Source organism: Kribbella sp. NPDC058245 (assembly GCF_042882005.1).
Lineage (GTDB): Bacteria > Actinomycetota > Actinomycetes > Propionibacteriales > Kribbellaceae > Kribbella.
On record NZ_JBHVWY010000021.1, the window covers coordinates 1 to 172,765 of the forward strand.

Sequence of the window (172,765 nt, forward strand, 5' to 3'; positions counted from 1 at the left end):
GGCGCCGGTCGGAGTGGTTGGGGCGTGCTCAAGGTCGGGTGGCGGGGTCACTTTGTGCACCCCTCGACCACGCGGCGCCGGTCGGAGTGGTTGGGGCGTGCTCAAGGTCGGGTGGCGGGGTCACTTTGTGCACCCCTCGACCACGCGGCGCCGGTCGGAGTGGTTGGGGCGTGCTCAAGGTCGGGTGGCGGGGTCACGTTGTGCACCCCTCGACCACGCGGCGCCGGTCGGAGTGGTTGGGGCGTGCTCAAGGTCGGGTGGCGGGGTCACTTTGTGCACCCCTCGACCACGCGGCGCCGGTCGGAGTGGTTGGGGCGTGCTCAAGGTCGGGTGGCGGGGTCACTTTGTGCACCCCTCGACCACGCGGCGCCGGTCGGAGTGGTTGGGCCGTGCTCAAGGTCCGAGGGGCGGGGTCACTTTGTGCACCCCTCAACCGCTTGAGGCCGGTCGGAGTGGTTGAGGCGTGCTCAAGGTCGGGGGGCGGGGTCACTCAGTTTTTCGTGCAGTGACCACGGCCTGTCTGCTCGGCGGCGGGAACCGTGCCGACGACCTCGCCGACAATCCCACGCCACCGCGGGTGACGGGATTGTTTGTGGATATCGTGGTGCAAAGTGTCGGCTAGGCCAGTTACGGTCTGTCGGGTGCTGACTCTACTGAGGTACGGGCTGCGGATCGCGCCGGGAAGCACGGGGCTGACCATCGGGCTGGCCGTGCTCGGTTCGGTGCTGGGGATGGCGGTCACGCTGCTGACCGGGCAGGTCGTCGGGGCCGTGCCGAAGGTGGTTGAGGGGTCGGCCGGGGCGATGTCGCTGTGGGCGTTCGGCTGGCTGCTCGCGGCGCTGCTGGTTGTGTTCGTGCTGGAGAGTCTGGCGCCGGCGTTGCATCGGGTCACGGCGATGGTGCTCGAGGCCGCGGTCGTGCGCGAGATCGGGGTCGGGATCACCGAGCCGCTGCTGAAGCCGCAGCGGATCGAACACCTCGAGGACAGCGAGGTCCTCGACGTCCAGGAACGGGCGAAGGGTAAAGGCGGCTTCCATCTGTCCCAGGGCATGTCGCAGCTGCCGTGGGTGCTCGCCGCGCGCATCACGATGATCGGGTCGGCGGTGATCGTCGGGCTGATGTTCTCCTGGCTGGTCGCCGCGCTTCTGGTCGGAGTGACGTTGCTGCTGGAGTGGCACCAAGGCCGGATGATCGAGGGCGAGATCGACATGTGGTGGGGCAACACCGAGGAGCAGCGGCGTGCCAGCTACTTGTTCGATCTCGGGATGCGGGATGCCCCGAAGGAGCTGCGCGTCTTCGGACTGCACCAGTGGGTGGTGCAGCGCTACATCCAGGAGTGGACGGCCGGTTTCCGCGCGGTCTGGGCCAAGCGCGGCAAGAACGTCGCGTGGTCGATCGCGATGGGCCTGGTGCGGCTGGCCGCGGACGGGTTCGCGATCCTGCTCGTCGGCAGGGCCGCGCTGGCCGGTGATCTGCCGCTGACGCAGGTCGCGACCGCCGTACCGGCGATCTTGGCGATCGGCGTCTCCGGGAACGGGTACGGCGTCGTCCAGTTGCGGCGCGGGTTGTCGGCGTACCGGGCGATGGTCGCGCTGCCGGACACGATCGCGTCGCGTCATCCGGAGCCCGCGGTCACCGGGAAGCACCGGATCGAGACGATGCCGGCGCGCGAGGTCCGGTTCGAGAAGGTGAGCTTTCACTATCCGGGGTCGGAGAACTTCGTCCTGCGCGATCTCGATCTGACGATTCACGCGCGGGAGGCGTTGGCGCTGGTCGGGATCAACGGCGCGGGCAAGTCGACGCTGGTGAAGCTGCTCTGCGGTGCGTACCGGCCGACGAGTGGGCGGATTCTCGTGGACGGCGTCGATCTCGCGGAGCTGGATCTGGCGGTGTGGCAGCGGCGGGTCGCGGCGATCGTGCAGGACTTCCTGCGCTTCCCGCTGTCGGTGACGGACAACGTGGAGTTCGGCGCGATCGAGCGGGTCGGCGACCAGGCCGCACTGGCCCAGGCGGCGCGGGAGTCAGGGATCGTGGAGGTGGTGCGCGGGCTGCCGAAGGGCTGGGAAACCGTTCTGGACAAGGCATTCGACGGTGGCGTGGATCTGTCCGGCGGTGAGTGGCAGCGGGTTGCGCTCGCGCGGGCACTGTTCGCCGTCCATGCGGGCGCGGGGGTGCTTGTGCTGGACGAACCGGCCGCGGCACTGGATGTCCGCGCGGAGATCGAGCTGGTCGAGCGGTATCTCGAGCTGACGTCCGGAGTGGCGTCGCTGATCATCTCGCACCGCTTCTCGGTGGTGCGGAACGCCGACCGGATCTGTGTGCTGGCGGACGGACACATCATCGAGGACGGGACACACGAGCAACTGCTCGCGGCGGATGGGACCTACGCGAAGATGTTCCGGTTGCAGGCCGAGAGGTACGTGACCGATGCGTAGTCTGCGGATCGGCCGGCTGTGGCTGGTCACGTCGTTCCGGGCGGCGCCGGTGCTGATGGCGATCTCGACGGTGCTGGTCGCGGCGCGGGCGGTGACGGCGCCGACGCAGACGTACGGCATCAGTCTGCTCGTGCAGGGACTGAGCCTGGACCAGTCGGACACGATCGCGCTCGGCGTGGCGATCATCATCGGCGGCCTCGCGGTCTCGTTCCTCGCGGATGTCGTGGGCTGGCCGCTGCAGGCGACGGCACAGGAGCGGATGGCCGGTCGGGTCCATGCCGACCTGCTGGATGTGACGACGAGAATCCCGGGGCTGACCCACCACGAGCGGCCCGATGTGGCTGATCGGTTGGAGCTGGTCCGGGAGCGGGCCTGGCGGATGGGCGTCGGTGCCGAGGTGCTGTTGTGGGTGTTCGGCACCGTGACCAACACCATCACGGTGCTCACGTTGCTGGGGTCGGTGCATCCACTGCTCTTGCTGCTGCCGCTCCTGGGGACGGCGCGGATCTGGTCGGCGTACAAGGGGAGCATGCGGGAAGAGAAGGCTTACGAGGATTCGCTGCCGCAAGAGCGGCTGGCCGATCGGCTGATCGAGGTCGCGAAGGATCCGCGGACGGCGCTCGAGTTGCGGGTGTTCGGGCTGGGCCGGGTCCTGATCGAGCGGATCTCGGCGTTGCAGGCCGAGCGGTTCAAGCTGCGGGTCGCCGCGGCGCGGTGGAGCGGGAAGATCGATGGCTCGGTGCGGCTGGCGTTCGCACTGGCCTACGCCGCGGCGATCGTCTGGGTGATCGTGCGAGCGCGGCACGGCCAGGCATCGGCTGGTGATGTGGTGCTCGTGCTCCTGCTGGCCCCGCAGGTCGATCAGATGACCGGCGGTATCGCGCAGAACATCTACTGGGTCGGCGAGGTGGCCCGCAGCTTCGTCCGGTACGACTGGCTGCGCGAGTACGCGAAGGCCAACTCGTGGCAAGGGAGTACGACGCCGGCTCCGGCCAAGCTCACCTCGGGGATCGAGCTGGAGAATGTCGGATTCGAGTATCCCGGTAGCGAGGCGCCGGTGCTGAGTGGGGTGACGCTGAAGATTCCGGCGGGGTCGGCGGTGGCGCTGGTGGGGGAGAACGGGGCCGGCAAGACCACGCTGGTGAAGTTGCTGGCGCGGATGTACGACCCGACGACCGGGCAGATCCTGGTCGACGGTTCGGAGCTGTCCGCGATCGATCCGGAGATGTGGCGGTCGCGGATGTCGGCCGGCTTCCAGGACTTCGTGAAGTTCGAGTTCCTGGCCCGCGAGGTGGTCGGGATCGGCGATCTCGACCGGTTGGACGACGAGGACGCGATCCGGGCGGCCGTCGTACGGGGTGATGCGGAGTCGGTGATCGCCGGACTGCCGAAGGGGCTGGACAACCAGCTGGGGAAGAAGTTTGAGGGCGGTGCCGAGCTGTCTGGTGGCCAATGGCAACGACTTGCGCTCGCGCGGGCATTCATGCGCGAGCGGCCGTTGTTGCTGTTGCTCGACGAGCCGACGGCGGCGCTCGACCCGGAGGCCGAGCATCGGTTGTTCGAGCAGTACGCCGAAGCCGCGCGGATCGCGGGGACCGAGACCGGCGGGATCACCGTGCTGGTGTCGCACCGGTTCTCGACGGTGCGGATGGCCGATCTGATCGTGGTCCTGCACGAGGGCCGGATCGAGGAGGTCGGCACCCACGAGGAGCTGCTCGCGGCCGGCCGGCGCTATGCGGAGTTGTTCGAGCTGCAGGCCCGCGCCTACCGGTAGCCGTCCCAGCTGGTGGGACGGCGGCCCGGTACGACGCGGAAAAGCTACTGTTTGAGTCAACTTACTCTAGTTACCTTGGAGGGTACCGATGAGTGTGACCGACGAGCTGCTGGCCAATGCCGAGCGCTACGCCGAGAGCTTCGACAAGGGCGATCTGCCGCTGCCGCCGGCCAAGCGGGTGGCCGTCGTCGCCTGCATGGACGCCCGGCTGAACCCGTACGGCGTGCTCGGTCTGTCCGAGGGCGACGCCCACGTGATCCGCAACGCCGGCGGCGTGATCACCGCCGACGAACGCCGCAGCCTGGCGATCAGCCAGCGGCTGCTCGGCACCCAGGAGATCATCCTGATCCACCACACCGACTGCGGCATGCTGACCTTCACCGACGACGAGTTCAAGGCCGGCATCCAGGCCGAGACCGGCCAGAAGCCGGACTGGTCCGCCGAGGCCTTCTCCGACCTGGACGCCGATGTCCGCCAGTCGATCGCCCGGATCAACGCCGACCCGTTCATCCCGAACAAGACTTCGGTCCGCGGCTTCGTCTACGACGTCACCAAGGGCTCCCTGCGAGAGATCACCGACTGAGGAACTTCCGGATGAGCGGGGCTACCTCGTCGAGGTGTGACTCGAGCAAGAAGTGTCCGCCGTCGAGCAGGTGGATCTCGGCATCCGGCCGGTCCGTGGCGAAGGCCTCGGCGCCGGCCGGCCCGAAGATCTCGTCGTTGCGCCCCCACACGGCCAGCACCGGTACCGCCGTACGGCGTAGGTAGTCGTGTAGCTGGGGGTAGAGCGGCGGGTTGGTGGCGTAGTCGAGGAACAGCTTGAGCTGAACCGCGTCGTTGCCCGGCCTCGCGATGAGGGCGGCGTCGTGTAGCCAGGTGTCCGGGCTGACGAGGGATTCGTCCGGGACACCGTGCAGGTATTGCCACCGGATAGCGTCCACGGTGAGCGCCTGCCGGAGTGCATTCTCGGTCGCCGGCGTTTGCTCGCGGTGGTATTCCCAGACGCCACGCCAGAATTCCTCGACGAAGCCGGCGTCGTACCCATTGCCGTTCTGGGTGATGATGCCGGTGATCGATTCCGGACTGCGCAACGCGAGTCGCCAGCCGATCGGTGCGCCGTAGTCCTGCACGTAGATCGTGTACCGGTCGACGCCGAGCTGGTCGAGCAACTGTGCGGTGAGATCGGTCAGTGCGTCGAAGGTGTAGTCGAACTCGTCAACGCCCGGCGCGTCCGAGAGTCCGAACCCGAGGTGGTCCGGCGCGATCACGCGGTGGTCCTCGGCGAGCAACGGGATCAGGTGCCGGAACATGAACGAGCTCGTCGGATACCCGTGCAGCAGCACGACGACCGGCGCGTCCTTCGGACCCGCCCCGCGATAGAACAACCGGTGCCCGTCCACTTGGGCGTACTGATGCCGTACCGCGACCATTTCGTCCTGCTTTCTGCGAGCCGATTAACCTTTCATCGAAAGCCTAGGCAGCGTCCGGCGGTAATTCTCATGGCGATTTCCGATGCCTGCGTTCGCGGATTCGGATGGGTCGGCGGCTGGGGATTCGCCTACGCTGAAGCAATGATCGAACTCGTGGACTACCGGTTCGGGCCGGCGGCGCGCAACCGGCTGGACGAGAGCGGCAAGCCCGGGCGCGAGGGTGCGGTGGCCGCGCTGGAGAGCTTCTACCACGCGCTCAACCACCGGGACCTGGAGCTGCTGGCGGCGGTCTGGTCGCAGGACGAGCTGGCGCAGCTGAACAACCCGGTCGGCGGGATCCTGCGCTCCGGGACCGCGGTGACCGACCTGTACCGGCGGATCTTCGGCGGCGAGCTCGGACTGACCGTCACCTTTGGCGATGCGGCGACGTACTGGTGGCAGGACTCGGTCGTTTTCGCCGGGCGAGAGCTCGGCCAGTACGTCGACCGCAGCGGCGCGGTGGTTCCGCTGGCCATCCGGACGACGCGCGTCTTCGGGTACGACGGTCGCTGGCTGCAGGTGCATCACCACGGGAGCATCGACGACGCCGACGAGCTTGCCGCCTACCAGCGCGCGGTGCGTGGGTAGATGGAGATCGCCGATCTGCGCGTGTTTCTGGCGGTGGCCCGAGCCGGTGGGATCACCAAGGCTGCGCAGGAGTTGTACACGGTGCAGTCGAACGTGAGTGTGCGGGTCAACAGCCTGGAGCGAGAGCTCGGAGTAGCGCTGTTTCGGCGGCATGCGCGTGGGGTGACGCTGACTGCGGCCGGTGAGCAGTTGATGCCTTATGCCGAGCGAATTGTCGGGCTGGCGGCGGAGGCCGCCCAGGTGCTGGGGGATGAGAGCGATCCGGCCGGGCGACTGAGCCTCGGGGCGATGGAGACCACGGCGGGACTGCAACTACCGCCGCTGCTGGCCGACTTCGCCGGCCGGTATCCGCGGGTCGACCTGTCATTGGTGACGGGGTCGACGGATGATCTCGCGCGGGCAGTGCTCGACGGGAAGCTCGATGGTGCGTTCGTCGGCGACACCGTGGATCCGGTGGGCCTGTCCACCGTGCCCGTCTTCACCGAGGAGCTTGCTTTGGTGACCGCGGCGCGGGTGGAGGACCTGAAGGCCGAGCTGATCGAGCATCCGGTCCAGCGGGCGCTGGTGTTCCGGATGGGGTGTTCCTATCGCCGCCCGGTCGAGCAACTGTTGCTCGACCGGGGAGCCGAGGCCGTGAAGCTGATGGAGTTCGGCACGCTGGAGGGCATCCTTTCCAGCGTCGTCAGCGGGCTGGGGATCACCTTGCTCCCGACCGCCGTCGTACGGGCTCATGCTGCGGCACCGCACCTGCGCATCCATCAGCTTCCGGACCACGAGTCTCACTCGGAGACGTGGTTCGTCCATCGGGACGACGCGTTCACATCGCTGCCGCTGCGAACCTTCATCGAACGGCTCAGCATCGATCAGGCGCGCTTGCGGTCGTAGAGCAGGCAGAGGGTGCCGCGCTCCCTGGTGATGGCAAGCTGGCCCCATGCCGTCGCCAGTCATCAGTCCTGTTCTCGTCGGCCGGGCCACCGAGCTCGCTGCGTTCGAGGCGGCGTACGACCAGGTGCGGGCCGGTGAGTCGACCACGGTGCTCGTCACCGGTGAGGCCGGGATCGGCAAGTCCCGGCTGGTGAAGACCGCGATCGGGAAGCTGGCCGGAGATCCGCTGGTACTGACCGGTGGATGCCTCGAGCACGGATCGGGCGGCACGCCCTGGTTGCCGTTCGTCGCGGTCATGCGCGACCTGCTGCGCGCCTGGGGAGCCGACCGGCTGCGAGCCGAACTGCCTTCGGACGGTACGGCGCTCGCCGACTGGTGGCCCGAGCTCGGACTGGCCCGGGCCGATGGTGGTCAGGTGCGGCTGTTCGAAGAGGTGCTCAGTCTGCTGGGCCGGGCCGCTCGCGAGCGGCCGGTGGTGTTGCTGGTCGAGGATCTGCAGTGGTCCGACGTGTCCAGCCGGGAGCTTTTCGCTTACCTGGCCCGGAATCTGGTCGATCGCCCAGTGCTGCTGGTCGGCACGATCCGCTCCGGTGAGCTCACCCCCGGTCACCCGACGCGACAGCTGCTGGGCGAGCTGGGGCGCCGCGCGGACGTCGTACGGGTGGAGCTCTCGTTGCTTGGTCGTCGGGAGGTGGCGGCGCTCCTGGCAGCGATCGATGGGCGACCGGCTGACCCTGTTGTGGTGAGTGAGATCCATCGGCGCAGTGATGGGAACCCGCTGTTCGTCGAGGCGCTGCGGTCGAGTGGCTCCGGGGCGGATGGTGGGCTGAACGATCTGCTGCTTGATCGTGTCGCGGACCTGTCGCCGGATGCGCGGCATCTGCTGGCGGCGATTTCGGTGGCCGGTGCTGAGGTACCGGACGTGATCCTGGCCGACGTGCTGGAGCGGCCGAATGACGAGGCGTTGCACGAGCTGGTCGAGCGGCACCAGGTCGTCGTACGGGACACCGTGTACGCCGTACGGCATGACCTGATCCGCGAGGCCGTGTACGGCGCGCTGCTGCCGGGGGAGCGGCGGCGGTTGCACCTCCGGTACGCGACCGCGATCGACACGCGGAACACCGACGGCGACTACCAGGCGGCCGCACTGGCCGAGCACTGGGAGGCCGCGGGCGAGCAGGGGCGGGCGTTGACCGCGGCGTGGCGTGCGGCCGCGGTGGCCGGCCGGCAGTTCGCGTACGACGATCAGCTGAACCTGCTCGACAAGGTATTGACGCTCTGGCCCAAGGTGGAGAGCCCGGAGACGTTGACCGGCGTGAGCCACGTGGACGTGCTGGCGGCCGGAGTCGATGCCGCTTATGTGGCCGGGCGCGCCGATTGGGGCGTACAGCGTGCCGCGGAGGCGCTGGCCGAGATGAGCATCGAGACTGAGCCATGCCGGGCGGCCAGGCTCCTCGGTCTGCAGGGGTTGCTGCAGAACCGCGTCGGCGAATCCGGGGCCGCCAATCTGGAACGAGCGGTCGCGCTGGTGCCTGCCGGGGTCGACGATCCGTTGCGAAGCCGGCTGCTGGCGTGGCACGCGTTCGTGCTCTGCGTCGACGACATTCCCCGGACCGCCGAGGTGTTTGCTCACGAGGCCTACGAGCTGGCCCAACGTCTCGACGACGACGGACTCCGGGCCGCTGCGTTGCTCCCGATCGCGTACGCGCACGACGTCGCGGGTGAGACCGAGGCGGCGCTCGCCACCTATGCCCGGTGCGAGGAACTGGCGATGCGCGTCGGCGATCATTCTCTGTGCCTGACCGCTATCCAGTGGAGCACCATCTCGCTCGTGCTGGACGCACGGAACGAGGAGTCGGTGCAGTGGAACGCGCGTGGTCAGCAGTTGGCCGAGCGCTGGGGCCTCGCGCGGTCGCGCGGCAGCATGCTGGCGCAGAATCGGGCGTACGGCCTGTTCCGCCTCGGTCGCTGGGACGAAGCGCTCGATGTCCTCGACGATGCGCTGGCCGATGGGCCGCCGCCGCGCTACGTGGCGGCGCTGCACTACGTGGCTGCACAGATCGCCGTACGGCGGGGTGCTTTCGACCACGCCCGGCGATTGCTGGACGAGGCCGACGAGCTGTGTGGTTATGCCCGGCCGTTCGAGACAATGATGATGACCGTGCGGCTCACGATGGCCACGCTGCAAGGCGATGACGCGGCCGGGCGCCGGCAACTCGAAGAGGCATTGCCGTATCCGACCTGGAACAGCTACGACGCTGCTTGGTTCCTGCTCGCGGTCGCGCAGTCCGAGCACCGATGGGCGCTGCCGGCGATACGGAAGGTGGTGGCCGCGGACATGTCGAAGCGCGTCACCATGGCTGCGGTGCTGTGCTCGGCGGATGCCGCCGAGCAGGAGTCCGTGGTCGCGTGGCAGCGTGCGGTGAATGGCTGGCGTGAGATCGGCCTGATGTACGAGCTGGCCGACACACTGACCAGATTGGCGGCCGCGCACCTTGCCGGACGCAACGAACGGGATGCCCACGCGGCGCTCGTGGAGGCTCGTGCGATCGCTGACGAGCTGCGGGCCGAGCCCCTGCTGTCGCGGATCGCCGTCCTGGCGAAACGGATCGGGCTCGGTGCGGAGGCGCAGCCGGCGCGCGCGTTCGGGCTGACGGCTCGGGAGCTCGAGGTACTGCAGGTGATGGCGCAGGGTCATTCCAACGCGGAGATCGCGCGGAAGCTCTTCGTCTCCGGCAACACCGTCGCTACCCATGTGGCCCGCGTACTGCGGAAGCTGGGCGCTGCGTCCCGGACCGAAGCGTCGGCGATCGCGCACCAAGAGGGCCTGCTCGTTTAATTGAGTGGTGGGCCGTGAGGTTGGCTGGTAACGTCGCGCGTCTGTTTTGGGTGACTTTGCAAAAGCCTGTGTGAAGGATCGAATCGAACCGGACCAGCATCCGGGGCGGGACCCTTGGTGGTCGCCCCGCCCTGTCCGTTCTCCTTCACGAAACGAGGCAATTCAGGCATGGCCGCTAGCAACATTCACTCCGGTCCCGTCGAACTCGACTCCGAGCGCGCCTTTCTGACCGAGGCCCAGGCCGCACTGGCCCGGATGTACGCCGACGTCCTGGTCCGCGACATCCCCGTGATCGGGGGTGAGGACAACGACGAGCGGTTCACCAACGAAGCCAACCAGCGGGCCCACGAGCAGCGGACGCTGGCGCTGGTCGACCTGCCCGACGTGCCGCTCTTCTTCGGCCGGCTCGACTACGAGCACGGGACGATCGACGGGATCGACCGGATCTACATCGGCCGCCGGCACGTGCACGACGGCAGCGGCGAGCCGATCGTCATCGACTGGCGGGCGCCGGTCTCCGTCCCCTTCTACCGGGCGACGCACTCCGACCGGCAGCGGGTGCTGCTGCGCCGGCGGTACGGGTTCTCCGACAGCGCCGAGCTGACCGGTTTCGAGGACGAGCCGATGACCGGGCCGGAGGTGCACGACCAGGGCGACGCGTTCCTGCGAGCCGAGATCGAGCGGCCGCGTACCGGCCCGATGCGCGACATCGTGGCCACCATCCAGCCGGAGCAGGACGACCTGGTCCGGGCGCCGCTGCACCCGTCGGTTTGCGTCCAGGGCGCGCCCGGCACCGGGAAGACTGCGGTCGGGCTGCACCGCGTCGCCTACCTGCTCTATACCGAGCGCGAGCGGCTCCGGCGGGGCGGTGTCGTGATCGTCGGGCCGAACCGCTCGTTCCTGTCCTACATCCGCAAGGTCCTCCCCGCGCTGGGTGAGGTCGACGTCCGGCAGATCACCATCGAGGAGCTGATCACGCACCCGACCGAGGCGACCGACAGCCCCGAGACTGCGCGGGTGAAGGGCGATGCGCGGATGTCCGCCGTACTGGTGCGGGCTTTGTGGTCGTTCATCGGTACGCCGACCGAGGGCGTGCTGTACAGCAAGGGGGCACAGCGGTTCCGGATCCACGACTACGAGGCGCAGGAGATCGTCGCCGCGCTGCGCGGATCAACCGGGTACGCCGCTGGCCGTAATGCGCTCGCGCAGCGGCTCGCCCACGCCGTACTGGTGTTGATGGAACGGCGCGGGGACTCGCCGGACGACCGGGTACAGAACGCGGTGGCGCGGTCGAAGCCGGTGAAGGCGCTGGTGGACTCGGTGTGGCCGAAGCTGGTGCCTGAGCAGGTGCTGCACCGCCTCCTGTCCGACGCGGCGTTCTTGGCCGAGGCCGCTGGAGACGATCTGACGGCGGACGAGCAGGCGGCATTGCTGTGGGCGAAGCCGGCCCGCGGGTGGAAGTCCGCGAAGTGGTCGCCGGCCGATGCGGTGTTGCTGGATGAGCTTGATGACCTGATCGAACGGAAGGCCGGTTCGCTCGGGCACCTGGTGCTGGACGAGGCGCAGGACCTGTCGGCGATGCAACTGCGGGCGCTGGGCCGGCGTTGCCGGATCGGGTCGGCGACGGTGCTTGGTGACGTCGCACAGGCGACCACCCCGTGGGCCGCGGGGTCGTGGGACAAGGTGCTCGGTCACCTCGACAAGGCGGACGGTCTGGTGGTTGAGCTGGACCGAGGCTTCCGGGTGCCGGAGCAGATCATCAAGTTCGCGGCTCGGCTGCTGCCGGAGATCGCTCCGACACTCGGTGTGCCGACCGGCGTGCGAACGGTGGCCGACGCGCTGGCCGTCGTACGGACTGCTGAGGACGAGCTGGCGGCTGCGGTGGTCGAGTCGTGCCGGATCGCGCTGACTGGTGAGGGATCGGTGGCGTTGATTGCCGCTGACGACCAGATCGGTGAGCTGCAGGCTGAGCTGGTCGGGGCGGGGCTGGAGGCCGGGTTGCTCGGTGACTCGGAGGACTCGATGGAGGCGACGCGGCTGGTCTGCGTACCGGCCACGCTGGCGAAGGGGCTGGAGTTCGACACGGTCGTGGTGGCCGAGCCGGCGCGGATCGTGGCTGCGGAAGCCCGTGGGCTGCAGCGGCTGTACGTCGTACTGACGCGGGCGGTGAGCCGCCTGCACCTCGTCCACTCGGCGCCGCTGCCGGACGCGCTAGAACAAGGCGTCCTGCGGTAGCACCGGCGCGGCGATCGGCTCGGTGGTGGCCGTGAATGGTGCGCCGGGCACGAGCAGGTTGAGCGGCCAGCCGGACAGGAGTTGCGTGTCGGCCAGGACGAGACCATGCGGGGTGTCGAGGTAAAGGTCGCGGGCGATCTGACAGGTGATGCGGCCGGAGATCACGCCGTACGGCGTCAGCGGGGCGAGCGCGTGAGCGGGACGGATGCCGTCGGCGGGAAGCCCGTACGTCGGGGTGTGGTCGACGACCTCGAGTTCGCGGAGGGTCTGGCCGTCGGGCCAGTCGAGCGTGCTGACGTTCTTGGCGAGGTCGCGGAGTTCGGTGGCTCGCTCGGCGGCGGTCGGCGGGCTCAGCCGGGCGGTGCGCTTGGTGGGTGAGGTGACGCGGTCGGTCACGCCGAAGGCGGAGGTGAAGAGCCGCTCCACGCGGCGGGCCGCGGCCAGGGTGCCGCCGGACAGGAAGGCGGAGCTGAGCGCGCCCTGCTCGAGGAGGCGGGCCGAGCCGCGGTCAGCGGCGGTGATGCCGATCTTGACGCGGCTGCCGTGGTGCGCGAGGTAGACGGCGAACTCGCGGGGATCGTCGAGGCGGGTGTCGGCGGCGATCGAGTTTGAACGATCCATCGTCTGGCATTCGGGGCAGAGCGGACCGTGCGCGGCGGCGGCGAGCGGTGTCCTGGTCGGGCAGCCGAGGCGCTTGCCGTTGCGCCAGATGCCGAGGCACTGGCGGTCCTGACCGGCGCCGAAGGCGATCTCGTCACCCAGGCGAAGCGGAGTACGTGGTGTGGTGGCGGACCACTCCAGCTGGGGCAGGCCGTCGTTCCAGACCAGTCCGGCAACGCGGGGAGGTTCGCTCATGGGCGCTGACTCTAGACGGCGCCCCGGACAGTCTCTGGCGGTTAGTGCGGCTTGTCGTGCTCCTCGACGCCGCAGTACCCGCATTTGTGCGGTAACGCGTGACCGTCTCCCTGCCGGCAGACATGTGACTGCCCGCCGACAGCCCACGCGAACCGGCAGATATCACCCACCTGCTCCACCGATCCACCACCGTCATGGCTCATCTGTAACACCCCATCCGCTCGCTCGACCGCCTTCCGTGCTGGTGAGACGTACCCCGCGCGACTTCATGACGCGATGGCGAGCAACGAAGTTGTCCGGCCCCCTGGTGTCTTTACACACCATTTGGGTACCGGGCGGACGCCGAAAGGAGTTTGGACGATGCCTGCTGGGTCGAGCAAGAAGCGGGAACGGCAGTACGAACACATCAAGGCCGGCCTCAAGAAGAGCGGCCGCAGCGAGGACGTGGCGGAGGAGATCGCGGCGCGGACGGTGAACAAGGAGCGCGCCCGGTCCGGCGAGGCGAAGGAGTCGAGCCGCAGCTCCACCCATGACATCTCGTCGAGTCGCCGCGGCGGCCTCCGGTCGCACAAGGGCTCGGGCGGCCGCACCAAGGCGCAGCTCTACAACGAGGCCAAGGACAAGGGCGTCAAGGGCCGCTCCAAGATGAACAAGGCGGAGCTGGAACGCGCAGTCGGCCGCTGACAGCGGCCGACCGCGCTCGCGAACTACTGGTCCTTGACGGCCATGTCGCCTCCCTCAGGTCTGGTGCGGGCGTGGGTGTAGTCGACCTCGGGGCGGGTGGGCGCTCAAAGGATTCGATGCTGGGTGAAAGCGGACTTCGGCGTCGGCCAAAGAGGTCAGTTCATTCGGGTGAGGCGGCCGTCGGGGGTGACCTTGATGGTGACCTTGGTGGCGCCGACCGTGAGGTCGACGAAGAAGTTCGGGCCGGCGGAACGGGTGGTGTAGGAGACCTGTTCGCCGGTGGCCGCGGGGGCGATGACGGACAGGATGCGGGCGTTCTGACCGGTCTGGGTGAACTTGACGACCGGAGCCGGCTTGGTGTGGAAGATGTCCGGGAGGTACCAGCCCTGGGCCGGGTTCGACTTGCCCTGCTCGACCGTGGTGGTCCCGTTCACGTCACTGAACGGGATCTGGAACAGGTGGGTCTGCACTTTCCCGCCGGTTGCCACCGCTGTGGTGGGCGACTGCACGGTGACGTTCTGACCGGGCGGCAGGTGCCACAAGGTCTCGTAGCGCTGCTCGCTCGACGACACCCCGCGGTCCAGCGCGATGACGACGTCCGGGTCCTTCAGGACGAGTAGGTCGCGAGCCCGGTTGACCCCTTCGGCGGGTTGGTCGGCGAGCTCGTAGTAGTCCGAGTTCGACGTACTGGCCGAGCCCACCAGCCGCGTCGGCACCTTCTTGCTCTGGGCGGTCGGGATGGTCATCACGTTGTGAGCCGCCTGGCTCGGGGCCCAGTCCTGGACGTCGCCCTTCTTGTAGCCGTAGTACCCAGGGTCGATCAGGATGTCCTGGCCGTGCCAGTTGTAGTTGATCGACGTGTGGTCGTCGTGGCCGTGGTACAGCGCCGCCGGCCCGAACCGGATGCTGTACGCCGATTCCGCGCCGAACGCCCGCTGCTCACCCCAGCCGGTCCGGCCGAAGATGAAGCCGCCCTTGAAGATCCCGGTACGACGGACCGGGTGCGGGCCCGACTTTCCCTGCGTCGCGACGAACTCCCACGGCGTACCGGGCTCGCTGTGGACCTTCTCCTGCGTGGTGTTGCCGATCTGGAACAGCTCGCCGTTCGGCTTCGTGGCGAGTGCCATCCAGTCGGCCAGGAGCTTCCGCCGGGCCTCGATCGCCGGGCCGGGATCGACCCCGCAGCGCCGGACGACTTCGGCCGCGCGGCCCCAGAGCCGGTAGTTGAAGCCGGCGTACCCGACGGACTGCTCGTTGGTCGTTCCCTCGGCGTCGATGGACTGGACGACGGCCGAGTTGAGCCGGTCGCGGGCCTTCGTCATCAGGTCCTGGCGGCCGAAGGTACAGCCGACGCCGAACAGCGCGATGCTCTCGTCGGTGCCGTGGTTCCGGATCCCGCTCCAGTGGTCGATCATGTACTGCGCGTGCGTGAGCAGCGCGTCGTCGAGCCATTTGTACTGCGCCGGCAGTGTGCGCGTATGAAGACCGGTGAGGAGTGCCTGCCGGGTACAGATCAGCACGTTGGTCCGGTGCATCGTCGACTCGGACGCACTCGCGTCATTCTTCCAGGGGAATGGGTTGTCCTTCACCCAGTCCTGGATGATCCCGAGCGTGTGGTTCCTGGCCTTGGCCTTGGCGTTGCCGGCCCGGGTCGAGTCGATTCCATTGCCCAGCCAGCGCAGCGAGTGCAGCCACAGATGCCAGCTCGGGTCGGTGTAAGGGTCCGATTCCCACTTGATGTCGCCGGAACCGTTACCCACCTTGTACGCCGCGTTGTTGCCCCAGGCAAAGGTGTCGTTGAGCATCATCGGGAGCAGGACGGATTTCTGCAGACCGCTGTAGCCCGGGCACGCGTAGCCGCTGGCGACCGGCTTCGCAGGCTTCTTCGCCCCTGGCGACGGCACGGCCGTCGGCGCCTGCCGCAGGGGAGAGGAGGATGGTGCTCCGCTCGCGGTCAGCCGCCGGTTCTCGCCCAGCAGGATGACCGCTCCGGCGAACGCGATCCCGCAGACCAGGACACACGCCGTGATCAAAGCGACCGTGTTCCCGACCTTGCGGCGCAGTTGCTTGTGTTGAGCCACCCCAGCCTCCTCCGAACCCGCCCATGGCAAATACAGGTCTAGACCGGAATAGGCACAGACTGGTCCGGGGGAGGTCGGTGAAGAGAGGTGTCGATGCCCCCGGCCCCGGCCTCGGAACTTCCGGTCAGGACCCTTATGTAGGCAAGAACGCTTGGCTCGGGCCGAACCGTTGCATGAAGCCCCGAAGCGGAGCCGGAATTGCCACTAGTGGCAATTCCGTTGCTGGTAAGGGAGTCAGAGCTCCGGGTACAGCGGGAACTTCTGGGTGAGCAGGCCGACCCGCTCGCGGAGCGCGTCGAGATCGGCCGGGTCGACGAGCGCGGTGGCGATGATGTCCGCGACCTCCGCGAACTCGGCCGGCCCGAAACCACGAGCCGCCAGGGCCGGCGTACCGATCCGGAGTCCGGAGGAGACCACCGGCGGCCGCGGGTCGAACGGCACCGCGTTCCGGTTCACCGTCAGGCCGACCGAGTGCAGCCGGTCCTCGGCCTGCTGCCCGTCCAGCTCGGAGTTCCGCAGGTCGACCAGGACGAGGTGTACCTGCGTCCCGCCGGTGAGCACCGAGATCCCAGCGGCCCGGACGTCGTCGGCCAGCAACCGGGTCGCGATCGCCTGGGCGCCCTCGAGCGTACGGCGCTGCCGGTCGCGGAACTCCTCCGTTGCGGCGAGCTTGAATGCGACCGCCTTGCCGGCGATCACGTGCTCCAGCGGACCACCCTGCTGGCCCGGGAAGACGGCGGAATTGAACTTCTTCGCCAGGTCCGCCCGGTTGGTGAGGATGACGCCACCGCGCGGACCGCCGAGGGTCTTGTGGGTCGTGGTGGTGACCACATCGGCGTGCGCGACCGGGTTCGGGTGCAGTCCGGCCGCGACCAGGCCGGCGAAGTGCGCCATGTCGACCATCAGGTAGGCGCCGACCAGATCGGCGATCCGCCGGAACTCGGCGAAGTCGAGCTGCAGCGGGTACGCCGACCAACCCGCGACGATCAGCTTCGGCCGGTGCTCCAGCGCGAGCCGCTCGACCTCGGCCATGTCGACCACGAAGTCGGTGTCGCGGACGTGATACGCGACCACGTCGTACAGCTTGCCGCTGTAGTTGAGCCGCATCCCGTGGGTGAGGTGACCGCCGTGCGCGAGATCGAGGCCGAGGATTGTGTCACCCGGGTTGAGCAGCGCGAACATCGTGGCGGCGTTCGCCTGTGCACCGGAATGCGGCTGGACATTGGCGAAGTCGGCACCGAACAGTGCCTTGACCCGGTCGATCGCCAGCTGCTCGACGACATCGACGTGCTCGCAGCCGCCGTAGTACCGGCGGCCGGGGTAGCCCTCGGCGTACTTGTTGGTGAGGACGGAACCCTGCGCTTCCATCACCGCGATCGGGGCGAAGTTCTCGCTGGCGATGAGCTCCAGGGTGTCGCGCTGACGGCCGAGCTCGGCCGTCACCGCCGCGTGGATCTCCGGGTCGAACTCGGCCAGGGACTGGTTGAGGGTGCTCATCTCATTCGCCTCCGATCAGTGCCTCGTAGGCACCGGCATCCAGCAGATTGGTGGGTCCGGTGACCTTGATCCGAACCAGCCAGCCGGCCTGGTACGGGTCGGTGTTCAGCAGGCCGGGATCGGCCACGACGGCTTCGTTGAGCTCGACGACCTCGCCGTCGACCGGCGCGAACAGGTCGCTGACCGACTTGGTCGACTCGATCTCACCGCACGCGTCGCCGGTGGCGATCGCGGTGCCGACAGCCGGCAGGTCGACGTACACGACATCTCCCAGGGCCTCGCCCGCGAAGGCGGTGATGCCGACCGTAGCGACGTCGCCATCGACCGCGACCCACTCGTGGTCCGCGGTGTAGTGAAGTTCAGTGGGGACAGACATCAGGACTCCTGGCGGCGGTAGAAGGGGAGGGGGACGACAGTCACGTCGTCGTGCGTGCCACGGATGTCGACCTGCAGCCGGGTTCCCGCTTCCTCGTAGCTCGCGTCGACGTACGCCATCGCGATCGGATGCCCGAGCGTCGGCGACGGCGCGCCACTCGTGACCGTGCCGATATCCCGGCCGGTCGCCGGATCCAGTACGGCGTACCCGCTGCGCGGCGACCGCCGCCCGGCTGAGGTGAGGCCGACGAGCACCCGCTGGGCGCCCTCGTCGCGGCGACGGGCGAGTGCCTCGCGGCCGACGAAGTCAGCTTCCTTGCTGAAGGCGACGACCCGGCCGAGCCCGGCTTCGAACGGTGTCAGCTCGCGGCTGAGTTCGTTGCCGTAGAGCGGCATCCCGGCCTCGAGACGCAGCGTGTCCCGGCAGGCCAGCCCAGCCGGCTTGAGCCCGTACGGCGTTCCGGTCCGGAGCAGGTCGGCCCAGATCCGCGCGGCCTCGTCCGGGCGGCAGTAGATCTCGAAACCGTCTTCACCGGTGTACCCGGTGCGGGCGAGCAGGATGTTGCTCCCGGCAAGCTTCGCTTCGGTGATCGCGTAGTACTTGAGGGCGGGCAGATCGGCCTCGGTCAGCTCGGTCAGGATCTCCGCGGAGACCGGCCCCTGGACCGCGATCAGCGCCCAGCAGTCCGTGGCGTCGCGAACCTCGATCGCGAAGTCGGCCACCCGCGCGGCCAGCTCAGCATGGACAACTGCTGTATTGCTGGCGTTCGCGACGATCAGGAAGTGGTCGTCGGCGAGCCGGTAGACGACCAGGTCGTCGATGATGCCGCCGTCCTCGGCGCACAGCATCGAGTACCGCGCGCGGCCGGGCGCGATCTTCGACGGCTGCCCGACCAGGCTGCGGTCGAGCGCCTGCGCGGCGGTGGCGCCGATCACCTCGAGCTCGCCCATGTGGGACAGGTCGAACAGGCCCGCCGTGGTCCGGACAGCGGAGTGCTCGGCGATGTCGGAGGTGTAGCGCACCGGCATCGTCCAGCCGGCGCTCTGTTCATTTTGAGCGAAGGCAATGAACGAAGCACCGAGCTGTTGATGTTCTGCGTGCAAAGCAGTCGCGCGCGACTCTGCCATAGGTTGGGAGGCTCCCTCGGTCAGGCACCATGCGGTGCCACTGCTGGGTGACCTCCCCGCTCTGTCATCGGTACCTGAGAGCTTCGCCGCCGGATCGGGCGGTTTGCACCGTGGGTGCAGGTCCGAGCGGACCTGTCTTTCCAGAGTTCGCCTCATCGGAACGGTCAGTGGGCCTGAGAGATTCTGGGGAGATTTGCTCCTTCGGCGCCGGGCTGTGCTGCACCCGGACTCTCCCGCCCCGATTCGAACGGCGCGATATGCAGTTAGGCCGCCGACTCTAGCAGCCGACCTGCCGCCGAGGGACCGGCAAATGTGGTTGGATCCAACCGCCCGTCCACGCCGTCGTACTGGGGCAGATCCTGGACCGGCGGATCGGACAACTGAGAGGGACACGATGAGCGGACTGTCGACCTTGCCCCTGGTAGTGAGCGGGCTGTCGCTGATCGGCGTGCTGGCGGTCGTTGTGTGGTTCGTCCGGCGCCAGCGGTATCTCAAGTCACTGCGGGACCGCGGCTGGACCTTCGTCGGCAGCCCGTCGTTCGCCACGGTCGCGCGGCTGAACAACCCGCCGTTCGGGCTGGGCTTCAAGCGCTCGCCGGACGATCAGATCACCGGCCTGACCGGCAGCGGACGGGCATTTCAGGTGATCGAGTACGACAGCGAGTACTGGAAGGGTTGGGTCGGCATGGTGACGTTGTCGCGCCGCCTGCCCGAGCTGTGGATCACCGGCGGGCAGACGCAGCCCCGGGCCGGTGTCTCCGCGACCATGGTGCCCGTTCCGCCGCAACTCGGCACCGGCTGGACGGTCGGCGTACAGGACCCGGCGTTCGCCAACGAGGTGCTGAGCGGCCAGCTCTGCACTGCCTTGCTCACGCTGGCCGGGAGTCAGCCGGGCGTGAATCTCAGCATCGACGGCGACCAGCTGGTCATCCAGGATCCGCCGCGTAAGGACCCCGAGCTGCTCGCGCCGTGGCTGGAGCAGTTGGCCGCCATCGCCACCGCGATCGATGCCACACCGCTCGACCACTGGATGCAGCCCGAGCACGAGGCCCGCCTGGGCTTCTACCAGCACCCGGACTGGTACTGGATCGGCCAGGACGACAGCCTGCTGCAGAGCACACCGACCACGCGCAGCGGCCACGACCACAGCACCAGCGACGTGATCCGCGGTCGCGACGGCGACGGCCCGCCGTTCGTCGCCTTCACCCACCACTGGAAGACCACCCGCACCGAAACCTCCACCGACTCCGAGGGCCGCACCACCACCCGCACCGTCACCGAGAACCACAGCGAGCCGATCCTCGGCTTCGAGCTGCCGGTGCACATGCCCTGGATCCAGGTCAGCAGGCGTGGCCTCGGCGCCGGCATCAGTTTCGAGAGCGAAGCCTTCAACAAGAGGTTCGCGATCCACGCCCGCGACCAGAAGTTCGCGTACGACGTCATCCACCCGCGCCAGATGGAGTTCCTGATGGCCACCGAGCCGGCCTCGTTCCAGGTCGTCGGCAACTGGGTCTGGTTCGACGCCGGCCGCCACGACCACCAGACGATCGCCCGCAACTCCCTGATCCTCCGCGACTTCCTCGCCTGGATCCCGCGCTTCGTCTGGAAGAACCTAGGCCTCCAGGACTCCCCGTACCCGCCGCGTTAGTGACCCGAGTTGAGGGGATTAGCCGACGGTTTCGAAGATCCGGTGCGTGCCGTTGGGGTCGACGTGGAAGACGAATCCATGGGGTGTTCTCCATTCGAGGGTGGTGGGGCTGATTCGGCGGAACGTCCATCCGGACGCGTGGGTTTTCACCCGGTGGCCGTAGCGGCTGAGGGGTGCGAGGTTGGTGGTGCTGGTTTGGCCTGGTGGGCCGAGTGGGTTGTAGGGCGTGATGTGGTCGAGGTCGATGCTCCGGCTGGTTTCGCGGGTGCCGTAAGGGAACAGTTCGACCGGGTGAGTGAGTTTGACGCGTTCCCGGATCCGGTCGGTTGCTTCGTAGCAGTTGACCGAGACCGCTTGGTTGAGGTCGATGACCGGCTTGACGATGTAGGGCCCGTACCCGATCAGCTCACCCAGTTGCGAGGCCAGTGAGGGCCCGTGCCCTTCGACCCGGATCACGCCGTCGCCGGCTGCGAGGGTCTGGTCGGTGAGGTGGACATAGATCTCGGTCTTACCTGGGCGCGCGGCGGTACTTGGGCGTGAGTGAGCGCTTGGCGTTGTCGCGGATGCGAGCCGGGCATAGGCGTCGCGTTTGATCTGCGCGAGCCGACTGGCAAGTGCGCGTTGTGCTGCGGCGTCCATGGGCTCGCCGGTGTCGCTGTCGGTTTCACGCGCCGAGGCGGGGTCGAATGGTTCCACTGGCCAGCGGTTCGGGTGATCGGGGCGGTCCAAGGGGTCCGGCAGTTTGCTGATGCTCGGGTGCGGAGCGTCCCGGTCGGCCTCATCATCCAGCCCTGGCTCGACCATGCTCGTCGAGCACTCGTCCCAGTCGTCCTCGCCACCGGCGTCGCGCTGCCGCAGCTCCGGGCTGACATCCTTCAGTGCCGTTGCACTGTCCGAGGTGGGCGTGGGGCAGGGAGCACCCGACGCGGTGGAGCTTGGGGCCGCGGAGCCCGGGGTGGGAGTCTGCGGGGTGGCGGGGCTCGGGGCCAGGGCATTGAGAGCGGGAAGGCCTGAGGCGGTGGAGCTCGAAGCCGCGGGAGTCGAGGTGGGAGTCTGTGGGGTTGCGAGGCTCGGGGCTGTGGCGCTTTGGGTAGGAGTGTGCGGGGCCGGGGCGGTGCCAGTGCTGGAACCTGGGGTGGTGGAGCTCGAAGGTTCGGGGTCCGTGGTGGGAGTCTGCGGGGCTGCCGGGTTTGGGGCCGGCGTAGTTGAACCTGTGGTGTCCGGAGTGGCGGTCGCGGCGTGGTGGGTTTGATCCAGGAGCTCTTGGGCGAAGACGGGGTCAGCGAGGATGCCTACCGCCTCGGCTCGGCGGAACTGTAGTGAGCGGGTATCACCCAGGGACTGCTGTGCATCGCCGAGCGCTTCGATGATGGCATCGAACCGGGTGGCCGCACCAACCGACGTACGGATTTAGATGGTCTTGGTTCCGTGCTCATCAGAACGCCCCACGAACACGCCACGTTCACGAACCTTCGCGGCCGCCTCGGCACGAGCGCCGTCGGGGTCGGCGTGCATCTTCGCCGCCTTGACGATCTTGTCCAGCCGGTACGGGGTGATGGTGTCGATCAGATCGGCGACCCGGCCATCGACGTACTGGGCGGCCTCCTCGGACAGACCGGCGCAGTCACGCACGATCTGGCACGCCTTCCACGGCGTCGCCTCACCCGACAACACCTTCACCCACGTCAACGGGAACCGGTGACGCAACGCCAAGGCGTCACCGATGATCCCGCGCCCGACCCCGGGTGAGACACCCATGACGACCGCGAACTCACCGATCGCGAACTCCAGAATCTCCGGGCAGCCCTCACCGCCCAGCACCACGCCACGCTCACGCCCCTCGAACGAACGGCGACCAGCCCGCGCCGCACACGCATCAGGGTGGAAACGGTCGGCGTAAACCAGGGCATGTTCGAGCACCCGGGCATCGGCCCGGTTCGACAACGCACGCTGCTCGGCGGCCGACTCCAGCAGGTCGGGCGTCGTGAGCAGCGTCAGGTCATCGTCGAACATGCGTTCTAGTTTACGCACGCCGAGCGAGGCTGCGCAAATCGCCGACCGTCCCGGATCCCTTATCCACAAGGGGAAACATCACACCGCAACCGACCACGGAACCGTGTAAGGCCGATCAATGCCCGGCCGGTGTGGGGACGTCGATCAGCCGGAGCGAGGCCGACTCGGCTAGTGACTGAACTCTTCAGGACATCGGTTGACGCTGTAGATGTGTGGCTGGAGAGGGTGTGCCGGTGGAGGGTGTTGCGCTGGGTCGGGTGGCGGAGTTCGAACTGGGGCTGCGTTGGCGGGTGATCTTTCCCGATAACGAGCATCTGGCGGCGTCGAGCTTCTTGCGTGACCTAGCAGCTTCGGATCGTCGAGTGGTTGCGCGAGGCACCGGTCCCGCAGCGCCTCAACCGGCGACCGGGTGCACCGCAGCTGGGTTCGGTGAACTCGGTCACGGGCAAAGCGGTGCTGGGCACGAAGTACGCCCCCCGGACGATCAACGGCCAGCTGAGCGTGCTGTTCGGCTTCTACGAGTGCCACCTTCGCGACGACGAGGGCCCGCGTCGGTGAGGGCTACAGGATCCGCCTGCGAACTGGCGCGTGGGGGAGCGCTGCCCTTCTCGGCCGGTCCTGGTGGGTCGCCTCAGACGGTGGCGACGGCGCGTACTCGGTCTGCCATGGCTCGTCGAGCCACGCCGGCGTCGGGGACGAAGCGTTCGAATCCGTGCGGAGCACCCGGATGCACGTGCAGTTCGGTGGGCACGCCGGCCGTGGCCAGCCCAAGGGCGTAGGCAATGCTCTCGTTACGGAAGATATCGAGGTCGCCGACCTCGATGTACGCGGGCGCGAGTCTGGCGAAGTCGGTCAGCCGGGCTGGCGATGCGACGGGCGATACGTCGTCTGTGCCTAGGGCATCGCCAAGCAGGGTCACCCAGCCGGTGTAGTTGTTGTCGTGGTTCCAGGTGAGCAGCTCTGCCGGCAGGGAGTCTGGCGTGGTGTTGCGGTCGTCGAGCATGGGGTAGATGAGGATTTGCTTGGCCACCGGCACACCGCGGTCACGGGCCAGGATCGCGGCACCGGCGGTCGGAGCGCCGCCGCCGCTGTCGCCCATGACGGCGATGCGGGACGGGTCGACTCCCAGGTCCGTGGCGTGGTCTGCGAGCCAGGTGAGCCCGCTGAACACGTCTTCGGCCAGGCTGGTCGGGCTCGTCGCTTCGGGGGCGAGCCGGAGCTCGACGGACAGGAACGGCACGCCGCTTTCGGCGACGTACCAGGAGACGACTTCGTGGTAGAGGTCGATGCTGCCGCCGAGCATGCCGCCGCCGTGGGTGTAGACCACCGCGGGTCGTCCCGGAGCCGTCATGGCGGTGGTGTACCAGCGCAGTTCGATCTCTCCTCGGCCATCGCTGGTCGGAGTGCTGAAGGAGGTTGCGCTCACCCCGGACGAGGGTGGTGTGATGCTCGCCAGGTAGGCCAGACCAGCCGACGCGGCTGCCCGTACCGCGCGCCAGTCGCCGCGTGCAGGGGGCGTGGTCTGGGCTGCCTGCACGGCAAGGGCGGCCATGGCCGGTACAAGCTCCGGGTCGAGTGTGTAGCTCATGCATGTCTCCGATGATGAGTTGAGCTGCCGGTTGACAGCACAGTGTCGGGTCGATCGGGTGAGGCGGCTGCCGCCCGCGACGAGGCCGGGGAGACGTCGCCATCGCGGGCGCTGCCGTCTTCGAGGAGATCCGCTCGGCCGGGAGGCTGGTCGCGGCGCAGGCCAGGCCCTACGCCGTCGTGATCTTGCCGTCCCACTCGCCGCCCGCCGGGAGGGAGGCGTGCTGGTGGATTAGTTCCCAGCCGTGCTCCCGCCGCTGGAAGCAATCGGTCTGCCGCACCATGACATGCTTCTTGGCGCCGGTCTTCAGCACGATGTTCGTGCTCTGCACCGTGCAGACGATGCCCATGTCCCCTGTGATCGTTACGTCCATTTCGAGGACGTCAACCATGCAGGACTCGAAGTTGGCGAAGGTGTCGTCGAACAGCTTCCGTGCCGGCGCGACGCCCCGCGACGCGAACGGGGGAATGTCGAACCACAGCACGTCCGACGCCCAGTGGCGGGTGCTCTGCGCACCGGTCATCGACTCGGCCATCTCGCGAACGATGGAAATGATGGCTTCCTTGTCCTGCTCTGTCGTCGTCATGACATTGCTCCCCTTGGTCTAGCGGTTGTGACTGGCCGCTACGAGAGAGCCTGGAGCGTGCGGTCAGGGGAGGTGCAAGACCTGGCGCGGCGCTGGTATCTCCCCTAAGGGGAGATCTCATACTGAGGTCATGCCCTCAGCACTGGCCATCGGGGACTTCTCTCGGGCGACGCACCTGAACATCAAGGCGCTGCGCCACTACCACCGCATCGGCCTGCTCGAACCGGCTGAGGTTGACCACTTCACGGGGCACCGCCGCTACACCACCGATCAGATCCCGACCGCTCAGGTGATCCGGCGGTTCCGAGCGCTGGACATGCCGTTGGAGGAGATCCATGCCGTCATCACGACGGCAGACACGGCGGCTCGCAACGAGTTGATCGCCGCCCACCTTCAGCGCCTGGAAATGGCCCTGGCCCGCACCCAGCAGGCGGCGGCATCGCTGCGCGACCTGCTCCAGCCGCCTGTCGACGCTGTCCCGGCCGCGTTCAAACACCGCCGGGAGCCGGCAACCCCGGCGGCGGCGGTAACCGATGTCATCGACGTCCAGGACGCGAACGCCTGGTATCAAGGCGCGCTCGGCGAACTGCACGCACTCCTGGCAGCGCAGAAGATCACTCCCAGTGGGCCGGGCGGCGCCATCTATGCCAACGACCTGTTCTCCCATCAGCGAGGCGAGGCAACGGTTTTCCTGCCTTGCGACGGCGCGGTCCGAGCTACCGGACGGGTGACCGCGCTCGTCGTGCCGGAGGTCGAACTCGCCCTCACCGTGCACCCCGGTCCCCACAGCGGCGACATCGACCTGGCCTACGGGTCACTGGCCACCTACGTCACCGATCACGCCCTCGCAGTCGACGGACCGATCCGCGAGTACTACCTTGTCGGCCCGCACGAAACCAATGACGAAGGGCAATGGCGAACCGAGATCGGGTGGCCGATCTTCGACGTGGGCCAGGGCGCCCCTTGGTGAGATACATCTTGGTGGGTGATGGACAAGTAGGGGTATGAGCAAGCAACCGGAGGAGCGGTTCGTGGCCTTGTACGAGGCCACGTATGCGGATCTTGTGCGGTTCGCGCAGCGGCGGGTGCCGGAGGCTCAGGCCGAGGACACGGTCGCGGAGGCGTTCCTGGCCGCTTGGCGGCGGCTGGACGAGGCGCCGGAACAGCTCGTTGATGCGCGGGCGTGATTGTTCGGGATCGTGCGGAACACGATTCTGAACAGTCATCGGGGTGCTCGGCGGCAGCGGGCGGTGGCGGTGCGGCTGGCCGAAGTCTCCAGTACGTCGTTGCCGGACGACAGCGAACTCGTGGCACGGCAGGTCGATCTGGCGCGCGCGTGGGAGCGGCTGTCAGCCGTCCATCAGGAGGCGCTTGCTCTGGCGGTGATCGACGACCTCCCGGGTCGCGAGGCGGCGGCGGTGCTCGGCATCACGGGCGTCGCCTACCGGCTGCGGCTGTCCCGGGCGCGCAATGCCCTGCGCGGTCTCCTCGGTCACCGTCCCACGGCTGCACCTGTCACGGAAAGGCAACCCTCATGAAAGATCTCGACGAGTTCGCCGCCCTGAAAGCCCTCGACCCGGCAACCCGCGATCCCGATCCCCACAGCCCGCGCGCCCAGGCGTCGCTCGGGCGCATCCTCGCCACAGACCTGTCGTACGGCGGTCGTCCGCAGCGCTACCGTCGACCGGTGGTCCGGGCCGTGGTGGCCGTCGCTGCGGTGGGGATCGCGGCCGCAGTGGTCCTACTGCCTCGGGAAGGCGGACCGCTGCCGAATGGCGACGCCTATGCGGGCTGGACGGCGCAACCGTCCGGTATGTCGGCCCAGGAGCACGCCAAGGCCATCGCCGAATGCCGGAAGTCGTTGAAAGGCGCCGGGACGAGCAACAGTCAGCTCGCGCAGACCGACGCGGCGATGGCCGAGCGGCGCGGGGACTGGGCATTGGTCATCCTGACCGGGCCTGACCAGTTCGAGGCCACCTGTATGACGAACGTCAAGTCCGGCCCGCACGGCGGCGGCTTCGGCTCGGTCGGCGGCCCCGGCCGCCCGCCGGTCGGTCCGCGCGAGCTCTCGGTCTCCGGGATGGGCGCCGGTGGTGGTGGCTCGATGGGTTACGTGACGACGGCCATGGGCCGGTCCGGCTCCGACATCGTCGCGATGACCTACACCAGCCCGACCCGTGGGATCGTGAGGGCCACGGTCATGAACGGGTACTTCGCCTTCTGGGTACCTGGGTACGAGTTCGAGGGCACCCAGCCGGTTCCGGTTCGGGTCACCTACCGCGACGGCAAGACGGTGGCGACCACGCTCAAGCTGGGCTGACTTCCAGGCGGAAGACGCGGATCTCGCGGTTCGGGGCGCGGGTGGCGTAGGTGTTGTAGGCCGGCCAGTACGCCGCTACCGCGTCCCACGTGGTCTGGCGCTCGTCGCCGGTGAGGAGGCGGGCGTGGACCGGAAGGGTGCGGCCGCGGACGGTGGCGGTGGCCTCGGGCTGGTCGATCAGGTTGGCTGACCAGGCCGGGTGGTTCTCGCCGCCCCAGTTCGACCCGATCACGATGAAGGCGCCGTCGCGTTCGACGTACAGGAGTGGGACCTGGCGGGGCTGACCACTGCGGCGACCGGTCGAGGTGAGCAGCAACGTCCGCAGGCCGATCGACGAGCCGACGCCGAACCGCCCGTTGGTCCGGCGGAGCAGCCGCTCGTCCACGCGGGTCAGAGCCTGGCCCACTCCGGCGAACGCCTTGGTGGTGCCCAACTTGGCGATCAGCCGCTGGAGTCCGTTCATTGTCCGGAGTCTACGGGGATTCGTGAGACGGAACCCCGGACGGACCGAGTACGTCGAAACCGGCGCTGGACGGTCTTTTGCAGAAGGCCGTCCAGCGTTGCGCAGCCGTGGCGTAGTCTCGCAAGATGCACCTCTCGGCATCCGTTGCCAACCGCATCTTGTCTCTCACGCCCCGGCTCAGCGACCGGCGCGGAGCCGCGGTCTGCCGGTCGTTGATGGAGCGATCGCCGGAGGTGGCTGCCGATGCCGCTGCGCGGTTGGGGTGGCACCTCCGGGCGCTCGGTGACCTCGCCGGGGCGCGGCAGGCATACGAGTCCTCGATCGAGCACGGTACGCCGGACCGCGACTTGTACGACCGGTATGCGCAACTGGGCGAGATCAACGCAGAGCTGGACGACAAGCCGGCGGCGCTGGAGGCGTACCGCGCTCAGCTGCAGGCGTCCCGCGATCACGGCTGGGCTGATCGGGTGGAGGGCAAGCCGCTCGAGCTGATGGAACGGATCGCCGACCTGCTCGAGCAGCTCGACCGGCCGGAGCAGGCTGCGGTGGTGCGCAACCACGGCCGGAACCTGGCCGATCTGTTGACCGGTGCAACCCGCGCGGACGGGGTGAGCAGTGAAGAGCTGGCTGCGCAGCATCTCGACGTGGTCGAGGTCCTCAGTGACACCGAGCTGGTGACCGATCTGGTCTGGGCGATCCAGCGCGACCGCGAGCACGACCACGGCTTCCTGATCCTGACCACCGAGCGGTCCTTCTTCCTGCCCGACCTGCTCAGCAGCCGGCCCGGGGCGCTGCTGGAGGTGGTTCCGGTCGACCTCCGCCACGTGGCGTCCTGTGTCGTCGAGCCCGCCGAGCCGGAGTCAGTCGTCGTACTGGTGCTGGCGTCCGGGGAGCAGTTCGAGCTGCACGCGCATGAGCCGCGGATCGAGTACTGGGCGCGCTACCTGGCTTCCTGAGCTGCGCCGCGGCGCCCGGGGCACATCGCGTTGTGGCGCGAGTCGGACGGCAGTGAGCTCGTCACTCACCGTAGGATCCGCGCAGCTTGCGGGTGTCGATCAGCTCTTGGGCGACGTCGCGCAGCTTGATGTTGTTCTGCTGGGAGTACCGCTTCAGGATCTCGAAGGCGCGGGTGTCGTCGAGATCGAACCGCTCCATCAGGATGCCCATCGCCTGACCGACCAGCTTGCGGGCGTCCACGGCGGCGGCCATCGTCTCGTCGTCCCGGGTCGAGGCGACGGCGACCGACGCGTGCCGGGCCAGGATGTGGGCGACCGCCTCGTCGTCGGCGCTGAACGCGTTCGGCCCCGTGTTGTACAGCGACAGCACGCCGATCAGCTGCGCATTCGCCCACATCGGCGTATGCAGGACCGAGCCGATCGGGTACTGCGCCATCCGGGCTGCCCATCCCGGCCAGCGAGTCTCGGACGCAATATCCCCGACCTGTACGGCGATGCCCTCGCTGAGCGCGGTCAGCATCGGACCCTCACCGAGGTCGAACTGCATCTGGTACACCTCGGCGACCATCGGATCGGTCACGGCCGCGATCTCGCGGCTGCCACGGATCACCAGGGCGACCCCGGCGTACGAACAGGCTTCGGCCTGCAGCGCGAACTGGACGACGGCCTCGACCGTCTCGTCCATCCCGTCGGCGTCGTGCAGCTCGACGGCGAGACGCGCGAAGGCGTCCGCACCGAACGTCCTGTCCTCGTCCGGCGGTGCTGTGCGGGGCTCGTAAGGGCGAGCCAACTGGTCCATGCGCATATCATGCCTCCCCGTGTCACCAGGACCGAAGGGTGGCGCTGATCAGGAAGAGCAACATCAGGTCGCCGCAGGGTGTCTATCAGGTCGATGCTGCGAGGTCCGTGGCGGCGAGGGTCTGGTTGGCGACCTGGTGAGCGACATCGGCGAGGCGCAGGTTGTGGCGGCGGGAGTAGTCGCGCAGCAGAGCGAAGGCAGCGTCGAGGGGGATCTCGGCGCTGGCGACCAGGACACCCTTGGCCTGTTCGATCACGATCCGGCTGTTCAGGGCGCCCTGCAGTTGTTCGGCGAGGATCTCGCCGGAGCGGATCGTGCGCTCCTGGAGGAGGGCGATGGTCGCGATGTCGCAGAGCGCCTGGCCCAGGTCGATGTCGACGTCGGTCAGCGTCGACGGTTGCAGACAGAACAGGTTCAGGGTGCCGATGACCTGTCCGCGCAGCCGCATCGGCAGGGCGTGGGTGGCGTGGTAGCCCGCTGCGATGCCGGCGGCCTGGAACCGTGGCCAGCGGCGCCCGATCGCGTCGAGCTCGACGTTCACGACCTGCTCGCCGGTCGTGTAGCAGTCCAGACAAGGACCTTCTTCGTTCTGCAGGACGAACAGCTCCAGCAGCCGGGCCTCTTCCGTGGTCGAGGCCATCACCTGCAGCCGGCCGTGCTGATCGGCCAGGATCAACCCAGCCGCATCGGCCGCGAGCAGCTCGACGCTGCGATCGCACAGCTGGTGCAGCAGATCGATCATGTCGAAATCGTCGACGAGCGTGTCCGCGAGCTCTACGAAGACCCGCGCCAGTCGTTGCTCCCTGGTCATGGCTGCTTCCTTTCCTGGTCACGCTTGTTCATCATGCGTCCTGTCGGGGGAGAAGGTCAGCAGGCGGCGCACCACATCGGCGGCGACATCGATCAGCGGGCGTTCGGTCGCGTACGCCCGGGCCCGCAAGAGCAGCAGGGCCTCGTTCAGGCCGATGGCTGCCTGGACCGAGATCATCCCGGTCGCCTGGTGGATCTCCCGGTGCCCATTGGCCGCGTCGGCCAACAGCGGGTGCAGTTGCCCGTCAGGAGCGCCGTACTGGAGATCCAGCAGGATCGTGGTGGTCGCGGCGGCGAAGTCGAGCGCCTCCGCGAGTTCGAGGGTGTCCAGCGAACCGGTGCTGCGGCGGTACAGATCCAGTACGCCGAGCTGGATCGCGCCGACCTGGAGCGGGAACGCGAACACGGCCGCGATCCCCGCCTCGGTGGCCGAGGCCACGAAGGCCGGCCAGCGGCCGGGTCCGACCAGATCGGGTAACAGCACTGGCCGCCCACTGCGCGATGCGTCGAGGCACGGACCCTCGCCAAGGGTCTGTTGCAAGTCCTCCATGGTGGCGGCGGCCGCGTCGCTGGCAGCCAGCAGACCCGCGTGACCGGCTGACGTCATCAGCGCGATCGAGGCTCCGTCGATCGGCAGGACGGTGATGAGCGCCGTACAGAGTCGTTGCATCACATCTGCCGCGCTGCTGATCCGGCCCGGGGGGTCGGTGAGCACCTCGAACAGGATCTGACGCACACGCGGTGACGCCACGGTTCAGATCGCCTCGGCTCAGTGGGAAGGTGGCAGGTCGCCGGCCGGGGCGATGCGATCCACGCTAACCCACTCGGTCGTCTCCGGGCCGGAGGCGGCCTCGTACTGCACGAGTCCGTACCACCCGTCGTCCTTGTGATCGGACGCGATCAGCCAGGCCGGGTGCCAGGAACCCTGGGCCCAGACCTCGATATGCGCAGGCAGATCGAGGTGGTCCAGCCGGTCCAGGGCGACCCGCCCGTTCACGAGGTCGGCGCCGCCGCCGGTGCGCGGAGCTGGCGGCCGACTTCGTGCATGTGTCGCAGGCCCTGGGCGTACGACGCGATGATGCTGGTCGAGAGGTACGGCACACCGACACGCTCGCAGTACGCGCGGACGGCGCCCTGGGCACGGCGCAGGTTGGCGCGCGGCATGCTCGGGAAGAGGTGGTGCTCGATCTGGTAGTTCAGGCCGCCCATCATCCAGTCGGTGACGACGTTGCCGTTGACGTTGCGCGACGTGCGGACCTGCTTCTCCAGGTGGCCCCACTTGGTCTCGCAGTCGGGCATCTCCATGCCCTTGTGGTTCGGCGCGAAGACGCTGCCGAGGTGCAGACCGAACAGCACGTGGTGCAGTACGGCGAAAACGAGCGCCTTCTGCGGCGACATGATCAGCAGCAGACCGCCGAAGTAGATGGTCAGGTGCGCGACGATCAGGCCGAGCTCGACGACGGCGCCACGGCGCGGCCGGTGTGTGAGCAGGTAGGTGATGCCGGACACCTTCAGGCTGAAGCCTTCGAGGCTCAACAGCGGGAAGAAGATGCGTGCCTGGTTGCGGCTCAGCCAGCCGTACAGACCCTGGCGGCCTTCGGCCTGCGCAAGGGTCCAGACCAGAACGCCGGCGGCGACGTCCGGGTCCTTGTCCGTGTGGTTCGGGTTGGCGTGGTGCCGGTTGTGCTTGTCGTTCCACCAGCCGTAGCTCATGCCCAGCAGCAGATTCGCGTGCAGCTGACCGATCCAGTCGTGCAGCTTGCGTGAACTGCCGATCTGCTGGTGACCGGCGTCATGGCCGAAGAACGCGGCCCGGGTGCTGAAGATCCCGGCCGGAATCGCCAGCAGCAACACGAGCCACGAGTTACCGAGCAGGATCAGTCCGGCGACGACAGCGCCCAGGCAGAGGAGGTTGGCCGCGATGCCGATCAAGTACTCCCCGGTACGGCGTTCCAGCAACCCGGCGGCCTTGATCTCCCGCAGCAACGGCGCGAAATCACTGCCCTGGGTCTGTTTCTGGGTACGCGTGAGTACATTCCCGCTGGAAACCATGGTGTCCTCGAATCATGAGGGCTGAAGAGCCGGTAGTCAGGGATCAGCTCAGTCCGCGCGGGCAGTTCCGCCGCGGGTCTAGGCGCCGGTCACGACAACGAGAACGTTGAACAGGTCGTTCGAGTACCACCCTACGGCAACCGCGAAACCGGCGCGCCCACCGAAAGGATGAGCTACAGATACTGGCCGGCGTAGAAGATCAGCGGGTCGTCGTCGACCGCTTCCGGCGTCACCGCGGCTTCGAGGACCGCGCCGAACAGCACGAGGTGATCGCCGCGGACGAGCGTCTCGTCGACCCGGCAGTCGACATGCCCGAGGCTGCCCTCGATCACCGGTGCGCCCGCGCGGCCGGGGCGGGTGGGCAGTCCGGCGAACCGGTCCGGCCCGGGCCGGGCGAACGTCTCGCTCAGCCGCCGCTGATCACGCCGCAGGAAGTTGACCACGAACGAGTCGCACCGGGTGATGGCCTGGCCGCTGCGGGAGCAGGCGTCGAGACAGACCAGCACGATCGCCGGGTCGAGCGAGACGCTCGTGAACGAGTTCGCGGTCAGTCCGATCGGGCCGCTGTCGCCGGCCGCCGTCACGATCGTGACGCCGGTGGCGAAGCGGCCGAGCACCATCCGCAGCGGATGCTTGCGCATGTCAGGCCACCTGGACTGCCGTGTTCCGCAGAATGCGGGCGTGGAGTGCGCGGAGCTCCGCGCACGGATCGACCCCGACCTCCTGACGCAGCCGCCGGTCGATCTCGCAGTACGCCTCCAGCGCCTCGGTCTGCCGGTCCGACTTGTACAGGCACGTCATGAGCTGCAGCCAGAACCGTTCGCGGAACGTGTGCCGGCCGACCAGCCCGCGCAGCTCGGACACCAGCTCACGATGCCGGCCGAGCGCGATCTCCAACTCGCAGCGGCGTTCCCGGGCCAGCAGCAGTTCCTCCTCGAGACCGGGAATGATGTCCGCCTCGAGCGCCGGACCCCGGACATCACACAGGATCTGGCCGTGGACGAGCTCGAGCGCCTGGCGGAGTCGCTCGGATTCGTCGAGTGGGCACAGGGCCGGGTGCCGCTCGGCCAACTGCCGGAACCGGATCAGGTCGACCTGATCCGGTTCAATGGCGATCTCGTAGCCGCCGGACTCGCTGCGCACGACCTGACCGAGCCCGGGCCGGCCGCGATCCAGCGCGTGCCGGACCCGCGTGATCCTGGTCTGCAGCGCGGACTTCGGCCGCTGCGGCAGCTCTTCGCCCCAGAGCCGGTCGATCATTTCGTCGGTGGAGACGAGCTCACCGACCCGCACCAGCAGGATCGCGAGCAGGATGCCGTTCTTGCCGGCTGGGACCTTCACTCGCCGGCCGCCGATCATCACCTGGAGTGGACCGAGGACCCGACAGTCCAGGTCTTTCGTTATTGCCGCACGTGACACGAATTCACTCTCCCCAGAGTCAGGCGGCCGCAGCCGCCAGAGTGCTTCACTTCCGCAGCTGCGACGTCACGCTTTGGCCGGCACCACCGACAGTGCCTCGTTGAGCAGCCGGTACGACGCCGTCCGCGCGGCCACGTCCTGAATCAGTGTCAGCGCCAGGATTTCCTGGCACCCGGTCGCTGTGACCAGCTCACTGACCTGGTCGCGAACCGCGCTGACGTCGCCGATCAGATGAGTCCGCAGGTGCTGGCTGACCGCCAGCTTCTCGCGCGGATCGAACCGGTACGACGCGGCTTCGGCGGGCGGCAGATTCGGCCCGTTCCGCCTGCCCCGGAGCAGCTCTGCGACAACCACCCGGGTCGGTCCGGCGAGATGCTCGGCCGCAGCGGAGGTCTCGGCGACGATCGCGGATGCCGACAATGCCGCCCAGGGTTCCGTCGACCACGCGGTCGGACGGAACGACTCCCGATAGGCGGCGATCGACTCCGCCGCGCCGACCGGCCGGACGTGATAGGCGTACGCGAACGGTACGCCGAGCCGCCCCGCCAGTACGCCGCTGCCGGGGCTCGCGCCCAGGACCCACAGGCTGGGCCGGGATCCGGTCGCCGGTACCGCTTGGATCGTCGTACCGCTGATGTCGCCCATCACCGCGCCGCCCGCACCGCGCAGCAGCAGGTCGGACAGCTCCTCGACCAGCGGCTCGAACTCCGCGCCCGGCCGGCGATGCAGCGCCGCTGCGGTCGTGGGGTCGGTGCCGGGTGCCCGGCCGACGCCGAGATCGATGCGGCCCGGATGCAGCGACTCCAGGGTCCCGAACTGTTCGGCGACCACGAGCGGCGCGTGGTTGGGCAGCATCACACCGCCGGAACCGACTCGGATCCGTGACGTCCGGGCGGCGATCGCCGCGACCAGGACAGGTGGAGCGCAGCTCGCGATGAAGGGTGCGTTGTGGTGCTCGGCCACCCAGTACCGGTGCAGGCCGAGCGAGTCGGCCTCGACCGCGAGCCGCACCGAGTCGTGCAGTGCGTCGGCGGGCCGCTGGCCCTGCCAGATGGGCGCCGTATCCAGCACTGACAATTGCACCGGCATCGCTTTCTCCTCAGGCTTGATGACTCGCGATCACCGTTCCACTACAACACGCGAAAGGGGCCGGCAAAAGGGATGCGATCAGGAGTGAAAGCGATGTGAAAGGGCCCCGAAAGATTTCCGAACGGATTCCGCAGCGGCCGCTGCCTAGGGTGGTTCTCGAAGTCGCTGATTGGCAATCCTGTCAATTGGTCTCATCGCGAATCGCGTTCTGGAGGCAATCATGCTTGCTTACGAGCCGCCCATGCTGACTGAGGTCGGCAGCTTCGCCGAGGTGACCCTGGGCCGTCCGAGCTGGGGCTTCGAAGCCGACTGGAGCTGCGTCATGCTGTGCTGATCCAGTTCAGCACAGCAGGTTGCGGAACCTAGGCACAGTGGGGTGCCGGTACCGATTCCCGGGCCGGCACCCCGTCCACCTGAATTTCTCTCGGCGATTGCGGAGTCATTGCTTCGTAAATCGCCCGGTAGACCACTTCCGGGGGCCGGCGATGACTTTTCTGATCTTGCCCGACCATGCGACAGCGTCGCGGCTGGCCGAATCCCTCGACTGGCCGGCCGACGCCCAGGTCCACTCTCACCCCGGCAGCGGCCGGCCGTGGCTGGTGGGGCAGCTTCCTGCCAAGGCACTGACCGTCCACCGCGGCCGGAACCGATGCCTGGTGACCGTCGGCGTCACCGAGGCGCCCGCCGACGTCCAGGGCGAACTCGATCGGCTGTCCACACCGGCCGCCGCCGACGCGCTGGCGCGCCGCTTCCCGGGCGACCGGCACGTCCTGCTCTCGATGGACGGTCTGGTGCGTGCACAGGGAACGCTCTCGTCGACCCGGCAGCTGTTCGTCGTCCGGTACGACGGCATCGACATCGCGGCGGATGACCCCGAACCGCTGATCCAGCTGACCGGCGCGACCGTTGACGACGACGCGATCCCGCTCCGGTTGCTGGCGCCGTGGACGCCCTGGCCGTTCATCGACCAACCGTTGTGGCGGGGGATCGCGACCGTCCCGATGGGCGAGCGGCTCGACTGGGATCGCTCCGGACAGGCACGCCGTACAAGGTGGTGGTCGCCGCCGGAGCCTGAACTCTCACTCGCACAAGCCGCGACCTCGACCGGCGAGGCACTTGCCGAGGCCGTCCGGGTGCGCGCCGCTCACACCGACCTGAGCGCGGACCTGTCTGGTGGGCTCGACTCCACGTCGCTGAGCTTTCTCGCCGGACGGCATCAGCGCGGGATCGCGCTGACGAGCTGGGAGGCTGCGAACCCGGCCGACGAGGACCAGTTGTGGGCCGCACGCGCCGCGCAGCAGTTGTCCGGCGTACATCAGGTAATGAGCCTGCAAGACGCGCCCGCCTGGTTCTCCGATCTCGACGGTCATGGCGAGCTGGAAGGGCCGTTCGCCTGGATCCGCACGCGCGGCAAGCTGCGGTATCAGGCCGAGTTGCTCGCGTCGCGTGGATCGAAGCTGCACCTCACCGGGCACGGCGGTGACGAGCTCTACACAGCGACGCAGCTCTTCCTTCCGGCGTTGAAGGATCAGCCGCTGCGAGCCCTGCCGTATGTGAAGGCGTATCGGGCGGTGCATCGGTGGCCGTGGCGCGAGACCTTCACCGAGCTGAACCGATCCGAGACGTTCGCCGGCGGACTCCGTCGTACGGCGTCCCTGGTCGACACCCCGATCGAGCAGTACCTGCGCAAGCCCGAGTTCGGCTGGGGGATCGGCTACCGGATGCCCGTCTGGGCCACCCCGGACGGCATCGAGGGCGCTCGCCGGCAACTGCATCGAGCTGCGGACGCGCAGCCACAGCCGATGTCCAAGCACCGCTGGGTGCACGCGCTGCTGCAGGACGTGCGGTTGTGCGGCGACACGATCCGGCGGGTGTCGCGGTGGACCGAGCGCAGCGGAGTCGCCTGGCACGCGCCGATGATCGATGACGCCGTGATCGAGGCTGCGTGCTCGGTCAGCGCGTGGGACGTCGCGATGCCGGACCGGTACAAGCCGTTGCTGGCCGAGGCTGTGCGGGGCGCGGTTCCCGACGAGTTCCGGACGCGGCGGACGAAATCGGAGTACAGCGCCGACGTGTACGCCGGGGTCCGGCGGATGCGTCCGCAGCTGCTCGAGTTGTGTGCCGACCTGGAGCTGGCTCGCCGCGGCCTGGTCGACGCGGACCGGCTGCGAGACCTGGTGATCCGGCCGCCGCAGACGTCGTTCGCGTTCATGCCGTTGATCAGCACGCTCGCCGTCGAGTCCTGGTTGCGCACGGTCGGCGGCCGCGCCGTACGGAACAACCAACAGCTGACCCGCCAAGGAGGTCTGGGATGAAGTACACGCTGGCGCCCGGAATGAGTTGGACCGACACCGATGAAGGGATGGTGCTGCTCAACGAGAAGTCCGGCAGCTACCTGACCTTGAACCGCACGGGCGCGACCGTCCTGCACGGGATTCTCGACGGAAAGAGCCCGGACGAACTGATCGCCACGCTGCAGGCGTCGTACCCGGACGCGTCCGAGCGGATCGCCGCCGACGTCGGTCAGCTGATGACGTCGTTCGAGCAGACGGGGGTGCTGCGGCCATGACGATGCAGGTGACGCTCGAACACGGCATCCCGGTCGGTCGCTGGGACCGGATGCTCGGCCGGGTCTGTGTCGCGGTGGCGTTCGCGCTGATCAGGTTGCGGCCGGCCAGGCTGCGCCGGGTGATGTCGATCCTGCGGATCGGCGCGCGGCCCGCGACCGGGACCGACGCGTACGGCGCACGCTCGGCCGTCGTCGCGGTGAGCGTGACGTGCGCGGGTCAAGGCTGCTTGCCGCGCTCGGTCGCGACGGCCTTGCGCTGCCGGCTGTCCGGCACCTGGCCGAACTGGTGCACAGGTGCACTGACCGAGCCGTTCCGCGCTCACGCGTGGGTCGAGGTCGACGGCCAGCCGGTCGGTGAGCTCGCCGACGTGAAGCAGTTCCGCAAGCTCATCGAGGTGCCGCCGCGAGGAGGACAGCATGGCTGACTTCATCGAGGTGGCTGCCCGGGCGTTCCTGGCGCTGGTCTTCGTGACTGCGTTCACCGGAAAAGCCTTGACCAAGAACGGGTTTCGGGGGTTCGCGCAGTCGGTGCAAGGGCTGGCCCGGTTGAAGTCCGCACGGGCGGCCGCGATCCTCGCCGGGATCGTCGTCGGTGGTGAGGGGCTGGCTGCGGCGTTGCTGGTCTCGCCGATCGCACCTCGGCTCGGGTTCGTCGTGGGTGGGCTGATGTTGCTGCTGTTCACGGGCGTCGTGATCCGGTCGGTCCGGGCCGGGATCTTCGCCGAGTGCCGCTGCTTCGGTGGACGCGGCGCGATCATGAGTGCCGCGATGGTCGGCCGGAACCTGGTGTTCCTCGTGGTCGCGGTGGCCGGCGCCGTCGTACCGGCTGTTCCGTTGCTGCAGAACCTGCAGTTGGTGCTGCCCGCGGTCGCGCTCGGCCTGCTGCTCGCCTTCCTTGTCATCCGCTACTACAACGACTTCGTCCGGCTGCTCCTGCGCCGGCACTCGACGGTGTGAGCCGTGATCGAGGTCGAGCAGCTGAGCAAACGGTACGGCGACACGCTCGCGCTGTCGTCGGTCGACCTGACGGTCGCGGCCGGTCAGGTGCTCGGGCTCATCGGTCACAACGGTGCCGGGAAGACGACCCTCGTCGAGATCCTGTCGACCTTGGTCCGGCCGACGGCGGGGACCGCGCGGGTCGCGGGTGCGGATGTCGTCCGGTCGCCTGCCCGGGTACGACGCTCGATCGGGCTGACCGGGCAGTTCGCCACCGTCGATGACACGTTGTCCGGGGTCGGGAACCTGGTTCTGCTGGGCAGACTCAGTGGGATCGGACGACGGGCCGCGCGGGTGCGAGCGGGGGAGCTGCTGGAGCAGTTCGGTCTCACCCAGGCGGCGGATCGGCGGGTCCGGACCTACTCCGGTGGAATGCGGCGCCGGCTCGATCTCGCGGCGAGTCTCGTCACCGCGCCCGCCGTACTGTTCCTCGACGAGCCGACCACCGGACTCGATCCGGCCAGCCGGCGCGCGGTCTGGGACCAGGTCGCGCACCTCGCGCAGCTGGGCACGACGATCCTGCTGACCACGCAGTACCTGGAAGAGGCCGACCAGCTGTCCGACCGGATCGTCGTCCTGGCGGGCGGCCGGGTGGTCGCCGGTGGGACGCCGGCGGATCTGAAACAACAGGTCGGTCGTCGCGCGATCGTGGTGCGGTTGCCACCAGGCGCGCCGGTCGGGCGCGTCCTCGAGCAGCTCGCGGGGCGCGGGCTGGATGTTGCCCAACGCAACGAATCTGCCGAGCTGACGGTCGTGGACGCGTCGTCGGCCACGATCGTTCAGGTCGTGCGCGCGCTCGACGACCTCGGGATCGAGGCCGAACGGCTGGAGGTCGCCGAGCCGAGTCTGGACGACGTGTTCGCCACCCTGGGGGAGGCCCGATGACCGTCACTACCGCGCCGCGTCCCATCGTGAGGACGCCGCTGCGCGTGGATCCGGCCGGGATCGGCGTTCAGATCCTCGCCCTGTCCGGACGCTCGCTGCGCACTGTGGTGTTGGAGCCCCGCACGTTGATCGTGACGTTGCTGGGACCGATCCTGCTCGTGAGTGTGCTCAGTCAGCTGCTCGGCAGCCTGTCTACGACGATCAGCTTCCCGGCCGGAACCCGCTACGTCGATTTCGTCGTACCGGCGATCATGATCACCACGGCGCTGCAATCGGCGCTGGGCCTAATCATCACGTTGCTCCAGGACATGCGGAACGGCCTGATCAACCGGCTCCGGACGATGGCGATCTGGCCGGGATCGGTGCTCGTCGCGCACAGCCTGGCCGGTCTGGTCCGGATGCTCCTCCAGCTGACCGTGCTGTCCGTCTTCGCCGCAGTCGTCCTCGGTTTCGACCCGCCGGGCGGCATCCTCGGTACGGCGGCCGCGGTGCTCGTCTCGACCGCGGTCAGTACGGGACTCGGCTGGATCTTCATCGCGCTGGCCTGTCAGCTCCGTCATACCGAACTGGTCCAAGCGATCTCCGGCACCATCACCTTTCCGCTGATCGTCGCCTCGAACGCCTTCGTCCCCGAGGCAGGGCTGCCTGGCTGGTTGCGTCACGTCGTCACGCTGAACCCGGTCTCGCACACCATCACCGCGGCGCGCGAGCTCGTTCTCGGCTACGCGCCTGTTGGGCAACTGCTGGCTGCCTTTGCCGGCGCCGCCGTGATCACCGTGGTGTGCGCGACCGCTGCGGTCCGCGGCCTCAGCCGGCCTGGCTGAAGCCGCGGACCCTGCCCGGCTACTCGGTTTCGGTGCGGAGCTCGCGGGAGCTTCCGGGTCTGTGATCCACGCCCTAGGAAAGTAGTAGGACGTCCAGCTAATTTGTCGCACGCCAAACTAAATTGTTAGGCGAGCCTAAATCGTGAGGCCGTCCTTCGTGGCGGTCATGAGGCGTGGGAGCGAGACGTTGGTCAACGAGCTGAGTCACTTCGTGGCAGGTCGGCACATCGAGGGGACGTCGGGCCGCTTCGCGGACGTCTTCGATCCCAACCAGGGCACCGTGCAGGCGCGGGTACCGCTGGCGAGCAAGGCCGAGGTTGTCGCGGCGATCGACAACGCCGAGCAGGCACAGCTCGAGTGGGCCGCCTGGAACCCGCAGCGCCGCGCGCGCGTGCTGCTGCGATTCCTCGATCTGGTCAACCGCGACATGGAGTCGCTGGCCCGGACGCTGTCGAGTGAGCACGGTAAGACGGTCGCGGACGCCAAGGGCGACATCCAGCGCGGCCTCGAGGTGATCGAGTTCGCCGCCGGTGGTCCGCATCTGCTCAAGGGGGAGTTCAGCACCGGCGTCGGGACTGGGATCGACGTCTACTCGCTGCGCCAGCCGCTCGGTGTCGTGGCCGGCATCACGCCGTTCAACTTCCCGGCGATGATCCCGCTGTGGAAGGCCGGACCCGCGCTGGCTGCTGGCAACGCCTTCGTTCTGAAGCCGTCCGAGCGCGACCCGTCGGTCCCGCTGCGGCTCGCCGAACTGTTCCTCGAGGCCGGTCTGCCGGCTGGTGTGTTCAACGTCGTGAACGGTGACAAGGAAGCGGTCGACACGCTGCTGGAGGACCCGCGGGTGCGGGCCGTCGGCTTCGTCGGTTCCACGCCGATCGCGCAGTACATCTATGAGAGCGCAGCCGCGAACGGCAAGCGCGCGCAGTGCTTCGGCGGTGCGAAGAACCACATGATCATCATGCCGGACGCGGATCTGGACGATGCGGCAGATGCGCTCGTCGGCGCCGGCTACGGCTCAGCGGGTGAACGGTGCATGGCGATCTCGGTCGCCGTACCGGTCGGGCAGGAGACCGCGGATGCGTTGGTCGCCAAGCTGCAGGAACGGATCGCCAATCTGAACGTCGGCCACAGTCTTGACGAGAAGTCGGACTACGGACCGCTCGTCACGGCCGAGGCGCGGCAGCGGGTACTCGACTACATCGGGATCGGTGTCGAGGAAGGCGCGGAGCTGCTTGCCGACGGTCGCGACTTCAGCCTGGCCGGTCACGAGTCCGGCTTCTTCCTCGGCCCGACGCTGTTCGACCGCGTCACCAAAGGCATGCGGATCTACGATGAGGAGATCTTCGGGCCGGTGCTGGTGGTCGCCCGCGCGGAGAACTACGAGGACGCGCTGCGCCTGCCGACGGAACATGCCTATGGCAACGGAGTCTCGATCTACACGCGGGACGGCGACACCGCGCGTGACTTCACCGCGCGCGTCGATGTCGGCATGGTCGGCGTGAACGTGCCGATCCCGGTACCGATCGCGTACCACACCTTCGGTGGCTGGAAGCGGTCCGGATTCGGCGACCTGAACCAGCACGGGCCGGACTCGTTCCGCTTCTACACCAAGACCAAGACCGTCACGCAGCGCTGGCCCTCGGGTGCCAAAGAGGGCGCCAGCTTCGTCATCCCGACGATGAGCTGACCTCTCATGACTGAAGAGCTAGAGGCGATCGCGGCGGCGGTCCGCAAGTTCGCCGAGAGCGAGCTCGCGCCGCACGCCGTGACGTGGGATCAGGACAAGCATTTCCCGGTCGACGTGCTGCGCCGGGCCGGCGATCTCGGACTCGGTGGCATTTGCGTCGGCGAGGACGTCGGGGGCTCCGGCCTCGGGCGGCTGGAGGCCGTGACGATCTTCGAGGAACTGGCGCGGGGCGACACGGCGATCGCTGCCTATGTGTCGATCCACAACATGGTCGCCTCGATGATCGACAAGGCCGGTACGGCGGAACAGCGTGCGCGCTGGATTCCGGGGATGGCCGCGATGACCGACCTCGGAAGCTACTGCCTGACCGAGCCTGAAGCCGGTTCGGATGCCGGGGCGCTGCGCACCACCGCGCGGCGCGACGGAGACGGGTATGTGCTCGACGGGGTGAAGCAGTTCATCTCCGGGGCCGGATCCTCCAGTGTGTACGTCGTCATGGCGCGAACCGGTGGACCGGGTCCGCGTGGGATCTCGGCGTTCATCGTGCCGGGTGATGCGGCCGGTCTGTCGTTCGGTGCCAACGAGCGGAAGATGGGCTGGAACACGCAGCCGACCCGGCAGGTGATCTTCGAGGGAGTCCGCGTTCCGGTCGCGCAGCGGCTCGGTGAAGAGGGCGACGGGTTCGGGATCGCGATGCGCGGTCTGAACGGTGGGCGGCTGAACATCGCCGCGTGTTCGCTGGGCGGAGCGCAGTGGGCGCTCGAGCAGGCGACCCGGTATTTACAGACGCGGTCGGCCTTCGGCGCACCGCTGATCAGCCAGCAGGCGTTGGTTTTCCAGCTGGCGGACATGGACACAGATCTGAACGCTGCCCGCTGTCTGTTGCAGCATGCTGCCGGTGTGCTGGACAACCAGGGTGCCGATGCTGTGAAGGTCTGCGCCATGGCGAAACGATTCGTCACTGACGCCGCGTTCACGGTTGCGAACTCGGCCCTGCAACTGCACGGCGGTTACGGCTACCTGAGCGAGTACGGCATCGAGAAGGTCGTGCGCGACCTGCGCGTGCACCAGATCCTGGAAGGAACCAACGAGATCATGCGACTGATCATCGGACGTGCCCTCGTCGAGGAGGCCGCATGACCGCCCCCGAGGACACACCCGTCCTGGTGCGCCGCGACGGCCGGGTGGGTCACCTCGTCCTGAACCGGCCGAAGGCCATCAATGCGTTGACCCACGAGATGGTGACGATCATCCGCCGGGTACTCGACGAGTGGGCTGCTGACCCCGACGTCGAGACAGTGGTGCTCACCGGCAGCGGTGAGCGCGGCCTGTGCGCAGGTGGCGACATCGTCTCGATCTACCACGACGGCATCGCCGGCGGTACGGCGTCCACGGAGTTCTGGGCCGACGAGTACCGGCTCGATGCGGAGATCGCGGAGTACCCGAAGCCGTTCGTCGCGGTGATGGACGGGATCGTGCTCGGCGGCGGCATCGGCCTGTCGGCGCACGCGAGCATTCGCGTGGTCACCGAACGGTCGAAGATCGGGATGCCAGAGACCGGAATCGGTTTCTTCCCTGACGTCGGCGGCACCTATCTGTTGTCCCGCGCACCGGGTGAACTGGGGACACACCTGGCGCTGACTGCCGGGTCCGTGCGAGCGGGCGACGCCATCGCCGTCGGCCTCGCCGACTGGTACGTGCCAAGCGACCGGCTGCCGGATCTCCTTGCTGCGTTGGCGGTCAAGGATGCGGCAGCGGCCGTTGCCGAGTTCGCCGCTTCGGCGCCGGAGTCCACGCTGGCCGGTGATCAGGAGTGGATCGACCAGGCCTACGAGGGCGACGATCTCGTGAAGATCCACAGCCGGCTGGCGGATTCCGACGTACCGGCTGCGCGGGAGACTGCCGCCGTACTGCTGACGAAGTCGCCGACCTCGCTAAAGGTGACGTTGCGAGCGTTGCGCTCCGCGGCCGACTTGCCGTCGTTGCCCGCTGCGCTCGAACAGGAGTATCGGCTGTCGGTGCGGTTCCACGGTTCGCACGACTTCATCGAAGGTGTGCGGGCGCAGGTGATCGACAAGGACCGCAACCCGCGGTGGTCCCCGGCGACGTTCGACGGCGTCACCGATGAGTCCGTCACCGCCTACTTCGCCCAGCTCGGCGACGACGAGCTTTGCCTGACTGAGGAGAGTGCCCAGTGACTGTTGTTGCCTTCATCGGCCTCGGAAACATGGGCGGTCCGATGGCCGCGAACCTGGTCAAGGCCGGCTATCGCGTGACCGGATTCGATCCGGTTCCCGCTGCACGTGCTGCCGCCGAAGAGGCCGGCATCGAGGTGGCCGCATCTGCTGCTGCGGCGGTTGTGGAAGCCCAGGTGGTGTTGACGATGCTGCCCAGTGGCCGTCACGTTCTCGATGTGTATCAGGGTGCCGACGGGCTGTTGGCCGCTGCGCCTGCTGGAACGCTTTTCGTGGACTGTTCGACGATCGCGGTGGCGGACGCCCGCGCCGCGGCTGAACTTGTCGTAGCCGCCGGACACCGGGCTCTGGATGCGCCGGTTTCCGGAGGGGTGGTCGGCGCTGCCGCGGGGACGCTGACGCTGATGGTCGGCGCTCGCCCGGAGGACCTGGAGGCCGTCCGCGAGGTCCTCGAGCCGATGGCCGGCCGGATCGTGCACTGTGGCGAACCGGGCGCCGGCCAGGCCGCGAAGATCTGCAACAACCTGATCCTCGGCATCTCGATGATCGGCGTCAGCGAGGCGTTCGTGCTGGGGGAGAAGCTCGGCCTGACCCACCAGGCCCTGTACGACGTGACGTCGACGGCGTCCGGCCAGTGCTGGGCGCTCACTACGAACTGTCCGGTACCAGGACCGGTGCCGACCAGCCCGGCCAACCGCGAGTACCAGCCCGGTTTCGCGGCACCACTGATGGCGAAGGACCTCGGCCTCGCGATCGAGGCCGCCGAAGGAACCGGCACGGCTGCGGCGATGGGCGCTCTCGCGGCCGGGCTCTTCCGGGAATTTGCCGATGGCAACGGTTCGGGGCTGGACTTCTCTGCCATCATCAACGAGATCCGGGCGGCATCATGACCGACTACGAAACCATCCTGGTCACCCGCGATGGGCGGACCGCGACCATCACGCTGAACCGTCCCGAGGCGCTGAACGCGCTGAACGCCGTACTGATGAACGAGGTCGTCGACGCGGCGACCGAGCTCGATCGCGACCAGGGCGTCGGCGCCGTCGTGATCACCGGATCCGAGCGGGCGTTCGCCGCGGGTGCGGACATCAAGGAGATGCAGGCGCAGTCGTACCAGGACATGTTCCTGTCCGACTGGTTCACCGCCTGGGACCGCCTCGCCGCCGTCCGTACGCCGTTGATCGCCGCGGTCAGTGGTTACGCGCTGGGTGGCGGTTGCGAGCTCGCGATGATGTGCGACGTGTTGATCGCCGCCGACAACGCCAAGTTCGGCCAGCCGGAAATCACGCTCGGTGTGATCCCCGGCATCGGCGGTTCCCAGCGACTGACGCGCGCGATCGGCAAGGCCAAGGCGATGGACCTGATCCTCACCGGTCGCACGATCGGCGCCGACGAAGCGGAACGCGCCGGCCTGGTGTCACGCGTCGTACCAGCCGAAAGCCTCCTCGAGGAGGCAGCAGCCGTCGCTGCGAAGATCGCCGAAATGTCACTGCCCGCGGTGTACGTCGCCAAGGAGGCCGTGAACCGGGCCTTCGAGACGACCCTCACCGAAGGTCTGTTGTTCGAACGCCGCACTTTTCACGCCACGTTCGCCTTCGACGACCGCACCGAAGGTATGACGGCGTTCGTCGAGAAGCGCCCCGCCAAGTTCACCCACCGCTAACAACGCGCCACCTCGGCCCGGCAAGCACCGCCGGGCCGGGCCGGTACGGCGGGGTGGCTGCTCGTCGATCCGACTGCGGCCGGGGACGTGGGCTTGTGGTTGCTCGCCGCTGCGGCCGATTTACAGTGGCGGGTGGTTGGCGTGGGCGCGTGGCTGAGGGGGATGGTTCGGCCGGTGACCGCGTGCCCGTTGCTTGGGCCTCCGGGCTGTGGCTTGGGTCCAGGATCTGCGCCGAGTGGAAACTTCTGGTCGCCATCTGCACAAAATGTTCCACCCAGCGGGCGGGGACGACCAGCATCGGGCCTGTTCCACGCTGACGGTGAGTCTTTCGGGCCCATGCGCCGAAAAACTCACCGATAACGAGCAGCCGGCCCCCAAGCACGGGTGGGGCGCGCTAATTGGTGAGTTTTAGGGACTCGGTGACGAAAATCCACCAATTAGCGGGCCAGGCGGGCCGGGGTGCGGGTCGGATCGCGTTAGTTGGCGGGTTTTGGGGACTCGGTGACGAAAATCCACCAATTAGCGAGGAATCCCAGGCGCGGCAGTACCCCCCGGCCCCCAAGCGCCCCCGGGCTCCTGCCATCTGATGGGTTACCCCACGAGCTTGTGGGTTCTGGACTCGCATGCGGGTACAGAGCCCACAACCTGATGGGTGAACCCATCAAATGAAGATGGGGGCGAGGGGCCTGTGCGAGAGCATTCACCACAATGGGTCACTTTCCAGGCCTCGTCGCTACTGACCGCAACCAAAGCCCGGAAGCCCAGGCAACGCCCACCGTGGTCGCCGACCGAACCATCCCCCTTAGCCACGCGCCGGGCGCCAGCCACCCGTCACTGTAAATCGGCCGCGGCGGCGAGCAACCACAAACCCACATCCCCGGCCGCAGACGGAATGGCGAGCAAGCAAACGCCGTACGAATCCGGCCGCATCGCAAGCCACACGAGGTCCAGACACAGGGTCAATCGTTCGCCACACCAGCCGTCCGCAGCAGATATTCGTACGGCGCCACGGTTGTGTCGCCGGCGCCGTTGTGACCGGTGGCGACGGTTTCGACGTCGAGGCCGAGCCGGGTGACGGCGTCGACCAGTTGGACCGGGAGCCGACCGCGATACGAGAAGGGTTCGGGCGGCGTCGGAGTGGCGCTCCAGAGGTCGGAGACGAAGAGCACCTTCGGTCCACTCGCGTAGGCGATCAGGGTGTCGTCGGAGTGGTCGGTGACGATGCGGTGGATCTCGAGGTTGCCGCCGTCGGCCATCGGGAGGACGAGCTTGTCGTCGACGCCCTGGACGTGGACCGGGACCGGTGCCTGCTGCAACCGATCCGGGGTGATCGTGTGATCGGTCTGCAGGATCTGCTCGAAGAAGCCGACGGTACGACGGCCCGCGACGACCGTGACGTTGCCTTCCGCAACGAATTCGCGGATGCCGCCGATGTGGTCGTAGTGGAAGTGTGTGGCGACGGCGTACCGAAGGGGCTTGCCAGGGAAGGCGTTCCGCACGGCGTCGAGGGCGGCGCTGGTGTAGCGCGAGTACATCGGCGCATCGACGGTGACGATGTGGTCGGGCATCTCGACCACGAGGATGTTGTGACTCGGACCGACCACGACCTTCACCCCGGGCGCGACGTCGAGAGTCTTCACCGGCGCGGTCTGCAGATCGAAGTAGAACCGCACACCGGACAGGACATAGGTCATGATCCACTCGGTCGACCGGCGCGCATAGGCGAGCTGCGCAGCGTCGGCCTGCTCACCAGACTCCTTCACCACAAAGGATTCCGCCTCGTCGGAGTCGGAGACCGTCATCCGGAACCGCGTCTCCTCGTGCACGGTGACACCGTCGACCGTGATCTCCATCCGGTACGGCAACCGCAGTTGCCCGACCGCGCCGTACCGGCTGAAGTGGATCTCGACGGTCGAGTCGCCCTTGGGGGAGTGGTCCTCGATCACGCTGACGGTGGCGATGGTGCCGTCGTCGGCGAGGTGGATGGTGAGGTCTTCAAGAACCAGTACGCCGTCCGCGGGCGAGGTCACCGGACCGGCGATCACCTTGCGGGCAAGGCGCAGTACCGAGGTGAGGTCGAGGTGACGTTGCCGGGCCGCGACCCGCCAGGACGGGATCGCCCGATCCACCGGACGCGGGTCGAACATGAAGTCGACCCCGGTCAGCCAGCCGCTCGTGCCGTCGCTCGTCTCGGTGTAGGACAGCTCTACCGGGACCAGGTGGGTCGGGCCGGTCAGCGCGAGTTCATACCGGGGTTCGCTGAGGTCTTCGACCAGGTCGAACTTGAACTCGGCGACGAGCTCCGGCTGGTCGGGCATCGCGCCCCAGCCGGGGTGCAGCCGCTGGCCGGTCGCCTGGGTGCGTTGGGTGCGGGCCGCGAGGACGGCGTCGCGGCCGCCCAGTCCATCGAGGAGTCGTTCCACTGAGGTGTTCACAAATTCAGTGTTCGACCGCCAATGGCATGAGTCCAACGACTGTTTGCTATCGCTACCATGCACAGCATGCATACCAGCGAGCTGGACCTGAACCTGCTGATCCCGCTGGAGGCTCTGCTCGAGGAGCGGCACGTCTCGCGGGCGGCCGCGCGGGTGCAGCTGACCCAGTCGGCGATGAGTCGCGCGCTGGCTAGGCTGCGGCGGGCACTGGGTGACGAGCTGTTGGTGCGCACGGCCAACACCTATGAACTGACGCCGCGGGCGCGAGTGGTGAAGCGCGAACTCGAGTACCTGATGCCGCGGATCCACGCCCTCGGCCGGCCGCCCTTCGATGCCGCCACCGCAACCGACCTCGTCCGCCTGAGCTGCAGCGACTACATCACCCTCCTGTACGGCGAGCCGCTCTTCACCGCGATCTTCCAGCAGGCGCCGAGCTTGTCGCTGACTATCGAGGCGCTGTCCCCGGCAACCGTCGCCGATGTCGAGCATGGCCGGGTGGACCTCGCGTTCGTCCCGTTCCGCCCGGCCTCCAACCTCAGTTGGCTGCGCCTGTTCGACGAGGACTTCGTCTGCCTACTCGCGGCCGATCACCCGGTCGACCGCGTCACGTTGGCGGACCTGGCGTCGTACCCGCAGGCCGGTGCGGTCTTTCTGGCCGAGGAGGCGATGATCCTCGAACGGCGACTCGCCGAGCTGGGCGTGCAGCCCCCGTCGGTCCTCCGCGTCCCTTACTTCAGCGCGGTCGCCGCAGCACTGCCCGGCACCCGCTTCATTGCCACCCTGCCACGCCGCCTCGCAGTCCGGTACGCCGAAGACCCGCGGCTCCGGCTCGTGGAGGCGCCGGCAGAACTCAATTCCTTCAGCTACGGACTGGTCTGGCATCCCCGCCTCGATCAGGACCCACTGCACCGCTGGCTGCGGACTCAAGTCACATTGTTAACTGGTTGACGATCGGTTACCTTTGTTGTCATGGAGCTGACGGAGACTGCGACGGTACGGCGGCCGATCGTGCTGATCGGCATTCTGAGCGGGCTGACGGCGGTCGCGCCGTTCGCCATCGACATGTACGTGCCCGGTTTCCCGGAGCTCGGGCGCGACCTCGGCGCGGAATCGTCCGTCGTTCAGCTGTCGATGAGCCTGTTCCTGATCGGGCTGGTCGTCGGCCAGTTGGTGATCGGGCCGATCAGCGACCGGCTCGGCCGCCGCCGGCTATTGCTTCCCGGTACGGCGCTGTTCGCCGTACTGTCCGTCGTCTGCGCACTCGTGCCGTCGATGCCGTTGCTGCTCGCGGGCCGCTTCTTGCAGGGCTGTGCCGGAGCCGCCGGGACGGTGCTCGCGCGAGCGGTCCTGACCGATCGCTTCGCCGGACCACGGCTTCCGTTCTACTTCTCGATCCAGTCGATGATCCTGGGGATCGCTCCGATCCTCGGCCCGATGGTCGGCGGACTGATCGTGACGGCCGGCGGCTGGCGTGCGGTGTTCTGGGTGCTCGCCGTCCTGGGTGTGGGACTTTTCATAGCGGTACTCCTTCAGGTATCTGAATCCTTGCCACCCGAGCGGCGCGCGACCAGCGGGATGGCGAAGACGTTCACCACCATGGGCGCGTTACTCCGGGACAGATCGTTTACCGGTTATGTGCTGACCCTGGCGTTCGCCGCAGGAGCGATGTTCATTTACATCGGCAGCTCGACCTTCGTCTTCCAGGACACGTTCGGATTGTCGGCCGCGCAGTACGGACTGGTCTTCGCCTCGAACGCCGGCGTGATGCTGATCGCGAACGTCGTCTTCGGCATCACCTCGAAGCGCGTCCCGCCCTCGCGGCTGCTGGCCGGCTACATCACGGTCGGTCTGCTCGGCGCCCTCGCGCTGGCGATCCAGGCGACCACCGCGCCGACCTTTGCCGGTACCTGGATCAGCCTGGCCGTCGTCCTGTTCGGCGTCGGCGGTGCCTTCCCGTCGGTCACCACCATCGCGCAGACCATCGGCCGCTCCCGCGCCGGGACCGCGGCCGCTTTGTCTGGAAGCGGTTCCTATCTCTTCGGAGCAGTGACGAGCCCGCTCGGCGGTGGCACCGTCGGTACCATGTCGGTCTTCATGCTGGCCGCGCTGGCCCTCGCCGCGGTCTCGTTGCTCTTCGCCCGCCCGTGGCAGCCCGTCGTCGAAAGGACGTTGGCATGAATCTCGCCCTGCACGTGATCAAGTTGCTCGCCGCTCTCAGCGGCAACCCGCTCCGGACCTCGAACATCGCCGCACCGGACACCGACCCGGACAGCACCATGATCGATCCCGACCAGGCGAAGCCGATCAAGCCCGGACGTACGAGCCGTTCACACCAAGGGATCGCGTACTCCCCGGAGCACCCGAAACTGCGGATGGACCTCCTCGTCCCGCCCGGCCCCGGACCGCATCCGGTCGTGCTCTACCTGCCGGGTGGCGGCTTCGTGTCAGCCCGTCGGCAGATGGCAGGCAAGGAACGCCGGTACGTCGCTGAGTCCGGATTCGTGGTCGCGAGTATCGACTACCGCACGACCGCTGTCGGCGCCACGTATCGCGACGGCCTGGCGGATGTTGCCGCTGCGTTGGCCTTCTTGCGCAGCCATGCGGCCGAATACAACCTTGACCCGAACCGGATCGCGGTCTGGGGCGAATCGGCCGGCGGGTACATGACCGCGATGGCCGCGACCGAACCAGCGAACGGATTCGCTGCCGCGGTCAGTGAGTTCGGGGCCTCCGATCTCAGCCGGATCGACGAGGGTTTCGACATCTCAGCACCGGCCGCGATCGCGGCGTACGTGCTAGGTCCGGACCGTGCGATGGCAGACCACCCCGACGAGATGCAGCAGGCCAACCCGGCGACGCGCGTCACCGAGCAGACCCCGCCGTTCCTGGTGCTGCACGGCGACGACGACCGGATGATCCCGCCGCTGCAGACCGCGATCCTGCACCAGGCCCTGCTGGCCGCCGGCATCGAAAGCGCCCGGTACGTCCTGAAGGGCGCCGGCCACGGCACTCTCTCCGAGAACCCGGCTGCGTGGTCAAGCAAAGACCTGATGGATCTGATCGTCGACTTCCTGCACGCCCATCTGTCCCAGAAGGTCAGCTGAGCATAGGGTTCTGGGGTGGGTGGGGAGAGACTGTTCGGCCGCGAGGCCGAGATCGCGAGACTTGAGGCGTTCGTGGCGACCGCAGCCGTCGCGGGCGGCGGTCTGCTGCTGACCGGTGACGCCGGTATCGGCAAGTCGGTACTGCTGGATGCGGCCGCGGCCAAGGCGGTGGAGAGCGGGACACGAGTTGTCCGGGCCGCGGGGGTGGAGTTCGAGGCGGACATGAGTTTCGCCGGGCTGCACCAACTCGTCCATCCGTTGCGCGACGAACTCGGCCGGCTGGACGAGCGCTCGCGCCTGGCGCTGGAGATCGCGACCGGCTACCGCGACGGGTCGCCGCCGGAGCAGCTGACGGTGTCCAACGCGATGCTTGCACTGCTCGCCGAAGCCGCGGGCGAGCGGCCGTTGCTGCTCATCGTCGACGACATGCCGTGGCTGGATCGGGTCAGCGCGGTGGTCCTCGGGTTCGTCGCGCGCAGGTTGGCCGGGAGCCGGATCGGCTTCCTCGCCGCGTTCCGGTCCGACGAGACGAGTTTCTTCGAACGGGGCCGCCTGCCCGAGCTCGCGGTCGACGCGCTCAGCGACCAGGCCGCGATCGCTCTGGTCGACGACCGGTTCCCGACGCTGACTCCGCGCGTTCAACAACGTCTGCTCGCCGACGCGCAAGGCAATCCGCTGGCCTTGCTGGAGCTGCCGATAGCACTCAGCACACACCATCCCGCTGGTACGCCGCCATCGCTGAGCCGTCGACTGCAGTCGCTGTTCGCATCGCGGATCAGCAACCTCCCCTCGCAGACGCGGGGCCAACTGCTGCTGGCTGCACTCGAAGGCTCCGGCGATCTGCGGATCGTGCGCGACGCCGCGATCGCGTTGTGGGGCACTTGCTCGATCGAGGAGGCCGAGCGCGCCCGCCTGATCCAGGTCGACAGTTCGGCCGGGCGGATCGCGTTCCGGCACCCGTTGACCCGCGCCGCAGTCGTCGAACTCTCGACCAGCGACGAACGCGGCCGCGCCCATCGTGCGCTGGCCGATCAGCTTCCGACCGACTCCGAACGGCATGCCTGGCACCTCGCCGAAGCAGCCTCCGGCCCGGACGAGGAGGTTGCGGCTCTGCTGGAGGCGGCAGCGACTCGCGTGCAGCGACGAGGTGACCCGGTCGGCGCGATGGCGTTGCTGCTCCGTGCCGCCGACCTCAGCCCTGACCCCGATGACCGACGCCGGCGATCGGTATTGGCGGCGTACATCGGCGTCGACATCACTGGCGACCTGCGGAACGTGATGGCGGTCCTCGAACCAGGCGTGCTGCGCGCACCGCCCTCGGTGGCGGTGGCGGTAGCCGGAGCGGCGTACCTGCTGAATGCCCACGGTGCGGTCGATACCGCGCACCAGATGCTCGTCGGCGCGATCGAGAACTCGCCCGATCCGGGTGACGAGATCTTCACCGAGGCCCTGTGGGTACTGCTCTCGATCGCATGCTTCGGCGCGCGCCCGGAGCTCGTCGAGTCGTACCGGAAGGTGGTCGCGCAGGGGCAGCCGGCGGAGATCATCCAGCTTCTCGGCGGCACCTTCCTGGAGCCCGGTCGGCTGGCGCTGCCGATGCTCGATCGGCTCGACGATGTCATCGCGGGGCTGACCGAGGACTTCGATCCGGCCTCGATCATCCGCGTCGGCGTCGCCGCCCTGTACGTCGATCGGCTGCCGGACTGCCGAGCCGCTTTGTGGCGGGTGGTCGAGCACGGGCGCGTCGGTGGCGCGATCACGTCGGCCATCGAGGCGTTGATCCTGCTCGGCGTCGACGGTCTGCTCAGCGGTGAGTGGGACGAGGTGACGCGGCTGGCCGACGAAGCGCTGGCGCTCTGCGAAACCCACAACTACCAACTGCTGTCGTACGTCGCCCGGTTCCAGCACGCGTTCATCGCCGCGGCGCGTGGTGACGAGTCGCGGCGGAAGGTGCTGACCGACGAGCTCGTTCAGTGGGCGGCGCCGCGTGGTGTGGGGTTCGTCCTCAACTACGCGGCTCATACCGAGGCGTTGGCTGCTTCGGGCCGGGCCGACTACGAGACGGCGTACCAGCAGGTGATGGCGATCGGGACTCAGCCGGCGCATGCGCTGTGGGTGATCTTGGACGGCGTCGAGGCCGCGGTACGGACCGGTCGGCGCGACGAGGCCGCCGTACAGGTTGCAGCGCTCGAGATTGGTGGAATCTCCTCGCGGTTGGCCTTGGTCGTGGCGGCTGCTCGTGCTCTGGTGGCTGTCGAGCCTGATGATCGGCCGCTCTTCGAGGCGGCGTTGGCTGTGCCGGGCGCGGAGCGGTGGCCGTTCGAGCTGGCGCGCGTGCATCTCGCGTACGGCGAGCGTCTGCGTCGCGCGAAGTACCCGAGTCAGGCGCGCGGGCATCTGACGACCGCCCGCGACATCTTCGAGCGGTTGCGTGCCGATCCCTGGACGCAGCGAGCCCGCACCGAACTGCGGGCGACCGGTCTGCCCGCGACCCATGCCGACGCGGCCGGGAAGATCGACCTGCTCACCCCGCAACAGCGCGAGATCGCCTTGCTCGCCGCGGCCGGGTTGACCAACAAGCAGATCGGCGACCGGCTCTTCCTGTCGCCGCGGACGATCGGCACGCACCTCTACCAGGTGTTCCCGAAGCTCGGCGTCACGTCACGCGCCGCGCTGCGGGACGCACTCGCAGCGACTCAGTCATCTGACGTAAGCGACGACTGACCGCGCGCGCCTACGGTCGTGGCACCGAAGATCGCCACGACTGAAGGAGACATCATGGCCGCGCGGAACGTCGTACTGGTGCACGGAGGATTCGTCGACGGATCCGGCTGGAAGGGTGTGTACGACCTGCTCGTCGCCGACGGCTACCGGGTCAGCGTCGTCCAGAACCCGACGAAGTCGCTGGCCGACGACGTCGCCGTCACGCACCGCGTGCTCGACCTGCAGGACGGCCCGGCGATCCTCGTCGGTCATTCGTACGGCGGTGCCGTCATCACGGAAGCGGGCACCCATGAGAACGTCGCCGGGCTGGCGTACATCGCCGCGTTCGCGCCGGACAAGGACGAGTCGGTGAACTCGCTGCTCGCCGACCCGGCCCCGGGCGCGCCGGTGCCGCCGATCCTGCCGCCCGTCGACGGATTCCTGTTCCTGGACCGGGACAAGTTCGCCGCCTCGTTCGCCGGGGACCTTCCGGAACAGGAGGCGACATTCCTGGCCGACTCGCAGGTGCCGTGGAGCGTTGACTCACTGGGCGCCACGGTCACCGAGCCGGCCTGGCGGGTCAAGCCGAGCTGGTACCTCGTCGCCGCCGACGACCACATGATCCCGCCGCCCGTCCAGCGCTCGATGGCCGAGCGCACGGGCGCGACCGTCGCCGAAGCCCCCGGTAGCCACGCGATCTACGTGTCGTCGCCGGATGTGGTCGCCGACCTGATCAAGAAGGCCGCCGAAGGCGTCTAGCTAGCCATGCTCGCCGGCGACTGCCTTGAGGGCGACGGACAGGCGGGCGACCGGTTCCGGGATGGGCCGGGGGAGACGCGCCAGGAGGATGCGGCGTAGCTCCTCCGGTCCGCCTTGGACGGCGATGATCCGGACGCCTGGTGGTAGGGCGGAGGTCAGCGCGGTTGGGGCGGTGGTGATGCCGCAGCCCGCGGCGACCAGGTGAAGTTTGGCCAGCCAGTCGCGGGCGGTGTGAACGATCTGGGGGCGTTCGTCGAGGCCCGGCCAGACGCCCATGTACTGCTCGCCACCCGGGCCGGCGATCCACCGCTGACCGCGGAGATCCGCGATGTCGACGACATCCGCATGGGCGAATGGATGCGTGGTGGGGACAGCGATCCGCAGGCTGCGTTCTGCCAGCGTGTGGAACTCCAACGCAGGTGTCTCGGTGTCCGGCGCACGGAACGGCGGTGCCGACGCGAGGAGGGCGAGGTCGACGGTTCCGGCGCGCAGGGCGCGGACGAGCGCGGGTGTGCTGCCTTCGCGACTGACGACCGTGATGCCGGGGTGCGTTTCGCGGAGTGCAGCGAGTGCGCGCGGTACCAGCCAGACGCCCGCGGTCGCGAACCACCCGAGCCGGACCGTGCCCTGCTCTTCGGGAATCCCGGCCAGCTCACGCGCGGCCGCGTCGACCTGATCGATCGCGGCGGCAGCTCGCCGTACGACGACCCTCCCGGCCGGCGTGAGCCGTACGCCGTCGTGGCGGCGTTCGAGCAGTTCCGTGCCCGCCGCGCGTTCCAGGGAAGCGATCTGGCGCGAGACCGCGGACTGGGTGTAGCCGAGCGCAGTGGCCGCGGCGGTGAGCGTGCCGCGCTCGGCCACCTCGCGGAACACGCGCAGTGCGGTCAGTGAGGCGTCGGTGAAGGTCATGACGTTTACGCATACCACACTTGCCAGACTTTCGCTGGTGACATGGGTCGACGCTGCCTAGCGTGGAGGTATGAACCTCATGAAGACCCAGTTCGGTTTCAGTAGTACGGCGGCGGAAGTTGCCGCCGGCATCGATCTCTCCGGGCACCGCGCAGTGGTGACCGGTGCTTCCTCGGGCATCGGTGTGGAGACGGCGCGGGCGCTCGCCGCGACCGGCGCCGAGGTCACCTTGGCCGTCCGCGATACCGCGGCAGGTGAGCTCACCGCCAAAGACATTGCCGCGACCACCGGCGGTACGGCGTTGCACGTCGTACAGCTCGATCTCACCGACCCGGCGTCGGTGGCCGCGTTCACGGCGGCGTGGGACGGGCCGCTGCACATCCTCGTGAACAATGCCGGGGTGATGGCGTCGCCCGAGACGTACACCCCGCAGGGTTGGGAACTGCAGTTCGCCACCAATCATCTCGGTCACTTCGCCTTGGCCGCCGGCCTGCACGATGCGCTCGCGGCGGACGGCGCGGGCCGGATCGTGGTGGTCAGCTCCAGCGGTCACCAGCTCTCGCCGGTGGTTTTCGACGATGTGAACTTCGCCTTCCGGGCGTACGACCCCTGGCTGGCGTATGGCCAGTCCAAGACTGCGAACGTGTTGTTCGCTGTGGAAGCGAGCCGCCGTTGGGCCGCCGATGGCATCACCGCGAACGCTTTGATGCCTGGGGCAATCTTCACCAATCTGCAGCGACACACCGAAGGACGCGGTAGCGGCCGGACCTCGCCGTCGGACATGAAGACCGTGGAGCAAGGTGCGGCGACCTCCGTGCTGCTGGCGACGTCGCGGCAGCTCGAGGGGATCGGTGGGCGCTACTTCGTGGACTGCAACGAGACGCCGACCATCGACCGCCGGGATGAGGCTCCGTGGCTGCATGGTGTTGCCCGCTATGCGCTGGACCCGGATGGCGCTGCCCGGCTGTGGGACCTGTCGGAATCGCTGCTGCAGGAGGCCCGCTCATGACGAAGGTCGCTCTCGTGACTGGCGCCACCCAGGGTCTCGGCCTTGCGCTGGCCGAAGGTCTCGCTGCTCGGCTCGGACCTGAGGACACCGTCTACCTGACCGGCCGCGACATCGACCGCGTCACTGCCGCTGTCGCAACCATCCCGGCCGGGGGAGCGCGGGTGCGCGCCGAACTGCTGGACATGGGAATCCCTGGCACGGTCGAACGGCTCGCCGCACAACTGAAGGAACGGCACGGCGGCGTCGACATCGTGTTCGGGAACGCCGTGATGCGGGTCGGCCCCGACGACGATCCGCGCAAGATTGTGGACACGTACACGGAGGTGAACAACTTCGGCACCACGCGCCTGTTGCGCTCCTTTGTACCCATGCTGCGGGACGACGGCCGGCTGCTCGTTGTCGCCAGTTCGCTGGGCACGTTGCAGTACCTGGCGCCGGTGCTTCATCACCACTTCGACAACCTCACCGATCTCGACGCGGTGGACCGGGAGGTGGCCGGCTGGCGCGATGCCGTGAAGGACGGGACCGCGCGCGCGACCGCCTGGCCGGGGTTCGCCAACATCCCGTCGAAGATCGCCCAGGTGGCTGCCGTTCGCACTCTTGCCGCCTTGCGCCATGACGAAGACGTTGCGCGGGGCATCCTGCTGGCAGCGGTCTGTCCCGGGATGATGAACACCCCCACCTCAGCCCTCTGGTGGGACGTCAGTACGGCGCCGACCCCGGCCGAGGCCGCCGTACCGCTGCTTGAACTGGCGCTCGGGCCGGCCGACCCGGAGCACTACGGCCAACTCCTCCGGCACGGCAAAGTTCTCCCCTGGGCTTGACTCTTGTTCACTGACCAAGTATTACTGGAATCAGAACTTGGTCAGTGCACAAGTTGGGAACAAGTAAGGGAGACGGCAATGTCCGAGAAGGTTTGGCTCATCACCGGCGCGTCGAAGGGTTTCGGCCGCGAGTGGACCGAGGCCGCGCTCGAGCGGGGTGACCGTGTGGCCGCGCTCAGCCGGTCCGCGGGCGCGTTCGACGAACTGGTCAGCAAGTACGACGACGCGATCCTGCCGGTGCAGGTCGAGGTCACCGATCGCGAGGCCGTGAACGCGGCGGTCGCACAGATCATCGAGCGGTTCGGCCGGATCGACGTCGTGGTGAACAACGCCGGCTACGGGTTGTTCGGCATGGTGGAGGAAGTGTCCGAGCAGGCGGCACGCGACCAGATCGAGGTCAACCTGTTCGGGGCGCTGTGGGTGACCCAGGCGGTCCTGCCGCAGCTGCGGTCCCAGGGCAGCGGCCACATCGTGCAGGTCTCGTCGATCGCCGGTGTGTTCTCGCTGCCCGGTCTCGGCCTCTACAACGCGTCGAAATTCGCGCTCGAGGGCTTCACCGCCAGTCTGGCTGCCGAGGTCAAGGCGTTCGGGATCAAGGTGACGCTGGTCGAGCCGGCCGGCTATGCCACCGACTGGGCCGGTCCCTCCGCGGTCCACGCCGATCAGTCGGCGGCGTACGAAGGAGTCCGGGCCGCGATGCAGCGCCCGGCCGGCAAGCGGGGCGACCCGAGTGCGACCCGCGAGGCGATCCTGAAGGTCGTCGACGCGGAGGAGCCGCCGCTGCGGATCTTCTTCGGTCAGGGGCCGCTGCCGGTGATCAAGAACGAGTACGCCGCGCGCCTCGCCGAGTGGGAGGCCTGGGACGATGTGTCGCAGGCTGCCTTCGGTGCCTGAACCGTACGATCGCGCTGAGAACCTGTGCTGGAACTGAAGGGGAGCCGATGCGTCTGAATCTGGACGACGTGATCACGGCCGCGTTCGCCACGCTGGAGGACGAGGGCCTGGAACGACTCTCCCTCCGCGCGGTCGCGCGGCGGCTGGACGTGCACCTCAACTCCGTCAGCTGGCAGGTCAAGACGAAGCAGGCGCTGATCGACACGATGGCCGACCACATCATCGGCTCGGTCCGGACCGACGACCTGCCCGCCGATCCGACCGAGCGGGTCCGCCTCGTCGCCAACCGGTACCGCGCCGCGATGCTGCAGCATCGCGACGGCGGCCGGCTGGTGGCGGGGACCTTCACCGGGACGGGGAAGACCTTGCGGGTCGCCGAGGTCATCATCGGCGGCCTGCTGGAGGCCGGTTATTCCGGGGCCGACGCGGCCCGGCTCTGCTGGTCGATCGTTTACCTGACACTTGGGCTCACCCAGGAGGAGCAGACACCGACGGAGAACCCGCACGGTAATCTCCCCGAACTGCTGGGGACTGGCGTCTATCCGGCCCTGGCCTTGGTTGGTGTCGAGACCTTGCTCGACGACAGCTTCGACGCTCGCTTTGATTACGGAATAAGTCGCCTGCTGGACCGGTAGGTCAGCGAATCCCCTCCTCACGCAGCTTGACGGTCAGCAGCTGGACCTGCTCCTGGAGGCTTTCCGTGACCAGCCCGATCTCCAGCTCGGTGAAACGCGCCAGCGGGATGGAGCAGCTGATCGCGTCGGTGGCGGGGATGCGATAGGGGACCGGTACGGCGACGCATCCCAGCCCGAGGGTGTTCTGCTCCCGCTCCACCGCGTACCCGCGCTTCCGGGTGGCGTCCAGCTCCCGCATCAGGTCGGCATGCCGGGAGACGGTGTGCGCGGTCATCGGCGGCAGTGGGTCGTCCGGTAGCACGGCGGAGACCTCGACGGCGGTCAGCTCGGCGAGCAGAACCTTGCCGAGCGCTGTCGCGTGGGCAGGCAGTTGACGGCCTACCCTGCTGGTGGCGCGATGCGGTGCTGTGGACTCGCGTGTTGCCAGGTAGATGACGCTCGGTCCTTCGAGCCGAGCATAGTGGGCGGTATAGCCGGTCTTTGTGCGGACTTTTTCAAGAGTGCGAATGGCATGCGGTAGTGCCAGGTCGCGGTCCAGGTACGCCGTTCCGACCAGGAGCGCGCGTGATCCGATCCCCACCATCGCACCGTCGTTGGCGGACTCGATCCAGTTCATCGCGATCATCGTGTGCACCAACTGATGCAGGCTCGACCGCGGGTAGCCGGTGCGCTTGTGCAGCTCGGTCACCGACATCGGCCCGCGGGCCTCGCCCAGGACTTCGAGGATCCGCAAACTTCGTTCGGCCGACTTCACCAGCCGGATTTCTTCAGTGGTCACCAGGTTCCTCCCAGAGGATGCTCGGCATCGACGAAAACCCCGGCCAGGACGGCCGAGGCATCCGACCGTACGTTGCGATTTTCGCCACAACGGCTCTGAGCGCTATCTCGGGGAAAGAATCCGATATTTTTTCCTGCGGTCAGGTCGAACCAGCTCCGGGTCTTGTCCGAAACGGCCCAGACGACGTGGTGCCCGGGCTCCTGCAGGGCACCGACCACCTCGATCAGCCGGACCAGGTCATCGGGCGACAGCCAGGTCGAGAGGGTCCGGGGATCCGCGCCGATGTCCTCGGCGACGGTGCAGATCCGGGCCGAGACCACGCTCAGGCCGTAGCGGTCGGCGTACACGCTGCCGAGTGCTTCGAGGGCGACCTTGCCGACGCCGTAGTAGGTGTCGGGCCGGGGGAGCAGGACCGGTGCGGCCGCTGCGTCGGCGGCCGCGACGTAGCCGGTGGCATGGAGCGAGCTGCCGAGCAGGATGTTGCGGACACCTGCGCGGTGCGCGGCCTCCAGGGCGACGTACCCGCCGTGGATGTTGGTCTCCAGGATCTGTTCCCACGGCCGCTCGGCGGAGTGGCCGGCCAGGTGAACGACGAGATCCACGTCCTTGAACGCATTCGTCATGGTGTCGAGGTCGGTGATCGAGGCCTCGAGGAACTCCTCACCGGGCGCCAGGTCGTCGATCCGGGCGATGTCGGTCAGCCGCAGGGTGTGTCCGGCCCGCCGGAGCCGAGGGCGGATCAGACCGCCGACGAGGCCGGCCGCGCCGGTGATCGCGAGGAGCACGTGCTCTGCCTTTCAGGCCGTTGACAGCTACCGGATCAAGCTAATACGTTTCAATCCGTTCCGCCAGTATGTAAGGCATTCATATATGTGAATGCGATCGCTCCGAGGGGATGGACCCACATGAGGACTTCACAGACACGGAGCTTGCCGGTCAGGGGAGCGGTCGCGGTCGTCTCCGCGCTGGTCGTGGCCGGCACGCTGAACGCCTGCGGGGGCAGCGACAGCAAGAACGCCGACAGCGCCGCGCCGCTGGAGGTCTGGTCGCGCAGTGCGCCGGATCCGGCCAAGACGTACGAAGAGATCATGGCCGCCTTCACGAAGAAGACGGGGATCAAGGTCGACTACAAGGGTGTGATCGAGTTCGACACCCAGCTGCAGGCCCGGGCCTCGTCGAAGGACCTGCCGGACGTGATGATCAACGACGCCGGCCTGCTCGGCGCCTACCAGTCGCAGGGCTACCTGACCAAGATCGACAAGGGCAGCATCTCCGGCGGCGATCAGATCTCCGACGAGACCTGGGCCCAGAACCAGGGTCTCGACGGCGCGACGTACGGGGTGCCGTTCTCCCGGCAGGCCTTCGGCACGCTGGTCCGTTCGGACTGGCGCAAGAAGCTCGGTCTGCCCCAGCCGAAGAACTGGGAGGAGCTCGCGGCCCTGGCGAACGCGTTCGCCACCAAGGATCCGGACGGCAACGGGAAAGCCGACACGTACGGGATGGTCGTTCCCGGATCGAGCAAGAAGGGCTACATCGGCTGGTGGGCGGCGTCGTACATCTGGCAGGCCGGTGGCGACATCGTCGAGAAGGCCGGCGACGCGAAGTACAAGTCGGTGATCAACACACCGCAGACCAAGACCGCGCTGGAGTGGATCCGCACCCAGTTCTGTACGCCGGGCAACGTGGTGCCGGGATCGCTGAACCTGACCACCGCCGAGACGCCGTTCTTCGGTGAGGGCAAGGCAGGCATCTACCTGACCGGTCCGTACACCTTCAACGGCTACGACAAGCAGCTCGGCAAGGACAAGTACGAAGTGATCCCGATGCCGAAGGGCCCGGCCGGTACGACGACGCTCGCCGAAGGGGAGAACATCTACTTCGGTGCCGGCTCGAAGAAGGCCGACCAGCAGAAGGCCCTGGCCGAGTTCCTGATCTCGCCCGAGGCACAGCAGATCGGGATGGCAGCGACCACGACGAATCAGCCCGTGGTCCGGATCCCGGTGAACAAGACGCTGGATGCCGGAACCGTGCGGAAGGATCCGCGCTGGACCCTGGTCCAGGACGAGTACACCAAGGACTCGAAGTCGTTCATCTGGGCGATCAACTTCCAGCCGATCCGGCAGGCGCTCGGTGAGGGCATCAACCAGATGATGTCGAGCTGCACCAGCGATCTGGACGCCGGCCTCAAGTCGCTCGACACGGCGATCACCGCCGAACTCACGTCACAGGATCTCGCCGAGTGACCTCGTCCACGGTCCCGGCTCGGCGTCCGGGGCGGCTGCGCGGATCCGCGTGGCTGCCCTGGATGTTCCTGGCCCCGGCCCTGCTGTTCGCGGTGATGTTCAAGTTCATCCCGATGCTGGAAGGCATCCGGATGAGCCTGTACAAGGTCCAGCCGTTCCTCGGCGACGAGTGGGTCGGCCTTCAGAACTATGTCACCGTTCTCACTGACAAACGCTTTCGCGCTGCGCTCAGCCATACCGTGATCCTGGGCGTCGGGCAGACCGTGGGCGCACTGGTGGTCGGCTTCGGGCTCGCACTCCTGCTCGAGGGACAGGCCCGCTCGCTGTGGATTCTTCGTACGGCGGTCTTCCTGCCGGTGGTCACCGCGGTCGCGGTGATCGGTGAGGTCTGGCGGATCCTGTACTTCCCGACCAGCACCGGCTTCGCGAACGAGGTGCTCGGATTCCTCGGCCTCGGGCCGTTCGGTTTCCTGAGCGATCCGAACTCCGCGCTGGCCTCGGTGATGGCGGTCGGGATCTGGTCCGGAGCGCCGTACGACATGGTGATCATCCTGGCCGGTCTGGCCGGGATCGACCGGACTCTGTACGAGGCTGCGGCCGTGGACGGCGTGAACCGCTGGCAGCGGCTGCGCTATATCGTGCTGCCCGGTCTGCGGCCGGCGCTGACCGTCGTACTGACGCTGGCGACCATCCGTGGTCTGCGGATCTTCACCGAGGTGTATGTGCTGACCGGCGGTGGTCCGGCCGGCTCGACCGAGGTCTGGATGACGCGGGTCTACTCACTCGGCTTCGAACGCAACGATCTCGGGGTGGCGTCCGCGGCCTCGATGGTGCTGCTGCTGGTCACCTTGATCCTCACCGTCGCGGTGCGCGTCGTGACCCGACGGAGGGAGGCGCGATGAGTGAGCAGAGCACGCGATTCGACACCGCGCTGGGCTGGTCGCCGAAATTCGGCGCCCCGATGCTCTTGCGGATCGTTTTGTGTGGAGTGGTGCTGTTCATCTTCGCGGCACCGTTCCTGACGATCATCTCTGGTGCCTTCAACGAGACGACCGACTCCACCCAGGTGAGCCTCTACCCGACACACCCGACCCTCCTCGGCTTCAAGATCGCCACCGAGAAGGGGATCTGGGGATACTTCCTGAACTCGCTGGTGATCGTCGGCGGCGGTCTGCTGCTCCAGGTGACGCTGTCGGTCCTTGCTGCCTACGCGCTGGCGCGACAGCGGTTCCGCGGGCAACTCGTCGTCCTGATGCTGTTCCTGCTGACGATGATGCTGCCGGAAGAGGTGATCGCGATCCCGCTGGCGCAGGTGCTCGGCGATCTGCCACTGCTCGGCATCAGCCTGAAGGGCAGCGTGTTCGGCGTCATCCTGCCGGTGGCGATCTGGGGTTTCTCGATCCTGGTGATGGCCGAGTTCATGAAGGAGATCCCGGCCGAGATCGAGGAGGCGGCCCGGATCGACGGGGTCGGTGAGATCCGGATGCTCTGGACGATCGTGCTGCCGCTGTGCCGGCCGGTGCTCGGCGTGATCACGATCTTCGGGTTCATGATGATCTGGAACCAGTACCTGCTGCCGCTGATCGCCGCGAACGAGCCGGGCGACTACACGCTCACGGTGGCGCTCGCGTTCCTGCGGTCCGACGGCGACGTCGGGCCCGGGGTCCTACTGGCCGGCGCGCTGATCGCGCTGCTGCCCAGCCTGATCGTCTATCTCCTGATGCAGAAGTCGATGATCCGCGGAATCACCTCCGGCGCGACGAAGGGCTGACACAGATGAAGATCACCGACCTGGTGGTGACGCCGCTCGCGTTCGCCGATCCGCCACTGCTCAACTCCAGTGGGGTCCACGAGCCGCTGGCGCTGCGGACTGTCGTCCAGTTGATCGTCGACGGCGACGTCGTCGGGCTGGGGGAAGGTTCCGGCGAGCGTGACGTGCTCGACCGGCTGGCGAAGGTCCGGCAGGCGATCATCGGGCGGACCGTGTTCGAGACCTCGATGATCGAGTCGATCGTGTTCTCGATCCTGGGGCCGAACGTGACGCCGGTGCAGAAACGCAGTGTCTTCTCGATCGTCGAGGTGGCGTGTCTCGATGCCCAGGGCAAGCTTCTCGGCGTACCGGTGACGGATCTGCTGGGTGGTGCGGTGCGGTCCTGGGTGCCGTACAGCGCCTATCTGTTCTACAAGTGGGCAGGGCATCCCGGTGCGGCAGCGGATGAGTGGGGACCAGCGCTCGAGCCGGCCGGGGTGGTGGCTCAGGCGCAGCGGATGGTTCAGCTGCACGGTTTCGGGTCGCTCAAACTCAAGGGTGGGGTGTTTCCTCCTGAGCAGGAGATCGCCGCGATCCGGGCGCTTGCTGATGCGTTCCCGGGGATGCCGTTGCGGATCGATCCGAACGGTGCCTGGTCGGTGGACACCTCGATCGAGGTGGCAGAGCGGCTCAGCGGGGTGCTGGAGTACCTCGAGGATCCTGCGCTGACCACTGTGGCGATGGCTGAGGTCGCTCTGCGCGCCTCGATGCCGTTGGCAACCAACATGTGCGTGATCAGTCCGGAGACGGTACCGGAGGCGGTGTTGCTCGACGCCGTCCAGATCGTGCTGTCCGATCACCACTACTGGGGCGGCCTGCGACATACCCGCGAGCTGGGCGCGATCTGCGACACCTTCGGACTCGGGATGTCGATGCATTCGAATTCACATCTGGGAATCTCGCTCGCTGCCATGACACATGTCGCCGCGGCGACGCCGAACCTGGCGTACGCGTGCGACACGCACTACCCGTGGAACCGGGACGACGATGTGGTGACGAAGCCGTTCGAGTTCGTCGGCGGTGCGTTGCGGGTTCCGTCCGGGCCGGGGCTCGGGGTCGAGCTCGACCAGGACAAGCTCGCCGAGCGGCACCAGCGGTACGTCGAGTCCGGCCGGACGACGCGGGACGACACGGCGTACATGCGTCAGCTCGATCCTGGTTACGACCCGACATTGCCGAGGTTCTGATGGCGGTTCGAACCGCTGCATACGCCTACCCGTGGGACATCAACGGCGATCCGCACGCGGCTGAACGGTTCGCCGAGCTTGGCGTCGACGCTGTGGTGCTGGCGGCTGCGTACCATTCTGTGCGGGCGGCAACACCGCGGCACCCGCGGCACCGGCTGGTGGATGCCAGATCGGCGGCGCTGTACATGCCTGTGCGCGCCGAAGGCTGGGGTGAATTGATTCCAGCTGATGCAAGTCCGTGGGCGGGGGAGCGGTCGTTCACCCGGGCGGCCGGCGAGCTGCGGCTGGTTGGGCTGCCGGTGCGGGCGTGGGTGGTGCTCACCCACAGCACGGCCGTCGGCCAGGCGAATCCATGGACATGTCTGCGAAACGCATTCGGAGATGTGTATCCGTACGCCCTGTGCCCGAACGTTCCGGCGGTGCGGGAGTATGCACGAACGCTCGTGGGTGAGGTCGTCCGCCAGTCCGGTGTCACTGACGTCGTACTCGAGGCTTGTGGACCGATGGGCGTCGGCCACCTCGGTCACCACGAGAAGACCGCCGGAGCCGACTGGTCGGACCAAGAGTCCGCACTGCTGTCGATCTGCTTCTGCGACGCCTGTACGACGTCGCTCGCAGACGCGGGCGTGGATCCGGGCCAACTGGCGGCACGCATTCGCGCTGGTGAAAGCTCGGCCGCGATGGCTCCAGATATCGAGGTGGTGTTGAGGATTCGCGTGGAGGCAACGCGCCTGCTCCGAGAAACAGTCGTCGCCGAAGCCCAGGCAGCAGGCGCAGTCGGGATCGCAATGCACGCGGTCGCCGACCCCTGGGCCACTGGCCCGGCAGCCGCCGTCACCGGTCCGGACCTGAGCTCGCCGAGTGCGGTGAGTTCGTATGTGGTCCCGGCTTGGGAGCTTGGCGCTCAAGGAGTCGAACGGGTGCGGGCGATGCGCACGGTGGTAGACGCGAGCGTGGCGGCGTACGTAACGGTATTGCCGCCGACGCCTGCCGATCCGGACGCTCTAGCCGGCCACTGGCGGGAATTGGTTGCTGCCGGCGCCGACGAACTACACCTGTACCACGTAGGGCTGGCATCGGACCGGCGGTTGGCAGCCATGCAAATGGCCATCGAGGATCTCACGGGGAAGGTGCGGCGATGATGCAGTTGCGCGAGGCAATGAACGGACGCCCGGTGGTGGCGGTGCTACGAGCACCTGACGCCAACCGTTTCGTGGCGGCGTCCACGGTGATGGTCGAGGCGGGAATCCCGGCAGTCGAGTTCACACTCACCTCGGCCGGCGCATTCGACGCCCTGCGGCAGGCTCGCAAAGTACTGCCGCCCGAAGTGCTGATCGGCGCCGGGACCGTGCGCACGGTCGAGCAGGTGCGACAGGCGGTCGACGCCGGCGCGTCGTTCCTCGTCAGCCAGGTGACTGATCCCGACGTGATCGAGGCCGCGCACACCCTCGGCGTACCGTTCATCCCTGGCGCGCTGACGCCGAACGAGATCGTCCGCGCCTGGCAGTACGGCGTCCAGGCGGTGAAGGTGTCACCGATCGGACCGGTCGGCGGAGTCTCCTACCTCGCCGAACTGGTCGGCCCGCTGCCCGAGATCCCGCTGGTGCCGACCGGGCGGGTCCTCATCGAAGAGGCCGGCGCCTACCTCGCCGCCGGCGCCGCGATCGTCGGCGTCAGCCGCGACCTGGTCCGGGACGCGCTGCTCCCGGACGGCGATCTGATCGCGCTGGCGGAACGGGCAGTTCGAACCATCCACTCTCTCGACAGCTACGCACTAACCTCTGGAGCGCAATGATTCGGATCGGATTCGTCGGGCTCGGCATCATGGGTCTGCCGATGGCCACCAACCTGGTCGAGGCCGGGTACGTCGTACGGGGCTACAACCGCAGCCCGGCCAAGACTGCGCAGTTCGCTGCCGCCGGTGGTACTGCGGCGGAGTCGATCGCGGCCGCCGTTGGCGATGCCGACGTGATCATCACCATGCTGCCCGACTCACCGGACGTCGAGAATGTTGTCCTCGGCAACGATGGAGTACTCGCTGCAGCCCGGTCCGGCGCATTGCTGATCGACATGAGCTCGATCGCCCCAGCCACGGCGCGCCAGGTCGCCGCAGCGGCGGCCGAGGCCGGCGTTCGCGCACTGGACGCACCAGTCAGTGGTGGCGAACAAGGCGCCATCGACGGAACGTTGTCGATCATGGTCGGCGGCGCGGCCGAGGACGTCGAGGCCGCCCGCCCGGTGCTGGCAGCACTCGGTACGACGGTAGTGCACGTCGGCCCGGCGGGATCCGGCCAACTCGTCAAGGCCGCGAACCAGCTGATCGTCGCCGGCACGATTGAGCTGGTGGCGGAGGCGCTGACCTTCCTCGACGCGTACGAAGTCGACCTGGAGCGGGCCGTCGAGGTGCTGGCCGGCGGGCTTGCCGGGAACCGGATCCTGGACCGCAAGGCCGCCGGAATGATGCGCCACGAGCTGCAGCCTGGTTTCCGGATCGACTTGCATCACAAGGATCTTGGCATCGTTCTGGACTCGGCCCGCGAGGCCGGCGTGGTGATCCCGCTCGGTGCGGTGGTCGCGCAGTTGATGGCCGCGGTGCGTGCTCAGGGGTACGGCGACCTGGACCACTCGGCCCTGATTCTCGGCGTCGAACAGTTGTCCGGTCGACACCGGTGAGCGTCGATTCCTACCCCCTGCCGACGATCTACCCGATCTCGGCTGACTTCGCCGTGACTGTTGATGGGCAGAACGTGCCGGTCACCGCGTTCGGTCCGGAACCCGGTGGGGGAGTGGAGTATCACTACGCGCACTTCTCGTTCGACGGCTCGGTGACTGTTGAGGTGAGCACCCGCAGCCGGATCGAGGTCGCGACTGTGAGCCCGCTGGCGTTCGCGATACCAGTTGAGGTGTCGGCGAACCGGATGACCTTCACGCTCGAACACAGCCGCTACCTGATCGTGAAGATCGACGATCTGGCTGAGCTGGTCATTGCTGCTGACCCGGCTGAGGTCGATCCGCCGGCTGCTGATGGTCCCGGAATCTTCAACGTGGTCACGGCGTTTGCTGCTGATCCAACCGGCGTGGCGCTGGCCACGGAGGCGGTGCAGGCGGCGATCGACTCGGCGTACAAGGTTGGTGGTGGGGTGGCCTACGTGCCGGCGGGCGTGTTCTCGATCGGGAGTGTTGTGCTGCGGTCGCGGGTGCACCTCTACCTGGCCGGCGGGTCGGTGCTGCGGGCGACCGCGAATCCGGCTGACTATGCGAAGAAGTTTCGGCACGACAGCCTGGAGATGGACGGTACTTGGCTGCTGTCGACCGAACCGGGTTCTGTCGATGTCTCTGTCTCTGGCCGCGGGACAATCGACGGGCAGGGTGCACGGATGCGGAAGGAGAGCCGCTACCTGAATCATCTCTTCGTCCCGGTCGGTACCCGCGGGCTGGTCGTGGACGGGGTGATCGGTCGCGACTCGGGATCCTGGGCGTTTCTGCCCAGCCGGTGTTCCGACGTCACGATCACCAACTACAAGGGCTTTCAGACACAGCGCCAGTATGAGAACGACGTCCTGGATGTGAACGAGTGCCAGGACGTCGTCGTCCGGCACATGATCGCGATCTGCGAGGACGATCCGTACTCGACCAAGGCGTGGGCCGAGGATGCGAACATCGCCCTCAGCTGGCCGCATCCCCGCCAGCCGGTCGAACGCGTTCTGTTCGAGGACGTCGTCGCGTGGACGCATTGCGCGGCGTTCAAGGTGGGAAACGGTCACTATTCGCGGCAGCACGACATCACCTACCGGCAGGGCTACGTCTACAACGCGACCCGCGCGATCGCGATCGACCCCTGCTACGGCAGCGCGCCCTGCACCGACCTCGTCTACGAGGACATCGACATCGAGTCGCTCGACCACGACCGGGGCAACCAGAGCTGGCTCCTCATTCACACTCGTGAACGCGGCCTCGGCATCGGCCCGGTTTCCGGCGTACGAATCGAGCGCATCATCGTGCGCGACGCCGGCCGGATGCCGCCACTCGTTGCCGCAGGCAATGCCGACGGGGCCCTCTCGAACATCATCCTCCGCGACGTCGAAGTCGAAGGTACCCCGCTGAAGACCTTCGCCGACCTCAACATCCCCCTGAGCCGGCACGTCGAAGAGCCAAGAGTCGAGTACGGCGCCGGCTGACGGAACGACGGAGAGCTCCCGCGGACTGCGGGAGCTCTCCACGACCGGCTGCTGCGGGGCTGGGTGCAGCGCGCCGGTGCTACTGGGTGATGGTGATCGGTCCGTTCTCGGACACGTTGGTGATCCGCATCTGGTCGAGCGTGGTTGCGTACGACGACGAGCCCGGCATCAGGATCCGGTTCAGCTCGACGCCAGTAATCTGTGCACCCGGCTGACCGTTGATCCGGGCGGCCGTCGTACCGGCGTCACGGACTCGGACATTTGCGATCCGTACGCCGCTGATCGGGCCGGTCCCGTTCGGCCCGGTGCCGGTCCACAGAGCCAGCCAGGTCCGGTTGCTGTCATTGGTGAACGAGAGCCGTTCGATGTCGATGTTCTCGAACCGGATCGTGCTCGCCGTTCCCGTCCCGTACTTGTGGTGAACGCCGATCCCCACCGCGGCATCGTGCACAACCGCGTTCCGGAACGTCACGTTGGACTGGTTCTGCAGGACGCCCTGGCCAACCTTGACCCCGTAGCAGTACGTCCAGCTGACCAGGTCGTCGAACACCACGTCATCCAGCGGTCGTGGGTCGCCGGGGATGTTCTTGGTCAGGTCGGTCGTGGCAGCCCAGGTCTTGGTACTGAACGGATCGTCCAGACCGATCCCGATCGCGTTCGTGACCCGGACCTGCCGGGACTCCATCACGTCGATGCCGTCGTTCTCACCCATGTCGAACCGGTTGAACATCTTCAGGTTGGTGAATCCGACGTCGACCGAGCGGATCGGCATGATCGCCCAGCTGCTGGATTCGCGGAAGGTGATCCCGTCGACGCGGAAGTTCGTCGTGTAGACCGGCGTCAGCAGGTTGACACCGAGGTTGCTCGGGCCGAGCGAGGCCTGCCCGTTGCCGTCGATCACGCCGCGGCCGTAGATCGAGATGTTCGACGACGAGTAGCGCGTCGAGATGAACCAGGTGATGTCGCGGTTCTGCGAGTCCTTGTGCCAGTGCACGTCGTACTGCGAACGCTCGCCGGTATAGCGCAGGACGGCACCGGGTGCGAGATAGAGCGCCAGATTGCTGCGCAGGTACAGGTTTCCGAGCGTCCAGACACCGGGCGGAACGTAGACAGTCCCTTGGCGGCCGTTCGCTCCGCCCCAGGCCGCCGCATCGTTGAGCGCGTTCTGGAAGGCGGTGGTGCTGTAGGCGCTGCCCGGCTGCGCGTTGTACGGCGCGTTGCGGACGTTGAAGATGCCCGTGCCACTGTCGGCCGGCCGGTTGGTCTCGAGGGGGTCGATCGCGATCACCAGGTTCGGCCGACCATCGAGTTTCACGATCAGGTACTCGTCGCGGGTGACGGTGAACGTCATCGAGGCGCCGCTCACCGATCCGCTGAGGTTCAGTTTCGCGGGACTGATGAAGTACGAGCCGATCGCGGTGTTGTTCACCTTCGTCACCGTGATGGTGGCTTCGCCGCCACCCATGGCGAACTGGGCGATGTCGTACCCGGGGTAGTCGGTGACCGGCACGTTCTGCCCGTTCACCGTCAGGCGGTAGTCGGGGGAGGCCGGGTAGATCGACTGCACGGGGTAGATCTGCAGCGGTGCCGGGGCGGCCTGTGCCGGCAGGGAGGTCAGCACGGTCAGTGGCCCGAGCAGCAGGGCTGCGAGCGCGCAGACCAGGAATCGGGTCAGGGCGGGTGGCGACATGGCGGCTCCTTCGAACGGGAGACTCGAGATGGCGTCTCCCGCCCGAAGGTAGACCAGTCTAATCAGAGGTGTGAATAGATTTCACATATGTGAACGAAGTTGGCCGGAAGCGGCCACTCTCTCACTGGCCTTCGTGGGGTGCCTTGTAGGTCTTGGCCAGCTCGGCCTCGAAGAGCGGCTGCACGTACTTCGTGCCGCCCGGCGCCGAGGCGTCGGGCTGGGCGACGTACACCTGCCGGGTGGCCGGGGCGCCGGGAGTGCCGAAGTTCAGGGCGGCAACCAGGTCGCCGGTGTCGGCGGAGGTCGTCTCCTGCATGGCCTTGTGAATGCCGTCCCGGGTCAGGTCCTTGTTGTCGCAGGCCTTCTTGAGCACGGTTCCCCAGACCTCACCGACCGCATACCCGTACGGCGTTCCTGCGTTCGGCGGCTCCTTGTAACCGGCCGCGGTGTACTTCTGGGCGATCTCCTTGGCCTTCGGGATGTCCGCGGCGAACGGCACCGTGCTCGCCACGATGTAGAGCTTGTCGAGTGCGCTCGCCGCCGGGCTCTTCAGCAGCACCGGATCGAAGGCCGGGTTGTTGCTGAGGATCGGCACGTTCAGGCCGAGCGCCTTGTTCGCGGCCGCCGCCGAACCGGTCTGCTTCGGAGTCGTGGTCAGCAGAATGACCTTCACACCTTGGCCCTTGAGCCCGGTGACGACGTTGGTCAGATCGGTGTCGGTCGACGTGATCTTGACGTCGTGCAGTTGCAGCTTGTGCTTCTCGGCGTAGTACTTCGAGCCGCGCAGCCCGTTCGCGCCGTACTCGCCGTCGACGTAGATGTGCCCGACCGAGTCACCGTCGGCGAGCATCCCCTTCTCCTGCAGGTAGCTCAGCCCGTCGATCATCTCGACGTCGTACGTCGTCCCGACGATCATCGCGTAGGGATTGCCGAGCAGCTCCGACGACCACGATGCCGGGGTCGTTGTGACCTTGTCGGTCTCGATGTTCTTGCCGAGCGCGGCCATCACCGGCGAACCGGTCAGCTGGACGAAGCCGAGCACCTTCGGCTCGATCTGCGGGTACAGCGTCTTGGCCGTGTCCGCCTTGTAGCCGTGGTCGACGGTCTCCAGTTTGATCTGGCGCCCGCACACCCCACCGGCAGCATTCACATCCTCGGCCCACAGTTCGTTGCCCTGGGTGATGGCCGTCGACAGGCTCTTGAACGGGCCGCTCAGGTCGGCCATCACGCCGAGCGTGATGTCCTTGTCGGTGACCCCGGTGCCGGACTGGATGCCGCCGGCCGAGGTCGAGTTCGTCTCGGTGCCGCCCTTGGTACTGCAGCCGGCCAGGGCCAGTGGCAGCACCAGTGCCACGGCAGTGGCTACGATCAGCCGATCTTTCATGATCTCAACTCCTTGATTCTGCGGCCGATTGCGGCCAGACCGCCGGGTTCGAAGAGCACGACGAGCACGATCGCCGCGCCGTACACGAAGGAACTGACCAGCACCGGTGTCACCGATCCGGTGAACCAGCCGAGGTCGGTGGAGTACAACGTGAGGAGCTGGGGCAGCCCGTACACGACCAGCGCGCCCACCACCGCGCCGGGGATCGATCCGAGGCCACCGATGATGGCCATGGCCAGGAATGCGATCGAAGTGTTGATGCCGTAGGTACCGAACTCGTTCTCGTCCGGTTTCAGAATGTCGAACCACAACACAGTCATGACGCCTGCCAGCCCTGCGTACGCCGACGAGACTGCGAACACGCTGGCTTTGGTACGGCGGACGTCCACACCCATGGCAGTCGCCGCAGCCTCGTTGTCGCGGACTGCGCGCCACGACCGGCCGACGCGGGTGCCGACCGCACCCTTGGCCAGCCAGTACGCCAATGCCAGCAGGACGAGGAAGAGGTACCAGATCCGCTCGGTCCCGCGCAGCGGCACACCGGCGATCACCAGCGTGCCCTCGTTGGAGAACGAGAACCCGAACAGCTCGAACGTCGCGGGTGCGCGGCCGGTCGACGTACCGCCTGTCAGTGATTCAGCTGCCTGACCGAGATACAGCCCGAGGAATACCAACGCGAGGGAGGCGACGCCCAGGTAGATGCCGCGGACGCGGCCGGCGACCGGTGCGAACGCGACTCCGGCCAGCGCGCTGATCGCGACAGCTCCGATCAGTGCCAGCAACGGGTTGAGCCCGAGGCCGACGAGATCCTCGTCCGTTCCGGAAAGCACCGTGTACGACGTGGCGCCGACCAGCAGGAAGAATCCGTGCGCGAGCGAGAGCTGACCGGCTTGACCGCTGAGCAGCGTGAGCCCGATGGCCCCGACCGCGCCGATCATCATGTACTGACCGGCTTTGAGCCAGGAAGCGTCGAGATAAAGCGGCAGCGCCAGCAGCACCACGGCCAGTGGGATCCACAGGAATTTGGACACGAGTCTAGACACGAGTTGTCTCCCGGGTTCCGAACAGCCCGGCGGGACGCACGACCAGAACCACGAGCATCACCAGGAAGACGGCGCTCTTCGCGAAGGCGAACGAGATGTACTCCGTCGACAGCGCGTCGACCAGACCGACCGCGAGCCCGCCGACGATAGCGCCGGCTGTCGAGTCGAGCCCGCCGATGATTGCGGCCGGGAACGCGGCGAGCGCGATCGAGTGCGTTCCGCGGGACAGCCCGGCGCCGGAGAAGTCCTGGGTGGCGATGAAGAGGACGGCGACTCCGGCGAGCAGGCCGGCCAGCAGCCAGGCCGATGCGGTGACCCGCGAACTGCGGATCCCCACCAGGGCGGCGGCTTCGGGGTTCTCGGCCTGGGCGCGGAGGGCGATTCCCCAGGTGGTGTAGCGGAACGCGAGGAAGAACGCGGTGATGAGGATCGTCGCGACCAGGAGCGCCACCAGGTGCGTCCGGAAGAGGGTGACGCCGCCGAACTGGAGTGGTTTCGCATCCCACGCATCGCCGATGAACGGCAACGAGACGCCAAGTCTGCGAACGACTTCCTCGGTGATGATCACGTCCACACCAATGGTCAGCAACGCGAGGCTGAATGGATCCGCATGCCTGGATCGAGCAAGCAGCAACCGCTCGACGGCCAGCGCCAGCAGCCCTGCGCTGATGATCCCGATCACCGCGGCCGCGGCCCAGCCGACGGTGTCCTTGGTGACCAGGACCAGATAGCCGCCGAACAGAACCAGCGAACCGTGCGCGAAGTTCACCACCTCGGTCGCCTTGAAGATCACCACGAAGCCCAGCGCGAGCAAGGCGAACACCGCACCTTTGCCCAGTCCGTTGAGCATCAGTTGCACAAAGGTCGTCATGTCGTCGCTCCGAGATAGGCCTTGATCACGTCAGGGTCGGTCTGGACATCGCCCGGGGTGCCGTCGGCGATCACCCGGCCGAAGTCGAGCACCGTGACCTGGTCGGCGATCCCCATCACCAGGTCCATGTCGTGCTCCACCAGCAGGATCGCGATGCCGAGGTCGGTCCGGATCTGGCCGATCGTCGCGGCCAGTTCGGCGGTCTCCTCGGTGTTCAACCCGGCGGCGGGTTCGTCGAGCAGCAGCAACTTCGGTTCGACCGCCAGGGCCCGGGCGATGTCGACCTTCTTGGTCACGCCGTACGGCAGCGAGCCGAGCGGCTGGTCGACGGCCGCGCCGATCCCGAGGAAGTCGCAGATCTCCCGGGCGCGGGCCGCGTGCCGCTTCTCCTCACGCCGGGTCCAGCGCAAGGAGCAGGCGACGAATCCGCCACGGGTCAGCGTGTGCCGGCCGAGCAGGACGTTGTCCAGAACAGTGGAATGCGTCGAGAGCGCGGTGTTCTGGAACGCGCGCCCGATACCGAGACCGGCCAACCGATGCGGCCGAAGATCGAGCAGGTTCTGTTCACCCAGCCGTACGGTGCCGGAGGTGGGCCGGTAGAGACCGCTGATCACGTTGAAGCAGCTGGACTTCCCAGCGCCATTCGGGCCGATCAACGCGTGCAGGGATCCCGGCGCCACCGTGAACGAGATTCCGTCCAGTGCAACGAGTCCACCGAACCGAAGGGTGACACGGTCGAGAACGAGTGACGTCATCACGACCACCGGGCCAGGGAACGACGTTCCTGCGCAGGGGAGCCGAGATAGTGCTGGTGAACGCTGTCCGCGATCTCCGCCGCAGGACCAGACAGCACCACCGAGCCGACGCTCAGTACGACGGCCTGATCGGCTACGGCCAATGCCATCGAGGCGTTCTGCTCAACCAGTACGACGGCCGTCCCCTGCGCGTGGATCTCGCGAACGGCTTCGCCGATTCGCTCGACCAGCTTGGGTGCAAGGCCGAGTGACGGCTCGTCGAGCAGCAGCAGTTTCGGGACGGCCATCAGTGCGCGGCCGATCGCGAGCATCTGCTGCTCACCGCCCGAGAGCAGCCCTGCGCGCTGTTCGGCACGCTCGTCGAGCAACGGGAAGAGAGCGCTGACCCGTTTCCTGGCTTCGGTTCTCGCCGCCGGCTTGGTCGCGATCCCGCCGGCCCGCAGGTTCTCGGCCACTGTCATCCGGGCGAAGATCTGCCGCCCTTCCGGTACGCCGACCACTCCGTGCCGGACGATTTTCGCGGCCTCGAGCCGGTCGATCCGTTGGTCGCCGTACTGGATGGTTCCGGCGGTGATCACGCCGCGGTGCAGGCGAAGGGTTCCCGAGATCGCGCGCAGCAGGGTGGATTTCCCCGCGCCGTTGGCGCCGAGCACGGCGAGGACGCCGTCATCGGGAACGTCGAGATCCACACCGTGCAAGGCCGTCATCGACCGGCCGTAACGCACGCGCAGATTTCGGATGCTGAGCACTGGCGGCCCTCCGCTTCTCCGACCGGCTTCTGGACGGGCCGGTGGCGGACAGTCTGCGAACAACCGCGCCCGGCCGCACACCCCCAAGTGGAGAGGTTGCCGATAACAACCCGGCGTCACTTACCGGAATGGGTTGCGGAGAGGCTCGTGAGCTCAGTGAGTCAAGGGGATCTCGTCGAGGACTTCTTCGGCCAGACGGGTGGCCTCCGGACGGATCTCGTCGTCCAGCCGGCGGAAGAGTTGCTCAGCGCGGATCGCGGGCCAGTCGGTGGGCAGGTGTTCAGCAGGGAGATGCGGATCCTGCCGGATGGCCTGCAGCCAGTCGGTGTGCAGGAGTAGTCGACGCGCAAGGTCGTCCGGTGCGGTCGAGAGCGGATGCGGAGTATCCCAGCGGTCGAGAAAAGCCTTGTATTGCTCGCAGATCGATGCTGTGTCGAACGCACGACTGATCAGCTCGGCCACCTCTGTCGGTTTGGCTGCGGCAGCGGTGAAGGCAGTGATGTGCTCCATCAAGCCGAGCGGTTCGATGACAGCGGTGACATCGCGGGTACCGGGTGCGATCCACAAACCGTTCTGCAGTAGGCCGAAGCCGGCCCAGACGAGCTGGCTGCGCAGGTCGTGGCGATCGCTACGTCTGCTGTCGGGCAGTGAGTAGCCGACAAGGGTCCAGGTGCCGTCCCAGTCGCGGTTGACCGCTCCGGTGTCCCAGATGCGGCGAGCGCCGTCCTCCAGCACCTCAGTGGCCCGGTCGGTGAGCCCGAAGTACACCCGGCGGCCCTGGCGCTGCCTGGTCAGCAGACCGCGACCGACCATCCGGGTAAGGGTTGAGCGCACGGCCTCTTCCGAGACGTCCACGCGGGCGAAGACGTCGATCACGCTGCCGGAGTAGACCGCGGTCTTCCGGCCGAGGACGTACAGGCCCAGGAAGTTGAGCATCAGGGACTGCGGCCGGTGTGCGCCGGTGTCGTTGGCATCTGTCACACCGACCACCTTAGAACATTAAGTTGGGCAAGTCATTGACGGCCGTCAGAAAAGTGACGTACTTTGACGGTCCGACGAGCTGAGGAGAGGACGTCGCCATGGATGTGGACGGCAAGGTCGCGGTGGTCACCGGAAGCGGTCGTGGACTGGGGAGGGCGTACGCGGAGGCACTTGCCGCGGCCGGCGCCGCCGTCGTTGTCAACGATGTGGACGGTCAGGCGGCGCAGGAAGTGGTCGACGCCATCGCGAAGGAGGGTGGCCGGGCGGTCCCGGTCGTTGCTCCGGTCGGCGACAGCGAGGTCGCGGACCGGCTGGTCGCCACAGCTGTGAAGGAGTTCGGCCGGCTGGACGCGATGGTCACCAATGCGGGGATCCTGCGGGACCGCGTGCTGTGGAAGATGTCGGACGACGAGTTCGACGATGTCATCCGCGTCCACCTGCGCGGTACGTTCACCTGTGCTCGCGCGGCGGCCCAGCAGTTCCGGGAGCAGGGCGAAGGGGGCCGGCTGATCCTGGTGGCTTCGCCGGCGGGCCAGCGGGGGAACTTCGGCCAGACCAACTACGCGGCTGCCAAGGCCGGGATCGCTGCGATGGCACGGACCTGGGCGATGGAGCTTGCGAAGGCTGACGTCATGGTGAACGCCGTCGTACCGGTGGCGGCGACCGAGATGACCCGGACCATTCCGGCTTTCGCGCCGGCGATCGAAGAGGCTGAGCGGACCGGTGCGCCACTGCCGCGCTGGTTGCGTCGCGACGAAGGTCTCGGCACGGTCGAGGACGTCGCAGCTCTGATCGTTTTCCTGGCCTCGAATGCATCCGCAGGAGTGACCGGACAGGCCATCGGCATCGGTGGTGACCGGCTCGCGTTGTGGTCGCATCCGGCGGAGAAGACCGTCGAGTACAGCCAGGACGGTTGGACCGCGGAGGGGATCGCGGCCTCGTGGTCCGCCGGAATTGGCGCCGAGCCGGAGTCCTACGGAATCCCAGCACCGCAAGGCCGATGACGTGACCATCGACCTCGACGACGTCATCGCGATCGACATCCACACTCATGCGGAGGTTTCCAAGGACGGGCACGGTTCACTCAGTCCGGAGCTGTTCAGCGCGTCGGCGGCGTACTTCAACGCGCATCAGCACCGGCAGCCGACGATCTCCGAGATGGCGGCCTACTACCGGGAACGCCGGATGGCAGCCGTCGTGTTCACCGTCGATGCCGAGCACGCCACCGGCCATCCCCGGATCGCCAACGAGGAAGTCGCCGAGAGTTGCGCTGAGCACGCCGACGTACTGATCCCGTTCGCCAGTGTGGATCCGTGGAAGGGCCGGGCCGGAGCTCGCGAGGCGCGGCGGCTCGTCGAGCAGTACGGCGTCCGCGGGTTCAAGTTCCACCCCAGCCTGCAGGGCTTCGCCCCCGACGACCGGATGGCCTACCCCCTGTACGACGTCATCCAGGAACTCGGCGTCCCCGCGCTCTTCCACACCGGCCAGACCGGCATCGGTGCCGGCGTCCCCGGTGGTGGTGGAATCCGGTTGAAGTACTCGAACCCGATGCTGGTCGACGACGTCGCGGCCGACTTCCCCGAGCTGCGGATCATCCTGGCGCACCCGTCGTTCCCGTGGCAGGACGAGGCGCTCGCGGTCGCCACCCACAAACCTTTCGTCTACATCGACCTGTCGGGCTGGTCGCCGAAGTACTTCCCGCCCCAGCTCGTCCGCTACGCCAACACCCTGCTGAAGGGCAAGGTCCTCTTCGGCTCCGACTACCCGGTGATCACACCGGACCGCTGGCTCGCCGACTTCGCCGAACTGGAGATCAAGCCGGAGGTCCGCTCGAAGATCCTCAAGGACAACGCCGCCGGGCTGCTCGGCCTGGCCACCACCGATCGGGAGGCAACATGAAGACCAGTGCCAACGGCCTGGCCGAGATCACCGCACTGGCCGGCCGCGACCTCGGTCACGGTGACTGGCTCGAGGTGACCCAGGACCGGATCGACCAGTTCGCCGACGCCACCGACGACCACCAGTGGATCCATGTGGATCCCGAACGCGCTGCCAACGGGCCGTTCGGATCCACGATCGCGCACGGATACCTCACCCTGGCACTCGTCATCCCCTTGTTCACCGACCTGCTGGCGATCGAGGGCGTCCGGATGAGCGTCAACTACGGACTCGAAAAAGTACGCTTCCCCACCCCGGTACCGGTCGGCGGCAAGATCCGCCTCACGGCCGCGGTCGCGGAGGTGACCGGCCTCGAAGGCGGCGTCCAGATGCTTCTCGACTTCACCGTCGAACTCCAAGGCGCGGAGAAACCTGCCTGCGTCGCGCGTGCCGTCTACCGGCACTACGCCTAGCTCCACCCAGCCACCTCCGACGACGAGGGGTTCCGCCATGCCATCAGCTCCGCACCAGAAGACTCAGCTCCGGCGAGCAGTCGCCTCGAGCTACCTGGGCAGCCTCATCGAGTACTACGACTTCCTCCTCTACGCCACCGCGTCCGCCGTGGTCTTCAGCAAGGTCTTCTTCTCCGACCTCGACCCGGCCCTCGCGACGGTCGCCAGCTTCGGCACCTTCGCCACCGGCTACCTCGCCCGGCCACTCGGCGGCATCCTGTTCGGGCATTTCGGCGACCGGCTCGGCCGCAAACGCATGCTCGTGCTCACGATGACGATGATGGGCCTGTCCAGCTTCCTGATCGGGGTGCTCCCCGGCTACCAGCAGATCGGCGCCGCCGCGCCCGTCGGGCTGATCCTGCTCCGCGTCCTGCAAGGGATCTCGGTCGGCGGCGAATGGGGCGGCGCGGTGCTGATGTCGGCCGAGCACGCGACCTCCCGCCGTGGGCTGTGGGCGAGTTTCACCAACGCCGGCGCGCCAAGTGGGATGGTCGTGTCGACCATAGCGATGACGACCACGGCCGCACTCACCGGCGACGCTGCCTTTCTCGACTGGGGCTGGCGGATCCCGTTCCTGCTCAGCATCGTCCTGCTCGCGATCGGGCTGTTCGTGCGGTCGCGGGTCGAGGAGACCCCGGCATTCCTCGCCGCCCAGGCCGCGGCCCCGCCGCGGCGCCGGATCCCGCTGGTCACGGTGCTCCGCAACCAGCCCCGGACCCTCGCGCTGAGTGTCGGCGTCGGGTTGGCCGCGTTCGTCGTACAGGCCACGCTGACAACGTTCGTCCTTGCGTACGGCGTTCGCGTGGGTCACACCCGGCAAGAAGTCCTGAACGCCCTCACAGTCTCGTCGGCTTGCGCGATCGTGGGCATCATCGGCTGGTCGGCGGTCTCCGACCGGTTGGGTCGCCGCCCGGTGGTCGTGGCTGGAGCGGTCGCGACTGCGCTCTACGCCTTCGCCTTGTTCCCGCTGGTCGAGAACGGCAGTACGGCGCTACTGGTGGTAGCGCTCGTCATCGGCCAAGGCGTGCTGCACCCGATGATGTACGGGCCGCTCGCCGCGCTCTACACCGAGCTGTTCGCCACCGAATCGCGGTACACCGGTGCATCCTTGGGGTACCAGTTGGCCGGGCTCGGAGCCGGGATCGCGCCGGTCCTGTTCGCCGAGATCCAGCGGGCGTCCGGCGGCCCGGCAACCAGCGCCATCGCGTGGACGATCGCGGCCTTCTGTCTGCTCTCGGCCGGGTGTGTGCTGGCGCTGCAGGAGACCAACCGGCGAAGCTTGGTCGAGAGCCGGACGGCCGAACCGGTGAACGCCGAATAGGAGACGAGCATGCGCAACGAGGGAATCGGCGGCTGGGCCGCCCGCCGCGCGCTGATGTCGCCGGAGCGCACCGCCCTGATCTTCGAGGACCGGCCGACCACCTATGCGCAGCTGGCCGGTCGGATCACCAGGCTGGCGTCCCGGCTGCTCGCGGCCGGGCTGTCCACCGGCGACCGGGTCGCCTACCTGGGGCCCAACCACCCGGCGTTCGTCGAAACGCTCTTCGCCACCTTGACCGCCGGCGGTGTCTTCGTGCCGCTCAACTTCCGGTTGACGGCGCCGGAGATCGCTCAGATCCTCGCCGATTCCAGCGCCACGGTGCTCGTCTACGCGCCGCAGTGTGCCGAGGCCGTGCATGCGTTGCCAGTGCCCCCGAAATTCGTGGTCGCGCTGGACGAACCTCAGCCGGGCGAAGCGTCGTACGAGGAATGGGTTGCCGAGGGCAAGGAGGTGCCGGTCGAGGTGGACGTCGCGGCGGACGACGTCGCACTCATCGTCTACACCTCCGGTACGACGGGGCGGCCCAAGGGTGCTCAGTTGACCCACGCCAACCTGACCTGGAACACGGTCAATCTCCTCGTCGGCGTTGATGTCGCGGCCGATGAGGTCACCTTGATCTCCGCACCGTTGTTCCACATCGCCGCGTTGGCCCAGACGTTGCTGCCGACCCTGATCAAGGGCGGCTGCGCGCTCATCACACCCGGCTGGGACGTCGACGGGGTCTACGACCTGATCGAGCGACATCGCGTCACGTGGATGTTCGGTGTCACAACCATGTACGCCGGCCTGTCCGCGGCACCGCAATGGAAAACGGCCGACCTGTCGTCACTGCGAAGCCTGATGTGTGGGGGAGCGGCCGTTCCCGAGGAGCTCGTCCGTACCTATCAGCGGCGCGGTCTCACCTTCTGTCAGGGCTACGGGATGACGGAGACCGCGCCTGGGGTGACCTTCCTCGAGGCGCGGGAGAGCCTTGACAAGGTGGGTTCGGCGGGGGTGCCGGTGTTCTTCGCCGACGTCCGGATCGACGGTCCTGAGGGCGGCCCGGGCGAGGTGCAGGTACGCGGTCCGAACGTGACGCCCGGCTATTGGGAGGATCCTGATGCCACCGCGGCGTCCTTCACCGCGGACGGCTGGTTCCGGACCGGTGACATCGCCACGGTCGATGCCGACGGCCACTATCGGATCGTCGGCCGGCAGAAGGACATGTACATCTCCGGCGGCGAGAACGTGTACCCGGCCGAGGTGGAGAACGCTCTCTTCGCGCACCCGGCTGTTGCGGAGGTCGCGGTGATCGGCGTACCGGATCCGAAATGGGGTGAGGTCGGCCGCGCGTTCGTCGTACCGGAGGGTGCGGTGACGGCGGAGGAGTTGCGTGCGTACCTGCTCGGGCGGCTGGCCAAGTACAAGGTGCCGGTGCATTTCGACTTCCTTGAGCGGCTTCCGCGGACAGCGTCCGGGAAGGTGCGGAAGGCCGACCTGGCCCGGTGAGACGGTTGCCTAGAGCAACCCGGCTTCGCTGGCCTTCACGATCGCCTCGACGCGGTTGCGAGCGCCGAGTTTGTGCAGTGCTGACTGGAGATATGTCTTCACCGTGTTGCGGGTCAGGCCGGTGGCTTCAGCGATCTCGGGGTTGGTCAGGCCCTGCGCGGCGTACCGGAGCACTTCGTACTCGCGGCGGGTCAGACCACTGCGGGCCAGTGCATCGGAACGTTGCGCGGGGTGCGGCTGGATCCTCGGATCGATGACCTGCTCACCTCGCAGCACCTGGCGCAAAGCGGCCAGCAGGTCGGTTCCGGCGAGGTCCTTGATCAACGCGGCGTCGGCGCCGGCATCCAGCGATTCGCTGATGCAGTGATGGTCGGCGTGGGCGGTGAAGATCGCGATCTTCAGGCTGGGATGGACCTTCCGAAGCTCGCGGATCACCTCGGGCGCCAGCATGTCGGGCAGCCGCAGATCCAGCAGTACGACGTCAGGTAGCAGGTGGGCGATGCATTCGACCGCGGCCCGGCCGGACTCGGCTGACCCGACAACCGTCAGCGCGGGGTCCGAGCGCAGCAGCAGCGTGACCCCGTCCCGAACGACGGGATGGTCGTCGACGACGAACACGGTCGCGGTCATTGGGGAAGCCAGCAGCACAAGGTACAGCCGCCGTCCTCGTCGCGGATCAGACTGACCTGACCACCCAGCCGGACGGCGCGCTCCGACAGCGACTTGACGCCGAGGCCGCTGCTCGGGCTGTCCGGCCCGTCCTCGGTGCTGTCGTCGGCGACGACCAGATGCACGCCGCCACCGTCAGCGGTCCCCAGACTGACGATCACCGAGTGCGGGTTCGCGTGCTTCTCGATGTTCAGCAGGCCTTCGCGGACCACGGCCACCAGCAGGGCGGTTCGTTCCGCATCCAGCGCAGCGACCGTGGCCAGCTCGACGAACCGGGCCGGTACGCCGGTTCGTGCCTCGAAGGAACGCGTGTACTCCGTGATCTCGACCGCGAGAGCGCGTTCCGGTGCGGTGTCCGCCATCACCAGCAGGGATTCACGGAGAGCTGCCGATGCCGCGGAGACGTCGGATTCCAGCCGGCGCAACCGGTCGACCAGGGGCGGATTGTCTTGCACCGACTGATGCAGGTCACGTACCTGAACGCCGATCAGGAAAAGCAGCGCACCGACAGAGTCGTGTAAGGCGCTCTGAACCCGTTGCCGCTCGGCGGCGACCGCGTCGGACTTGGTCGCCTCGACCGCATCGGCGATCCGGAGCGCGGTCGAGGCCTGGTCGGCGATGTCGAGCATCTTGCCGACGGCGACGTCCCCGAACGACGTTGCTTGACGCATGGCGGCGTACGCGATCGCGATGGTCCGGCCGTCGCGCCCGATCACCGGTACGGCGACCATCCCGCCGATGCCCTCGTGCCGGACCTGGACGTCGAAGTGGTGCGTGATCGCCGACGAGCTGATGTAGTCACCGACCCGGACGGCGGACCCGGACGCGAGGACCCGGCCGCCGATGCCTTGGCCGACCGGTACGACGAGGTTCTGGAGCTGGTTGGTCCGCGTCCCGGACATCCAGCGGACGACGGCCTGGTCCGGAGCCTCGAGATCGGCGACGAACCCGGAGTCGGCTCCGGTTTCGCTGCGGATCATCCGGGCGGTGCCGTGCAGGGCGACGATCCGGTCCATCACCGTCAGCAGCCCGTGGCGCTCGCGGAGCAGCTCGTCGAGCGCAGTGAGCCGCTCGGCGACCTCTTCGGCAGCACGCTCGGTACTCACGTCGCGACTCTCGCACAGGGGATCGGCGGCACGCTATCTCCATCTGGAGAGGATTGTGCAAGGGATGGTGTCTGCCTAAGGTACGTGAAAATGAGTTCAAATTCACTACGTGCGGCCCCGCTGCTGAGAACACTGCTGACCGCTGTGCTGGTCGCCACGGTCGCCGCACCCGCGTCAGCGGCCCCGCGGCCGGGCCTGGTCGAACTGACCGTGCTCTCGAACACCAAACCGGAGTACGTCAGCGGTGGCGACGTCCTGGTCAAGGTCAGCCCGGCGGCGAAGGTGAAGCTGAACGGCCGCGACGTGACGCCGGCCTTCACCGTCCAGCCCGACAGATCGCTACTCGGCCTGGTGACGGGTTTGCGGACCGGCGCCAACGTGCTGACGGCGGGTGGTACATCGCTGCGGGTGACGTCGTACCCGCTGTCCGGACCGATCTTCTCGGGACCACAGCAGGTCCCGTTCTACTGCGAGACGACCGCGTTCGGGCTCGCCCCGGCGGCCCAGCCGCTGTGTGAGGCACCGACCAAGGTGACGTACCGCTACCGGACCTCGGCCGGCGCCTTCATCGCGCTGGCGGATCCCGCCACCCGGCCCGCAGATCTCGCGACGACCGTTCTCGACGGCCGGACGGTGCCCTACATCGTGCGGCTCGAGACCGGAACGATCGACAGAGCTGTGTATCAGTTCGCAGCTCTGTACGACGGCACCGATCCGTCGCCGGTGCGGTCGCAGCAGAACTGGAACCAGAAACTCGTCTACACCTTCGGCGGTGGGTGTAATGCCGGGTTCCATCAGGGGAACCAGACCGGCAACGTGCTGAACGACTTGTTCCTGTCCCAGGGGTACGCCGTTGCCTCGTCGACGCTGAACGTGCCGGAGACGAACTGCAGCACGGTGATCTCCGGCGAGGCCGCGATGATGGTCAAGGAGCACTTCATCGAGACCTTCGGGCCGACCCGCTACACGATCGGCTGGGGCGGTTCGGGCGGCAGTGTGAACCAGCACGAGATCGCGGATGCCTACCCGGGGATCCTGGACGGCATCGTGCCGGGTGTTTCCTTCCCGGATATGTTCAGCGCATTCACATCCGCGGCGGATTGCAGCGTGTTGAACAAGTACTTCGCGGGCAGTTCGCTGACAGAAGCGCAGAAGACTGCCATCACTGGGTTCGTCAGCAGCAGCCCGTGCCTGTCCTGGCAGGCCGGCTTCGGACCGAAGATGACCCCGACCGGTAGCTGCAATCGCGCACCGGGTGCCCCGATTCCGCCGACCGCGTTCTGGGATCCCGTCCTGAACCCGACCGGCATCAAGTGCATGTCGGCCGAACAGTGGGTCACACAGCTGGGCCGCGACCCGAAGACCGGACTGGCGCGCTCGGTCCGCGACAACGTCGGCATCCAGTACGGCCTGCACGCCCTGCAGACCGGTGTCATCACCCCGGCCGAGTTCGCGGATCTGAATGCCAACGTCGGTGGCGTCGACGCCGCCGGGCAGCTCGTCGCCCAGCGGGCGGTCGCGGATCCGGGCGCGCTGCGAGCGGCGTACCGGTCCGACCTTCAGCTCAGTGGGGGACAGGGCCTCCGCTCGACGCCGATCATCGACCAGCGCTCGTACGCCGATCGGGCCGGCTTCGGCATCGACATCCACACGGCCGAGGTCTCGTTCGTCACCCGCGCCCGGTTGCTCAAGGCCAACGGTACGGCGGCCAACCAGGTGATCATCATGTCCTCGCTCGACCCGGCCCAGTCGGCCGCGGCGTCGAGGTACGAGCTGAACGCGATGGACCGCTGGCTGGCGGCGATCACCACCGACACCTCGAAGCGCAGTGCGCAGGCGAAGGTGATCGCGAACAAGCCCGCCGACCTGAACGACGGCTGCTACGTGTCAGCCACCCAGCGGGTCGACCAGCCGCTGAACTACCCGCCGGCCGGCACGTGCGGAACGACGTACCCGGTGGCGGCCAACCCGCGGATCGCGGCGGGTTCGGATGCCGGCGTCAGCAAGCTGAAGTGTGCGCTGAAGCCGCTGGACTTCGCCGACTACAAGGTCGCATTCACAGCCGCGGATCGTGCCAAGCTGCGGCAAGCCTTCCCAGCTGGTGTCTGCGACTACAAGAAGCCGGGTCCGGGCGAGCAGCCGGCCGCGGGGACCTGGATCGACTACTCGCGACCGTTCAGTTGGTGATCCCGCTGTACACGAACCCGGCCAGCGTGTTCACACTGCCGCGGGAGGTGCCGACGGATGGATGAAAGGTGGCGTAGCAGTAGCTCTCCAGCAGGCTGACCACCATCTGGGCCAGCGCCGCCGACTCGGCCACGGACAGGCCGAGCTCGGCGCGCAGCTCCTTGATGTGGGTCCGCCAGATCGCCACATCGCCGGCGCGGATCTGCCGATGGACCTCGGCGAACTCGGGGTCCGAGGCGGCCGCGTCGGAGATCGCGACCATCTCGGCCAGATGCTCCCGGTACGAGCGCCAGTACGCCTGCACGTGGTCACGGACGTCCCTCTCGGTCGTCATGGTGTGCCCGCTGCCGGAAGCATGCGCCACCCGCGCATGCCGAGCGGCGAGGAAGTCGTCCGCCAGCGCCTTCAGCACCGCGGCCTTGGAGGGGAAATACCGGTAGATCCCACCGGTCGCCCGCCCCGCCTCCGCGGTGATGTCGGTGATCTTCGTCGCGGCATACCCCTGGCCCGCGAAGACCCGCCGGGCCGCCTCCTTGAACTCCTCGGCGGTGCGGTCCGCCTTGGACATGCCCATCGGGCCTCCAGCTGAAAGTGATGTCACTTTCACCTTAGCCACAGGATGGCAGGATGGGCGGCATGGACTGGCCTGCGATGGTGTGGATCGGTGGCGCACCAGGCGCCGGGAAGTCGACGATTGCGCGCGATCTTGCTCGCCGTGGCGACCTGCCGTTGCATCCGATCGACCTGTGGACGTACGCGCACCTCGATCGAATGCCGGCGCCGGAGCCTTTGGAGGTTCAGCTGGCTCGCGGACCGGCGTCCGCGACCGACTCTTTTGTGCGGATCGCCCGGCTGCGCGTCGAGCTCGTCGTCGCTGACGTGCGAGCGCGTTCGCTCGGCGAGGTTCCCGCGCTGGTCGAGGGGCCGCAACTCTTCCCGTCCATGGCCGGCGCGGTGCCGGCGGCGGTCTGGCTGGCGCCGGACGCCGAGCAGACCCGACGAGCCCGCCAGCAGCGGCTGAACCGGACTCCGGATCCGGCCGGCCGGGCACGGCTCGAAGCGCTGCTCGGCCGCGACGCCGTACTGGCCGAGCGGATCCGGCAGGAGGCGAGGGATCACGGACGGACTGTCGTCGAGGTGCCGGCCGACCCTGTTTGGCCGGATGTCGTCCGCGCGGTCGAGGACGCGCTGGGCGCAGCACCCCGGCTCGCCCCTGGCACCGAGCTCCGGCGACAGCGGCAGTACGAGAACCTGGCTGCTTGCAGACAGGGGCGGCTGTGGCAGGCGGACATAGGGTTGGCCGAGCTGCCGCACTTTCCCTTCGCCTGCGAATGCGGCACCGCGGGGTGCGCAGCGGTCTGGGAAGGGACTCCCGATGAGTACGACCGCGTCGGCACGCTGATCGCGCACTGACCTCAGCGGCAACCGGACAGCCGGTGGATGCCGTGGACGGTCTGCGGGGAGAGGCCGCGGTAGATCCGCGGTGCGCCGTTGTTCACGCTGCCACAAGCGCTGACGCGATTCACAGATGCGTACGACGGCCAGATGTGGAACACCCAGCTCGCCGCCGCGACGATGACCGTCCTGCCGATGCTGGTCGTCTTCGTGCTCGCCCAGCGTCAGTTCGTCGAAGGGCTGGCGCACTCAGGACTGAAGTGATGCGCAACGTCCGAAGAACCGCCGACGGGCGCCGGCGTGTCTTCGGACGTTAGGGTCAGGAGTCCCAGATGGGGCCGAGGGCGGGGATGCCGAGGCGTTCCATACCGTGCACGACCTGCCAGGTGAGTTTGCGGTTGGAGACGCAGATGACGGCTTCGGCGTTGGTGGACTCGTACGCCGAGTAGGCCAGCTTCACCATGTCCGGTTTGCCATTCGCATCCGTGTCCCAGATGATCGCATCCGGCTGCGCTGCCAGGATCTCGTCGACGAGCGCCTGCCCGTACGTTTTCACGGGGTTGCGCGTCACCCAGACCAGCTGCATGGGAACCCGAGCGGCCAGGATGTGCGCCAGGACCGGACCGATCCCGCTCCCGGTGACGACGTACACGACACGGTTGAAGACGCTGCCGTAGTTCGCCATCCCGGCGGTCGCGATGCCGCGGACCCAGATGTGGGACGGCGGGTTGTCGATGAAGTCACTCGTCCAGTCGCCGGCGCGGGAGATCGCCATCCGGAATCCCGGCGCGCCCGGCGTCGGGATCACCGCGAAGCTGTGCCACTGCTTCAGCGGGTGCCGGGCGATCGACCGCGTCGAGCCAGCCATCGGGTGGTAGCGGTTGCTGCTGACCAGGGCGACATGGGACGACGGCCGAATGACGTCGATCGGGATTCGCCGCAGCAGCAGCCAGGGCGACAGCGAGCTGATGGTGGTGATGGTCAGCACGATGATGGTCGACGGGCTGCCGAGCTGGATCGCGCTGATCCAGAACAGCAAGGACAGTGTCCAGCCCCCGAACCGGTGCATGCGCTCGAACAAGTCATGGTGTGCGGCGCGGAACTTCGGCCGTGACGTCATCACGATCGCGAGCAGGAGCAGCGACTGCAGGCAGTACGTCAGCTGCAGCCCGGCACCGACCTGGCCGATCGCGACCACCGTCAACGCCCAGAACCACAACGTCCCGCAGATTGCACCACCGACGTGTAGCCCGCCCAGGTGGTAGCCCTTGGCAACTGCCCAGCGCAGCTTGAGCGGCCACGACTTCGGTACCCGCATGACCAGCTTGCAGAGCGCATTCACGAAGAACTGCTGCCGCACCAGAATTCCGAGTGCGAAATTGAGCTGAGCGATCAGGGCCACGTGGACGACCGAACTCCACCAGTTGTTCCCCAACCCGATCCCGAAGATCACTGCATTGGTCAGCAGGACGAACAACGTCAGCCGATGGCTCTGCATCGCCCGTGGATGCTTGAGCATCCGCCGTGCGGCCGGCAGTTCGGCCGGTAATTGGACATGCGTCAGTACCGCGCTCATCGAAATTCCCCCAGAATTTCACGACACCCCGAAAATCACCGAGCCCTCGTTACTCGGTAATGCCGGGTGAGACGCGGTCCGCGCAGGTTTGGTTCGTTCCGTCAGTGGGCGAAGAAAAGCAGATCGGCGGCTCCGGAAAGGATCAGGCGGCGATCCTCGGCGTCCGGTGCCCAGGTGGGCAAGAGATTGAGGAGTTCGCCGGTGTCGCGCTGCCCGTTCGGGAGGTGCGGCCAGTCCGAGCCCCAGAGCAGGCGGTCGGGGCGGGTGCTGACGAGGGCGGCGCCGAGCTCCTGAACCGAGCTGAGCGGCTTGTCCTTCGCGATGCGGTAGGGGCCGGAGAGTTTGATCCAGCAGTTGCCGTTGTCGCGGAGGACCGTGAGCAGCCGGTCGGCGTCGGCGGGGGTGAGGCCGTCTTCTTCCTTCATGTAGCCCATGTGGTCGATGACGTAGGGCTGGTCGAAGTCGGCGAGGAATGGCAGCAGGTCCCGAACGACCCAGCCCGGTGTGTAGAACTGCAGATGCCAGCCCCGGGGCGCGGTTCGCAAGGCCATCCGGCGGACGTAGGCGATGATCTCGTCGGTCGGCTGCTCGGCCCGCGCGAACAGGTCGAGGCGGATGGCGCGGACGCCGAGAGCGTCGTACCGGTCGAGTTCGGCGTCGCTGATCTCCTCTTCGATGCGGACGACGGCGCGGCACCGGGAGCCGGCGCGGCGCAGGACCTCGAGGGCGAGGCTGTTGTCGGTGGCGTAGAAGGTTGGCTGGACGATCACCATCCGGTCGATGCCGAGGAAGTCGGTCACTTCCAGATACTGCTCCAACGTGGCGTCGGGGAAGGTGTAGAGCGGATCCGGTACATGGGGGTAGCCGGGTTCGAAGACGTGAAAGTGTGCGTCGCAGCTGCCGGCCGGCAGCTCGAAGGTGGGCGCGGTGTTGGACGCGGCCGGACGCATGGGCAGGGTCTGGAGCGGAGCCATCACGCGGGCACCTCGGTGAGCGATCGAAGGACTGACTCGGCGCGGGACTGCACGGCCGAGTAGAGGAGGTCGGTATCCATCCCGGTCACGACGAGCGGGCAGACGCCGAGCTGAGCGAGTGACGCGTACAGGACCGGATCGGCGACTCCGCCGAGCATGAAAAGCTTTCCGTGGTTGGCGCAGGCTTTCGCCACCGTGGCGACCGCCTCGCGGACCAGCGGATGGTCGTACTGCCCGGCGATTCCGAGCTCAGCGGTCAGATCGTTGGCGCCGAGGGAGATCATGTCGACGCCGTCCAGGGATGCGATCGCGTCCGCATTCGTGATCCCCAACGGCGTCTCGACCAGGATCTGTACGACGGTTGCCGCGTCCAGCGTGGGGTTGAGTACCCCGGCCGGGGTCGGACGCATTCCGAGCGCGGGAACGCTTGCAAGCTGGGAACGCTGTCCACGTGGAGGAAAGCGGCACGCCCGGACGACCGTCTTCGCCTCCTCGACAGTCTCGATCCGGGGTGCCACCACCCCGAGGGCTCCGCCGTCGAGCAGTCGGCCGATCGCGCCGTACTCGCGTTCAGGTGTCCGGACGAGGGGCATGACGCCGAGGTCGGCCGCGACAGCACAGATGCCGGCTGCGACGTCCACGGGCATCGTCGAGTGTTCGAGGTCGACCAGGATCGCGTGGTGGCCGGTGGAGTGCGCGATCCGGGCGATATCCGTCGTACGGGCGCCGCGGATGCCCAGCATGAGCGTCGGCCGGCCGTCCCGGAGCCGACCGAGGAAGTCGTTGCCGGCATTGGTCTGCTGGACGAATCTGTTCATCGACCGCCTCCGTTATGGCTGGTCTCCGGAGCCGCGCCGAAGAACAGCGCGGCCATGTCGGGGCGGGCGAGCAGTGTGTCGGCCGGTTCGGCGAGCAGGACCTGACCGCGTTCCATCACCACGCCGTGATGGGCGAGCTTGAGCCCGAACCGGACGTTCTGTTCGACCATCAGGACCGTGACGCCGAGGTCGTTCATGGTCCGGGTGCTCTCGAAGACCACCTCACAGGTCTTCGGATCGAGTCCGAGCGTCGGCTCGTCCAGCAGCACCACGGAAGGGTTCGTGACGAGGGCCCGGGCGAACTCGACGATCCGCCGCTGCCCACCGGACAGGTCGGCGGCCTTGTCGTGTGCTCGGGTAGTGATCACCGGGAAGGCCTCGGCCAGCTCGTCGAGCCGCTTCTTCAGCCGACTGCGATCGCTGCGGATCAGGTAGCCGCCGAGCAGCATGTTGTCGCGCACCGTGAGATTGCCGAACAGGCCGCCCTGCTGTGGAACCTGAGCCACTCCGGCCGCCAGCACCTCGGCAGGTGACAAGGTGTGGACAGGCTTACCGTCCAGCAGAATCGTTCCGGCGCTTGGCCGCAGCAGCCCGCTCAGGACACGCAGCAGGGTCGACTTGCCGGCGCCGTTCGGCCCGACCACACAGGTGATGCCGGCACGCTCGACTGTCAGCGTGACACCCTGCAGAACATCTCCGCCACCGTAGCCGGCGCGCACATTCGCGAATTCGATCATGGTCGCGGTCCTGTCGTCGGTTCGAGGACGAAATCGTCACCCAGATAGGCCTCCAGTACGGCGGGATCGGTGCTGACCGCGGTCGGGTCACCGGAGGCAATCACCTTGCCGTGGGCGAGGACCGTGGTCTGATCCGCCAGCGCGAGGACGAACTGCATGTCGTGCTCGACGATGATGAAGGTGCGGCCGGTCGCGTTCAGCGAACGGATCAGCTCGGCCAGCCGCTGCAGCAGTGTCGGGTTGATCCCGGCCGCGGGTTCGTCGAGCAGGATGACGGCCGGGTCCAGCATCAGCAGCTGAGCGAGTTCGACCAACTTGCGCTGCCCGTAGGAGAGGTCGGTCGCCGCCGCGTCGACGTACTCGCCGAGTCCGACGAACTCGAGCAACTCGGTCGCCCTAGCTGCTTCGGAACCAGAGACCGCTGAGTGCACCAGGCGGCGCGGTTCGAAGCGAGCGTTGACCGCGGCAACATTCTCCAGCACGGTGAGGCTCTCGAAGAGTCGTGGGAGCTGGTAGGTCCGGCCGATTCCGGCAAACGCGCGGCCGGTCCGGTCGAGCTTCGCCAGCGACTTCCCGTTCAGTACGACGTCACCGGCAGCAGGTTCGTAGGTGCCGTCGATGACGTTGAACAGCGTGGTCTTGCCCGAACCGTTGGGTCCGATCAGCGCCGTGATCGACCCCGCCGGTACGACGAGGGAAGCGCCGTCGAGCGCCTTGACACCTCCGAACCGCACGGTCACACCCTCGACCCGTAAGAGGTCGGTGCCGGGGGCAACCGTGCGCTCGCTCACCGGCGCCGCAGGCAACGCCGTACTGGCGAGTCGTGCACCCGTGCGGCTACTGGTACGGCGTTCAAGGTAGCGGCCGACTGACGGGATGATGCCGCGTGGCAGAGCCAGGGTGACGATCAGCAGCAGGCCGCCGAACATGACGAGGCGCAGCGCGCCGGCATTCACTCCACCCATGGACGTATTCGTCACCTCGGCAAGTGGCACGATGATGAATGCGCCCAGAACTGGACCCCAGACGGTCGAACGACCGCCGAGCAGGACGGCGAGCACCACCTGGAGGCTCAGCACGATGTCGAACATGGTGCTGACGGTGAGGAAGCTGACGTAGTAGCCGTAGACCGCTCCGGCGACACCCACCAGAACAGCTGACGCCATGAACGCGAGGCTCTTGTAGATCGGCGTCGGTACCCCGATGCCGGCGGCCTTGTCCTCGTCGTCCCGGATCGCGACCAGGCCGAGCCCGAACTTCGACCGCCGGATCGCGCTCGTCATCGCCACGCTGAGCAGCAGGAGCGCGAGCAACGCGTAGTAGAACGGCCAGTTGTGGAACCGCACATCCCAGTCGGGCAGCGGCATCAGCAGTCCTTGGCTACCGCCGGTCAGCGACGACCAGTTCCGGACGATCAGCCCGAGCAGCTCGAGCATCGCGTACGAGACGATCACGAACGCGACACCCCTGGTACGGCGGGTGACCCAGCTGAGCGCCAACGCGACCAGAGCCGCGGCGACACCGCCGAGCGGCGCGACGAGGAACGGCGAGACGTCCCATTGACCCGCCAGGATGCCGGCCGTGTAGGCGCCGACGCCGATGAAGGCGCTGTGGCCGAGACTCACGTAGCCGGTGAGGCCGGACATCACGTTCCAGCCGGAGCCGAGGACGCCGAGCAGGAAGGTCAGGATCAGCACGTTGTGGATGTAGGAGCTCGGAGTCAGGAACGGGATCGCCACGACGAACAAGATGCCGAGGGCAATCAACCACCGCCGGGGCATCCGGCGCGGGCGCTCCTCCGGAATGACAGCCTCGGCGCTCATGCTTGCGCTCCGTCGGCGCGAAGCCGCCCACCGAGCAGACCCTGGGGCCGGACCAGCAGGATCACGATGATCAGGATGTACGGGACCGCCGTCGCCCAGCGCGTGTCGATGTACGACGAGGTGAGCGCCTCGCCGAGCCCGAGGATCGATGCTCCGAGTGCGGCGCCGAGCAGGCTGCCGAGACCACCGAGGATGACGACGCAGAGGATCCGCCCGATCCAGACGTAGTGCGAATCCGGAACGAACTGGTAGATCACGGACAGCGCCGCGCCACCGAACCCGGTGGTGGCCGCGCCGATCGCGAACATCTGCGCCATCGTCCGCTCGACCTCGATGCCGACGAGCGCGGCGCTGTCGCGGTTCTCCGAGCAGGCCCGGATCGCGCGGCCGAGGAAGGTACCGCGGAGCAGCGCGTAGAGCGCGCCGAGGATGGCGAGCGCTCCGGCGAACGCGTACAGCTGGGCGCGTGGCACCACCACCGAACCGAGCTGGTACGACGTGTTGAAGTATCCGGGCGTAGCGGATCGGACCTCGGTACCCCAGATCAGTGACATCACCCCGCCCGCGAGGACGGCGACTCCGAACGACGCCACCATCGCGAGCTCGTGGTCGATCCGGTGTACCCGGGCGATCACCAGGCGGTAGAGGACCCGGCCGACGACGTACATCACCGGGGTGATGACGACGCCGACCACGAGCGGATCGATCCCCGTGCGGTCCCACACCCACCAGGAGAGGAAGGCCGCCAGCACGATCATCGCGCCGTGGGCGAGGTTGATGATCCGCATCACGCCGAAGACGAGGCTGAAGCCGGAGGACATCAACGCGTATACGCCGCCCACCAGGAGGCCGAGGATGACGGTCTGCAGGAGGAGCGTCATGAGCCGCTCCACGCGGGTTTGGTGAACAGTACGTCGGCGGAGGTGGCGGCCGACTTGGGGCTGACGATCTGGAGCTTGCCGCCCTGGAACTGCCCGAGCAGCATGTCGCCCTGCGGGCGGCCCGTCGCGTCCCAGTTCAGCGGTCCGACGATCGTGTCGACGCTGTTCTTGTGCAGCCAGTCCGCGATCGCGGTCTGATCCAGCTTGCCGACAGCTTTCACAGCTGTGGCAAGGACCTGCCCGGCTGTATAGGAGTTCGCGGCGTCCTCGCTCGGCGCAGCCTTGAACTGTTTCGTGTAGCCGGACACGAACCCGGCGTTGGTCGGGTATTTCGCCTCCGGGCTCCACGCCAGATACGTGAAGATGCCCTCGGTGCTGGCCGCGCCGATCGACTTGGCGAAGGCCGGATCGGTCGGGGTGTTCAGCTGGTAGAACTGCGCGGGGGAGAAGTTGACCTTCTGGAACGAGCGGATCAGCGAGATCCCGTCACCGGCGATGGAGCCGTTGATCACCAGGTCCGGTTTCGCCTGCTTGATCGCATTCGCGATGGTGTCGAAGTTCGACGTATCCGGCGCGTAGGTCTTGTTGTAGACGGTCTTCACACCCAGGGCACCGAGCCGCTCACCGAAAAGCTTCGCCGCCTGCGTGGTGTTCGGGTCGTCGAGCTGGACCAGCGCCAGCGTCTTCGGACGCTGAGCGGCCGGGAGACCGGCGATCAGCTCGACGAACCGGTCGGGAAGCTTCTGGGTGGTGGCAGGCTGGGCGAAGAACAGGTACTTGAAGTCGCGCGCGAAGATCTCGTCAGCGCCACCGGAGGGCTGGACGTACACATACTTGTAGCGTTCCGCGACCGGGGCGACCGCCACGTTGAGGTCGGAGGAGAACGTGCCGAGGAGCAGATCCACCTTCTCCTGGGCGATCAGCCGGGTGTAGTCGGAGATGGCGGTCTGCTGGTCGAAGCTGTCGTCGAGCACCTTGAGTTCGACCTTGCGGCCGAGCAGCCCGCCACCGGCGTTCAGCTCGTCGACCCAGTACTGGTAGCCCTGCATCCCGGGCTTGGCGCGGTCGGCGACCGGGCCGCTGAGCGGGAGGGACATGCCGATCACGATCGGTTCGGTACTGGTCGGCTGATCGGCGGGCTTCTCGGCGGACAGGCCGCAGGCGGTGGTCAGGGCGAGCAGCGCGACGAGCGCGCCGCCGGTACGTAGGCGGTTGACTGGACGTCTCATGATGCCTCTCCTTGGAAACTACGGACCGGGTACGGTTCGCCGTCCAGTCCCGGGACGAAGAGCTGGGCCGGATTGTTGCCGTTGTCAACTAGTTGCCGGGCGGCGAAATCGGTGATCGCACCGGAGAGCAACTGGCGTGGATCCTCGAGGACGAGCCGGAGCCGCGCGGTGAGCGCGAACCAGTCCGTCGGGCCGGCGATGGCCGGCAGTTCACTGATGGTCTCGGTGCCGGGCCGCACCTGCCGGCGTCCGGTCCGGGCCGGTTCAAAGCGTGGGTACCCGGTGAACATCTGCTCGCCGAGTTCGCAGGTCGCGCGGACGCCGGACCACAGTCGCCGGTACTCCGGTTCGAGGACGGAAACGGCGTCCAGGTTGCTGCCGTCGTACGTCGGGAACACCGGAGCATGCGGTGCGATCAGCAGATTCGCCTCCGGCAACCGGCCTCGCGACGCGGCGCTGATCACGCCGGCGACACTGTTGCTGTCCCTGGTCACACCGGCGGTCGGACGTCCTTGGCGGCCGGCGATGATCACCATCGTGTCTTCCCAGGGCAGGCCGAGGCCATCGAACCAGGTGATCAGCCGATGACCGAGGTCCATCCCGAACAGGTAGAAGGTCGCGACCATGATCCGGTTGAGCGGAACCGGCAGGACGTCCGACGGGCCTTCGAGCGCGTCCAGGCGGACAGTCTCGGCGGTCAGGTACGACGGATCGGCCAGCGCCTGCTCGAGGAATCGTTCGGTGACCTGGCAGGCGTAGTCGACCATCGCGGCGATGGAGGGTTCGCGGCCGGCGAAGCTGTCGATGCCGACGAGGTCGCGCCAGAGCTCGGGGGAGTTGGCCAACCGCGTTTCTCGGGTCGCGGCCAGCAGCTCGGCACCGGCTGCCTGCCATGGGCCGCGCGGGTCGAGTTCCTTGACTCTCGCCAGTGAGGCGATCGCGGGGCCGAGGTGCGAGACGGCGGTGAGCTCCTTGAAGCCACGGGTCGAGAGGCGGAAGCCTTCGATCGTCGGCGGCTCGCCGTTGCCTGGGTAGAGCGCGAGGTCGCCGTGGGTCGCGACGATCAGCGGCGCGGCGGCGTACCGGCGTTCGGAAGCGAGCGTCAGTTGGCCGCCGATGCTGCGGGGCGAACCGGTGTAGGCATGGAAGAGCCGGGCGAAGGCCGGAGACTCGTAGCGGTCCATCGGTCAGTCCGTCAGCCGGTAGACGACGGTCTCGTTGGCGAACCTGATCTCGGAGCTGAGCGAGTTCGAGACCGCGAACTCGATTCCGTGGTCGAGGCTGAGAACTTCGGCATCGGTGCCGCCGCTCGTCGGAAACTCGGCCAGGAGGTGAAAGCCGTCCTGCCACTCGTACAGCTGCGAGGTGAGAGACGGTTGCGGGTCGGCCGGCGTACCGAGGATGAAGTTGATCCGGATCAGGTAGACGTGGCCGTTCTCCTCGACGATCCGGACTTCGCGAGCCCCGAGTCCGTCGAGCGTGCTGTCGACGACGAAGCGGTCGCCGTCCCAGCGCAGTACCGATGGTGGTTCGCTCAGGCCCGCGGCGATCAGGTACGTCGAGAAGGTGGCGAAGGCGCGGCCGGTGCGTTCGAGGAGGGGCTGATGCGGCACGTACTGGGAGCCCGTCCAGCGGTAGAGGACGCTTTCGGTGACGTGGTCGGCGTGCGCGACGAAGAACTGATTCTCCAGCTCGAACGGGTGCCAGTTGTAGGCCCACTGCGACGGAATGCCCTGGAACTCCAGGAACTTGGTTCCGTCCCACTCGAAGATCACCGAGTCCCGGTTGCGCCCCTCGAACTGCGGGAGCGCGAGCCCCTGGGCGAGCCCGAGGAAGTGCCGATCCCCGATCGCCCAGTGCTTCCACTGCTTGGCCGCGAACGTAGGGACCGCCTGGAACAGTTCGAACCCGGTCCCGTTCCACTCGTAGATGAAGGACTCGGTGAAGTACTCGTACGGACCGCTTCCGGTACGGATACAGGCGACAGCCAGGAATGACCGATCCGCGATGGTGAAGAACTCCGCGTCCTCGCCACCAGGCGCGGGCAGCGTGGCGAAGGGGACGTACTCGTCGCCCTGCCGCTCCAGCAGGAGTAGTTCGGTGTTGCTGTCACCGGCGTTCATCCCGGCCGGCGTCCCCGGCACGTCGTACGCGAGTTGCGGGATCGCGAGCAACTGCCGGTCGTCGATCGTGAAGGCCTCGACGGCGCGAGCGCCCGAGGTCGGAATACGTTGAGATTCGATCACTGTCCGGGCCATGTCTAAGGGAACAAGCCCTGTCCACCACGCAGCAAGGGGCGTAGGTTGACGCTTGAGGTCATGGAGCGTTAACAGGGGTGACGCATGCTCGATACATCGAAACTGCTGGTACTGCGGGCCGTGGCCGAACATGGCTCGATTGCCGCGGCCGCCCGCGAGCTCGGCTACACCCGCTCGGCGGTGTCGCAGCAGATGTCGGCGCTGGAGCGATCGGCCGGGGTCTCACTGCTCATTCGTGGCGGCAAGACGGTCACGCTGACGCCGCTCGGGCGCCGGTTGATCGAGCACACCGAGCGCATCCTGGTCGAACTTCGCGCGGCCGAGTCGGCGATGCGTCAGCCGGGTGGAGTGGCGGGCCGGCTGAAGATCGGCATCCCGTTCCGTGAAGGACCGCCGATTATGAGTACGGCGCTCACGAAGGTCCGCCAGCGGTATCCCCGGCTGGAGGTGTCGCTGGTGGCGATCACCGACCAGCAGGGTGCCGACGAGGTGAAGCGCGGCCGGCTCGACGTCGTGATCCTGTCGACGTTCGGTGCCGGACCGCCGCTGCCTGAGGCGGGCCTACGGCAATGGATCCTGGGGTGCGACCGGCTGAGTCTGTGCGTGCCGCTGAAGCACGAGCTCGTCGGGCAGGAGAGCTGCCGGATGGAGCAGCTCCGCGAGGAGCAGTGGATTGTCTACCAGCATCATCCGTTGAGCACGGTGCTGCTGGGGCTGTGCTCCGGTTCCGGCTACCGGCCGCGAGTCGCAGCCACCGTTGGCGATGCGGCGACGGCCTTGGGCCTGGCCGGCGTCGGGTGGGGAGTGACGATCGCGCCGGATCTGACACCTGGTGCACCGGAGAGTTCGATCCGGCGGGTTCCGCTCGATGGCGTCGACGCGAAACGGTACAGCGTGCTGGTCTGCCGCGATGGTGAGCAGGAGATCCCGGAGATCGACGCGGTGGTGTCCGCGGTCCACGCGGTCACCGCCCGCACCTTCAATCCTTGATCAATTGCTGACGTGCTCGACATTCATCCGGTCGGTCGCGTCGGTGCTCGGCGTTCCGGCGAACCAGGCATCGAGGATTTCCTCGAGCAGCGGCTCGGAGGTGAGCCGGAGGCTGAGTGCGAGCACATTGGCGTCGTTCCACTGCCGGGCGCCGTCAGCGGTGTATGCGTCGGTGCACAACGCCGCCCGGACGCCCGGAACCTTGTTCGCCGCGATGGAGGCGCCCGTGCCGGTCCAGCAGCACACGACCGCTTGGTCCGCCGTACCGTCGGCAACCTCGCGCGCGGCGGCCTTTGAACAAACCGCCCACTGCGGATCGCTCCCCGGACTGAGTGCCCCGTGGGCGCTCACCTTGTGTCCACGCCTGGTGAGCTCCGCGACGAGTGCGCGAGCGACGGGCAGGTCCATGTCCGACGAAACCGAGATCCGCATGCTCCGAGAGTAATGAGTTGGTTCCGGGACTTCGGTCAGGTCTTGAATTAAGTGTGGGAATCCGCTTTCCTGAGCACACCTCTGCCGCCCCGACCCGAGGAGCTCTCATGTCCGGAGTCGCCCCACTCCGTCCGCCACCGCGTGCCCGGCACCGCCGGTACGCCGTGATCGCGACCGCGCTGGCCGGTGTTGTCGCCGCCGGCCTGACCGTTGTCGACCCACCGTCGGCGACCGCCGCGATCTCGCCGACCGGTTGGAACACCGTGGCCGCCAAGCACAGCGGCAAGTGCCTCGATACGCGCGCCGCTGGTACGGCGAACGGCACCGTGGTCCAGCAGTACACGTGTAACAGCAGTACCGCTCAGCAGTGGCAGTTCGAGCCGACGAGCAGCGGGTACGTGCGGGTGAACGTGCGCACCAGCCCGGCGCAGGTGGTCGACGTCTCCAACGTCTCGACCGCGGACAACGCCCTGGTCCACCTGTGGGCGTACGGCGGCGGCAACAACCAGCAGTGGCTTCCGGTCGAGGAGGCGGATGGCGCCTACCACCTGGTGAACCGGAACAGCGGCAAGTGCCTCGACGTACCCTCTGCCTCCACCGCGGACAGCGTCCAGCTGGTGCAGTTCACCTGCAACGGAAGCGCCGCCCAAGCGTTCAGGATCACCTCTGTGGATGCTCCGCCGAACCCACCCGGTACGCCGGACCTCGGCCCGAACGTCTCCGTCTTCGACCCGTCGATGCCGGCCAGCCAGATCCAGTCCAGGCTCGACCAGGTCTTTCAGCAGCAGGAACAGAATCAGTACGGCGAACAGCGTTACGCCCTGCTGTTCAAGCCGGGCAGCTACAACGTCAGCGCGAATGTCGGCTTCTTCACCCAGGTCGCCGGCCTCGGACTGACGCCCGACAGCGTGAACATCAACGGTGCGGTGCATGTCGAGGCCGACTGGTTCCCGCCGCAGAACGCGACCCAGAACTTCTGGCGTGGTGCCGAGGGTCTGACCGTGACGCCGCCCGGTGGACTCGATCGGTGGGCCGTCAGCCAGGCGTCGGCGTACCGGCGTATGCACCTGAAGGGCAACCTGGCGCTGGACGACGGCGGCTGGTCGAGCGGCGGTTTCATGGCCGACACGGTCGTGGACGGCCAGGTGCGGTCGGGCAGCCAGCAGCAGTGGCTCTCGCGGAACACACGCTGGAGCAGCTGGACCGGGCAGAACTGGAATATGGTCTTCGTCGGTGCCGAGAACGCGCCGGCCGGCAGCTTCCCGGACCCGCCGTACACGAAGATCGCGCAGACCCCGGTCGTGCGGGAGAAGCCGTACCTGTACATCGACGCGGCCGGCGCCTACAAGGTGTTCGTCCCGGCGCTGAAGACCAACTCGAGCGGCCCCGGCTGGACCAACGGCAACCCGGCCGGTACGTCGCTGCCGATCGAGCAGTTCTACATCGCCAAGCCCGGGGTCTCCGCGGCGACGATCAACTCGGAGCTGGCGGCCGGTAAGGACCTGCTGTTCACGCCGGGTGTCTACAAGCTGAGCGACTCGATCCGCGTCACTCGCGCTAACACTGTCGTGCTCGGGCTCGGCCTGGCGACGATCATGCCGACCAACGGTACGACGGCGCTGTCGGTCGCCGATGTGGACGGCGTCAAGATCGCCGGTCTGCTGATCGACGCGGCCCCGACCAACTCACCGCTGCTGATGGAGCTCGGTCCGACGAACTCCGCCGCGGACCACAGCGCGAACCCGACGTCCATCCACGACGTCTACTTCCGCATCGGCGGCGCCGCCGTCGGCAAGGCGACCGAGACCCTGCGGGTGAACAGCGACGACGTCATCCTCGACCACACCTGGCTGTGGCGCGGCGACCACTCCATCGGCGTCGGCTGGGGTACCAACACGGCCGACACGGGTCTCGTCGTGAACGGTGACGACGTCACGGCGTACGGGCTGTTCGTCGAGCACTACCAGAAGTACCAGACCATCTGGAACGGCAACGGCGGGCGGACGTACTTCTACCAGAACGAAATGCCGTACGACCCGCCGAACCAATCCGCATGGATGAACGGGTCCACCCGCGGCTACGCGGCGTACAAGGTGGCGGACTCCGTCAACACCCACGAAGCCTGGGGTCTGGGCAGCTACTGCGTCTTCAACTCTGATCCGTCGATCGTGGCCGAACGCGCCTTCGAGGTGCCGAACAAGACCGGAGTGAAGTTCCACAACATGGTGACGGTCTCGCTGGGTGGCAAGGGCACGATCGCCCACGTCATCAACAACACCGGCGGCCCGTCCAACTCCGCCAACAACAAGGCCCAGTGGGTCAACTATCCCTGAGTAAGCCGTGATCGCCGGGTCGGCGAGGGTTCTACTCGAACTCGTCGGCCCAGCGGTCTGCCCAGCGCTGCAAGGGTTCCAGCGACTGGTAGAGGTCGCGCCCGAGCGGGGTCAGTAGGTAGGCGCGTGCGTCGTCCTGGGTCACGATCCCGGATTCCTTGAGCTCCGTCAGGCGTGTGTTCAGCACGGTCGGCGAGGCCCGGTCGCAGCGCTCACGAAGGTCGCGGAACCCGACCGGCCCGTCGCGCAGCTCCCAGAGCACCCTGAGCATCCAGCGGCGGCCGAGCAGATCCAGCGCAGCCATGATCGGCCGGCCGGTGCTGGAATTTCGCACGGGACGGCCGGGCGTGGGAGGCGTAGGCTTGGTGATACAGAAACTGTATCACCAGGAGGAGCGCCCATGCGACCGATCGATCCGCCGTACGAGCCGAGAGTGGCCGAGCTGCTGGCCAAGCTGATGCCGGCCGGGAGCGGCCATGAACCGTTGGCGCTGTTCCGGCTGTTCGCCGTCCATCTGGAGCTTGCCGACCGGACCCGGCCGCTGGCCTCCGGTCTTCTGAACCACGGGTTGCTGACCGCTCGCGACCGGGAGATCGTCATCGCCCGGACCACGGCGAAGTGTGGTGCGGAGTACGAGTGGGGAGTTCATGCCAGCTTCTTCGCCGGCTCCTCGGGGCTCAGCCGTGACGAGTACGACGTGCTGGCGACGGAGGACGGGCTGCCGGAACCGGACTGCGTTCTCGTGACCGCTGTTGATGAACTGCTCGACGCGGCGACGCTGTCGGATTCGACCCGATCAGCACTGGAACTCCGCTACAGCGACGCGCAGGTGATCGAGTTGGTGCTACTCGCCGGCTGGTACCGGTCGATCGCCACGCTGATCAACGCGGCCCGGCTGCCGTTGGAGTCGTGGGCGGCTCGCTTTCCTCCCGGGTAGTCACGGTTACCCACGCGAAACACCGGCCGCCGGTTTGGAAACGTGAGTTTGTTCCGGCGGCAACGGCGGGGCAATCGGGCGGTCCTTCACTGGATGACATGCAGATCAGGGACGGAATGCACTCTTCCGTCGTGGTGGTCGGTGGCGGTCAGGCCGGTCTCGCGACGAGCTGGCACTTGGTGCGGGGCGGTGTGGACCATGTGGTGCTGGAGGCCGATCGGGTCGGCAGCGAGTGGCGGAACCGGCGCTGGGACTCCTTCTGCCTGGTGACGCCGAACTGGCAGTGCAACCTGCCGGGCTTCCCGTACGGCGGCACGGATCCGAACGGCTTCATGGTCCGCGACGACATCGTCAGGTATCTGGAGGACTACGCCCACTCGTACGACGTTCCGCTGGTTGAAGGCGTTCGCGCGACGCAACTGGATGCAGGGTTCCGGCTGGCCACGTCCGCCGGCACGATTACCGCGGACCAGATCGTCGTCGCGACCGGACCGTACCGGCAGCCGCGGATCCCTGGACTGGCCGAGCGAATCCCTGTCCACCAGTTGCATTCGTCCCAGTACAAGAATCCTGACCAGCTGCCGGAAGGTGCCGTGGTGGTGGTCGGCACCGGCCAGTCCGGATGCCAGATCGCCGAGGATCTTCATCTCGCCGGTCGGCAGGTCCACCTCGTCACCGGTACGGCGCCGCGCGTGGCGCGGGTCTATCGCGGCCTGGACGTGGTCGCGTGGCTGGACCGGATGGGCTACTACCGCCGCGGAATCGACGAGTTCGACGACGTGGACGCGATCCGCTTCCGCGTGAACCACTACGTGACCGGACGCGACGGCGGTCGCGACATCGATCTGCGGAAGTTCGCGCTGGAAGGGATGCGGCTGTACGGGCGACTGCTGGACGCATCACCGACGACGCTGCGGTTCGCCGACGATCTGCGGTCGAACCTGGACCACGCGGACGCGGTCTCGGAAGGGATCAAGGACTCGATCGACGCGTTCATCCTTGCCCAGGGCATCAATGCTCCGCAGGAGCCGCGGTACCGGCCGGTCTGGGAGCCGACGGAAACCCAGGAATCCCTTGACCTGCAAGGGATCGGCGCGATCATCTGGAGCACCGGCTTCCGTCGCGACGACAGCTGGATCCGGCTGCCGGTCTTCGACGGCCGCGGCTATCCGACTCATCACCGTGGTGTGACGAGTGTGCCCGGGCTCTACTTCATCGGGCTACCGTGGCAGCACACCTGGGGCTCGGGGCGGTTCGGCGGGGTCGCGGACGATGCGCAGTACCTGATGGACCGGATCACCGAGCAGCAGGCGGGCATCCACTGGCTCGCGGGGATGCCGCGTCGGCAGCGGACGGTGGCCTGATGCTCGTCGCCGACGCGCACCGGCACCTCGGAGTGCTGCCCGCCTATCCCTTCTACGGCGGTCCGCCGGTCAACCCGGATATCACCGCTCGCGCGACGGTCGACGAGTTGATCGCCGATCTCGATGCCGAGGGCACCGAACGGGCGCTGGTGATCCCGAACTACGGCGTACCGGATGTTTCTGTCTCCTTTGGGTTCAACGAGTTGGTGGTCGAGGCAGCGGCTCGGGACGACCGGATCCGTGCCGGGCTGTGGGTTTCGCCGCGACCGCAGGATGCCGAGCTGACGGCCAAGGCTCTCACGCTCGCGACCGAGCCCGGCGTACGGGCGTTGAAGTTGAGTTTCCTGCTCGGTGGGCATCCGACTGGTGAGGGTGTTCGGCCGGCTCTGGACGAGATCTTCACCGTCGCCCGCGACAACAACCTGGTCGTCCACATACATACGTCCCCGGGCGCAGCCTCCGACATCGACCATGTCGGGCATCTGGTCGACACATATGCGGACGACGTTCGCCTGCATCTCGTCCATTTCGGTGGCGGGATGAGCGGGCACATCAAGCTGATCGGTTCGCGGTTCTTCGACTGGATCGCGGCCGGGAAGCAGCTCTACACCGACCTGTCCTGGGCGATCGGGTTCGCTCCGGGCTGGCTGGCCGCGGAGATCGAGCGGCGCGGCATCGGCCACGACCGGGTGCTGTTCGCCAGCGACCAGCCGTGGGGCGACCACGCCGGCGAACTGGCCCGGATGCGGGCCGCGATGGGGGACGGCGAGCTCGGCGAGCTCGTCTTCCACCGGACTTTTCAGCACCTCTACGACTGACATCCACCCCATGCACACAAGGAGAACGAGATGACCGCCGAACTGACCGACCTCGAGACCAAGAGCCTCGGCGAGATCCCGCACCCGTCGCTGCCGCAGGGCTCCAGCATCTACGGCGGCACCAAGGTGTTCCCCGACTACCAGGCCGAGGACGGCGAAACGTATTTCACCCTGGTGCACGGGATCGCCCATGAGTCCTCGGTGAGCTTCGTGGCGATCCTGCAGGCCACCCGCGCCCAGCGGAAAGGATTCGAGTCCGCGATCTACTTCTACGGACCTGGATCGCTGAACTGCCTGGCCACCCGCGGCTTCCCGACCACCGGCAACTCCGCGTTCCCCGGTGAGCACAACATCAACGAGTCGCTGAAGACGTTCATCGCCGAGGGCGGCAAGGTCTACTGCTGCCGGTTCGGCCTGTCGCTGCACGGTGCGCGCGAGGAGGACCTGATCGAGGGCGTCATCCCGACGCACCCGCTGGACGTCCAGGACGCGCTGATCCACTACGCCCGCAAGGGCGCCATCATCAACTCGACGTACATGTTCTGAGGGGATTCTCCGATGAGCGTTGGCACTGAAGAAAGCTTGGCAGCCCGGGCGGAGATGGCGGTCCTGGGCGTTCAGGTGGACGCACCCGTCCGCCGGAGCAAGGGCGCCGGCCCGAGCGACGACGGGCACCTGGTCGTCGACGGTGCCAACGCCACCCTCCCGATCGTTGCTGACAGCCCCTATCAGGTCCGGGACGGCGCGGTCTTCCGCAACGGACTGAACCTGGGGCTGTCGGTGGAACCGGTCCGCCGCCCGCGGTTCTACGACCTGACCACGGCCGACGGCATCCCGTACCAGCAGATCGCCCTTCTGCACGGCAAGGACGTGCTCGCGACCACCGTCGTCCAGACGTGCATCCGGTACGACGAGGAGACGCGCTGCCGGTTCTGTTCGATCGAGGAGTCACTCCGGGCGGGAGCGACGATCGCGGCCAAGACGCCGGCTCAACTGGCCGAGGTGGCCGAGGCCGCGGTCCGGCTCGACGGCGTGACCCAGATGGTGATGACCACCGGTACGACGACCGGCCCGGATCGCGGCGCGCGGAACCTCGTCCGGTGCGTGCGAGCGGTGCTCGCCGCGGTACCGGGACTGCCGATCCAGGTCCAGATCGAACCGCCGGGCGACCTCTCGGTGCTGTCGGATCTCAAAGCGGCCGGGGCGACATCTATCGGAATCCACGTCGAGTCCCTGGACGACGCCGTACGGCGGAAATGGATGCCGGGAAAGTCGTCCGTGTCCATGGATGAGTACGAGTCCGCATGGGACGAGGCTGTTCGCGTCTTTGGACGGAACCGGGTCTCCACCTATCTGCTGATCGGCATGGGGGAGGATCCCGACGAGCTGGTGGCCGGGGCGGCGCGTCTGATTGACCGTGGCGTCTATCCGTTCGTGGTCCCGCTGCGGCCGATGCTGGGCACACTGGCGCGGGCTGACGGGGTGCTGCCGCCATCCGCAGCTGTGGTTCGTGACGTCACCGCGAAAGTTGCCGACCTGCTGGCAGCGGCCCAGATGCGTGGCGCGGATCAAGGGGCTGGATGCGCGGCCTGTGGCGCATGCAGTCTGCTATCGGCGGCGGGCGCATGATCGCGCCACTCGTCCAGACCAGCGGAGTCCGGCACGCGGCCGATGTCTCGGCCCTCCTCGGCGAGCCACCACCAAAGTTTCTGATCGACATTGCGAACGCGGCTGCCCGCCGTACCTACCTCCGAATGCGGCACGACGCATTCGTGGTGCAGCAAGGCCTGTTCGAGCGAACCGATCTCGATGAGCGTGACGACGACCCGCGGACGGTGATCCTGGTTGCGAGGACCGCAGACGGTGAAGTGATCGGCGGCGTCCGGCTCGGACCCGTCTCGGACGGACCAGACCTCGGCTGGTGGCAGGGCGGGCGGCTCGTAACAGCCGGTCGGCTCAATGGCGTCGGAGCGGCACTCGTGCGGGCCGCATGCGCGTACGCCGAGACCGCCGGGGTGCTGCGATTCGAGGCGACGGTACAGACCTCGACGTACCGGTTCTTCCAACGGCTCGGCTGGGACACGGTCAAGCCGACGGTCGTCGCGGGCGAGCCGCATGTCCTGATGCGCTGGCCGATCGACCGGATCGCCCGGCTGGTAGCGGCGACGAAGAGTCCGTTGGGACCGCTGTTGAGCAAAGTCGGCCCGGCCGGATTCGTGGGCGACGACGGTGCCCCGGTGCCGGACAGTGACCTGGTCGCGGCGTGTGACGCGATTCTGCCGGCGATGGTCGAGCGCGACCCTGAATGGGCCGGGTGGTGCTCGGTCCTGGTGAACGTCAACGACCTGGCGGCGATGGGCGCCGTACCGGTCGGTCTCCTGGACGCGCTCGGGGCCCGAGACGCCGAGTTCGCCCAACGGGTTATCAGCGGGCTGCGACGTGCCGCCGAGGCGTATGGCGTCCCATTGCTAGGCGGTCATACGCAGCTCGGCGTTCCAGCGGCCCTCAGCGTGACAGCGCTGGGCCGGACGGCAACACCGATCCCGGGCGGTGGAGGCCGCCCCGGCCACGCGGTGCGGCTGACGGCGGATCTGGGTGGCTCGTGGCGGACCGGGTACGCCGGACGGCAGTGGGACTCGACCAGCCGACGCCACCCGGATGAGCTGCGCGCGATGGTCGCATCGGTAGGCAAGGCGAAGCCCGCGGCGGCCAAGGACGTGTCGATGGCCGGAGTGGTCGGCACGCTGGGCATGCTGGCGGAGGCGAGCGGATGTGCCGCGGTGCTCGACGTCGCCGACGTACCGAAGCCTGCCGAAGCGTCGATGGGCGATTGGCTGACGTGCTTCCCCGGCTTCGCGATGCTGACCACCGGATCGGCCGAGCTCGACGCCGGGCCCGCGGTGAGTCGGGAGTGTGGCGAGTTGACCAGCGGCCAAGGCGTCGTACTGCGTTGGCCGGACGGCGAGGTGACATCGGCAGTGAGTGCCGGCGTGACCGGATTGGGGGCGGCGTGAAGCTGCGGATGGCGGCGGTCGCCGCGAACTTCGACCGCGATCTCGAGGCGGACTTCGCCAAGATCGCGCTCCTCATTGAAGAGGCGCGCGCGGACGGCGTACAACTGCTGGCTCTGCCGGAAGGTGCGCTGGGTGGGTACTTGCTCAGCCTCGACGGTACGGCGGAGCCGCCGCCGGCGTTTGATGTCGACGGATCCGAGATCCAGCGGCTCGCTCGGCTGGCCGGTGACATGGTCGTCGTGGCGGGATATGCCGAAGGCGTCGACGGGCTGATCTACAACAGCGCGGTGTGCGTGACGGGAGACGGCGTACTGGGCCGGCATCGGAAGGTGCATCAGCCGCTGCGGGAGGACGAGCACTACGCAGCGGGAGACCGGTTCGCAGCGTTCGATACGCCGGTCGGTCGGCTGGGCCTGATGATCTGCTACGACAAGGCGTTCCCGGAGGCAGCGCGGGCGCTGGCGCTGGACGGCGCCGAGATCATCGTGTGTGTCTCGGCCTGGCCGGGCGCGCGGACGAACCCGGATCCGGATCTGGCGAAGGATCGGTGGAAGCGGCGGTTCGACCTGTTCGACCGTGCCCGGGCGCTGGAGAACCAGGTGGTCTGGCTGTCGGCCAACATGTCCGGGACCTTCGGCTCGATGCGGTTCGTGGCCAGTGCGAAGGTGGTGGATCCAGGTGGTGAAGTGCTTGCCGACACTGGTGTCGGTGCGGGGATGGCGATCGCTGAACTGGACGTTGCCGAGGCATTGGAGCTCGCTCGGCGATCAATGGGTCACCTGCGGGACCGGCGGCCGGAGACCTACGGCGTGGCGGTCTGAGGCCCGTGAAGGTTGGCGCGGTGGCGGCTGGTTTCACTCGGGACCTTGAGTTCGACCTGTCCCGGGTGGAGGCGCTGATCCGGCATGGGCGGCGCGAGGCGGTGCAGTTGCTGGTGCTCCCGGATGCAGCGCTGGGCGGGTATCTGGCCGATCTGAGCAACCCGGCCCTCGACGATCTGCCGCCCGCGCTCGCGTTGGACGACCCGCTGATCGCGAAGGTGATCGCGATGGCGGGGGAGATGGTGGTCTGCTTCGGGTTCTGCGAGGCGGACGGTACGTCGCGGTACAACACCGCGTTGTGCGTGACGGGCGACGGCGTACTGGGCAAGCATCGCAAGGTGCATCAGCCGCCGGGGGAGCGGTCGATCTATGCCGCGGGCGACTCGTTCGCGGCCTTCGACACACCGGTCGGGCGGTTGGGGATGATGATCGACTACGACAAGACGTTTCCGGAGGCGGCGCGGACGCTCGCGGTCGACGGCGCCGAGGTGGTCGCGTGTCTGTGCGCCTGGCCGACGAGCATCACGAACCGGGCGCCGCGGATGAACGAGGACCGGCAGTCGCGGTTGTTCGACCTGTACGACCGATCGCGCGCGGCCGAGAACCAGGTGGTGCTGGTGTCGTCGAATCTGACCGGTTCGATCGGTGGCATGCGGTTCCTCGGACAGTCGAAGATTGTCGGTCCGGGCGGGGACATCGTGGCGCGGACGTGGTCGAAGGCCGGGATCGCGATCGCGGAGATCGACGTACGGGCGGAGATCGAGACGGCCCGGCGTGTTCTGCATCATCTGGATGAACGGCGGCCGGAGGTTTACTGATGCGGATCGCGTTGCTCAGCTACTCGACCAAGCCGCGCGGCGGGGTCGTGCACACGTTGGCGCTGGCTGAGGCGTTGGCCGAGCTCGGTCAGGATGTGACGGTATGGTCGCTCGGGCGGGGCGGCGATACGACGTTCTTCCGCCGGGTGGACCCGCGGGTGCGACTCGCCGTCGTCCCGTTCCCCGACGTACCGGGGGAGTCGGTGGGTGCGCGGATCCTGCGGTCGATCGCCGTACTGCGGGAGGCCTTCGACGGGAGCCTGTACGACGTTGTGCACGCGCAGGACTGTATTAGCGCGAACGCGGCCGGGCGGTGTGTGCGGACGGTGCATCACCTCGACAACTTCACCACGCCCGAACTCGCTGCGTGCCACGAGCGCGCGATCGTCGAACCCTATGCCCACATCTGCGTCTCGGCAGCCGTTGCGGGTGAGCTGGCGGACTGTTGGGGGCTCAAGGCAACAGTCATCCCGAACGGCGTCAACGCGGCCCGCTTCGCCGCGGCGGCCGCTTCCTCCTCGCGAACCTCGCGGCTAAGCCCTTACATCCTCACGGTAGGCGGCATCGAACCGCGGAAAGGTTCGATCGATCTCCTCCACGGCTACGCCCAGCTGGCGAGACCCGACGTACGGCTGGTGATCGCGGGCGGGGAGACGCTGTTCGACTACCGCCCGTACCGCGCCACCTGGGAAGCCACCGCCCGGGAGTTGGGGGTGGAGCCGGTCGTCCTGGGACCGGTCGACGACGAGCTGCTCCCGTCGCTGGTAGCGGGTGCCGACGTCTTCGCCTTTCCCTCCGTGAGGGAGGGGTTCGGCCTCGCACCTCTGGAGGCACTCGCCGCCGGAGTACCGCTCGTGGTCTCGGACCTGCCGGTGTTCCGCGAGATCTTCCGCGATACCGCGATCTACGCCGAGGTCGGTGCGACCTCGCTCGCCGAGGCCCTGGGTACGGCGCTCACGGTGCCCGCGCCGGAACGTCGTACCAGGGGCGAGGAGCTTGCCGCGACCTACACCTGGGACGCCGCCGCGCAGGCGCACCTCGCGTTCTATCAATCCCTGACTTGACGTTGACACTGTGACAAGGTCTTCACTGGGTGCAGGAGGTGATCACCGTGAGTGCGGTGGAGACGTTGGCGGCGCGGTTGGGTGCCGGGGACTCGTCGGCGCGGCTGCGGTCGGCCATGACTGTGGGGGACCAGCCTGGGCTCGTGGAGGCGTTGCTGGCGCGGTGCGCGGTCGAGCCGGACTTCTTCGTCCGCGACATGCTGACCTGGGCGCTGATCCGGCAGCCGGCGGAGGTGACGGTACCGATGGTCCTGGCGGAGCTTCAGTCGGACCGGGCGCAGGCGCGCAGTCAGGCGCTGCACACGCTGTCCAAGATCGGTTCTCCGGCGACCTGGGCTGCGATTACGCCGGAACTGCTGCGCGACCCGAACGACGAGGTGGCACGGACCGCGTGGCGGGCGGCCGTCGTACTGGCTCCCGAGGAGAAGCGGGAGTGGTTGGCGGGCGAGTTGGTGACGCAGCTCGGGCGTGGTGACCGGATGGTGCAGGTGAGCCTCAGCCGGGCGCTTGTCGCGCTGGGTGAGCTCATCGAGCCCGTACTACGGCCGGCGCTGGCGAGCGCTGACGAGCGCGTGCAGGCCCATGCTCGGGCAACGAACTTGCTGCTGCGCGACCCGGATGCCGCTTTCGCAGCCGACGTCGAGGCGGCGAAGCGGATCGATGCCCTCGGTCCGGAGAAGCTGGCCCAGGCCGAGGCCCACAAGGAGGCCCAAAACGAGGCGCAGAACGAGGCGCAGGCCGCGTGCTGATCGGTGAGGTGGCGCGCCGCTCGGGGGTGAGTAGCCGGATGCTCCGGCACTACGACTCCCTCGGGCTGGTGCGCCCCACCGGTCGTACCGTCGGCAACTATCGCGAGTACTCCGCCGACGACATCCGCCGGATCTTCCACGTCGAGAGCCTGCGCTCACTCGGTCTGTCGCTGCGCGAGATCGGCCGCGCTCTGGAGGACCCGGCCTTCGCACCGGCCGCGCTGGTCAGCGACCTGATCCAGCGAACCGAGGACCGCCTGCACCGTGAGCAGGAACTGCTCGATCGCCTCCGCACCGTCGACGCGTCGGCGCCGTCCGGGTGGGAGGACGTCTTGCGCATCATCGAACTCTTGCACAGCCTTGACTCGCCCAACGCGGCCCGCCGTCAGCAAGCCGCGCTCACTCCCGACTCCGTCCCCACCGACCTCCTCGCCAAGGCGATCCTGACCGAGTCCGACCCGAACGTCGCCGGAGCCCTCCGCTGGGCTCTTGCCCGAGCCGACAACGCCGTCGCCGGGATCGCGCCCGGCCTGCAGTCCAACGACGTTGCCGTACGCCGCCGCGCCGTCCAGGCACTCGCCGAACTTCCCGACGCGACCGCCGTCCTGGAGACCGCCCTCACCGACGAGGACCCAACCGTTCGCAAGCACGTAGCCCTTGCCTTAGGCAACCGAGGCGTGACGGCTGCCATCCCCGCATTGGTGCGCATGATCGTGGAAGGCGTCAACGACGTGGAAGCCGCCGAGATTCTTGGCACCCTCGCCGCCGACCCGGCGGTCATCACCGCCCTGACCGCTGCTCTCGCGACCACCGATTCGCCCGCCCGCATCCGCCTCACCCAAGCACTCGCCGAACTCCCGCCACCCGTCGCCGAAGAGGCCCTTCGTCAGCTGGCGGACGACCCCGACCGAGTCGTCGCGATGATCGCGGCCTCGCTCATGAAACGCTGAGCTGGTGTCCAAACTCGTTCTTCTCTGCGGTACGTCGTTCTCCGGCAAGAGCACGGTCGCCCGGACCCTCGCTCCGCGTATCGCGGCAACCGTCGTCAGCCTGGACGAGATCAACGCGCGGCGCGGTCTTTGGGGTGGTGACGGTATTCCGGTCGAGGAATGGATTCGCACTCATGGCGAAGCCACCGCGGAAGCGCGTGAGCTGTTAAGCGCCGGTACGTCGGTCATCGTCGACGACACGAGTTCGCCGCGATTCCTCCGCGATGCGTGGCGCTCGTTGGCAACCGAGGCCGAGGCCGAGTTCACCCTGCTCTACGTGGATGTCGACCACGCGGTGATCCACGAGCGCCGAGCGGCCAACCACGCAACGCGTCAGCGCCAGGACGTGAGCGACGAGGTCCTCACCCAGCACCTCGCCGACTTCGACCGACCCCACCCGGACGAGAACGCGATCTATCTCAGCTCAATTGACCTGGCGTCCGGCTGGGCGCCGTAACAACCCGGTTGCGACCGGACTCCTTCGCCGCATAGGTGGCGGTGTCGGCCGCCATCAACAGAATGTCGAGACTCTGCCCCGCGTTCGGGTACGTCGCAGCGCCGATAGAGCAGGTGAAGCCGTCGACGAAGGTGGTTCCGGCCGGCGTGTTGACGGAGACGGCGAGACCGGCGATCCGGCGCCGGATGCGTTCGGCCGTGCGCAGGGTGTCCTCGATGTCGGTGTTGGGGAGCAGGATCGCGAACTCTTCGCCCCCGAGCCGGCCGACCAGGTCTTCGGTGCGGACCTCGTGTTTGAGTTCGGCCGCAATTGCCTTCAGTACCTGATCGCCGGCCAGATGGCCGTAAGTGTCGTTGACCGCCTTGAAGTGATCGAGGTCCAGATAGAGGATGCCGAGCGGCGCGTTGGTGTTCTGGGAACGTTCTAGTTCTTTCGCGGCAATCTCGTGCCAGAACATGGCGTTCGCCAGGCCGGTATTCGGGTCGGTCCGTGCCGCGAACTGGAACTGGCCCACGAGCAGAGCCCGGTGCAAGCCGAGGACCGTGATCAGTAGCGCGGCAGTCAGCCAGGGCTGGTAGAGCAACAGGGCGGCCGTGGAGGTACCGAGACCGAGCGCGCCGGCGACGATGAACTGGTCCGACAGCTGCCCAAGAGCCTTGCGCGCATTGGCATTCGGGTTGGCCAGCAGGACGACTCCGACCACGAGAGCTAGATTGATGAGCCAGTAGGCCATGGCCGCGGCCGCCACGGCGATCAGGCCGACGAGGCCGCCGGCGAAGCCGGGCTGATTGTCGGGATTGATCGTCCGTATGCACATCGTGGCCACGGCGGACCCGAGGATGACGGTCGAGGCGGAGAAGTATCCGCGATGAGGTGGGCTCCGTGGCAACCGGATCCACGCATGGGCGTAGCTGACCGCGATCACGCCGACCGCCAACGGTGGTGGAAGGATCAGGACGCCTGCGAACATCCACATCGACTTCAGATTCACGTAGGTCGAGCCCTCGGAGACGACCTGCCGGAGTCGCTCGATCTCTCGGCCGGCCTCGACGTGGATCGCCGAGCCGAGCGCCAGCGCGCCGAACCGGATCCAGTCGTCGGTACGCACGTCCAGGCCGATGAACGAGGTGCCGACCACCGCGAGTGCGAGGGCGTCGACGGCCAGAACGTAACCCAGCACCGGCGAGGGAACGCTCCAGAGTGCCCAACGCGTCGGCGACCAGCGTGACGTGTCGGTGTCAGTCTCACGGCGGTGCCTGCGCCGTGCGCTCCAATGGCGGATACTCAGCATTAACGTTCCCCCAGCCCCACTTCGTCCTCACTGTCAGAGTAAACGCAGTATCACCGAAAGTCACTGCGGAGTCAGGTAGTGATGGGCCCTCCGGTCCCGGAAGGAGGTGCGTCGCGATGCGCTCCAACGACTGGTCGTGATACGCCTCGGTTCTGCTTTCCTTCTCATCTGTCGGTGCGCCTGTATCCCCGGGCGGCGCCGGCGGCGTAGATGATGCCGAGCACACCTGCGCCGGCTACGACCATGGCCGGCTTCCAACGATCCGCCGCCAGTCCGGCGACCAGGATCCCTATCCCCTGAGCGACGATCAGCGCAGTGCGGGCAAGGCCGATCACCTGACCGCGCTGCGCATCAGGAATCTCCTGTACGAACGTCGCCTGCGCCAGCGGCATGTACGACGCGCACATCCCTGAAAACAGCCACAGAATCACCGTCACCACCAGCCCTGGCTGGAAGACGCAGCCGATCAGGACGGCGCAGGTCCCGATCGCTAGCGTTCCCATCATGGACATACGTCGCGCCGGGGCGATACGTGATGTCAGCAAGATGCCAACAACCTGGCCGGCTGGATTGGCCGCGAACAGGATGCCGGCGGCGACCGCCCCGCCGCCGACGGAAACGGCGTACGGCGTGGCAAGGCCCTCGACGGTGATGTAGAAGCCCGGTACGCAGCAGAGCGCCAGCAGGTACCGGAGCCTGCGGTTGCGCCAGACGAGGCGCGCCCCGGCGACCAGCGAACCCCACCAACTCGGGCGGGCGGCTGGATCGTCGCCCATCGGGACGGGGCGTTCCCGAAGCCCAAGGCGCAGCAATACGGCCGAGACCGCAAAAGAGACTGCGTTGAGGGCAAGTGTCTGACTGGGGCCGATGAAAGCCACGATGGTGCCGCCGAGCACGAAACCGGTGAGCTGCGCCGCTTGTGTAGTGACTGTCGACAGGCCGACGGCGGCGCGGTAGATGTCGCCGGTGAGCATCGTTGCCAGGAAGGCGGACCGCGCAGACTGGAAGGGACCGGCGAACATCTGCACCGCGACGAGCAGGACACACAGGATCCACAACGGCACGCCGGGGATCGCCATCAGGCCGACCAGTACGGCGCGGGCCGCGTCGCAGGTGACCATCAGGCGGCGGCGGGGGAGGCGGTCCGCAAGGCCGCCGAGGAGGGGTCCGCTGACGACGTCCGGCAGCAGGGTCAGTGCATACGTCAACGCGGACAGGCCCGCCGATCCCGTGCGGTCGAACACCAGGATGGAGAGTGCGACCCGGGCGAGCTGGTCGCCGATCACGGAGCCGACCAGCGCGACCCAGGACCACCGGAATTCGGCTACCGCAAAAACCTCTGCGTACGTCGCAGAGCGTTCGGGCTGACCGGGGCGGGACATGAATCACAACGTACTGACAACGGGTACCAGGATGCTCGTCGTACCGGTGAGCCGTTATCGGTTCGAAGCCGGGCTCACAGGTAGGTAGCGTCAAGCGTATGACTGACGTGATCCTTCTGCATGGTTCCTGGCACCAGCCTGCGCATTTCGACGAACTGGCGGGGCTGCTGCGCTCACGCGCGCTCAGAGTGGAAGTTCCAGACCTCTACGAGCTGACTTTGGACGAGAGCACCGCACTGGTCGAGAAGATCATTACCGCCTCGGCGCACCCGCCGTTGGTTGTCGGTCACTCGTTCGGCGGGGTAGTTGCGGGCACCGTTCGGGGTGCGCGCGGGCAGATTCTTCTCGCCGGTTGGTTGCTCGATGTTGGCGAGACACCGGCTCAACTGCTGGCCGCTCTCGCCGAGGAGACCGGCACCCCACCGGCGGGCCTCGCCATGGCCCCTGACGCCAACGGCCGCCTTGGCCTGGATCCGGCCGACGCCCGCCGCAAGCTGTACGGCGACGTCGACGACGCCAAGGCCGCCGAAGCCATCGCCCTGCTTCGCCCCGAACCCCCATCGATCTTCGGAACCACCCCGACCCGGGTCACCTGGCACACCGCCCCCACGACCTACGTCGTCGGCAGCGAAGACCTGGCCACCCCCGCCCTGCTGATCCAGCGCTTCGCCGCACGCTGCACCACTGTCGAAACCTGGCCCACCAGTCATTCGCCCTACCTGAGCCGCCCCACCGAGGTCGCCGACCTGATTCAGCGGCACCTGCCCTAGGTGAGGTCTGTCAGGGATAGGTGGGTGGTGACTCGGTAGCGGTCGCCTCGGTAGGCGGCTCGGGTGTATTCGAAGTAGCGGCCGTGCTGGTCGCGGGTGACGCGATCCAGGATGAGGAGAGGGGCACCTTCGGGCAGGCCTAGAAGGGCGGCCTCGTCAGCGGTTGCGGCGGCCGCTTCGTGGGTCTGTTCAGCGTCAGTCGGCTGTACGTCGTACTGGTGGCGCAGGAGGGCGTAGAAGGAGCCGGTCTCGATCGCGGTGAGGTCGAGAGCGGGGACCAGTTCGTCGAGGACGTGGATGGTTTCGACGGCCAGGGGTTCCCCGTCGACCGAGCGGAGGCGGGTGATCCGCAGGACCGCCGTACCGGGAGTGACGCGGAGGCGACTGCCGATGGTGGTGCCGGCCGGGATGACGGCGTGCTCGAGGACTCGGCTGGTCCAGGTGCCGGGGGCCGGGGGATAGGTCGAGCCGCCGAGGATGGACTGCTCGACCTTGGGGGTGCCGACGAACATGCCGCGGCCGTGTTCGCGGGTCAACCAGCCGTCGCGGATCAGGTCGTCGACGACGGCGCGCAGGGTCGGCCGGGAGATGCCCAGGTCGGCGGACAGTTGCCGCTCCGAGGGGATCGCCTGGCCGACCGCGCGGGCCCGGATCAGTTCGATCACGTGTTCGCGCGCGCGGTCGCGCTTGCGCAGACTGGCTGTCACAGCGACCTAACGTAGCCGAAGGTGAGCGACCGTCAGGAGTAGACGCGGACGTAGTCGACCAGCAGCTTCGCCGGGAACTTGGTGGACGCGTTCGGGGGACCGGGCCAGGTGCCGCCGACGGCCAGGTTCAGCAGCAGGTAGAACTCGTGGTCGAAGACCCACTTCTTGCCGGCCGGGAGGCTGGCCGGGGTGACCCGGAAGTACTCGCGGCCGTCGACCTCCCAGATGATCCGGTTCGGTGTCCAGGCCACGCTGTAGACGTGGAAGGCGTCGGCCCACTTCTGACCGGCGGGCAGCGAGGTCGCCTTGGTGATCCCTTCCTCGGCGGAGTAGCCGGGTCCGTGGATCGTGCCGTAGAGGTTGCCGGGCTCGTTGCCGACGACCTCCATGATGTCGATCTCACCGTTGCCCGGCCAGTCGACGGTGTCGATGTCGTTGCCCATCATCCAGAACGCCGGCCACAGGCCCTGCCCGGCCGGGATCTTGATCCGCGCCTCGAACCGGCCGTACGCCTGCTTGAACTTGTCCTTGGTGGTGATCCGTGCCGAGGTGATGTCACACGTTCCGAACTGGCAGTTCTCCATCCCGGCCAGCTTCTCCTTGCGGGCGCTGATGACCAGGTTGCCCGTGCCGTCGGTAGCCGCGTTCTCCTGACGGTTCGTGTAGTACTGCCACTCCTCGTTGCCCCACGTCGGTTCGCCGCCGAGGTCGAAGTTCCACTTCGACGCACTCGGGCGGGTTCCTGCAGGCTCGTTGAACTCCTGCTGCCAGGTGATGGCGAGCGGGGTATCGACCTTCACGGTGGCGGGTGCCGTCTTCACGTCGGCGCAGGCGGCCAGGGCGGTCGAGGCGAGGGCGGCCGCGATCGCGGCCGCCACGGGGCGATGTCGTCTCATGGCCTCTACAGTGCCACACTGGTCAAGAAGTGGTCAAATAGTGAGAGTCCGGTCAATCACCGGCTGCGGTACGTCGCCGTGCAGCGCCTGGTAGAACGGATGCCCGGGTGTCAGCGAGGCGCGCTCAACCGCCGTACCGGTCAAGGCCGAGGCATAGAGGGCGGTCACGAACTGCATCGTCGGCCGCGTGCTCGCCAAGGTGGTGTCGTGTGAACGCCCGGCCAGCAGGTCGTCGACGAGCCGCCCGAGCTGAGCCTCGTGATTGCTCGGTACGTCGTCGCCCGCTGACCCGATCCACGGGTCGGTGCCCTCGGCAACAACCTCCGAGTCGGTACGACGAACGCCGGGGTCGAGGCCGTTGGCCGCGGCCCGGGCCGCATCGGGCGCCGGCGTGAACGTCCAATCCGAGTCCGAGTAGCCGTACAGGTGATTGACCTCGAGCGAACCACCGGTCGTGTCGATGCGGATCCGGCTCAACTCCCGCGGCGACAACAGGCTGTTGATCACGGTCGCCACCGCGCCGCTCTCGAAGATCACCGAGGCCATCGACACGTCCTCGAACTCAACCGGCCGATCGAGCCGCACGGCAGTTGCCTGCAACGTCCGCCACGGCCCGAGCAGATGCAGCAGCAGATCGATCTGGTGGATCCCGTGCCCAAGCGTCGGCCCGCCACCTTCACCGACCCATGTCCCACGCCACTCCGGATCGAAGTAGCTGACCGGCCGGAACCACAGCGTCTCGCACACGGCAACCTGCGGCTTGCCGAGCGCACCATCTGCGAGCAGTGACGCGGCCCGCAAACCTCCCGACCCGTGCCGATGCTGGAAGACGACGTACACGGAGCCGGCGCTCGCGCGCTCGGCCTCAGCCACAGCGTCCATCTCGGCCAGGCTCAGCACCGGCGGCTTCTCGAGCAGCACAGACTTGCCTGCGGCAAGGATCTCGATGGCGAGCGAAGCGTGACTGCCCGGCGGTGTGGTCACCGACACGAGATCCGGAGAAGTTGCCGCGAGCAACTCGGTGAGGCTGTTGAAGGGTGTTGAACCGTACTTGCCGGCGAGCTCAACCGCCTTGTCAGGAACGATGTCCGCGACACCCACGAACTCCGTGGAGGCGGCGGCGTACGACTCGGCATGGCGACGACTGATGTTGCCGCAGCCAACGATCGCGACCTTGAGGACCGTCACTGCGCGGCCCCACGGAGAACTGCCTGTTGCTGCGCGGTCAACGCCAGTCGCATCGTCTCGAAGGTGTGCTCCTGCGGCGCCGCCGTGGTCGTCCGATCCCGTACGTCGTTCACCAGGTCGGCGTAGTACGTCAGCTGCACGTCCGAGCAGTCGACGTACTGCATGCCCTCGTTGTTGACCAGGAAGACGTGGTCACCGCCCGGGCGCCCGGCGATGTCGACGTACTTGCGAAGCTCGATGTAGCCCTCCGTGCCGAGGATCATCAGCCGCCCGTCGCCCCAGGTCGGCAACCCGTCCGGTGTGTACCAGTCGACCCGGATGTAACCCTGCGCGTTCTCACTGCGGATCAACAGATCGCCGAAGTCCTGCAGGCCCGGCTTGTCCGGGTTGGCGAAGTTGCCGACCGAGCTGGCCACGACCTCCGCGGTGCGCGAGCCCGTGTAGTAGAGGAACTGGTCGATCTGATGCGAGGCGATGTCGACGAGAATGCCGCCGTACCGGCTCTTGTCGTAGAACCAGTCCGGCCGCCCGGCGCCGCCACCGAGGTGACCGCGGTCGCCGATCCGGTGCGGGCCAAGGCCGATCGTCTGCACGACCGTCCCGATCAGGCCCTCGCGGACCAGCTCGCCGGCCTTGACCGCCGAGCGCACCTCGAACCGCTCCGAGAACGTCACCGACCAGAACCGCCCACTCTCGGCAACGGCCTTCTCGATCTCGTCGAGCTGACTGAAGCTGACGCAGCCCGGCTTGTCGGTGACGACGTCCTTGCCTGCTCGCAAGGCCGCGACCGCGATCGGCCCACGCCGATCCGGTACGGCGGCCGTCACGATCAGGTCGATGCCGTCCCGCTCGATCAGCTCGGCCGGATCATCGGCGACGGGTACGTCGGGATACCGCTCCCGCACCTGTACGGCGATCGCTGCCGCCGGATCGTCGGTCGCCATGGCGACGAACTCCGCGCCGGCCTCGATCAGCCCGGCGATCTGACCGTGAATATGGGCGTGATCAAGACCGACGGCCGCGAACCTGACGGTGTTGGTAGTCAAGGAGATTCCCCTTCATTGAGCGTGATGAAGCGAGTAATGATCAGCGTGATGATTCGAGAGCCTGCGCGAACTCTTCGGCGATCTTGTCACCGCCGCCGCTCTTCCACTTCTTGACCGCACCGGCCCAGGCGGAGACCGGTTTGCGGCCCTGGATGATGTCGTTGGTGAGCTGCGTGATGTCGGAGGTCAGCTGCGGACCCTTGCGGACGTTCGTCTCGGAGTACATCCCGGCGACCGGGTCGGCGTACGCGGGCGGGCAGGTCTGCTTCATGGCGTTGAACTCGGCCTCCGCATTGCCGGCCTTCTCCGGCAGGAAGATCGTCCACGGGCCGTCCGCGGTGTACATCAGCCCGAGCTGGACCTCGCTGAAGCCCTTCTCGGTGAGCACCGGGTTGCCGTCGACAACCTTGTGGTGCAGCCCCGGCAGTCCGTACTTGCGGAACAGGTACTCCTGGGTGCCGAACGGCGCCGCGAGGAAGTTGAGGTAGGCAAGCATCGTCTCGACCCGGCCGGCCGCCTTCTTGCTGATCGCGGCGAACCCGATCGCGGGCGAACCCAGCCAGAGCCGGCCCGGGCCGGAACCGTCGTACTTCGGCGGCGGGATGATCGCGATCTGAGCGTTCGGATCGACCGCGGTCTGCAGATAGCTCGGCCAGGCGCTGTAGGTGTCCTGGACCAGCGGGCTCGATCCGTTGCCGAACCGCACCTTCATGTCCTGGTTCTGCCCCGAGAACGCATCCGGATGGATGTACCCCGAGCTCCACAGCTTCCGCAGTACCTCGAAGGCGTCCTCCTGCGCGGGGTGCTCGAGGTTGCTGACCAGGGTCTTGCCGTTCTCACTCCAGTTGTTCGGTACGTCGTACATGTTCCGGATCCACTGTGTGGGCGCTGCCGCCAGTGCGAACCGGTTCTGCCGCTTGTCGGTGACCGCCTTGCACAGCTCGACGAACTCGTCGACGCTCTTGACGTTGCCGTCGACACCTTGTTTCTCGAGGATGTCCGCCCGGCTGTACATGGTCTGCGAGCTGATCGCGCCTCTGGGAATCGGTACGCCGTAGATCCGGCCGCCGAAGATGCACGGGTTCCACGCGGTCTCGGGGAGATTGGCCAGGTACGGGTACTTCTTCACGTTGTCACCGGACAGATGCGGCGTCAGGTCGACGGCCTTTGCCTCCAGCAACTGTGGCACCTGGGGAACGACGCCGACCAGGAAGATGTCGCTCAGCCGGTCGCCCGCCACCACAGTGGCGAACTTCTGGTTGTAGTCCACCGACGGCGTCAGGTTCACCGTGACCGGCGATCCGACGCGCTTGTTGAACTCCTGCCAGAAGCTGTTCTGTTCGACCTTCGGCGGGATCGGCGTGTTCGTATAGGTGAGGACGTCGATCGGCCGGCCGTCACCCGGTGGTTTCCGGATCGCCTGCGCCGGGTTGGCCGGGTAGCGAACGAAGGCATCCGGGATCTTGTACTCCGCGCCCGGCAGGTCCGGCTTCACCCCGGTGTAGCGCATGTACGCCGGCCGGACGCCGGCCGCGTTGCCGCCACCGCCGGGGAGTCCGCCACGGCCCTCGTTGGAGCACGCGACGAGTCCGAGTGCGGCGGCGCCGCCGAGCAGGGTGCGGCGGGTCAGTCGTGCATCGTCAAGACTCATCGTCAGCCCTTCACCGCTCCGGTCAGCACACCCTTGGCGAAGTGCCGCTGGATGAACGGATACACACACAGGATCGGGACGATCGAGATCATCAGGATCGCCATCTGGATGGACGTCTGCGGCGGCAGCGCCTCACCGGCCGCGCCCAGGTCCTGGGCGCCGATCTCGACGCCGTTGACCACGTAGGTTCGCAGTACCAGCTGCAGCGGCCATTTGCTGCTGTCGTTCAGGTAGAGCAACGCGCCGAAGAAGCTGTTCCAGTAGCTGACGCCGTAGAACAGGCCGACCACCGCGACGACAGCCTTGGACAGCGGTAGACCGATGTGCCAGAAGAGCTTCCACTCCGAAGCGCCGTCGATCCGGGCCGAGTCGAGGATCTCGGACGGCAGGCCGACGAAGTACGCGCGGACGACGATCACGTTGAACGCGCTCACCGACGTCGGAAGGATGACCGCCCACAGACTGTCGAGCAGCCCGAACTGCTGGACCACGAGGTAGCTCGGGATCAGTCCGGGATTGAACAGCAGGCTGATCAGCACGAGCAGGAGTAGCGCCTTGTTGCCGACACTGCCGCGGCGACTCAGCGCCCAGCCGAGAGCGCAGGTCAGGAACAGAGCGATCGCCGTACCGACAGCGGTGATGAAGCCACTCACCAGAAGGGCCTGCGTCACCGTCCCGCCGGACAAGATCGATCGGTACGCCGACCAGTCGATCCCGTGGGTCGGCAGCAGCACGAAGCCACCGGCTTTGATCACCTGCTCGGGGGAGGCCAGGCTGGTGGAGACGACCCCGATGAACGGCACGACCACCACCAGGCAGATCGCGGTCAGGAAGATCGCCTTGACGATGCTCTCGAGCCGGGTCGGCGGTGGCATCCCGCCGACCATGGCTTGTTGTCGGCTCATCCGCGGTACACCCCTTCCTCGCCGAGGCGATGGGCCAGCTTGTTGGCGCCGAGCACCAGGATCAGCGCGACCACGCTCTTCACCAGACCGACCGCGGCCGACGTTCCCCAGTCGCCGCCGAGGATGCCGTTGTTGTACACATACGTGTCGAGCACTTCGCTCGCATCAGCTCCGACCGCGGGTTGCTGCAGGATGATCTGTTCGAACCCGACCGTCAGTGAGTCGCCGAGCTTGAGAATCAGCAACAAGATGATGATCGGTTTCAGCCCGGGCAGCGTGACGTGCCAGGTCTGTTTCCAGCGTCCGGCACCGTCGACCGCGGACGCCTCGTAGAGGGCGCGGTCGATCTGCGAGAGCACGGCGAGGAACAGGATCGTCGCCCAGCCGGTGTCCTTCCACATCACCTGTGAGGTGAGCAGCCCCCGGAACGCGTCGGCGTTCCCGATCACATGGATCGGGTCGTACCCGTGCGAGCGCAGCCAGTTGTTGATCATTCCGGTGCCGCCGAGCATCTGCTGGAAGACCGCGACCACGATCACCCAGGACATGAAGTGCGGCAGGTAGATGACGGTCTGCACGAACTGGCGGATCCGGTTCGACAGCAGGCTGTGCAGGACCAGCGCCACCACGATCGGCGCCGGGAACACGATGACGGTCTGGATCGCGGTCAGCACCAGCGTGTTCTTGACCGCGTTCAGGAACTGCGGATCGCCGTCGACGATGATGCGGAAATTGTCCAGGTAGGACCACAGACTCTTACCCACGCCCAGATAGGGCTGGTAATCCTGGAAGGCAATGACATTGCCCCAGAGCGGGAAGTAATGGAAGGCGAAGATGATCAGCAGGCCGGGAATCGCCAGCAGCAGGATCGGATAGTCGCGGCGTAATCGCGTGAAGAGAGACACTTTCCTCCTTTACAGGGGAGGAGTTCACCAGGGCGGGCATTAAAAAGTGATCGATCCACTTCCTGATGCGGTAGCTAACCGCAGCCCGTAGAGGGTGTCAAGAGTTCACCCGATGGGCTAGCCTGCTGACCGTGAGTGAACCGGGGGAGCAGCGGCCGTCGACGATCCACGAGGTGGCACGGCTGGCCGGCGTCTCCCATACGACCGTGTCCCGCTACCTGCAGGACAAGAACAGCCTGAAACCGCAGACCAGGATCAAGGTCGAATATGCGGTGAAGGCGCTCGACTATCGCCCGAATCTGGTCGCGCGTTCCATGCGAACGCGCCGGTCGAACCGGCTGGCGATCGTCTTGGCGACCGGTCCGCATTTCCCCGGCCGGCAACTCACTGCCGCTTCCGAGACCGCCCATCAGGCCGGATACCAGCTCGAGATCGTCAGTGTCGAAGGTGGTCCCAAAGCGCGTTCGGCCCGCATTGAAGATCTGGCGCGATCGGGTCAGGTCGACGGAATTCTTGCGATTTCATCGATCGATCTGAAGACGAAATCTCTGGGGATACCGATCGTCCAGAGCGAGAGCTACGACGAGAAGCTGCACGTGCTCGGCCAGCTGGCCGGTGCCGCCGAGATCGCGGAGATCATCGAGTACCTGAGGTCATTGGGCCATCGCCGCTTCCTGCATGTGGCAGGCGACCAGAGCTTCGCCTCGGGACGCAACCGTAAACGCGTTTACCTGGAGACCATCGAGCGGCTCGGGCTGGAGTCGGTCGGCGTGTACGACGGGGACTGGTCCGGCCAGTCCGGTGTCGACGCGATCGCCGCGCTTCCGGACGACTGTGGGGTCACGGCGGTGGTCGCCGCCTGTGATCTGGCCGCGCTCGGAGTGATCCGCGGCGCGCGGGCACGCGGCTGGAGCGTGCCCGGCGACCTTAGTGTGTTCGGATGGGACGACGACGAGTACGGCAGATTCGCGACCCCGTCGCTGTCGACGGTGGCCGTCGATCGCGAGTCCCAGGGCCGCGACGCGATCCATCGCCTGCTCGCCGAGATCCACGGTAAACCCGCCCCGGAGCCGTCCACCCGGACCGTCAACCGGCTCATCCACCGAGAATCGACCGCGCCACCGCCCCCTTCAACAGATTCCAGGAGGGCGGACGGGCGCTCGGAGGCCCAGTGAAGGACATCGCCAAACTGGTCGTGGCAGCCGCCGCGACCAGTCTTCTGTTCGCCCTGCCCACCACGGCAGAGGCAGCACCCGCCGTACCGGAACCCGCAGCGACAGCGCAGCACCCCGCGCGGTGCTCGGTCGTCTGGTTCGACCTCGGCAACACCCTGGTCGACACCACGGTCGCCGGCACGATGACCTGGATGCCTGGCGCGCTCCGGCACCTGCGCCAGCTCCGCAGCATCGGCGTACCGATCGGGCTGATCACGAACGTCCCGCCGGAGTGGGGCGCCACCGACGCCGAGCGTGCGGCGGCGACCAAGGCGTACGTCGACGGTCAGTGGGCTGAATCGGATCGGTTCCCGTGGACGCTTTTCGGTGACCGGATCCTGACTCCCCGGACGAAGGCCGAGTCCAAGCCGGCCCTGGCGCTGTTCGAGCGGGGCAAGGCGAATGCCGCGCCCTGCCGTTCCTTCTATGAGGGTGAGACCCCGGCTGAGATCACCGCGGCCGAGCAGGCGGGCGTGATCGGCTACCTGACCGGCCAGCCGGATCAGCCCGCCTACCTGCCGTTGTGGCGCGTGCTGTTCCCAGTGAAGGTCTAGCCGAACAGTCGCGACAGTTCGGTGGTCACTGTCTTCTCGGCCTTGGTGATCTCGGCCGCCGGATCCGCGCCCTTGCGGATCACGTTGGTGGTGAGGTCGTTGAAGGCGGTGATCATCTTCGGTGTCCAGGCCGGCAGGTCGACGATGCCGTGGTCCTGGTTGAGCTTGACCACCTCGGCGGCCGCACCCTGCTGCAGCTTGGTCGCCTTCGCGGCCAGCGACTTGCGCGGCGGGATGTGGAAGCCGTAGTTGAGGTTCCAGTCCTCCTGGAACTCCAGGTTGTCCACCCACAACCACTTCACGAACGCTTTGGCTGCCTCGATATTGGCGCTCTTCGCGGACACGAACTGCGTCCAGCCACCTGACGGCAAGGAGGGCCGGCCCTGGGCGTCGAGCTTCGGGTAGGCGAAGACGCCGAAGTCGTCGCCGAGTGCCTTCTGAATCGTCGGCATCGCCCACAGGCCACACCACTGGATCGCGGTCAGTCCTTGGACGAAGGCGCTCGGGTCGGCCCAGTCCGCCGGTGCACCCAGCAGCAAGGATTTGCTGTCGTAAAGCTCGTGCAGCTTGGCGAACGCCTGCGCTGCGCGGTCGCCGGTGAACCCGGGCTTGTTGTCCGCGGTCAGGTACGCGCCACCGGAGGACCAGAGCGCCGGACCGCCGATGATGATGCCGCCGTCGTTGCCGACGAAGATGCCCTTCACCTTGTCGGTGGTGAGGGCCTTCGCCGCCGCGATCAGGTCGTCGACCGTCTCCGGCGGCTTGATCCCTGCCTTGTCGAAGAGGCTCTTGCGGTAGTAGAAGACCTGCGGGTCGTCGATCATCTTGATCCCGTAGACCTTGCCGTCGACCGAGTTGGTCTGCAGGTCGTTCGGATTGAAGTCGGCCTTGGCGTCGCCGAGGATGTCGTCCAGGGCCACCACCTGGTTGCTCTTCACCATGCCGATGTTGAGCTGGCTCTCGAAGATGTCCGGACCGTTGCTCGACAGCAGCCCGGAGGCGAGCTTGCTGGCGTAGTCACCAGGGGTCCATTCCACGGCGACGTTCGCGTCCGTGTAGGCCTTCGCGTACTTGAGCGCCGCTTCCTTCGTACCGTTCTCGCCGTACTGGTGATACCACTGCGCCAGGTTGACCTTCGACCCGCCGCTGCCACCGCCGCCCGACGGTCGTCCGGTGTTCCCGCCACAGGCCGCGGTCAGGGCCGCGAATGCGGCCAGGCCGCCGGTTCGTCTGAGTAGATCCCGCCGGGAAAGGCCAGCCATCCAGCACCTCCGAGAAGTCGCGTCAGTTAATTAACGCAGTTAAGCATGTCTGCGGACCGCCGTCGGGATTGTGTGCGTGACAGATCGGTGTCAAGGTGCTCAATACATCGTTGTAATCGAAGCTGGTCGATCGCGCCGTCGTCCCCGCCCCGACGTCTTGGAGAGGTCTCCGATGAAACGCATCGTGCTGTTGCTGACCACTGCCCTAGTGCTGGTCGCCGGCCAGATCCCTGGCCGCAGCCCAGCCCGCTGTGGCTCCGGCCGCTACCGGCACGTTGTTGCAGCCGGCTGGCGCGAGTCTCTATCCGAGAGCCATTCGCCTACAGAACAGCGGTTCAGCCAACGGGCGGATTCTCGCCAGTGTGGTCTCGTTCCGCGGGTCGGCCAACGGCGTCGGAGTGATCCACGAGAGCACGAACGACGGCGCGAGCTTCGCGGAGGTCGGTGCCGTCGCCGATCCGGAGGCCGCCAACAACCAGGGACTGTGCTGCGCGACGCTGTTCGAGCTGCCGCGACAGATCGGTTCGATGCCGGCCGGCACCTTGTTGTGGGCAGCGTCGGTGGGTTCCAACGACCGCCCGATGGCGATCCGGATCTGGCGGAGCACCGACGTCGGCCGGACCTGGAGCTACCTGTCGAACTGCGCGACCGCGCCGAACGACAAGGGTCTCTGGGAGCCCGAGTTCTCAGTCGCGGCGGACGGCCGGCTGGTCTGTCACTACGCGGACGAGACCGACGGCGTACACAGTCAGAAACTGATGGAGGTCCGCAGCAGCGACGGGGTGAACTGGACCGATCGGGGACCGACCGTGCAGAGCACGACCGGCGGTCACCGCCCGGGCATGCCGGTGGTGCGGCAGCTGAATCCCAGCTTCTACATCATGGTTTACGAGATCTGCGGACTCGGCGGGCAGTACGACTGCGTCGTCCACAAGCGCACGTCGAGCGACGGCTGGAACTGGGGATCGCCGAGCGATCTCGGCAGCAGGCCGCAGACCGTCGACGGCAAGTACTTCGCACACGCACCGACGGTCGCGGTCGTCGGCGGCAAGCTGCTGCTGATCGGCCAGATGCTGCTCAACAGCAACGGTTCGGTTGCCGCGGACAACGGCCGGACGATCTTCGCCAACACCGAGAGCTCCAACGGCTTCTGGTACGAGCTCGACGCACCGGTGCAGGTCCCGAACCCGTACAACCATTACTGCCCGAACTACAGCTCACCGCTGGTCGGATCCGCCGACGGCACCCGCGTTCTGGAGCTCGCGAGCGACTTCAGCAACGGTGACTGCCAGACGTTCTTCGCCACCGGCTCCGCCATCGGGAACGGTACGGACGCCGGGGTGGCGGGAGGAACGACGTACCGGCTGATCAGTGCGCAGAGCAGCCACTGTATGGATGTCGCCGGCGACTCCCGTGAGTACGGCGGCCGGATCGAGCAGTGGTACTGCAACGGCCTCGGTCCGCAGAACTTCCAGTTCACCGCGGAAGGGAGCGGGTACTACCGGCTGAAGGGCCAGAACAGCCAGCTCTGCGTCGAGGTCACCAAGAACTCGTTCGAACCCGGCGCGAAGATCCAGCAGTACGCCTGTCAGGACGGCGGCTGGCAGCGCTGGAAGTTCGTGAACGTCGGCCGCAACGCCTATCAGGTGGTCGGCCAGAACTCCGGTCTCTGCCTCGACGTAGCCGGCGGCTCGACCACCGCGGGCGCCGACCTCCAGATCTGGAACTGCAACAACCTCCAGCCCCAGATCTGGAAGCTCGAACCCCGCTGACTAAACCTTTGGTACGGCGGGCGCGAGGCGCCGGGTGCTGAACTCGACAAGCGCGTCCGGTGTCGGCCCGGAGTCGAGCAAGGCGATGAGCTCGTCGCGCTGATCCGGTGCGACGATCTCGACGCCGCCGAAGACCGCGGGACCGTCACCGGCGTCGCGGTCCACCCCCGCCACCCCATGCCCTCCCGCCGCATCCCTCTGCCCGCCGGGCGAGCACGGTGGGTTCAGTCGGCGTGCAGAACAGCGGTCCGACGTCGAGTGGAGGGAGATTGCCGCTAGAAATCGATGTCCAGCAGCACAGTGCGTTCAGTCGGCGACACGGGGCGGGGAGGGTGGAGTGGGCCTCCAGCCGCAGGTCTGGAAGATCCAGTGCCGCTCAGGGGTTGCGTAGGGTGTGAACATGAACTCGAATACGCAGCTGAAGCTTTTGAACGGTACTGAGATCCCCGCGGTGGGACTGGGTGTGTGGCAGGTGGAGGACGGTGCTCAGACCGAGGGGGCGGTCTCCGCGGCGCTCGAGGCCGGGTACCGGCTGATCGACACCGCGCAGGGGTACGGGAACGAGGCGAGTGTCGGGAAGGCGATCCGGGAGAGCGGGATTCCGCGCGAGGAGATCTTCCTGACGACGAAGTTCCTGCCGGCCAAGGACGACCCGTTCGTCGAGGCGGAGAAGAGCCTCGAGCGGCTCGGCACCGACTACCTGGACCTGTACCTGATCCACTGGCCGCAGGGTGGGCCGACCTGGGCGTGGCCTGGGATGGAGAAGGTCAGTGCGGCGGGCCTGTCGAAGGGCATCGGCGTCTCGAACTTCAGCGCCGCCGAGCTCGCCGAGCTGGCGAAGGTGAGCCAGATCCCGGCCGCCGTCAACCAGGTCTATTTCAGCCCGTTCGCTTACCGTCGCGCCCTGCTCGACGCCAGCAAGGAGGTCGGCCTGGTCACCCAGGCCTACAGCCCGCTCGGCACCGGTGAGCACCTGACCGACCCGGTCGTCGGCCGGATCGCCGAGGAGCTCGGCCGCACCCCGGCCCAGGTCCTGATCCGCTGGGGCGTGCAGAAGGGGCTGTCGGTGATTCCGAAGTCGACCCACCGCGAGCGCATCGTGCAGAACTTCGAGGTCTTCGACTTCGAGCTCGACGACGCGGCGGTGGCGGCTCTCGACGCGCTGGACACGACGAACGGCACCGCCGAGGCCCGCGAGGACAAGTGGTGGTGACGCACTGACCAGCAGCCGGTGGGCATCGGGTCCGCCCCGACCCAGATGCCCACTACCGCAATACCTTGAAGGCGGTGCGGAGTTCTTGGGTGAGCAGCTTGGGCTGCTCCCAGGCGGCGAAGTGGCCGCCGCGGTCGACCTCGTTCCAGTGGATCAGGTTGCCGAAGGTCTTCTCGCCCCAGCTGCGCGGCGCGCGGTAGATCTCGGCGGGGAAGACGGTGACGGCGACCGGAACCCGCGGGATCGGTACGGCGTTGAACGGGCCGCCACCGGCTTGTGCGCCTTCCCAGTACGAACGCGAGGACGACGTACCGGTGTTTGTCAGCCAATAGAGCGAGATCGCGTCCAGGATCTCGTCGTAGGTGAGGACCTTCTCCGGGACGCCGCCGCTGTCGGTCCACTCGGCGATCTTGTCGTAGTAGTAGGCCGCCATCGCGACCGGTGAGTCGGCCAGCGCGTACCCGATCGTCTGCGGGCTCTGGTTCATCATCGCGGCGTAGCCGAAGCCGTCGCGGTAGAAGTGCAGGAGCCGGTCGTAGGCGACCTTCTCGCGGGGCGAGAGCGTAGCCGGGGCCGTGTCGAAGTTGCGCAGGTGTCGCAGTACGTCGTCCGGAACGGTGCCAGGCATGTTGATGTGGATGCCGAGCAGTCCCTGGGGCTCCTGGGTCGCGAGGATCTCGGAGATGATCGCGCCCCAGTCGCCACCCTGCGAAACGTATTCCGCATAGCCGAGCCGTTTCATCAGCTTGTCGAACGCCGTCGCCATCTGGCCCGGGTTCCAGCCGACCTTCGTGGGCTTCCCGGAGAACCCGTACCCCGGCAGGGTCGGCAGCACCAGGTGGAACGCGTCCTCGGCCTTGCCGCCGTGCGCGGTCGGGTTGGTCAGCGGGTCGATGATCTTCAGCAGCTCGATGATCGAGCCTGGCCAGCCGTGCGTCATCAGCATCGGCAACGCGTTCGCATGCTTGGACCGGATATGCGCGAACTGGATGTCCAGGCCGTCGATCGAGGTGATGAACTGCGGCAGCGCGTTGAGCTTGTTCTCGACCTTGCGCCAGTCGTAGTGCGAACCCCAGTACTCGACGAGCGGCTTGATCTTGGCCAGCTGCGCGCCCTGCGTGCGGTCGGCGACGGTCTCCTGGTCGGGCCAGCGGGTGCTCTTGATTCGCCGGCGCAGATCGGTGATCGCTGTCTGCGGCACCTTGATCTTGTACGGACGGATGCGGCCGGCACCGGTTGGGCTAGTGCCCGAAGTAGTTGCGGCCTGCGCCAGGTTCGGTACGCCGAACTGGACGGCGGCCGCACCTGCGGCGGCGAGGCCGAGGAACTGACGGCGGTCGGTCATGAGGAGGGCTCCTTCTGCGGTGCGGACTGGCACTGAACTTGCCTGTCCACCATCGCCAGACCGGGCGCGGGTCGCCCCAGTGTGCCTACTGGCACAGTCCCTAGTCAGCGGGGGAGCGTGTCCCGCAGCTGCCGCCGGGAGGTGATCCCGAGCTTCGCGAAGGTCTTGCGCAGGTGCCACTCGACCGTCCGCGGACTGAGGAACAGCTGCGCGGCGATCTCCGGATTGGTCAGCCCGTCCCGCGCCAGCCCGGCGATCTGCGCCTCCTGCGTGGTGAGCTCGTTCACCGTCTCGACTGACCGCTTCCGGACCGTCTCCCCGGTCGCGAGCAGCTCATGCCGCGCCCGCTCGGCGAACGCTCCAAGACCAAGAGCCGACAAGGCGTCGTACGCCGTCCGAAGCTCGCCCCGCGCGTCTGCGCGACGCCCCGCCCGCCGCAGCCACTCGCCGTACAGGAGACGACTCCGCGCGGCCTCACCCTGCAGACTCGTGCGGTCCAAACACGCGATCGACTGCCGGTACTCGCCCTCGTCGCCGTTCAGGAGCGCCCGCACGCGCGCCTCGATTCCACGACTCCAATTAGTCGGTACGGCGGTCGCTCGCGTGCTCACCCAGGTCAGCGTGGACTCGACCAACTTGCTGTCGCCGGTCCGGGATGCGGCTTCGGCGAGCTCACCCGCAACCAGAGCGCCGTACCCGATCACGTCCTGCTCGAACAGCCACTGCGCAGCGTCCCGGGCCGGCTCGTACCGGCCCAACCCGTTGTTTAAGACAACTTCGGCGTACGCCGTGAGCACGCCCGCCCGGCCTTGGTCCCGGCCAACCGGCCCGGCCGCTTCACCACGGAACGCCTTCAGCAGCCGCCCGCCGTACTCGACCGATGGTTTGCCGGTTGCGGCCGAGAGCCGGCGTTGCTCGTCGACCAGCCGCCCTGCCGCGGCGAGCTGTCCGCCGATGCAGTGCAGCGCGGCGCTGAAGTCGAGCGCGAACTGCAGTCGCAGCAGCGCACCCGTCTGCCGGGCGAGCCGCTCCTGGCGGGCGACGAGTCGGCGCGCAGCCTCCAGGTCCCACAGATCAACGGCGACGATCCCGTTGGCCAGATGGCCGGTCGCTTCGTCGGAGTGGTCCCGCAGTTCGGCCGCGATCGCCTTGGTCAGATCCGGCGCTGCCGCAACGTAGCCGCGCGTGAACCGCGCAGCAAGGGCCTGCAGCAACGACTCTGCCGCACCGTTCGGTGCCGGTACGGCGGCCGCCACCTCCGCGACGATTCCGGCGCTGTCCGGGCCGGCGGCCCAGATCGCGGCGGTCAGCGCGGCGAGGTGCGTGCTCTGGGCGAGGTCAGGCTTCAACGGTTCGAGCTGGCGGGCCGCGTCGAGCAGCGTGGCGGCCGCACCTCGATTGTTGCCCTGGTCGAACTGGATCTGGCCCCGCAGGCGCTGCGCCAGCGCTGACCGCAGCTCGTCCGGAGGACTGTTCTGCAGGCTGTCGAGCAGGCCGAGCGCGGTGTCGAGTGCACCGCCGGCAGACCGCGCGGTCGCCGCGGCCAGCATCCGTTCCGCCCGGCGCTCGGGATCGAGAGTCAGCTCAACCGCGCGCTCGAGGAACGCGCCGGCAGCGAAATGCCCGCCGCGCTCCCGGACGCCTGCCGCGGAGCGTTCGAGATCGGCCGCGACATCCTCGTCGGGTCGCGGCGCCGCCTGTGCGCGGTGCCAGGCGCGGCGGTCCGGGTCGCGATCCGGGTCGGTCACCTCGGCCAGCGCCTGATGGGCAGCCTGCCGGTCCGACGCGGCCGCGGTCCGGTACGCCGTCGATCGGACCAGCGGATGCCGGAATCGGATGTGCGTACCGAAGGTGATCAGCCCGGACTCGAGCGCGGTCGTGGCGGCCTCCGCCCCGAGCTCCAACCGCTCGGCGGCTCGCCAGAGCAGGGTCGGATCGCCGAGCGGTTCGGCGGCGGCCAGCGTCAGGAGCTGCCGGGCATCGGCGGGCAGGACATCAAGTCGCTGTTCGAAGCTCTCCTCGATCAGCGCGGTCTGCCCAGAGGCGCGCCCGGCTCCGGTGTGGGGGAGTTCGATCAGCGCGAGCGGGTTGCCTTGGGCCTCGGCGACGATCCGGTCCTTGACCCGCGGATCGATCAGGCCGGGGAGGGAAGTCTCCAGCAGGGTCTGGGCGTCGGCGCGATCCAGCCCGGTGATCTCCAGCTCACGCAGCCCGGTGAAGCCGTGCTCGACACCGTTGCGAACGGCAATGATCATCACGATCGACTCGGCGTTGAGTCGTCGGGCCACGAACGCGAGGATGAGTTCGGACATCTTGTCGAGCCATTGCGCATCATCGACGATGCAGATCAACGGCTTGTCAGCTGCCGCAGTGGCGAACAGGTTCAGAACCGCGAGGCCGACCAGAAACGCGTTCGGCGTCGGCCCGCTGACCAGCCCGAACGCCGTACCGAGAGCCTCGGCCAGCGGAGCCGGCAGCCGATCGATATCGTCCAGGAACGGCTGGCAGAGGGGATACAGCCCGGCGTACGCGAGCTCCATCTCGGCCTCGACACCGGCCGTCCGGGTGAACAGGCAATCGGTGGTCCGAGCTTCCATTGCCTCGAGCAACGCCGACTTCCCGACGCCCGGCTCGCCGTGCAGAACGAGAACTCCACTGCGGCCACCACGGGCAGCCTCGATCAGGCGATCGAGTTCGGTGCTCTCCGTCCGGCGTCCCACGAGCTCAGCTCTGCCCACCTGGGAATAGTACTGACCGCTTGTGAAGAACGTATGTTCATCGCGCACGCGCGGCTACTTCGGACCCGGCCAGAAGTACGACGCGCTCAGCGCGCTGGGCGCGGATCGCGAGGGCGATCATCACGGCCGGGATCAGCAGGTCGTAGAGCAGGACGCCGCCGGTGTTGCCCGGTGCGTGGTCGCCCTTGAAGAAGAACTGGTACAGGTGACCGAGGTCCGCGCCCCAGAGGAACATGCCGGCTCCAAGACCGACGGTAAGGCGCTCACGGGCCGAGGCCTTCGACGACGCGGCCCGGAAGGCGAGGACTGCCAGACAGAGATTGGCGCAGCCGATCTCGAACTCGAACGGCGTCTGCGCGAAGCCGATCGCCTCGGACATGACGCCGGGGATGGTGAAGAACGAGACGACCATCCACGCGCTGCCCCCACCGAGGGCGGCGCCGGCCCACCAGCGCTGCCAGGTCTCGAGCCTGGCCTCGGAGGAGGTGGTGTTGCGGGTCTTGATGAGGGCTCCGACGACTGCCAGCAGCAGCCAGATCATCGGAACGGAGGTCTGCAGGATGTAGCTCGATGTGCTCATGACGGCAATCTTGCATGGTTAATATTAACAAGTCAAGACTCGTGTATGCTCGGCTCCATGGATGACGGACTGGCTGACCTGTTGCACCGTGTCGTGCTGATGATTGGGGAGGCGGCACGCCGGAACACCGACGACGCCGACGGCCTCACTTACAGCCAATTGCGGCTGCTGGGCACGCTGGAGGACATCGAGCCGGCCACTCAGCACCGGCTGGCGCAGGCGATGGCGGTCTCCGACCCGGCGATCAGCCGCGCCCTCAAACCACTCGAGGCCGCCGGCTACGTCCAGGTCGTCACCGACCCCGACCACGGCCGGCGCCGCCTGGTCACGATCACCGAGACGGGGCGCAAGGCCTTCCATGACAATGGCAAGCCACTCGTCGAGGAACTGCGCGTCTATCTGGTGAAGGCAGGCTTCCCCTACGAGCGCTACCTGCAAGACACCCTGCAGCTGGCCGAGTTGCTCAAGCCGAGGCCCGCAGGATCATGAACGGCGGCGCGTCGACGAGTTCGGTCGGCGCGTCCCCGCCGGGCACAACTCGCCGTACAGACTTGTATCCCGCAGCGTGCAGGCCTTCGACCAGTACGTCGGTCGCCCAGCTGCCGGACTGGAAACTGAAGCTGCCGCCGGCGTAGGAGATCGTGGCCTTGTAGGGCTGCCGGCCGTCGACCGCCGGGCCGTTGGGCTCCTGCAGCACGCCGTACCGCCCACCGTGTGAACCCAGCAGATCCCAGTCGGAGTCGGCGTTGGCGGTCACCAGCAGGAGATCGTCACCCGCGACCGCGAACCCCTTGAGCATGGCCTCCAACTCGGCCCGCGTCAGCGCATGGTTCACCAGCCACATCGCCGTCACGAGGTCGAACCGGCCGTCCTGCGCGCCGAGCGTGGCATCGCCGATCAGGTACTCGATCTCGCCCGGGACCGACTCCGCAATCGCGATCATCTCTTCGGACAGGTCGACACCGACCACCCGGTCGGCGCCTTGCGCGGCCCACAACCGGCTGTAGAAACCAGTCCCACAACCGACATCGAGCACGGTCCGCCCGGCCAGCCCACCGACCTCGGCCAGTACGACGTCCTGCTGGAACCGTCCTGCCACCGACAGATTCCACTGGTCGTAACGGCCGGCCAGAGTCGCGTAAGTCTCCATGGACCGAGTCTCGCAGCGAGTATGCGGAAGCGGCCGAGAGTGGACCGCACGAACACAACGATGGCACCTTCGGGCAGGCGGCCGGGGGCGTTGCCGTCCGCGTGAGGGACCAGGCAGATACTGCTGAAGGCGACCGGATGAGGCCGGTCGCCTTCTGCCCACAGTTGGAGTAAACCCATGTCCGGTTTGACCCGGCGTTCCGTCCTATTCGCCGTACCAGCCGCTGCCGCCGCCATCGCATCTCCCGCGCTGATGAGCCGAGCGACCGCCACGACGCTGCTGCACCAGAGCCCGATCGACATCCACCGCGCGGGTGCTGTCGTCAGTCACGACTTGCCCGCTCTGCACGTGCACTACCCGCATTCGCTCGACCTGGAGATCCGCTACGAACGCAAGGACTCCGGCCAGCCTGAGGGCTGCGAGCACCGCACTGCCGAGGAGACCGTGCTGGCCGAGGTCCCGGCCGGCGCCGCCTGGGTGACGCTCGGCGGTATCCGCTACGACCTCGCCAACTTCCATTTCCACACCCGCTCCGAGCACCGACTCGACGGTCACCAGTTCCCGCTCGAACAGCACTGGGTCCACCTCGGCCCGAACGGCGAGAAGCTCGTCATCGGTCTCTTCATCGCCACTGGCGGCCACGGCGGCACCCTGCAGGACCAGGCGCTCGCCACGGTCCCGGTCGAGTGCTCCGAGAACGTCCAGCTGCGCGGTGCGAACCTGGCCGCCGCTCTCCCCACCGACCTGTCGACATTCCGGTACGACGGTTCGCTGACGACCGATCCCTACACCGAGCCGGTCTCCTGGCTGGTGCTCAACCACATCCGCGAGATCAAGTCGACCTCGCTGGCCCACTTCCAGTCCCGCTTCCCGGACGGCGACAGCCGCCCGCTCCAACCGCTGAACGGGCGCACCGTCAAATTCCGCCCCCAGCACTGACCGCTGGACAGACCGAGGCGGCGCCACCGAGTCGTGTCAGCTCGGCGGCGCCGCGTCAGTGATACCCGTCGACCGGATCGTCAGGCGCGCGACATCGTCACGTTGTGAGACAGGCCCAACTGGGGGCCAATGTCTTCTAAGTTGGTGTACATGAGTGTGAGTGCAGAGGCGTCGTACCGGCTCCGATATGGCGGGCAGGTGGTCGGCGAGCCGCCTGCGCAATGGACCGAGGTGCTGGCGCAGCAGTTGGCGCATCGGTCGGTACGGCGATATCGGGCGGAAGGTGAGGTGTCCGACGAGACGTTGTCCGCGTTGATCGCAGCGGCGCAGTCGGCGCCCACCTCGGGCAACCTGCAGCTGTGGAGTGTGGTGGCGGTCCGCAACGATGCGCGGCGCCGGCGGTTGGCGGAGTTGGCGGGGGAGCAGGAGTTCATCGCGCAGGCGCCGCTGTTCCTGGTCTGGTTGGCGGACCTCGCTCGAGCCCGCCAGGTGACTTCGAGTGCGGGGTCGTCGACGGCTGAGGGCGCGGACTTCGTCGAGGCCGCGCTGCTGTCGTTCATTGATGTCGCGTTGGCCGCGCAGAACGCGTCCCTGGCGGCGGAGTCGCTTGGACTGGGCACGGTGTTCGTCGGTGCTATCCGCAACAAGCCGCTGGAGGTGGCCGCCGAGCTCGGCCTGCCGCCCAACGTGTTCCCGGTCTTCGGGCTGACGGTCGGTCACCCGGATGAGCTTGCGCCGACGGCGGTCAAGCCACGGTTGCCACAGGACGCCGTACTGCATAAGGAGCAGTACACGCTGGATGCCGCTCATCTTGAGAGCTACGAGGATGTGCTCAACGGATTCTATGCGTCCGAGGGGCTTCCCGAGGGCTGGGCGAAGCGGGTGGCGCATCGGTTCGGGAGTGTTTCCGGGTTGAAGGGCCGTGAGCATTTGCGGGCGGCGCTGCTCGATCGGGGGTTCCAGCTCCGATGACCACGCGATACGAGACGATGGACTATCGCCGTACCGGGAATTCGGGACTGAAGCTGCCGGCGTTCTCCTTCGGGCTCTGGCAGAAGTTCGGCACGGACTACTCGTATGCCACGCAGCGCGAGATCCTCTTGCATGCCTTCGATCTGGGCATCACCCACTTCGACAACGCCGACCGCTACGGCCCACCGCACCGCGCTGCGCAACAGACCTTCGGCCGCCTGCTGGCGACGGACCTGGCGCCGTACCGGGATGAGCTGATTCTGGCGACGAAGGCGGGAAACCCGATCGGGCCGGGGCCGTACCAGAGCGGCGGATCACGCAAGTCGTTGCTGACCTCGCTCGACCAGAGCCTGCGCGATCTGGGGACCGACTACGTCGACATCTTCTACCACCACCGTCCCGACCTGGATGCGCCACTTGAGGAGACCGTTGGCGCACTGGTCAGCGCAGTCGAGCGAGGCAAGGCGCTGTATGTCGGCATCAGCAACTATCTGCCCGACCGGGCCGAGGCCGCGGCGACGCTGTTGCGTGCTGCTGGCGTCCCGCTGCTGATCGATCAGAGCCGGTACTCCATCTACGACCGCCGACCTGAGACCGACGGCCTGCTCGAAACGGCCGAGCGCAACGGCTTCGGCGTGATCGTCTACAGTCCGCTCGCCCAAGGGCTGCTCACCGACAAGTATCTGAACGCCATTCCAGAGGGTGCACGGGCCCAGAACAGTGCATTCCTTTCACCCGACGTCATCGATGACACCTATCGGCGCCGTACGGCGGAATTGAACAAGCTGGCCGAATCCCGCGGGCAGTCGCTGGCCCAGCTCGCCCTGCAATGGGTGCTTCGTCGGCCCGAGGTCACGTCAGCGCTGATTGGTGCGAGCTCGACCGCGCAGCTCGACCACAACCTGAAGGCGCTGACCTTCCCACCCTTGACGAGCGCCGAGCTCGCGCTCATCGACACACATGGGATCCACGGCACCGGTCTGAACCTGTGACGCCAGACCGAACGCCATGAGTTCCCCCGTGGTGCATACGCCCACCGGCCGCGACATCGACGTACTGGTCGGTCTCGGGCGCAAGGACCGGGCCGCCTACCGTGACTGGACGGCGAACGACCACGAGGCGCTGGTCGCTCCGAACCTGGCCGAGGCCCACGGCCGGGCACACGTCACCACTCGGCCGCTCTGCTACGCCGTCCAAAGGCAGGGCGCCGAGACGCCGCCATGGGCCAGGTGGATGGTTGCTGCCAGCAACCGACTCCTCCGCTGCCTGCGCTGAAGGGCTGTGGTCGCACCCCAGAACGGCCCGCCTCATAAACACGCCTAGCCCGAAGGCCGCACCCCACAGCCGAGGTCAGCGGGGCTCGGCCGGGGACGTTCGCTGTGGTTGAGCTTGTCTGCGGCCGATTAAAGGCCGGGTGGCTGGGCGTTGCGGTGGCTGAGGTGGATGGTGCTGTCGGCGACCGGCTTGTTCGTTGCTTGGGCTTCCGGGCTGTGGGCAGGTACGGATGCGTGGGGGCCGGTCTGCTCGCTCAGGTGGTGACGGCGAGGTTGAGGATGCCCGGGCTCATGTAGTCCGGTCGGTCGTGCGCTGCAGTTTGGGTATGTCGTGAACCGCGGCCCGGTGGACGGCATGCCGCATGCCCCGGTCCCTTGCGGGTTCCGGGGTCACCTGGTGGGGTCAGGGCATGCAGGCGTGGGCGGGCTCCATGTTGGTGGCGATGTAGAGCCCGGGCGGGTCGCGGGCTTACAGGCCGGATGCTGGTGCGGGGTTGGTCGCCCAGGGATCGCAATCGCTGGGTGCCGGCAACAGCAACCGGGTCTGGAGGGCCTCGCGAGAGGCGGCACGTCCCGGGTCGTGCGGTCTCCTGGTGGAGGGGAGCGCGTCATGTTGCCAGGAAGCCGGGTTGGTGCTGATATCGGGCCAGTCCGCACTGGAACCCGCACTAGTACTGGCTCCGTTCGGGTTGGAACCTGCGCTGCCACTGGCGCCGTTCGCGCTGGCGCTGGGGCTGTCTGCGGTGGCGGTGGCGGTGCCTGCCCAGGGATCAAAGGTTGCGTTGGCGACATTCGTACCGGTGTGGGCGTGGCTTGTGCTGGTGGTGCCTGGGTTGGGCGTGTCGGCTTCGGCGGGGTTGCGGGCAGGGGTGGCCCATGCGAGCAGTGCGGCGAGGTCGGCGGGGTTGGTGGCGGGTGGGTCGGCCCAGTCGGGGCGGGTGACGTGGACTTGGCCGCCGGTGATGGAGATGGCCCATTGGCCGTTGTGGACGGCGCGGTGGTGGGCGGCGCAGAGCAGGGCGAGGTTGTGGAGGCTGGTGGGGCCGCCGTCGGCCCAGTGGATCAGGTGGTGGGCGTGGCACATCCACGGTGGTGCTTTGCATACGACGCAGCCTTTGTCGCGTTTGTTCAAGGCCCGGCGGATGTATCTGTTCACGAAGCGTTGCTCGGTGCCGACGTCTAGCGGCTGGGAGTCGCCGCCGAGAACGATGGGCAGGATCGCGGCGTCACAGGCCAGCAGCCGCACTGCCGAGGCCGACAGGTTGCCTCCGAACACCATTTCACCCACCGCACCCGACGAACGCACCGCACCCACACCATCCGGTGAACCGACCGCGCCCGTCGTACCGGCCATGCCGACCGCGTCCGACGTACCGGCCGCTTTCGTGCTGTCGGTTGTGCTGGGCGTACCAGCCGGACCGGGTGCACTTGTCGACCCGGTCCCGCCGGTCGGGGTGGGGGCGGGGGTGTTGGTGGCGGCGGCTTCGGTGACTGTGCCGAGGTGGGTTTTGAGGTCGTTGAAGTCGATGGTGACGGTGATGTGCGGTACGCCGGGATGGTCCGGGTTGCCTGCGGCGGCATCCAGGACCCCTTTGAAGGCATCGACCTGGCGGACCTCAAGCGGCCGCGGGTCGCGTTCTCCGTCGATCGTCTTGTGCGGCTTGGCGCCGGCGTGGATCTGGGTCAGCAACTGTTCACCGCTGGCACCAGCCACGAACCCCGAGAACTTCACCCCACCGTCGACCTGCCGCACCCGCAGCGACTCCTTCGCCCGCGCCTCGTCCTCAGCCGGCTCAGCACCATCGGTGTCCAGCCGCGCCAGGACCTCCTGACCGAACTTGGTGAGTTCGCGGGGGTTGGAGATCCGGGCGGCGTTGATCATTTGTTCTTCGGCGACCTCGAGTACGTCGACCGGGACCGTGGCGGGTGCCTTCTCCAGGGTGGTGACGATGACCTTGGCCAGCGCGGGATCCAGGACCGCTGGATGTGACGGGTCGGTGGGGTCGGGCAGCGCGTCCACCACTGCCGGGTACTTGCCGAGGGCGGCAGAATACTTGAGGTCTTTGCGGACGTCGCCGGGGTTGAGCCGGTATCGCTGTGACACGAGTTCGACGGTGTCGCGGGCGCCGAGTTCTTGGGCGGTGCCCGTCTCGTCCAGCCGCCCCGTGAGCTGCAGTTCGTAGGTGTTCAGCAGGGCCTTGGCGGCGTGCACGTTGTCGAGGTTGGTCAGCAGTTCGCTGCCACTCTGCATGCACACCGGGCGCATCGCCAAGATCTCCATACCGAAAAGCATAGCCACGCCCACCGACAGTTTTCGAGCCGAGAACCCCTTATTTACAACGGATGTGTGGGCTGTTGGTGTGGGCTGATTGCGCACTCAACTTGCCCACACTGCCCATGACGTTAGCCGGTACTTTTTCGTCACCTGGACCCGAAAAGTTCCCGACTAGCGCAAGATCCCTCGAGCATCACGCACCTCAGCCACAGCCCGGAAGCCCAGGCAACGCCCAGCCAGGTCGCCGACCGCACCATCCCCCTCAGCCAGCTACCTCCCGCACCCGAAGGCTTTAGTGGCCGCCGCCGGCGGCCGAACGCGCGCCCGCAACTGGGGGCTTGAACAAGAAATGGGGGGTGTGGACAGGTCATAGCTTGTTCACGCCCACCACAGGGGGTGCGCACCCCCCGCGATACGTGGTCAGCGATCCACCCGCCCGGGTGATCCACTCGCCGGGGCGTCCATCTGCCGGGCGATGTTGACGGGTGCTCAAGGTGGGTCGGTGACCTTGAGCATGGTTCAACCTTTCGGCGGGCGTTGCGTGGTTGAACGGTGCTCAAGGTGCCTCACGACCGTCGGGTCGGGACGTAGGTTCGCTCAGTTGGCGGGGGTGGGAACGGGGGAGGTTGTCGGACTGCGTTAGTGGGTGAGTTTTTCGGCGCCTGGACCCGAAAAAGTCACCCATCGCGCAAGGTCTCGGCGTCCCGCACCTCAGCCACAGCCCGGAAGCCCAGGCAACGCCCAGCTTGGTCGCCGACCGCACCATCCACCCCAGCCATCTACTGGCGCGCCCGAAGGTTTAAGTCGACCGCCGGAGGCGGTTGAGTGGCAGGGCGGCCAGGGAGCGACTCGGCCGGGAACGGGGCGCCGTGGCTGATCGCCGCTGCGGCCGACTAAAAGACGGGTGGCTGAGCGAGGCGGTGGCTGAGGGGGATGGTGCGGTCGGCGATCGCGTTATCCGTTGCCTGGGGCTGACGGGCTGTGGTGCCGTGCGGGAAAGACATCGCTTGGCAACTGTTGGTGTGCGGGATTGACGGGTTGGTCGGTGAGGCGCGACCTCGCTCCGCGGTGTATCGGGGCTGACGGGATGTGGTTGCCGTGCGGGAGGAGGCCGCTTGGCAGGTGCTTCGGGGCTGGTCAGGTGTGGACGGTTGTGAGGAGAGTTAGTTTGGTGGCGTCTTCGGTGCCTGGTTCGGCGGTGTAGACCATGATGCGGAGGTCGTCGCCGGCTACTTGGAGTACGTCGCAGTCCAGGGTGATGGGGCCGGCTTGGGGGTGGTCGATGGTTTTGCGGGTGGCCTGGTGTTCGGCTACTGCTCCGGATTCCCAGAGGTGGTCGAAGCGATTGGAGCGGCGGCGGAGTTCGTCGATCAGGGCGTGCAGGTTGGGGTCGTTGGGGTAGCGGCCTGCGGTACGGCGGAGGTCGGCGACCTGGAGTTCTTGCAGGAGGCCGAGGGATTCCGGGGTTTGGCGGATGCGGCCGGCGGTGCCGAGAAAGTTGCGCCAGGCGGCGTTGCGTTCGTTGCCGGTACGCTCGCCCATCAGTTCGACGTACAGGGCGTTGGCGTGCAGTTCGGTCAGCATGGCGTCGAAGACGGCGACTGGCGTGTCGTTGAGTCGCTCCAGCATCCGTTGCACGCCTGGGGAAATGGACCTGGGGATGCGATCGGATGCGGGCGTGGCCAGGCCGGCCAGTTGGTAGAGGTGGCTGCGCTCGTCGGTGCTGAGCTGCAGTGTGCGGGCCAAGGCCTCGACCACCTGGGCGGAGGGGTTGGCGGCTCGGCCTTGTTCCAGGCGGGTGAGGTAGTCGGCCGAGATCCCGGCCAGCTGGGCGAGTTCCTCGCGGCGGAGTCCCGGCGTACGGCGGGCTCCGTTGCCGGGCAGGCCGACGTCGCCGGGCGCGACTGCTGCCCGCCAGTTCATGAGTGCCTCGCCGAGGCCTGTTCGCGCCATCGCTCCCAGTATGCACAAGCTGCGGACTGCCTGGCCCTGACAGTCCTAGGACGGAGAGGCGACTACCTGTCCGAGGACCGCGAGCGCACTGTGAAGACATGAACAAAATTGCTCTCGTCACCGGCGCCACCTCTGGTATTGGCGCTGCCTTCGCTGAACGCCTCGCGGCAGACGGCTACAACCTGATCCTGGTCGGCCGCCGGAAGGAGCGGCTCGACGAGTTCGCCGCCGCTCATCCGGAGGTGTCGGTCACTGGCGTCGTCGCCGACCTGGCGACCGACGACGGCATCGCGACCGTGGCCGGCCTTGCTGCCAGCGAGCCGCTGGATCTGCTCGTCAACAATGCCGGTGTCGCGCACTACATGCCGATGGCTGACCTGCCCGCCGACAAAGCGCGCGAACTGCTGAGCGTGAAGGTACTCGCGCCGACCCTGATCACCCGCGCCGCCGTCGGCCCGATGCAGACGCGGCGTGCCGGCGCGATCATCAACGTCGCCGGGATGATCGCGTTCAGTGGTCCGGCGGACAAGTCCGTGATGCCACGACGAGCGACGTACGCCGGTTCGTTGGCGCACCTGGTCGCGATGTCGCAGGCGCTGAGCGCGGAACTCGACGGCACTGGCGTTCAGGTGCAGGTGCTGTGCCCGGGCGTGGTCGCGACCGAGTTCCACACCCGGCAGGGGATGGACCTCAGCGCCATCCCGCGGATGACCGCCGCGGATGTGGTCACGGCCGGCCTCCGCGGACTCGAACTCGGTGAGGTCGTGGCTGCCCCCGGAGTGGAAGACGTTCGCCTCCTCGACGCCGTTTTCCAGGCTGACCTCGCCGCGTTCGGCGGACAGAGCACCGAGCTGGCGACCCGCTACCGCTGAGTCGTCGCCAGCGCGGTCTCCATACCGTCGAGGATTGCGCGGCAGTCGCGGAGCAGGGTGGGGGCGTCGTTCGCGGTGAGGAGGAAGACGCCCAGCCAGTTCCGCGATCCACCGGACGGATCGAATTCAGGGACCTGGGTGCCGTTCGGCAGCATGAACGCCGGCACAGGCTCGACGGTGCTTCCAGGGGAGAGAAGGGTGGACCAGTCCACCCGCTCGGGATCCCAGAACGGCTGGGTCTGCCACGGAACGCCCGCGGCGCTGGCCGGTACCACCGCGACAGAGGCCGCGGCGCGGCCGCCTTCGACGAGCATGGCCGGCGGGTAGCCGACGGCCTCGCCGAGCTGCTCGCGGATCAGCATTCCGATCGGGTCCAGGTCGAACGCGATCTCGACCTGCCGGGTGGTGAGCAGTCCGCCGAACCGTGCGCCGACCTCGATCACCACCAGTTCACCGTCCGCCCGCAGCTTGAGCTCGGTGTGCGTGCCGCAGGTGTCCAGACCGAGCGCGTCGACCGCGCGCCGCGAGACGTCCTCGATCCGTCGCTGCAGCTCCTCCGGGAGGACACACGGCGACGTACTGGCGACCTCGATGTACGGCGGAACTGTCGGCAGCTTGGCGGTGATCGCCAACGGATGGTAGATGCCCTTGGCAACGATACCTTCGACACTCAGGTAGTCGCCGTACCCGTCCTCGTCGTACCAGCCTTCCGTCGTACCGTCCATGATCTCTTCGACCAGCCGGTCGCCGTCGGTGTTCTGCTCGAACAGTTCGTTCATGCCGACCTGGCCACCGCGCTCCAGCGCCTGCTCGATCTCCGCCCACGCATCGGCGACCTGATCCTGCGAGGTCAGCACGAGCTGAGCCACCGAACCCGCACCCCAGGCGGGCTTGAGCAGCAGCGGGGGAGTGAGTGCAGCCAACGCACCGCGGAGGTCGGCGGCCGAATCGACCCGACGGAAGCGGGGGATCGGCACACCGGCAGCCTGCCAGGCCTGCCGCATCAGCCGCTTGTCGCGCGCCACGCGGATCCCGGGACCGGCGCCAGCCAGGCCGAGCCGATCCGCAGCGTTGGCAACTGCCAGTACGGCGAACTCGGACAAGGTGAACAACGCGTCCGCACCGATGGACTCGGCGTGCGCGATGATGGCCTCGACCACGGGCTCGCCCGGCGTCAGCCCACCGGGGTGCACGGTGATCGACGTACAGCAGGGTTCCCAGATGGCCTTGGCCGCCTCGGGCAGCGGCGACAGCGCGAGCACGTGGAGCTCACCGCAGGCCGCGAGCCGCGGGAACGCGGTCTCCAGCGGTGCGCCACCCTTGACGTAGACGTACAGGATCTTCTTCACGCGAGGCTCTCCTTGGTGGCCGCGCGATCGCGGCTGCGAGTGACGAGTACGGCGAGGGCGACCATCGCGACCGTGACCGCAGCGGCGAGCGCGATCAGGAAGCCGGACATCGCCCCGCGGGCGAGGAAGCCGCCCATGATGAACACGACGAGTGCGCAGACGGCCCGGTCGGCGAGGGACTCGACCGACAGCAGGGTCGCGCGGCGGGCCGGTTCGGTGATGGCCTGGTTGACCAGCTTGCGCTGCACCGGGAACGCGAGTCCGGACGCCAGCGAGAACACGGCGAGGCACGCCATCGTCCCGACCAGCCCCAACGGGATGACCGAGGCCAGCGCGAACGCCATCAAGACAGTCAGTGCGAGCACCACTCGGATCTGCCCGAACCGTGCCAGTACGGCGGATCGTGCCGCCCCTGCGACTTCGAACACAGTCGTGGCAGCCATCAGTACGCCGAACCAGTGCAGCGGAAGGTGCTTCGATTCCAGGATCGGCTGGAAGAGATTCGCCTGCCCGATCCGCACGAGTGTGAACACGGCGATGCCCTGAGCCATCAGCAGCATCAACCGCTTCGACTTCGCCAGCGAACGCAATGCACCAGCCAGCGCCGGGAAAACAGGCTCGATCTTCGAGTGCTCACCAGCCCCAGGCAGCGCCGGGAAGCCCAACGCGATCACGGCCGCAATCCCACAGGTCACCGCCGACAACACGTACGCCGACGGTCCCCACCAAGCGGTGAGGAATCCAGCCGCGGGAAGACAGGCGATCCGGCCGATCAGCGTCCACGCCCGAGCCGACCCTTCAGCTCCCTGGTACGACGTCTCGTTCCCGGTCCGCTGGAGGTACTCGTACAGGTAGGCACTCCCTGCCCCGGAGAACAGCGAGTGGGCCAGCGCGATCAGCAGGAACTGCGCAAGGAACCCGGCGAACGTCGGCGCCCACACTGGGATCAGGTTGGCAGCCACGAGAATGATTGCGCCACCTTGTAAGCAGCGCCGGTAGTCGAAGCGATCCGCGATCATGCCGGTCGGGATGTCGAACAGGCAGAACGCCAGATAGAAGATGCTCTGGATGGAGAAGATCTCGGTGTCCGACAGCCCGGCGGATCGCTGGAACACGTAGAAGACCGGCAGCCACCACAGCAGCCCGGAGAACAGCTGGAAGGCGTTGTAGCGACGAATCACCCGCGCCGCGGCGGCGGTCGGCGGCTTCACGGCGCTCACGCGGCGAGCTGGTACGGACGGCACTGCAGCAGCACGATCCGATCGCCGTCGACGAGCCACTCGACGTCCACCGGTGCGTCAACCGGTCCGTCGGCGCCCGCGAAATGGGCCTGCAGCAACCGTCCGATCAGCGCGAGCCGTCCCAGCGTCACCTTCGCCTGGTCGTCCACGTCGACGCCATCGGTGCCCAGGGCAACCGTTCGGCTGCCGCCCTCCATCGTGTTGTAGAGGTGCTGCAACGGATCACCGGCGCCTGAGACGACGTCGTCGACCGAGTTGCGGGCCAGGTTGAGCAGGACGGAACGGAAGTCCCGTCGGTCGAGCGGGTTCGTGGTGACCATGACGCCACCGAGTGCACCGTCGAGCTGCTGTTGAATGACGACACCCATGAAACAGTCGGACAGCCCGATGCCGGCCTCGTCGCGGAGCAGAACGCCGCGCGTGGTGACGAGCGATGCCCAGACCCGCTGGATCGCGTGCACGACGTCCTCGATCGACTCGACCTCGGGGATCGACTCGTAGATGCCCGCGGCGGAGAAGCCGATCAGGTCCTCGGCGTTCGACGAGCTGCGGACGACGACCCGGCCGGCGCCGGTGAGGTGCCGCAGTACGGCGTCCTCGATCAGCGTGCGCAGATCCGCGGGCAGCGGGGTGTCGCGGATCAGGGCCCCGAGTTCACCGCACAACTCGTCGACCTCGCCGCCGAGGGCGAGCGCCATCTTCAGCTTGCCGATGGTCTGCTGGATCGCCGGTGACGACTCCAGGAACTGCTGCTGCAGCGCGAACGGCAGCGCAACCCCGCGCGGCACGACAACATGCTCCTTCATCATCCGCAGCGCGGCCTGCGACAGCTCACTCTGGTCGATGCCGGTGGTCTCCAGGTGCCGAGCCAGGTACTCGAGCAGGTGCGGCCGCGGCGGGCGCGGCGCCGCGTAAAACCCAAGCCAGTATGGCGATCCATCCCGCAGTACGGCGGTCAGCTCGCCGAGGTTCGCCGCCTTCGTACCGAATCGGTGCGCGTCCGTGGATCGCAGCTCGTCCAGCGGAAGGATCTGCGCGGCTGCCAGGTCGGGCTTGCCGATGTCGACCTGCGTGATCGCCCAGGACGGGCCGGCGTCGATCGAGTCCGGCCGGTCGATTCCGCGTACCGCGACCGCCGGAGCCGCAGCGTCCACGATCACCTCGACCCAGGCACCGTCCAGCCCGGCGAGCGAGGCCAGCGCACCGATCTGAATGGCGTTCGGGATTCCCCAGCCGGCCGCGAGCACGTTGGTGTGCGACAGGGGAGTGGTGTGCCGGGAGTTGATCAGCCCCGAGATCCGCGGGATGTCATCCGGCATCCGGTCCATCACCAGGACGTCGTACCAGCGCACGGGCTCGTTCGTCGTGCGGTACGCGTTCTCGGAGGTGAAGACGCGCAGCCGGCCGGACGTCGTACCAGGATTGAGCGGAACGTACGGCGCGGTCGAGTACAGCTCGTGGGCGAGGATCCGCGGCACGTCGTCAGCGGGGAAGCTCTCCTGCAGGTGGTTGGCAGGCTTCAGCAGTACCGGAATGGATTCGTCCACGAGAACGCGGACCGTCCGGTAGAACGCGTGCAGTAGGTCGGCATTCATCGTGTCGACCTCGACGGTCTCCAGGCTGAAGAACTGACCGCCGTACTCCGGCCGGTTGTGCAACGCGAGCGTGCCAAGCAGGAACCGCCGGTCGGCGGCCCGGTAGACCGAGTCGTTGAAGGCGTCGAGGTTCCGGGCCAGCTCGGCGCGCGTCATCCCGAGGATCCGCTCGGCGACGTACTGGACATGCAGCAGCCGGTCGGCGCCGTCGATGAGGTGGACGGTCGAGGTCTCCTGGTCGAGCACGAGCTTCACATACGGATAGCCGGCGACCGTGGTGGCGAGACCTTCGAAGTCGGTCAGCGTCAGGTGGGCATGGGGCAGCGCGGGAATTGTGGGGGCGGTAGACACAACAGATCACAGTAAGGTCAACACCGTGCCTTAGGGTAGTTTTCGTGACGCCCTGTGGCCAGTCTCACCACCTGTAACGTTCAGCGCGCCCCTTCACCGCCGCCGCGAACGGCCACTGATCTCCGCGAAGGCAGCGGTGGCTTCGGCCAGCCGCTGCCACTCGCCGACGTCTTCGAGACCTCGGATCGCCGTCCGGTACGCCGTTGCCGCCTCGCCGAGGCGGCCGAGCCCGGTCAGCGCGCGACCCAGTTCGTAGTGGGTGACCGCCGTACCCCACTGGTCGTCGTGAGCCTCGAACACCGCGAGCGCTCGACCACAACGCCACAGCGCCTCTTCGTGATGGCCCTGATTGTTTCGGAGGGCGCTGAATCGGTACTCCGCCATCGCGACCCCGCGCTCGTCGCCCAACTCCGAGCGCATCTTCAGAGCGAGCTTGAGACAGGCCGCAGCTTCGGTATGCCGGCCGAGCATCTGCAAGGTGTGCGACCGCCGCCCCACCGCGGCTGCCTCACCGAACTTGTCGCCGAGCACCCGGCACTGCTCCGCGTGATCGGCATGCCGCGCCTCGGCTTCGGCGTACTGACCGAGTCCTTCGTAGGCGAGCCCCATCCGCCCGAAGAGCTCAGCCTCCTCCGCGGCGAGCCCAGCGGTCCGCGCGTCGGCCAGGCCGAGCTGGCAGGAGGCAAGGGCGGCGCGGTAGCGATGCTGACCGAGCTGCCCGAGGCCGAGCATGCTGTACGCGAAGGCCCGCGCGGCAAGATCGCCGGAGCGATCTGCGATCACCCGTGCATGGTCGGCGACCTCGACCATGTCCGACCACCGGCACCGCAGGTCGTAGTACCAGGGGATCAACTGGGTGAGATCGCTCAGCAGGGCGTCGTACGAACCATCCGTGCGCGCGCTCGTACGTCGTACCGCGCCAAGAACCGTGCCTGCCTCGGCATCGAGCCAGGCGACCGCGGCCGACCGCCCACCCGGATAGTCCGCGGGCTCGGGAGAGAGCGCCGCTGCAGCCCGGCGGGCTCGGTCGAAAACCCAACCCAGCAAGGCCTTCTCGGCCTTGTCGCGCTGCGCATCCTCCTGCAGGAGCTCGCACGCATACAGCTGCAAGAGATCATGCATGCGATAGCGCCCCGGAGTCGCGGCCAGACCGATCAGGCTGGCCCCGGCCAAGACCTCCAACGCCACCTCGGCGGGCTCACCAAGTAGGGCACTAGCAGCCTGTACGTCGAAGTCCGCGCCCGGCGTGAGCGCGAGCCGCCGGAACAATCGACCGGCGATCGGCGAGAGCTCCCGGTAGGACAAGGCGAACGCACTCCGCACCGCCAAGTCACCCGCGGTGAGACGGCCGAGCCGATTCTGTTCGTCTCGCAGCAGCTCGGCGAGGTGTGCGATCGACCAGTCCGGCCACGACGCCAGCCGGTTCCCGGCGATCCGCACGGCCAGCGGAAGCCGACCGCACGCGGCGACCACCTCGGCCACCGACTCGGGCTCCGCCTCAGCACGACCCGCGCCGACGATGTCGGTGAGCAACGCCTGCGCGTCGTCCATGGTCAGCTCCGCCAGTCCAACACGCCTCGCACCGGACAACCCCGTGAGCCGCTGTCGGCTAGTGACGACGACCAGCACCGGACCGGGCCCCGGCAGCAACGCGCGCACCTGCGCCTCGTCTCGCGCGTTGTCCAGCACGAGCACACACCGACGCCCAGCCATCCGCGACCGGAACATCGCCGCCGCCTCATCCACCTCGGTAGGCAACTGCCCATCCGGTACGCCGAGTGCCCGGAGCAGTCGGCGCAGTACCGCCTCAGGTTCCGCAGCTCCCAGCTCGACGAAGAACTGCGCATCCTGCAGCCCCAGCCGGAACGCCTGTTGCGCGGCGCGCACCGCGAGCGTGGTCTTCCCGGCGCCCGGCTGCCCGGTCACCACGACAGTCACCGGTCCGCGGCCGGCCAGACAATCGGCCGCCGCCGCGAGCACGGTCGCCAACTCGGCATTGCGTCCCTGGAAGTCCGCCGGCACAGCCGGAAGCTCGGCAATGGTTAAAGCGGTCGATTGCTCGACCGGATCAGCCTTCCCGATGGCACGCTCGGCCAGGGCGGCAGTGCGGAGTGCGCCGAGTTCGCCATCGGTGATCTGGAGTTGCTGCTCGTACCGCTCGATCAGGTCTGCAGGCGCGAGCCGCCGGCCCTTCTCGTAGTCCGACAGGCCGCCGTGACCTTGCATCCCCAGCCGCGCGGCGAGCTGTCGCAGCGACAGCCCACGAGCCAGCCGATAACGCAGCATGGCCGCGCCAAGCGCAGCCCGAGCCGACCTGTGCTCCATCGATACCTCCCCCACCCCACCACCCCGGTCTGGCACCTCACCCCACCCCAGTGGACAGTCTCTGGACGGCAACCAGTCCACAAGATAACCGACGCTCCGTAATCAGTGGATAGCGTCTGGCAACCGATCCTGTTCCGCCCCATCAGGAGGTTCGCTATGACGTTCAACTCGAGGCTGCGCGCAGGCGCAGTGCTCATCGCGGGTGCCCTGGTGGTGCCCGCGACAGCCGCCCAAGCCGCTCCCGCTCCCGCTGCCCAACCCGACCTGCAGCAGGCCGTCACGGCCAAGGTCAGTGCCGCCAAGACCAGCAAGGCCAAGGCAGACGTTCAGGTCAGCGTGACCCGAGGTGCCGGGACCGGCGCGGTCTTCGGTACGACGGTCGCGGTCGTACCGCAGGGTCAGGACACGTACCCCGAGGGCTGGTTGTTCGCGGCCCGGCTGGTCGACGGCAAATGGCAGGTCGGCCTCGAAGGGGAGCGTGCCTTCAGCGACCTGACCGCCACCTCGCCGGTGGTCTCCGCGAAGGAGAAGCAGCTGTTCGCGCCCCAAGCTGCCGGTGGCGACTTCCGGACCGGCATGCGGCTACCGTTCGCGCTCGGCGCGTCATGGAGCATGCCGGGAGGGCCACACGGCTGGGCCGGCACAGATACGCCGTACAGCTCGGTGGATCTGTCCGGCGGTAACGGTCAGGTGCTCGCGGCGCGCGCCGGTACGGCGTACACGATGTGCGGCAACGGCAAGGGCTGGATCCGCGTCATCCACGACCGTGGTTACGCGACGGATTACTACCACATGTTCGGCAACATCGCGGCGAACGGACTGGCCGTCAGCGAGGGCACGTTCCTCGGCAACATCGGGACCGACGTCTCCTGCGGTGGCTCTGCCAGCGGCCCGCACGTGCACTTCGCGTTGCGGCAGAACAGCGCGTACGTCGGGATCGCGGGTCACAACGTCGGCGGCTGGGTGTTCCAGAACGCCGCCTCCGCCTACAACGGCACCGCACTGCACGGCAGCACGCTCCGGAGCCCGGGCCAGCAGCTCTACAACTACGGCGCGCTCGGGTTCACGCAGGGGATCATCGACGCGTTCGGCGGCGGCACCGTCAACAAGCGCACCGGACCGGGCACGAACTACGCACTCGCAGGAAGCGTCGCCGACGGCACGACGGTGAACATCTCCTGCTCCAAGAACGGCACCTCGCACAGCGGGCGCTGGGGGACCACCAGCCTCTGGAACCGGCTGAGCGATGGCACCTGGGTCAGTGACGCCTTCATGTGGACCGGAGTCGCAACTCCGGTCAACGGCACCTGTCCCTGACCTGAGGTGGCCGGGGTGCCCCCAGCGCCCCGGCTGTCAGGTCAGGACAGTTTGCGAGCGATGAAGCGTTTGCCGACGTTGATCATCGGCTTCTCCACCCAGAGGTAACAAAGGTGTGCCATCAGGATCGACATCAGTGCGACCGGCAGCCACGGAATCGGGGTCTTCCCCAAGTGTGCGCCGAAGAGCAGATAGATCCCGAGCACCGCCTCGTGCGCGAGCAGCTGCACCAGGTAGATCGAGTACGACCGCTCACCCAGGAAGACGAAGGGCCGCGTCGCCAGCAGCCGCTGCGGGAAGGCATTGGCGAGCAAGGCCGGCAACAGCAGGAACCCGACCAGTACGACGTACGGCGGGGTGATCGCGATGAAGCCGGGGACATTCCCAGCCAGGTGGTGCTTCTCGATGAACGCGCCCCACAAGTGCACGCTGCCGTGGATCGCGACGAATGCTGCCGCCGCCACACAGGCCACCCAGGGCCGGGTCAGCGGCCGGAACAGCTTGTAGGTCTTGGGGTTGTGCATCAGGATCGCGACCAGGCAGCCGACCAGGATCGAGAAGTAGTGCGCCGTCCAGCCGCGCGGGTCGCCGCCCATCGAGAGCGGCACCATCGTGAGCAGGACCGCCATCAGCACCAGGGTCAGACCGACCCGGCCGCCGAACTTGGCCTTGCGCTGCACCAGGATCGCCGAGAACGCCAGCAGCGGCCAGAACAGGTAGAACTTCTGCTCGATCCCCAGTGACCAGGACTGCCCGTACGAGCCGCCGTGGCCGAACTCGTTGAAGAAGAACAGGTACAGCGGCAGCTCGGAGCCGGGCGGGCGACTCGTCACGGTGCCGGCGAAGATCTGCGCGATCAGCGTCACGGCGAGCAGGACGAAGTACACCGGCAGGATGCGGAAGATCCGCCGGGCGTAGAACTTCTTGAAGGAGATCCGCCCGTTGCGGTCCTCCTCGCGCAGCATCAGCGTGGTGATCAGGTAGCCCGAGATCACGAAGAAGATCTGGACGCCGATCCAGCCCTGGACCCAGTCCGGCCCCTGGTTGTGGAAGACCACGACCATCAGCGCGGCGATCGCCCGCAGTCCGTCGAGCGCCGGGAACCGCTTCAGCCCCAGGTACTCGGAGTGACTCATCGGCTGCCGTCCAGATCTCGCCGGCCGCTCGTCGAGCGCGCTCGGGACAACCTCGGCGGTCGGCGGTGAAGACATCGTGCTCCTGTGCGATATGGCGTTCAGGGGTGATCGGTAGGACGCCGGCGCCGGGTGAAAAGTTCGAGCGACTACACCCACGACGGTCTGTCACCTTACCGAAACATCGGATCAGCACCGAAATCGGACGGATCCGTCCGGTGCCCTGTGATGCGTCCGTGAAACGACTGTGAAATGGCCGCGCCGGAGGCTGTGACGCGTGCCACGGGACTCAACCTTCCCGGCTGCCTCCATCGTCTTCGTCCTCGTCGTCTCGTGTCGTCGCTCGGACGGACCACGTCGCACTCCGCCAGATCGCACTTTCGGGGTACGTCGATCGCCGGTGTCAGACCACGGGATGACGTCGGCTGCCGTCTCGGGGCTGATGGCGTGAGGCCACGATCTTTCTACTTTGAGGACATGATGACGGAGCGGAGCCGCGTCGCCTGGGCGGATGTTGCCAAGGGCGTCTGTATCTTGCTGGTCGTGCTGTGGCACGTCCTGATGAAGCACTACCTACAGATCCACTGGCACATCGGTGGCCAGGTGAAAGGGGCCTGGGGCACTTTTGGGGAGCAGTTGCTGCCCTTGCGGATGCCCTTGTTCTTCGCGGTCTCCGGGTACTTCGCCGTCCGCGCGGTGCAGCGGACCTGGCCCGAGGTGCTGCGCACCAAGGTCGCGAAGTTCTACTACCTGTACGTGCTGTGGCTGATCATCCACACCGCGATCCTGGCCTTTGTCCCGGACTTCGGCACCGAGAGTGCGGATGGACCGCTGAAGTTCATCGCGCAGTTGTTCATCACGCCGTCGAACCTTTGGTACCTGTACGCGCTCGCGCTCTACTTCATCGTCGCCCGCGCCACTCGTCGGGTGCCGCCGTGGGTGATGCTGGGACTGGCGTTCCTGCTGTCGGCCACTGCCTCGGCCGGACTGGTCGCCGTACCGGGGGATCGGGCCGGCGTCTATCAGAACCTGGTCTTCTTCCTGGCCGGCCTCTACGGCAAGACCGTCATCGAGAAGCTCGCCGCTGAGGCGAGCTGGCTGCGGCTGGCGATCATCGCCGTCCCGTACGCCGTTCTGCTGGGCGTGGTGGCCTTCTTCGACGCCAAGACCTGGTTCGGGTTGTGGCCGGTCGTCAGCGGTGTCGCGATCATCCTGGGGGTGACCGCGGCCGGTCTGGTGACTCGCTGGGCCGGGCTGACCACCGCGCTGGCAAGCGTCGGTCGCCGGACGCTGCCGATCTACGTGATGCACATGCCGTTGCTGGCCCTGCTGCACGCAGCGCTGGTGAAGCCCCTGTCGAGCGCGGGCCCGACGATCCAGCTGGTCGCTCAGATCGTCGAGCCCGTCGTACTGACCGCATTTCTGGCCTGGCTGTGCCTGTTGCTCTACAAGTACTTGCCCAAGGCCCTCTTCGAGCTGCCGTTCGGGCTTGGCGTCAGCCGCAGGGCTGCGCACAGGCGAACGAATGGCAGTGCGGTGGGAGTTAGCTGAGCGCCTTGATCGCCGCGGCTGCGGCTGCGGCGATCAGCGCGTCGTCGGTCGGGGCGTCCTTGACGTCCTTGGTGGACATGATCGCGAGCATGATCGGCGCGCGGTTCGGCGGCCAGATCACGGCGACGTCGTTGCGGCCGCCGTAGTTCGCCGTACCGGTCTTGTCGCCGACCTTCCAGTTCTTCGGGACACCCGCGCGGATCGTCTTGTCGCCGGTGGTGTTGCCCACCAGCCAGGCGTTCAGGATCGCCTGCTTGGCCGGCGGCAGGGCGCGGCCCAGCGTGAACTTCTGCAGGCTCGTCGCGAGCTGCCGTGGGGTGGTGGTGTCGCGGGTGTCGCCGGGCGTGTTCTCGTTGAGCGTCGGCTCGTTGCGGTTGACGCGGGAGACGCCGTCACCGAGCTTGCGCAATGCGGTCTGCAGCGCGGCCGGACCGCCGAGTTCGGCGAGGATGAGGTTCGCTGCGGTGTTGTCGCTGAAGCGGATCGCCGCGTCGCACAGTTCGCGCAGCGTCATCCCGGTGCCGACGTGCTTCTCGGTGATCGGCGAGTAGGAGACGAGGTCGGCGGCCGTGTAGTGGATCAGCTTGTCGAGATCCTTGGCCTGGCTCAGCAGTACGCCGCAGGCCAGTGACTTGAACGTCGACGCGAACGCGAACCGCTCGTTGGCCCGGTAGCTGACCGTACGGCGGCTGCCGGTGTCGAGCGCGTAGACCCCGAGCCGCGCGGAGTACTGCTGTTCCAGTGCGCGGAACGTACTCGCCTGGGTCACCGAGGCGGTGGTTGCCGTCGGCATCGATGCCGGGGCGGCCACCGCGCCCGAGGAGCACGCGGAACTGATCAGCAGGACAGCGGACACACCAGCCACCAGAAGTCGTCGCATGCCACCAACATAATCAATCGTTGGAAAGACCCCGCGCCGGACCCCGGTAGCCGCGGAAGGCAGCGCGGACCTCGTCGGTGAACAATGCCGGCTCTTCCCAGGCGGCGAAGTGACCGCCGCGGGCGGGCTTGTTGTAGTAGTTAAGGGTGGGGTAGGTCTTCTCGACCCAGCTGCGCGGGGCTTGCATGATCTCGCCGGGGAAGGCGCTGAAGCCGACCGGTACGTCGACCGGGGGCGGGACCGGGCCGGTGGCTCGGGCCCGGGCGCTTTCCCAGTAGACACGGGCGGCGGAGGCGCCGGTCCCGGTCAGCCAGTAGAGCGTGATGTTGTCAAGGATGTGGTCGCGGGTGAGGTTGCCCACGGGCCGGCCCTCGACGAAGGCCTGGGAGATCTTGTAGTAGCTGTCGGTGTCGTGGTCGAGCATCCAGGCGGCAAGCGCGACCGGTGAGTCGAGCAGCGCGTAGCCGATCGTCTGCGGGCGGGTGGTCTGCTCGATCCGGTAACCGTTGCCGGTGGCATTGAACTCGGCGACGGCGGCCGCTGCGGCCTGCTCCTCAGCGGTGGTGGTCGGCCAGCCGACTCCGCTCAGCGCTGCACCGAGCAGGTTGACGTGGATGCCGAGCAGCCCGGCCGGCGCCTGACGACCCAGGTTGTCGGTCACCGCGGAACCGACGTCACCACCCTGAGCGACGTACTGGGTGTAGCCGAGTCGGTGCATGAGCTCGTTCCACGCCTTCGCGGTGTGGCCCGGGTCCCAGCCGATCTCGGTTGGCTGGCTGGAGAATCCGTACCCCGGGATCGACGGGAGCACTAGGTGGAAGGCATCGGAGGCGCGGCCGCCGTGCGCGGTCGGGTTCGTCAGCGGGCCGACGGTCTCCAGCAGCTCCACGAACGAGCCCGGCCAGCCGTGCGTCATGATCAGCGGCAGCGCGTCCTTGTGCGGCGACCGTACATGGACGAAGTGCACGTCCACGCCGTCGATCTCGGTGGTGAACTGCGGCAGCTTGTTGATCTTCGCCTCGAATCGGCGCCAGTCGTACCGGCTCACCCAGTACTTCGCCAGCGCCTTCGTCGTCGCCAGTTGCACGCCCTGAGAACGGTCCTTGACCAGCTCCGCCGTCGGCCAGCTCACCGCAGCAACGCGTCGCCGCAGATCCAGCAGCTTCTGCTGCGGAACAGAGACCCGAAATGGATGGATCGCCGCTGACGTGGCTGGTGGTGCGGCGCTGGCCACCCCGTTGCTCAGTGCGGCCAAGCCGACTCCGGCCACCAGTCCGCCCTGCAACACGCTCCGCCGCGAAGGCCCGACCCCATCCGTGAACTGCATCCGCTTCTCCCATCCGGCAACCATCTGCTGTTACCAGTCACTCTCGCCGGACCGTCCACTGGTCGCCCCAGTGAAACCCACTGGTCTGAGCTAGTTGCGGAAGGTTCGGCGGTAGGCGATGGGGGAGACGCCGCTGGTCTCGCGGAGCTGCTGGCGGAGGTTCGTCCCAGTGCCCAGGCCAGTGCGGTCGGCGATCTGGTCGACGGTGAGGTCGGTGTCCTCGAGCAGTTGGCGGGCGTAGTCGAGGCGCTGCATGGTGAGCCAGCTGCCCGGACTCACGCCGGTCTCGGCGCGGAAGCGACGGGTGAAGGTGCGCACGCTCATTCGGGCGTGCTCCGCGAGTTCGACCAGGCTCAGCGGTCGACCGAGCTGCTCGCCGGCGAGACCGGTCTGCGCTCGCTGAACGTGCTGAAGGACAGCGGCTCGTACGTCTCCATTCTTCCTCCTGCGCCCGAGACGGTCGCCGAAGCGAACCGTCGCGGCCTCCGCGCCGAGTTCACCCTCGTCGAACCGGACGGCCTCGCCCTGACCGCGATCACCGACCTGGTCGACCAAGGCAAGCTGCGGGTCGAGATCGACTCGGTCTTCCCGCTGGCCGAGGCCGCCGACGCGCACCGGCGCGGCGAGACCAACAAGGCCAGCGGCAAGATCGTCCTCCGCGTGCGCCCCTAAGGAGCGCAGGTCGGCTCCGGGCCCTGGTAGCCGGGCTTGGAGGACTTGTCGATACCGACGTAGCACTCGATGCCGGCGCTGACGGTGTTCTCGCCGATGGTCGCGTCGGTGGACTTGATGGCCAGGCCGATCGCCTTGTCCGGGCTCGCGGCGAAGGTGTTGCCTTCGACAACCAAGTGCTGGATGTCCTCGATCATCAACGCCTGCGAGGCATCCAGGGTCTCGCAGTAGTTGTTGCGCAGGGTGAAGTAGTTGCTGTGGCCCTTGCCGTCACCCTCGCCGTCGTTCGGGCCTTCGGCCATCAGGCACATGTTGTCGATCTTCTCGCAGCGGTTGCCCTCGATCAGGACCCGCTGGCTCGGCGGCGTGTCGTCGGCGAAGGTCTGCAGGCAGTCGGCGTGCCGGCCGCCGGTGTTGCGGGTACCGCTGATCGTGTTGTTGAGGATCTTCAGGTCGTTGCCGAAGAACCGGATGCCGTCACCGTCGCCGCCCTGGGGATCGGTGACGGTGTTGTTCTGCACGGTGACGTTGTTGCCCTCGAGGTCGATCCCCGGCGCCTTCGGCTTGATCAGCGTGTAGTTCTGGACGACCACGTAGTCGGCGTCGATGGTGATCCCGGCCACCGACTGCCCGTTGCCGTCGTACACCTTGGGGTTGCCGGCGGTGCCACCTTGGGTGATCTTCAGCCGACTGGCCTGCGGTACGGCGGCCGACTCGGGCGCCGGATGAAGGACACCGGCGGTCAGGGCTGCGATGAGGGCGATGACGGGGGCGGTTCGCATGATGTGCTCCTGCTCGAACGGGGCTGGTTCGCGCCGAACGTAAACCCGTGCGCCCGGGAGTGGTCCCGGGTCAGTCGAGCAGCCGCAGGTCTGCCGAGGTGAGGGTGGTCGAGAGCATCAGGGCGGTGAACAGGTTGTCGTTCAGCGTGTTGCCCACAGGTTCACCGACCTCCTCGCGGGTCAGCCCGGCCTGGCCGTCCCGCGAGAGCCGACCCCGGATCCCGGCGACCAGATGCTCCACCCGTTTGGAACTCCAGCCGTCCTCGGGCGCGAGCTCGGCGAGCTGATCAGCCGCCTGCCGCCAGGACAAGGGGAGCGGATGCAGGTCGTTGAGCAGGTACCGCTGGCCGACCACCGTCAGCACGAGCCGTTCATCGGGAGTCAGCGTCCAGGACCGCGGCGGCTGAGTCGGATCCTGCGGACGAACGACGGGCTTGGTCTCCTCCGCGACGTACACCTCCAGCAGGTGCTCGCGACCCTGCGAGCCCTGGATGAACAGCGGCGTGTACCCGGCTGTCAGGGGGATCGCCGTGTCGCCGGGCAGCAACCACTGGGATTTGGGGAACCGGATCGGCAGCTGCCCGGTCGCCGTCACCCACCACTGGCCGTTGGTGAACTCCAGTTGGCCGTGCCGGCGGCTGACCCGCGGGTCGTCCTCTCCGACACAGACATGGACGTCGGGCCGGTTCCGCCCGAAGTAGATGGTGTGCCCCTCGCCCGGGGGCACGGACAGCTCACCGGCCACGCTGCGGACGTAGATGGTCCTGGGCAAGGCTTTTCGTCCGACCTCGGCGAGACTCGTCCGCTTCTCCATCTCACGCCCTCGGCAGCTTGGACGCGGCGGCCGTGCCGAGTTCTCTTGCCAGGCGGCACAGCTCGGCGCTCGAGCCGTCACCCCGGACGATGAGCTGGATCAGCTCGACGGCCGGCTTGCCGTGCGGATCCGCGTAGCTGCGGTGCACGATCCGCGCCACACACGTGTCCGGACCGTCGTCGCCCGCCTGCACGAAGGCCTGACGACCACCGAACTTCGCCGGTACGCCGTCGGTCGCGGACAGCGGTTGATCCCGATCGAACACCAGGTCCACACCGAGGTCGTTCGTGGTGCTGTCCCACCCGCAGGTCCAGTTGCCGAACCCGGCGTCGGGGTGGTTCGCGTCGACCCCCGGGATCAGCGCGAGCGCCGAGGTGTCGAGCAGCGAGCACGCGTCCAGCTGGATCAGCGACTCGGCCGGCAACGACGTCGTACGGCGAGGGATCGGCCCGCGGTCCAGAACCGACAGTGCGTACTGAGTGGCGGCGTCGGCGACCTGACAGACGTTGGGGCCGGTCTCGTCCAGGCGCTGGGCCGAGATGTAGACCTGGTGCTGGTCGGACAGCAGGAGCATCCGCTCGCAGGTGTCGTCCTCGGCCCTCGACCGGACGATGCCCGTGACATTGCCGGTATGGGACTGAAGGCCGGACGGCGTCTCACCCGGGGTGTCCAGCTGAACCTTGACGTCGGTCTCCTGGCCGTCCTTGGTGGTGACGATGACATCGCAACGATCGAAGTTGCCGTAGTCGGTCTCGAGATCGGTCTCGCCGAACCGGCTGAGGGTGCTCGCTTCGATCAGCCCGCACGGATCAGCAGTCCGCACGTCGCCGACCGGACCGGCCTGCGCAGGCGGCTCGGCTTGCGGTGTTTCCTTGTGCCGCACGGACTGAGCCAGCAGCACCCCAACCACCAGTACGGCGACGATCGCGGCTGCGGCAGGCCATCGCCACCTGCGGCGCGTGGGCGCGAGTTGCGTCGTACCGCCGAGCTCGGCGACGGCTTGGGCCGCGGTCGGGCGTACCGCCGGATCGACCGCGAGCATCCGGGCGAGCAGCGCGGTGAGTTCGCCGGCTCGCCGGCTCGGCTGGATCTCGCCGCGTGCCGACTTACGCAGCAGGGCCAGCGGGTTGGACTCGGTACCGAACGGCGAGTGGCCTTCGACAGCGGTGTAGATGACCGCGCCGAGCGAGAAGATGTCGGAGGCCGCGGTCGGCTCTGCGCCGTTCGCCACCTCGGGAGCCAGCTGCGCGGGTGTCCCCATCGTCGAGCTGTCGGTCAGGGTCGCATCGGCCCAGATCCGTTGGGCGATCCCGAAGTCGGCGAGCTTCGCCACGCCGTCCTCGGTGACCAGCACGTTGGCTGGCTTGAGATCGCGATGGATGACGCCGGTAGCGTGGACTGCCTGCACGGCCTGAGCAATCTGCAGACCGATGGCCGCGGCCTCGTGCGGCGGCAGCGGTCCCCGGCGCTCGATCAGCTCCGCCAGGCTCTGCGCCGGCACATACTCGAGCACCAGCCAGTAGTCGAGACCGTCCTCGATCACATCGAAGGTCGTCACCACGTTGGGGTGGTGCAGCTGCGCGCTCAGCTTGGCCTCCCGGCGCAACCGGCGGCCATCGGGGTCGTCGGCCCCGGGGTGGGCCCGCTTGAGTGCAACCACACGTCCGAGCTGCAGGTCCATCGCCCGCCAGACCGAGCCCATTCCGCCGGTCCCGAGCGGTTCCTGCAGCAAGTACCGGCTGGCGATGAGTCGCTGCTCCGCTGCAGCCTCGTCGCGCTCGCTCATCACACTCCTCACTCGCGGACCGGAAGCCGGCCGTTGTCACGGCTGGCAACCATCGTTGAGCAAACAGTAGCGTCACGCGCGGGGAGGCGCTGCTGAGGTCAGTGCGCACCTCCGGAGTTGTCACCGGAGAGCAGGCGGAGGCCGAGTGGGGTAGCGAGGTGCAGGACCGAGCCGCCGACCCGGCGACGGGTGATCAGGCCCGCCTCGCGGAGGGCGGCGGCCTGCTGGCTGGCCGAGGCGGGTGAGACTCCGCAGCGGCGGGCCAGCTCCGTCGTCGTACAGGCGGTGATGGCCGCGGCCAGCGCGGCTGCGCGGGTCGCGCCGAGGACGCCCGGCAGATGGTTGCCGTCCAGATGCAGTCCTTGCTCCGCATGGCGCAGGAGGCCGGCTTGATGCTGGATCGGGTAGACCAGCACCGGCCTGAGCTCGGGGTCGAACAGCTTCGTCGGCACCCGCCAGCAGAACGCGGAGGCTTGCAGATGCAACCCACGACCGTCGAGGTGGTAGTCATTGTCCTTGAGCCCGGCGATGTGCAGCACCGGCGCTTCCCAGTGCATCTGCGTGTTCAGCGTGCTGAGCAACCCTTCGAGCCCTTGGCGCGCGAGCTTGTCCGCCTGCCGACGGCTCTCGGCCGCGACGTGAGTGCGAAGCGACTGCCAGTACGGCGCGATGGCCGTGTCGTGGTAGACCCGCAGCGCTCGGCCGAGCCGCCGGTGAGCGTCCTGTCGCCCGGTCGCGAGCGCCCGGCGCCACGTCGTACCGGGTGATCCCTTGCGGAGCAGAGTGAGCTGGCTGTCGATGTCGCGCCAGGGCGTGGCGAGCACCTGGCTGAGGCCGGTGCTGAAGTCGACGGAGGTGTCGGGCGGAGTCAGGAAGTCAGGCGAATACCCCCGCGAGGGAGCGACGTCGAGCAGCAGGCGGGTGTGCTCCGGCGAAACGTCGGCCAGCACCCGGCGCCGCCAGTCCGTGAAGTACTGCCTGCCGTCCTGGTGTTGGAGGATGTGCAGGCTGAGCAGCACCTCCCACATCGGAGTGGGCTCGGTCGCGATCGTGGTGCGGGCCAGATCTTGTGGAGTGAAGTGAATGCGAAGCATGGGGCGGCTCCAAAGCGTGCTGATCACTGCACAGCGATGCTAGCGATCGTGCTCGGGAGGGGTCCCGGTGGTCAACCGTCGTACTTGTCGAGTTTCCAGCGCTGACACGGGCCGTTCCAGTACGGCCAGATGATCAGGTCGGCCCCCGCATCCTCGCGGCAGCCGCCGACATCCATCGATTTCCCGGTGGTCGTCTGCCGGATCGACCAGCTGCCGCCGCTGGCCGGTTCGATCCGCCAGCGTTGGCAGGGGGAGTCGCCGGCGGTCCACAGGTGCACGATGGCGACGTTCTCCTCCGAACACCCCAGTACGTCGGCGGCCTTGCCCGAACTCGGGTCGATCAGTTGATAGACGTCGTCGCCGACCGGCTTCAGCCGCCAGCGCTGGCACGGGCTGCCCGAGTTCCAGGTCCAGGTCCGCATGTCGGCGCCGTCGGCGTTCACGCAGTCGGTGACGTCGACGACCTTTCCGCCGCGGACCGAGCTGATCCGGTACCGCGCGTCCAGCTGCTTCGCGGTGGCAGCCGGGCGCAGGATCCACTGCTGGCTCGCGGCCGCGCCGCAGGTCTGCTGAGCGATCACAGCGCCGTCGGTGGTGGATGCGCCACGGACGCCGACGCACTTGCCGCTGTTGGCCATCCGCAGGCGCACGAGATTGTCACCGGTCGCGCCGTCGACCGGTTCGAGGGCGAACTGCTGATAGGCGTTGCCGAAGCAGGCATATTGGACGAGCGGCGCGTCCTCGGCCGTGCTCTCGTCGCTGACGTCGAGACATCTGCTCCGGCCGTCGAGGCCGGCGCCGTCGACGTGATTGGGATGCAGCATGAACTGCTCGGTGCCGGCGACCTGAGCGAGCCGGAATCGCTGCTCCAGCGCGCCCGCACAGGTGGATTGCTCGAACGGCGTCTCGTCGGCCTGGCCGGCGCCCTTGACCTGGAGACAGCGCCGGCTGTGCCGGGCGACCAACTCGTACGCGCGATTCTCCAGCTCGAACTTCGGTCCGCTGACCGCGCCGACCGCGGTTCCCGACCACGCGAGTCGTCGCGGGCCGAACGCCGTACCGGTCGAGTTCAGCAGGTACGCCGTGCGACCGCCGTTCGCGGTCGCGGCGACGACCGCCAGATCATCCTTGCCATCGGCACCGAAATCACCGGCGCTGATGGTGACCTTGGCCGGGTCGAACTCACCCGGGGTCCGCCACCAGACCGCCGAGGTGAAGGCGGTCCCGGTCGACCTGAAGACAACCACGCCGAGATCGGTGTCGCTGTAGTCGTAGGCGGCGATCAGGTCGTCACGACCGTCACCGTCCACATCGCCGACCGTGGTCCGGCTGCGGTCCAGGCAATACGCGTTCGCGCCGCTGTCGTGCAGAGTGACCGCAGTGGCGGTGAAGGCGGTGCCTGTCGACCGGTAGAGCTCGCTGACGGTCCGGCACACAGTCGTGGTCTTCTGCGTGACCAGGTCATCGGAGCCGTCGCCGTTGATGTCGGCCAGTTGCAGGCTGCTCAGCGCCCAGTCGCCAGTCGCGCGCACCCACTCGGTCGGCGTACCAAGTGCGCCACCACGGAAGACCAGGACCTTCCAGGTGCCGTCGCCGTTGTTGACCTGCACTGCGATGTCGGCCCGGTTGTCCCCGTCGACGTCACCGGACGCGATCCGAGCCATGCTGTGCGTCCAGCTGTCCGGACTGCTCACCCAGCTGGGCGAATCGGCAGCGACATACCCGTTGCCGTCGGACTCCAGCAACCGCAGCGACATCCGCCGACCGTCCTCCTGCCGGAACAGGGCGACGTCGGAACGCCCGTCACCGGTGAAATCACCAGCCACCGTTCGCGTTCGATCAAGGGGATACCCACCGCTGTCGCCGGAGTCCCACCCGATCTGGCCACCGGCCAGACCGTCACCGCCGGCAGGTAGGTTCCAGACCGCTGTCCGTCCGTTGCCATGATCAATCACAGCCTGTACGTCGGCCCGCCCGTCACCGTTGACATCGCCGCGGACATGCGAGACCGGGGCGGGGTTGGGTTTCGCGCGCAGACTCCACCCGGGCGTGACCGCGCTGAACTGGCCGGCCCGGTCGGCCGCTCGGACGAACAGCCGCGCGTCCGCAGGGCCGTTGGGCGTGTCGGGAGTGAGCGTGACCGGCAGCTTCGCCGTACCGTCCGGGCCGATCGGGATCCGCTGCGTCACCCGGTCCTGGGAGAAGCCGTAGTAGAACTCGGTGGTGTCGGTGTCCCCGGCTGCCCGCCGGAGCGTGACCACACCGGCGGTTCGGGCGGGGACGACCGCGGTGCTCTCCGGGTAGTCGGTGGACTCGATCGTCGGCTGGGGCGGCGGTGTCTGGTCGACGGTGAAGTAGCAGGGCGGGCTGGCCGGACCGAAGGGGATGTTGTCCTCGGCGACGGCGTCATCGCTGCGCGCTTGGTAGGAATAGGTGACGCCCTCGGTGAGTGCGCCGGCCGGGACCTGAGGCCAGGCGAAGGCTGCGCCCGAGGTGGTCAGGGCCGAGTCGACCTCATGGACGACCGCATTGGTGTCGGTACGGCGAATTGTCAGCCGCGTGGTCACGTTGTCGTTGTCGAGATCGCTGGCGACGGCGCCGAGCGTCGGCTGGGTGGTGCTGATCGGCGCCGGGCCGGTTGCGGTGCCACAGGGCTGCGGCCGGTTGAAGTTCACCTTGATCGGCACCCGCGGCGCATTGTTGTAGGTGACAACGATCTTGGCCGTGTCCCAGTAGAAGACCTTCCACTGGTCGCCCTCGTCCTCGTCCGGCGCCCGCAGACCCACCGTCACGAAGGACTTCCGGTCGGCGGCGGCGTTGCGGACGAGATCCAGGATCGACTGCCCGGTGAACTCCATCGCCATGTCCGGCTGGCTGGCCGGGTCCGCGCTGCCCTTGGCGGTGGCGAGCTTCTTGACCCACTTGTTCTTCGAGTTGTTCCAGGTCAGCGACTTGGCCGGATCGATCGAGTCGGTCTGCCACAGGTCGACGGGCTTCTTGTCCGGGACGCCAGTCTCGTCCAGAACGATCTGGAACTTCGCACCGATGATCGTGCTGCCGATGAGCGGCCCGGTGTCCAGCTGGAAGAACGACCGGAACATCGCTCCCTTCATGTCCCCGAATTCGGCGTACCCGACGAAGGCGCGGCCGCGCAGGGTGTTCCAGTACGACTTGTCATCCTCGTCGCGGTTGACCTGCGACCAGCGGTACGGCATGGCCGCGTACGACCTGGCCGTCATCTCGAGGGTGTGAGTGGGCGGAGCCGCCGGCGGGCTCGAGTTCGCGGCCAGAGCAGTGGGTGCCAGGGGAACCAGGGGACTGAGACACAGCGTGAGCGCGGCCAGAAGGCCGACCAGCGTGCGCTGCCTGCGGTGACGTGCCATGACGAACCTCCCCCGTGACCACAACTGCGGTCATCGTGCCAGGGCCCGCCGACAGTTCGGAAGCCCCGCGGACGAACTGGGTTTTGGCCCCATCCGAATGCGTTGCGCACGCAGAGTCGCCACGCCAATACTGACGCCGAGTTGCTCCCCGACCACTCTGGGTCGATTTGTCCCGCCCCTGGAGGAAGCCATGTCTGCTGTTCCCGAGCCCGCCGGCCTGACGCGATGGTGGCGACGGCACGCGACCGTCCCGGTCGCGATCCTGACCGCCTGCGCCCTGATCGCGACCCTGGACGGCGGTGCGACCGCGGAGGCGGCCGCGCGGGCGCCGAAGGACAAGATCTTCCAGCCCCGCAAGGAGGAATCGGTCGGCGGGGCCGATGCGAAGGCGATTCCCCGGCGAACGGATCAGGCCGAGGCCAAGGCGTTGACCGCGGCACCGGCCGTGGCGTGGCCGAAGGCGGGTAGCGCGGAGGTCGCCGTACCGAGTCCTGCTGCGCCGGCCGTGGCGTGGAACGGGGTGCTGAGTGGCTCGGCCAAGGTTCGGCCTGGTCCGGCAGCTCGCGCGGGGGAGCTGCCGGTGTGGGTCGGCCCGACGGCAGCCGCCAACCGCGCGGCAGCAGCTGCTGTGACGCCGGCGCGAGTCAAGGTGGACCTGCTGGGTCGTGACGGCGACCGGTTGTTGCTGCGCCTGGCGAGTGCCAACAAGGCGGGTCAGGTCGAGCTGCGGGTGGACTACTCGGGGTTCGCGCAGGCGTACGGCGCGGACTGGAACAGCAGGCTTCGACTGGTTCAGCTCCCGGAGTGCGCGCTGAAGACGCCGGACGCGGCGGCCTGCGCCGGTACGCCGATTGCCACCCGCAACGATGGATCCGGGCTGCTGGCTGCCGACGTACCCGCCGCCGGTGTGTTTGCGATGGAGGCCGCAGCCGCTGGTGGCGCCGGTGACTTCGGTGCGTCGTCGTTGTCCCCGGCAACGAGTTGGCAGGTTGGCGGTTCGTCGGGTGACTTCAACTGGCGCTACCCGATGGAGACGCCGCCAGGTCTCGGCGGTCCGGCGTCGGCGCTCTCGCTGGAGTACTCCTCCGGTGGTGTCGACGGCCGCACCTCGGCTACGAACAACCAGCCCTCGTGGGCCGGTGAGGGCTTCGAGCTCGAGCCGGGCGGGTCGATCGAGCGCCGGTACGCCGCCTGTGCGTCGAAGACGGAGAAGACGGGCAACAACGGCAGCAAGAAGGTCGGCGACCTGTGCTGGGCCACGGACAACGCGTACTTCTCGCTGAATGGCAGAGGCGGTGAGCTGGTCCGCGACGACGCCACCGGTGCCTGGAAGCCGCGCTCCGACGACGGCACCGTCGTCCAGCGGCTCACGGGTGGGTCGAACGGTGACAACAACGGCGAGTACTGGCTGATGACGACCGAGGACGGGACGAAGTACTACTTCGGCCTGAACCGGTTGGCCGGGTGGACGTCGGGCAAGCCGGAGACCAAGTCGACCTGGACCGTGCCGGTGTTCGGCAACCACAGTGGCGAGCCGTGTCACGACGACGACTTCGGCGATTCGTACTGCCAGCAGGGCTATCGCTGGAACCTCGACTACGTGGTCGACCGGCACGGCAACACCATGAGCCTGTTCTACGACACCGAGACCAACAACTACGGCCGCAACGCCAGTGCGAGCTCGGTCAGCACCTACACCCGGGCCGGCAACATCAATCGGATCGAGTACGGCCAGCGCGACGGCTCGGTCTACACCACGCCAGCGGTTGCCCGCGTCCTGTTCACCACAGGGGAGCGGTGCATCGGCGCCTGTACGTCGTCGCAGCCCGCCACCTACCCGGACACTCCGTGGGACCAGTCGTGTACGTCGTCGAGCAGCTGCAAGAACAAGCTCACGCCGACGTTCTGGACGCAGAAGCGAATCGCGAAGGTGACGACCGAGGTCTGGCGCGGTACGGCGTTCACTCCGGTGAACTCGTGGACGTTCCGGCACTCGTTCCCCGCACCTGGTGACGGCACTCGAGCGGGGTTGTGGCTGGAGGCAATCAGCAACGCAGGGCTCGTCGGCGGGCAGGCGGAGACGCCCGAGACCAGTTTCGACGGCGTCCAGCTACCCAACCGGGTTGTCGGCACCGAAGGCATCCCGGCGATGAACTGGTGGCGGATCAGCGGGGTGCACACCGGTACGGGTGGCGAGCTCACGGTCGGCTACTCGGCACAGGACTGCAGCCTGCCGGGCAACGTGCCGGCCCCGGACACCAACGGCAAGCGCTGCCATCCGGCCAAGTGGACGCCGGACGGGCTGAAGGAACGGCAGGACTGGTTCAACAAGTTCGTGGTGACCGACGTGACCGAGTCCGACCGCGTCAGCGGACTCGAACCGATCGTGACCAAGGTGGAGTATCTGTCGCCACCGGCGTGGCATCACGACGAGGAGGACGGGCTGGTCGACATCGACCGCAAGACCTGGGCCCAGTGGCGCGGCTACGAGCGGGTCCGAGTTACCAAGGGCCACCCGTCCGGGACGCAGTCGGTCACCGAGAACCGGTTCTTCCGCGGGATGGACGGCGACAAACTCGCCAACGGTGGTGTCAAGGATGTGCAGGTGACCGACTCGACCGGCGTGAAGGTCGAGGACGTGGACCCGCTGGCCGGACAGGCGCGTGAGGAGATCAAGTACAACGGCACCGCGATCGAGCAGCGGTCGATCACTGACCAGTTCATCTCGGCGCCGACCGCGACCAGGGTCCGGTCGTGGGGCACGACGAAGGCCTACGAGGTCGAGGAGGCCGCCGTCCGTCAGTATGAGGCAGTGGACGGTACCTGGCGGCAGTCCTCGTCGAAGAACACCTACAACGCAGCCGGTGCGCTGACGCAGCAGGACGACTTCAACAACCTCGCTGACGCGACCGACGACACCTGCACGCGCTTTAGCTACACAGAGAATCCGGCCAAGGGTCTGCGCGAAATACCAGTACGGCGGCAGACGGTCGCGCAGGCATGTGACAAGCCGTGGACGAACGCGGACGTGACTGCGGACCAGCGGCTGTACTACGACGGTTCGACGACACCAGGCGGCGTACCGACCACGGGTGACCTGACCCGGAGTGAGGAGCTGAGCGGGTTCGCAGCAGACGGCACACCGACGTACAAGGTTGAATACACCACTGTGTACGACGCGATCGGTCGCGCGGTCGAGTCCACGGACGCGCTGAACCGAACCCGCAAGGCCAGCTACACGCCGACCGGTGCCAGTCCGGTGACCCAGGTGGTCGAGACCGCGCCGAACGGTCATGTGACCACGACCGCGCTCGAACCGGCCTGGGGTGAGGAGCTGACGGTTACTGAGCCGGACGGTCGCAAGACCGAGCTCGCTTACGACCCGCTGGGACGTACCTCGAGGGTGTGGACGGCGGGCAGGTCGCGCAGCGACGCACCGAACTACGCCTACGGCTACACGCTGCGCGGTGACGGTCCTGGTGTGGTCAGCACGACGACACTGCAGGCTGACAACAGCTTCGAGACCACGCTGGAGCTGACCGACGGACTGCTGCGGCCGCGGCAGATGCAGGAGCCCGCGCCCGGTGGCGGCCGGGTCATCACCGACTACGTGTACGACTCACGCGGCCTGCAGGTGAAGGAGAACGGCCCCTACTACAATTCGGCCCCGCCGACCGACCAGGTGCTGATTCCGAACGAAGCACAGGTGCCGACGCAGCAGGTCACCACGTACGACCAGCTGGATCGCCCGCTGGCTCAGGTGCTGAAGTCGCGGAACACCGAGAAGTGGCGGACGACGTACAGCCAGACGGCGGGCCGGTTCACCACTGTGCCGCCGGCCGGCGAGCACCCGGTCACTCGCATCACCGATGTCGAAGGCCGCCTCACCGAACTGCGGACCTACACCGGCGACGACGCCAGCGGCAGCTATGACTCGACGCTGTACACCTACCACCCGGCGGGACAGCTCGCGACGGTCAAGGACCCGGCCGGGAACCTGTGGAAGTTCGACTACGACATTCGTGGCCGGCAGATCAGCGCGGCGGACCCGGACAAGGGCACGACTCGCTTCACGTACGACGACGAAGACAGGATGCTGACGTCGACCGATGCGCGCGGCGGGACCGTGGCGTTCGCGTACGACGAGCTGGACCGGCCGACCGCCGTACATGACGGGTCGTTGGCCGGGCCGAAGCGAGCGGAGTGGACGTACGACACGCTCGCCAAGGGCGCACCGACCTCGGCCACGCGTTACGTGAACGGGCAGGCGTACACCGTGCGGGTCACCGGCTACAACGAGGCCGGTAAACCACTCGGCGCTGAGGTGACACTGCCGGCTGCGGAAGGGCAGCTCGCGGGCACGTACCAGGTAAAGAGCACCTACAACGCCGACGGTGAGATCGCCAGCACTGACCTACCGGGCGTCGGCGGTCTCCCTGCGGAGACGCTGCGCTATGGCTACAACGCGCAGGACATGCCGACCACGCTGACCGGTGCGAGCTCGTACGTGACCGGGACGACCTATACGCCGTACGGCGAGACCGAGAGCGTGACGCTCGCCCAGAGCGCCAACGGGCCGACGGTGAAGCGGAAGTACGAGTACGAGGAAGGCACGCGCCGGCTGTCCCGGGTGGTCACCGAACGAGACATCCAGCCTGAGCTGGTCTCCGACACCACCTATGGCTTCGACCCGGCAGGCAACGTCAAGTCGATCACGGACAAGACGTCGGCCAGCAGTGGTGAGGCTGCTGACACGCAGTGTTTCGACTATGACCACCTCCGCCGGCTGGCGGGTGCCTGGACTCCAGCCAGTGGTGACTGCGCGGCTGCACCGACTGCAGGTGCGCTGGGCGGACCAGCGCCGTACTGGCAGTCATGGACCTTCGACAAAGTGGGCAACCGGCAGAGCGAAACCCGGCATGCGGCCGGTGGCGACACCACCTCCACCTACCGCTACCCGGACGCCGGGCAGGCGCGGCCGCACGCCGTACAGGGCATCACCACCACGACACCGGCCGGCAGCACGACCAAGAACTATGGGTACGACGCCACCGGCAACCTGACTGACCGGACCGTCGCCGGCGTGGGGGAGACCTTCGCCTGGGATGTGGAAGGCCATCTGGAGAAGGTCACCAAGAACGGGAAGACGACCTCGTTCGTGTACGACGCCGACGGCAACCGGCTCCTGCGTCGCGACACCGCCGGCACCACGTTCTACTTCGGCGAGGCCGAGCTGCTGCTCGAGCCCGACGGAAAGGTCACCGGGACCCGGTACTACCGGCACTCGGGGCAGACCGTAGCTGTCCGGACGCCAGGAAAGCTGCACTGGCTCGGCACCGATCACCACGGCACACCGAACCTGGCCATCGACGCCGACAACCAATCCTTCGAGCGGCGGCGCACTACGCCGTACGGCGAGGCTCGTGGTGCCGCACCGGCCAGCTGGCCCGGTCAGAAGGGGTTCGTCGGGGGCGGGGACGATCCGAGCACCGGACTCGTGCACCTGGAGGCACGCGAGTACGACTCGACGACCGGGCGATTCATCTCGGTCGATCCGATCGCCGACTACCAGGATGCCCAGCAGCTCAACGGGTATGCCTACGCCAACAACAGCCCGACCACCTATACCGACCCCGACGGCCAATGGGGGTTCATCATCGGGATCATCGTCAGGATCATCCCGATAGTTGTCCGTGTCGCCCAGTTGGTCGTCCAGGCGATCAAGGTGGTCGTCCCGGTCGTCCGGGACGTCGTGATAGCGATGAATGTCGGCGGGAAGATCGTCCAAGTGGTGCGGCAGGTGACCCAGATGGTCGCCAAGATCAAGAATGTCGTGAAGCAGCTCATCCGCACCGTCCAGTCCCTCAAACGGATCCTGACCAGGACGGCCAAGCGAGTGGGGGGTTCGAAGAGCCCGACCGTTCGCAACATCCCCAAGAAGCCCAACTCAGCAGGCAAACCGCAGGCCAGGAGCGGACCGCGCAACACCCAGAACGCGAAGGAGAAGGCGCCTCTCGCCGCAAGGGTCAAGCCGCCGAAGCAGACTCCGAAGGAGCGCAGGGCGGTCCGGAAGGCGGCCAAGAAGCAGTTCAAGGACGAGGGCTACTGGCCGAGTGGTCAAGCGGCCACGCGCAAGGTCGGCCTGGAGCCGAAGGGCCCCAGCCAACCGCCGCCCCCGCGCGACTTCAACGGTCAGTTCCGCTTCGGCGAGCGCCCGGATCCCTGGTCGTACCAGGCGTCCAAGGGTGATCCGCTCGACAGTGCGGACCTGGCCCGGGACGGTATGAAGCGGTACGCGGACCAGTTCCACAAGTACGGTTACGAGAACAGCACGCCGACAACCGGCAGCAAGGTCTTCTACGGCCTCGGCCGAGTGGGTCAGCTGGCGGCCAAGATCGCGGAGATCCTGGGCGGCATGGGCGGCTGACCACCGAGTCTGTGTAGAGAATTTGCAGGGATGCGTCGAGCTATTGCATTGAGATGGTGCCTTCCTTAAGGTGTGCGCACCCCCGCCCCCCGAGGAAGGCACCGCCCCATGCCACGAAGGATTCACGCACGCCCGAAAGCAGCCCGCTGGGCAGCGATCGCGACCATCGCCGCCGGTCTTTCGGTACCGGCGGCGCACGCCGTACCGGCCGCCATTCAGGCCGTCGGCGCCACGCTGCCGTTCACGATCGTGGAGGCCGAGAGTGCGGCCACGAACGGGAGCAAGATCGGCCCGAGCTACGCCCAGGGAACGCTGCCGGCTGAGGCTTCGGGCCGCCAGGCCGTGACGCTGAACGGCGGCCAGTACGTCGAGTTCACCGCACCCGGTACGACGAACGCGATCAATGTCGCCTACTCGATTCCGGACGGCCGGACCGGGACATTGGCGGTCTACGTCAACGGGCAGAAGCTGTCGCAGTCTCTCGCGGTGACGTCGAAGTACAGCTACGTGGACACCGGCTGGATCGTCGGCTCGCGGACGCACAAGCTGTACGACCACACGAGGTTGCAGCTCGGGCAGACCGTCAACGCAGGTGCGAAGATCAAGCTGCAGGTGGACGGCGAGAACACGGCCGGCCCGTACACGATCGACGATGTCGAGTTCGAGAATGTCGCCGGCGCCGCCGGCCAGCCTGGTGGCTCGATCTCGATCGTCGATCGCGGCGCGGACCCGAACGGGAACAACGACTCGACCGGTGCGATCCAGAGTGCGATCGACAGCGCCCGCGGTTCTGGTGGCACCGTGTGGATCCCGGCCGGCCGGTTCAAGGTCGGCGGCACGATCAACCCCGACGGCGTCACGCTGCGCGGCGCGGGCCGCTGGTACTCGACGCTGCTCAGCAGCCACCTGATCGACCGGCCGAACGGCGGCGGCAACGCCAAACTGTACGACTTCGCCGTGATCGGTGAGGTGACCGAGCGCAACGACCAGTCGCCGGACAACTTCGTGAACGGCAGCCTCGGCCCGAACTCGATCGTGTCGGGTCTGTGGCTGCAGCACCTCAAGGTCGGGATGTGGCTCACCGGCAACAACGACAACCTGATCGTCGAGAACAACCGGTTCTACGACATGACCGCCGACGGGCTGAACCTGAACGGCACCGCGTACAACGTCCAGGTACGCAACAACTTCCTGCGCAACCAGGGTGACGACGCGCTCGCGATGTGGTCACTGAACGCGGCGAACCGGAACAGCACGTTCGCCAACAACACGATCGTCCAGCCGACCCTGGCCAACGGCATCGCGATCTACGGCGGGACCGATCTGACCGTGCGGGACAACCTGGTCTCCGACACCAACGCGCTCGGCGGCGGGATCGCGATCTCGAACCAGTCGTTCGGCTCGCCGTTCTTCCCGCTGGCCGGGACCATCACCGTGTCCGGCAACACCCTGATCCGGACCGGCGCGATGAACCCGAACTGGGGCCAGAACCACCCGCACGGAGCGATCCGGGTGGATGCGTACGACAGTCAGATCAACGCCCAGGTCCGGTTGCTGAACAACCGCCTGGTGGCGAGCCCGTGGTCGGCGTACCAGTTCGTCGACGGCGGTGGTGCCGGGCGTGCGGTGCAGAACGTCACCGTGGACGGCGGCTCGATCGAAGGCGCCGGGACGTTCGCCTTCCAGGCCGAGACCACCGGATCGGCGACGGTCAGCAATGTCGTTGCCAGCGGCATCGGTCGGGCCGGCGTCTACAACTGCGCCTACCCGAGCGGTTCGTTCGGCCTCAACCGCGGTTCCGGCAACAGCGGCTGGGACTCGACCTGGAGCGGCTGCAACTGGGTCGAGCCGGGGAGCGGTGGCGGCGATCCGACCCCGCCGACCGGCAACCTTGCGGC

At 67.6% G+C, this 172,765-nt stretch carries 157 protein-coding genes and 1 riboswitch; of the genes, 82 read left to right on the forward strand and 75 right to left on the reverse strand.

All coding sequences use genetic code 11. The features are described from left to right. The first annotated feature begins 641 nt into the window (after positions 1–641). The 3 genes from ACFVWG_RS36410 (at position 642) to ACFVWG_RS36420 (ending at position 4,792) form a co-directional block, all read left to right on the forward strand. Entirely contained in the window at positions 642–2,435 is a 1,794-nt protein-coding gene (locus ACFVWG_RS36410; protein ID WP_391548037.1) for an ABC transporter ATP-binding protein, read from the forward strand. Then, positions 2,428–4,209 (forward strand): ABC transporter ATP-binding protein, encoded by a 1,782-nt coding sequence (locus ACFVWG_RS36415; protein ID WP_391548038.1) that lies wholly within the window; start codon positions 2,428–2,430, stop codon positions 4,207–4,209. Before ACFVWG_RS36410 ends, ACFVWG_RS36415 begins: the two co-directional genes overlap by 8 nt. Before the next feature lie 88 nt (positions 4,210–4,297). Further along, positions 4,298–4,792 (forward strand): beta-class carbonic anhydrase, encoded by a 495-nt coding sequence (locus ACFVWG_RS36420; RefSeq protein ID WP_391548039.1) that lies wholly within the window; start codon positions 4,298–4,300, stop codon positions 4,790–4,792. Here ACFVWG_RS36420 and ACFVWG_RS36425 read toward each other — a convergent pair. Then, the gene (locus tag ACFVWG_RS36425; protein ID WP_391548040.1) at positions 4,782–5,639 is read right to left on the reverse strand and encodes an alpha/beta fold hydrolase; all 858 of its coding nucleotides are present in this window, start codon (positions 5,637–5,639) and stop codon (positions 4,782–4,784) included. The two genes, ACFVWG_RS36420 and ACFVWG_RS36425, sit on opposite strands and share 11 nt — an antisense overlap. Before the next feature lie 141 nt (positions 5,640–5,780). Here ACFVWG_RS36425 and ACFVWG_RS36430 point away from each other — a divergent pair, with 141 nt between their 5' ends. From ACFVWG_RS36430 to ACFVWG_RS36445, 4 genes are all read left to right on the forward strand, one after another. Continuing rightward, a complete protein-coding gene (locus ACFVWG_RS36430) occupies positions 5,781–6,266 on the forward strand; it encodes a YybH family protein (RefSeq protein ID WP_391548041.1) in 486 nt (161 codons plus the stop codon). Then, positions 6,267–7,151 carry a LysR substrate-binding domain-containing protein gene (locus tag ACFVWG_RS36435; protein ID WP_391548042.1) on the forward strand — a complete coding sequence of 295 codons (885 nt, stop codon included), beginning with the start codon at positions 6,267–6,269 and terminating at the stop codon, positions 7,149–7,151. 46 nt (positions 7,152–7,197) lie between these two features. Then, positions 7,198–9,990 (forward strand): ATP-binding protein, encoded by a 2,793-nt coding sequence (locus ACFVWG_RS36440; RefSeq protein ID WP_391548043.1) that lies wholly within the window; start codon positions 7,198–7,200, stop codon positions 9,988–9,990. Positions 9,991–10,158: 168 nt separating this feature from the next. Next, complete coding sequence (locus ACFVWG_RS36445; RefSeq protein ID WP_391548044.1) at positions 10,159–12,225, forward strand: HelD family protein; 2,067 nt, start codon at positions 10,159–10,161, stop codon at positions 12,223–12,225. Here the strand turns inward: ACFVWG_RS36445 and ACFVWG_RS36450 are convergent. Together ACFVWG_RS36450 and ACFVWG_RS36455 are read right to left on the reverse strand one after the other, a co-directional pair. Next, entirely contained in the window at positions 12,202–13,080 is an 879-nt protein-coding gene (locus ACFVWG_RS36450; protein ID WP_391548045.1) for a DUF2797 domain-containing protein, read from the reverse strand. The genes ACFVWG_RS36445 and ACFVWG_RS36450 overlap by 24 nt on opposite strands. 41 nt (positions 13,081–13,121) lie before the next feature. Continuing rightward, the gene (locus ACFVWG_RS36455; protein WP_391548046.1) at positions 13,122–13,283 is read right to left on the reverse strand and encodes a hypothetical protein; all 162 of its coding nucleotides are present in this window, start codon (positions 13,281–13,283) and stop codon (positions 13,122–13,124) included. Between the two features lie 157 nt (positions 13,284–13,440). Between ACFVWG_RS36455 and ACFVWG_RS36460 the strand changes: the two genes are divergently transcribed. After that, a complete protein-coding gene (locus tag ACFVWG_RS36460) occupies positions 13,441–13,764 on the forward strand; it encodes a plasmid stabilization protein (RefSeq protein WP_391548047.1) in 324 nt (107 codons plus the stop codon). Positions 13,765–13,919: 155 nt separating this feature from the next. Here ACFVWG_RS36460 and ACFVWG_RS36465 read toward each other — a convergent pair whose 3' ends face one another. From ACFVWG_RS36465 to gcvT, 4 genes are all read right to left on the reverse strand, one after another. Then, positions 13,920–15,845 (reverse strand): heparinase II/III family protein, encoded by a 1,926-nt coding sequence (locus ACFVWG_RS36465; protein ID WP_391548048.1) that lies wholly within the window; start codon positions 15,843–15,845, stop codon positions 13,920–13,922. Positions 15,846–16,079: 234 nt separating this feature from the next. Continuing rightward, positions 16,080–17,342: a serine hydroxymethyltransferase gene (gene glyA / locus ACFVWG_RS36470; RefSeq protein ID WP_391548049.1), complete on the reverse strand. Its 1,263-nt coding sequence runs from the start codon at positions 17,340–17,342 to the stop codon at positions 16,080–16,082. Position 17,343: 1 nt separating this feature from the next. Beyond that, positions 17,344–17,718 (reverse strand): glycine cleavage system protein GcvH, encoded by a 375-nt coding sequence (gene gcvH / locus ACFVWG_RS36475; RefSeq protein WP_391548050.1) that lies wholly within the window; start codon positions 17,716–17,718, stop codon positions 17,344–17,346. Continuing rightward, on the reverse strand, positions 17,718–18,845 hold the full coding sequence (gene gcvT / locus ACFVWG_RS36480; protein ID WP_391548051.1) for a glycine cleavage system aminomethyltransferase GcvT: 1,128 nt from the start codon (positions 18,843–18,845) through the stop codon (positions 17,718–17,720). The genes gcvH and gcvT overlap by 1 nt, the downstream gene beginning before the upstream one ends. A 151-nt stretch (positions 18,846–18,996) precedes the next feature. Beyond that, a riboswitch (glycine riboswitch) is annotated at positions 18,997–19,091 on the reverse strand. Positions 19,092–19,239: 148 nt separating this feature from the next. On the opposite strand from gcvT, the gene ACFVWG_RS36485 reads away from it, so the two are divergent. Continuing rightward, a complete protein-coding gene (locus tag ACFVWG_RS36485; protein ID WP_391548052.1) occupies positions 19,240–20,493 on the forward strand; it encodes a hypothetical protein in 1,254 nt (417 codons plus the stop codon). Between the two features lie 18 nt (positions 20,494–20,511). Here ACFVWG_RS36485 and ACFVWG_RS36490 read toward each other — a convergent pair whose 3' ends face one another. Beyond that, positions 20,512–21,297 carry a hypothetical protein gene (locus tag ACFVWG_RS36490; protein ID WP_391548053.1) on the reverse strand — a complete coding sequence of 262 codons (786 nt, stop codon included), beginning with the start codon at positions 21,295–21,297 and terminating at the stop codon, positions 20,512–20,514. Positions 21,298–21,903: 606 nt separating this feature from the next. Continuing rightward, positions 21,904–22,506, reverse strand: a complete 603-nt coding sequence (locus tag ACFVWG_RS36495) for a hypothetical protein (protein ID WP_391548054.1) — start codon at positions 22,504–22,506, stop codon at positions 21,904–21,906. 366 nt (positions 22,507–22,872) lie between these two features. On the opposite strand from ACFVWG_RS36495, the gene ACFVWG_RS36500 reads away from it, so the two are divergent. Then, positions 22,873–23,064, forward strand: a complete 192-nt coding sequence (locus ACFVWG_RS36500; RefSeq protein WP_391548055.1) for a hypothetical protein — start codon at positions 22,873–22,875, stop codon at positions 23,062–23,064. A 73-nt stretch (positions 23,065–23,137) separates the two neighbouring features. On the opposite strand, the gene ACFVWG_RS36505 is transcribed toward ACFVWG_RS36500, so the two are convergent. Both ACFVWG_RS36505 and ACFVWG_RS36510 read right to left on the reverse strand, forming a co-directional pair. Next, complete coding sequence (locus tag ACFVWG_RS36505; RefSeq protein ID WP_391548056.1) at positions 23,138–24,094, reverse strand: alpha/beta hydrolase; 957 nt, start codon at positions 24,092–24,094, stop codon at positions 23,138–23,140. 169 nt (positions 24,095–24,263) lie between these two features. Continuing rightward, the gene (locus ACFVWG_RS36510) at positions 24,264–24,680 is read right to left on the reverse strand and encodes a YybH family protein (protein ID WP_391548057.1); all 417 of its coding nucleotides are present in this window, start codon (positions 24,678–24,680) and stop codon (positions 24,264–24,266) included. Between the two features lie 130 nt (positions 24,681–24,810). Here ACFVWG_RS36510 and ACFVWG_RS36515 point away from each other — a divergent pair, with 130 nt between their 5' ends. From ACFVWG_RS36515 to ACFVWG_RS36530, 4 genes are read left to right on the forward strand one after another with little or no spacing between them, the layout of a single operon-like run. Next, positions 24,811–25,650, forward strand: a complete 840-nt coding sequence (locus tag ACFVWG_RS36515; protein ID WP_391548058.1) for a MerR family transcriptional regulator — start codon at positions 24,811–24,813, stop codon at positions 25,648–25,650. A 34-nt stretch (positions 25,651–25,684) separates the two neighbouring features. Further along, positions 25,685–25,867, forward strand: coding sequence for a sigma factor (locus ACFVWG_RS36520; protein ID WP_391548059.1), 183 nt, complete (start codon positions 25,685–25,687; stop codon positions 25,865–25,867). A gap of 12 nt (positions 25,868–25,879) precedes the next feature. Continuing rightward, positions 25,880–26,218, forward strand: coding sequence for an RNA polymerase sigma factor (locus ACFVWG_RS36525; protein ID WP_391548060.1), 339 nt, complete (start codon positions 25,880–25,882; stop codon positions 26,216–26,218). Then, positions 26,215–27,000, forward strand: a complete 786-nt coding sequence (locus ACFVWG_RS36530; protein ID WP_391548061.1) for a hypothetical protein — start codon at positions 26,215–26,217, stop codon at positions 26,998–27,000. Before ACFVWG_RS36525 ends, ACFVWG_RS36530 begins: the two co-directional genes overlap by 4 nt. Here the strand turns inward: ACFVWG_RS36530 and ACFVWG_RS36535 are convergent. Further along, positions 26,987–27,463: a nitroreductase family deazaflavin-dependent oxidoreductase gene (locus ACFVWG_RS36535; protein ID WP_391548062.1), complete on the reverse strand. Its 477-nt coding sequence runs from the start codon at positions 27,461–27,463 to the stop codon at positions 26,987–26,989. The two genes, ACFVWG_RS36530 and ACFVWG_RS36535, sit on opposite strands and share 14 nt — an antisense overlap. 125 nt (positions 27,464–27,588) lie before the next feature. On the opposite strand from ACFVWG_RS36535, the gene ACFVWG_RS36540 reads away from it, so the two are divergent. Then, positions 27,589–28,419: a tetratricopeptide repeat protein gene (locus tag ACFVWG_RS36540; protein WP_391548063.1), complete on the forward strand. Its 831-nt coding sequence runs from the start codon at positions 27,589–27,591 to the stop codon at positions 28,417–28,419. A 61-nt stretch (positions 28,420–28,480) separates the two neighbouring features. Here the strand turns inward: ACFVWG_RS36540 and ACFVWG_RS36545 are convergent, their stop codons facing one another. From ACFVWG_RS36545 to ACFVWG_RS36580, 8 genes are all read right to left on the reverse strand, one after another. Next, the gene (locus ACFVWG_RS36545) at positions 28,481–29,218 is read right to left on the reverse strand and encodes a GAF and ANTAR domain-containing protein (protein ID WP_391548064.1); all 738 of its coding nucleotides are present in this window, start codon (positions 29,216–29,218) and stop codon (positions 28,481–28,483) included. A gap of 85 nt (positions 29,219–29,303) precedes the next feature. Then, positions 29,304–30,029, reverse strand: coding sequence for a GAF and ANTAR domain-containing protein (locus ACFVWG_RS36550; RefSeq protein WP_391548065.1), 726 nt, complete (start codon positions 30,027–30,029; stop codon positions 29,304–29,306). Between the two features lie 18 nt (positions 30,030–30,047). Continuing rightward, positions 30,048–30,764, reverse strand: a complete 717-nt coding sequence (locus ACFVWG_RS36555) for a GAF and ANTAR domain-containing protein (protein WP_391548066.1) — start codon at positions 30,762–30,764, stop codon at positions 30,048–30,050. 33 nt (positions 30,765–30,797) lie between these two features. Beyond that, a complete protein-coding gene (locus ACFVWG_RS36560; RefSeq protein WP_391548067.1) occupies positions 30,798–31,025 on the reverse strand; it encodes a hypothetical protein in 228 nt (75 codons plus the stop codon). Beyond that, on the reverse strand, positions 31,022–32,080 hold the full coding sequence (locus ACFVWG_RS36565; RefSeq protein ID WP_391548068.1) for a fatty acid desaturase family protein: 1,059 nt from the start codon (positions 32,078–32,080) through the stop codon (positions 31,022–31,024). Before ACFVWG_RS36565 ends, ACFVWG_RS36560 begins: the two co-directional genes overlap by 4 nt. A 173-nt stretch (positions 32,081–32,253) precedes the next feature. Further along, a complete protein-coding gene (locus tag ACFVWG_RS36570) occupies positions 32,254–32,721 on the reverse strand; it encodes a flavin reductase family protein (RefSeq protein WP_391548069.1) in 468 nt (155 codons plus the stop codon). Between the two features lies 1 nt (position 32,722). After that, positions 32,723–33,439, reverse strand: coding sequence for a BTAD domain-containing putative transcriptional regulator (locus tag ACFVWG_RS36575; RefSeq protein ID WP_391548070.1), 717 nt, complete (start codon positions 33,437–33,439; stop codon positions 32,723–32,725). 126 nt (positions 33,440–33,565) lie between these two features. Next, positions 33,566–34,588, reverse strand: coding sequence for an LLM class flavin-dependent oxidoreductase (locus ACFVWG_RS36580; RefSeq protein ID WP_391548071.1), 1,023 nt, complete (start codon positions 34,586–34,588; stop codon positions 33,566–33,568). Between the two features lie 220 nt (positions 34,589–34,808). On the opposite strand from ACFVWG_RS36580, the gene ACFVWG_RS36585 reads away from it, so the two are divergent. The 12 genes from ACFVWG_RS36585 to ACFVWG_RS36640 all read left to right on the forward strand — a co-directional run bounded on the left by ACFVWG_RS36585 (position 34,809) and on the right by ACFVWG_RS36640 (position 45,407). Continuing rightward, entirely contained in the window at positions 34,809–34,922 is a 114-nt protein-coding gene (locus tag ACFVWG_RS36585; RefSeq protein WP_391548072.1) for a lasso RiPP family leader peptide-containing protein, read from the forward strand. Between the two features lie 151 nt (positions 34,923–35,073). Next, positions 35,074–36,903, forward strand: a complete 1,830-nt coding sequence (locus ACFVWG_RS36590; RefSeq protein ID WP_391548073.1) for an asparagine synthase-related protein — start codon at positions 35,074–35,076, stop codon at positions 36,901–36,903. Next, entirely contained in the window at positions 36,900–37,157 is a 258-nt protein-coding gene (locus ACFVWG_RS36595) for a lasso peptide biosynthesis PqqD family chaperone (protein ID WP_391548074.1), read from the forward strand. Before ACFVWG_RS36590 ends, ACFVWG_RS36595 begins: the two co-directional genes overlap by 4 nt. Beyond that, positions 37,154–37,582 carry a lasso peptide biosynthesis B2 protein gene (locus ACFVWG_RS36600; RefSeq protein ID WP_391548075.1) on the forward strand — a complete coding sequence of 143 codons (429 nt, stop codon included), beginning with the start codon at positions 37,154–37,156 and terminating at the stop codon, positions 37,580–37,582. The genes ACFVWG_RS36595 and ACFVWG_RS36600 overlap by 4 nt, the downstream gene beginning before the upstream one ends. Then, positions 37,575–38,114, forward strand: a complete 540-nt coding sequence (locus ACFVWG_RS36605; RefSeq protein WP_391548076.1) for a MauE/DoxX family redox-associated membrane protein — start codon at positions 37,575–37,577, stop codon at positions 38,112–38,114. Before ACFVWG_RS36600 ends, ACFVWG_RS36605 begins: the two co-directional genes overlap by 8 nt. Positions 38,115–38,117: 3 nt before the next feature. Then, positions 38,118–39,038 (forward strand): ATP-binding cassette domain-containing protein, encoded by a 921-nt coding sequence (locus ACFVWG_RS36610; protein WP_391548077.1) that lies wholly within the window; start codon positions 38,118–38,120, stop codon positions 39,036–39,038. Further along, positions 39,035–39,862: an ABC transporter permease gene (locus tag ACFVWG_RS36615; protein WP_391548078.1), complete on the forward strand. Its 828-nt coding sequence runs from the start codon at positions 39,035–39,037 to the stop codon at positions 39,860–39,862. The genes ACFVWG_RS36610 and ACFVWG_RS36615 overlap by 4 nt, the downstream gene beginning before the upstream one ends. A gap of 166 nt (positions 39,863–40,028) precedes the next feature. Further along, positions 40,029–41,549, forward strand: a complete 1,521-nt coding sequence (locus tag ACFVWG_RS36620) for a CoA-acylating methylmalonate-semialdehyde dehydrogenase (RefSeq protein ID WP_391548079.1) — start codon at positions 40,029–40,031, stop codon at positions 41,547–41,549. Between the two features lie 6 nt (positions 41,550–41,555). After that, complete coding sequence (locus ACFVWG_RS36625; protein WP_391548080.1) at positions 41,556–42,689, forward strand: acyl-CoA dehydrogenase family protein; 1,134 nt, start codon at positions 41,556–41,558, stop codon at positions 42,687–42,689. Beyond that, positions 42,686–43,747, forward strand: a complete 1,062-nt coding sequence (locus ACFVWG_RS36630) for an enoyl-CoA hydratase/isomerase family protein (protein WP_391548081.1) — start codon at positions 42,686–42,688, stop codon at positions 43,745–43,747. Before ACFVWG_RS36625 ends, ACFVWG_RS36630 begins: the two co-directional genes overlap by 4 nt. Beyond that, on the forward strand, positions 43,744–44,634 hold the full coding sequence (gene mmsB, locus ACFVWG_RS36635; RefSeq protein WP_391548082.1) for a 3-hydroxyisobutyrate dehydrogenase: 891 nt from the start codon (positions 43,744–43,746) through the stop codon (positions 44,632–44,634). The genes ACFVWG_RS36630 and mmsB overlap by 4 nt, the downstream gene beginning before the upstream one ends. Further along, a complete protein-coding gene (locus ACFVWG_RS36640) occupies positions 44,631–45,407 on the forward strand; it encodes an enoyl-CoA hydratase (RefSeq protein ID WP_391548083.1) in 777 nt (258 codons plus the stop codon). The genes mmsB and ACFVWG_RS36640 overlap by 4 nt, the downstream gene beginning before the upstream one ends. 959 nt (positions 45,408–46,366) lie before the next feature. Here the strand turns inward: ACFVWG_RS36640 and ACFVWG_RS36645 are convergent. After that, positions 46,367–47,842: an MBL fold metallo-hydrolase gene (locus tag ACFVWG_RS36645; protein WP_391548084.1), complete on the reverse strand. Its 1,476-nt coding sequence runs from the start codon at positions 47,840–47,842 to the stop codon at positions 46,367–46,369. A gap of 66 nt (positions 47,843–47,908) precedes the next feature. Between ACFVWG_RS36645 and ACFVWG_RS36650 the strand changes: the two genes are divergently transcribed. Genes ACFVWG_RS36650 through ACFVWG_RS36670 form a run of 5 tightly spaced genes read left to right on the forward strand, consistent with a single transcriptional unit; the run spans position 47,909 to position 54,408 of the window. Continuing rightward, entirely contained in the window at positions 47,909–48,790 is an 882-nt protein-coding gene (locus ACFVWG_RS36650) for a LysR family transcriptional regulator (protein WP_391548085.1), read from the forward strand. Between the two features lie 21 nt (positions 48,791–48,811). Beyond that, positions 48,812–50,020 (forward strand): multidrug effflux MFS transporter, encoded by a 1,209-nt coding sequence (locus ACFVWG_RS36655; RefSeq protein WP_391548086.1) that lies wholly within the window; start codon positions 48,812–48,814, stop codon positions 50,018–50,020. Continuing rightward, the gene (locus ACFVWG_RS36660; protein ID WP_391548087.1) at positions 50,017–50,946 is read left to right on the forward strand and encodes a prolyl oligopeptidase family serine peptidase; all 930 of its coding nucleotides are present in this window, start codon (positions 50,017–50,019) and stop codon (positions 50,944–50,946) included. Before ACFVWG_RS36655 ends, ACFVWG_RS36660 begins: the two co-directional genes overlap by 4 nt. 15 nt (positions 50,947–50,961) lie before the next feature. Further along, positions 50,962–53,670, forward strand: coding sequence for an AAA family ATPase (locus ACFVWG_RS36665; RefSeq protein ID WP_391548088.1), 2,709 nt, complete (start codon positions 50,962–50,964; stop codon positions 53,668–53,670). 54 nt (positions 53,671–53,724) lie between these two features. After that, positions 53,725–54,408 (forward strand): alpha/beta fold hydrolase, encoded by a 684-nt coding sequence (locus ACFVWG_RS36670; protein ID WP_391548089.1) that lies wholly within the window; start codon positions 53,725–53,727, stop codon positions 54,406–54,408. Here ACFVWG_RS36670 and ACFVWG_RS36675 read toward each other — a convergent pair whose 3' ends face one another. After that, the gene (locus ACFVWG_RS36675) at positions 54,409–55,317 is read right to left on the reverse strand and encodes a LysR family transcriptional regulator (protein ID WP_391548090.1); all 909 of its coding nucleotides are present in this window, start codon (positions 55,315–55,317) and stop codon (positions 54,409–54,411) included. Between the two features lie 70 nt (positions 55,318–55,387). Here ACFVWG_RS36675 and ACFVWG_RS36680 point away from each other — a divergent pair, with 70 nt between their 5' ends. The 4 genes from ACFVWG_RS36680 to ACFVWG_RS36695 all read left to right on the forward strand — a co-directional run bounded on the left by ACFVWG_RS36680 (position 55,388) and on the right by ACFVWG_RS36695 (position 58,679). Beyond that, entirely contained in the window at positions 55,388–56,326 is a 939-nt protein-coding gene (locus ACFVWG_RS36680; protein ID WP_391548091.1) for an SDR family NAD(P)-dependent oxidoreductase, read from the forward strand. Further along, a complete protein-coding gene (locus ACFVWG_RS36685; RefSeq protein ID WP_391548092.1) occupies positions 56,323–57,150 on the forward strand; it encodes an SDR family NAD(P)-dependent oxidoreductase in 828 nt (275 codons plus the stop codon). The genes ACFVWG_RS36680 and ACFVWG_RS36685 overlap by 4 nt, the downstream gene beginning before the upstream one ends. Before the next feature lie 78 nt (positions 57,151–57,228). After that, on the forward strand, positions 57,229–58,044 hold the full coding sequence (locus tag ACFVWG_RS36690; protein WP_391548093.1) for an SDR family NAD(P)-dependent oxidoreductase: 816 nt from the start codon (positions 57,229–57,231) through the stop codon (positions 58,042–58,044). Positions 58,045–58,091: 47 nt separating this feature from the next. Continuing rightward, complete coding sequence (locus ACFVWG_RS36695) at positions 58,092–58,679, forward strand: TetR/AcrR family transcriptional regulator C-terminal domain-containing protein (RefSeq protein WP_391548094.1); 588 nt, start codon at positions 58,092–58,094, stop codon at positions 58,677–58,679. A gap of 1 nt (position 58,680) precedes the next feature. On the opposite strand, the gene ACFVWG_RS36700 is transcribed toward ACFVWG_RS36695, so the two are convergent. After that, positions 58,681–59,457 (reverse strand): IclR family transcriptional regulator, encoded by a 777-nt coding sequence (locus ACFVWG_RS36700; protein ID WP_391548095.1) that lies wholly within the window; start codon positions 59,455–59,457, stop codon positions 58,681–58,683. Beyond that, positions 59,454–60,242, reverse strand: coding sequence for an NAD-dependent epimerase/dehydratase family protein (locus tag ACFVWG_RS36705; RefSeq protein WP_391548096.1), 789 nt, complete (start codon positions 60,240–60,242; stop codon positions 59,454–59,456). The genes ACFVWG_RS36700 and ACFVWG_RS36705 overlap by 4 nt, the downstream gene beginning before the upstream one ends. A 120-nt stretch (positions 60,243–60,362) precedes the next feature. On the opposite strand from ACFVWG_RS36705, the gene ACFVWG_RS36710 reads away from it, so the two are divergent. From ACFVWG_RS36710 to ACFVWG_RS36745, 8 genes are read left to right on the forward strand one after another with little or no spacing between them, the layout of a single operon-like run. Next, positions 60,363–61,700, forward strand: a complete 1,338-nt coding sequence (locus ACFVWG_RS36710) for an ABC transporter substrate-binding protein (protein WP_391548097.1) — start codon at positions 60,363–60,365, stop codon at positions 61,698–61,700. After that, the gene (locus tag ACFVWG_RS36715; protein WP_391548098.1) at positions 61,697–62,602 is read left to right on the forward strand and encodes a carbohydrate ABC transporter permease; all 906 of its coding nucleotides are present in this window, start codon (positions 61,697–61,699) and stop codon (positions 62,600–62,602) included. The genes ACFVWG_RS36710 and ACFVWG_RS36715 overlap by 4 nt, the downstream gene beginning before the upstream one ends. Next, entirely contained in the window at positions 62,599–63,471 is an 873-nt protein-coding gene (locus tag ACFVWG_RS36720; protein WP_391548099.1) for a carbohydrate ABC transporter permease, read from the forward strand. The genes ACFVWG_RS36715 and ACFVWG_RS36720 overlap by 4 nt, the downstream gene beginning before the upstream one ends. 5 nt (positions 63,472–63,476) lie before the next feature. Continuing rightward, positions 63,477–64,697: a glucarate dehydratase family protein gene (locus tag ACFVWG_RS36725; RefSeq protein ID WP_391548100.1), complete on the forward strand. Its 1,221-nt coding sequence runs from the start codon at positions 63,477–63,479 to the stop codon at positions 64,695–64,697. Next, positions 64,697–65,839, forward strand: coding sequence for a hypothetical protein (locus ACFVWG_RS36730; RefSeq protein ID WP_391548101.1), 1,143 nt, complete (start codon positions 64,697–64,699; stop codon positions 65,837–65,839). Before ACFVWG_RS36725 ends, ACFVWG_RS36730 begins: the two co-directional genes overlap by 1 nt. After that, entirely contained in the window at positions 65,836–66,492 is a 657-nt protein-coding gene (locus ACFVWG_RS36735; RefSeq protein ID WP_391548102.1) for a bifunctional 4-hydroxy-2-oxoglutarate aldolase/2-dehydro-3-deoxy-phosphogluconate aldolase, read from the forward strand. Before ACFVWG_RS36730 ends, ACFVWG_RS36735 begins: the two co-directional genes overlap by 4 nt. Further along, positions 66,489–67,370 carry a 2-hydroxy-3-oxopropionate reductase gene (locus tag ACFVWG_RS36740; RefSeq protein WP_391548103.1) on the forward strand — a complete coding sequence of 294 codons (882 nt, stop codon included), beginning with the start codon at positions 66,489–66,491 and terminating at the stop codon, positions 67,368–67,370. Before ACFVWG_RS36735 ends, ACFVWG_RS36740 begins: the two co-directional genes overlap by 4 nt. Next, positions 67,367–68,875 carry a coagulation factor 5/8 type domain-containing protein gene (locus ACFVWG_RS36745; protein WP_391548104.1) on the forward strand — a complete coding sequence of 503 codons (1,509 nt, stop codon included), beginning with the start codon at positions 67,367–67,369 and terminating at the stop codon, positions 68,873–68,875. The genes ACFVWG_RS36740 and ACFVWG_RS36745 overlap by 4 nt, the downstream gene beginning before the upstream one ends. A 79-nt stretch (positions 68,876–68,954) precedes the next feature. On the opposite strand, the gene ACFVWG_RS36750 is transcribed toward ACFVWG_RS36745, so the two are convergent. From ACFVWG_RS36750 to ACFVWG_RS36780, 7 genes are all read right to left on the reverse strand, one after another. Continuing rightward, positions 68,955–70,565, reverse strand: a complete 1,611-nt coding sequence (locus ACFVWG_RS36750) for a glycosyl hydrolase family 28 protein (RefSeq protein ID WP_391548105.1) — start codon at positions 70,563–70,565, stop codon at positions 68,955–68,957. A 121-nt stretch (positions 70,566–70,686) separates the two neighbouring features. Continuing rightward, positions 70,687–71,949: an ABC transporter substrate-binding protein gene (locus ACFVWG_RS36755; protein ID WP_391548106.1), complete on the reverse strand. Its 1,263-nt coding sequence runs from the start codon at positions 71,947–71,949 to the stop codon at positions 70,687–70,689. Next, a complete protein-coding gene (locus ACFVWG_RS36760) occupies positions 71,946–72,992 on the reverse strand; it encodes a branched-chain amino acid ABC transporter permease (protein WP_391548107.1) in 1,047 nt (348 codons plus the stop codon). Before ACFVWG_RS36760 ends, ACFVWG_RS36755 begins: the two co-directional genes overlap by 4 nt. Beyond that, complete coding sequence (locus ACFVWG_RS36765) at positions 72,985–73,863, reverse strand: branched-chain amino acid ABC transporter permease (protein ID WP_391548108.1); 879 nt, start codon at positions 73,861–73,863, stop codon at positions 72,985–72,987. The genes ACFVWG_RS36760 and ACFVWG_RS36765 overlap by 8 nt, the downstream gene beginning before the upstream one ends. Further along, positions 73,860–74,618: an ABC transporter ATP-binding protein gene (locus ACFVWG_RS36770; RefSeq protein WP_391548109.1), complete on the reverse strand. Its 759-nt coding sequence runs from the start codon at positions 74,616–74,618 to the stop codon at positions 73,860–73,862. The genes ACFVWG_RS36765 and ACFVWG_RS36770 overlap by 4 nt, the downstream gene beginning before the upstream one ends. Then, positions 74,618–75,325, reverse strand: coding sequence for an ABC transporter ATP-binding protein (locus tag ACFVWG_RS36775; RefSeq protein ID WP_391548110.1), 708 nt, complete (start codon positions 75,323–75,325; stop codon positions 74,618–74,620). The genes ACFVWG_RS36770 and ACFVWG_RS36775 overlap by 1 nt, the downstream gene beginning before the upstream one ends. Before the next feature lie 195 nt (positions 75,326–75,520). Next, positions 75,521–76,348 (reverse strand): PaaX family transcriptional regulator C-terminal domain-containing protein, encoded by an 828-nt coding sequence (locus ACFVWG_RS36780; protein WP_391548111.1) that lies wholly within the window; start codon positions 76,346–76,348, stop codon positions 75,521–75,523. 98 nt (positions 76,349–76,446) lie between these two features. Between ACFVWG_RS36780 and ACFVWG_RS36785 the strand changes: the two genes are divergently transcribed. From ACFVWG_RS36785 to ACFVWG_RS36805, 5 genes are read left to right on the forward strand one after another with little or no spacing between them, the layout of a single operon-like run. Continuing rightward, positions 76,447–77,352, forward strand: coding sequence for an SDR family NAD(P)-dependent oxidoreductase (locus ACFVWG_RS36785; protein ID WP_391548112.1), 906 nt, complete (start codon positions 76,447–76,449; stop codon positions 77,350–77,352). Positions 77,353–77,359: 7 nt separating this feature from the next. Continuing rightward, the gene (locus tag ACFVWG_RS36790) at positions 77,360–78,247 is read left to right on the forward strand and encodes an amidohydrolase family protein (protein ID WP_391548193.1); all 888 of its coding nucleotides are present in this window, start codon (positions 77,360–77,362) and stop codon (positions 78,245–78,247) included. Further along, positions 78,244–78,699 (forward strand): MaoC family dehydratase, encoded by a 456-nt coding sequence (locus ACFVWG_RS36795; protein ID WP_391548113.1) that lies wholly within the window; start codon positions 78,244–78,246, stop codon positions 78,697–78,699. The genes ACFVWG_RS36790 and ACFVWG_RS36795 overlap by 4 nt, the downstream gene beginning before the upstream one ends. Positions 78,700–78,736: 37 nt before the next feature. Then, positions 78,737–80,059: an MFS transporter gene (locus ACFVWG_RS36800; protein ID WP_391548114.1), complete on the forward strand. Its 1,323-nt coding sequence runs from the start codon at positions 78,737–78,739 to the stop codon at positions 80,057–80,059. Positions 80,060–80,068: 9 nt separating this feature from the next. Further along, positions 80,069–81,547 (forward strand): long-chain fatty acid--CoA ligase, encoded by a 1,479-nt coding sequence (locus ACFVWG_RS36805; protein ID WP_391548115.1) that lies wholly within the window; start codon positions 80,069–80,071, stop codon positions 81,545–81,547. A gap of 9 nt (positions 81,548–81,556) precedes the next feature. Here the strand turns inward: ACFVWG_RS36805 and ACFVWG_RS36810 are convergent, their stop codons facing one another. Together ACFVWG_RS36810 and ACFVWG_RS36815 are read right to left on the reverse strand one after the other, a co-directional pair. Beyond that, a complete protein-coding gene (locus tag ACFVWG_RS36810) occupies positions 81,557–82,177 on the reverse strand; it encodes a response regulator (protein WP_391548116.1) in 621 nt (206 codons plus the stop codon). Continuing rightward, the gene (locus ACFVWG_RS36815; RefSeq protein ID WP_391548117.1) at positions 82,174–83,322 is read right to left on the reverse strand and encodes a GAF domain-containing protein; all 1,149 of its coding nucleotides are present in this window, start codon (positions 83,320–83,322) and stop codon (positions 82,174–82,176) included. The genes ACFVWG_RS36810 and ACFVWG_RS36815 overlap by 4 nt, the downstream gene beginning before the upstream one ends. Before the next feature lie 90 nt (positions 83,323–83,412). Here ACFVWG_RS36815 and ACFVWG_RS36820 point away from each other — a divergent pair, with 90 nt between their 5' ends. After that, a complete protein-coding gene (locus tag ACFVWG_RS36820; RefSeq protein ID WP_391548118.1) occupies positions 83,413–85,509 on the forward strand; it encodes a DUF6351 family protein in 2,097 nt (698 codons plus the stop codon). Here ACFVWG_RS36820 and ACFVWG_RS36825 read toward each other — a convergent pair. Further along, complete coding sequence (locus ACFVWG_RS36825) at positions 85,499–86,083, reverse strand: TetR/AcrR family transcriptional regulator (RefSeq protein WP_391548119.1); 585 nt, start codon at positions 86,081–86,083, stop codon at positions 85,499–85,501. The two genes, ACFVWG_RS36820 and ACFVWG_RS36825, sit on opposite strands and share 11 nt — an antisense overlap. Before the next feature lie 62 nt (positions 86,084–86,145). Here ACFVWG_RS36825 and ACFVWG_RS36830 point away from each other — a divergent pair, with 62 nt between their 5' ends. Next, on the forward strand, positions 86,146–86,922 hold the full coding sequence (locus ACFVWG_RS36830; RefSeq protein ID WP_391548120.1) for a hypothetical protein: 777 nt from the start codon (positions 86,146–86,148) through the stop codon (positions 86,920–86,922). Between the two features lie 78 nt (positions 86,923–87,000). Beyond that, positions 87,001–87,168 (forward strand): hypothetical protein, encoded by a 168-nt coding sequence (locus ACFVWG_RS36835; protein WP_391548121.1) that lies wholly within the window; start codon positions 87,001–87,003, stop codon positions 87,166–87,168. 55 nt (positions 87,169–87,223) lie between these two features. Here the strand turns inward: ACFVWG_RS36835 and ACFVWG_RS36840 are convergent, their stop codons facing one another. The 9 genes from ACFVWG_RS36840 to ACFVWG_RS36880 all read right to left on the reverse strand — a co-directional run bounded on the left by ACFVWG_RS36840 (position 87,224) and on the right by ACFVWG_RS36880 (position 97,200). Further along, on the reverse strand, positions 87,224–88,480 hold the full coding sequence (locus ACFVWG_RS36840; RefSeq protein WP_391548122.1) for a hypothetical protein: 1,257 nt from the start codon (positions 88,478–88,480) through the stop codon (positions 87,224–87,226). Positions 88,481–88,581: 101 nt separating this feature from the next. Next, a complete protein-coding gene (locus ACFVWG_RS36845; protein ID WP_391548123.1) occupies positions 88,582–89,454 on the reverse strand; it encodes an amidohydrolase family protein in 873 nt (290 codons plus the stop codon). Continuing rightward, complete coding sequence (locus tag ACFVWG_RS36850) at positions 89,454–90,272, reverse strand: HpcH/HpaI aldolase/citrate lyase family protein (protein WP_391548124.1); 819 nt, start codon at positions 90,270–90,272, stop codon at positions 89,454–89,456. Before ACFVWG_RS36850 ends, ACFVWG_RS36845 begins: the two co-directional genes overlap by 1 nt. Next, positions 90,269–91,009, reverse strand: a complete 741-nt coding sequence (locus tag ACFVWG_RS36855; RefSeq protein WP_391548125.1) for an ABC transporter ATP-binding protein — start codon at positions 91,007–91,009, stop codon at positions 90,269–90,271. The genes ACFVWG_RS36850 and ACFVWG_RS36855 overlap by 4 nt, the downstream gene beginning before the upstream one ends. Next, entirely contained in the window at positions 91,006–92,832 is a 1,827-nt protein-coding gene (locus ACFVWG_RS36860; RefSeq protein WP_391548126.1) for an ATP-binding cassette domain-containing protein, read from the reverse strand. The genes ACFVWG_RS36855 and ACFVWG_RS36860 overlap by 4 nt, the downstream gene beginning before the upstream one ends. Continuing rightward, positions 92,829–93,713 carry a branched-chain amino acid ABC transporter permease gene (locus ACFVWG_RS36865; protein WP_391548127.1) on the reverse strand — a complete coding sequence of 295 codons (885 nt, stop codon included), beginning with the start codon at positions 93,711–93,713 and terminating at the stop codon, positions 92,829–92,831. The genes ACFVWG_RS36860 and ACFVWG_RS36865 overlap by 4 nt, the downstream gene beginning before the upstream one ends. Further along, positions 93,710–94,942, reverse strand: a complete 1,233-nt coding sequence (locus ACFVWG_RS36870) for an amino acid ABC transporter substrate-binding protein (protein WP_391548128.1) — start codon at positions 94,940–94,942, stop codon at positions 93,710–93,712. The genes ACFVWG_RS36865 and ACFVWG_RS36870 overlap by 4 nt, the downstream gene beginning before the upstream one ends. Next, the gene (locus ACFVWG_RS36875; protein WP_391548129.1) at positions 94,939–96,126 is read right to left on the reverse strand and encodes a DUF5624 domain-containing protein; all 1,188 of its coding nucleotides are present in this window, start codon (positions 96,124–96,126) and stop codon (positions 94,939–94,941) included. The genes ACFVWG_RS36870 and ACFVWG_RS36875 overlap by 4 nt, the downstream gene beginning before the upstream one ends. 3 nt (positions 96,127–96,129) lie before the next feature. Beyond that, complete coding sequence (locus ACFVWG_RS36880; protein WP_391548130.1) at positions 96,130–97,200, reverse strand: hypothetical protein; 1,071 nt, start codon at positions 97,198–97,200, stop codon at positions 96,130–96,132. A gap of 84 nt (positions 97,201–97,284) precedes the next feature. Here ACFVWG_RS36880 and ACFVWG_RS36885 point away from each other — a divergent pair, with 84 nt between their 5' ends. Beyond that, positions 97,285–98,190, forward strand: a complete 906-nt coding sequence (locus tag ACFVWG_RS36885; protein WP_391548131.1) for a LysR family transcriptional regulator — start codon at positions 97,285–97,287, stop codon at positions 98,188–98,190. Here the strand turns inward: ACFVWG_RS36885 and ACFVWG_RS36890 are convergent, their stop codons facing one another. After that, positions 98,191–98,622 (reverse strand): RpiB/LacA/LacB family sugar-phosphate isomerase, encoded by a 432-nt coding sequence (locus ACFVWG_RS36890; protein WP_391548132.1) that lies wholly within the window; start codon positions 98,620–98,622, stop codon positions 98,191–98,193. Positions 98,623–98,729: 107 nt separating this feature from the next. Here ACFVWG_RS36890 and ACFVWG_RS36895 point away from each other — a divergent pair, with 107 nt between their 5' ends. Beyond that, positions 98,730–100,955 carry an RICIN domain-containing protein gene (locus ACFVWG_RS36895; protein WP_391548133.1) on the forward strand — a complete coding sequence of 742 codons (2,226 nt, stop codon included), beginning with the start codon at positions 98,730–98,732 and terminating at the stop codon, positions 100,953–100,955. 31 nt (positions 100,956–100,986) lie between these two features. Here the strand turns inward: ACFVWG_RS36895 and ACFVWG_RS36900 are convergent, their stop codons facing one another. Then, entirely contained in the window at positions 100,987–101,289 is a 303-nt protein-coding gene (locus tag ACFVWG_RS36900; protein ID WP_391548134.1) for a winged helix-turn-helix transcriptional regulator, read from the reverse strand. A 66-nt stretch (positions 101,290–101,355) separates the two neighbouring features. Between ACFVWG_RS36900 and ACFVWG_RS36905 the strand changes: the two genes are divergently transcribed. The 12 genes from ACFVWG_RS36905 to ACFVWG_RS36960 all read left to right on the forward strand — a co-directional run bounded on the left by ACFVWG_RS36905 (position 101,356) and on the right by ACFVWG_RS36960 (position 111,986). Beyond that, complete coding sequence (locus tag ACFVWG_RS36905) at positions 101,356–101,892, forward strand: carboxymuconolactone decarboxylase family protein (protein ID WP_391548135.1); 537 nt, start codon at positions 101,356–101,358, stop codon at positions 101,890–101,892. 98 nt (positions 101,893–101,990) lie between these two features. Beyond that, a complete protein-coding gene (locus tag ACFVWG_RS36910) occupies positions 101,991–103,256 on the forward strand; it encodes an MSMEG_0569 family flavin-dependent oxidoreductase (RefSeq protein WP_391548136.1) in 1,266 nt (421 codons plus the stop codon). Next, complete coding sequence (locus tag ACFVWG_RS36915; RefSeq protein ID WP_391548137.1) at positions 103,256–104,074, forward strand: amidohydrolase family protein; 819 nt, start codon at positions 103,256–103,258, stop codon at positions 104,072–104,074. The genes ACFVWG_RS36910 and ACFVWG_RS36915 overlap by 1 nt, the downstream gene beginning before the upstream one ends. Before the next feature lie 30 nt (positions 104,075–104,104). Continuing rightward, positions 104,105–104,620, forward strand: a complete 516-nt coding sequence (locus ACFVWG_RS36920) for an MSMEG_0572/Sll0783 family nitrogen starvation response protein (protein ID WP_391548138.1) — start codon at positions 104,105–104,107, stop codon at positions 104,618–104,620. 12 nt (positions 104,621–104,632) lie between these two features. Continuing rightward, complete coding sequence (locus ACFVWG_RS36925; protein ID WP_391548139.1) at positions 104,633–105,703, forward strand: MSMEG_0568 family radical SAM protein; 1,071 nt, start codon at positions 104,633–104,635, stop codon at positions 105,701–105,703. Beyond that, the gene (locus ACFVWG_RS36930) at positions 105,673–107,088 is read left to right on the forward strand and encodes an MSMEG_0567/sll0787 family protein (RefSeq protein WP_391548140.1); all 1,416 of its coding nucleotides are present in this window, start codon (positions 105,673–105,675) and stop codon (positions 107,086–107,088) included. The genes ACFVWG_RS36925 and ACFVWG_RS36930 overlap by 31 nt, the downstream gene beginning before the upstream one ends. Continuing rightward, positions 107,085–107,909: a carbon-nitrogen hydrolase family protein gene (locus ACFVWG_RS36935; RefSeq protein WP_391548141.1), complete on the forward strand. Its 825-nt coding sequence runs from the start codon at positions 107,085–107,087 to the stop codon at positions 107,907–107,909. The genes ACFVWG_RS36930 and ACFVWG_RS36935 overlap by 4 nt, the downstream gene beginning before the upstream one ends. A gap of 20 nt (positions 107,910–107,929) precedes the next feature. Next, positions 107,930–108,727, forward strand: coding sequence for a carbon-nitrogen hydrolase family protein (locus ACFVWG_RS36940; RefSeq protein ID WP_391548142.1), 798 nt, complete (start codon positions 107,930–107,932; stop codon positions 108,725–108,727). After that, positions 108,727–109,791, forward strand: coding sequence for an MSMEG_0565 family glycosyltransferase (locus ACFVWG_RS36945; RefSeq protein ID WP_391548143.1), 1,065 nt, complete (start codon positions 108,727–108,729; stop codon positions 109,789–109,791). The genes ACFVWG_RS36940 and ACFVWG_RS36945 overlap by 1 nt, the downstream gene beginning before the upstream one ends. Before the next feature lie 47 nt (positions 109,792–109,838). Next, a complete protein-coding gene (locus ACFVWG_RS36950) occupies positions 109,839–110,540 on the forward strand; it encodes a HEAT repeat domain-containing protein (RefSeq protein WP_391548144.1) in 702 nt (233 codons plus the stop codon). Continuing rightward, a complete protein-coding gene (locus ACFVWG_RS36955; RefSeq protein WP_391548145.1) occupies positions 110,534–111,490 on the forward strand; it encodes a HEAT repeat domain-containing protein in 957 nt (318 codons plus the stop codon). The genes ACFVWG_RS36950 and ACFVWG_RS36955 overlap by 7 nt, the downstream gene beginning before the upstream one ends. A gap of 4 nt (positions 111,491–111,494) precedes the next feature. Continuing rightward, positions 111,495–111,986, forward strand: coding sequence for an AAA family ATPase (locus tag ACFVWG_RS36960; RefSeq protein ID WP_391548146.1), 492 nt, complete (start codon positions 111,495–111,497; stop codon positions 111,984–111,986). Here the strand turns inward: ACFVWG_RS36960 and ACFVWG_RS36965 are convergent. Then, positions 111,949–113,166, reverse strand: a complete 1,218-nt coding sequence (locus ACFVWG_RS36965) for a diguanylate cyclase (protein ID WP_391548147.1) — start codon at positions 113,164–113,166, stop codon at positions 111,949–111,951. The two genes, ACFVWG_RS36960 and ACFVWG_RS36965, sit on opposite strands and share 38 nt — an antisense overlap. A 275-nt stretch (positions 113,167–113,441) precedes the next feature. After that, positions 113,442–114,659 (reverse strand): MFS transporter, encoded by a 1,218-nt coding sequence (locus ACFVWG_RS36970; RefSeq protein ID WP_391548148.1) that lies wholly within the window; start codon positions 114,657–114,659, stop codon positions 113,442–113,444. A gap of 98 nt (positions 114,660–114,757) precedes the next feature. Between ACFVWG_RS36970 and ACFVWG_RS36975 the strand changes: the two genes are divergently transcribed. Then, the gene (locus ACFVWG_RS36975) at positions 114,758–115,429 is read left to right on the forward strand and encodes an alpha/beta fold hydrolase (protein ID WP_391548149.1); all 672 of its coding nucleotides are present in this window, start codon (positions 114,758–114,760) and stop codon (positions 115,427–115,429) included. Here the strand turns inward: ACFVWG_RS36975 and ACFVWG_RS36980 are convergent. From ACFVWG_RS36980 to ACFVWG_RS37010, 7 genes are read right to left on the reverse strand one after another with little or no spacing between them, the layout of a single operon-like run. After that, the gene (locus ACFVWG_RS36980; RefSeq protein ID WP_391548150.1) at positions 115,426–116,136 is read right to left on the reverse strand and encodes a GntR family transcriptional regulator; all 711 of its coding nucleotides are present in this window, start codon (positions 116,134–116,136) and stop codon (positions 115,426–115,428) included. The genes ACFVWG_RS36975 and ACFVWG_RS36980 overlap by 4 nt on opposite strands. Before the next feature lie 32 nt (positions 116,137–116,168). Further along, positions 116,169–117,032, reverse strand: a complete 864-nt coding sequence (locus ACFVWG_RS36985; protein ID WP_391548151.1) for a family 16 glycosylhydrolase — start codon at positions 117,030–117,032, stop codon at positions 116,169–116,171. A gap of 33 nt (positions 117,033–117,065) precedes the next feature. Continuing rightward, complete coding sequence (locus tag ACFVWG_RS36990; protein ID WP_391548152.1) at positions 117,066–118,220, reverse strand: Gfo/Idh/MocA family protein; 1,155 nt, start codon at positions 118,218–118,220, stop codon at positions 117,066–117,068. Beyond that, on the reverse strand, positions 118,217–119,266 hold the full coding sequence (locus ACFVWG_RS36995) for a Gfo/Idh/MocA family protein (RefSeq protein WP_391548153.1): 1,050 nt from the start codon (positions 119,264–119,266) through the stop codon (positions 118,217–118,219). Before ACFVWG_RS36995 ends, ACFVWG_RS36990 begins: the two co-directional genes overlap by 4 nt. 40 nt (positions 119,267–119,306) lie before the next feature. Next, positions 119,307–120,917, reverse strand: a complete 1,611-nt coding sequence (locus tag ACFVWG_RS37000) for an extracellular solute-binding protein (protein WP_391548154.1) — start codon at positions 120,915–120,917, stop codon at positions 119,307–119,309. A gap of 2 nt (positions 120,918–120,919) precedes the next feature. Next, the gene (locus tag ACFVWG_RS37005; protein WP_391548155.1) at positions 120,920–121,822 is read right to left on the reverse strand and encodes a carbohydrate ABC transporter permease; all 903 of its coding nucleotides are present in this window, start codon (positions 121,820–121,822) and stop codon (positions 120,920–120,922) included. Next, the gene (locus ACFVWG_RS37010; RefSeq protein ID WP_391548156.1) at positions 121,819–122,727 is read right to left on the reverse strand and encodes an ABC transporter permease; all 909 of its coding nucleotides are present in this window, start codon (positions 122,725–122,727) and stop codon (positions 121,819–121,821) included. Before ACFVWG_RS37010 ends, ACFVWG_RS37005 begins: the two co-directional genes overlap by 4 nt. A 131-nt stretch (positions 122,728–122,858) precedes the next feature. Between ACFVWG_RS37010 and ACFVWG_RS37015 the strand changes: the two genes are divergently transcribed. Together ACFVWG_RS37015 and ACFVWG_RS37020 are read left to right on the forward strand one after the other, a co-directional pair. Beyond that, positions 122,859–123,902 (forward strand): LacI family DNA-binding transcriptional regulator, encoded by a 1,044-nt coding sequence (locus ACFVWG_RS37015; RefSeq protein ID WP_391548157.1) that lies wholly within the window; start codon positions 122,859–122,861, stop codon positions 123,900–123,902. Next, positions 123,899–124,495, forward strand: coding sequence for an HAD family hydrolase (locus ACFVWG_RS37020; RefSeq protein ID WP_391548158.1), 597 nt, complete (start codon positions 123,899–123,901; stop codon positions 124,493–124,495). Before ACFVWG_RS37015 ends, ACFVWG_RS37020 begins: the two co-directional genes overlap by 4 nt. Here the strand turns inward: ACFVWG_RS37020 and ACFVWG_RS37025 are convergent. After that, a complete protein-coding gene (locus tag ACFVWG_RS37025) occupies positions 124,492–125,757 on the reverse strand; it encodes an ABC transporter substrate-binding protein (RefSeq protein WP_391548159.1) in 1,266 nt (421 codons plus the stop codon). The two genes, ACFVWG_RS37020 and ACFVWG_RS37025, sit on opposite strands and share 4 nt — an antisense overlap. 362 nt (positions 125,758–126,119) lie before the next feature. Between ACFVWG_RS37025 and ACFVWG_RS37030 the strand changes: the two genes are divergently transcribed. Next, entirely contained in the window at positions 126,120–127,529 is a 1,410-nt protein-coding gene (locus ACFVWG_RS37030; RefSeq protein ID WP_391548160.1) for an RICIN domain-containing protein, read from the forward strand. Here the strand turns inward: ACFVWG_RS37030 and ACFVWG_RS37035 are convergent, their stop codons facing one another. Continuing rightward, positions 127,530–127,694 (reverse strand): hypothetical protein, encoded by a 165-nt coding sequence (locus tag ACFVWG_RS37035; protein ID WP_391548161.1) that lies wholly within the window; start codon positions 127,692–127,694, stop codon positions 127,530–127,532. Positions 127,695–127,929: 235 nt separating this feature from the next. On the opposite strand from ACFVWG_RS37035, the gene ACFVWG_RS37040 reads away from it, so the two are divergent. Then, positions 127,930–128,742, forward strand: a complete 813-nt coding sequence (locus ACFVWG_RS37040) for an aldo/keto reductase (RefSeq protein ID WP_391548162.1) — start codon at positions 127,930–127,932, stop codon at positions 128,740–128,742. A gap of 52 nt (positions 128,743–128,794) precedes the next feature. Here ACFVWG_RS37040 and ACFVWG_RS37045 read toward each other — a convergent pair whose 3' ends face one another. The 3 genes from ACFVWG_RS37045 to ACFVWG_RS37055 all read right to left on the reverse strand — a co-directional run bounded on the left by ACFVWG_RS37045 (position 128,795) and on the right by ACFVWG_RS37055 (position 133,405). Beyond that, positions 128,795–130,087 (reverse strand): epoxide hydrolase family protein, encoded by a 1,293-nt coding sequence (locus ACFVWG_RS37045; protein WP_391548163.1) that lies wholly within the window; start codon positions 130,085–130,087, stop codon positions 128,795–128,797. Between the two features lie 104 nt (positions 130,088–130,191). After that, positions 130,192–132,825, reverse strand: a complete 2,634-nt coding sequence (locus tag ACFVWG_RS37050; RefSeq protein ID WP_391548164.1) for an ATP-binding protein — start codon at positions 132,823–132,825, stop codon at positions 130,192–130,194. Positions 132,826–132,862: 37 nt separating this feature from the next. Next, complete coding sequence (locus tag ACFVWG_RS37055; protein ID WP_391548165.1) at positions 132,863–133,405, reverse strand: DUF6790 family protein; 543 nt, start codon at positions 133,403–133,405, stop codon at positions 132,863–132,865. 57 nt (positions 133,406–133,462) lie between these two features. Here ACFVWG_RS37055 and ACFVWG_RS37060 point away from each other — a divergent pair, with 57 nt between their 5' ends. Next, positions 133,463–133,894, forward strand: coding sequence for a MarR family winged helix-turn-helix transcriptional regulator (locus tag ACFVWG_RS37060; RefSeq protein WP_391548166.1), 432 nt, complete (start codon positions 133,463–133,465; stop codon positions 133,892–133,894). Here the strand turns inward: ACFVWG_RS37060 and ACFVWG_RS37065 are convergent. Beyond that, entirely contained in the window at positions 133,869–134,555 is a 687-nt protein-coding gene (locus tag ACFVWG_RS37065) for a class I SAM-dependent methyltransferase (protein WP_391548167.1), read from the reverse strand. The two genes, ACFVWG_RS37060 and ACFVWG_RS37065, sit on opposite strands and share 26 nt — an antisense overlap. 177 nt (positions 134,556–134,732) lie before the next feature. On the opposite strand from ACFVWG_RS37065, the gene ACFVWG_RS37070 reads away from it, so the two are divergent. The 4 genes from ACFVWG_RS37070 (at position 134,733) to ACFVWG_RS37085 (ending at position 137,741) form a co-directional block, all read left to right on the forward strand. Continuing rightward, on the forward strand, positions 134,733–135,494 hold the full coding sequence (locus ACFVWG_RS37070) for a carbonic anhydrase family protein (protein WP_391548168.1): 762 nt from the start codon (positions 134,733–134,735) through the stop codon (positions 135,492–135,494). 150 nt (positions 135,495–135,644) lie between these two features. Further along, entirely contained in the window at positions 135,645–136,466 is an 822-nt protein-coding gene (locus ACFVWG_RS37075) for an NADPH-dependent oxidoreductase (RefSeq protein WP_391548169.1), read from the forward strand. After that, positions 136,463–137,458 (forward strand): aldo/keto reductase, encoded by a 996-nt coding sequence (locus ACFVWG_RS37080; RefSeq protein WP_391548170.1) that lies wholly within the window; start codon positions 136,463–136,465, stop codon positions 137,456–137,458. The genes ACFVWG_RS37075 and ACFVWG_RS37080 overlap by 4 nt, the downstream gene beginning before the upstream one ends. A 16-nt stretch (positions 137,459–137,474) precedes the next feature. Beyond that, a complete protein-coding gene (locus ACFVWG_RS37085) occupies positions 137,475–137,741 on the forward strand; it encodes a hypothetical protein (RefSeq protein ID WP_391548171.1) in 267 nt (88 codons plus the stop codon). A 468-nt stretch (positions 137,742–138,209) separates the two neighbouring features. Here ACFVWG_RS37085 and ACFVWG_RS37090 read toward each other — a convergent pair whose 3' ends face one another. Beyond that, positions 138,210–140,021 (reverse strand): DUF222 domain-containing protein, encoded by a 1,812-nt coding sequence (locus tag ACFVWG_RS37090; RefSeq protein WP_391548172.1) that lies wholly within the window; start codon positions 140,019–140,021, stop codon positions 138,210–138,212. A gap of 1,131 nt (positions 140,022–141,152) precedes the next feature. Continuing rightward, positions 141,153–141,968: a helix-turn-helix transcriptional regulator gene (locus ACFVWG_RS37095; protein ID WP_391548173.1), complete on the reverse strand. Its 816-nt coding sequence runs from the start codon at positions 141,966–141,968 to the stop codon at positions 141,153–141,155. Between the two features lie 98 nt (positions 141,969–142,066). Here ACFVWG_RS37095 and ACFVWG_RS37100 point away from each other — a divergent pair, with 98 nt between their 5' ends. Then, positions 142,067–142,840: an SDR family NAD(P)-dependent oxidoreductase gene (locus tag ACFVWG_RS37100; protein WP_391548174.1), complete on the forward strand. Its 774-nt coding sequence runs from the start codon at positions 142,067–142,069 to the stop codon at positions 142,838–142,840. Here the strand turns inward: ACFVWG_RS37100 and ACFVWG_RS37105 are convergent. The 4 genes from ACFVWG_RS37105 to ACFVWG_RS37120 all read right to left on the reverse strand — a co-directional run bounded on the left by ACFVWG_RS37105 (position 142,831) and on the right by ACFVWG_RS37120 (position 149,701). After that, a complete protein-coding gene (locus tag ACFVWG_RS37105) occupies positions 142,831–144,189 on the reverse strand; it encodes an acetyl-CoA carboxylase biotin carboxylase subunit family protein (RefSeq protein WP_391548175.1) in 1,359 nt (452 codons plus the stop codon). The two genes, ACFVWG_RS37100 and ACFVWG_RS37105, sit on opposite strands and share 10 nt — an antisense overlap. Next, positions 144,186–145,409 (reverse strand): MFS transporter, encoded by a 1,224-nt coding sequence (locus ACFVWG_RS37110; RefSeq protein WP_391548176.1) that lies wholly within the window; start codon positions 145,407–145,409, stop codon positions 144,186–144,188. The genes ACFVWG_RS37105 and ACFVWG_RS37110 overlap by 4 nt, the downstream gene beginning before the upstream one ends. Continuing rightward, positions 145,406–147,376 carry a PEP/pyruvate-binding domain-containing protein gene (locus ACFVWG_RS37115; protein WP_391548177.1) on the reverse strand — a complete coding sequence of 657 codons (1,971 nt, stop codon included), beginning with the start codon at positions 147,374–147,376 and terminating at the stop codon, positions 145,406–145,408. Before ACFVWG_RS37115 ends, ACFVWG_RS37110 begins: the two co-directional genes overlap by 4 nt. Before the next feature lie 93 nt (positions 147,377–147,469). Beyond that, a complete protein-coding gene (locus tag ACFVWG_RS37120; protein ID WP_391548178.1) occupies positions 147,470–149,701 on the reverse strand; it encodes an ATP-binding protein in 2,232 nt (743 codons plus the stop codon). 156 nt (positions 149,702–149,857) lie between these two features. On the opposite strand from ACFVWG_RS37120, the gene ACFVWG_RS37125 reads away from it, so the two are divergent. Next, positions 149,858–151,018 carry a peptidoglycan DD-metalloendopeptidase family protein gene (locus ACFVWG_RS37125; RefSeq protein WP_391548179.1) on the forward strand — a complete coding sequence of 387 codons (1,161 nt, stop codon included), beginning with the start codon at positions 149,858–149,860 and terminating at the stop codon, positions 151,016–151,018. Between the two features lie 41 nt (positions 151,019–151,059). On the opposite strand, the gene ACFVWG_RS37130 is transcribed toward ACFVWG_RS37125, so the two are convergent. Next, complete coding sequence (locus tag ACFVWG_RS37130) at positions 151,060–152,229, reverse strand: acyltransferase family protein (protein WP_391548180.1); 1,170 nt, start codon at positions 152,227–152,229, stop codon at positions 151,060–151,062. 399 nt (positions 152,230–152,628) lie between these two features. Here ACFVWG_RS37130 and ACFVWG_RS37135 point away from each other — a divergent pair, with 399 nt between their 5' ends. Next, positions 152,629–153,702, forward strand: a complete 1,074-nt coding sequence (locus ACFVWG_RS37135; RefSeq protein WP_391548181.1) for an acyltransferase family protein — start codon at positions 152,629–152,631, stop codon at positions 153,700–153,702. Here the strand turns inward: ACFVWG_RS37135 and bla are convergent. From bla to ACFVWG_RS37150, 3 genes are all read right to left on the reverse strand, one after another. Then, positions 153,695–154,582 (reverse strand): class A beta-lactamase, encoded by an 888-nt coding sequence (gene bla / locus ACFVWG_RS37140; RefSeq protein ID WP_391548182.1) that lies wholly within the window; start codon positions 154,580–154,582, stop codon positions 153,695–153,697. The genes ACFVWG_RS37135 and bla overlap by 8 nt on opposite strands. A 13-nt stretch (positions 154,583–154,595) precedes the next feature. Next, a complete protein-coding gene (locus tag ACFVWG_RS37145) occupies positions 154,596–155,909 on the reverse strand; it encodes an epoxide hydrolase family protein (RefSeq protein WP_391548183.1) in 1,314 nt (437 codons plus the stop codon). Between the two features lie 90 nt (positions 155,910–155,999). Continuing rightward, positions 156,000–156,233, reverse strand: a complete 234-nt coding sequence (locus ACFVWG_RS37150) for a helix-turn-helix domain-containing protein (protein WP_391548184.1) — start codon at positions 156,231–156,233, stop codon at positions 156,000–156,002. A gap of 6 nt (positions 156,234–156,239) precedes the next feature. Between ACFVWG_RS37150 and ACFVWG_RS37155 the strand changes: the two genes are divergently transcribed. Continuing rightward, positions 156,240–156,581, forward strand: coding sequence for a zinc-binding dehydrogenase (locus tag ACFVWG_RS37155; RefSeq protein ID WP_391548185.1), 342 nt, complete (start codon positions 156,240–156,242; stop codon positions 156,579–156,581). Here the strand turns inward: ACFVWG_RS37155 and ACFVWG_RS37160 are convergent. From ACFVWG_RS37160 to ACFVWG_RS37180, 5 genes are all read right to left on the reverse strand, one after another. Beyond that, positions 156,578–157,363 (reverse strand): hypothetical protein, encoded by a 786-nt coding sequence (locus ACFVWG_RS37160; protein WP_391548186.1) that lies wholly within the window; start codon positions 157,361–157,363, stop codon positions 156,578–156,580. The two genes, ACFVWG_RS37155 and ACFVWG_RS37160, sit on opposite strands and share 4 nt — an antisense overlap. Before the next feature lie 70 nt (positions 157,364–157,433). Further along, positions 157,434–158,177 carry an FHA domain-containing protein gene (locus ACFVWG_RS37165; RefSeq protein WP_391548187.1) on the reverse strand — a complete coding sequence of 248 codons (744 nt, stop codon included), beginning with the start codon at positions 158,175–158,177 and terminating at the stop codon, positions 157,434–157,436. A gap of 1 nt (position 158,178) precedes the next feature. Beyond that, complete coding sequence (locus ACFVWG_RS37170) at positions 158,179–159,963, reverse strand: serine/threonine-protein kinase (RefSeq protein WP_391548188.1); 1,785 nt, start codon at positions 159,961–159,963, stop codon at positions 158,179–158,181. A gap of 98 nt (positions 159,964–160,061) precedes the next feature. After that, complete coding sequence (locus ACFVWG_RS37175) at positions 160,062–161,057, reverse strand: MarR family transcriptional regulator (RefSeq protein WP_391548189.1); 996 nt, start codon at positions 161,055–161,057, stop codon at positions 160,062–160,064. Between the two features lie 71 nt (positions 161,058–161,128). Further along, on the reverse strand, positions 161,129–164,440 hold the full coding sequence (locus ACFVWG_RS37180; RefSeq protein ID WP_391548190.1) for an RICIN domain-containing protein: 3,312 nt from the start codon (positions 164,438–164,440) through the stop codon (positions 161,129–161,131). A gap of 190 nt (positions 164,441–164,630) precedes the next feature. Here ACFVWG_RS37180 and ACFVWG_RS37185 point away from each other — a divergent pair, with 190 nt between their 5' ends. Beyond that, positions 164,631–170,867, forward strand: coding sequence for an RHS repeat domain-containing protein (locus ACFVWG_RS37185; RefSeq protein WP_391548191.1), 6,237 nt, complete (start codon positions 164,631–164,633; stop codon positions 170,865–170,867). 108 nt (positions 170,868–170,975) lie between these two features. Beyond that, positions 170,976–172,765 (forward strand): glycosyl hydrolase family 28-related protein (locus ACFVWG_RS37190; protein WP_391548192.1); only part of this gene is annotated, 1,790 nt, incomplete at its 3' end.

Coding starts and splice junctions, on each gene's coding strand:
- ACFVWG_RS36415 (WP_391548038.1), top strand. CDS start 2,428: ATGCGTAGTCTGCGGATCGGCCGGCTGTGGCTGGTCACGTCGTTCCGG.
- ACFVWG_RS36420 (WP_391548039.1), top strand. CDS start 4,298: ATGAGTGTGACCGACGAGCTGCTGGCCAATGCCGAGCGCTACGCCGAG.
- ACFVWG_RS36425 (WP_391548040.1), bottom strand. CDS start 5,639: ATGGTCGCGGTACGGCATCAGTACGCCCAAGTGGACGGGCACCGGTTG.
- ACFVWG_RS36430 (WP_391548041.1), top strand. CDS start 5,781: ATGATCGAACTCGTGGACTACCGGTTCGGGCCGGCGGCGCGCAACCGG.
- ACFVWG_RS36435 (WP_391548042.1), top strand. CDS start 6,267: ATGGAGATCGCCGATCTGCGCGTGTTTCTGGCGGTGGCCCGAGCCGGT.
- ACFVWG_RS36440 (WP_391548043.1), top strand. CDS start 7,198: ATGCCGTCGCCAGTCATCAGTCCTGTTCTCGTCGGCCGGGCCACCGAG.
- ACFVWG_RS36445 (WP_391548044.1), top strand. CDS start 10,159: ATGGCCGCTAGCAACATTCACTCCGGTCCCGTCGAACTCGACTCCGAG.
- ACFVWG_RS36450 (WP_391548045.1), bottom strand. CDS start 13,080: ATGAGCGAACCTCCCCGCGTTGCCGGACTGGTCTGGAACGACGGCCTG.
- ACFVWG_RS36455 (WP_391548046.1), bottom strand. CDS start 13,283: ATGAGCCATGACGGTGGTGGATCGGTGGAGCAGGTGGGTGATATCTGC.
- ACFVWG_RS36460 (WP_391548047.1), top strand. CDS start 13,441: ATGCCTGCTGGGTCGAGCAAGAAGCGGGAACGGCAGTACGAACACATC.
- glyA (WP_391548049.1), bottom strand. CDS start 17,342: ATGAGCACCCTCAACCAGTCCCTGGCCGAGTTCGACCCGGAGATCCAC.
- gcvH (WP_391548050.1), bottom strand. CDS start 17,718: ATGTCTGTCCCCACTGAACTTCACTACACCGCGGACCACGAGTGGGTC.
- gcvT (WP_391548051.1), bottom strand. CDS start 18,845: ATGGCAGAGTCGCGCGCGACTGCTTTGCACGCAGAACATCAACAGCTC.
- ACFVWG_RS36485 (WP_391548052.1), top strand. CDS start 19,240: ATGAGCGGACTGTCGACCTTGCCCCTGGTAGTGAGCGGGCTGTCGCTG.
- ACFVWG_RS36490 (WP_391548053.1), bottom strand. CDS start 21,297: ATGGTCGAGCCAGGGCTGGATGATGAGGCCGACCGGGACGCTCCGCAC.
- ACFVWG_RS36495 (WP_391548054.1), bottom strand. CDS start 22,506: ATGTTCGACGATGACCTGACGCTGCTCACGACGCCCGACCTGCTGGAG.
- ACFVWG_RS36505 (WP_391548056.1), bottom strand. CDS start 24,094: ATGAGCTACACACTCGACCCGGAGCTTGTACCGGCCATGGCCGCCCTT.
- ACFVWG_RS36510 (WP_391548057.1), bottom strand. CDS start 24,680: ATGACGACGACAGAGCAGGACAAGGAAGCCATCATTTCCATCGTTCGC.
- ACFVWG_RS36515 (WP_391548058.1), top strand. CDS start 24,811: ATGCCCTCAGCACTGGCCATCGGGGACTTCTCTCGGGCGACGCACCTG.
- ACFVWG_RS36520 (WP_391548059.1), top strand. CDS start 25,685: ATGAGCAAGCAACCGGAGGAGCGGTTCGTGGCCTTGTACGAGGCCACG.
- ACFVWG_RS36530 (WP_391548061.1), top strand. CDS start 26,215: ATGAAAGATCTCGACGAGTTCGCCGCCCTGAAAGCCCTCGACCCGGCA.
- ACFVWG_RS36535 (WP_391548062.1), bottom strand. CDS start 27,463: ATGAACGGACTCCAGCGGCTGATCGCCAAGTTGGGCACCACCAAGGCG.
- ACFVWG_RS36540 (WP_391548063.1), top strand. CDS start 27,589: ATGCACCTCTCGGCATCCGTTGCCAACCGCATCTTGTCTCTCACGCCC.
- ACFVWG_RS36545 (WP_391548064.1), bottom strand. CDS start 29,218: ATGGACCAGTTGGCTCGCCCTTACGAGCCCCGCACAGCACCGCCGGAC.
- ACFVWG_RS36550 (WP_391548065.1), bottom strand. CDS start 30,029: ATGACCAGGGAGCAACGACTGGCGCGGGTCTTCGTAGAGCTCGCGGAC.
- ACFVWG_RS36565 (WP_391548068.1), bottom strand. CDS start 32,080: ATGGTTTCCAGCGGGAATGTACTCACGCGTACCCAGAAACAGACCCAG.
- ACFVWG_RS36570 (WP_391548069.1), bottom strand. CDS start 32,721: ATGCGCAAGCATCCGCTGCGGATGGTGCTCGGCCGCTTCGCCACCGGC.
- ACFVWG_RS36575 (WP_391548070.1), bottom strand. CDS start 33,439: ATGATCGGCGGCCGGCGAGTGAAGGTCCCAGCCGGCAAGAACGGCATC.
- ACFVWG_RS36580 (WP_391548071.1), bottom strand. CDS start 34,588: ATGCCGGTGCAATTGTCAGTGCTGGATACGGCGCCCATCTGGCAGGGC.
- ACFVWG_RS36585 (WP_391548072.1), top strand. CDS start 34,809: ATGCTTGCTTACGAGCCGCCCATGCTGACTGAGGTCGGCAGCTTCGCC.
- ACFVWG_RS36590 (WP_391548073.1), top strand. CDS start 35,074: ATGACTTTTCTGATCTTGCCCGACCATGCGACAGCGTCGCGGCTGGCC.
- ACFVWG_RS36595 (WP_391548074.1), top strand. CDS start 36,900: ATGAAGTACACGCTGGCGCCCGGAATGAGTTGGACCGACACCGATGAA.
- ACFVWG_RS36600 (WP_391548075.1), top strand. CDS start 37,154: ATGACGATGCAGGTGACGCTCGAACACGGCATCCCGGTCGGTCGCTGG.
- ACFVWG_RS36605 (WP_391548076.1), top strand. CDS start 37,575: ATGGCTGACTTCATCGAGGTGGCTGCCCGGGCGTTCCTGGCGCTGGTC.
- ACFVWG_RS36615 (WP_391548078.1), top strand. CDS start 39,035: ATGACCGTCACTACCGCGCCGCGTCCCATCGTGAGGACGCCGCTGCGC.
- ACFVWG_RS36620 (WP_391548079.1), top strand. CDS start 40,029: ATGAGGCGTGGGAGCGAGACGTTGGTCAACGAGCTGAGTCACTTCGTG.
- ACFVWG_RS36625 (WP_391548080.1), top strand. CDS start 41,556: ATGACTGAAGAGCTAGAGGCGATCGCGGCGGCGGTCCGCAAGTTCGCC.
- ACFVWG_RS36630 (WP_391548081.1), top strand. CDS start 42,686: ATGACCGCCCCCGAGGACACACCCGTCCTGGTGCGCCGCGACGGCCGG.
- ACFVWG_RS36640 (WP_391548083.1), top strand. CDS start 44,631: ATGACCGACTACGAAACCATCCTGGTCACCCGCGATGGGCGGACCGCG.
- ACFVWG_RS36650 (WP_391548085.1), top strand. CDS start 47,909: ATGCATACCAGCGAGCTGGACCTGAACCTGCTGATCCCGCTGGAGGCT.
- ACFVWG_RS36655 (WP_391548086.1), top strand. CDS start 48,812: ATGGAGCTGACGGAGACTGCGACGGTACGGCGGCCGATCGTGCTGATC.
- ACFVWG_RS36660 (WP_391548087.1), top strand. CDS start 50,017: ATGAATCTCGCCCTGCACGTGATCAAGTTGCTCGCCGCTCTCAGCGGC.
- ACFVWG_RS36670 (WP_391548089.1), top strand. CDS start 53,725: ATGGCCGCGCGGAACGTCGTACTGGTGCACGGAGGATTCGTCGACGGA.
- ACFVWG_RS36675 (WP_391548090.1), bottom strand. CDS start 55,317: ATGACCTTCACCGACGCCTCACTGACCGCACTGCGCGTGTTCCGCGAG.
- ACFVWG_RS36680 (WP_391548091.1), top strand. CDS start 55,388: ATGAACCTCATGAAGACCCAGTTCGGTTTCAGTAGTACGGCGGCGGAA.
- ACFVWG_RS36685 (WP_391548092.1), top strand. CDS start 56,323: ATGACGAAGGTCGCTCTCGTGACTGGCGCCACCCAGGGTCTCGGCCTT.
- ACFVWG_RS36690 (WP_391548093.1), top strand. CDS start 57,229: ATGTCCGAGAAGGTTTGGCTCATCACCGGCGCGTCGAAGGGTTTCGGC.
- ACFVWG_RS36695 (WP_391548094.1), top strand. CDS start 58,092: ATGCGTCTGAATCTGGACGACGTGATCACGGCCGCGTTCGCCACGCTG.
- ACFVWG_RS36710 (WP_391548097.1), top strand. CDS start 60,363: ATGAGGACTTCACAGACACGGAGCTTGCCGGTCAGGGGAGCGGTCGCG.
- ACFVWG_RS36720 (WP_391548099.1), top strand. CDS start 62,599: ATGAGTGAGCAGAGCACGCGATTCGACACCGCGCTGGGCTGGTCGCCG.
- ACFVWG_RS36725 (WP_391548100.1), top strand. CDS start 63,477: ATGAAGATCACCGACCTGGTGGTGACGCCGCTCGCGTTCGCCGATCCG.
- ACFVWG_RS36730 (WP_391548101.1), top strand. CDS start 64,697: ATGGCGGTTCGAACCGCTGCATACGCCTACCCGTGGGACATCAACGGC.
- ACFVWG_RS36735 (WP_391548102.1), top strand. CDS start 65,836: ATGATGCAGTTGCGCGAGGCAATGAACGGACGCCCGGTGGTGGCGGTG.
- ACFVWG_RS36740 (WP_391548103.1), top strand. CDS start 66,489: ATGATTCGGATCGGATTCGTCGGGCTCGGCATCATGGGTCTGCCGATG.
- ACFVWG_RS36750 (WP_391548105.1), bottom strand. CDS start 70,565: ATGTCGCCACCCGCCCTGACCCGATTCCTGGTCTGCGCGCTCGCAGCC.
- ACFVWG_RS36755 (WP_391548106.1), bottom strand. CDS start 71,949: ATGAAAGATCGGCTGATCGTAGCCACTGCCGTGGCACTGGTGCTGCCA.
- ACFVWG_RS36765 (WP_391548108.1), bottom strand. CDS start 73,863: ATGACGACCTTTGTGCAACTGATGCTCAACGGACTGGGCAAAGGTGCG.
- ACFVWG_RS36770 (WP_391548109.1), bottom strand. CDS start 74,618: ATGACGTCACTCGTTCTCGACCGTGTCACCCTTCGGTTCGGTGGACTC.
- ACFVWG_RS36775 (WP_391548110.1), bottom strand. CDS start 75,325: ATGACGGCCTTGCACGGTGTGGATCTCGACGTTCCCGATGACGGCGTC.
- ACFVWG_RS36785 (WP_391548112.1), top strand. CDS start 76,447: ATGGATGTGGACGGCAAGGTCGCGGTGGTCACCGGAAGCGGTCGTGGA.
- ACFVWG_RS36795 (WP_391548113.1), top strand. CDS start 78,244: ATGAAGACCAGTGCCAACGGCCTGGCCGAGATCACCGCACTGGCCGGC.
- ACFVWG_RS36800 (WP_391548114.1), top strand. CDS start 78,737: ATGCCATCAGCTCCGCACCAGAAGACTCAGCTCCGGCGAGCAGTCGCC.
- ACFVWG_RS36805 (WP_391548115.1), top strand. CDS start 80,069: ATGCGCAACGAGGGAATCGGCGGCTGGGCCGCCCGCCGCGCGCTGATG.
- ACFVWG_RS36810 (WP_391548116.1), bottom strand. CDS start 82,177: ATGACCGCGACCGTGTTCGTCGTCGACGACCATCCCGTCGTTCGGGAC.
- ACFVWG_RS36820 (WP_391548118.1), top strand. CDS start 83,413: ATGAGTTCAAATTCACTACGTGCGGCCCCGCTGCTGAGAACACTGCTG.
- ACFVWG_RS36825 (WP_391548119.1), bottom strand. CDS start 86,083: ATGGGCATGTCCAAGGCGGACCGCACCGCCGAGGAGTTCAAGGAGGCG.
- ACFVWG_RS36830 (WP_391548120.1), top strand. CDS start 86,146: ATGGACTGGCCTGCGATGGTGTGGATCGGTGGCGCACCAGGCGCCGGG.
- ACFVWG_RS36840 (WP_391548122.1), bottom strand. CDS start 88,480: ATGAGCGCGGTACTGACGCATGTCCAATTACCGGCCGAACTGCCGGCC.
- ACFVWG_RS36845 (WP_391548123.1), bottom strand. CDS start 89,454: ATGGCTCCGCTCCAGACCCTGCCCATGCGTCCGGCCGCGTCCAACACC.
- ACFVWG_RS36850 (WP_391548124.1), bottom strand. CDS start 90,272: ATGAACAGATTCGTCCAGCAGACCAATGCCGGCAACGACTTCCTCGGT.
- ACFVWG_RS36855 (WP_391548125.1), bottom strand. CDS start 91,009: ATGATCGAATTCGCGAATGTGCGCGCCGGCTACGGTGGCGGAGATGTT.
- ACFVWG_RS36860 (WP_391548126.1), bottom strand. CDS start 92,832: ATGAGCGCCGAGGCTGTCATTCCGGAGGAGCGCCCGCGCCGGATGCCC.
- ACFVWG_RS36865 (WP_391548127.1), bottom strand. CDS start 93,713: ATGACGCTCCTCCTGCAGACCGTCATCCTCGGCCTCCTGGTGGGCGGC.
- ACFVWG_RS36870 (WP_391548128.1), bottom strand. CDS start 94,942: ATGAGACGTCCAGTCAACCGCCTACGTACCGGCGGCGCGCTCGTCGCG.
- ACFVWG_RS36875 (WP_391548129.1), bottom strand. CDS start 96,126: ATGGACCGCTACGAGTCTCCGGCCTTCGCCCGGCTCTTCCATGCCTAC.
- ACFVWG_RS36880 (WP_391548130.1), bottom strand. CDS start 97,200: ATGGCCCGGACAGTGATCGAATCTCAACGTATTCCGACCTCGGGCGCT.
- ACFVWG_RS36885 (WP_391548131.1), top strand. CDS start 97,285: ATGCTCGATACATCGAAACTGCTGGTACTGCGGGCCGTGGCCGAACAT.
- ACFVWG_RS36890 (WP_391548132.1), bottom strand. CDS start 98,622: ATGCGGATCTCGGTTTCGTCGGACATGGACCTGCCCGTCGCTCGCGCA.
- ACFVWG_RS36895 (WP_391548133.1), top strand. CDS start 98,730: ATGTCCGGAGTCGCCCCACTCCGTCCGCCACCGCGTGCCCGGCACCGC.
- ACFVWG_RS36905 (WP_391548135.1), top strand. CDS start 101,356: ATGCGACCGATCGATCCGCCGTACGAGCCGAGAGTGGCCGAGCTGCTG.
- ACFVWG_RS36910 (WP_391548136.1), top strand. CDS start 101,991: ATGCAGATCAGGGACGGAATGCACTCTTCCGTCGTGGTGGTCGGTGGC.
- ACFVWG_RS36915 (WP_391548137.1), top strand. CDS start 103,256: ATGCTCGTCGCCGACGCGCACCGGCACCTCGGAGTGCTGCCCGCCTAT.
- ACFVWG_RS36920 (WP_391548138.1), top strand. CDS start 104,105: ATGACCGCCGAACTGACCGACCTCGAGACCAAGAGCCTCGGCGAGATC.
- ACFVWG_RS36925 (WP_391548139.1), top strand. CDS start 104,633: ATGAGCGTTGGCACTGAAGAAAGCTTGGCAGCCCGGGCGGAGATGGCG.
- ACFVWG_RS36930 (WP_391548140.1), top strand. CDS start 105,673: ATGCAGTCTGCTATCGGCGGCGGGCGCATGATCGCGCCACTCGTCCAG.
- ACFVWG_RS36945 (WP_391548143.1), top strand. CDS start 108,727: ATGCGGATCGCGTTGCTCAGCTACTCGACCAAGCCGCGCGGCGGGGTC.
- ACFVWG_RS36970 (WP_391548148.1), bottom strand. CDS start 114,659: ATGTCCCGCCCCGGTCAGCCCGAACGCTCTGCGACGTACGCAGAGGTT.
- ACFVWG_RS36975 (WP_391548149.1), top strand. CDS start 114,758: ATGACTGACGTGATCCTTCTGCATGGTTCCTGGCACCAGCCTGCGCAT.
- ACFVWG_RS36985 (WP_391548151.1), bottom strand. CDS start 117,032: ATGAGACGACATCGCCCCGTGGCGGCCGCGATCGCGGCCGCCCTCGCC.
- ACFVWG_RS37000 (WP_391548154.1), bottom strand. CDS start 120,917: ATGAGTCTTGACGATGCACGACTGACCCGCCGCACCCTGCTCGGCGGC.
- ACFVWG_RS37005 (WP_391548155.1), bottom strand. CDS start 121,822: ATGAGCCGACAACAAGCCATGGTCGGCGGGATGCCACCGCCGACCCGG.
- ACFVWG_RS37025 (WP_391548159.1), bottom strand. CDS start 125,757: ATGGCTGGCCTTTCCCGGCGGGATCTACTCAGACGAACCGGCGGCCTG.
- ACFVWG_RS37040 (WP_391548162.1), top strand. CDS start 127,930: ATGAACTCGAATACGCAGCTGAAGCTTTTGAACGGTACTGAGATCCCC.
- ACFVWG_RS37045 (WP_391548163.1), bottom strand. CDS start 130,087: ATGACCGACCGCCGTCAGTTCCTCGGCCTCGCCGCCGCAGGTGCGGCC.
- ACFVWG_RS37055 (WP_391548165.1), bottom strand. CDS start 133,405: ATGAGCACATCGAGCTACATCCTGCAGACCTCCGTTCCGATGATCTGG.
- ACFVWG_RS37060 (WP_391548166.1), top strand. CDS start 133,463: ATGGATGACGGACTGGCTGACCTGTTGCACCGTGTCGTGCTGATGATT.
- ACFVWG_RS37065 (WP_391548167.1), bottom strand. CDS start 134,555: ATGGAGACTTACGCGACTCTGGCCGGCCGTTACGACCAGTGGAATCTG.
- ACFVWG_RS37070 (WP_391548168.1), top strand. CDS start 134,733: ATGTCCGGTTTGACCCGGCGTTCCGTCCTATTCGCCGTACCAGCCGCT.
- ACFVWG_RS37075 (WP_391548169.1), top strand. CDS start 135,645: ATGAGTGTGAGTGCAGAGGCGTCGTACCGGCTCCGATATGGCGGGCAG.
- ACFVWG_RS37080 (WP_391548170.1), top strand. CDS start 136,463: ATGACCACGCGATACGAGACGATGGACTATCGCCGTACCGGGAATTCG.
- ACFVWG_RS37085 (WP_391548171.1), top strand. CDS start 137,475: ATGAGTTCCCCCGTGGTGCATACGCCCACCGGCCGCGACATCGACGTA.
- ACFVWG_RS37090 (WP_391548172.1), bottom strand. CDS start 140,021: ATGGAGATCTTGGCGATGCGCCCGGTGTGCATGCAGAGTGGCAGCGAA.
- ACFVWG_RS37095 (WP_391548173.1), bottom strand. CDS start 141,968: ATGGCGCGAACAGGCCTCGGCGAGGCACTCATGAACTGGCGGGCAGCA.
- ACFVWG_RS37100 (WP_391548174.1), top strand. CDS start 142,067: ATGAACAAAATTGCTCTCGTCACCGGCGCCACCTCTGGTATTGGCGCT.
- ACFVWG_RS37120 (WP_391548178.1), bottom strand. CDS start 149,701: ATGGAGCACAGGTCGGCTCGGGCTGCGCTTGGCGCGGCCATGCTGCGT.
- ACFVWG_RS37125 (WP_391548179.1), top strand. CDS start 149,858: ATGACGTTCAACTCGAGGCTGCGCGCAGGCGCAGTGCTCATCGCGGGT.
- ACFVWG_RS37130 (WP_391548180.1), bottom strand. CDS start 152,229: ATGTCTTCACCGCCGACCGCCGAGGTTGTCCCGAGCGCGCTCGACGAG.
- ACFVWG_RS37135 (WP_391548181.1), top strand. CDS start 152,629: ATGATGACGGAGCGGAGCCGCGTCGCCTGGGCGGATGTTGCCAAGGGC.
- bla (WP_391548182.1), bottom strand. CDS start 154,582: ATGCGACGACTTCTGGTGGCTGGTGTGTCCGCTGTCCTGCTGATCAGT.
- ACFVWG_RS37145 (WP_391548183.1), bottom strand. CDS start 155,909: ATGCAGTTCACGGATGGGGTCGGGCCTTCGCGGCGGAGCGTGTTGCAG.
- ACFVWG_RS37150 (WP_391548184.1), bottom strand. CDS start 156,233: ATGAGCGTGCGCACCTTCACCCGTCGCTTCCGCGCCGAGACCGGCGTG.
- ACFVWG_RS37160 (WP_391548186.1), bottom strand. CDS start 157,363: ATGCGAACCGCCCCCGTCATCGCCCTCATCGCAGCCCTGACCGCCGGT.
- ACFVWG_RS37165 (WP_391548187.1), bottom strand. CDS start 158,177: ATGGAGAAGCGGACGAGTCTCGCCGAGGTCGGACGAAAAGCCTTGCCC.
- ACFVWG_RS37170 (WP_391548188.1), bottom strand. CDS start 159,963: ATGAGCGAGCGCGACGAGGCTGCAGCGGAGCAGCGACTCATCGCCAGC.
- ACFVWG_RS37175 (WP_391548189.1), bottom strand. CDS start 161,057: ATGCTTCGCATTCACTTCACTCCACAAGATCTGGCCCGCACCACGATC.
- ACFVWG_RS37180 (WP_391548190.1), bottom strand. CDS start 164,440: ATGGCACGTCACCGCAGGCAGCGCACGCTGGTCGGCCTTCTGGCCGCG.
- ACFVWG_RS37185 (WP_391548191.1), top strand. CDS start 164,631: ATGTCTGCTGTTCCCGAGCCCGCCGGCCTGACGCGATGGTGGCGACGG.